The organism is Agromyces subbeticus DSM 16689 (assembly GCF_000421565.1).
Taxonomy (GTDB): Bacteria; Actinomycetota; Actinomycetes; order Actinomycetales; family Microbacteriaceae; genus Agromyces; species Agromyces subbeticus.
Genome location: NZ_ATXG01000003.1, coordinates 1 through 227,523, shown reverse-complemented (window position 1 = coordinate 227,523; position 227,523 = coordinate 1). Strand labels below are relative to the sequence as shown.

At 70.0% G+C, this 227,523-nt stretch carries 207 protein-coding genes and 1 tRNA gene (1 of these 208 only partly in view); 115 read left to right on the top strand and 93 right to left on the bottom strand.

The genetic code is table 11. The features are described 5' to 3' along the window. On the bottom strand, positions 1 to 171 hold the beginning of the coding sequence (locus H521_RS21995) for an HAD family hydrolase (RefSeq protein ID WP_022892351.1). The gene continues 669 nt to the left of window position 1, outside the view; only the first 171 of its 840 coding nucleotides appear in the window; its start codon is at positions 169 to 171; its stop codon lies beyond the left edge, outside the window. 244 nt (positions 172 to 415) lie between these two features. Here H521_RS21995 and H521_RS0107170 point away from each other — a divergent pair. Then, positions 416 to 502 (top strand) — tRNA-Leu (locus tag H521_RS0107170). Positions 503 to 557: 55 nt separating this feature from the next. On the opposite strand, the gene H521_RS0107165 is transcribed toward H521_RS0107170, so the two are convergent. Then, positions 558 to 1,109, bottom strand: a complete 552-nt coding sequence (locus H521_RS0107165; protein WP_022892350.1) for a YbaK/EbsC family protein — start codon at positions 1,107 to 1,109, stop codon at positions 558 to 560. Positions 1,110 to 1,189: 80 nt separating this feature from the next. Here H521_RS0107165 and H521_RS25765 point away from each other — a divergent pair, with 80 nt between their 5' ends. Beyond that, positions 1,190 to 1,351: a hypothetical protein gene (locus tag H521_RS25765; RefSeq protein ID WP_022892349.1), complete on the top strand. Its 162-nt coding sequence runs from the start codon at positions 1,190 to 1,192 to the stop codon at positions 1,349 to 1,351. Positions 1,352 to 1,401: 50 nt separating this feature from the next. Here the strand turns inward: H521_RS25765 and H521_RS0107155 are convergent, their stop codons facing one another. Continuing rightward, on the bottom strand, positions 1,402 to 2,511 hold the full coding sequence (locus H521_RS0107155) for an SDR family NAD(P)-dependent oxidoreductase (RefSeq protein WP_022892348.1): 1,110 nt from the start codon (positions 2,509 to 2,511) through the stop codon (positions 1,402 to 1,404). Between the two features lie 85 nt (positions 2,512 to 2,596). Between H521_RS0107155 and H521_RS0107150 the strand changes: the two genes are divergently transcribed. Then, positions 2,597 to 3,178 carry a TetR/AcrR family transcriptional regulator gene (locus tag H521_RS0107150; protein ID WP_022892347.1) on the top strand — a complete coding sequence of 194 codons (582 nt, stop codon included), beginning with the start codon at positions 2,597 to 2,599 and terminating at the stop codon, positions 3,176 to 3,178. A 6-nt stretch (positions 3,179 to 3,184) separates the two neighbouring features. On the opposite strand, the gene H521_RS21990 is transcribed toward H521_RS0107150, so the two are convergent. Next, positions 3,185 to 3,865, bottom strand: coding sequence for a GNAT family N-acetyltransferase (locus tag H521_RS21990; protein ID WP_022892346.1), 681 nt, complete (start codon positions 3,863 to 3,865; stop codon positions 3,185 to 3,187). Between the two features lie 162 nt (positions 3,866 to 4,027). On the opposite strand from H521_RS21990, the gene H521_RS0107140 reads away from it, so the two are divergent. From H521_RS0107140 to H521_RS26225, 4 genes are all read left to right on the top strand, one after another. Beyond that, entirely contained in the window at positions 4,028 to 4,750 is a 723-nt protein-coding gene (locus H521_RS0107140; protein WP_051159222.1) for a response regulator transcription factor, read from the top strand. Next, positions 4,747 to 6,510 carry a sensor histidine kinase gene (locus H521_RS21985; RefSeq protein ID WP_022892344.1) on the top strand — a complete coding sequence of 588 codons (1,764 nt, stop codon included), beginning with the start codon at positions 4,747 to 4,749 and terminating at the stop codon, positions 6,508 to 6,510. Before H521_RS0107140 ends, H521_RS21985 begins: the two co-directional genes overlap by 4 nt. Before the next feature lie 34 nt (positions 6,511 to 6,544). After that, positions 6,545 to 7,462 (top strand): DNA-3-methyladenine glycosylase family protein, encoded by a 918-nt coding sequence (locus H521_RS0107130; protein ID WP_022892343.1) that lies wholly within the window; start codon positions 6,545 to 6,547, stop codon positions 7,460 to 7,462. A 156-nt stretch (positions 7,463 to 7,618) separates the two neighbouring features. Beyond that, positions 7,619 to 8,128 carry a hypothetical protein gene (locus H521_RS26225; RefSeq protein WP_022892342.1) on the top strand — a complete coding sequence of 170 codons (510 nt, stop codon included), beginning with the start codon at positions 7,619 to 7,621 and terminating at the stop codon, positions 8,126 to 8,128. Positions 8,129 to 8,142: 14 nt separating this feature from the next. Here the strand turns inward: H521_RS26225 and H521_RS21980 are convergent, their stop codons facing one another. After that, the gene (locus H521_RS21980) at positions 8,143 to 8,607 is read right to left on the bottom strand and encodes a winged helix-turn-helix transcriptional regulator (RefSeq protein ID WP_084512035.1); all 465 of its coding nucleotides are present in this window, start codon (positions 8,605 to 8,607) and stop codon (positions 8,143 to 8,145) included. A 57-nt stretch (positions 8,608 to 8,664) separates the two neighbouring features. On the opposite strand from H521_RS21980, the gene H521_RS0107115 reads away from it, so the two are divergent. Beyond that, on the top strand, positions 8,665 to 11,040 hold the full coding sequence (locus tag H521_RS0107115; RefSeq protein ID WP_022892340.1) for an LLM class flavin-dependent oxidoreductase: 2,376 nt from the start codon (positions 8,665 to 8,667) through the stop codon (positions 11,038 to 11,040). A 76-nt stretch (positions 11,041 to 11,116) separates the two neighbouring features. Next, positions 11,117 to 11,779, top strand: a complete 663-nt coding sequence (locus H521_RS0107110; RefSeq protein WP_022892339.1) for an NADPH-dependent F420 reductase — start codon at positions 11,117 to 11,119, stop codon at positions 11,777 to 11,779. 91 nt (positions 11,780 to 11,870) lie between these two features. Here the strand turns inward: H521_RS0107110 and H521_RS0107105 are convergent, their stop codons facing one another. Continuing rightward, entirely contained in the window at positions 11,871 to 12,215 is a 345-nt protein-coding gene (locus H521_RS0107105; RefSeq protein ID WP_022892338.1) for a cupin domain-containing protein, read from the bottom strand. 118 nt (positions 12,216 to 12,333) lie between these two features. Then, positions 12,334 to 13,215, bottom strand: coding sequence for a carbohydrate kinase family protein (locus H521_RS0107100; protein WP_022892337.1), 882 nt, complete (start codon positions 13,213 to 13,215; stop codon positions 12,334 to 12,336). A gap of 148 nt (positions 13,216 to 13,363) precedes the next feature. Here H521_RS0107100 and H521_RS0107095 point away from each other — a divergent pair, with 148 nt between their 5' ends. After that, the gene (locus tag H521_RS0107095) at positions 13,364 to 14,299 is read left to right on the top strand and encodes a BadF/BadG/BcrA/BcrD ATPase family protein (RefSeq protein ID WP_040424107.1); all 936 of its coding nucleotides are present in this window, start codon (positions 13,364 to 13,366) and stop codon (positions 14,297 to 14,299) included. A 30-nt stretch (positions 14,300 to 14,329) separates the two neighbouring features. Here H521_RS0107095 and H521_RS0107090 read toward each other — a convergent pair whose 3' ends face one another. The 4 genes from H521_RS0107090 to H521_RS0107075 all read right to left on the bottom strand — a co-directional run bounded on the left by H521_RS0107090 (position 14,330) and on the right by H521_RS0107075 (position 17,729). Beyond that, positions 14,330 to 14,794: an SRPBCC family protein gene (locus H521_RS0107090; protein WP_026482018.1), complete on the bottom strand. Its 465-nt coding sequence runs from the start codon at positions 14,792 to 14,794 to the stop codon at positions 14,330 to 14,332. Next, entirely contained in the window at positions 14,791 to 15,147 is a 357-nt protein-coding gene (locus tag H521_RS0107085; RefSeq protein WP_022892335.1) for an ArsR/SmtB family transcription factor, read from the bottom strand. Before H521_RS0107085 ends, H521_RS0107090 begins: the two co-directional genes overlap by 4 nt. Positions 15,148 to 15,288: 141 nt before the next feature. After that, positions 15,289 to 16,686 (bottom strand): pyridoxal phosphate-dependent decarboxylase family protein, encoded by a 1,398-nt coding sequence (locus H521_RS0107080; RefSeq protein WP_026482017.1) that lies wholly within the window; start codon positions 16,684 to 16,686, stop codon positions 15,289 to 15,291. Between the two features lie 266 nt (positions 16,687 to 16,952). Continuing rightward, entirely contained in the window at positions 16,953 to 17,729 is a 777-nt protein-coding gene (locus H521_RS0107075; RefSeq protein WP_022892333.1) for a helix-turn-helix transcriptional regulator, read from the bottom strand. A 48-nt stretch (positions 17,730 to 17,777) separates the two neighbouring features. On the opposite strand from H521_RS0107075, the gene H521_RS0107070 reads away from it, so the two are divergent. Together H521_RS0107070 and H521_RS0107065 are read left to right on the top strand one after the other, a co-directional pair. Then, positions 17,778 to 18,248: a DUF2000 family protein gene (locus H521_RS0107070; RefSeq protein ID WP_022892332.1), complete on the top strand. Its 471-nt coding sequence runs from the start codon at positions 17,778 to 17,780 to the stop codon at positions 18,246 to 18,248. 58 nt (positions 18,249 to 18,306) lie between these two features. Then, on the top strand, positions 18,307 to 22,233 hold the full coding sequence (locus H521_RS0107065; RefSeq protein WP_022892331.1) for an SCO7613 C-terminal domain-containing membrane protein: 3,927 nt from the start codon (positions 18,307 to 18,309) through the stop codon (positions 22,231 to 22,233). Between the two features lie 24 nt (positions 22,234 to 22,257). On the opposite strand, the gene H521_RS0107060 is transcribed toward H521_RS0107065, so the two are convergent. Both H521_RS0107060 and H521_RS0107055 read right to left on the bottom strand, forming a co-directional pair. Then, positions 22,258 to 23,418: a mandelate racemase/muconate lactonizing enzyme family protein gene (locus H521_RS0107060; protein ID WP_022892330.1), complete on the bottom strand. Its 1,161-nt coding sequence runs from the start codon at positions 23,416 to 23,418 to the stop codon at positions 22,258 to 22,260. 115 nt (positions 23,419 to 23,533) lie between these two features. Continuing rightward, a complete protein-coding gene (locus H521_RS0107055; RefSeq protein ID WP_022892329.1) occupies positions 23,534 to 24,337 on the bottom strand; it encodes an IclR family transcriptional regulator in 804 nt (267 codons plus the stop codon). Positions 24,338 to 24,695: 358 nt separating this feature from the next. Here H521_RS0107055 and H521_RS0107050 point away from each other — a divergent pair, with 358 nt between their 5' ends. The 4 genes from H521_RS0107050 (at position 24,696) to H521_RS0107035 (ending at position 30,538) form a co-directional block, all read left to right on the top strand. Then, on the top strand, positions 24,696 to 25,529 hold the full coding sequence (locus H521_RS0107050) for a carbohydrate ABC transporter permease (protein WP_245560947.1): 834 nt from the start codon (positions 24,696 to 24,698) through the stop codon (positions 25,527 to 25,529). Further along, positions 25,526 to 26,383: a carbohydrate ABC transporter permease gene (locus tag H521_RS0107045; RefSeq protein ID WP_022892327.1), complete on the top strand. Its 858-nt coding sequence runs from the start codon at positions 25,526 to 25,528 to the stop codon at positions 26,381 to 26,383. The genes H521_RS0107050 and H521_RS0107045 overlap by 4 nt, the downstream gene beginning before the upstream one ends. Positions 26,384 to 26,435: 52 nt before the next feature. Beyond that, on the top strand, positions 26,436 to 27,743 hold the full coding sequence (locus H521_RS0107040; protein WP_022892326.1) for a type 2 periplasmic-binding domain-containing protein: 1,308 nt from the start codon (positions 26,436 to 26,438) through the stop codon (positions 27,741 to 27,743). A gap of 146 nt (positions 27,744 to 27,889) precedes the next feature. After that, complete coding sequence (locus tag H521_RS0107035; RefSeq protein WP_022892325.1) at positions 27,890 to 30,538, top strand: golvesin C-terminal-like domain-containing protein; 2,649 nt, start codon at positions 27,890 to 27,892, stop codon at positions 30,536 to 30,538. A 61-nt stretch (positions 30,539 to 30,599) separates the two neighbouring features. Here the strand turns inward: H521_RS0107035 and H521_RS0107030 are convergent, their stop codons facing one another. From H521_RS0107030 to H521_RS0107015, 4 genes are all read right to left on the bottom strand, one after another. Further along, entirely contained in the window at positions 30,600 to 31,181 is a 582-nt protein-coding gene (locus tag H521_RS0107030; protein WP_022892324.1) for a dihydrofolate reductase family protein, read from the bottom strand. Between the two features lie 63 nt (positions 31,182 to 31,244). After that, positions 31,245 to 32,084 carry an AraC family transcriptional regulator gene (locus tag H521_RS0107025; RefSeq protein WP_022892323.1) on the bottom strand — a complete coding sequence of 280 codons (840 nt, stop codon included), beginning with the start codon at positions 32,082 to 32,084 and terminating at the stop codon, positions 31,245 to 31,247. Between the two features lie 26 nt (positions 32,085 to 32,110). Next, positions 32,111 to 32,830 (bottom strand): SDR family NAD(P)-dependent oxidoreductase, encoded by a 720-nt coding sequence (locus H521_RS0107020; protein ID WP_022892322.1) that lies wholly within the window; start codon positions 32,828 to 32,830, stop codon positions 32,111 to 32,113. Continuing rightward, positions 32,827 to 33,720, bottom strand: a complete 894-nt coding sequence (locus H521_RS0107015) for a dihydrodipicolinate synthase family protein (protein WP_245560946.1) — start codon at positions 33,718 to 33,720, stop codon at positions 32,827 to 32,829. The genes H521_RS0107020 and H521_RS0107015 overlap by 4 nt, the downstream gene beginning before the upstream one ends. Positions 33,721 to 33,855: 135 nt before the next feature. Here H521_RS0107015 and H521_RS21975 point away from each other — a divergent pair, with 135 nt between their 5' ends. Next, a complete protein-coding gene (locus H521_RS21975) occupies positions 33,856 to 34,749 on the top strand; it encodes an SMP-30/gluconolactonase/LRE family protein (RefSeq protein WP_022892320.1) in 894 nt (297 codons plus the stop codon). Positions 34,750 to 34,767: 18 nt separating this feature from the next. On the opposite strand, the gene H521_RS21970 is transcribed toward H521_RS21975, so the two are convergent. Next, the gene (locus tag H521_RS21970; RefSeq protein WP_022892319.1) at positions 34,768 to 35,733 is read right to left on the bottom strand and encodes an acetylxylan esterase; all 966 of its coding nucleotides are present in this window, start codon (positions 35,731 to 35,733) and stop codon (positions 34,768 to 34,770) included. 97 nt (positions 35,734 to 35,830) lie between these two features. Here H521_RS21970 and H521_RS0107000 point away from each other — a divergent pair, with 97 nt between their 5' ends. From H521_RS0107000 to H521_RS0106975, 6 genes are all read left to right on the top strand, one after another. After that, positions 35,831 to 39,838 (top strand): golvesin C-terminal-like domain-containing protein, encoded by a 4,008-nt coding sequence (locus H521_RS0107000; RefSeq protein ID WP_022892318.1) that lies wholly within the window; start codon positions 35,831 to 35,833, stop codon positions 39,836 to 39,838. 63 nt (positions 39,839 to 39,901) lie between these two features. Further along, entirely contained in the window at positions 39,902 to 40,633 is a 732-nt protein-coding gene (locus H521_RS21965) for an ATP-binding cassette domain-containing protein (protein ID WP_022892317.1), read from the top strand. Continuing rightward, positions 40,633 to 42,720, top strand: coding sequence for a YhgE/Pip family protein (locus tag H521_RS0106990; RefSeq protein WP_022892316.1), 2,088 nt, complete (start codon positions 40,633 to 40,635; stop codon positions 42,718 to 42,720). Before H521_RS21965 ends, H521_RS0106990 begins: the two co-directional genes overlap by 1 nt. Before the next feature lie 50 nt (positions 42,721 to 42,770). After that, on the top strand, positions 42,771 to 43,325 hold the full coding sequence (locus H521_RS0106985; RefSeq protein ID WP_022892315.1) for a TetR/AcrR family transcriptional regulator: 555 nt from the start codon (positions 42,771 to 42,773) through the stop codon (positions 43,323 to 43,325). A gap of 182 nt (positions 43,326 to 43,507) precedes the next feature. Then, on the top strand, positions 43,508 to 44,260 hold the full coding sequence (locus tag H521_RS0106980; protein ID WP_022892314.1) for a GAP family protein: 753 nt from the start codon (positions 43,508 to 43,510) through the stop codon (positions 44,258 to 44,260). A 43-nt stretch (positions 44,261 to 44,303) separates the two neighbouring features. Next, positions 44,304 to 45,146, top strand: coding sequence for a DNA/RNA non-specific endonuclease (locus H521_RS0106975; RefSeq protein ID WP_022892313.1), 843 nt, complete (start codon positions 44,304 to 44,306; stop codon positions 45,144 to 45,146). A 46-nt stretch (positions 45,147 to 45,192) separates the two neighbouring features. On the opposite strand, the gene H521_RS21960 is transcribed toward H521_RS0106975, so the two are convergent. Beyond that, positions 45,193 to 46,161, bottom strand: a complete 969-nt coding sequence (locus H521_RS21960) for a cation diffusion facilitator family transporter (protein WP_022892312.1) — start codon at positions 46,159 to 46,161, stop codon at positions 45,193 to 45,195. A gap of 67 nt (positions 46,162 to 46,228) precedes the next feature. On the opposite strand from H521_RS21960, the gene H521_RS21955 reads away from it, so the two are divergent. Next, the gene (locus H521_RS21955; protein WP_022892311.1) at positions 46,229 to 47,566 is read left to right on the top strand and encodes an FAD-dependent monooxygenase; all 1,338 of its coding nucleotides are present in this window, start codon (positions 46,229 to 46,231) and stop codon (positions 47,564 to 47,566) included. Positions 47,567 to 47,753: 187 nt separating this feature from the next. Next, positions 47,754 to 48,452: a flavin reductase family protein gene (locus tag H521_RS0106955; protein ID WP_022892309.1), complete on the top strand. Its 699-nt coding sequence runs from the start codon at positions 47,754 to 47,756 to the stop codon at positions 48,450 to 48,452. Between the two features lie 39 nt (positions 48,453 to 48,491). Here the strand turns inward: H521_RS0106955 and H521_RS21950 are convergent, their stop codons facing one another. After that, a complete protein-coding gene (locus H521_RS21950; RefSeq protein WP_022892308.1) occupies positions 48,492 to 49,025 on the bottom strand; it encodes a MarR family winged helix-turn-helix transcriptional regulator in 534 nt (177 codons plus the stop codon). Between the two features lie 149 nt (positions 49,026 to 49,174). Between H521_RS21950 and H521_RS21945 the strand changes: the two genes are divergently transcribed. Next, positions 49,175 to 52,306: an efflux RND transporter permease subunit gene (locus H521_RS21945; RefSeq protein WP_022892307.1), complete on the top strand. Its 3,132-nt coding sequence runs from the start codon at positions 49,175 to 49,177 to the stop codon at positions 52,304 to 52,306. A gap of 207 nt (positions 52,307 to 52,513) precedes the next feature. Further along, complete coding sequence (locus H521_RS0106940; protein ID WP_022892306.1) at positions 52,514 to 53,440, top strand: NAD(P)-dependent oxidoreductase; 927 nt, start codon at positions 52,514 to 52,516, stop codon at positions 53,438 to 53,440. A 32-nt stretch (positions 53,441 to 53,472) separates the two neighbouring features. Here H521_RS0106940 and H521_RS0106935 read toward each other — a convergent pair whose 3' ends face one another. After that, positions 53,473 to 53,955, bottom strand: a complete 483-nt coding sequence (locus H521_RS0106935; RefSeq protein ID WP_022892305.1) for a MarR family winged helix-turn-helix transcriptional regulator — start codon at positions 53,953 to 53,955, stop codon at positions 53,473 to 53,475. Positions 53,956 to 54,002: 47 nt separating this feature from the next. On the opposite strand from H521_RS0106935, the gene H521_RS0106930 reads away from it, so the two are divergent. The 4 genes from H521_RS0106930 (at position 54,003) to H521_RS0106915 (ending at position 55,846) form a co-directional block, all read left to right on the top strand. Beyond that, positions 54,003 to 54,230, top strand: a complete 228-nt coding sequence (locus H521_RS0106930) for a hypothetical protein (protein WP_022892304.1) — start codon at positions 54,003 to 54,005, stop codon at positions 54,228 to 54,230. Positions 54,231 to 54,329: 99 nt separating this feature from the next. Then, positions 54,330 to 54,758, top strand: a complete 429-nt coding sequence (locus H521_RS0106925) for a cupin domain-containing protein (RefSeq protein WP_022892303.1) — start codon at positions 54,330 to 54,332, stop codon at positions 54,756 to 54,758. Between the two features lie 29 nt (positions 54,759 to 54,787). Further along, a complete protein-coding gene (locus H521_RS0106920) occupies positions 54,788 to 55,435 on the top strand; it encodes a class I SAM-dependent methyltransferase (protein WP_022892302.1) in 648 nt (215 codons plus the stop codon). Positions 55,436 to 55,516: 81 nt separating this feature from the next. Then, positions 55,517 to 55,846, top strand: coding sequence for a hypothetical protein (locus tag H521_RS0106915; protein ID WP_022892301.1), 330 nt, complete (start codon positions 55,517 to 55,519; stop codon positions 55,844 to 55,846). Between the two features lie 44 nt (positions 55,847 to 55,890). Here H521_RS0106915 and H521_RS0106910 read toward each other — a convergent pair whose 3' ends face one another. Beyond that, positions 55,891 to 56,469, bottom strand: a complete 579-nt coding sequence (locus tag H521_RS0106910) for a GIY-YIG nuclease family protein (RefSeq protein WP_022892300.1) — start codon at positions 56,467 to 56,469, stop codon at positions 55,891 to 55,893. Positions 56,470 to 56,585: 116 nt separating this feature from the next. Here H521_RS0106910 and H521_RS24925 point away from each other — a divergent pair, with 116 nt between their 5' ends. Both H521_RS24925 and H521_RS21935 read left to right on the top strand, forming a co-directional pair. After that, on the top strand, positions 56,586 to 57,251 hold the full coding sequence (locus tag H521_RS24925) for a hypothetical protein (RefSeq protein WP_022892299.1): 666 nt from the start codon (positions 56,586 to 56,588) through the stop codon (positions 57,249 to 57,251). 103 nt (positions 57,252 to 57,354) lie between these two features. Continuing rightward, entirely contained in the window at positions 57,355 to 58,590 is a 1,236-nt protein-coding gene (locus H521_RS21935) for an MFS transporter (RefSeq protein WP_022892298.1), read from the top strand. Between the two features lie 41 nt (positions 58,591 to 58,631). Here the strand turns inward: H521_RS21935 and H521_RS0106895 are convergent, their stop codons facing one another. The 3 genes from H521_RS0106895 to H521_RS21925 all read right to left on the bottom strand — a co-directional run bounded on the left by H521_RS0106895 (position 58,632) and on the right by H521_RS21925 (position 61,576). After that, positions 58,632 to 59,042, bottom strand: a complete 411-nt coding sequence (locus tag H521_RS0106895; RefSeq protein ID WP_022892297.1) for an arsenate reductase ArsC — start codon at positions 59,040 to 59,042, stop codon at positions 58,632 to 58,634. 81 nt (positions 59,043 to 59,123) lie between these two features. After that, a complete protein-coding gene (locus H521_RS21930) occupies positions 59,124 to 60,047 on the bottom strand; it encodes a metalloregulator ArsR/SmtB family transcription factor (protein WP_022892296.1) in 924 nt (307 codons plus the stop codon). Positions 60,048 to 60,214: 167 nt separating this feature from the next. Then, on the bottom strand, positions 60,215 to 61,576 hold the full coding sequence (locus tag H521_RS21925) for an FAD-dependent oxidoreductase (protein WP_022892295.1): 1,362 nt from the start codon (positions 61,574 to 61,576) through the stop codon (positions 60,215 to 60,217). A gap of 96 nt (positions 61,577 to 61,672) precedes the next feature. Between H521_RS21925 and H521_RS21920 the strand changes: the two genes are divergently transcribed. Together H521_RS21920 and H521_RS0106875 are read left to right on the top strand one after the other, a co-directional pair. Beyond that, the gene (locus H521_RS21920) at positions 61,673 to 62,044 is read left to right on the top strand and encodes an ArsR/SmtB family transcription factor (RefSeq protein WP_245560954.1); all 372 of its coding nucleotides are present in this window, start codon (positions 61,673 to 61,675) and stop codon (positions 62,042 to 62,044) included. Between the two features lie 69 nt (positions 62,045 to 62,113). Continuing rightward, positions 62,114 to 62,725, top strand: a complete 612-nt coding sequence (locus H521_RS0106875; protein ID WP_026482007.1) for a DUF1349 domain-containing protein — start codon at positions 62,114 to 62,116, stop codon at positions 62,723 to 62,725. 76 nt (positions 62,726 to 62,801) lie between these two features. Here the strand turns inward: H521_RS0106875 and H521_RS0106870 are convergent, their stop codons facing one another. Next, entirely contained in the window at positions 62,802 to 63,452 is a 651-nt protein-coding gene (locus H521_RS0106870; RefSeq protein ID WP_022892292.1) for a TetR/AcrR family transcriptional regulator, read from the bottom strand. 91 nt (positions 63,453 to 63,543) lie between these two features. Between H521_RS0106870 and H521_RS0106865 the strand changes: the two genes are divergently transcribed. Continuing rightward, on the top strand, positions 63,544 to 63,927 hold the full coding sequence (locus H521_RS0106865; RefSeq protein ID WP_022892291.1) for a DUF1761 domain-containing protein: 384 nt from the start codon (positions 63,544 to 63,546) through the stop codon (positions 63,925 to 63,927). Positions 63,928 to 64,008: 81 nt separating this feature from the next. Here H521_RS0106865 and H521_RS0106860 read toward each other — a convergent pair whose 3' ends face one another. Continuing rightward, positions 64,009 to 65,328, bottom strand: a complete 1,320-nt coding sequence (locus H521_RS0106860; RefSeq protein ID WP_022892290.1) for an FAD-binding oxidoreductase — start codon at positions 65,326 to 65,328, stop codon at positions 64,009 to 64,011. A 116-nt stretch (positions 65,329 to 65,444) separates the two neighbouring features. After that, a complete protein-coding gene (locus tag H521_RS0106855) occupies positions 65,445 to 67,622 on the bottom strand; it encodes a S9 family peptidase (RefSeq protein ID WP_022892289.1) in 2,178 nt (725 codons plus the stop codon). Positions 67,623 to 67,796: 174 nt separating this feature from the next. On the opposite strand from H521_RS0106855, the gene H521_RS21915 reads away from it, so the two are divergent. Beyond that, the gene (locus H521_RS21915; protein WP_022892288.1) at positions 67,797 to 70,484 is read left to right on the top strand and encodes an AMP-binding protein; all 2,688 of its coding nucleotides are present in this window, start codon (positions 67,797 to 67,799) and stop codon (positions 70,482 to 70,484) included. On the opposite strand, the gene H521_RS0106845 is transcribed toward H521_RS21915, so the two are convergent. The 5 genes from H521_RS0106845 to H521_RS0106825 all read right to left on the bottom strand — a co-directional run bounded on the left by H521_RS0106845 (position 70,432) and on the right by H521_RS0106825 (position 75,504). Next, positions 70,432 to 71,535 carry an ABC transporter ATP-binding protein gene (locus H521_RS0106845; protein WP_026482005.1) on the bottom strand — a complete coding sequence of 368 codons (1,104 nt, stop codon included), beginning with the start codon at positions 71,533 to 71,535 and terminating at the stop codon, positions 70,432 to 70,434. The genes H521_RS21915 and H521_RS0106845 overlap by 53 nt on opposite strands. After that, a complete protein-coding gene (locus tag H521_RS0106840; RefSeq protein WP_022892286.1) occupies positions 71,532 to 73,079 on the bottom strand; it encodes an ABC transporter permease in 1,548 nt (515 codons plus the stop codon). Before H521_RS0106840 ends, H521_RS0106845 begins: the two co-directional genes overlap by 4 nt. A gap of 32 nt (positions 73,080 to 73,111) precedes the next feature. After that, a complete protein-coding gene (locus tag H521_RS0106835; RefSeq protein ID WP_022892285.1) occupies positions 73,112 to 74,161 on the bottom strand; it encodes an iron ABC transporter substrate-binding protein in 1,050 nt (349 codons plus the stop codon). Positions 74,162 to 74,302: 141 nt separating this feature from the next. Continuing rightward, positions 74,303 to 75,064 (bottom strand): SDR family oxidoreductase, encoded by a 762-nt coding sequence (locus tag H521_RS0106830; protein WP_022892284.1) that lies wholly within the window; start codon positions 75,062 to 75,064, stop codon positions 74,303 to 74,305. Next, positions 75,061 to 75,504 (bottom strand): nitroreductase/quinone reductase family protein, encoded by a 444-nt coding sequence (locus tag H521_RS0106825; protein ID WP_022892283.1) that lies wholly within the window; start codon positions 75,502 to 75,504, stop codon positions 75,061 to 75,063. Before H521_RS0106825 ends, H521_RS0106830 begins: the two co-directional genes overlap by 4 nt. A gap of 139 nt (positions 75,505 to 75,643) precedes the next feature. Between H521_RS0106825 and H521_RS0106820 the strand changes: the two genes are divergently transcribed. Both H521_RS0106820 and H521_RS0106815 read left to right on the top strand, forming a co-directional pair. Then, on the top strand, positions 75,644 to 76,225 hold the full coding sequence (locus H521_RS0106820) for a TetR/AcrR family transcriptional regulator (protein WP_022892282.1): 582 nt from the start codon (positions 75,644 to 75,646) through the stop codon (positions 76,223 to 76,225). A 137-nt stretch (positions 76,226 to 76,362) separates the two neighbouring features. After that, positions 76,363 to 77,634, top strand: a complete 1,272-nt coding sequence (locus H521_RS0106815) for a serine hydrolase domain-containing protein (protein ID WP_022892281.1) — start codon at positions 76,363 to 76,365, stop codon at positions 77,632 to 77,634. Between the two features lie 19 nt (positions 77,635 to 77,653). On the opposite strand, the gene H521_RS0106810 is transcribed toward H521_RS0106815, so the two are convergent. Together H521_RS0106810 and pdxR are read right to left on the bottom strand one after the other, a co-directional pair. After that, positions 77,654 to 78,154, bottom strand: coding sequence for a LysM peptidoglycan-binding domain-containing protein (locus H521_RS0106810; RefSeq protein ID WP_022892280.1), 501 nt, complete (start codon positions 78,152 to 78,154; stop codon positions 77,654 to 77,656). A gap of 50 nt (positions 78,155 to 78,204) precedes the next feature. Further along, positions 78,205 to 79,713: a MocR-like pyridoxine biosynthesis transcription factor PdxR gene (gene pdxR, locus H521_RS21910; RefSeq protein WP_051159203.1), complete on the bottom strand. Its 1,509-nt coding sequence runs from the start codon at positions 79,711 to 79,713 to the stop codon at positions 78,205 to 78,207. Between the two features lie 90 nt (positions 79,714 to 79,803). Here pdxR and H521_RS21905 point away from each other — a divergent pair, with 90 nt between their 5' ends. Beyond that, positions 79,804 to 80,499 (top strand): pyridoxamine 5'-phosphate oxidase family protein, encoded by a 696-nt coding sequence (locus tag H521_RS21905; protein WP_245560945.1) that lies wholly within the window; start codon positions 79,804 to 79,806, stop codon positions 80,497 to 80,499. Positions 80,500 to 80,691: 192 nt separating this feature from the next. Here the strand turns inward: H521_RS21905 and H521_RS0106790 are convergent, their stop codons facing one another. Further along, positions 80,692 to 81,069: a winged helix-turn-helix transcriptional regulator gene (locus H521_RS0106790; RefSeq protein ID WP_022892276.1), complete on the bottom strand. Its 378-nt coding sequence runs from the start codon at positions 81,067 to 81,069 to the stop codon at positions 80,692 to 80,694. A gap of 138 nt (positions 81,070 to 81,207) precedes the next feature. On the opposite strand from H521_RS0106790, the gene H521_RS21900 reads away from it, so the two are divergent. After that, a complete protein-coding gene (locus H521_RS21900) occupies positions 81,208 to 82,152 on the top strand; it encodes an NAD(P)-dependent oxidoreductase (RefSeq protein WP_022892275.1) in 945 nt (314 codons plus the stop codon). Between the two features lie 64 nt (positions 82,153 to 82,216). Here H521_RS21900 and H521_RS0106780 read toward each other — a convergent pair whose 3' ends face one another. Continuing rightward, positions 82,217 to 83,239 carry a LacI family DNA-binding transcriptional regulator gene (locus H521_RS0106780; protein ID WP_022892274.1) on the bottom strand — a complete coding sequence of 341 codons (1,023 nt, stop codon included), beginning with the start codon at positions 83,237 to 83,239 and terminating at the stop codon, positions 82,217 to 82,219. Positions 83,240 to 83,335: 96 nt separating this feature from the next. Between H521_RS0106780 and H521_RS0106775 the strand changes: the two genes are divergently transcribed. The 7 genes from H521_RS0106775 to H521_RS0106745 all read left to right on the top strand — a co-directional run bounded on the left by H521_RS0106775 (position 83,336) and on the right by H521_RS0106745 (position 93,325). Beyond that, the gene (locus H521_RS0106775; protein WP_022892273.1) at positions 83,336 to 84,700 is read left to right on the top strand and encodes an ABC transporter substrate-binding protein; all 1,365 of its coding nucleotides are present in this window, start codon (positions 83,336 to 83,338) and stop codon (positions 84,698 to 84,700) included. A 10-nt stretch (positions 84,701 to 84,710) separates the two neighbouring features. Further along, on the top strand, positions 84,711 to 85,631 hold the full coding sequence (locus tag H521_RS0106770) for a carbohydrate ABC transporter permease (RefSeq protein WP_022892272.1): 921 nt from the start codon (positions 84,711 to 84,713) through the stop codon (positions 85,629 to 85,631). A 2-nt stretch (positions 85,632 to 85,633) separates the two neighbouring features. Further along, on the top strand, positions 85,634 to 86,575 hold the full coding sequence (locus H521_RS0106765; RefSeq protein ID WP_022892271.1) for a carbohydrate ABC transporter permease: 942 nt from the start codon (positions 85,634 to 85,636) through the stop codon (positions 86,573 to 86,575). Between the two features lie 2 nt (positions 86,576 to 86,577). Next, positions 86,578 to 88,704 carry a glycoside hydrolase family 2 protein gene (locus tag H521_RS21895; protein WP_022892270.1) on the top strand — a complete coding sequence of 709 codons (2,127 nt, stop codon included), beginning with the start codon at positions 86,578 to 86,580 and terminating at the stop codon, positions 88,702 to 88,704. A gap of 152 nt (positions 88,705 to 88,856) precedes the next feature. After that, the gene (locus tag H521_RS0106755; protein WP_022892269.1) at positions 88,857 to 89,045 is read left to right on the top strand and encodes a hypothetical protein; all 189 of its coding nucleotides are present in this window, start codon (positions 88,857 to 88,859) and stop codon (positions 89,043 to 89,045) included. Beyond that, positions 89,042 to 92,218: a helix-turn-helix transcriptional regulator gene (locus tag H521_RS0106750; protein ID WP_022892268.1), complete on the top strand. Its 3,177-nt coding sequence runs from the start codon at positions 89,042 to 89,044 to the stop codon at positions 92,216 to 92,218. Before H521_RS0106755 ends, H521_RS0106750 begins: the two co-directional genes overlap by 4 nt. Positions 92,219 to 92,248: 30 nt before the next feature. After that, positions 92,249 to 93,325 (top strand): LacI family DNA-binding transcriptional regulator, encoded by a 1,077-nt coding sequence (locus H521_RS0106745; RefSeq protein WP_022892267.1) that lies wholly within the window; start codon positions 92,249 to 92,251, stop codon positions 93,323 to 93,325. 184 nt (positions 93,326 to 93,509) lie between these two features. On the opposite strand, the gene H521_RS0106740 is transcribed toward H521_RS0106745, so the two are convergent. The 4 genes from H521_RS0106740 to H521_RS26570 form a co-directional block, all read right to left on the bottom strand. Continuing rightward, the gene (locus tag H521_RS0106740) at positions 93,510 to 96,737 is read right to left on the bottom strand and encodes a DUF7507 domain-containing protein (protein WP_169513972.1); all 3,228 of its coding nucleotides are present in this window, start codon (positions 96,735 to 96,737) and stop codon (positions 93,510 to 93,512) included. A 232-nt stretch (positions 96,738 to 96,969) separates the two neighbouring features. Beyond that, the gene (locus tag H521_RS24920) at positions 96,970 to 99,591 is read right to left on the bottom strand and encodes a LuxR C-terminal-related transcriptional regulator (RefSeq protein WP_022892265.1); all 2,622 of its coding nucleotides are present in this window, start codon (positions 99,589 to 99,591) and stop codon (positions 96,970 to 96,972) included. Between the two features lie 255 nt (positions 99,592 to 99,846). Further along, positions 99,847 to 101,589, bottom strand: coding sequence for a glycoside hydrolase family 32 protein (locus H521_RS21885; RefSeq protein ID WP_022892264.1), 1,743 nt, complete (start codon positions 101,587 to 101,589; stop codon positions 99,847 to 99,849). A gap of 137 nt (positions 101,590 to 101,726) precedes the next feature. Then, a complete protein-coding gene (locus H521_RS26570) occupies positions 101,727 to 101,855 on the bottom strand; it encodes a hypothetical protein (protein ID WP_281167449.1) in 129 nt (42 codons plus the stop codon). A gap of 100 nt (positions 101,856 to 101,955) precedes the next feature. Here H521_RS26570 and H521_RS0106725 point away from each other — a divergent pair, with 100 nt between their 5' ends. Then, positions 101,956 to 103,545: a glycoside hydrolase family 68 protein gene (locus H521_RS0106725; protein ID WP_026481999.1), complete on the top strand. Its 1,590-nt coding sequence runs from the start codon at positions 101,956 to 101,958 to the stop codon at positions 103,543 to 103,545. 53 nt (positions 103,546 to 103,598) lie between these two features. Here the strand turns inward: H521_RS0106725 and H521_RS21880 are convergent, their stop codons facing one another. After that, a complete protein-coding gene (locus tag H521_RS21880; protein ID WP_022892262.1) occupies positions 103,599 to 106,547 on the bottom strand; it encodes a GH32 C-terminal domain-containing protein in 2,949 nt (982 codons plus the stop codon). A gap of 277 nt (positions 106,548 to 106,824) precedes the next feature. Between H521_RS21880 and H521_RS0106715 the strand changes: the two genes are divergently transcribed. After that, entirely contained in the window at positions 106,825 to 107,640 is an 816-nt protein-coding gene (locus tag H521_RS0106715; protein WP_022892261.1) for an oxidoreductase, read from the top strand. Between the two features lie 70 nt (positions 107,641 to 107,710). Next, on the top strand, positions 107,711 to 108,301 hold the full coding sequence (locus H521_RS0106710) for a TetR/AcrR family transcriptional regulator (RefSeq protein WP_026481998.1): 591 nt from the start codon (positions 107,711 to 107,713) through the stop codon (positions 108,299 to 108,301). Positions 108,302 to 108,369: 68 nt separating this feature from the next. Here H521_RS0106710 and H521_RS0106705 read toward each other — a convergent pair whose 3' ends face one another. The 3 genes from H521_RS0106705 to H521_RS0106695 all read right to left on the bottom strand — a co-directional run bounded on the left by H521_RS0106705 (position 108,370) and on the right by H521_RS0106695 (position 112,475). After that, positions 108,370 to 110,319 (bottom strand): hypothetical protein, encoded by a 1,950-nt coding sequence (locus tag H521_RS0106705; RefSeq protein WP_022892260.1) that lies wholly within the window; start codon positions 110,317 to 110,319, stop codon positions 108,370 to 108,372. A gap of 187 nt (positions 110,320 to 110,506) precedes the next feature. Beyond that, complete coding sequence (locus H521_RS0106700) at positions 110,507 to 111,466, bottom strand: carbohydrate kinase family protein (protein WP_022892259.1); 960 nt, start codon at positions 111,464 to 111,466, stop codon at positions 110,507 to 110,509. Positions 111,467 to 111,470: 4 nt separating this feature from the next. Beyond that, positions 111,471 to 112,475, bottom strand: coding sequence for a LacI family DNA-binding transcriptional regulator (locus tag H521_RS0106695; RefSeq protein ID WP_040424008.1), 1,005 nt, complete (start codon positions 112,473 to 112,475; stop codon positions 111,471 to 111,473). A 175-nt stretch (positions 112,476 to 112,650) separates the two neighbouring features. Between H521_RS0106695 and H521_RS0106690 the strand changes: the two genes are divergently transcribed. From H521_RS0106690 to H521_RS21870, 7 genes are all read left to right on the top strand, one after another. Next, positions 112,651 to 113,742 carry a substrate-binding domain-containing protein gene (locus H521_RS0106690; protein WP_022892257.1) on the top strand — a complete coding sequence of 364 codons (1,092 nt, stop codon included), beginning with the start codon at positions 112,651 to 112,653 and terminating at the stop codon, positions 113,740 to 113,742. Between the two features lie 134 nt (positions 113,743 to 113,876). Further along, entirely contained in the window at positions 113,877 to 114,917 is a 1,041-nt protein-coding gene (locus tag H521_RS0106685) for an ABC transporter permease (protein WP_022892256.1), read from the top strand. After that, positions 114,914 to 115,726, top strand: coding sequence for an ATP-binding cassette domain-containing protein (locus tag H521_RS0106680; RefSeq protein ID WP_022892255.1), 813 nt, complete (start codon positions 114,914 to 114,916; stop codon positions 115,724 to 115,726). The genes H521_RS0106685 and H521_RS0106680 overlap by 4 nt, the downstream gene beginning before the upstream one ends. Further along, on the top strand, positions 115,723 to 116,082 hold the full coding sequence (locus H521_RS0106675) for a putative quinol monooxygenase (RefSeq protein WP_022892254.1): 360 nt from the start codon (positions 115,723 to 115,725) through the stop codon (positions 116,080 to 116,082). Before H521_RS0106680 ends, H521_RS0106675 begins: the two co-directional genes overlap by 4 nt. A 138-nt stretch (positions 116,083 to 116,220) precedes the next feature. Then, positions 116,221 to 117,669 (top strand): threonine/serine exporter family protein, encoded by a 1,449-nt coding sequence (locus H521_RS21875; RefSeq protein ID WP_156891296.1) that lies wholly within the window; start codon positions 116,221 to 116,223, stop codon positions 117,667 to 117,669. A 52-nt stretch (positions 117,670 to 117,721) separates the two neighbouring features. Continuing rightward, entirely contained in the window at positions 117,722 to 118,438 is a 717-nt protein-coding gene (locus tag H521_RS0106665; RefSeq protein WP_022892252.1) for a TetR/AcrR family transcriptional regulator, read from the top strand. A 67-nt stretch (positions 118,439 to 118,505) separates the two neighbouring features. Further along, positions 118,506 to 119,474 carry a DUF389 domain-containing protein gene (locus tag H521_RS21870; RefSeq protein WP_022892251.1) on the top strand — a complete coding sequence of 323 codons (969 nt, stop codon included), beginning with the start codon at positions 118,506 to 118,508 and terminating at the stop codon, positions 119,472 to 119,474. A gap of 124 nt (positions 119,475 to 119,598) precedes the next feature. Here H521_RS21870 and H521_RS0106655 read toward each other — a convergent pair whose 3' ends face one another. The 5 genes from H521_RS0106655 to H521_RS21865 all read right to left on the bottom strand — a co-directional run bounded on the left by H521_RS0106655 (position 119,599) and on the right by H521_RS21865 (position 126,134). Beyond that, positions 119,599 to 122,439: an immune inhibitor A domain-containing protein gene (locus H521_RS0106655; RefSeq protein ID WP_022892250.1), complete on the bottom strand. Its 2,841-nt coding sequence runs from the start codon at positions 122,437 to 122,439 to the stop codon at positions 119,599 to 119,601. A gap of 393 nt (positions 122,440 to 122,832) precedes the next feature. Then, positions 122,833 to 123,525: an HAD hydrolase-like protein gene (locus H521_RS0106645; protein ID WP_022892249.1), complete on the bottom strand. Its 693-nt coding sequence runs from the start codon at positions 123,523 to 123,525 to the stop codon at positions 122,833 to 122,835. Positions 123,526 to 123,571: 46 nt separating this feature from the next. Then, entirely contained in the window at positions 123,572 to 124,267 is a 696-nt protein-coding gene (gene nucS, locus H521_RS0106640; RefSeq protein WP_022892248.1) for an endonuclease NucS, read from the bottom strand. 39 nt (positions 124,268 to 124,306) lie between these two features. Then, the gene (locus H521_RS0106635; protein WP_022892247.1) at positions 124,307 to 124,786 is read right to left on the bottom strand and encodes a hypothetical protein; all 480 of its coding nucleotides are present in this window, start codon (positions 124,784 to 124,786) and stop codon (positions 124,307 to 124,309) included. Positions 124,787 to 124,880: 94 nt separating this feature from the next. Beyond that, positions 124,881 to 126,134 carry an MFS transporter gene (locus H521_RS21865; protein ID WP_040424065.1) on the bottom strand — a complete coding sequence of 418 codons (1,254 nt, stop codon included), beginning with the start codon at positions 126,132 to 126,134 and terminating at the stop codon, positions 124,881 to 124,883. A gap of 298 nt (positions 126,135 to 126,432) precedes the next feature. Here H521_RS21865 and H521_RS0106625 point away from each other — a divergent pair, with 298 nt between their 5' ends. The 9 genes from H521_RS0106625 to H521_RS0106585 all read left to right on the top strand — a co-directional run bounded on the left by H521_RS0106625 (position 126,433) and on the right by H521_RS0106585 (position 136,890). Continuing rightward, entirely contained in the window at positions 126,433 to 127,698 is a 1,266-nt protein-coding gene (locus H521_RS0106625) for an ABC transporter substrate-binding protein (protein ID WP_022892245.1), read from the top strand. 4 nt (positions 127,699 to 127,702) lie between these two features. After that, the gene (locus H521_RS0106620; RefSeq protein ID WP_022892244.1) at positions 127,703 to 128,695 is read left to right on the top strand and encodes a carbohydrate ABC transporter permease; all 993 of its coding nucleotides are present in this window, start codon (positions 127,703 to 127,705) and stop codon (positions 128,693 to 128,695) included. Then, on the top strand, positions 128,688 to 129,596 hold the full coding sequence (locus H521_RS0106615) for a carbohydrate ABC transporter permease (protein ID WP_022892243.1): 909 nt from the start codon (positions 128,688 to 128,690) through the stop codon (positions 129,594 to 129,596). Before H521_RS0106620 ends, H521_RS0106615 begins: the two co-directional genes overlap by 8 nt. Positions 129,597 to 129,600: 4 nt before the next feature. Next, complete coding sequence (locus H521_RS0106610; RefSeq protein WP_022892242.1) at positions 129,601 to 130,707, top strand: LacI family DNA-binding transcriptional regulator; 1,107 nt, start codon at positions 129,601 to 129,603, stop codon at positions 130,705 to 130,707. 23 nt (positions 130,708 to 130,730) lie between these two features. Continuing rightward, entirely contained in the window at positions 130,731 to 131,924 is a 1,194-nt protein-coding gene (locus H521_RS0106605; protein ID WP_022892241.1) for a Gfo/Idh/MocA family protein, read from the top strand. 128 nt (positions 131,925 to 132,052) lie between these two features. Beyond that, on the top strand, positions 132,053 to 133,096 hold the full coding sequence (tdh, locus tag H521_RS0106600) for an L-threonine 3-dehydrogenase (RefSeq protein WP_022892240.1): 1,044 nt from the start codon (positions 132,053 to 132,055) through the stop codon (positions 133,094 to 133,096). Continuing rightward, entirely contained in the window at positions 133,096 to 134,283 is a 1,188-nt protein-coding gene (locus H521_RS0106595) for a glycine C-acetyltransferase (protein WP_022892239.1), read from the top strand. Before tdh ends, H521_RS0106595 begins: the two co-directional genes overlap by 1 nt. 131 nt (positions 134,284 to 134,414) lie before the next feature. Further along, on the top strand, positions 134,415 to 135,485 hold the full coding sequence (locus H521_RS0106590) for a LacI family DNA-binding transcriptional regulator (protein ID WP_040424007.1): 1,071 nt from the start codon (positions 134,415 to 134,417) through the stop codon (positions 135,483 to 135,485). A 178-nt stretch (positions 135,486 to 135,663) separates the two neighbouring features. Further along, positions 135,664 to 136,890, top strand: a complete 1,227-nt coding sequence (locus H521_RS0106585) for an amidohydrolase (protein ID WP_022892236.1) — start codon at positions 135,664 to 135,666, stop codon at positions 136,888 to 136,890. A gap of 30 nt (positions 136,891 to 136,920) precedes the next feature. Here the strand turns inward: H521_RS0106585 and H521_RS0106580 are convergent, their stop codons facing one another. Continuing rightward, on the bottom strand, positions 136,921 to 138,297 hold the full coding sequence (locus tag H521_RS0106580) for an MATE family efflux transporter (protein WP_022892235.1): 1,377 nt from the start codon (positions 138,295 to 138,297) through the stop codon (positions 136,921 to 136,923). A gap of 88 nt (positions 138,298 to 138,385) precedes the next feature. On the opposite strand from H521_RS0106580, the gene H521_RS0106575 reads away from it, so the two are divergent. From H521_RS0106575 to H521_RS0106555, 5 genes are all read left to right on the top strand, one after another. Next, positions 138,386 to 139,753 (top strand): TrkH family potassium uptake protein, encoded by a 1,368-nt coding sequence (locus H521_RS0106575; protein WP_022892234.1) that lies wholly within the window; start codon positions 138,386 to 138,388, stop codon positions 139,751 to 139,753. After that, a complete protein-coding gene (locus H521_RS0106570) occupies positions 139,746 to 140,444 on the top strand; it encodes a potassium channel family protein (protein WP_022892233.1) in 699 nt (232 codons plus the stop codon). Before H521_RS0106575 ends, H521_RS0106570 begins: the two co-directional genes overlap by 8 nt. A 41-nt stretch (positions 140,445 to 140,485) precedes the next feature. Continuing rightward, complete coding sequence (locus tag H521_RS0106565) at positions 140,486 to 142,534, top strand: M13 family metallopeptidase (protein ID WP_022892232.1); 2,049 nt, start codon at positions 140,486 to 140,488, stop codon at positions 142,532 to 142,534. A gap of 95 nt (positions 142,535 to 142,629) precedes the next feature. Beyond that, positions 142,630 to 143,538: a serine hydrolase gene (locus H521_RS0106560; RefSeq protein ID WP_022892231.1), complete on the top strand. Its 909-nt coding sequence runs from the start codon at positions 142,630 to 142,632 to the stop codon at positions 143,536 to 143,538. 126 nt (positions 143,539 to 143,664) lie between these two features. Further along, entirely contained in the window at positions 143,665 to 144,555 is an 891-nt protein-coding gene (locus H521_RS0106555) for an LPXTG cell wall anchor domain-containing protein (RefSeq protein WP_022892230.1), read from the top strand. Positions 144,556 to 144,684: 129 nt separating this feature from the next. Here H521_RS0106555 and H521_RS25405 read toward each other — a convergent pair whose 3' ends face one another. Continuing rightward, entirely contained in the window at positions 144,685 to 146,271 is a 1,587-nt protein-coding gene (locus H521_RS25405) for an alpha/beta hydrolase (protein WP_022892229.1), read from the bottom strand. 9 nt (positions 146,272 to 146,280) lie between these two features. Next, complete coding sequence (locus H521_RS0106540) at positions 146,281 to 147,711, bottom strand: aminopeptidase P family protein (RefSeq protein ID WP_022892228.1); 1,431 nt, start codon at positions 147,709 to 147,711, stop codon at positions 146,281 to 146,283. Between the two features lie 183 nt (positions 147,712 to 147,894). On the opposite strand from H521_RS0106540, the gene H521_RS0106535 reads away from it, so the two are divergent. Further along, entirely contained in the window at positions 147,895 to 148,284 is a 390-nt protein-coding gene (locus H521_RS0106535; protein WP_022892227.1) for an avidin-fold protein, read from the top strand. A gap of 27 nt (positions 148,285 to 148,311) precedes the next feature. Here the strand turns inward: H521_RS0106535 and H521_RS21850 are convergent, their stop codons facing one another. Next, a complete protein-coding gene (locus H521_RS21850; RefSeq protein WP_022892226.1) occupies positions 148,312 to 148,872 on the bottom strand; it encodes an Lrp/AsnC family transcriptional regulator in 561 nt (186 codons plus the stop codon). Positions 148,873 to 149,046: 174 nt separating this feature from the next. Here H521_RS21850 and H521_RS0106525 point away from each other — a divergent pair, with 174 nt between their 5' ends. The 5 genes from H521_RS0106525 to H521_RS21840 are packed head-to-tail and all read left to right on the top strand — an operon-like array spanning position 149,047 to position 154,207. After that, on the top strand, positions 149,047 to 150,630 hold the full coding sequence (locus H521_RS0106525) for an ABC transporter substrate-binding protein (protein ID WP_022892225.1): 1,584 nt from the start codon (positions 149,047 to 149,049) through the stop codon (positions 150,628 to 150,630). Then, positions 150,614 to 151,687, top strand: coding sequence for an ABC transporter permease (locus H521_RS0106520; RefSeq protein WP_026481985.1), 1,074 nt, complete (start codon positions 150,614 to 150,616; stop codon positions 151,685 to 151,687). Before H521_RS0106525 ends, H521_RS0106520 begins: the two co-directional genes overlap by 17 nt. Further along, complete coding sequence (locus H521_RS0106515) at positions 151,684 to 152,565, top strand: ABC transporter permease (protein ID WP_022892223.1); 882 nt, start codon at positions 151,684 to 151,686, stop codon at positions 152,563 to 152,565. Before H521_RS0106520 ends, H521_RS0106515 begins: the two co-directional genes overlap by 4 nt. Continuing rightward, complete coding sequence (locus H521_RS21845) at positions 152,562 to 153,434, top strand: ABC transporter ATP-binding protein (RefSeq protein WP_022892222.1); 873 nt, start codon at positions 152,562 to 152,564, stop codon at positions 153,432 to 153,434. The genes H521_RS0106515 and H521_RS21845 overlap by 4 nt, the downstream gene beginning before the upstream one ends. After that, on the top strand, positions 153,431 to 154,207 hold the full coding sequence (locus H521_RS21840) for an ABC transporter ATP-binding protein (RefSeq protein ID WP_022892221.1): 777 nt from the start codon (positions 153,431 to 153,433) through the stop codon (positions 154,205 to 154,207). The genes H521_RS21845 and H521_RS21840 overlap by 4 nt, the downstream gene beginning before the upstream one ends. Before the next feature lie 70 nt (positions 154,208 to 154,277). On the opposite strand, the gene H521_RS0106500 is transcribed toward H521_RS21840, so the two are convergent. From H521_RS0106500 to H521_RS0106480, 5 genes are all read right to left on the bottom strand, one after another. After that, positions 154,278 to 154,685, bottom strand: a complete 408-nt coding sequence (locus tag H521_RS0106500) for an NUDIX domain-containing protein (protein ID WP_022892220.1) — start codon at positions 154,683 to 154,685, stop codon at positions 154,278 to 154,280. A 206-nt stretch (positions 154,686 to 154,891) separates the two neighbouring features. Then, on the bottom strand, positions 154,892 to 157,666 hold the full coding sequence (locus H521_RS21835) for a PQQ-dependent sugar dehydrogenase (protein ID WP_084512019.1): 2,775 nt from the start codon (positions 157,664 to 157,666) through the stop codon (positions 154,892 to 154,894). An 80-nt stretch (positions 157,667 to 157,746) separates the two neighbouring features. Beyond that, positions 157,747 to 158,904, bottom strand: a complete 1,158-nt coding sequence (locus H521_RS0106490) for a sugar phosphate isomerase/epimerase family protein (protein ID WP_040424049.1) — start codon at positions 158,902 to 158,904, stop codon at positions 157,747 to 157,749. A gap of 333 nt (positions 158,905 to 159,237) precedes the next feature. Continuing rightward, positions 159,238 to 161,805, bottom strand: a complete 2,568-nt coding sequence (locus tag H521_RS21830) for a phosphatidylglycerol lysyltransferase domain-containing protein (protein WP_022892217.1) — start codon at positions 161,803 to 161,805, stop codon at positions 159,238 to 159,240. Continuing rightward, on the bottom strand, positions 161,802 to 163,103 hold the full coding sequence (locus tag H521_RS0106480) for an alpha/beta hydrolase (RefSeq protein ID WP_022892216.1): 1,302 nt from the start codon (positions 163,101 to 163,103) through the stop codon (positions 161,802 to 161,804). Before H521_RS0106480 ends, H521_RS21830 begins: the two co-directional genes overlap by 4 nt. A gap of 178 nt (positions 163,104 to 163,281) precedes the next feature. On the opposite strand from H521_RS0106480, the gene H521_RS0106475 reads away from it, so the two are divergent. Next, positions 163,282 to 164,667, top strand: a complete 1,386-nt coding sequence (locus tag H521_RS0106475) for a glycine--tRNA ligase (RefSeq protein ID WP_022892215.1) — start codon at positions 163,282 to 163,284, stop codon at positions 164,665 to 164,667. A gap of 57 nt (positions 164,668 to 164,724) precedes the next feature. On the opposite strand, the gene H521_RS0106470 is transcribed toward H521_RS0106475, so the two are convergent. Next, the gene (locus tag H521_RS0106470; RefSeq protein ID WP_022892214.1) at positions 164,725 to 166,365 is read right to left on the bottom strand and encodes a molybdopterin-dependent oxidoreductase; all 1,641 of its coding nucleotides are present in this window, start codon (positions 166,363 to 166,365) and stop codon (positions 164,725 to 164,727) included. 375 nt (positions 166,366 to 166,740) lie between these two features. Between H521_RS0106470 and H521_RS21825 the strand changes: the two genes are divergently transcribed. Next, on the top strand, positions 166,741 to 167,841 hold the full coding sequence (locus H521_RS21825; RefSeq protein ID WP_040424005.1) for a S1 family peptidase: 1,101 nt from the start codon (positions 166,741 to 166,743) through the stop codon (positions 167,839 to 167,841). Positions 167,842 to 167,845: 4 nt separating this feature from the next. Next, complete coding sequence (locus tag H521_RS0106450; protein WP_022892210.1) at positions 167,846 to 168,220, top strand: hypothetical protein; 375 nt, start codon at positions 167,846 to 167,848, stop codon at positions 168,218 to 168,220. Between the two features lie 86 nt (positions 168,221 to 168,306). Here H521_RS0106450 and H521_RS0106445 read toward each other — a convergent pair whose 3' ends face one another. Both H521_RS0106445 and H521_RS0106440 read right to left on the bottom strand, forming a co-directional pair. After that, the gene (locus H521_RS0106445) at positions 168,307 to 169,176 is read right to left on the bottom strand and encodes an AraC family transcriptional regulator (protein ID WP_022892209.1); all 870 of its coding nucleotides are present in this window, start codon (positions 169,174 to 169,176) and stop codon (positions 168,307 to 168,309) included. 99 nt (positions 169,177 to 169,275) lie between these two features. Then, complete coding sequence (locus H521_RS0106440) at positions 169,276 to 169,878, bottom strand: TetR/AcrR family transcriptional regulator (protein ID WP_022892208.1); 603 nt, start codon at positions 169,876 to 169,878, stop codon at positions 169,276 to 169,278. A gap of 98 nt (positions 169,879 to 169,976) precedes the next feature. Between H521_RS0106440 and H521_RS0106435 the strand changes: the two genes are divergently transcribed. Then, a complete protein-coding gene (locus H521_RS0106435) occupies positions 169,977 to 170,765 on the top strand; it encodes an SDR family NAD(P)-dependent oxidoreductase (protein WP_022892207.1) in 789 nt (262 codons plus the stop codon). 236 nt (positions 170,766 to 171,001) lie between these two features. Here H521_RS0106435 and H521_RS21820 read toward each other — a convergent pair whose 3' ends face one another. The 3 genes from H521_RS21820 to H521_RS0106420 form a co-directional block, all read right to left on the bottom strand. Then, the gene (locus H521_RS21820) at positions 171,002 to 171,706 is read right to left on the bottom strand and encodes a GNAT family N-acetyltransferase (RefSeq protein ID WP_022892206.1); all 705 of its coding nucleotides are present in this window, start codon (positions 171,704 to 171,706) and stop codon (positions 171,002 to 171,004) included. Between the two features lie 61 nt (positions 171,707 to 171,767). Beyond that, positions 171,768 to 173,159 (bottom strand): glutamyl-tRNA reductase, encoded by a 1,392-nt coding sequence (locus tag H521_RS21815; protein WP_022892205.1) that lies wholly within the window; start codon positions 173,157 to 173,159, stop codon positions 171,768 to 171,770. 55 nt (positions 173,160 to 173,214) lie between these two features. Further along, the gene (locus H521_RS0106420) at positions 173,215 to 173,937 is read right to left on the bottom strand and encodes a hypothetical protein (RefSeq protein ID WP_022892204.1); all 723 of its coding nucleotides are present in this window, start codon (positions 173,935 to 173,937) and stop codon (positions 173,215 to 173,217) included. 283 nt (positions 173,938 to 174,220) lie between these two features. Here H521_RS0106420 and hemE point away from each other — a divergent pair, with 283 nt between their 5' ends. The 7 genes from hemE to H521_RS0106385 all read left to right on the top strand — a co-directional run bounded on the left by hemE (position 174,221) and on the right by H521_RS0106385 (position 180,096). After that, positions 174,221 to 175,393, top strand: a complete 1,173-nt coding sequence (gene hemE / locus H521_RS0106415; protein ID WP_022892203.1) for a uroporphyrinogen decarboxylase — start codon at positions 174,221 to 174,223, stop codon at positions 175,391 to 175,393. Next, entirely contained in the window at positions 175,390 to 176,904 is a 1,515-nt protein-coding gene (gene hemG, locus H521_RS0106410; protein ID WP_022892202.1) for a protoporphyrinogen oxidase, read from the top strand. The genes hemE and hemG overlap by 4 nt, the downstream gene beginning before the upstream one ends. A gap of 100 nt (positions 176,905 to 177,004) precedes the next feature. Beyond that, positions 177,005 to 177,529, top strand: coding sequence for a hypothetical protein (locus H521_RS26220; protein ID WP_211215484.1), 525 nt, complete (start codon positions 177,005 to 177,007; stop codon positions 177,527 to 177,529). Between the two features lie 19 nt (positions 177,530 to 177,548). After that, positions 177,549 to 177,956 carry a phage holin family protein gene (locus tag H521_RS0106400; RefSeq protein WP_022892199.1) on the top strand — a complete coding sequence of 136 codons (408 nt, stop codon included), beginning with the start codon at positions 177,549 to 177,551 and terminating at the stop codon, positions 177,954 to 177,956. Next, positions 177,940 to 178,245: a hypothetical protein gene (locus H521_RS0106395; protein ID WP_022892198.1), complete on the top strand. Its 306-nt coding sequence runs from the start codon at positions 177,940 to 177,942 to the stop codon at positions 178,243 to 178,245. The genes H521_RS0106400 and H521_RS0106395 overlap by 17 nt, the downstream gene beginning before the upstream one ends. A 4-nt stretch (positions 178,246 to 178,249) precedes the next feature. Continuing rightward, positions 178,250 to 178,942, top strand: a complete 693-nt coding sequence (locus H521_RS0106390) for a GntR family transcriptional regulator (RefSeq protein ID WP_022892197.1) — start codon at positions 178,250 to 178,252, stop codon at positions 178,940 to 178,942. A gap of 38 nt (positions 178,943 to 178,980) precedes the next feature. Continuing rightward, entirely contained in the window at positions 178,981 to 180,096 is a 1,116-nt protein-coding gene (locus H521_RS0106385; RefSeq protein WP_022892196.1) for an SAM-dependent methyltransferase, read from the top strand. 15 nt (positions 180,097 to 180,111) lie between these two features. Here H521_RS0106385 and H521_RS0106380 read toward each other — a convergent pair whose 3' ends face one another. Genes H521_RS0106380 through idi form a run of 7 tightly spaced genes read right to left on the bottom strand, consistent with a single transcriptional unit; the run spans position 180,112 to position 185,832 of the window. Continuing rightward, positions 180,112 to 180,999, bottom strand: coding sequence for a prenyltransferase (locus H521_RS0106380; RefSeq protein WP_022892195.1), 888 nt, complete (start codon positions 180,997 to 180,999; stop codon positions 180,112 to 180,114). Continuing rightward, entirely contained in the window at positions 180,996 to 181,364 is a 369-nt protein-coding gene (locus H521_RS21805; protein ID WP_022892194.1) for a lycopene cyclase domain-containing protein, read from the bottom strand. Before H521_RS21805 ends, H521_RS0106380 begins: the two co-directional genes overlap by 4 nt. Then, a complete protein-coding gene (locus H521_RS0106370; RefSeq protein WP_026481979.1) occupies positions 181,361 to 181,699 on the bottom strand; it encodes a lycopene cyclase domain-containing protein in 339 nt (112 codons plus the stop codon). The genes H521_RS21805 and H521_RS0106370 overlap by 4 nt, the downstream gene beginning before the upstream one ends. Then, positions 181,696 to 183,261: a phytoene desaturase family protein gene (gene crtI, locus H521_RS0106365; protein ID WP_022892192.1), complete on the bottom strand. Its 1,566-nt coding sequence runs from the start codon at positions 183,259 to 183,261 to the stop codon at positions 181,696 to 181,698. Before crtI ends, H521_RS0106370 begins: the two co-directional genes overlap by 4 nt. Further along, the gene (locus H521_RS21800; protein WP_022892191.1) at positions 183,258 to 184,178 is read right to left on the bottom strand and encodes a phytoene/squalene synthase family protein; all 921 of its coding nucleotides are present in this window, start codon (positions 184,176 to 184,178) and stop codon (positions 183,258 to 183,260) included. The genes crtI and H521_RS21800 overlap by 4 nt, the downstream gene beginning before the upstream one ends. Beyond that, entirely contained in the window at positions 184,175 to 185,278 is a 1,104-nt protein-coding gene (locus H521_RS21795; RefSeq protein ID WP_022892190.1) for a polyprenyl synthetase family protein, read from the bottom strand. The genes H521_RS21800 and H521_RS21795 overlap by 4 nt, the downstream gene beginning before the upstream one ends. Next, complete coding sequence (gene idi / locus H521_RS0106350) at positions 185,275 to 185,832, bottom strand: isopentenyl-diphosphate Delta-isomerase (RefSeq protein WP_022892189.1); 558 nt, start codon at positions 185,830 to 185,832, stop codon at positions 185,275 to 185,277. Before idi ends, H521_RS21795 begins: the two co-directional genes overlap by 4 nt. Before the next feature lie 76 nt (positions 185,833 to 185,908). On the opposite strand from idi, the gene H521_RS0106345 reads away from it, so the two are divergent. Continuing rightward, positions 185,909 to 186,460: a MarR family winged helix-turn-helix transcriptional regulator gene (locus H521_RS0106345; protein WP_022892188.1), complete on the top strand. Its 552-nt coding sequence runs from the start codon at positions 185,909 to 185,911 to the stop codon at positions 186,458 to 186,460. Here H521_RS0106345 and H521_RS0106340 read toward each other — a convergent pair. Beyond that, positions 186,451 to 186,903 (bottom strand): pyrimidine dimer DNA glycosylase/endonuclease V, encoded by a 453-nt coding sequence (locus H521_RS0106340; protein ID WP_022892187.1) that lies wholly within the window; start codon positions 186,901 to 186,903, stop codon positions 186,451 to 186,453. The two genes, H521_RS0106345 and H521_RS0106340, sit on opposite strands and share 10 nt — an antisense overlap. A gap of 108 nt (positions 186,904 to 187,011) precedes the next feature. On the opposite strand from H521_RS0106340, the gene hemQ reads away from it, so the two are divergent. The 7 genes from hemQ (at position 187,012) to H521_RS21790 (ending at position 193,634) form a co-directional block, all read left to right on the top strand. After that, positions 187,012 to 187,749 carry a hydrogen peroxide-dependent heme synthase gene (hemQ, locus tag H521_RS0106335; protein ID WP_022892186.1) on the top strand — a complete coding sequence of 246 codons (738 nt, stop codon included), beginning with the start codon at positions 187,012 to 187,014 and terminating at the stop codon, positions 187,747 to 187,749. Continuing rightward, positions 187,749 to 188,972, top strand: a complete 1,224-nt coding sequence (locus tag H521_RS0106330; RefSeq protein WP_022892185.1) for a ferrochelatase — start codon at positions 187,749 to 187,751, stop codon at positions 188,970 to 188,972. Before hemQ ends, H521_RS0106330 begins: the two co-directional genes overlap by 1 nt. Continuing rightward, positions 188,969 to 189,940: a hydroxymethylbilane synthase gene (gene hemC / locus H521_RS0106325; RefSeq protein ID WP_026481978.1), complete on the top strand. Its 972-nt coding sequence runs from the start codon at positions 188,969 to 188,971 to the stop codon at positions 189,938 to 189,940. The genes H521_RS0106330 and hemC overlap by 4 nt, the downstream gene beginning before the upstream one ends. Before the next feature lie 14 nt (positions 189,941 to 189,954). Continuing rightward, positions 189,955 to 190,749, top strand: coding sequence for a uroporphyrinogen-III synthase (locus H521_RS0106320; protein WP_040424035.1), 795 nt, complete (start codon positions 189,955 to 189,957; stop codon positions 190,747 to 190,749). Positions 190,750 to 190,798: 49 nt separating this feature from the next. Next, positions 190,799 to 191,797: a porphobilinogen synthase gene (gene hemB / locus H521_RS0106315; RefSeq protein WP_022892182.1), complete on the top strand. Its 999-nt coding sequence runs from the start codon at positions 190,799 to 190,801 to the stop codon at positions 191,795 to 191,797. Next, entirely contained in the window at positions 191,794 to 193,119 is a 1,326-nt protein-coding gene (gene hemL / locus H521_RS0106310) for a glutamate-1-semialdehyde 2,1-aminomutase (RefSeq protein WP_022892181.1), read from the top strand. Before hemB ends, hemL begins: the two co-directional genes overlap by 4 nt. A 131-nt stretch (positions 193,120 to 193,250) precedes the next feature. Then, positions 193,251 to 193,634, top strand: a complete 384-nt coding sequence (locus tag H521_RS21790) for a hypothetical protein (protein WP_022892180.1) — start codon at positions 193,251 to 193,253, stop codon at positions 193,632 to 193,634. A gap of 21 nt (positions 193,635 to 193,655) precedes the next feature. Here the strand turns inward: H521_RS21790 and H521_RS0106300 are convergent, their stop codons facing one another. After that, positions 193,656 to 194,036: a DUF1304 domain-containing protein gene (locus tag H521_RS0106300; protein WP_022892179.1), complete on the bottom strand. Its 381-nt coding sequence runs from the start codon at positions 194,034 to 194,036 to the stop codon at positions 193,656 to 193,658. 77 nt (positions 194,037 to 194,113) lie between these two features. Continuing rightward, positions 194,114 to 194,704: an Lrp/AsnC family transcriptional regulator gene (locus H521_RS21785; RefSeq protein WP_084512077.1), complete on the bottom strand. Its 591-nt coding sequence runs from the start codon at positions 194,702 to 194,704 to the stop codon at positions 194,114 to 194,116. A gap of 58 nt (positions 194,705 to 194,762) precedes the next feature. On the opposite strand from H521_RS21785, the gene H521_RS0106290 reads away from it, so the two are divergent. Further along, on the top strand, positions 194,763 to 196,013 hold the full coding sequence (locus H521_RS0106290) for an MFS transporter (protein WP_022892177.1): 1,251 nt from the start codon (positions 194,763 to 194,765) through the stop codon (positions 196,011 to 196,013). Positions 196,014 to 196,035: 22 nt separating this feature from the next. Here H521_RS0106290 and H521_RS0106285 read toward each other — a convergent pair whose 3' ends face one another. Further along, positions 196,036 to 196,686 (bottom strand): FMN-dependent NADH-azoreductase, encoded by a 651-nt coding sequence (locus H521_RS0106285; protein WP_022892176.1) that lies wholly within the window; start codon positions 196,684 to 196,686, stop codon positions 196,036 to 196,038. Positions 196,687 to 196,866: 180 nt separating this feature from the next. Between H521_RS0106285 and H521_RS0106280 the strand changes: the two genes are divergently transcribed. Then, positions 196,867 to 197,256 (top strand): winged helix-turn-helix transcriptional regulator, encoded by a 390-nt coding sequence (locus tag H521_RS0106280; RefSeq protein ID WP_022892175.1) that lies wholly within the window; start codon positions 196,867 to 196,869, stop codon positions 197,254 to 197,256. A gap of 27 nt (positions 197,257 to 197,283) precedes the next feature. Here the strand turns inward: H521_RS0106280 and H521_RS21780 are convergent, their stop codons facing one another. The 5 genes from H521_RS21780 to H521_RS0106255 all read right to left on the bottom strand — a co-directional run bounded on the left by H521_RS21780 (position 197,284) and on the right by H521_RS0106255 (position 202,363). Continuing rightward, positions 197,284 to 198,444, bottom strand: a complete 1,161-nt coding sequence (locus H521_RS21780; RefSeq protein ID WP_022892174.1) for a winged helix DNA-binding domain-containing protein — start codon at positions 198,442 to 198,444, stop codon at positions 197,284 to 197,286. Between the two features lie 2 nt (positions 198,445 to 198,446). Then, positions 198,447 to 199,277, bottom strand: a complete 831-nt coding sequence (locus H521_RS0106270) for an ABC transporter permease (RefSeq protein WP_022892173.1) — start codon at positions 199,275 to 199,277, stop codon at positions 198,447 to 198,449. Beyond that, on the bottom strand, positions 199,274 to 200,173 hold the full coding sequence (locus H521_RS21775) for an ATP-binding cassette domain-containing protein (protein WP_022892172.1): 900 nt from the start codon (positions 200,171 to 200,173) through the stop codon (positions 199,274 to 199,276). The genes H521_RS0106270 and H521_RS21775 overlap by 4 nt, the downstream gene beginning before the upstream one ends. 138 nt (positions 200,174 to 200,311) lie before the next feature. Then, entirely contained in the window at positions 200,312 to 201,085 is a 774-nt protein-coding gene (locus tag H521_RS0106260) for an isocitrate lyase/PEP mutase family protein (RefSeq protein ID WP_022892171.1), read from the bottom strand. 69 nt (positions 201,086 to 201,154) lie between these two features. Then, a complete protein-coding gene (locus tag H521_RS0106255) occupies positions 201,155 to 202,363 on the bottom strand; it encodes a cysteine desulfurase-like protein (protein WP_022892170.1) in 1,209 nt (402 codons plus the stop codon). 47 nt (positions 202,364 to 202,410) lie between these two features. On the opposite strand from H521_RS0106255, the gene H521_RS21770 reads away from it, so the two are divergent. Both H521_RS21770 and H521_RS0106245 read left to right on the top strand, forming a co-directional pair. Then, positions 202,411 to 203,343 (top strand): LssY C-terminal domain-containing protein, encoded by a 933-nt coding sequence (locus H521_RS21770; RefSeq protein WP_022892169.1) that lies wholly within the window; start codon positions 202,411 to 202,413, stop codon positions 203,341 to 203,343. Then, the gene (locus H521_RS0106245) at positions 203,340 to 203,858 is read left to right on the top strand and encodes a hypothetical protein (RefSeq protein ID WP_022892168.1); all 519 of its coding nucleotides are present in this window, start codon (positions 203,340 to 203,342) and stop codon (positions 203,856 to 203,858) included. Before H521_RS21770 ends, H521_RS0106245 begins: the two co-directional genes overlap by 4 nt. A 13-nt stretch (positions 203,859 to 203,871) precedes the next feature. Here H521_RS0106245 and H521_RS0106240 read toward each other — a convergent pair whose 3' ends face one another. Beyond that, on the bottom strand, positions 203,872 to 204,483 hold the full coding sequence (locus H521_RS0106240; protein WP_022892167.1) for a TetR/AcrR family transcriptional regulator: 612 nt from the start codon (positions 204,481 to 204,483) through the stop codon (positions 203,872 to 203,874). Between the two features lie 144 nt (positions 204,484 to 204,627). Here H521_RS0106240 and H521_RS21765 point away from each other — a divergent pair, with 144 nt between their 5' ends. The 3 genes from H521_RS21765 to H521_RS0106230 are packed head-to-tail and all read left to right on the top strand — an operon-like array spanning position 204,628 to position 207,048. Beyond that, positions 204,628 to 205,752, top strand: a complete 1,125-nt coding sequence (locus tag H521_RS21765; protein ID WP_245560943.1) for an APC family permease — start codon at positions 204,628 to 204,630, stop codon at positions 205,750 to 205,752. Beyond that, on the top strand, positions 205,746 to 206,174 hold the full coding sequence (locus tag H521_RS26380; RefSeq protein ID WP_245560942.1) for a hypothetical protein: 429 nt from the start codon (positions 205,746 to 205,748) through the stop codon (positions 206,172 to 206,174). The genes H521_RS21765 and H521_RS26380 overlap by 7 nt, the downstream gene beginning before the upstream one ends. A gap of 1 nt (position 206,175) precedes the next feature. Continuing rightward, the gene (locus H521_RS0106230) at positions 206,176 to 207,048 is read left to right on the top strand and encodes a carbon-nitrogen hydrolase family protein (protein WP_022892166.1); all 873 of its coding nucleotides are present in this window, start codon (positions 206,176 to 206,178) and stop codon (positions 207,046 to 207,048) included. A gap of 46 nt (positions 207,049 to 207,094) precedes the next feature. Here the strand turns inward: H521_RS0106230 and trhO are convergent, their stop codons facing one another. From trhO to H521_RS0106210, 4 genes are all read right to left on the bottom strand, one after another. After that, positions 207,095 to 207,997, bottom strand: a complete 903-nt coding sequence (trhO, locus tag H521_RS0106225; protein WP_022892165.1) for an oxygen-dependent tRNA uridine(34) hydroxylase TrhO — start codon at positions 207,995 to 207,997, stop codon at positions 207,095 to 207,097. A gap of 239 nt (positions 207,998 to 208,236) precedes the next feature. Then, complete coding sequence (locus H521_RS24910) at positions 208,237 to 208,701, bottom strand: ArsR/SmtB family transcription factor (protein ID WP_022892164.1); 465 nt, start codon at positions 208,699 to 208,701, stop codon at positions 208,237 to 208,239. Positions 208,702 to 208,791: 90 nt separating this feature from the next. Further along, on the bottom strand, positions 208,792 to 209,430 hold the full coding sequence (locus H521_RS0106215; RefSeq protein WP_022892163.1) for a LysE family translocator: 639 nt from the start codon (positions 209,428 to 209,430) through the stop codon (positions 208,792 to 208,794). 9 nt (positions 209,431 to 209,439) lie between these two features. Further along, a complete protein-coding gene (locus H521_RS0106210) occupies positions 209,440 to 209,814 on the bottom strand; it encodes a VOC family protein (RefSeq protein ID WP_022892162.1) in 375 nt (124 codons plus the stop codon). Positions 209,815 to 209,868: 54 nt separating this feature from the next. Between H521_RS0106210 and H521_RS0106205 the strand changes: the two genes are divergently transcribed. The 6 genes from H521_RS0106205 (at position 209,869) to H521_RS0106180 (ending at position 216,131) form a co-directional block, all read left to right on the top strand. Beyond that, positions 209,869 to 211,005 (top strand): enoyl-CoA hydratase/isomerase family protein, encoded by a 1,137-nt coding sequence (locus H521_RS0106205; protein WP_026481975.1) that lies wholly within the window; start codon positions 209,869 to 209,871, stop codon positions 211,003 to 211,005. Between the two features lie 53 nt (positions 211,006 to 211,058). Continuing rightward, positions 211,059 to 212,597 (top strand): MmgE/PrpD family protein, encoded by a 1,539-nt coding sequence (locus H521_RS0106200; protein ID WP_022892160.1) that lies wholly within the window; start codon positions 211,059 to 211,061, stop codon positions 212,595 to 212,597. Beyond that, positions 212,597 to 213,496, top strand: coding sequence for a methylisocitrate lyase (gene prpB, locus H521_RS0106195; protein WP_022892159.1), 900 nt, complete (start codon positions 212,597 to 212,599; stop codon positions 213,494 to 213,496). The genes H521_RS0106200 and prpB overlap by 1 nt, the downstream gene beginning before the upstream one ends. A 100-nt stretch (positions 213,497 to 213,596) precedes the next feature. Beyond that, positions 213,597 to 214,763, top strand: a complete 1,167-nt coding sequence (locus H521_RS0106190; RefSeq protein ID WP_022892158.1) for a bifunctional 2-methylcitrate synthase/citrate synthase — start codon at positions 213,597 to 213,599, stop codon at positions 214,761 to 214,763. 4 nt (positions 214,764 to 214,767) lie between these two features. Next, a complete protein-coding gene (locus tag H521_RS0106185) occupies positions 214,768 to 215,400 on the top strand; it encodes a dihydrofolate reductase family protein (RefSeq protein ID WP_022892157.1) in 633 nt (210 codons plus the stop codon). Positions 215,401 to 215,567: 167 nt separating this feature from the next. After that, positions 215,568 to 216,131 (top strand): acyl-CoA thioesterase, encoded by a 564-nt coding sequence (locus H521_RS0106180; RefSeq protein WP_026481973.1) that lies wholly within the window; start codon positions 215,568 to 215,570, stop codon positions 216,129 to 216,131. A 99-nt stretch (positions 216,132 to 216,230) separates the two neighbouring features. Here H521_RS0106180 and H521_RS21755 read toward each other — a convergent pair whose 3' ends face one another. Both H521_RS21755 and H521_RS0106170 read right to left on the bottom strand, forming a co-directional pair. Further along, positions 216,231 to 217,337, bottom strand: a complete 1,107-nt coding sequence (locus H521_RS21755; RefSeq protein ID WP_022892155.1) for an AI-2E family transporter — start codon at positions 217,335 to 217,337, stop codon at positions 216,231 to 216,233. 118 nt (positions 217,338 to 217,455) lie between these two features. Next, on the bottom strand, positions 217,456 to 217,962 hold the full coding sequence (locus tag H521_RS0106170) for an SRPBCC domain-containing protein (protein ID WP_022892154.1): 507 nt from the start codon (positions 217,960 to 217,962) through the stop codon (positions 217,456 to 217,458). Positions 217,963 to 218,049: 87 nt separating this feature from the next. On the opposite strand from H521_RS0106170, the gene H521_RS0106165 reads away from it, so the two are divergent. Then, on the top strand, positions 218,050 to 218,409 hold the full coding sequence (locus tag H521_RS0106165; RefSeq protein ID WP_022892153.1) for a hypothetical protein: 360 nt from the start codon (positions 218,050 to 218,052) through the stop codon (positions 218,407 to 218,409). Positions 218,410 to 218,445: 36 nt separating this feature from the next. Here the strand turns inward: H521_RS0106165 and H521_RS0106160 are convergent, their stop codons facing one another. Continuing rightward, complete coding sequence (locus H521_RS0106160; RefSeq protein WP_022892152.1) at positions 218,446 to 218,880, bottom strand: winged helix-turn-helix transcriptional regulator; 435 nt, start codon at positions 218,878 to 218,880, stop codon at positions 218,446 to 218,448. 112 nt (positions 218,881 to 218,992) lie between these two features. Between H521_RS0106160 and H521_RS0106155 the strand changes: the two genes are divergently transcribed. Together H521_RS0106155 and H521_RS0106150 are read left to right on the top strand one after the other, a co-directional pair. After that, complete coding sequence (locus tag H521_RS0106155) at positions 218,993 to 219,364, top strand: DoxX family protein (RefSeq protein ID WP_022892151.1); 372 nt, start codon at positions 218,993 to 218,995, stop codon at positions 219,362 to 219,364. A 65-nt stretch (positions 219,365 to 219,429) separates the two neighbouring features. Then, on the top strand, positions 219,430 to 219,783 hold the full coding sequence (locus tag H521_RS0106150; protein WP_051159208.1) for a DoxX family protein: 354 nt from the start codon (positions 219,430 to 219,432) through the stop codon (positions 219,781 to 219,783). 28 nt (positions 219,784 to 219,811) lie between these two features. Here H521_RS0106150 and H521_RS21750 read toward each other — a convergent pair whose 3' ends face one another. Next, positions 219,812 to 220,375: a TetR family transcriptional regulator gene (locus H521_RS21750; RefSeq protein ID WP_022892149.1), complete on the bottom strand. Its 564-nt coding sequence runs from the start codon at positions 220,373 to 220,375 to the stop codon at positions 219,812 to 219,814. Between the two features lie 85 nt (positions 220,376 to 220,460). Beyond that, a complete protein-coding gene (locus tag H521_RS0106140) occupies positions 220,461 to 222,068 on the bottom strand; it encodes a phytoene desaturase family protein (RefSeq protein WP_022892148.1) in 1,608 nt (535 codons plus the stop codon). A gap of 174 nt (positions 222,069 to 222,242) precedes the next feature. Here H521_RS0106140 and H521_RS21745 point away from each other — a divergent pair, with 174 nt between their 5' ends. After that, positions 222,243 to 224,726, top strand: coding sequence for an Ig-like domain-containing protein (locus tag H521_RS21745; RefSeq protein ID WP_022892147.1), 2,484 nt, complete (start codon positions 222,243 to 222,245; stop codon positions 224,724 to 224,726). Between the two features lie 60 nt (positions 224,727 to 224,786). Here the strand turns inward: H521_RS21745 and H521_RS0106130 are convergent, their stop codons facing one another. After that, complete coding sequence (locus H521_RS0106130) at positions 224,787 to 225,569, bottom strand: ABC transporter permease (protein WP_022892146.1); 783 nt, start codon at positions 225,567 to 225,569, stop codon at positions 224,787 to 224,789. Positions 225,570 to 225,700: 131 nt separating this feature from the next. Further along, positions 225,701 to 226,687: an ATP-binding cassette domain-containing protein gene (locus tag H521_RS0106125; protein WP_022892145.1), complete on the bottom strand. Its 987-nt coding sequence runs from the start codon at positions 226,685 to 226,687 to the stop codon at positions 225,701 to 225,703. A gap of 60 nt (positions 226,688 to 226,747) precedes the next feature. On the opposite strand from H521_RS0106125, the gene H521_RS0106120 reads away from it, so the two are divergent. Then, positions 226,748 to 227,523, top strand: a 776-nt coding sequence (locus tag H521_RS0106120; RefSeq protein WP_022892144.1) for a helix-turn-helix transcriptional regulator, incomplete at its 3' end; no start/stop codon positions are given.

Here is a 227,523-nt window from a genome sequence, read left to right as displayed (position 1 = left end):
GAAGAGGCGCGCCCAGGCGTGCATGTGCACCGTCGCGGTCGGCGTGAGCACGCCGTCGAGGTCGAAGAGGTAGCCGCGGATGCCGCGGAGGAGGGCAGCGCCGTGGGCGGCGGGGGCCTCGGGTGAGCCGGGCGAGCCGGGGGAGCTGGGGGAGCTGGGGGAATCGTTCATGGGGGAGGCTGGCGAGGTCACGGGCGGTCCTTTCGTCGCGTCGGTCGGGGCACCGGAACCCGCTGATCGATGCTATTCCCGTGCGGCGGGGCAGCGCGAGGTGGGAACCAGACTCGGAGGAATCGCCAAGGGTCCGGGCGGTCGATCGCTCCGGTTGCCGGGAGGTATCCGCTGGCTCGAATGGCTTTGGCGGCGGCGAGATGTTAGTCTCTCGTGGTTGGACGCACTTCGGTGCTCCACACGTGCGCGAGTGGCGGAATTGGCAGACGCGCTGGCTTCAGGTGCCAGTACTCGCAAGGGTGTGGGGGTTCAAGTCCCCCCTCGCGCACCACACATCGAACGGTCCGGGTCTCCATGAGGCTCGGGCCGTTCTCTGTTGGCGCGCGTCAGGCGGGCTGCACGATCGGCAGCACCTCGGCCGAGGGCAGCGACGCGAGCAACGCGCCGGTCACGAGCAGCTTCGAACCACGGATGCCGCTGCCGACGATGAGCCGGTCGTGCCCAGCGACCGAGGGGTCGATGAGCAGAGGCCAGGCGGCGGGCAGGCCCACGGGCGTGATGCCGCCGTACTCCATGCCGCTCAGTTCGACGGCCGCCTCCATGGGGGCGAACGACAGCTTGCGCGCATCGAGGTGGCGCCGCACGGCGCCGTTGACGTCGAGTCGGTCTGAGCCGCGCACGAGGCACGCCGCGTACCAGGTGCGCTCGCCGCGGCGGGCCTGCACGATCACGCAGTTGGCGCCGTCGCCCATCGAGATCTCGTAGTGGTCGCAGAACGCGGCGGTGTCGGCGAGCGACGGATCGATCGCGGCGACGAGCGGGCCCGCGGCATCCGTCGTCGCCGTCGCGTTCAGCGAAGCGAGTGCGCTCGCCGTCGGCGCGGCGAGCAGCGCGGGGGAGTCGAGTGCGGGCGTGAAGTCGAGGGTTCCGAAGCGCATGGTGGCTTCAGGCTACGTCGGATGTCCCTCGTGGAGGTGCGTTGTGAGGGCGTGCTGCCGACGACGCCTAGCATCTGAGCATGGACAGACTGCAGCAGCCCGACGAGAACCGAGAAGCGTTCGTGCGACGGAACGTGGGGCGGCCGGGTCTCGTGGCGAACGGGCCGACCCTCGTCGACCTGTACGACCGCATCGCGAAGCTCGAGCAGCGCGTCGAGGAGCTCTCGGCCCGCAACGACTGAGCGACGAGCGGATGGGCCGGCCGGAGTGTTCTCCAGCCGGCCCGTCTCGATCAGGCCGCCGACCAGCCGCCGTCGCTCGCGAGCACGACGCCGTTGATGTTCACGCCGTCGTCGCTCAGCAGGAAGGTGATCGAGGCTGCGAGGGCCTCGGCTTCCGCGGCATCGGGCAGGATCGTCATCGCGAGCTGCACGCGCTCGGCGCCGAGCGGTGAGGCGAACTTCGCCTCGATGTTCGTGATGGTCGGGCCCGGGGCGACCGCGTTGACGCGCAGGCCGCTCGGGCCGTACATGAACGCCGTCGACTTGGTGAGGCCCACGACGGCGTGCTTCGAGGCGGTGTAGGCGACGCCCGCGGCAGAGCCGCGAAGCGCGGCCTCGGAGGCGGTGTTCACGATCGAGCCGATGCCCTGGGCGACCATCACGGGCACGACGGCGCGCATGAGCTTCATGGTGCCGTCGACGTTGACCGAGAACACCCGCTGCCAGACGGCGTCGGTCAGTTCGCCGATCGGCGTCATGTCGTCCATGATGCCGGCGATGTTCGCGAGCCCGTCGATGCGGTCGCCGGCAGCGGCGACGATCTCGGCGACCTTGGCGTCGTCGGTGATGTCGGCCACGAGGGTCACGATGTCGGCGCCGGCGTGCTCGCCGGCGAACTCGTCGAGGCGCTCCTGCGAGACGTCGACGGCGATGACCCGGCCGCCCTCGCGAGCGACGCGCGACGCCGTGGCGCGCCCGATGCCCGAACCGGCGCCGGTGACGATGACGGTCTTGCCCGCGAACCGGCCCTGGTCGAGGCGCTCGACCCATTCGGGCACCTCGACGGCTGCAGCAGCGGGCGAGGCGGCGGCAGCGGATGCCTCGGCGCCGGCCGAGGCGGGCTCGGTCGTGCCCGCGGCATCCGTCGACCCGTTCACGGTGGTGCCGGCCGGAACGTCGCCCGCCGCCGCTCGAGCGACGAGTTCGTCGACCATCTCCTGGCTGAACTGGCCCTTGCTGAGCTTGATGAGGCGCTTGATCGCGAGGCGCTGCACGGGGCGCATGACGTCGGCGTCCTGGCCGGCCTGCGCGAGCAGGTCGCGCAGGATGGGGCCGCCGACCGGGTGCTCGAGCCAGGTCTTGATGGAGTCGTCTCCCGAGAGGGGCTTGGGGGTGCTCATGGCAGTGATTCCTTCTCTTCCGTGTGCGCGGTTCTGCGCCGCCGAAACTAACCGGACATCTGTGTCCGGTAGTAAGGTAACACCCGTGCCTGAACGTGGGAAGGGAATCTCCGAGGCCGCCCGCAAGGCCAATCGCGGCCCGAGCGCCGGCCCCGAGAATCGCCGCGCGATCATCGCCGCTGCGCGCGAGGTGTTCGCCGCCGACGGACTGCAGGCGCCGTTCAACGCGATCGCCAAGAAGGCGGGAGTCGGGCAGGGCAGCCTCTACCGGCACTTCCCCGATCGGCTCGCGCTCGCGGTCGCCGTGTTCGACGAGAACATCGACGAACTCGAGGCATCCGTGGAGCCCGAGGCCGCGACACTCGACGACCTGCTCGACGCGATCATCGAGCAGGCGGTCGTCTCGACCGCGCTCATCGACCTCATCTGGCACGAGCGGCACGACGCTCGCGTGAACCACCTGCAAGACCGCCTCGCCCGCATCGCCGAGACGATGCTCGTGCGCGAGCGCGCCGCCGGCCGACTCGGCGACCACGTCGAGGTGGCCGACGTGCTGCTCGCCGTCACGATGCTCGCCGACGTGCTCTCGCGCACCGACGAAGCCGACCGTCAGGCGGTCGCCCGGCGCGCGCGCGCGCTCTTCCACACGGCGTTCGCCCCGCGCTGATCATGCTCAGCGCGTCGTTGGAGCGAACCGCTCGGCGCTGAGGCGCAGCACCCGGTCGGCGCCGTGCTGATCCACCGGCAGGAACCCGAGTCGCTCAGCGAGCGCGAGCGAACGGGTGTTGCCGGCATCGACGACCGCGGTGACCCACTTCGCGTCGAGCTGGCCGAAGGCGAGGCCGAGCACCGCCGTGGATGCCTCCGTCGCGTAACCGTGGCCCTCCCAACCGGGCGCCACGATCCAGCCGATCTCGGCCGAGCGCTCGTCGGCCCCGACGTCGCGCAGGTGCAGTGACACGTCGCCGATGAGGATGCCGTCGCGCTCGACGCCGAGGGCGAGGAAGTCGTCGCGCTGCACGAGTTGCGTGTGACGGGTGCGGTGCGCGAGGTGGCGCGCCGACTGGCGGCGGGTGCGCTCGGGCCATGGCAGGTACTCGAGCACGCTCGGCTCGCATTGGAGGGCGTACCAGGCCGCGGCATCCGTCATGCGGTGCGGGCGGAGGAGCAGGCGGTCGGTGCGGAGTGTCGGTGCCACGATCGGGGCCTCGAGGCGAGGCCCGCGCATCCAGCGCGGCCGGCGCGGCACGGCCAGGCGCAGGCGACCGAGGGCGCGGGTCACGGCGTGCAGGGCCGAGCCGGCTGAGCGGCGGGTCGAGCTGCCGATGAAGCTGGGAGCGAGAGCGCGCGTCATATGGCCCGACGGTACCCAGCCGAGAATTGACGGCGGCATGCGATCATGTGAGCTCGCTATGAAGTGATGCAATTCGGGATGCATCGTGCAACCCCGACCCGATAATTGAGCGTGATCTCGCCCGCTCAGTTGCCCGTCGACGGCTCACCGCGCCGTCGTGCGATGCTCGCGCAGCTGCCGCGGATCACCCGCCCCGACGGCGCGCCGATCCGCGTGCTGTTCGTCGACGACGAGGTCACGCTGACGCGACTCGTGAGCCTCGCACTCGCCTACGAGGGCTGGATCGTCGACGTCGCGCACACCGGCCACGACGCGCTCGAACTCGTCGCCACCGCGCGACCCGACGTCGTCGTGCTCGACATCATGCTGCCCGACATCGACGGCATCACGGTGCTGCGCCGCCTGCGCGAATCGGGCTCGGCGGCGCCGACCCTCTTCCTCACCGCACGCGACTCGGTCGACGACCGCATCATCGGCCTCACGGCCGGCGGCGACGACTACATGACCAAGCCCTTCAGCCTCGAAGAGCTCGTCGCCCGGCTGCGCGGGCTGCTGCGGCGTATCGTGCATGCGCCGGCCGAGGGCCAGCGCCTGCAGGTCGGCGACCTCGTGCTCGACGAGCGCAGCTACGAGACCTCGCGTGGCGACGAGCCGATCGCTCTCACGACCACCGAGTTCGAGCTGCTTCGCTACCTCATGCGCAACCCGAACCACGTCGTGAGCCGGGCGCAGATCCTCGAGAACGTGTGGCACTACGACTTCGCCGGCAAGGCGAGCATCGTCGACCTCTACATTTCCTATCTGCGGCGCAAGATCGATCGCGATCGCACGCCGCTCATCCACACCGTGCGCGGCGTCGGGTACATGCTCAGGTCGCCCGCGTGAGCGCGCCGGGCGACCGCGTGCGCCGGCCGATGACGTTGCGCACCAAGATCGTGGCGGGCGTCGCCGCGCTGGTCGCCGGAATCCTGCTGACCGTCAGCCTCTTCAGCGACATCGCGTTGCGGGCCACCGTGGACTCGATGGTCGACGGCCAGGTCGCGGCGTCGTTGTCGGGCTTCGAGCACTCCGTGCACAAGAGCCGCAACAATGCCGCCCGGTCGGGCGACACCGATTCACCCAAGGGCTTCGGCAAGGAGCTCGTCGACTTCGTCGGGCACGCACCCGGCACCATCATCGCGATGACCGTCGACGGAGAGATCGTGGATGCCGCGCGGTTCACCGATGCCGGTGGGGTGCCGCTCGACGCGGCGACCGTCGACGAGATCGAGTCGGCTGCCGAACGGTTGTCGGCTGGGCCGGCCGGGTCGGCTGGGTCGGCCGAGTCGGAGGGGCTGGCGGGGTCGGCCGGTTCGGCCGCCGACGGCGCGGCGCTCGATCAGCTCGACCCCGTCGATCTGCAGCTGGCCGAGTTCGGCGCCTACCGGGCCACCGTGGCCACCGACCGCAGCGACTCCCTGCTCTTCGTCGCCGTGAGCTCGGCGGCGGCCGAAGAGACCGTCGTCGCGCACACGATCGTGAACCTGGCGCTCGCCGCGTTCGCGATCCTCGCCGCGGTGGTCGGCGTCGCCCTGCTGGTTCGCGCAGCACTTCGGCCGTTGTCGAGGGTCGCTGCCGCGGCATCCGCCGTCACCGACGTCGCACTCGACTCGGGCGAGGTCTCGGTGCCCATGCGGGTCGACCCCGACGATGTCGACGGCCGCACCGAGGTCGGCCAGGTCGGGCAGGCGCTCGAGCTGCTGCTGCGCCACGTCGACGACGCGCTTCGGGTGCGTTCGGCGACCGACCTGCGCATGCGCCGGTTCATCACCGATGCGAGCCACGAGTTGCGCACCCCGCTCGCGGCGATCCGCGGCTACGCCGAGTTGACGCGCCAAGACAGCGAGAACCTGCCCGAGACGACGGAGTTCGCGCTCTCGCGCATCGAGTCCGAGGCGAATCGCATGAGCTCGCTCGTCTCCGAGCTGCTGCTGCTCGCGCGGCTCGATGAGGGCCAAGACGTGCAGCACGACGAGATCGACCTCGCCGACCTCGTCATCGCGGCAGTGAGCGACGCGCAAGCGGCGTACCGCGACCACGAGTGGATCGTGAACGTTCCCGAATCGGCCGTGACGATCAGCGGCGATCCCGAGCGCCTGCACCAGATGATGAGCAACCTGCTCGGCAACGCGGGCGTGCACACGCCGGAGGGCACGACGATCAGTGTGACGGTGACGCTTCCGGCGACGGATGACGCGGGCGCGCCCAAGCCCGGTCTCGTGCGCGTGCTCGTGGCCGACACGGGGCCCGGCATCGACCCCGAGCTCGTACCGATCCTCTTCGAGCGCTTCGTGCGCGGCGACCCCTCGCGCGGGCGCGGGAACGGCAGCACCGGTCTCGGGCTCGCGATCGTCCGCTCGATCGTCGAGGCCCATGCCGGCACTGTCGAGGTGCAGTGGAGCGGCGCCGGCACGACCTTCGTCGTCGAGCTTCCGGCGGCCGAGCGGCCCGTGGCGCAGCGGCCGGTGCCGGTAGCTGAGCAGGAGCCGTCACCGTCGCGTTCGTCGAGCGCGGCAGCCGACCACCTAGCGAGCGACGCACCGGTCGGTTCGCCGCCCACGTCGATCGATGACCGATCAGCGGAGCACGAGGCGCCCGTCGGCTGAAACCGCTGTCAGGCGCGTCGTGCACACTGGAGCCATGATCGCCGACCACGCCCTCGACTGGCGGCCGCGGCATCCGACCGACCTGCGCCAGACGCTCGGGTCGTTGCGCCGCGGCGGTGGCGACCCGTCGTTCCACGTGGATGCGGTCGGGGCGGTCTGGCGTGCAACCCCCACGGCCGAGGGCGATGCGACCGTGCGATTGACCCAGCCGGCGCTCGACCTGCTCCGCTGCGAGGCGTGGGGGCCGGGCGCGGGCGCGGCGGTCGCACAAGCGCCCGACCTGCTCGGCGAGCGTGACGACCCCAGCGGGTTCGAGCCGCTGCTGCCGCTCCTCGACGACGCCCACCGGCTGAACCCGGGCCTGCGCATTCCGCGCACGGCGCAGGTGTTCGAGGCGCTCGCCGCGACCATTCTCGAGCAGAAGGTCATCACGCTGCAGGCGCACGACTCGTGGCGGCGCCTGCTGACCCGCTTCGGCAGTGTCGCGCCGGGCCCGACGCCGCGCCCGATGCGCGTCGCGCCGACGCCAGAGGCGTGGCGGTCGATCCCGAGCTGGGAGTGGCACCGCGCAGGCGTCGACCCGAAGCGCGCACGCACCCTGCAGAATGCCGCCGGCTATGCCGCCAAGCTCGAGGTCGCGTCGACCATGAGCCCCGCGGATGCCGCGGCTCGCCTCACCCTCATGCCCGGCGTCGGCCCGTGGAGCGTGGCCGAGGTCGCCCAGCGCGCGCTCGGCGATGCCGACTCGCTCTCGGTCGGCGACTACCACCTGTCGAACTACGTCGGCCACGCGCTCGCGGGTCGAGACATGACCGACGACGAGATGCTCGTGGCGCTCGAACCGTGGCTGGGGCACCGGTACCGCGTGGTGCGGCTGCTCGGCGCGGCCGGAGTGCGCGGCCGACCGCGACGCGGGCCTCGCATGTCATTCGTCGACCACCGGGCGATCTGACCCGGCGACACGACGCGGCGTGTGCCGGACGTCCCGTCGAGCCGTCGCGGCATCCGTTCGGAGGCGATGTCCTCCGGGCTCATAGGACACGCATAGGCTCGACTCGTAGCGTGCCCTGAGGTCGAACCCGGCCGATTTTCGAATACGAAGGACGTCATGACCGTGAACACATCCGCCAGCTCCAAGGTCAACGTGCCGCTGATCCTGCTCTGGGTCGTGGCGGTGGCCCTGATCGGCGGGGGCTACTGGCTCCTGGCCTCCTCGAACGCCAAGCAGATCGAGCTCTACACCGCAGGCTCGCAAGACGTCGAGGGCCTGCTCACCGCGCAGTCGTCGACGACGATCGCCGGCCTGCTGCTCACCGCCGGCGCACTCGCCGTGGTCATCGCGCTCGCCGTGCACGCGCTCGCCGTCGTTGCCGCCCGCAACGCGGTGTCGGCTGCCGCGGCGCCTGCCGCCATCGATGACGAGGCCTTCGACGAGGGCGACGACCTCGACGACGCGCCGGTCGTGACGGCCGACCGCCCGGTCGTCGCCGAGGCACCGGCACCGGCTGCGCCCTCAGCGCCCGCCGCCGTGGCCGCCGACGAGGCGGTGACGGCCGATGCTCCGGCCGCGGCCGCTCCGGCCGCCGATGCCGAGGTGCCCCCCAGCGAGTCGAAGTAACACCGACTCGCGTCTCACGAACGCGTCACCTCGCGAGCTGAACGCGGAGCTCTCCGCTCCCGTCGTCGCGACGTGGCGCGTTCGTGCGTTCGCCCCGCGCCCGGTTCCCGCTGCTGCTGCCATTCGACGAGTGGTTGCAGCAACTCGATGAGCTGCAGTCCCGCGGCGCTCGGGGTGTAGGTGATCGTCACGGGCGTGGTCGCGCGCACGTGGCGCTCGATCACGCCCTCGTCTTCGAGCTCTCTGAGGCGGGCGGCGAGCAGCCGGTCGGAGATGCCGGTGACCGCGCCCCGGTACTCCGAGAATCGGCGGGCGCCGCGCACCCCGGCGAGGAGGATGGCGGCGTTCCACTTACGGCCCGCGAATTCCACGGTGCCCTGGAAGCGGCGGCACGCGGCTTCGTCGATATGCCCGAGCTCGTGCAGGCGTGCGCGGTGCTCGTCGAGGTCGGCGACCTGGGGCACTGGTTTGCTTACCATAAGTAAGTAGCTTACCTCAGTCGTGCGCCCGGGGCATCCGTGCAGCACGATGGAATCGTGGCGCCGACCCGGTGGCGCCCGCTGAGCGATCGGAGCACGATGCACTACGGCCACGAGCTGCAGTTCGGCATCTTCATCACGCCGAAGAACGACCCGCCGCAGTACGCGGTGCGTCTGGCCGAGCTCAGCGAGGCGTCGGGCTACGACCTCGTGACCTTTCAGGACCACCCGTACCAGCCGGCGTTCCACGACACCCAGACGCTGCTCACGTGGGTGGCGGCGCGCACCGAGCGCATCCGCCTCTCGGCGAACGTCGCGAACCTGCCACTTCGCCCGCCGGCCGTGCTGGCGCGTGCGGCCGCGAGCCTCGACCTGCTCTCGGGTGGACGCTTCGAACTCGGCCTCGGGGCCGGCGGCTTCTGGGACGCGATCGAGGCGATGGGCGGCCGCCGCCTCACACCCGGCCAGGCGGTCGACGCGCTCTCGGAGGGCATCGACATCATCCGCGGCATCTGGGACCAGGGCGATCGCACTCGCTTCGAGGTCGACGGCGAGTACTACCGTGTCGACGGCGCGAAGCGCGGGCCGGCGCCGGCCCACAACATCCCGATCGTGATCGGCGCGCTGAAGCCCCGCATGCTGCGCCTCATCGGCCGCAAGGGCGACGGCTGGCTGCCCTCGCTCGCGTACCTGCAACCCGGCGATCTCGCCGCGGGCAACGCCACGATCGACCAGGCGGCGGTCGGGGCGGGCCGCGACCCGCGCGAGATCCGGCGCCTCGTGAACATCGGCGGGCGATTCTCGGCGGGCGCCGGCGGCGGGTTCCTCGACGGGCCCGCATCCCAGTGGGTCGAGCAGCTGCTGCCCTACGTCGTCGACGACGGCGTGGGCACCTTCATCCTCGCGAGCGACGACCCCGGCACGATCGCGCACTTCGCCGACGAGGTCGCGCCCGCACTCCGTGAGGCGGTGGCGCGTGAACTGCGGTCGGCGGATGCCGCGGCATCCGCTGATTCGATCACCGGGTCGTCCGGAAGCTCGGCGACCGGACGTGCGACGGGCACGGCGCCCGTGCGCAGCTCGGCCGTGCGCGCGAAGCGCCGCGACGGCATCGACTACGGCGCCGTGCCCGCCTCACTCGCCGCCGAGGCGATCGAGCCGGGCGACGCGGGCTACGTGCGTGTGAAGTCCACCTATATGCGCGGCGGTTCGCCGGGGCTCGTGCTGCGCCCGGCCGACGCGGCGCAAGTGGCCGACGCGATCGGCTTCGCGCGGGCGAACCCCGAGGTGCCGCTCGGCGTGCGCAGCGGCGGACACGGCATCAGCGGCCGTTCGACGAACGACGGCGGCATCGTGATCGACCTCTCGCGCCTGAACGCGATGCAGGTGCTCGACGAGGAACGCCGACTCGTGCGCATCGAGGCCGGCGCGCGCTGGCAGGATGTCGCGGCGTTCCTCGCGCCCCACGGCTGGGCGCTCTCGTCGGGCGACTATGGGGGCGTCGGCGTCGGGGGCCTGGCGACCGCGGGCGGCATCGGCTGGCTCGTGCGCGAACACGGACTGACGATCGATCACGTGCGCGCCGCCGAGGTGGTGCTGGCCGACGGCAGCATCGTGCGAGCGGATGCCACGGAGCATCCCGATCTCTTCTGGGCCGTGCGCGGCGCCGGGGCGAACGTCGGCGTGGTCACGGCGTTCGAGTTCGAGGTCGACGAGGTCGGAGCCCTGGGGTTCGCGCAGCTCGCGTTCGACGCGACCGACACCGCTGGGTTCCTGCAGGCGTGGGGCGACTGGGTCGTCGACTCGCCGCGCGACGTCACGAGCTTTCTCATCATGGGCGGTGCCCGACCGGGTCAGCCGCCCGTCGCGCAGGTGATGGCGGTGATCGACTCGGACGACCCCGAGATCGTGCTCGCCCGGCTGCAGCCGCTCGCCGAGGCCGCGCCGCTCGTCGGGCAGGATGTGCGGCTGACGAGCTACGAGTCGATCATGGCGAACGCGGCCGACGGCAGCCACGGCGCCGACGGCGAGCCGACGGCACGCACGGGCATGCTCGGGCGCATCACGCCCGAGTTCGCCCGTGACGCCGCCCGGTTCCTGGCGAGCGGGGCGAGCTACTTCTTCCAGTTGCGAGCCGTCGGCGGCGCCGTGCACGATGTGCCGACGGATGCCACGGCGTTCGCGCATCGCTCGGCGGAGTTCTCGGTCGTCGCCTTCGGCTCGAGTCGCTCGCAGACCAGTGAACGATGGAACGAGTTGCTCGCACCGCACTTCAGTGGTGCATACGTGAGCTTCGAGACGGAGCAGGGTGCTGCGGCGGTGGCTGCGGCGTACCCGCCGGCGACGCTCGAGCGGTTGCGCGCGATCAAGCGCGAGGTCGACCCGGGCAACCTGTTCCGCGATAACGCGAACGTGGAGGCGGCGCTCGCCTGACCGGCGAGTCGGTGCACGTCCGTGCAGATCTCGAGAACCGGGATGAAAACCGAGTGACGATCGCGTTGTCTCGAGCATGACGAACATCGCCCCCACCCACATCGGACTCATCGGCGCAGGACACATCGGAGGCGCGGTCGCCCGCGGGCTCGTGAAGCTCGGCCACCGCGTGACGATCAGCAACTCGCGCGGGCCCGAATCCCTCGCCGACCTCGTTGCCGAGCTCGGCCCGAACGCAACGGCCGGCACGCCCGCCGAAGCCGCCGAAGCGGGGGAGTTCGTCGTCGTGTCGGTGCCGTTCAAGGCCTACCGCGACGTTCCCGTCGCCCCGCTCGCGGGAAAGATCGTGATCGACACGAACAACTACTACTGGGAGCGCGACGGGCACTTCGCCGAACTCGACGCCGGCGAGACGACGGTGTCGGGGGTGCTGCAGGCGCACCTGCCAGAATCGCGGGTCGCGAAGGGCTTCAACCACATCACGGCGCAGTCGATCCTCACCGACGGCACCCCTGCAGGCACGCCGGGTCGCCGCGCCCTCGCCACGGCGAGCGACTTCGACGACGCGGCCGCGCTCGTGACGGCGCTCTACGACGACTTCGGCTACGACACCGTGGTCGTCGGCCCGCTCGCCGACAGCTGGCGTGTCGAGCGCGATCGCCCGGCGTACGTCTCGGTGCAGAACCGCGAGGAGCTCGTGGCGAACCTCGCTCTCGCGGAGCGCGTGCTCGCCGCCTGACCCTCGGCTCGTCGTGGGCCGCGGCCACCCATGGTTCGACAGGCGCCACCCGCACTGCAGGCTCTGCGGTGCGCCTGTCGAACCCGGCGGGCTATTCGAGCCACTCCGTGATGAACGTCGGGCTCGCGTGGATGTGGGTCGAGATCATCGCCTCGGGGCCGACGACCACGAACTTGTGCGGCGTCAGCGCCGGCACCACGAGGATCTGCCCGCCCACGGCCTCGAGCCGCTCGTCGCCGACCGTGAACAGCGCGCGCCCGTGGCGGATCACGAATGTCTCGGTGTACGGGTGCTGGTGCAGCCGCGGCCCCGACCCGTCTTTCGCGTCGTAGGTGAGGATGAGCGAGACCCCCGACCCGATCGATTCACCCTCGATCGACTCGTGCCAGTAGACGTCATCTTCGGCGACGCCGCTTCGCTGGTGCATCAGGACCATTGCCGATTCCTCCCCGAATCGTTCGCGCCGGGGCATCCGCTCGCCCGTCGACCGTCGACGCACACACGGTACACCTCGCCTGCGGCCGCCGCACGTGCGGGCGCGTGCTCCGGCCGGTCTAGCCGAGCAGCCCGTCGAGCGCCGGGTGCAGGTGCCGCGTCGTGAGCACGGTCGCGGCGTGCCGTGCGCCGGCGGCGAGAGCGTCGGCGAGCGAGGCGCCGGCGAGATGCGCGTCGAGCACGCCCGCCATGAACGCGTCGCCGGCGCCGTTGGTGTCGAGCACCTCGACAGGTTCCGCCGGAACCTCGGTCAGCTGCATCCGCTCGTCGCCGTCGCCCCCGCCAGTGCTGACCGCGATCGCGCCGCGCTCGCCGAGGGTGCAGACGACGACGGTTGCCCCGCCGCGCACGCACTCCTCCATGAAGGGCACGGGGTCGTCGCCGATGCGGTCGGCGTTCATGAAGATCCAGTCGGCCGCGTCGATGAAGGGGCGGTGGAAGTCGGCGGTGCCGTCGTAGTCGTGGATGTCGGTCCAGATCGGGGTGCCGGCGGCGCGCGCCGCGTCGATGAGCCCGCGCGAACGCTCCGAGAGGTCGAGCACGATCGCCGGGGCATCCGTCATCGCCTGTGTCAGCTCGGTCGACGGCGGCGTGCCCGGGTCGGCGGGGGAGGAGAGGTAGAGCGAGACCCGTTCGCCCGCTCGCGTCATGAGGTTCAGGTGGCTCTCGGTGCGGGTCGCAGGAAGTGCAGCGAATTCGACTCCGGATGCTTCGAGTGCGCCGCGCACCCGGCGGCCCTCGTCATCGTCGGCGATCAGCGTGTGCAGCAGCACCGGCCGCCCGAGGCCCGCGAGGCCGAGGGCCTTGCCGGCCGACGTGCCGCCGATGGTCTCGTAGTCGTCGAGCGCGAACTGCATGTGCGGCACGGGTTCGGGCAGGTGATCGAGGTAGACGAGGCGGTTCCAGGCGGCGGGGCCGGAGATGACGATGGGCGCGTTCATAGTGCGCCAGCGTAGCGGTGGGCTGTACCGCCGTGAGGACCCCAATTGCGCTGGAGTACCGCGCATGCCTGCGTGCACCGCACTCCGGCGCGGATCGGGTCCTCTGATGATGCCGACTCCTGCTGGTAGCGTCGCAGCCGTGAATGCGATGAGTCCGGCACCCAGCACACTCGCGATCGACGCGGGGCAGTCGGGCATCAAGGTCAGGCACTCGGATGCCGCGGGCATCGGTGAGTGGTCGGCGCCTGGCATCCGCACCGACCTGCCGCTGCTGCCGCAACTTGCGCGCATCATCGAGCAGGCGCACGAGGCGGGGCGCACGGCCGAACGGGTCGGGCTCGGCGTCTCGGGGCTCACCGACGATGAGCGCGACGCCGGCTACCTGCTCGCCGCCGCGGTGCCGCTCGGCGCGCGCAGCGTGCACCTCGCCCACGACTCCATCACGGCGTACCTCGGCGCGCTCGGCGACCGGCGCGGCGTGGTGGTCGCCGCCGGCACGGGCGTCGTCACCCTCGCGGCGGGTGCCTCCGACATCGCGAGGGTCGATGGCTGGGGCTACCTCATGGGCGACGCCGGCAGCGGCTACTGGCTCGGCCGCGCCGGCCTCGACGCCGTCATGCGTGCGCACGACGGGCGGGGCGACGCGACCGGACTGAGCGAGGTCGTACGCGCCGACTTCCCCGATCTCGAAGCGGCGTACATCGAGTTGCAGGCCGACCCCGAGCGGGTGCAGCGCATCGCCTCGTATGCGCGGGCGGTGGCGGATGCCGCGGCCGCCGGCGACGCCGTCGCCGAGGTGCTCGTGACCGGTGCGGCGCGCGAACTCGCGACATCCGCGCTCGCCGGGCTCCGATGTGTCGGCGAGCTCGACGCGGCGGACGCGGCGGCCGCGGCGGTCTGCGGTGTCGGCGGTCTCTTCGCGGGCGAGGTGCTCGGCCGCGAGTTCGGTGTGGCGGTGCGCACAGTGCTGCCGAACGCCGACATCCGACTCGGTGAAGCGCACCCCGTCGACGGCGCCGCCGCGCTCGCCGACGTCGCGCCGACGAGCGCGCTCGCCCGGCATATCGCGTCGGCCAGCGTCTGACGCGGCGAGCCTGACGCCGCGAGCCCTGCGTCAGCGACGCGTGAGGTACGCCTCGATGCGATCGAACGCGCCGATCATCACCTCGTTCTGGAAGAAGTCGCGCACCTCGGGCGTCGGGAAGCCGGTCTGCTCGACGGTCATGAGCGTGCCCGCGTCGTTCGCCTCGAACGTGACGACGACGTGGGTCGTCATCGACTCGCCACCGGGATCGCTGCCGGTCGATTCGGTGACGAGACGGTGCGGCCGGTCGATCTCGAGAAAGGTCTGCACCTCGCGGAACAGGGTGTCGCGGTCGGGCCCCCACACCGCCGTCTGCACGCCGCCGACCCGCAGGTCGACCTCGATCTCGACCACGCCCGGCTCTTCATCGAGGATCGAGAACCAGATCTTCTGCTTCTCGGCGTCGGTGTAGGCGTCGAAGACCTCTTCAGGCGTGGCGGGCAGCTGTCGCTGCACCTTGAGGCCGATCGTCTCGTCAGCCGTGATGTCGCTCATGATTCCATTCCTTTCGAGAGGGTGAAGTAGGCGTCGAGGCCGTCGAGTCGACGCGCCCAGAGCCGCTGGTAGAAGGTGATCCACGCCATGGCGTCGTCCAATCGCTCGGAGCCGAGGCTCACCTGGCGCGCCCGGCCGACCTTCTCGGTCGTGACGAGACCGGCGGTCTCGAGCACGTCGACGTGCTTGCGGATGCCGGTGAGGGTCATGCCGCTCGGTTCGGCGAGTTCGGTGATCGTGGCAGGGCCGGAGCCGAGGCGCGTGAGGATGTCGCGACGCGTCTCATCGGCCAGGGCCGCGAAGGCCCGGTCGAGGTGCGCCGGGGCCGGTGGTGCCGATCGTTGCTGAACCATGTGGTTCAGTGTACGACACTGAACCGGATAGTTCAATGACGAGTTTCGTCGGTCGAGTAGCGAGCGCCAGCGAGCGTATCGAGACCTGGTGCGGGGTCTCGATACGGCCGCGGGCGGCCTACTCGACCGGCGACCGGTGGGCTACATCGTGTCGAGGATCGCGACCAGGTGCTCGAACGTCGTGTTCGGGTTGACGATCGCGAAGCGCGTGTTCGGCCGGCCGGCGTGCGAGCTCGGCGTCACGAAGGCGCGCTGCTCGTCGAGCAGTCGCGCCGACCACGCGTCGTAGTCGGCCTTCGACCAGCCGTCGCGCTCGAACACGACGACCGAGAGTTGCGGCGACCGCACGAGACTGAATCCATCGCGTGAGTCGATCTCGTCGGCGATGCACTGCGCGAGCGCGATCGAGCTCGAGATCGCCTCGCGATAGGCGGCACCGCCGTAGGTCGCGAGCGAGAACCAGAACGGAAGCCCCCGCGCGCGCCGGGTGAGGTGCGCCGCGTAGTCCGACGGGCTCCAGTCGCCGCCCTCGGTGAGGGTGTCGAGGTACTCGGCGTGCTGGGTGTGCGCCCGGCGACCCGTCTCGGGGTCGCGGTAGATGAGCGCGCACGCGTCGAACGGGGCGAAGAGCCACTTGTGCGGATCGACGATGACCGAGTCGGCGTGCTCCACCCCGGCGAAGCGGTCGTGCGCGAGCGGCGAGAGCATGCCGGCGAGGCCGTAGGCCCCGTCGACGTGGAACCAGAAGTCGAAGTCGCGCTTGAGCTCGGCGATCGAGGCGAGGTCGTCGACGATGCCGAAGTTGGTCGATCCGGCGGTCGCGACGACGGCGAAGACGGATGCCCCGTGCGCCTCGAGTGCGGCCCGCACCTCGTCGCCCCGCAGCATGCCGTCGCCGGCCGGGGTCACGGGCACGACGTCGACGTCCATCACGCGGGCGGCCGATGCGATCGAGGAGTGCGCCTCGGCGCTGCACACGATCTTCCAGCGACCACCGGGCGGGGCCGGCACCGCGGCATCCGCTTCGTCGCCGGCGAGGTTGCCGGCGAGCTCGGCCGCGAGTCGATGGCGCGCGTGCTCGCGGGCCGCGACGAGTGCCGAGAGGTTACCGAGGGTGCCGCCCTGCACGAAGACGCCGCCCGACGTCGACGGCAGGCCGAACTCCCGGCCGAGCCACGACAGCACCTCGTTCTCGGCGTACACGGCACCGGCTCCTTCGAGCCACGAGCCGCCGTAGAGGGCGCTCGCCGAGACTACGAGGTCGAAGGCGGTCGCGGCCTTCGTGGGCGCCGTCGGAATGAAGGAGAGGTACTGCGGGTGATCGGTCGTGATGCAGGCGGGCGCGAGTACGTGCTCGAAGAGCGCGAGGGCCCGGGCCGCCCCGATGCCCTGCTCGTCGATCGTGCGGCCGGCGAGCCGGCGCAGCTCGGACTCTGAGACGGGCTTGTCGAGCGGGGTGTCGTCGCTGAGAATGCGGCGGCGCGAGTAGCCGAGCACGAGGTCGACGAGGTGGGATGTCTCGTCGGAGGTCGAGTGCATGCGCGTCGCTGGGTCGCGCCCCTCGCCGGCGGTTGCGCCGGCAGTGCCGGCGGCGGCGGCCTTCGCGTTCGCCTCGCGTGCGGAATCGTTGCGGTGCATGCGGATGTCCCTTTCGCTCGGCCTGCCGGGTTGCCGGCGGGCCACAGGAGAGTTTCACATACCCCGGACGATTCGCAAAGAACGCTCACGAATCCTGCACAGCACGCGCGAGAGCGGCGTTTTGCCGGGCGAACGCGCAACAATAGTGCCCTCGCGCCGACCGTGAATCATGGCGCGAACACGCCCGGCGTCGTGCCCAGGATCCGCCGGAAGTGCCGCGTCAGGTGGGCCTGATCATGGAAGCCGGCGTGCACCGCGGCTTCCGCGGGCGGAAGCCCGCCGAGCAGGAGTCGGCGTGCACGGTCGACCCGACGACCCGTCACGTAGCGGTGGGGTGCGATGCCGTACGACTGGGAGAAGACGCGCACCAGATGACTCGGGTGCGCTCCGAGCTGCCGAGCGGCTTCTGCGAGCGTGAACGTCTCGAGCAGGCGGTCGTCGAGCAGTTCACGCAGGCGTCGCGCCAGTGGGGTGTCTCGACGGGAGGTCGACGCGGTTCCGAGGTGGGTGAGCACGTGCTGCCGCAACACGAGCACCTGATGTTCGGCAGCCATGACCTCGACCGGCGAGCGGAGCACCGCGTGGAGGTGCCGAACGGCGGTGATCGAACCGGGAGAGATGATCGTGGGACGTGTCGCCGCGGCATCCGGTGCCGGAGCAGGCAGCCAATCGGGTTCCAGGTACAGCACCCGCTTGCGGAACCCCTTGCCATCGATCGCCGATCGCCCGTCGTGCGGAACACCCGGCGGCAGCAGGGTGATCGATGCCGGAGTCGCGTGGTGGGCTGCACGGTCGAGGTCGTAGGCGACGGCGCCGTCGTCGATCAGGAGCACCGTCCAGTCGTCATGCGTGTGCGCCGGGTACGCGTGCTGCTCGAACGTGGCGTGCAGCACCTCCCGCACCGACGGCACCGCGGGGTGCCACGCGCGCACCGAGTCGACCATGCAAGAAACGTACAAGACGTCGCCGTGCGTCGCGCGAAGACTGGGAGCATGCCAGCCAGTGCACATGCCTCACCCATTGCCGACGCCTCACCCGAATTCGCGGCCCCGGTTCGCTTCGACACGAAGGTCGTCATCGTGCTGAACGACGACCTCGCTCCGTGGCAGGAGCTGAACGTGACCGCGTTCCTGATGAGCGGAATCGCAACCAGCGGCCAGGATCTCACGGGGGAGCCGTATCGCGATCGCGACGGCAACGAGTACCTGCCGATGCTGCGACAGCCCGTGCTCGTCATGACGGCGACCGCCGAGCTGCTTCGGGTGGCCCGGTCGAAGGCGACCGACCGCGGGGTGGCCCTCGCGGTGTACACCCGGGAGCTCTTCTCGACCGGGCATGACGATGCCAACCGCGCTGCCGTCGCCGCCGTCGGCGCCGATGACCTCGACCTCGTCGGGATCGGCCTGCGCGGACCGCGCAACGTCATCGACCGCATCGTCAAGGGAGCTCGACTGCACGAGTAGGCCCGCGCGCAATCGGTCGCGAGGGCGCATCGGCGTTCGGCGTGAATAGACTTCGCCAATGGTGAGCGCATGGAACGAGCAGGCCGCTGAATACCTGCTCGCCTCGACGATCTGTCCGCGGTGCGATGCCGAGTTGCGCGAGAGCGCGGTCTGCACCTCGTGCCGCGCAGACCTGCGGGGCACCGAGGGCGCTCTCGTCTGGGCTGCCTCACAACGCGCCGCCGACGCCGTGCTCGAGCGCCAGCGGCTCATCGCGGCGCTGCCGACGCTGTCGGCGGTGGTGGCGGCGAACGCGCGCACCACCGCCCGATCGGCTCGGCCCGCTCCCGCTGCGTCGGCTCCCGTTCAAGCGGGCGCGACGGCCGGCGCTTCCGTCACCGCCGCCGCATCCGCGGGTTCAGTCGCCGCGGCCACCGAGGCGACACCGAGAACGGATGCCGCCGCGCCGGCCTCGAGCTCGCAACTGAGCGTGCAATCGGTGCTGGCCGTGGCGGGGGCGGGCCTCTTCGCGGTCGCCGCGATCGTCTTCACCTTCTTGAACCCCGACGTGGGCTTCGGCATGCGCACGACCGTGATCGCGGTCGTGACGGCGATCTTCCTCGCGGGCGCCTGGGTGCTGCGGCGCCGGGGCGTGCAGTTCTCGGCCGAGGCGATCGGTGCGCTCGGCATGGTGTTCCTCGCGCTCGACGTCTGGGCGCTCTCCGAACTCGCTCCGCCCGCCATGAGCGGGTGGCTGTTCGCGGCGATCGGCACGTTCCTCGCCGCCGCGGTGATGCTGGCGGTCGCGTGGCTCGCGCGCATCCGTTCGTGGTGGTGGACGGCGCTCGTCGGCCTGACACTGGTGCCGGCGCTGCTCGGGTACGCGGCCGGCGGCTGGGGCTCGGCCTGGGGCCACGTCGGCGTGATCGCGGTCGCACTCGCCACCCAGCGGCTCGTGCGCTTCGCCGGTTCTCGATTCGATAGCGGCATGCGGGCCGATGCCGTCACCCTCACTGTTCTGCAGCTGCTCGCCACCGCGATCGTGCTCGTGCAACTCCTCGTGCTTCCCGCGGCGACTCCGCAGTCGGGTGCGCTCGCTCGAGTAGCGGTGCTCGCGCTGCTCGCGGTGCTCACGGTACTCGCCACCCGCGACGGCCTCGCCCGGTTCTGGAGCGTCGCGGCGGGTGCCTTCGGCACCGCGGCCCTCGCCCTGCTGCCGCTCGCGCTCGCGAACCTCGATCCGACCTGGCTGCCGGCACTCGTGCCACTCGCCGCTGCGCTCGGCGTCGCGGCATCCGGGCTCGTCGGCCTCGTGGTGCCCGCCGGCACGGTGCGGGCCCGCGCCCTCCAGGCCGGTGCACTGGCCGTTGGGCTCGGGTCCGCACTGCCGGCAGGGCTCACGGCGCTCACCACCTTCGGCACGGTCACCCTGGCGTTCCTCGGCACGGGCCTCGCGCCGTTCCGGGGAGCTTCGATCGATGACCGGCGCGACTCGTTCGACCCGGCCTACGGCCTTCCCGCCGACTCGGTGCTGGCGGCCGTGCTCGGGCTCGTCGCAGCAGCCCTCGGAATCGCCGCGCTCGCGGCCGCTGCCCGGCGTGCCGAGGCGGCGACGCCCGATCGCCGCAGCGGATTCCCGGTCGGCATGCTCGTGCTCGCCCTGTGGATCGGGGCGCTCGGCACCGCCGCGTTCGTCGGCTGGCCGGCTCTGGTGCCGCTCGCGGGTGCCGGCGTCGGCATCGCGATCGCGGTGCTCGCCACCGGTGCCGTGACGCTGCCGTGGTCGCGGTTCACTGTGGCGCGAGCGAGTGTGCGAGCGCCGTTCGTCGTGCTCGCCCACGTAGCGCTGGTCGGCGCCGCGTTCATCAGCTGGATCGAGCTCGCCGTCACGGTGCCGGTCGGCGTCGTGGTCGTGGGTGCCGTGCTCGTCGTCGCGCGAGGGGTGCCGGCCGGCGCCCGCGTCATCCACGTCGGCGCCGCGTACGCCTACGCGCTCGTGATCTTCGCGACCGCGCTCGACCGCCTCGGCGTCATCACGATCGCGGTGCTGTGCCTCACGACGACGGCCGCCGCGCTCTGCGCGCTCGCGGCGACGCTCGTGCGGCGGCTCGACGCGCGGTCGTGGTACGCCATCCTCGTGGTCACGGCCGTGCCGTTCCTGATCGGTGTCGCCACGGTGCTCCGCGAGCCGAACGGCTGGACCGCGCTCTCCACGGCGGTCACCTTCCTGCTCGCCCTCGCGCTCGTGCTCACGCGGCGTCCGGGCTTGAACCGCATCGTGCGCTCGGCAGCCGCAGCGATGCTCGTGCCGTCGCTCGCGGTCGTCGCCGTGTGCCTCGGCTCGGAGTTTCTCGAGGTCAGCGGGTCTCCGGTCGTGCTGCCGGTCATCGCCGCGATCGTGGCGTTCGTGCTGCCGGCCACGAAGGCCATCGAGTCGGCGCTCGCCCGCCATGGCCATGACGCCGGCACCGCGGCATCCGTGCGCCTCTGGATCGAGATCTCCTCGCTCGTGACCGCTGCGATCGCGGTCGTGCTCGCGCTCGTGCGCGACGCGGCGGGGCTCGGCACGGCGATGGCCGTGCTCGTGGTGCTCGGCCTCGGCTTCGCCGCGACCCGCATCGTCGCCGGCCGGGCGTACGGCTGGTGGCTCGCCGCCGCGAGCTGGACCGGCGCGCTCTGGTGCGCCTGGGCGATGCTCGACATCGAGGTCGTCGAGCCGTACACGTTGCCGCCGGCGCTCGTCGCGGTCGTCGTCGGAGCGGTCGGCGTGGCGCGCGGTCGATCCGGCCTCGCACTGTTCACGATCGGCGCGACCTGCGCGCTCGTGCCCTCGCTCGTGCTGCTCGCGGCGTGGGGCTCGGTCGATGGCGGGTTCGCCTGGCGAACGGCGGCGCTCATCGCGGCATCCGTCGCCCTGCTCGTCGTGGGGCGACTGCTCACGCACTCTGCAGCGCTGACGCGGGTGCGGATGCTTCGACTCCCGGTGCTCGTCGGCGCCCTCGTCGCTGCGGCGGCCGCGCCGATCCAGGCGGTGCGGTGGGGGCTCGAGCGCGACACGCTCGCGCTCGCCGACCCTGATCTCGTGATGGTGCCCGTGCTTGGACTGACCCTCGCCGGGGTCGTGCTCGCGGTCGCCGCGGTGTGGGTGCTGCACGACGGCGCGAGGGTCGCCGTCGATGGCCTGGCGAGCTCGCCGCTCGGGCCGAGAACTGCGGGTGCGGAGGATCCGTCGAACTCGGCGGCCGGCACGATCTTCGACGAGTGGGTGCTCGGCACGCGGTGGTTGTTCGCTCCGGCCCTGTTGTTCCTCGTCGCGGGGCCGATCTCGGCGGTTCGCCGCGAGTGGTTCGCGATCTGGACCCTCTGGGTGCTGATGGCGCTGCTGCTCGCGCTCGCACTCGTCACGGTGGCGCTCGCGCGGCGTGCGAAGCCGGTGCTGCCGCCGTTCTGGTTCACCTACGCGCTCGCGTGGGTGACCGGCGTCACCGGCTGGAGCGAGCGCGACCTGCGGGTCGAGGTGTTCTCGCTGCCGCTCGGGCTCGTGGTGCTCGCGGCGGGCGTGATCGCGATGCGGTCGGGAGACGCGGCGCCTCCCTCTGCGAACGTGACCACGAGGCATCCGTCGTTCAATTCGTGGCCGATCGGGTTCCGAGGCAGCTGGCGCCTGCTCGCGCCGGGCATCGTGCTGACCTTCCTGCCGTCGGTGCTCGCGACGGGCACCGACCCGCAGCTCTACCGGCCGATTCTCGTGATCGCCCTCGCGCTCGTCGCGATCCTCGTGGGTTCGTCGCGCAAGCTCGCGGCGCCGTTCCTGCTCGGCCTCGCGGTGCTGCCGATCGAGAACATCGTCGTGTTCTCGGCGCAGGTCGACCGCGCCGTCGGCGCGATGCCGTGGTGGATCACGCTCGCGACCGCTGGCGCGGTGCTGCTCGCGATCGCCGTCGGATCGGAGCGACGCACGAATCAGGGCGGGGGCGTGGCTGCCAGGTTGCGCGAGCTCGAGTAGAGCCCGCCGCGGCCGGCCACCCGCTCAGCGCCGCACGAACTCCCGCACGACCTCTTCATCGACGTCGACGCCGAGCCCAGGCCCGGTCGGCACCACGAATCCGCCGTCGGGCTGCACCTCGAGCGGCGTCGTGAGGATGCGGTTGGCCACTGGCAGGGTGAGGGGCTGGTACTCGAAGGCGAGCAACGACGGCGAGCTCGCGGCGACGTGCACGCCCGCGGCCATGGCGATGCCGAAGGCGGCCGAGTGGTGCGGCGCGACCTGCACGTGGAACGCGTCGGCGACCGCCGCGATCGCGAGGCCCTCGGTGATGCCCGTGCGCCCGATATCGGGCTGGGTGAGCCCGACCGCACGGCGCGAGAGCCAGTCGGTGAACTCGAAGCGGCTGCGCATGGCCTCGCCCACGGCGACGGGAGTGTCGATCGAGGCGGCCAGGTCGCGGTGGCCCTCGACGTCTTCGGGGGCGAGCGGCGCCTCGAAGAACCACGCGTGGCGGTCGTCGAGCTCTCGCCCGAGGGCCTTCGCCTCGCCGAGACGGTAGCTCCAGTGCGCGTCGAGCGCGACGTCGAGGTCGGGGTGCACGTCGCGGACCGCGTCGTAGGTCGCGAGGTCGGTGCGGAGGTCGGTGCCGAGGTGCATCTTGAACCGGCGCACACCGGCGTCGACGAGCGCGGCGGCGCCCGCGGCGATCTCGGCATCATCGGCCCCCCGCACTCCCGAGACGTAGGTCGGCAGCACCTCGGCGAACCGCCCGCCCGCGAGCTCCGACACCGAGAGGCCGGTCGCCTTGCCCCAGAGGTCCCACAAGGCGATGTCGACGGCGGCCATCGCGTCTGCCTGGTGTCCGGTCAGGTGCCCGCGCTCGCGCATCGATTCAGACATGCGGTGCCAGAGAGTGCGCACCGAGCGCGGGTCTTCGCCGATGATGAGCGGGGTGAGCAGGTGGTCGACGATCGCGGCCGCGACCTCGGGGGCGACAGGGGCGAGGCCCTCGCCCCAGCCCACCAGGCCGTCGTCGGTCTCGATCTTCACGATGAGCGTCTCGTAGCCGGGGGAGTAGAGGCTCCGCCACGGTGGCCGGATCATGTACCCGCGGTGCTCGACCGCCGCTTCGCCCGCGTAGGAGTTGGCGGCATCCTCCTTCGACAGGAAGAGCGGGAAGGTCTGGACGCGCGCGATTCTCACTGGGTCTCCGGTGACTTGAGTGGTCGAGAAGCCGTCGACGGATGCCGCGGCGAGGGGTTCAGGGTGGGGGTCCGAGTGCCGCGAACGCCGTCGCGGCAGGTGGTTGGGACTGGGTTCAGAGCGCCGCGAACGCCGTCGCGGAGTGGGAGGGGCTGTAGCCGAGGGCGACGGAGATCTCGTCGGCGGCCTCGATCACCTGCAACGCGATCTCCTGATGAGGGGCCTGCAGGTCGAGCACCGAGAGCGGACCGCTCGCGGAGAGGCCGGCGACGATCTCGCCGGCGCGGTTGCGGACGGGAGCGGCGATGCACGCACGCCCGAAGGCGAGCTCTTCGATCTCGGTGGCGTAGCCGCGGCTGCGGGTCTCGTCGAGGGCGACCTGCATGGCCTCCCGATCGACGATCGTGTGCGGCGTGAACCGCTGGGGCATGTTCGCGAAGTACTCGTCGACGAGGGCGCTGGGCATGCCCGAGAGCAGCGCTTTGCCGAGGCCGGTGGCGTGCAGCGGCGCGGTTCGGCCGGCCATCGCGAACGACTTGGGTGCGAGTGCGCCCTCGAAGTTGCAGAGGTAGGTGAAGGTGAACCCGCTGAGCTCGGCGACATTGACGCCGATGCCGAGCCGGTGTGCGAGGTTCTGGGCGATCTGGCGCGAAGCGCGGAAGATGGGGGATCCGTTGAGGGCGATGGTGCCGAGCGAGATGGCGGCCGGGCCGAGTCGGTAGAGACCCGTGCGGTCGTCTTGGATGACGAACCTCATGCGATCGAGCGCCGACATCATGCGGGAGACGGTGGACTGGCCGAGGCCGGTGAGCGCGCAGAGTTCGGAGACCCGGAGTTCGCCCGCCTCCTCGGTGAAGCAGGCGAGCAGGGACATAGCCCGTTCGACGGTCTGTGTGCCGCCGACCGATTCCGATGCCATCGGGGACTCCTTCTTCATGCTGGTGCCGCGCGCTCCATGCCGGTGCTGCGCTTGCGACGTGCCCGCTCGGGCGGCGCCGTTGCCGTCAGTGTAGCCAGCCGAATCGGTCGAAGCAATCCAAATATGGGTGAGTTATGCATTTTGTGGATTTCGAATCCGCATTGTGGTTTACTGGCCGCACGTCAGCGTTGACGACTGTGACGACGACGCACAGGGGCCCTCGAAGAGGGTCGCCACCTCTCGGGAAGTGAACGCAATGCAGCAAGCCATCCTCGACCGGCCCGCGACACGCGAGCCAATCGAGCCGCAATCCAGGCGGCGCACGACACTCGGCGCGAAGGATCGCACCTTCGGGTTCATGATCGCACTCCCCGCGGTCCTGCTCTTCCTCGTGATCGCGATCTACCCGCTCGTCTCGAGCATCGGCACGAGCCTCTACGACCAGTCGCTGCTGCGCCCCGATCGAACCTTCGTCGGCTTCGACAACTACACAGCGATCTTCGGCGAGTTCATGGCGCGCCTCGGCACGACGCTCACCTTCGCGACACTCGCGACCATCTTCCCGGTGCTGCTCGGCGTGGCCCTTGCCGTGCTGCTGAATGCACGCATGCGCGGTCGTAACATCCTTCGCGGCACGCTGATGCTGCCGTGGCTGCTTCCCGGCGTCGTCGTCTCGTTCCTCTGGGCGTGGATCTTCAACGACAGCTACGGCGTGCTCAACCACCTGCTGACCATGGTCGGCCTGCCCGAGGTGAGCATGCTCGGCAACCCCACCGGCGCGATGGCGGCGGTGGTCATCGCGAAGACCTGGCACTCGTTCCCCTGGATCATGGTCGTCGCCCTCTCGGTGCTGCAGACGCTGCCGAGCGAGCAGCTCGAGGCCGCGACGATCGACGGGGCCACGCGCTCGCAGCGCTTCCGCTACATCTCGCTGCCGCACATCGTCGGCCCGGTCGCCCTGGTCGCCACGCTCGAGTTCATCTACAACTTCGGCAACTTCGACACGATCTTCGTCATGACCGGCGGCGGGCCGGGCGACTCGACGACGACGCTCGCCGTCAGCCTCTATCAACTCGCGTTCGGCAGCTACGAGCTCGGCAAGGCCTCCGCCATGGGCGTGCTCTGGCTCATCCTGCTCGCGATCATCTCGAGCGCCTACCTGCTGCTCAACCGACGACTGGAGAAGCGATGAGCCGCGGCCGCGACATCGGCGAGGCGATCGTTCGCCCGCGACTTTCGATCCCGGGGCGCATCGCGCTCCTCCTCCTCGCCCTCTTCGGCCTCCTGCCGATCTACTGGCTCGCGTCGACGGCCTTCATGAAGAAGGAGGCGGTCTTCGCCCTCGACCGGCCGCTCTTCCCGGTCGACCCGACCCTCGAGAACTTCATCGGCTTCTTCCAGAACGACGCGCTGCTGCAGAACCTCGCGAACAGCTTCATCGTGTCGATCGGCACGGCGGTGCTCTCGGTGCTCGTCGGTGGGCTCATGGCCTACTCGCTCTCGAAGTTCCGCTACCGGGGCCGCAACCCGATCATGTTCATGTTCCTCATCGGGCAGCTGATCCCCGGCGCGCTGCTGCTGATCTCGCTCTACCTGATGCTGAGCTCGGCGGGCCTGCTCTACACGTATACGGCGCTCATCATCTCGTTCACGACGTTCACGTTGCCGCTCGTGGTCTTCCTGCTCAAGGGCATCATCGACGGCCTGCCCGACGACATCCTCGAGGCCGCGAAGGTCGACGGCCTCTCGCGCATCGCGACGATGTTCCAGATCGTCTTCCCGCTCGTGGTGCCGGGGCTCATCACGGCGGCGATGTTCGCGTTCATGCGCGGCTGGAGCGACCTGCTCTTCGCGCTGACACTCGCCGGGCCCGACAAGCAGACCCTGCCTGCCGGCCTCACCCAGGCCTTCATCCGCGAGGGCACGGCCGATTGGCCGGCGCTCATGGCGGCATCCCTCATCACCTCGCTGCCGCTGGCCATTATCTTCATCCTCCTCCAGCGCTACTTCGTCTCCGGCCTCGCGTCGGGGGCGGTCAAGGGGTAGCGCGCATGCACCGAACCAACTCGAATCCACCCACCTCGACGAAGGAGTCACCATGAACATCCCGAACTCGCAGCTCAGCCGACGCGCCTTCCTCGGCGGCGGCACCGCGCTCGCCGCCTTCGGGGCCCTCGCCCTCGCCGGGTGCGCCACTCCGGCCGCACCCGGTGCCGGTGCCGGCGCGAACGCCGCCACCAAGGCCAAGACGATCAACTTCTACGGCAACTCGCTCGGCGAGGAGGCCCTGAAGCCGGCCTGGGAGGCCGTGCTCAAGGGCTTCTCCGCCGAAGAGGGCGTCACGGTCTCGCCCGTGATCTACCCCTACGACCAGGCGGCGACCCAGCTCGCACTCACCGGCCGCTCGGGCAAGCTCATGGGCGTCGGCCAGTCGGGCGGATGGCAGGTGCTCACGCCGATGAACGTGCTCGCCGACCTCACCGACCTCGCCAAGGGGCTCGGCATCCCGCAGGGCGTGCTCGAGTCGTACACGATGGACGGCAAGCTCCTCGTGCTGCCGCTCACGGCGTCGGGCATCGGCATCATCACGAACGGCGAGATAGCCAAGAGCGTCGGCATCAAGTCGGGCATGACCGTCGAGCAGTTCGCGACCGCGCTCGAGAAGATCAAGTCGCAGGACTCCTCATTGATCCCCTACGCGGCGGTCACCAAGAACCCCGACCTGAAGGATGCCGCGCACTGGATGTGGGGTTGGGGCAGCCCCGTCGTCACCGACGACTTCGAGTGCACGATCGGCGACAAGGAGAGCGTCGAGGCGATCACCTGGTACAAGTCGCTGCAGGACGACGGTCTCACCCAGACCAACGTGGCCCGCAGCGATGCGCGCATCCTGTTCGCGAGCGGTCGCGCGGCCCTCTACGACGACGCCCCGCTCGCGTCGACCTTCGTGAAGACGAACGGTGCCGCACAGAACATCATCGACAACATCAGTGCGATCGCCCGGCCCACCGCTGACGGCAACCCCTCGTACAACCGCGCCTGGGGTGGTGGCCTGTTCGCGAGTGCGGGCGAGGGCGAGCTCACGAGCCGCGACTTCATCACCTACGCTGCGACGAACATCGAGGCCGCGACCGCGCAGTACGAGCAGTCGGGAGTCGCGCCGGCCGCGAAGTCCGTCGCAGACCAGATCCCGGCGCTCGCCGCCGACAAGTACCAGACGACGTTCCGCACCGAGGTCTCCGAGCACGCTCGCGGCGCCGCATGGGACCGCGTGCCCGTGACCGCGCAGATCGACACCGCTATCGGTGCGGGCGTCGCGAACATCCTCGCGGGCCAGGTCGACGTGCAGTCGGGCCTCAACTCGTTGAAGAAGGAAGTACAGGACCTGCTCGACGCGAACTCGTAAGACCTCGGCATCGGGCGTCTGCGCGGGACAGCAGGCGGCCGGTGCCGAAGCCGGAACGCCTCGGTGCCGCTCGTGCGCACGAACAGCGCGATGGTCGGTGCTCGAGGTGCCCTGAAGCATCCGCTGCACTGCAAAGGAGCACTGTCATGGCACTGAATCGAACCCGTTTCCATCTTCGTTCGCGGCGCTTCATCGCGCTCGCGACGGCGCTCGCGGCGTCGGGCGCGTTGCTCGTCGCCGCGCAGGGCGTCGGCCCGGCCGAAGCGGCCGACGAGCCGTTCCCCTCGAATGTCCCGCCCGGCTACCAGCTCGCGTGGGCCGACGAGTTCGACGGCGTCAACGCGAACGGCACCGGCCTCGACGAGAGCGAGTGGTTCTACCGCGAGGGCGAGAAGGCCGAGTGCTCGAACCAGCCCGACAACGTGAGCGTGAGCGACGGCCTGCTGCGCATCGCGATCAAGGCGGAGCAGGCCAACGGCGAGAACTACACCTGTGGCGGCGTGATCTCGAACCGCTGGTTCGGCTACGGCTACTACGAGACGCGCGCGAAGCTGTGGGGCGATCAGGGCTTCCACTCGGCGTTCTGGACGACGGGCCTCACGGCCTACATTCCCGACGCGCCCGACTATCGCGGCCCGCACAACCGCATCAACGAGATCGACGGCTTCGAGGTCGACTCGCACGCGCCCGACAAGCTCGCCTACCACTCGCACTGGTTCGTGCCCGAGCACGTCGGCAACCAGGGCAAGCTCGTCACCCAGGCCGACACCTCGCTCGAATACCACAACTACGGCTTCGAGTGGACGCCGACCGAGGTGCGGTTCTACACCGACGGCGTGCTCATGAACACGCTGCCGAAGGCTGGCCCGCACGGCATTCAGAACATCTGGCTCACGACGCTCGGCTACACCGCCCCGGTCGACGAGACCAACCTGCCGGGCGAGACGACGTGGGACTACTTCCGGTACTTCGCACCCGTCGAGGGCGGGGCGGATGCCTCGGCGGCGCAGCTCGTCGTCGACAACGGCGATGCCGGCTACACCGAGTCGAAGCAATGGACCGACGAGCTCACCGACGGCCGGCAGGTCGCGTTCGGCGCGCAAGACAAGCACGTGCGCCGCACGGATGTCGCAGGGGCATCCGCATCGTGGACGCCGCCGCTGACCGACGCGGGGTCGTACGAGGTCTACGCCTGGAACTCGAACATCCTGCAGACCGGGCACTCGGCTGCTCGGTACACCGTCACGGGCGACGACGGCGGCACCGACGTCGTCCTCGACCAGCGCGCCTCCGGCCAGCAGTGGGTGAGCCTCGGCGTGCACGACTTCACGCCCGGCCAGGGCCAGGGCGTCTCGGTGACCGGCGATGCCGCAGGCGCCGGCGTGCTGCGGGCCGATGCCGTGAAGTTCGTGCCCGCGGTGGTCGTCGACAACGGCGGGCCCGGATACACCGAGGTCGGCACGTGGGGCGGCTCGACGAGCGTCAAGGGCTGGCGTGGCAGCGACACCCGCTACGCGAGCGCCTCGAGCGCGAGCGCGCGCTGGACGCCCGAGCTCGCCGATGCCGGCAGCTACGACGTCTACGCCTGGGTGGTGCCGCGCGACGCCAACTCGGCGAAGGCGCACTACACGGTCGTTACTGGCGGCGAGAGCACCGAGGTGGCGATCGACGCGAGCGTGCCGACGGCCAAGTGGCTGCGACTCGGCAACTTCGACTTCGCGGCAGGGGCCGACGGCTACGTCGAACTCGGCAAGGACTTCGGCGCCACCGGCCTCATGCGGGCCGATGCCGTGAAGTTCATCGCCGCAGCGCCCGAGAGCGGAGCGCCGGCGACCCCGGCCGGCCTCGAGGTCGAGGTCGAGCGCACGCCGCCCATCGGCGACAACTGGTTCACGGCCGAGTGGCAGGCCGTCGCCGACGCCGACCTGGCCGGGTACCACGTGTACCTCGACGGGCAGCGATTCACCTGGCAGCCCGTGCAGCGCACGTCGTTCGACTTCCACGAACTGCTCGGCGGCGAGACGTACGCCATCACGGTGACCGCGGTCGACCGGCTCGGCAACGAGTCCGCGGCATCCGCCGCCGTCGACGCCGTGGTGCCGCTCGACACGCATGCGCCGACACCGCCGGCCGGCCTCGTCGCCGAGGCGGCGAACGGCAAGGCGGTGCTCTACTGGGATCAGAACAGCGAGCTCGACCTCGGAGGCTACAACGTCTACGCCGACGGCGAGCTCATCACGCCCGAGCCGTTCGGCAACACGAACGACGCGCACAACCGCGACCTCGGCTTCGAGGTGCCGGATCTCGAGAACGGTGTCGCGCACACGATCGAGGTGACGACCGTCGACTTCGTCGGCAACGAGTCGGCGGCGACGACGGTGAGCGTGACTCCGCTGCCGATGACGATCATCGGCGTGGCAGACGCGGGCTACACCGAGACGGCGGGCACCTGGGCACCCTCGAGCGTGCCGGGCTGGCTCGCCTCGAAGACGCGCGCGAGCAACAACGGCATCGCGAGCGTCGAGTGGCGACCGGAGTTGCCGACCGCGGGCGACTACGAGGTCTGGGCGTGGGTGCCGAACCACGCGAACTCGACGCCGGTCGCTCGGTACACCGTCACCTCGGCCGACGGCACGTCCGTCACCGAGATCGACCAGCGCAGCGGCGGAATGAGATGGGTATCGCTCGGCACCGCGCCGTTCGATGCCGGCACGGCGGGCGCGGTCACGCTCACGAACGGCGCTGCCGGCTACCTGCGCACGAACGTCGTGAAGTTCGTGCCGGTCGACCAGTAGCTGGGCGCAGTGAAATCGGCCGGGTCGACGACACCGTCATCGACCCGGCCGATTCGATCGGTCAACGGCGCACCGGATAGCGGAGGTGAAGCACCCGGTTGCCCTGAACGACGACGTCTGGGTCGTCGAGCAGGTGCTGCGCGTCGACGGAGCCGAAGTAGCGCTTGCCGGACCCGAGCACGACCGGTGCGACGTCCATGCGCACCTCGTCGACCAAGCCCGCGGCGAGCACCTGGCCCCCGACGTCGCCGGCAGCGACCTCGACAGTGCGGTCACCCGCGAGTTCCTGCGCCTTCGTCACGGCTGCTTCGATGCTGTCGACGAAGTGGAACGGTGCCTCGGGGTCCCAGCCCTCGGGCGCCGGCCGGTGCGTCACGACGACGACGTGGTCGATCCCGCTCGGAGGCGTCCCGTCCCAGCCGTCGGTGAGGTCGAAGACATGACGACCGGCGATCGTCACCCCGATCTCGTCCCAGTACGGCCGGGTGTGGTCGTAGGACGCCTGCGACACCTTCAGTGCGCCGCTGTCGTCCAACGGCACATCGCCGCTGACCAACCATTCGAACAGCGGACCGGGATCATCGTTCGGAGCCGCGATGAAGCCATCCACCGAAACCGACGCGTTCATGACCACTTTCCCCATGGGGTTCCTCCTCTGTTGGAGTCCTCAGTCTCGTGTGTCGTGATCGGTCGCGCTTGTAAGGAATCACTCGGCCGGCAGTGGCCAGCCGTCGAGCGCGTGGTCGGGATGATCGCGCAGGAATCGCCGTCGGAGTTCGACGTACCTGGTCGGCGTGAGCCCGGTGAACTCCCGGAACTCGTGGACGAAGTGGGCCTGATCGGAGTAACCTGCGCGGGCGGCGACGTCGGCCCAGTCGATCGGTACAGCGACGTCGATCGCCAACACGGTGGAGGTGAAGCGGTAGCTGCGAGCCAGCCGCTTCGGCGTGACGCCGACGATCTCCTTGAATCGGGCCGCCAGGTAGGTGCTGCCGGCGCGGCTGGCCGCACCGAGGTCGCTGATCGGCACCGCTCCGCCGGTCTCTGCGATGTCGCTGCTCAGGTGGCGGACGATGTCGAGGCCGTCGATCGTGCGCCACCGTCGCACCAGTTCCTCCTCGAGCAACCTCAGCATTTCCTGCGGTGTCTCCGCAGAGGTCAATCGGCGCCGCAACTCGGCGACAGCGGGCTCGCCCCAGATCTGCTCCACCGTCGCCGGTCGGTCGCACAACTCCGCCGCCTGCATCGGAAGGAACGGGGCCAGCCCCCATGGCTTGAAGTGCACGCCCACCGACCGGGTCGGCGTCGGGTAGCCGAACTCCCACGCACGGGTCGGTGTGGTGACCGCACAGCCGTCGCGGTACTCGACGGCCTCTGGCTCGTCGCCCGCTCTGATGAGAAACGGCGCCCCGAGATTGACGATGAGCAACGGCGCGGGCGCCGCCGGCAGCAGCAACCGGGAGTACGGCGGGGCGCCCTCGAGGTAGTAGAGGTCGCCGATCAGCCCGTCGAGCGGCGGACCCGGCACCCTGGACACATACTCCACACCGACATCATCGCCGACGGCCCTGACTACAGCCAGCGCGCGCGGAGCTCGGGCTTGAGCCAGGCGGCGGGGGAGGAGATCGAGAGACCGCCGTCGACGGGGATCGTCGTGCCCGTGATGAAGGAGGCGGCGTCGGAGCCGAGGAACGCCACGACTGCGGCGACCTCTTCAGGGCGGCCGATGCGGCCGAGCGGGTAGCCCTCGCTCTCGCCCGTGTCGGTGGCCGAGATGCTGCCGGGCTCGACCGCGTTCACGCGGATGCCGCGAGGGCCGTAGTCGAGCGCGAGCTGACGCACGAGGCCCTCGACCCCGGCTTTCGCGGCGGCATAGGCGGGCAGCCCGGGTGCTGCGAGCGAGGCGTTCACCGAGGTGACCGCGACGATCGATGACCCGTGAGCGAGGCGAGGCAGCGCCGCGCGCGCCACGAAGAACGCCGTGTCGAGCGTCGCACTGAGCGCACCGCGCCAGTCGTCGTCGCTCGTCCCCTCGGCCCGGCCGATGGGCATTCGGGCAGCGGCGAGCACCACGACGTCGAGCCGGCCGAGAGCCTGCTCGGCGTCGGCGACGGCCTGCGCCGCGGCATCCGCTCGGCTGCAGTCGGCGATGAGCTCGCGCTCGAAGACGGGGTCGCCGGATGCCTCGAGCCCCACACCGACGACGGCGTCACCGGTCGCGGCGAAGGCCCGGGCGATCGCGAGGCCGATGTCGGAGTTGGCGCCGATCAGCAGCACGCCGCGGCGGGTCACACCCGCACCACGGTCGGCAGCGGCGGCAGCTCGAGCTCGTCGATCACGAGGTCGACGGCGGCGCGACTGCCGGCGTCGAGGCGGGCTGCCGGGTAGCGCACGGTGGCGTGCTCGATGATGCCGCGCGCCACGAGCACCTCTTTATGCACCGCCCACGCGATGCCGCCCTGCAGACCCACCAGCACGAGGGGGAGCATACGGCGGAACCCGGCGCGCGCCTCGTCGACGCGCCCGGCGACGAACTGCTCGAGAATGGGTGCCAGCAGGTCGGCGAATTCGCACGCCGGCATCGTGCCGACCGCGCCGCGGGCGTACTCCTCGAGGCAGAACTGCGCGTTCTGCCCGCCGAGCACGGCGAAATCGACGTTGCCGATCGCGTCGACCACCGCGCCGACCTTCGGAGCGGTGGGCGGTGCCTCGATCTTCACCGAGTCGACGCCGTCGAGGCGAGCGAGTTCGGCGATGAGCGTCGCAGGCATCGCGACACCGGTCACGCCCGGCGCGTCCTGCACCATCACCGAGAGGGAGGTCGCCGCGGCGACGTCGCCGTAGAAGTCGACGAGGCTCGCGGCGGGCGGCTTCACCATGAACGGCGGCAGCACCATGAGCGCGTCGGCACCGCCGTCTTGCGCGATGAGCGATTGCTCGATCGAGGTCGCCGTCGAGGTGCCGTTGACGCCGGCGATGACGGGCACGCGCCCGTCGACGAGCTCGACGACATCGGACAGGATGGTGCGGCGCTCGGCGGCGGTGAGCGCGAAGCCCTCACTCGCCATGCCGAACACGGCGACGCCGTCGACGCCCGAGGCGAGTTGGAACTCGACCAGTCGTCGCAAGCTGGCGCGGTCGAGCGCGCCGGATTCATCGAACGGGGTGGCAAGAATCGGCATCAAGCCATGGAGCTTCGGGGCCATCGGCCAGTTCCTCACTTCAGCGTCGTTGCTTCGCCAGTCTCGCAACTGACATTCATATTGTGAGATAGCCTGCCACATATCGGGTACCGCCACCACTGAAGGATGACACGGATGTCGAACTCCACCGCCTCGCGAACCGTTGAGATCATCTCCGCCGAGCGATACGTGCAAGCCGAGTCGCCCCGCTGGGACGGCCGCGACGGCGGTCTCGCCTGGATCGACATGGCGACGGGTTCGTTCCATCGCGGGCGACTCGAGGGAGGCATGGTCGTGCCCAGCGTCGCCGTCGCCGTCGGGGCCCGGATCGGCGCCCCGGCGCCGCTCGCCGAGCCGGGTGCGGGGTGGGCCGTCGCGGTCGACCGTGGCGTCGTGCACGTGGGCGACGACGGGGCGGTCTCATCGATCGCCGACGACATCACCGCGGCCGACGACTACATGAACGACGGCGGGTGCGACCCGCTCGGGCGGTTCTGGGTGGGCAGCCAATCGATGCCACGTGAGCCGCACTGCTCACTGTGGAGCATCGACGCCGACGGCGCGGCGACTGAGCGGCTCGACGGGGTGACGGTCTCCAACGGGCTCGCCTTCGATCGCACCGGAGCGACGCTCTACTACATCGACACGCTTCCGCACCGCAGCATCGAGGCGTTCGACGTCGCGCCCGACGGCTCCCTCGGCAACCGGCGCACGGTGTGCCGGGTCGAGGGCGGCAACCCCGACGGCCTGGCGATCGACCTCGAGGGCATGCTCTGGGTCGCGGTTTGGGATGCCTCCGAGGTTCGCCGCTACTCGCCGCACGGCGTGCTGCTCGAGACGATCGAGCTCCCGTCGACGCGGCCGACCGCCGTCGCGCTCGTCGGCCGCCTGCTCGTGATCACGACGGCGAGCGTGGGGCTGCAGCATCCGACCGCCGCGGATGGCGCGCTGCTCGGCGTCGAGGTCGAGGTCGGCGGCGCCCCGGCGCTGCCGTGGAGGGGCGCACCGCCCGCGCGCTCTGCCCGGTGATGGGGCGCGCTCGGGCGGTCAGGCGAGGCGGGCGTCGGGAAGGGCGAAGAAGTCGGCGGCGTCGCGCTGCGCCATCCGCTCGGAGACTTCTGCGATGGCCCCGTCGAGGTGGCCGTTCGCACGCACGCTGAGTCGTTTCGGGCCGGTCAATGCGTGATAGACCGCGAACTGCCCGCGAGGGTCGACGGCCGGATCGAGCAGCGCCGCTGCGACGTGCACCGGGACGCGGATGTGTCGCGCAGCCGTGGCGGCGTCGAAGAAGTCGAGCACGGGCCGCACCTCGGGGTGCCGGCGCACGTGCTCGCGCACGGCCTCGCCGCTGCCGGTGCCCCGGCGGGTGAGTCGGATCGCATGGTGCCCGAAGCTCGGCACATCGAGTGAAGCCCGGCGAAAGCGTGCGTCCCAGGGCAGGGCCATCGCACCGATGCCGCCGCCGAAGCTGCTGCCGCTGAAGTCGAGCGCCCCGGCGACGGCGTGGGCCACGTCGAGCAGCACGGTCGCTGCGCGCCAGATGTCGGCGGCCGAGAAGCGATGCGAGTACGTGTCGCGGTGCGCGATGCCGGCGATCACGTGCTCGGAGGGCAGGGCGGGGAATCGGCTGCCGGTATTCGGCTCGGTGCCCGGTGCGGCCGGGAAGATCGCGGCCGTGTCGGCGGGCACCCGGTCGAGATCGGGCGCGGTGCGTCCGCCGTAGCCGTGTCCGACCACGAGGCCGCGGCGAATCGAGGTCTCGTCGCGCGGCACAATCAGGAACGCGACGGCCTGCTCGTCGGCTGAGGACTCGAAGCGGATCTCCGTCACGTCATGCGTATCGGTGGTGTCGAGCCGCCGTGCGAGCGTCCAGGGAACCGGCGTGCTGCCGAATTCCTCGTACGTGCCGCGCCAGAACTCGGCGAAGTCGTCGGGCTCCGCAGGTTCGGCGGGTGGCGTCAGCAGCGCGGTCAGGGAGTACTCGGTGAGCTCCTCGGGTGGGTTCTGGGTCACCGGGTGTTCCTCTCGGACGAGTGCATGGTCGACGCTACCGGGGGCACTGCTTGCATAGCCATTGACACTTACGCATGTCCAATGCAGTATATGCATCATGGATTCAACGGAGAGCCCAGAGACCAACGACGCTTCCAAGGGGTGGACCCGGCGGTCGGCGCTGCAGCTGCTGCTGGCCGCCGGCGTTCTGCCGGCCGTTCTCGGCGGCCCACCGGAGTCCGCCGCGGCGGATCCCGGGTTCAGCCGCGTGAGCGGTGCGTATGCCGACGCACTGCGCCGACTGGACAAGCCGAACCTGTCACTCAACCACGTCGCGCGGCTGGTCGGCCGCAACCATCGGATGACCTTCTCACGAGCACGCTGGGACGGCGGCGAGACGATCGTGCGCGATCTCGAGGTCAAGGTCGACGGTTCGTGGGTGCTGCTGACCGACCCTGCGCACCGGTTCGACGAGCAGTGGGTCGTGCTCGCCGGCACGCTGCCCTCGGGCAGCGCACCCGAGCTCTACGGGCCGTTGCAGCCGAGCTGGCTGGGATTCACCTCGCATCGACGCCTCAGCAGCCAGGTGATCGAGCTGCGCACCAGCACCGATGACGTCGAACTCGTGGTTCGGTGGCGGCTCGATGGCGATCAGCCAGAGGCGCACTACGTGCTGAAGGCCAAGCGCGCCGGCGACTACCTGGTCGGGTACCAGAGTCAGGACACCAAGCAGCTCGACGACCTCGACGAGGTGCTCTGCGGGTCGTACCAGCACGCCCTCACCGTGCTCGACGGCTCGGCCCCGCTCGGTGCGTGGGAGCTGTTCGCACCCATGGCGCTCACGCAGTACGCCGTCGGCGACGTGGCGATCACCTCCGGCGTCTACCTGCCCGCCGAAGTGGCCGAGTTCGTGCACGAACGCCAATTGATGTCGGACCGCCAGCCATACGGGATGAGCCTGCGCAACGACAGCCTCGACATCGTGCCGAGCGTCTACGCGCCGCAACCGGGCCTGCGCACGGCCATGGCGGCCGGTGAACGCCGAGGCTTCGCCTTCGGCCTCGCCGCCCGCGCCGGCACCCTGTACGACACGTACTCCGCCTTGTGCCGAGGCGAGTACGGGCTGAAGCCATACCGGCGCAACGTCTACGACCGGTCGCTGACCGATGCCGTGCACGCCATGACTGAGCTCATCGCCATCGAACCCGACGGCGATGACTCCGTGGACTTCATCCCCTCCTACTCGGGATGGTGGAACCGGGCGAAGGGCTTCGTCGATGTCGAGAACGAAGACGCCGTGCGCACCGCGGCGAGCGGCGTGCTGCTCTCGGCGCACTACCTGACCGGCACCGCCGATGGCACGCTCTACGAGCGGCGTGCGCGGCCGGCGATCGAGTACCAGTTGTCGCGCAAGGGCATCGGGCACTCGCCGGTGATCGGCGGCTCGGTCTACAACGACAAGACCCAGTACCGGATCGGACGGATACCGACGGACGCCGTGAACCTGACGGCGCTCTCGCAACTGACCCACGGCCGCAACGCGGGCATCCAGCGCCTGGCGGTGCAGGCCACCAAGGCCGGCGTCGTCGGCCAGAGTCGCGCACCGTTCGCGGTCGCCTTGGCCACGTACCAGATCACCGGAGACCCGGCCTACCTGACCGAGGCGACCCTGATCGCCAAGCGCTACGTGCAGGAGGAGATCCTCACGCCCTACCGCGGCAACGGGCAGCCGCCGGGCGGCTTCGCGTACAGCTTCTCGAAGTACTGGGTCGACCTGCTGGTGCTGTTCGAACTGACCGGTGACCCGGTGTTCCTCGACGGGGCCTATCGCGAGGCCCAGCGGTTCATCACCCAGACCGCCGTTCGGCCGGTGCCCGACACGACCGTCACGGTGCCCGAGGGGCACGTCATCAAGCAGCAGTACGACTGGGAGTCGCGCAGCTCCCTGCCGCAGTACCCGACCACCGAGGTAACGCCCGAGACGGTGCCCGCCTGGTACGTGTCGCCCACCGGCCTCACCCTCGAGGCGCTGTCGTCGTTCAAGCTCGGCGTCAGTTCGCTGACCGACCCGGGCGGCGGGTACGTCTTCAATCCCTGCTGGGCCGGAGCATTGCTGCGATTGGCGCATCACGCCGGCGACCCCTTGCTGGCGGATGTCGCACACAACATGGTCATCGGCCGGTTCACGACCTATCCCGGCTACTACGGCCGTCAGTTCCAGGTGGCCCAGATGAAGCCCGACTTCGCGACCAGCGGACCGGTCGGAATCACGGGGTACTACTTCCACCACGCCTCCGCGCAGCTCGGGCTCGCGATGGACTACCTGATCAACGAGAGCTTCTACCGCAGCTCGGGTCGCATCGACTTTCCGCACGTGTTCGAGGCCGACTTCGCCTACTTCAAGTACTTCGCCTACGGCCACGCCCCCGGCACCTTCTTCGGCGAAGAAGGCGTGTGGCCCTACTTCCCGGCCGGCCTCATCTCGGTCGACAACCCGCTCGTGAACTGGCTGACCGGTGTGGGCAACGACGCCCTGTACATCAGCCTCACGAACTCCGCGGCCGAGGCGCAGCAGGTGGTCGTCGATCTCCGGGGCGACCTGACCGGACTCGCGAGCGGCGACTCGCCGGCCGTCGAGGTGGTGGCCGCCGACGGCAGTCGTTCACCGCAGGTCGCACAGGGTGGCCGGCTCACGGCCAGCGTGCCCGCGCACGGGCTGGTCGGCATCGTCGTGCGCGGGGTCGCAGTGGAGCGGCCCGCGTTGCCCTTCGACGACATCGTCGATCGGGGGCCCGACAGCTTTCACGAGATCGACACCGATCCGACCACCGACTACGGCCTGGCCCGAGGCGTGCTTCTGGTGCGTCCCGGCGGCACCGGTTACGACGCCTACGTGCAGATCGACACCGAGGAGCCGGCGAGCCTGAGCTACCGCATCGGTGATGGCCCGGTTCAGCAGGCGGCGGCCAAGGGGTATCCCTACGAGTGGACGATCGGGGTCGACTCGACGGCCGAGTCGTTCAGCTACTCGGTGAGCGCCAGCGCGGTGACGACCGAGGAGGTCACGCTGCGGCTGCCGACACGCATCACTGGCGCCGACACCGGCGTGGTCGGCGACGTCGTCGCCCAGGCCACGGGCACGGCCGGCGACCGGGTGCCGCTCGTCATCGAGGTGCGCAACGCCACGGCCGAGCCGTTCGCGGGCGATGTCGCCCTGACCCTCCCGACCGGCTGGCAGCTCGACGGTGCAGCGCCCACGGTCTCGGTGCCCGCGCAGGGCTCCACCCGGGTGGAGGCGGCGGCGATCATCGCACCCACCGCCGTGCTCGGCGAGGTGCAGGTGGAAGGCTCGGTGTCGGCCCCGGGAGGCGACCCGGTGGCTCTGCGGCCGGCCGCGATCGAGGTGATCGACCGCCGCCGACTGGTGTCGCTCACCACCGATACCGCGATCATCAGCGGGCCAGGGGCGACCGTTCGACTGACCGCGCTCGTCATCAACACGGGCGTCACCCCGCTGCGCGGCACGCTGGCCCTCTACGGCGTCTCGGGCTGGACCATCGCCCAGCGCGACGCCGTGATCGAGGTGCCACCGAGGTCGGACCTCACGCACACGTGGACGGTGACGGCCGGTTCGGCGGTCGCGCCCGGATCGACGGCTCGCTTCGAAGCCCGGCTCGATCAGACGCTCCGACGCGGCGTGCTGATCCGCGTCGCCGACGAGGGCTTGATCGCCCACACCCAGTCGCCGTGGCCCGGCTACCTGGAGACCGGGTCGTGGTACCCGAGCGGCCTCGCCGGGTGGAACGGAACGCGCACGCGCTACAGCGATGTCGATTCGGTGGGCAGCACCGTCACGTGGCAGGTGCCCCTGCCCGAGGCGGGCGAGTACCGGGTCGCGGTCTGGTACCCGACGAACCCGACCACGACCACCTCGGCCGCCTACGTCGTCGAGCATCAGGGCGGCCGCACCGAGGTCATCGTGAACCAGACCGAGGGAGCCGCAGCCTGGCGCCCGCTCGGCAGCTTCCGCTACGACGCCGGCGCCACCGGTGTCGTGCGCCTCGAGGTTCGCAACACCGCGTTCCACCGCGTCAGTGCTGTGCAGTTCGTGCGCATCGGCAGCTGAGTTGCCGCGTCTGCTCGTCGCGTTCTATACTGACTAGTCAGTACAAATCGAGAAGGATGCATCGTGTCGATCATCGTGCGCGCCCATGAGCTCGCCCTCCACTCCAAGCGCGGCGCCGTCTACGGCCCCGTGAACCTCGTCGCCGACAGCACGCTCACCGTGCTGCACGGACCGGCCGGCAGCGGCCGAACGAGCCTGCTGCTCACCCTCGCCGGGCGCATGAAGCCCTCGAGCGGCAGTGTCGAGGTGCTCGGCTACGAACTGCCGCAGCGCGCCCGGCCGGTGCAGCAGCTCACCGCGATCGCGGGGTTCCAGGGCATCGACGCGCTCGAGGAGTCGGTGAGCGTCGGCGCGGCGATCCGCGAGCGGGCAGCGTGGCTCGCGCCCTGGTGGTCGATCGTGCGCCGCACCGACGAGGCGGAGCTGCGCCGCGTGCTCACCCCGGTCTTCGGTGATGCTCCGCTGCCCGCCGTGGACACCCTGATCTGGGACCTCGACGAGGTGCAGACCGTGCTGCTGCGCATCGCGCTCGCGATGATGAGCGAGCCGCGCGTGCTCTTCTTCGACCAGATCGAGCAGCTGCAGGCGCCGGCAGCCCGGCTCCTGCTCTGGAATCGCCTCGACGCGATCTCGCGTGCAGGCACCGCCGTCGTGGCATCCGCTGCGGCCCCCGACACCGAGATCTGGGCCGAGCTCGGCATCGCGCCGCTCGCGCTCGACCTCTCAACTCCCGCGCCGGAGCACACGGCGACAGCCGACCCTGACGCCATCGACCTCATCCTGGAGCACGCCTGATGTTCGCCTTCCTCTCCTCCGGTACGGAGCTCCGTCGCTTCCGCAAGGGCGTGCTGCCGAAGATCGCGCTCGTCGTGCTCCTCTTCATTCCGCTCATCTACGGCGCGCTCTACCTCTGGGCGTTCTGGGCGCCCACCGACGAGCTCAAGAACCTGCCCGTCGCGCTCGTGAACGACGACGCCGGCGCGAGCCGCGACGGCACGTCGATCACCGCGGGCGACGACCTCGTCGACGAGCTCACGAGCGGCGGTCAGCTCGACTGGCACGTGACGGATGCCGCGGACGCCACGGCAGGCGTGACCGACGGCGACTACTACTTCGCCGTCACGATTCCGAGCGATTTCTCGGCGAGTGCCGTCTCGGTGGGCACCGATGCCCCGAAGGCCGCGACCGTCGAGGTCGACTACAACGACTCGAACAGCTTCCTCGCCTCGACCCTCGGCAAACAGGCCATGGTGCAGTTGCGGGACGCCGTCGCCGAGCAGGTCGGCCAGCAGACCGCCGACGCGATGCTCGTCGGCATCAACGAGGCGGGCGACGGCATCCGTGCCGCGGCCGATGGCGCCGGCACGCTCGCCGACGGCGTCGCGACCGCGAACGCGGGCGCCGGCACCCTCGTCGTCGGCCTCGGCGACCTCGCGAGCGGTGCGAGCTCGCTCGACGCCGGCGCGTCGCGGCTCGCCGACGGCACCGGTACCCTCGCCGGCGGTCTCGACCAGCTCGCTTCGGGGGCGGGCACGCTCTCGAGTGGTGCGACCCGGGTGGCGGATGGCGCTGCCGAGCTCTCGGGCAAGATGAACGATGCGGCGGCGGGTTCGGCGACGCTCGCCGAGAAGGCGCACGGCCTCGCCGACGGCGCCACCGCCATCGCGGCGAAGACCGGCGACCTCGCCGCCGGCACGCAGCAGCTGTCGGGCTCACTCGAAGCGCTCGCAGCGCAGATGCAGGCGAACCCCGAGCTACCCGCGAGCAGCTTTCTTCCGGCACTGCAGGCGATCTCGGCAGGTGCCGGCGAGCTGAACAGCGGGGCGCAGTCCGCCCTGCCGACGGTGCAGGGTTACGCAGGCCTCAGCGGTCAGTACGCCGGCGCGATCGATCAACTCTCGTCGGGTCTCAGTGCGGGTGCGCCGAAGGCGGCGGAACTCGCGACCGGCGCCGCCCAGGTGCGCGACGGTGCATCCACCCTCGCGGGCAAGTCGGGCGAAGCGGCATCCGGAGCTCACACCATCGCGAGCGGCGCGGCGACCCTGAGCGCCGGCACCGGCGACCTGGTCAGCGGGGCCGGGCAGCTCTCAGATGGTGGCGCGCAGCTCGCCTCGGGCGCGACCCAGCTGGCCGACGGCAGTCGCGAACTCGCCGACAAGCTCGACGAGGGCGCCGCGTCGGCACCGCAGCTCAGCACCGCCGACATCGAGGCGAGGGCCGAGGTGATGGCCTCGCCGGTGCAACTCGACCAGAGCTGGCAGCACGAGTCGAAGAGCTTCGGCGAGGGTTTCGCCCCTTTCTTCATCGCACTCGCGACCTTCGTCGGTGCACTCATCACGTGGCTCATCCTGCGCGCGCTGCCGACTCGCGCCCTCGCCGCCTCGGCGACCGGGCTGCGCGCCGTCATGACCGGGTTCCTGCCCGCCATGGCGATCGGCCTCGGCCAGGTCGTGATCATGGTGCTCGTGCTGGTCTACGGCATCGGCCTCGAGCCGGTTCACTGGCTCGCGACCTCGGCGTTCATCTATCTCGTGACCCTCGCCTTCCTCGCGCTGCAGCAGATGTTCATCATCGTGCTCGGCACGGCGGCGGGCCGGGTCGTGAGCCTCGTGCTGCTGATGCTGCAGTTGAGCTCGTCGGGTGGCACCTACCCCGTCGAGACCACGCCGCAGTTCTTCCAGGCGCTGCATCCGTTCATGCCGGCCTCCTACGTCGTGAGCGGCCTGCGCGAGCTCATCACGGGCGGCGTGGACTCTAGACTGTGGCTCTCGGTGCTCGTGCTGGCCGGCATCCTCGTCGGCTCGCTCGCGATCAGCGCCTGGAGCGCCGGAAAGCAGCGCATGTGGAGCGTCGGCCGCCTGCACCCCGAACTGGCGATCTAGCGCCGGCCGCGACATCCGTTCCGGCCCGAGCGAACGAACGAGGAGACAGCATGGCCCGCGCGAACACCACCAAGCGCGCCATCCTCGACGCCGCGCTCGAGCTGGCGGCCACCAAGGGCATCACCGGCACGACCATGGACGAGGTCGCCGAGCGCGCGGGCGTCGCCAAGGGCAGCCTGTACTACAACTTCAGTTCGAAGGACCAGCTCTTCGAGGCGCTGCTGCACGAGGGAGTCGGCGCGCTCGCCGACTCCCTCCGCAGCGCCAAGGGCGAGCTGCGCGGGTGGGAGGCGATCAACGCGCTCGTCACCGACCTGCTCGACCTGATCGCCGCGAACGCCCCGCTCGCCAAGCTCATGGCGTCCGAGATCTTCCGCACCGACCGGGCTTGGCAAGAAACGCTGTTCGCCCTTCGGCACGATGCACTCGCGGTCTTCGCCGAGGCGATCGACGAGACGGATGCCCCGGCCGGGCGTAGCGGCATCATGGCCTCGAGCGTGTTCGGCGCCGTGCTGATGTCGGGGCTCGAGTGGCTCGTGTTCGAGCCCGACCGCGACCGCGACGACGTCGCGGCGGCGATTCTCGCGACCCTGCGGGTGCGCTGACGCGAGACTGCCCTGCCCCGCCCGCCGACGTCCTGAAGGCCCGTTCGAGTACCCGATGCGCGCGTGAGTGCCGGATCATGCGCTCACTGCGGATACTCCAGCGCACATCGGGTACTCACGTGCGCCCCGAGATCCGTCGCGCGGCGGATTCGCCCGCCCGCGGCATCCGGCAGTCTTGACCGGTGGAATTCGATCTTCTGAGCGGAGCCGCCCTCACCGGCCCTGCGCTGCTCGGCGCCCTCGCGCTGCTCGCCCTCGTCGACTCGACGAGCTTCGGCACCCTGCTCATTCCGACCTGGTTGCTGCTCGCGCCGGGCAAGCTGCGGCCAGGGCGCATCCTCATCTACCTCGCGACCGTCGCCGGTTTCTACCTCGTGGTGGGCATCGTGCTGCTCACGATCGCCGCGGCAGCCCTGCCGCAGTTGATGGAGCTCGCCGCGACACCCGGGTTCCTCTGGGCGCAGCTCATCGTCGGCGTGGCACTGCTCGTCGGCTCGTTCTTCATCGGCGGCAAGCGCAAGAAGTCCGGCCCCGGCCGGTTCGCCCGCTGGCGGGAGCGCGCCGTCACCGACGTGGGTGACGAGGTCGGCAGCCTGCTGCCGCTCATGGGGCTCGCCGTGGCCGCCGCAGCGGTCGAGGTCGCGTCGATGCTGCCGTATCTCGTGGGCATCGGACTGCTGTCGACGTCGGAGTACGACGCCGGCACCCGGCTGCTCGTGCTCGCCGGCTATTGCATCGTGATGGTGCTGCCCGCTCTCGTGCTGCTCGGGCTGCGGCTCGCGGGCGCCCGGGCGATGGAGCGACCGCTCGCGCGCTTCGGCGCGTGGATGGAGAAGAACGCGGCCGAGACCACCGGCTGGATCGTCGGCATCATCGGGTTCCTGCTCGCCAGGGCCGCGGCGCTCGAACTGGGTCTCTTCGACCTGCTCTCCTGACGCCGGTTTGCGCCGTGTCGGCGGGTCGTGGTCGACTCGGCGCATGGGTTTCGACGCGCGGTTCCTCGGGGTGGAAGCGGCGATGCCGCGAGTCGGCGGGGTGCCTGGCGGGCTGGATGCCGCGGGGCATGCCTCAGCGCCGGCCGATCACGACAGTGTCGTCGAGCTCGACTACCTGCACTTCACGGTCGTGCTCGACACCGGCCGGCGTCTTGCTCGCGTCACCGCGGTCAACGTCGACGGCGCCGACCTCGTCGAACTCGAGCGCGGCGACGACTGGCAGCTCGACGAACGCATTCCCTCCGACTGGCAGGCCGGGCCCGAGATCTACGCGCGCAACGACTTCGATCGCGGGCACCTCGTGCGCCGCCGCGACCCGGTGTGGGGGCCGCCCGAGATCGCGGCGCGTGCGAACGCCGAGACGTTCCGCTACCCCAACGCGGCACCGCAGGCGTCGGGCTTCAACCAATCGAAAGAGCTGTGGCTCGGCCTCGAAGACCACGTGCTCGGGCACGCCGAGGTGCACGGCGTGAAGCTCAGCGTGTTCACGGCGCCGGTGCTCGCCGCGGGCGATCCGCCGTACCGCGGCATCCGGGTGCCCCTGCGCTTCTGGAAGGTCGTCGCGTGGAACACGGGCGGCGCTCTCGCCACCACGGCCTTCGTCGTCGACCAGGCGCCGCTCGTCGACACGACCGAGCTCGCGGCACCCGCGCCGGGCGAGGCGCCGCCGCTCGGCCCGTTCCGCACGTTCCAGGTGCCGGTGTCGGATGTCGCGGGCCTCACCGGTCTCGTGATGCCCGAGCTCATCGCCGCCGACGTGCTGCCGCCCACTGTCGTGGCCGGCGGGTGGCGTCAGCTCGCGGCATCCGGCGACATCTGGCTCTGAGGCAGCGTCGCCTGGCCCGGGTCGCCTGGCCTGTGTCGCCCTGGGTTCAGCTCATCGCACCGGCCACCGGGGTGAGCGACGGGCTCGCGGGGTCAGCGAGGGTGAGCACCGCCCGCCCGACCTGCGCGTGCTGCTGCTCGAGCTCGTCTTCGAGTCGCCGCAGCTCGACCGCGATCTCCGCTTCACCGCGGTCGCCCGCCAGGTCGACGGCGGCGATCAGGAACACGGTGCCGGGGCCCGTGAACTCGAGGTGCAGAAAGGTGACCCGTTCGATCTCGGGGCGGCCGAGCAGCTCGGTGAGCACGGTGTCTCGTGCCTCGTCGTCGATCGCCTCGCCGAGCAGGAACGCGCGGTTGCGCGAGATGAGCACGACCGCCACGACGCCGAGCAGCACGCCGACCAGGATCGAGCCGAGCGCGTCGTAGACGGGCGAGCCGGTGACCTGGTGCAGCAGCACGCCGAGAAAGGCGATCACGAGGCCGATGAGCGCCGCGGCATCCTCGGCGAACACTGCCCTGAGGGTCGGGTTCGAGCTGTTCGCGACGTGCTCGAGCGTGTGCAGCCGCCGTGATCGCGCGGCCGTGCGAGCCTGCCGGTAGGCGCGCACGAACGAGATCGCCTCGAGCACGAACGAGACCGCGAGCACGACGTAGGCGACACCGTAGTCGCTCGCCGGCTCGGGGTCGATGAGCTCGGTGATGCCGTGCTGGATCGACACGACCGACCCCGCGGTGAAGAGACCGAACGCCGCGAACATCGACCAGATGTAGGCGTCTTTGCCGTAGCCGAGCGGATGTCGCGCATCGGCGGGCTTGCGCGAGCGCCGCTCGGCGATGACGAGCAGCACCTCGTTGCCGGTGTCGGCCCAGGAGTGCGCGGCCTCGGCCACCATCGACGCCGACCCCGTGACCGAGGCCGCGACCGACTTGGCGATCGCGATGAGCGCGTTCGCGACGAGGGCGACGAGCACGGTGACGAGACTGTCGCCCGACGGATGCTTCGGCTGCTCGCTCACGTGGCCCTCCCTCACGTCGCCCGGTTCGAGTCTGGCATCCGCCGTCGCCCGGTGCGAGAGTGGAGTGATGGGCGAGGTCGCCGAGCCAGCAGGGGCCGAGGCGTCTGCCGCGGCATCCGCGGAGCGCGTCGACACCGATGTGCTCATCGTCGGGGCCGGGCCCAGCGGGCTGATGCTCGCCGTCTGCCTCGCGAAGCTCGGCGTCGATGCGATCATCGTCGACGGCAAGAGCGGCCCCACGCGCGAGTCGCGCGCCCTCGCCGTGCAGGCCCGTTCGATGGAGCTCTACGACCAACTCGGCCTCGTCGATCGGGTGCTGGCCGAACGTTCGGCGGCGTCGGTCGTCGTGCCCGGTGCAGGTCGCGGACGCCGGCCGTTCGGGCGGGTGCCGCTGCGCGCGTTCGGCACCGGCGTCACTCCATACCGCGAGATCACGGTCTTCGAGCAGAGCCGCAACGAGCGGCTGCTCGTCGATGCGCTCGGCGAGCTCGGTCGCGACGTGCGGTGGCAGCACCGGCTCGAGCGGCTCGACGTCGTTGCCGGTGCCGCGACATCCGTCATCGCCACCGTCGTCGGGCCGAGCGGGTCGGAGTTCATCCACGCCCGCTACTGCGTGGGCGCCGACGGTGCGCACTCGGTCGTGCGCGGCGCGCTCGGCGTCCCGTTCGAGGGCGTGACGAATGAGCACACCTTCTCCATCTCGGATGCCGCGGGCGTCACCGGACTCGTCGACGATGCCGTCAACGTGCGCATCACGGCAGAGCACTTCCTGCTCGCGTTCCCCATGGGCCCCGGCCGTGCGCGGTTGCTCGGCGTCGTGCGCGACGGCGACCGCGACGAAAGCGGTGAGCTGAGCGAAGCCCTCGTGCGCGGCATGCTCGAGCGCGAGTTCGGCGTCGGCTACGAGGCATCCGCTTGGTTCACCACCTATCGGCTGCATCACCGGCTCGCCGCGCGATTCCGGCAGGGGGCGTGCTTCCTCGTCGGTGACGCAGCGCACATCCACTCGCCGGTGGGCGCCCAGGGCATGAACACCGGGCTGCAGGAGGCGCACAACCTGGCCTGCGCGCTCGCCGACGTGCTCGTCGACGGCATGCCCGACGCGCGACTCGACCGGTACGAGGCCGAACGCCGGCCCGTCGGCAAGCGGCTCGTGGCGACCACCGATCGGGCGTTCGGGGTGATCACCTCGGCGACGCCCCTCGCCCGGTTCGTGCGCGGGCGCATCGTGCCGTTCATCGGGCCGCTCAACTGCACGGGTACGGCGTGCCCGAGCGCGTGGTGCGCCGCATCGCCGCCGAACTCGGGGTCGAGGCGCACGTGTTCGGGCGTCACACGAGTGGGCCGCGGCGCGCTCGACTGCGCACCGATCGCGCCTATCTCGTGCGTCGCGACGGGTTCGTGATGGCCGAGGTGCTCGCGCCGGGTACCGGCCCCGCGCTCGATGCCGCCCGTGCCCGGCTCGCCGGGGCCTGACTCGGACTCGGTCGACGGCCGACGTTCGACGCACCCGCCGACGCGGTGTCCGATTCACGCCGGACCCGCCGCCGCCATCGCGCGATGCTCGAGTCAGACCACGACGAGAGCAGGCTATGAGCACGTACACGGAAACCACGGAAACCACGGCAACCGGTCAGCGCGGTGTCGGCGCCACGCACGCCACCATCGACCCCGCCATCCTCTACTTCGGCACCCCGGTCGCGCTGCTCAGCACGGTCGATGAAACGGGCCACGCGAACCTCGCGCCCGTCTCGTCGGTCTGGTGGCTCGGGCACACGGCGGTCGTCGGCATCTCGGCGCGCTCGCAGAGCGGGCGCAATCTCGTGGCCACCCGGGAGGTCGTCATCAACCTGCCCTCCGTCGCCGAGGTCGATATCGTCGATCGACTCGCGCTCACGACCGGACGCGATCCGGTATCGGAGCGCAAGGCGAGCGTGGGCTACCGGCACGTGCGCGACAAGTTCAGGGAGGCTCGCGTGCACTCCCTCTCGGCCGAACTCGTCGCCCCGCCTCGAGTGCGCGAGTGCCCGGTGCACCTCGAGGGCAGGGTCAGCGCGGTGCATCCGCTGCTCGGCTCGGTCGACGCCGAATCGGCCGACCTGCTGGCGGTGGAGGTCGAGATCGTGCGCGTGCACGTGCATGAACGGATCCGCGCCCAAGGTCACGCTCACCGCATCGACGCCGCGCGCTGGCGGCCGCTCATGATGAGCTTTCAGCGATTCTTCGGATTCGGCGACGAGGTGCGGCCTTCGCGTCTCGCCACGATCGACGAGGAGTGGTATCGCGGCTGACCACACCGCTGATGCAGCGCATCGGCTCGCGGGGAGACGTCAGCGCTTCGGCTCGAGCGTCGTGGGGTCGGCATCTGTCCGGGTGTCGGCGCTCGCGGCCTCGGCTGCTGCCGCCTCGGTCTGCATCACTCGCAGCAGCGCACCCACACCGCGGGTGAGGGCGCGCAGGTCTTCGACGTCGAGGCGCTCGAGGGGTGGCCGGCTGAGCTGCGGTCGCGCGGCGAGCAGCTCTTGCATCACTTCGCGACCGCGCGCCGTAGGGAGCACGCGGCGCACGCGGTGATCGCTCGGGTCCTCCACTCGGGTGGCCATGTCGTGCCCGGTGAGGCGATCGACGATGCCCGACATGGTGGCGAGCGACACGCCGAGCGTCTTCGACAGGCCCTGCACCGTGCTGCCATCTGGCTCGGTCATGAGAATGCCGAGCACCTTGAGCTGCTGCATCGTGAGCCGCAGCGAGAGCAGCGGCTCGACGATCTCTGGCACGACGGTGGTCTCCATGACCGCCTGCATGCGGAGGAGTTCGTCAAGCAGCGCGCCCTGGTCGGCGGCGTCGACATCGAAGCTCTCCACGTGACCACCGTACCGCTCGGTTCCCAGCCTCGGCACAGGAAGTGAAACGTAGCCTGAAGCTAAGCTTCGTGTGATACGAAGCAATTCTCCGCGGTGACGACGCCGCAGTCCCGCAAATCTCCCCGCACCACCTCGACCTCAGGGCGGCCATGTTCAGACTCGCGCGTTTCAGCCTCGCCAACCGGGCACTCGTCGCCCTCGTGACCCTGGTGATCGCCGGCTTCGGCGTCTTCTCGATGGCCCAGCTGAAGCAAGAGCTGATCCCGTCGATCGAGCTGCCGCAGACCACCGTCGTCACGGTGCTGCCGGGCGCGAGCCCCGAGGTCATGGACGAACAGGTGAGCCTGCCGATCTCGTCGGCGATCACGAACCTCGACGACGTCGAGTCGGTCGTGGCGAGCTCGTCGAGTGGCATGTCGACCGTCGCGGTCTCCTACGCCTACGGCACCGATGCCAAGGAGTTCGCGGCCTCGCTGACCGACGCGATCGACGGCCTCGACGCGATCCTGCCCGACGACGCCGCGCCCGAGGTGCTCTCGGGCAGCACCTCCTCATTGCCCATCATGTTCCTCACCGCGGGGGCGGCGGATGTCTCGCTGAGCGAACTCTCGGCGACCCTCACCGATGTCGTCGTGCCGGCCCTCGAAGCGGTCGACGGCGTGCGCGCCGCCACCGTCTCGGGCGGCGAGACCCAGCGCGTCGTGATCACCCCCGACCAGGCCGCCCTCGCCGAGCAGGGCATCTCGCCGATGGCGATCTCCGAGGCGCTCGAGGCCAACGGGCTCACGATGCCGCTCGGCAGCATCACCGAAGACGGCCAGCTGCTGCCGGTGCAGGGCGGCGAGTCGATCGATTCGCTCGAGACGCTGCGCGAGATCCCGCTCGCGAGCACGACGCAGCCCGGCACCGTCGTGCAGCTCGGCGATGTGGCATCCGTCGATCTCGAGACCGAACCGCAGACCTCGATCACCCGCACGAACGGCGTCGAGGCGCTCTCACTCTCGATCACGGCCACCCAGAGCGCCGACGTCGTCGCCGTCTCGCACGGGGTCGACGACGCGCTCGCAGAGCTCGGCGACGAGCTCGACGGCATCGAGCTGACCGTGGTGTTCAGCCAGGCGCCGTTCATCGAGGAGTCGATCCAGCACCTCGCGATCGAAGGCCTGCTCGGCCTGCTGTTCGCGATCGTCGTGATCCTGATCTTCCTGCTGTCGGTGCGTTCGACCCTCGTGACCGCGATCTCGATTCCGCTCTCGGTGCTCGTGACCTTCATCGGGCTGAACCTCGGCGGCTACTCGCTCAACATGCTCACGCTCGGAGCGCTCACGATCGCGATCGGCCGAGTCGTCGACGACTCGATCGTCGTCATCGAGAACATCAAGCGGCACCTCGCCTACGGCGAGGAGAAGGTGCAGGCGATCCTCGGCGCCGTGCGCGAAGTGGCCGGTGCCATCACCTCGTCGACGCTCACGACGGTCGCCGTGTTCCTGCCCATCGCGCTCGTCGGCGGCATGGTCGGCGAACTGTTCGCGCCGTTCGCGCTCACCGTCACGATCGCGATGCTCTCGTCGCTCCTCGTATCGCTCACGATCGTGCCCGTGCTCTCGTACTGGTTCCTGCGGCAGCCGAAGAACCTCGACGACATCGAGGCGACGCGACTCGCCGCCGAAGAGAAGGAGCGCAAGGGCTGGCTGCAGCGCGGCTACGCACCCGTGCTGCGCGGCACCCAGAAGCACCCCGTGATCACGCTCGTCTCGTCGGTGCTGCTGCTCGTCATCACCTTCGCGATGGTGCCGTTCCTCAAGGTCGACTTCCTCGGCTCGACCGGCCAGAACATGATCACGGTCACGCAGGAGTTCCCGGCCGGCAGCGATCTCGAGACCGTCTCGGCCGGCGCCGAGCAGGTCGAAGACGTGCTGCTCGACATCGAGGGCGTCGATGACGTCATGCTCACGGCCGGATCCGGCGGCGGCATGATGTCGATGCTCGGCGGATCGGGTGGCACCGCCACCTACATCGTCAACACCTCGAAGGACGCCGACCAGACGGCGCTGCAAGACGAGGTGCGCGAGCGCCTCGCCGAGGTCGAGGATGCCGGTGAGATCGCGCTCGCCGACTCCGCCGCGATGGGCGGCTTCGGCGGCAGCGTCGACGTGATCGTGCAGGCCGCGAACGAGGCCGATCTCGCCGAGGCATCCGATGCCGTGTACGCCGCGCTCGAAGACACGCCGAACGCGGCAGAGGTCGCGAGCGACCGGGCGCCCGCGCAGCCGATCGTGCAGGTCGCGGTCGATCGCTCGGCCGCACTCGAGCAGGGGCTCACCGAGGTGCAGGTGCTCGGCATCGTCGCGGGCACGCTCTCGCCGCAGTCGATCGGTTCGATCGGCCTCGACGGTGAGGAGTACCGCATCTTCGTCGACGGCATGCCGGCGCCCGAGAGCATCGCCGAGCTCGAGCAGGTCATGCTGCCGAGTGCCGCGAGCCCCGCCGGTTTCGTGCCGCTGTCGGCCGTGGCCAGCGTCGAGGAGGTCACCGTGCCCACTTCGATCGCCCGCCAGTCGGGCGACCTCGTGGCCACGATCTCGATCACGCCCGACGAGGGTGAACTCGGCGCCGTGACGGCGTCGGTGCAGCAGAGCCTCGCCGAACTCGACCTGCCGCAGGGCGTCACCGCCGAGATCGGCGGCCTCGCCTCGACGCAGACCGAGTCGTTCGAGCAGCTCGGGCTCGCCATGCTCGTGGCCATCGCGATCGTGTTCATGCTGCTCGTCGCGACGTTCCGCTCGCTGCGTCAGCCGCTGATCCTGCTCGTGTCGATCCCGTTCGCGGCCACGGGCGCCATCGCCCTGCTGCTCGCGACCGGTCGACCCCTCGGCATCTCGGCGCTCATCGGCATGCTCATGCTGATCGGCATCGTGGTGACGAACGCGATCGTGCTCATCGACCTGGTCAACCAGTACCGGGCCCAGGGGCAGAAGGTCGCCGACGCTGTGTTCAACGGCGCCCGCCAGCGGTTGCGCCCGATCCTGATGACGGCGCTCGCCACGATCTTCGCGCTCATGCCGATGGCGTTCGGCGTCACCGGGTCGAGCGGGTTCATCTCGCAGGATCTCGCGATCGTCGTGATCGGCGGCCTGATCTCGTCGACCCTGCTCACGCTCGTGCTCGTGCCGGTGCTCTACCTGCTGATCGAGGGGCGGCGCGAGCGTCGCGAGGCGAAGCGTGCCGCTCGCCACGAGGCCGAGCCGGCGGGGCGTCACGAGGCCGAGCCCGTGATCTGAGCGCGGCTTCGGGCCGTGACCTGAGCGCGGGTTCAGGGAATAGTCCCCGAATCAGGATGAATCTCGCGAGATCGTCCTGATTCGTGGCCGTTCTCCTGAATCCGCGCTGTGTGTTGGCGCGGCGCCGGCCGTATCGTGGAGGGCGAGGCGGAATCCGGATGCATCCGCCGCCGAGCGTGCTTCGCGTCGACGACGTCGGGAGGGGCCATGGCCACCATCGCGTGGATCGGTCTGGGCAACATGGGCGGCCCGATGGCCGGCAATCTCGTGTCGGCGGGGCACGTCGTGCGGGGCGTCGATCCGGTGCCCGCGGCGCGCACTGCGGCGGCCGAGCGCGGTGTGCGCGTGGTCGCGACCGTCGCCGAGGCGGCTGACGGAGCCGACGCCGTCTTCACCTCGCTGCCGCGCAGCGAGCACGTCCGCGAGGTGTACTCCGGCCCCGACGGCATCTGGCTCACCGCACCGACGACGGCCCTGCTGCTCGACACGTCGACCGTCGACGTGGCGACGTCGCGGTTCTGCCACGAGGCATCCGTCGCCCGGGGGTACCGCTTCGTCGACTCGCCGGTCTCGGGCGGCATCGCGGGCGCCGAGGCGGGCACCCTCACCTTCATGCTCGGCGGCGAGCCGGCGGATGTCGCGGAGGCATCAGGTCTCGTCGAGCCACTCGCCGGTCATGTCTTCGACCTCGGCGGACCGACCATGGGCATCGCCGCGAAGCTCGCGAACAACCTGATGCTCTTCGTCTCGTTGCTCGGCGTGGCCGAGGGCTCCCAGCTCGCCGAGCAGCTCGGCCTCGATGCGGCGAAGTTCTTCGAGGTGGCATCCGTCTCGTCGGGGGAGTCGTGGCCGCTGCGCACCTGGTATCCGGTGCCCGGTGTCGTGCCGACGAGCCCCGCGAACCGGGGCTTCGACGCGACGTTCACGACCGTGCTCGCCGAGAAGGACCTCTCGTTCGCGGTCGCCGCGGGCGAGGCCGCCGGGCTGCACCTGCCGGCGGCGCGCATCGCGCTCGAGCAGTTCACGCGGCTCATCGATGAAGGACTCGGCGGCAAGGACGCGAGTCTCATCGTGAAGTACGCCTCGGCCGACGGACGGGTCGTGGGCTTCGATCCACCGGAACCGACCACGTAGCCCGCGCCGCCAGGCGCTCGGCCAGGCGCGCGTCAGGCGCGCTGCACCGCGGCGATCACCTCGGTGAGGCGATCGCGCAGGCTGCCGAGCTCGTCGACGCTCATGCCGAGCCGGTCGACGACCTGCGGCGGAATCTCGAGCGCTCGCGCTCGCAGCGCCCGACCCGCGTCGGTCAGCGCGACGTCGAGGGCTCGCTCGTCGCGAGCGTTGCGCTCGCGCGTGAGGTAGCCCTGCGCCTCGAGTCGTTTCAGCAGCGGCGACAGCGTGGCCGGCTCGAGCTGCAGCGCCTCGCCGAGATCGCGCACGGTGCGGGGGCTGCGCTGCCAGAGCGCGAGCATGACGAGGTACTGCGGATGCGTCAGCCCGAGCGGCTCCAGAATGGGCCGGTAGACGCCGATCACGCCGCGCGCGGCGACCGCGAGGGCGAAGCACACCTGGTTCTCGAGCGCGAGCAGGTCGTCGTCGGCGTCGCCACCCGATCGAGCGGATGTCGCGGACGTGGTGATGTCGTTCATGGGCTTCCAGTATGACGTGACGGCCAACCATTAGTACACTAATCATTGTGACACGAAGAAAGCGAGAGATCCCGGCCGGAGCCCAGCGCGGCTACGCCGGTTTCATCGATCGGCTGAACGCCAAGCTGCTGCCGTACATCGGGCCGCCGCCGCTCGGGCCGTACGACGACGCGCCGGTGCCGGCCAGGCCACCCGCCTGCCCACTCTGCGGCGCCGCGATGTCGAGTCACACGATCGACCGGTCTTTCGAGCGCACGCAGCTGCACTGCCCCTGACCTGCGTCGCCCTGCGAACCCGGCGCCACCTGATCGCGGCGCGCATCGTCTCGGCCGTGTCCGGGAGCACGTGTCGGAGCGGCCCGCTACTCTGGCGACGTGAGCGACTACGAAGTGCTGGAGATCGGTGGCCTCGACGAGTGGCGGGAGCACTTCGGCGGCTTCCGCCCCGAGAGTTCGCGCGACGGGCGACGGGTCGTCGACCACGACCTGACGATGCAGTACATCGGCATGACCGCGAACGCCCTCGAGCCGGGTGAAGAGGCCGGGTACTGGCACACGCACTCCCGCGTCGAAGAGCTCTACGTCTTCCTCGGCGGCCGCGGGCAGATGGGTCTCGACGGCGAGGTCGTCGACGTCGGCCCCGGCAGTGTCGTGCGCGTCGGCCAGGGAGTCTGGCGCACCTGGCGCTGCGCTCCCGATGGCTCCGAGCAGCTGCGGTGGCTCTGCATCCGCGCGGGCGGCTCCGAACTGCCGCACCTGCCCGACGACGGGCAACGCGACAACGACCGCCCGTCGCCCTGGTAGCCGGCGGCGCGGAACCCACGACCATGCCGATGGCCGAACCGGTGGGCGACCGTTCGATCACCGAGGTGCGAGAGGCCTACACCGAGCGAGTCGAGGAGTACATCTCGCTGCTGGGCTCGGTTGCCGACACGCACGAACTCGACAGTGAGCTCATCACCCGATGGGCCGAGCCTCTCGCCGGGCGCGTGCTCGACGCCGGGTGCGGGCCCGGGCACTGGTCTGATCACCTCCGGCAGCTCGGCCACGAGGTCGAGGGCGTCGATCTCACTCCCGCATTCGTCGGCCGCGCAGGGGAGCGGTTCCCCGGGGTCGCGTTCCGCGTCGCATCCTTCGACGACCTCGGCGCCCCCGACGCCGGGCTCGCCGGAATCCTCGCGTGGTACTCGCTCATCCACCTCGAGCCTGAGCGGGTGCCATCGGCCCTCGACGAGTTCGCACGATGCATCGCGCCCGGCGGGAGCCTGCTGCTCGGCTTCTTCGACGGAGCGAGCATCGAGCCCTTCCCGCACAAGGTCGTGACCGCCTACTTCTGGCCGCCGACCGCGATGGCGGAGCGTCTCGAAGCTGCGGGCTTCATGATCGAGGAGGTGCACACCCGCACCGATCCCGGCCGCCGGCCGCATGCGGCGACCGTCGCGCGCCGCACCGACGCCGAGGCGGCCTCGCGCACCGCGTAACGGCACGCGGCGTCGGTCGACTCTCGACCTCCGATCGTCAAGCCCCTGTCGGTCGACGCTGACGCGGCCTAACGTCGTCACATGGACGAACCAGGTCGCCGCAACGCAGAACCGGATCGTCGCGCCGATGAGACGAAGCGCCGCATGGACGACGCGATTCGCACGGAACCGGTGCGAATCGGCCTCTATCTGACGCTCGGCGCGGTGCTCACCGTGATCGGCCTGATCGGCATCGGCATCTACGCGTTCACCCCGCGCAACACGCCCGTCGAGGGTGATGGAACGGCGGATGCCGCGTGGCAGTCGGGCGTGATCATCGGCGCCGCCGTCGCCACGGGTGTCGGAGTGCTCCTGCTGCTCTGGGCGTTCGTCGCGCGGGTGCGGGCGCGGCGCGAGGACCACGCCGCATGACGGCCGAGCCGGGCGATCACGTGCGCGTGTCGTTCGTCAGGTGATCAGCCCTGAGCGGCCAGCCGCCGGCTGACCCAGCGCTCGTACTGCGCCCACGGATCTGCGACGCCGAGGCGCAGCTCTGCGATGTGCTCGAGCAGTGCGTCGTGCACCGCGAACCACTCGGTGCCGGCGAAGCGGTGCGCCGCGAACTGCACGTGTCGGCGCTGCTCGGTGAGCCGGTCGCCCAGCTCGAATGCGAGCACCTCGTCGTGCGGCAGGCTCGCCACGCGGGTGCGGGGATTGCCCGAGGTGCCGATCTTGATCTGGTCGCGATAACGCAGGTAGTAGACGACATCGACGCGGGGGTCGGCGACCCCGTGGTCTGGCACGTCACCGACGCGCCACTCGCAGACCGCGCAGACGCGACCCGACGGGTATGCGATGCCGACCGGGCACCCGCACACGAGGCACGGGCCCGGCAGCAGATCGGTCACGCCGACCTCGCGCGCGACCCAGTCGTAGGCCTCGAGCAGGTGGGCGGTGCAGAGATCGAGCGGTGCACCCGGTTCGACTGGCGCCCGGCACGGGCGATCGTCGAGCCTGATGCTGCAGGTGCGCTCCGCGGCATCCGATCGGCTCATGTCGGCAGGCTACCCGGAGCCACCGACGCGCTCACCGGCGCGTCGGGCGCCCGCGATAAGCTCGATCTCCGACCGCCGAACAGCGGCGGACACCGAGGTTCGAGAGGTCGATCGGCATGCCCCTGTGGCGCAAGCGAGAGCGTCGGCGATTCAAGCCGTTCGATCGCCATGCCCTGCCTGAGGCGCCCCAACCCACGTTCGACGAGATGCTCGCCGAAGGCGTGCTCGTCGCCGAATCCGCCGGGCGCATGGCACTGAAGAACCGGCTCATCGTCGAGGCGCTGCGAGGCGAAGAGCCGTTCGCCCCAGAGCGGGCCGCGGCCGCGGCGCGCGAGGTGCTCTACGAGCTCGTGCGTGAGGCCGACGAGGTCGCCGAGCTCACCGGCGAGACCCGCTCAGCTGCTGCACGACGCGAGGGCCGCTCGTCGCACGAGCACGACTATCGCCGAGCGGATGCCGCGAACCTGCGTCGTCGCGAGCAGGTCTACGCCGCCGTGTCGAAAGAGCTGTGGCAGCGCCGCAACGACCCCGAGTACCTCGCGACGTTCGCCGAGCGCGCTCGCGACGAGGCGTGGCAAGAGGTCTCGGGCGCCATCGAGATTCGCCTCGAACGCGAGTGGGGCGAGTGGCCGCAGATCGAGGTCGACGAGACCTACGAGGCCGAGCGCGACGATCGAGTGCACGACCTGCTGGCCGACCTCGAGCGCGGGGTCGCCGCCGCCGAGGCCGAGCGCGCCCGGCGTGCCGAGGCGAACGACCCGTTCCGGGGGTTCGTGGGCTGACCGAGCCCGGCCGGCCGGCTGGCGCTGGTTCGCGCCCGCGTTCATGCAGGGTTCACCGCGACACGCCGAGAGGCATCACGCGGCCGGCGATACGGTGGAAGCGATGAGCCGTATCGACCGTGGAGACCCCGCCGACGCACCACAGGTCGAGGTCGAGGTCGAGGTCGACCCGGCCCGCTCGGCCGGGCGCCGCTCGAAATGGCGGCTCGCGGCCCTCTCGATCGGGCAGGTCGTGAGCTGGGGCATCCTGTACTACGCGATGATCGTCGCCGCGCCCGAGGTGGCGCGCGCGACGGGGTGGTCGCTCGTCGCGATCACGGCCGCGTTCTCGGCCGGGCTCGTGGTGTCGGCGTTCGCCGGAATGCTCGTCGGGCGGCTGCTCGACGAGCGCGGCCCGCGCACCGTCATGAGCCTCGGGTCGCTCGTCGGAGCTCTCGGACTCGTGGGCGTCGCGTCGGCCCCCGACCTGATCGTCTTCGCTGCGTCCTGGGTCGTGTGCGGAATCGCGCAATCGGCCGTGCTCTACCAGGCCGCGTTCACCGTGATCACTCGCCGATACGGCGAGCGACGCCAGGTGCCGATGACGATCCTCACGCTCGCGGGCGGGCTCGCCTCGACGATCTTCGCCCCGATCGTCGCGGGCCTGCTCTCGGTGCTCGACTGGCGAGCGACATTCCTCGTGCTCGCCGCGGTGCTCGCCATCGTCACGGTTCCGCTGCACCTGCTCTCGCTCGAGCGCCGGTGGCCGCACCGGCCCGCCGAGCATCACGAAAACGCGCACACGGTCTCGTCGGTGCTGCGCACCCGGCGCTTCTGGATGCTCGAGATCACGATGATCGCCGTCAGCGTGGCGCTGATGAGCACGACGCTCGCCGCGGTGCCGCTCTACATGGAGAAGGGCCTGACCTTCGAGTTCGCGGCGCTCGCGCTCGGCCTGATCGGCGCGGGGCAGGTGATCGGCCGGCTGCTGTTCCTCGTGCTGCCGCGCGGTGCACAGCCGTGGGTTCCGGTCGCCGTCGTCTGCGCGCTCGCCGCGATCTCGCTCGCGGCGCTCGCGCTCGTGCCCGGCCCGATCTGGCTGCTCATCGCGATCGGCATCGTCGCCGGCGCTGTGCGCGGTGCTTACACGCTCGTGCAGGCCTCGGCGGTCGCCGACCGTTGGGGCACCCGCAACTACGGCGCGATCAACGGCGCCTTCGCCGCGCCGATCACGATCGCGATGGCCCTGTCGCCGGCGATCGGCCCGGCGGTGGCGGCCGGTGTCGGATCCTACGCGGCGATGACGGCCGTCATGGCCGGGCTCGCGCTCGTCGCGATGTTCACGGCTCGAGCGAGCTAGGCGGCAGCGAGCCAGGCGGAAGCGGGCCAGGAGGCACAGCGCTACGCGGCAGCCGGGGCGATCTCGGCGATGAGGGCCTCGACTCGGCCGCGGATGTCGTCGCGCACGCGGCGCACCGTCTCGATGCTCTTGCCGGCGGGGTCTTCGAGCTCCCAGTCTTCGTAGCGCTTGCCGGGGAAGATCGGGCAGGCGTCGCCGCAGCCCATCGTGATCACGACGTCGGACTCGCGAACCGCGTCGACCGTCAAGATCTTCGGCGTCGCACCGGCGATATCGATGCCCTCTTCGGCCATCGCCTCGATGGCGACGGGATTGATCCGGTCTTTCGGCTCGGAGCCGGCGGAGAGCACCTCGACGTGGTCGCCCGCGAGCGCTTGCAGGTAGCCGGCGGCGATCTGTGAACGCCCGGCGTTGTGCACGCAGACGAACAGGACGGTGGGCTTCTCGGCCATGGTGGCGCTCCTTCGGTCGACTCAATCATAGATCACCATCTATGTATTGGTCGAGCGCGCGACAACCGGAGCGCCCGGTGTTCAGGCGGCGTTCACGCCGAGCTCGCCGAGCAGGCCGCGCACGCGCCCATCGATCTCGTCGCGGATCTCGCGCACTCGAGCGATCGGCAGCCCGGCAGGGTCGTCCAGCTCCCAGTCGAGGTACCGGCGGCCGGGGTAGACCGGACAGGCATCTCCGCAGCCCATCGTGATCACGACGTCGGCGGCGCGCACGACCTCGTCGGTGAGCGGCTTCGGGAATTCGCCGCCGATGGGCACTCCGATCTCATCGAGCGCGGCGACGATGGTCGACTTCACGGCACTCGCCGGCTCGGAACCCGCCGACCGAACCCGCACGCGGTCGCCGGCCAGGTGCCGCAGCATCGCGGCGGCGATCTGCGAACGACCGGCGTTCTGGACGCACACGAAGAGCACTTCGGGCGGGCCGTCGGTGGTTCCAGCCTGTTGGGTCGCGAGCGCGTCGAGTCGCTCGGCCGCGAATCGCGAGGTGAGCGACGGCAGGTAGCGAGTGATGCGCGAGCGCTCGACGAGCAGCTCGTGGCTCTCGCGAACGTATCGACCAACCGTCTCGGGCGAGAACACCCCGGCGAAGCGGTCGGCGAGGTCGGATGCCACGCGCGCGAGCACCTCGTCGGAGGCGTGGCTCGCGGCATCCGTCTGCAACAGCTCTTCGACACGGTCGGACGCGCCCGGAGCGATCGAATACCAGGCCTGGCGACCGTCGGGCACGCGCTCGAGCACGCCGGCACCGAGCAGTGTCTTCACGTGATGGCTGACGGTGGGCTGCGTCAGCCCGAGTTCGGTGGCGAGTCGCCCGACCAGCGCACGGCCCTCGGAGCTCTCGTGGATCACTCCGAGAATGCGCAGGCGCGTCGGATCGGTGAGCAGACGGATGCCGCGCGCCGCATCGCTGTCGACCGAAGCACCACTCGTCGCGCCATGCATAGACCGAAGTCTATGCTCGGCTGCTGGCCGATCCACCTGGCGGCGGCGCGACGAGCGACTGCGGCGAGGGGCCGAAGCTGTCAGCGAGAAATTCAGGAGATCCCGGGCTATGGGTGCCGCGGAGGGGGTGAAATGCGGATACTCCTGAATTTCTCGCGCGCCGGCGCTCAGCTGCAGCAGCCGCCGTTGCTCGCGCCTGCCGTGGCCGCCGCGCCCGTCGTAGCGGGCGCCCCGGTCGAGCACACGCCGGTCGCGGGTAGCACGAGCTCGACGTTGCGCGCGGCAGCGGCGTCGCCGGCGAGCCACGCCGACACCGAGCGCACCTGCTCGTAGCCCGTCGCGAGCAGGAAGGTCGGCGCACGCCCGTAGCTCTTCATGCCCACGATGAAGAAGTCTCGCTCGGGCTGGGTGAGCTCGGCGAACCCGTGCGGCTCGACGGTGCCGCACGAGTGCACGTTGGGGTCGATGAGCGGGGCGAGGCGGCGGGGTGCCTCGACGATGTCGTCGAGCTCGAGGCGGATCTCGCGCAGCATGTCGAGGTTCGGTCGGAAGCCGGTCGCATTGACGATGCGGTCGGCCGAGATCGTCTCGAGCCCGTCGCCGCGGCGGCCGGTGATGCGGGCGACGGATGCCTCGTCGTCGATGCCGCGCGCGAGCCGCACGATCTCGAAGCGATCGACGAGCTCGATGCGGCCGGAGTCGACGAGCGCGTCGACACGCGCCCCGATCGATGCCCGCGCCTCGAGTTCGTCGTCGGGAGACGTCGAGACGCGTGTCGCGGTGGCGTTTCGGATGACCCACGTGATGCGGGTGTCGGGCTCCTGCTCGGCGAGCGTCGCGAGCTTCAGCAGCGTGTTGGCGGCGGAGTGGCCGGCGCCGACGACGACCGTGTGCCGGCCGGCGAAGGCGGCGCGCTCGCTGCCGAGCACGTCGGGCAGGGCGTGACTCACGAGATCGGCGACCTCGGGCAGGCCGAGCGGGTCGAGACCCGACGAGCCGAGGCTGTTGGGGGTGAGGTAGGTGCCCGAGGCGTCGATCACGGCACGGGCGGTGAGCTCTTCGACCCCGTCGGCGGTGCGCATGCGCAGCAGGAACGGGGTCTGCGCCCGACCGGCCGTGCGGGTGCGGTCCATGCCCTCGCGGGTGACATCGGTGACGTCGACGCCGAGTCGAGTGCGAGCGGCGATCGCCGGGAGGGCGGCCAGAGGAGCGAGAAAGCGCTCGACGAGTTCGCTGCCGGTGGGCAGGGAATCGGCGGGCGGTTCGACCCAGCCCGTCTCAGCGAGCAACCGCTTGGCAGCCGGGTCGACGAGGTGCTTCCACGGGGAGAACAGTCGTGTGTGCCCCCACTGCGTGACGCTCGCGCCGATGCGGTCGCCGGCCTCGAGCAGCACGAAGTCGATGCCGCGTTCGGTGAGGTTCGCCGCCGCGGCGAGGCCGATGGGCCCGGCGCCGACAATGGCGACGGGTAGCCCCTGCAGCCGCGAGGGCGTGGCCGTCTTCGGGGCGGTGAGGTCGATGAGGGTCATCCGTGTCTCTCATTCATTGAAGATTGTCGATATACGGAGTCTGGCGACTATATCGACAGTTGTCAATATACGGGTAGAGTGGTTCTCGTGACCATCATCGAGCTGCCCCTCGTCTCGAGCGACACCGCAGAGGCTGCCGCCGGCGCCGCGCCCGCGGCGTGCTGCGGTCCGCTCACCCGCGAGACCATCACGGCGTCCGATGCAGACGTGTTCGCGCGCAAGCTCAAGGCGCTCGCCGACCCGGTGCGCCTGCGGCTCGTCTCGATCGTCGCGGCATCCGAGGGCCAAGAGGCGTGCGTGTGCGACCTCACCGAGCCCGTCGGCCTCAGCCAGCCGACCGTGTCGCACCACTTGAAGATCCTCACCGAGGCGGGCTTCCTCTCGCGCACGAAGCGCGGCACCTGGGCGTACTTCCGTCTGGTGCCGGGTGCGCTCGAGGCGGTCGCCGCGCCACTCGTCACGGTCTGACGAACCTGCGGCCGAGTCGGCGGGCGAGTGGGCACGTGCTCGGGCCGCCCCGCCGATAGCGTTGTCGTCATGGAACGACGACGCGTGGACTGGGCCGCAGGGCGATGGACTCGAGACCCCGCGACGGCGCGCCTCGACGGCGACAACCTGCTCGTCGGCGCGGCCGAGGGCAGCGACTACTGGCGCACCACTCACTACGGGTTCGTGCACGATGACGGCCACGCGCTGCTCGGCGACTGGCCTGCGGATGCCGCGGTCGAGGTGACCTTCGATGCGTCGAGCCTCGGCACGGCCTACGACCAGGCCGGCATCATGCTGCACGCCGGACCCGAGCAGTGGGTCAAGGCCGGGCTCGAGATCTCCGACGGGGTGCTGCAGCTCGGCGCCGTCGTGACGAACGGCGTCTCCGACTGGTCGATGGCGCCGGTGCCCGAGTGGGCCGGTGGCCTCGTGACCCTGCGCGCGAGCCGCGGCGGCGTCGCGGGCGATTCGGTCGTGCTGCGGGCGCGCACCGAGACGAGCGGATGGCGCACGCTTCGCGTCGCACCGTTCACCGCGGGTGTCACCTCGGCGGGACCGCTCGTCTGCGCGCCCATGCGCGGCGATCTCGAGGTGCGGTTCACGCGATGGGCGCTCGCGCCGGCCGACCTCGACGTGCACGAGGATCCGCCGATCGGCTGACGCGATCGTCGCGGCACCGATCGTCGATGGCCGATGGCTGATGGCCGATGGTCATCGACTCGCGTCGAAAGCGGGCTCAGTGAAGCGGCGGCGGGCCGAAGCGGGCGAGGAACGTCGACACCGCCTCATCGGCGATGCGGTCGAGCTCGGCCTCGTCGTAGGGCCGCGTGCTCGCCTCGAGGGTGAGTCGGTTGAGCGGTACGGCGATCACCAGCCACGTGAACTGCTCTGCGGCGGTGTGTGCGGGCTCGGCGTGCAACACGCCTCGCTTCGAGAGCACGGCGAACGCGTTCGCGAGGGCGGTGATGTTGCGCTCCCAACTACGTGCGACATAGTCGGAGGCGATCGCCGGGAAGCGTGCGGCCTCGGCCGCGACCAACGTGCGCATCTGCAGCACCGCCGGAGACAGCACCCCGCGTTGCAGCACGCCCGCGAGCTGTCGCAATTGCGCGATGGGGTCGTCGGCGACCGACAGGGCATCGGTGTGCGGCTTCATGGCATCGCGCCCGCGATCGACCCAGTCGGAGACCACTGCGGCGAACAACTCGTTCTTCGACGGGTAGTCGCGGTAGAGGGAGGCCTTCGAGATGTGTGCCGCCGACGCCACCGAATCCATGGTCGTACCGGCGAAGCCGCGAGAGAGGAACTGCCCCCTCGCGATGTCGAGCAGGGCGGCGCCCGCCGTTCCGCGTGGCCGGCCGAGGCGGCGCGCTTCGCTGGTGCCCATGTTCCTCCGATTTAGTACTTGACAGTACTTTACACCGCGCCTACGGTGTAACTAAAGAACTAAGCAGTACTAAATATGAAGGGTCGGGACCATGGTCTTCCTCGGAATCGCGATCGCGGCGGTCGCCGCCTTCGTCTTCAGCTCGGTCTACTACATCGTGGCGCCGAAGGCCCCGCCAGCCTCCGCCGAACGCGGCACCGCCCGCGACGAGCGCCCGAAGCCGTGGCAGATTCTGCTCGAGCTCGTGCGCAGCGCTATCGTCGCCGGGCTGATGGCGGGCCTGCTGATCGCCGCCGGCTGGTCGGGCCCGTGGGCGGGAGCCCTGCTCGGGCTCGCGCTCTTCGCGCTGCCGCTCGTCCTGCTCGCCGGCTCGGTGCAGTGGGAGAAGGTGCCGGTGTCGACCGCTGCGCTTCACGCCGGCGACTGGCTGCTCAAGCTCGTGCTCGTCGGCGTGATCGTCGGACTGTTCGTCTGAATGGCACGAGCGCTGAACGGCACGGCAGAGTGACAGCGAGCGGATGCCCCGGCGCGCCCCGAGGCATCCGCTCACTGTCGTTCAGCCGGCCGGCGTGATGTTGTGGTTCTGCCGGAACACGTTGCCGGGGTCGAGCTGCGCCTTCACCCGGCGCAGCCGCTCGAGCGTCGCGGGCGGGTACATCGCCGCGATGATCGCCTCGCCGCGCTCGACCGCGAAGTTGCCGTAGACCCCGCTCGTGAAGGCGAGGGCGGCATCGCTGCCGGCTTTCGCGGCCGCGAGCTGCTCGTCGGTGGCATCGAGCGGAAGCACGCCGTTGACGATGAGCAGGGCCTCGGCGTCGCGATGCGCGATGGCGGTGGCGTCGGGTGCGACGCGAGAGAACGCGCCGCCGAGCGCGCGCAGCAGCACCATGGTCGGCACCGGCCGGTTGTACGACGCGGCGATCGCGTCGAGCGCGACATCGGAGAGGTCGGGCACGAATCCGTTGCCGCCCACGAACTGCAGCGGCGGCCGGCCGGGCGGCGCGTCTTCGAGCAGGTCGGCGTACGAGGTCGGCGCGAGCGAGACCTCGGTCACCGACGAAAGCGCCAGCAGCGGGGCGAGCAGTTCGCGGAGCCGCTCTTCGCTGCCCTGCAACGCGACCCCGAGCTGCGGCCCCGACGGCATCTCGGGAGCGAACGGCGGCATCAGCATGAGCGTCGAGTTGAGCTCGTCGGGCCCCGAGCGCATCACGTCGCGCCACGCGCGCAGCACCGCGGGCACGTCGGAGCTGTCGAATCGCACATGACCGCCCACGAGGCCGTCGGCCGGCGCCGCCTGGAAGACGAAGCGCGTGACCACGCCGAAGTTGCCGCCGCCACCGCGCAGCGCCCAGAACACCTCGGGGTGCTCGGTCTCGCTGACGGTCAGCACCTCGCCCGCGGCGGTGACGAGCTCGACCTCGCGCAGCGCGTCGACCGTGAGGCCGTGCCCGCGCACGAGCCAGCCGATGCCGCCGCCGAGGGCGAGGCCGCCGACGCCGACATCGCGCGTGTCGCCCGAGCTCACGCCGAGCCCGTGCGGACCGAGCACGGCCGCGACGGCACCCCAGCGGGCACCGCCGCCAACGGTGACGAGGCCGGTGGCGTCGACCTCGACCGCGGTGAACTCGGCGAGGTCGATGATGAGCCCGTCGTCGACGGGCAGCATGCCGTGGCCGCCGCTACGGACGGCGATCGGAAGGCCGGCGGCTGCGGCGAGGGCGACGGCCGCCGCCACCTCTTGGGCCGTGCGCGGTCGCACGACGGCTTGGGGTTCGCCGACACCCGCGAAGACGGTGCGGCCTGAATCGTATTCGGTTGCGCCGGGACCATGCGCCCGGCCTGGAACTCGCTCACTCAGATCGGAGAGAAGAGACATTTCGTCAGTCTGGCAGCGGCCTGAGACATCCGGACGGCTGCTCGCTCAGCGCTGAATCTATGCACTCGCATGCTGGGCGGGAGGGATTGAGGGGAGGAAGCGGTGCGGAGGGGGCGCTACTCCCCGCTCGGGTGCGCGCCCGCCGCGTCGACGACCCACGCGTAGGCGAACGCCCGCTCGCGCCATGCGGAGTAGCGCCCCGAGACGCCGCCGTGACCGGCCGCCATCTCGATCTTGAGCAGCGGGTCGGCGCCCACGTCGCGCAGCTTCGCGACCCACTTCGCCGGTTCGACGTAGAGCACGCGGGTGTCGTTGAGCGAGGTGACGGCGAGGATGCGGGGATAGTGCCGCCCGCCGTGGGCGCCGTCGTGCACGTTCTCGATGGGGGAGTACGACTTCATGTAGGAGTAGACCTCTTCATCGTCGAGCGGGTTGCCCCACTCGTCCCACTCGATGACCGTGAGCGGCAGCGACGGGTCGAGGATCGAGGTCAGCGGGTCGACGAACGGCACCTCGGCGAGGAAGCCAGAGAAGTACTGCGGCGCGAGGTTCGCGACTGCGCCCACGAGCAGGCCACCGGCGCTGCCCCCCTGGGCGACGAGGCGGTCGGGGGCCGTGATGTCGTTGTCGATGAGATGGCGGGCCGCCGCGACGAAGTCGGTGAACGTGTTGCGCTTCTCGAGCTTCTTGCCGTGCTCGTACCAGAGGCGGCCCATCTCGCCGCCGCCGCGCACGTGAGCGACCGCGAAGACCATGCCGCGGTCGAGCAGCGACAACCGCGGAATGCCGAAGCCGGGGTCGATCGAGTGCTCGTAGGAGCCGTAGCCGTAGAGCACGGTCGGCGCGGGCGTGCCGAGGTCGACGAGGTCGTGCCGGTACACGAGCGAGATCGGCACGCGCGTGCCGTCGTCGGCGATCGCCCACTCGCGACGCTGCGCGTAGCGGGTCGCGTCGTAGTCGCCGAGCACGGGTTGGCGCTTGCGCAGGCGGCGCTCGCCGGTCGCGACCACGACGTCGGAGACGGTCGAGGGTGTCACGAAGCTCGTGTAGCCGATGCGCAGGGTCGGCTGCGTCCAGTCGGGGTTTCCGGCGAGCCCGACCGAGAACAGCGCCTCGTCGAACTCCAGCTCGTGGAGGGTGTCGTCGGGCGTGGCATCTGCGGGGATTCCGGCGGCCGGCACCTTCGCGATCGCGACGCGCGGCAGGCCCTCGCGCCGGTACTCGACGGCGACGAAGTCGCGGAACGCGTCGACGCCCTCGAGGCGCACGTCGGGGTTGTGCGGCAGCAGCACGCGCCGGTCGCCCTGCGGATCGGATGCCGCCATGCTCACGAGCTCGAAGTTCACGGCGCCGTCGTTGTGCACGATGAGCAGGCGATCCCTGCCGCCGGCGACCACGTGCTCGACGTCGTACTCGACCCCGTCCTTCCGCGGCCACACGACGGCGAACTCGCCCGTCGGCTCGGCCGCGTCGAGCAGCCAGGTCTCGCTCGTCACGTTCGATCCGGCCTCGATCGCGAGGAACCGGCGGCTGCGGGTCACGCCGACGCCGAGCCAGAAGCGCTCGTCGGGCTCGTGGAAGACCGAGACGTCGTCGGATGCCGCGGTGCCGACCTCGTGGCGCCAGATCGTGTCCGGCCGCCACGACTCGTCGACCGTCGCGTAGAAGACGTATCGACCGCTCGGGTCGAACGTCGCGCCGCCGGCCGTGCGTTCGATGACGTCGTCGTACTCGCGGCCCGATCCGTCGATCGAGCGAAGCCGGATCGTGTAGCGCTCGTCGCCCTCGGTGTCGATGCCGTAGAGCAGGGTGCCGCCGTCGGCGGTGACGTCGAAGCTCCCGAGCGAGTAGAAGTCGTGGCCGCGCGCCTCGGCGTTGTCGTCGAGCAGCACCTGCTCGCCGGGGAGTGGCGTGTACGAGGCATCCGTCAGCTCGTCGCCCGTCGTCTCGGGAAGCACCGGTGGCTCCCAATCGTCGGGGCCGGCCGCCGGCACCCGGCAGTGGATGCCGTATTGCTGCCCCTCGACCGTGCGGGTGAAGTACCACCAGTCGCCCTCGCGGGCCGGCACGCTGAGGTCGGTCTCCTTCGTGCGGTGCTTGATCTCCTCGAAGATCTGCTCCTGCAGGATCGCGAGATGCTCGGTCTTCGCCTTCGTGTACGCGTTCTCTTCGTGCAGATGGGCGACGACGGCGGGATCGTCTTTCGCGCGCAGCCACTCGTAGTCGTCGATCACCACGTCACCGTGGTGCTCGCGGCGGATCGGTCGCTTCTCGGTCTTCGGAGGAGTCAGCACGTCTCCACGGTACGCCCACGCTTCGCCCGAGCCATCCGCTCACTCCATTCGACCACGCATTTCGACAGCATTTGTGACGCGCATTCGGCGGTCGGGAGGAAGTTAGGTTAGCCTTCTCTGGCTTCGAACATCGGAGTCCCCCTCATATTTCTCCCGTCCCCACGGAGGCGAAGCGTGCCCATTCGCCCGCTCGAGTCGACCGCTCTGCGGCTCACTCGCGGACCCTCGGCGGCGCCGGCGCTCGTCATCGGCCAGACGGCGATCGATCACGGCGAGCTGCGCGACCGGGTGGATGCCCGCCGGCACGAGCTCGGAGCCGAGCGACGACTCGTGATGATCGCCGCGGCGAACGAGGTCGAACCGATCGTCACGTACCTGGCGGCGCTCGAGGGCGGCCATCCCGTGCTCTTCGTCGACGGCGACCCGGCGAGCAATCGCCGGCACCGTGAGGCGCTCATCGAACGGTTCGACCCCGACGTGATCGCCGACGGGTCGGGCGGCCGCGAGGGAGCGACGCGCTGGGCGCTCACCGAGCGTCGTGACGGCACCCGCCACGAGCTGCACCCCGAGCTCGCGTTGCTCGCGAGCACCTCCGGATCGACCGGCTCCCCGAAGCTCGTTCGGCTGAGCCGCGCGAACGTCGAGAGCAACGCCGTCGCGATCGCCGACTACCTGAACCTCGGCGTCGCCGATCGAGCGGTGACAACCCTGCCGCTGCACTACTGCTACGGCCTCTCGGTGGTCAACAGCCACCTCGTCGCGGGCGGCAGCGTCGCGCTGCAGTCGCACTCGGTCGTCGACGACGAGTTCTGGCGCGTCTTCGACGACGTGCAGGCGACCTCCTTCGCCGGGGTGCCCTACACGTTCGACCTGCTGGATGCCGCCGGCTTCGCCGACCGCTCGACGCCGAGCCTGCGGTACGTCACGCAGGCCGGCGGCCGGCTCGACCCCGAGCGCGTGCGCAGCTATGCCCGCCTCGGCCGTGACCGCGGCTTCGAGTTCGTCGTCATGTACGGGCAGACCGAGGCGACGGCGCGCATGGCCTACCTGCCGCCGAGTCTCGCCGAATCGGCGGTCGGAGCGATCGGCGTGCCGATTCCCGGCGGGCGGTTCCGCATCGACGACCCCCGCGACGACGGCGTCGGAGAACTCGTCTACTCGGGCCCGAACGTGATGCTCGGCTACGCCGAGGAGCCGGCGGACTTCGCCTCGGGGCGCGTCGTCGACGAGCTCTGCACGGGCGATCTCGCCCGCCGACGCGACGACGGGCTCTACGAGATCGTCGGCCGCAGCAGTCGCTTCGTCAAGGTGTTCGGCCTGCGCATCGACCTCGACCGCGTCGAACAGCTGCTCGCAGGTGACGGCTTCGAGGTGCGCGCCGCGAGCTCCGACGAGCGGTTGCTGCTCTTCGTTCGCGCTGAGCGGCTGGTCGACGCCGTGCGCGAGCGCGCCTCGGCGCACACGGGGCTTCCGGCGCACATGATTCGCGTGCATGCGATCGAGGAGTTCCCGCGCACGTCGAGCGGCAAGCCCGACACTGCGGCGCTCGTGCGCTACGCCGCCGACCTCGACGCGTGCGCCGAGAGCGCCGCCGACGGCATGCCCGCCGCGGATGGCACGCCCGCCGCGGCATCCGACACCGCGCCCGACGCCGTTCGCCTGCTGTACACCGCCCTGCTCGGCCGGACCGACGTCACGCTCGACGACTCGTTCTCGGGGCTCGGCGGCGACTCCCTCAGCTACGTCGAGGTGTCGCTGCGGCTCGAAGCGCTGCTCGGCGCGCTGCCGCGCGAGTGGCCGACGATGACGGTGCGAGAGCTCGGCGCACTCGTCGTGCCCGAGCGCGAAGAGCCCGAGCCGGCAGCCGCCGGAGCCGCAGCGATGGCAGCGACCCCGGTGACACCCGCGCCGGTCTCGGCCCGGGCGGCGCCCCGCCGTCGCTTGCCCCGCGTCGAGACGCCGGCCGTGCTGCGTGCGGTCGCGATCCTCCTGATCGTCGGCACCCACGCGAACCTCTTCGACGTGAAGGGCGGCGCGCACCTGCTGCTCGCCGTCGCGGGGTACAACCTCGCGAGATTCCAGCTGGCGGATGTCGCGGGCCGCAGCCGATCGCGTTCACTGCTGCGCAGCACCGGGCAGCTGCTCGTGCCCGCCGTGCTTTGGGTCGGTGCGGTCGCGCTCGTCAGCGGGTACTACCGGCCCGAGACCGTGCTGTTCGTGAACAACTTCGGCGGCGATTCGACCTGGAGCGTGCACTGGCAGTTCTGGTTCATCGAAGCGGTTGCGTGGTCGCTCCTCGGCCTCGCGGCGCTGCTCGCCGTGCCCGGCATCGACCGGCTCGAACGGCGGCATCCCTACGCATTCGCCGTCGGAGTGCTCGCGGTCGCCCTCGTGGCGCGCACCCTGCTGCTCGGGGGCGTCGAGGCGCACGCCACCGAGCGGTACACGACCGCCATGGTGGTCTGGTGCCTCGCCCTCGGCTGGCTCATCGCACGCTCGCGCACGCTCACGCAGCGGTGGGTGGCCACGGCCGTCGCCATCGCGAGCGTCGCCGGGTTCTTCGGCACGCCGTCGCGCGAGCTCGTCATCGTGGCCGGGCTGTTGCTGCTGATCTGGCTGCCGGCGGTGCCCCTGCCGCGCCTGCTCGTGCCGCTGGTCGGCGTACTGGCGGGGGCATCCATGTTCATCTACCTCACGCACTGGCAGGTGTACCCGTCGCTCGAGAACCACGTGCCGTGGCTCGCGACGCTGCTCTCGCTCGCCGTGGGCGTGGTCGCGTGGAAGCTCTACTCCCTCGCCTCGTCGCGCCTCACCGCGATGGGTAGAGCACGACGCCGCCGTCGACGCGCACCTCGACCCTGACGCCCGGGTCGAGACCGATGACCTCGTGATGCGGCAGCCGCAGCTCGATCGTCGAGGCCTCGGTGTCGCCGAGCCGCAGGTGCACCTCGGTGATCGGCCCGATGCGGCGGATCCCCGTCACGGTGGCGTTCGGCGCCGAGGCATCCGTGCGCAGCTCGAATTGGGCCGGACGCACCATGGCGAGCGACGCGACGGAGTCGGCCGCCACAGTGCCGGCCACCTCAGTGCCGGCCACCTCAGTGCCGGCCGCCCCTGCGCCGCTGCGGTCGTGCCGAATCGGGATGCGCCCGAGCACGCACTCGGCGCAGCCGCTGCCGAGCGTCGCGGGTAGCAGTACCGCGGCTCCGAGGAAGGCGGCGATCTCGGGCGTCGCGGGGCTGTCGTAGACCTCTGAGGGCACGCCCGACTGGGCGAGCCGGCCGTCGACCATGATGCCGATGCCGTGGCCGAAGGTGAGCGCCTCGTCTTGGTCGTGGGTCACGAGAACGGCCGTCGTCGCCGAGCGCTCGAGGGCCTCGATCACGGCTCGGCGAGTCTGCTCGCGGAGCCCGGTGTCGAGCGCGCTGAACGGCTCGTCGAGCAGGATCACGGCGGGGCGCGGTGCGAGCGCCCGGGCGAGGGCGACGCGCTGCTGCTGCCCGCCCGAGAGCTGGTGCGGAAATCGCCCGGCGAGGGCCGGGTCGAGCGCGGCGAGGCTCATCGCCTCGCGCACGCGGGCCGCGCGATCGCGTGCGCCACGGAGACCGAACGCGATGTTGCCCTCGACCGTGAGGTGCGGAAAGAGGGCGCCGTCTTGCGCGACGTAGCCGATGCCGCGGCGGTGGGCCGGCATCGAGCGCCCGCCCGCCCCTGCGAGCACTCGGTCGCCGAGCGAGATGCGGCCGTGGTCGGGCTCCTCGAACCCGGCGATGAGCCGCAGCAGCGTGCTCTTGCCGCTGCCCGATGCGCCGACGATCGCGGTTCGCGACCCGTCGGGCACGTCGAGCGAGATGTCGTCGAGCACCCGCGTGCTGCCGAACGACTTCGCGACCGAGTCGATGACGAGTCTCATCGCGCGCGCCATCCGCGAGCCTGCGCGAACATCAGGCCGACGGCCGGAATCGAGAGCAGGATGAGCAGCAGGGCATAGGGCGCGGCACCGGGATAGTCGACGGCGGATGCCGCTGACCAGAACTGCGTGGCCAGGGTGCGGGTGCCGGTCGGGGCGAGCAGCAGCGTCGCGGTGAGCTCGTTCGCGGCCCCGAGCGCGACGAGCGCGGCGCCCGCGGCGATCGACGGCACGAGCAGCGGCACGGTGACGCGCAGTCGCGCCACGAGCGGCGAGACGCCGAGCGAGCGCGCGGCCTCTTCGAGCGACTCGGGCACCTGGGCGATGCCGGCGCGCAGCGACACCAGGGCGCGGGGGAGGAACACGATCACATAGGCCACCATGACGGTGAACACCGTCTGGTACAAGGCCGGCACGAGACGGAGCGTCACGGTGACGAGAGCGAGCGCGACGATGATGGCGGGCAGGCTGCTCGCGACGTAGTACGGCGCTTCGAGGACGCGCACGCGGCGGCCCGGGAAGCGGCCGACGAGCCACGCCACGGGGAACGCCACGAGGGTGGCACCGATCGCGGCGCCGGCGCCGAGGAGCGCGGTCTGCAGCACGGTCGCCCCGAGGTCGGCGAAGGCCGAGCTCTCGGCTGCACCGAGCCAGCGAAGCACGCTCGCGAGCGGCACAGCGGTCGACGCGAGCACGAGCGCCGTGAGCGCGCCGATCGCGGGCGCGGTCGCGCGCCCGAGCCGGATCGGCACCGCCGGGTGCGGGCTGCCTGAGCCGACCCGTGCGTACCGACCGCGACCCCTGGCCGACGATTCGGCCACGAGCAGCAGCAGGCACAGCGCCGTCAGCACGACGCCGAGCGACGCCGCGGCCGGCCCGGCGAACGTCGACTGGTAGGCGACGACGATCGCCGTGGTGAAGGTGTCGAAGCGCACGAAGGCGAACGCGCCGTACTCGGCGAGGAGGTGCAGGGCGACGATCAGACCGCCGCCGAGCATCGCGAGGCGCAGTTGCGGCAGCACCACTCGCGCGAACACCGCCCACGAGCCGTCGCCGAGCGAGCGGGCCGACTCCTCGAGGGCGGGGTCGAGGCCGCGCAGCGTCGCGAGCACCGGCAGGTAGACGAGCGGCGAATAGGCGAGCACGGCGACGAGGAGGCCGCCGCCCAGACCGTGGATCGAGGGGATCGCGCTCGCCCAGCCGTAGCTGGCCACGAAGGCCGGAATCGCGAGCGGTGCGGCGAGCAGCACCGCGAACACCCGGCGGCCCGGCAGGTCGGTGCGCTCGACGAGCCACGCCCCGCCGACGCCGAGCACGATCGTCGCCGGCACACCGATCAGGAGCAGCAGCACCGTGTTCAGCAGCAGCTCGCCCACCCGCGGGCGGAACACCAGCTCGGCGAGCTCGGCCCAGCCGATCTCGACGACCGTCGCCACGACGTAGCCGACCGGCACGAGCATGACGGCCGCGAGCACCACGACGAGCGCGACGAGCGTCGCCGGCGGTCGTCGCCCGCCGTCGCCCGACCGACCCCGCCCGCCCGTCATGCGAGCCGGGGCGTCGATCGCAGCGTCTGTCGTCAGAGCAGACCGGCGTTCGTCATGAGCTCGATGACCTGCGGCCCGTTGAGCTTCGAGGGGTCGACGGCGGGCGCGTCGAGCGAGTCGAGTGCCGGCAGCGGCGCCTTCGCGGGGATGCCGCTCGAGACGGGGTACTCGAAGCTGTAGCCCTGGCCGAGGATCGTCTGGCCCTGCTCGCCCGCGAGGAACGCCAGGAACTGCTGCGCCTCGTCCTGGTGTGTGCTCGAGGCGAGCACGCCGCCGCCCGAGACGCTCACGAAGGCGCCCGGGTCTTGATTGCCGAAGTAGTGCAGCTTCGTGTTGCCGCTGTTCTCGGCCGTCTTCTCCTGATCGCGGAACCAGTAGTAGTGGTAGATGACGCCGGCCGGAACCTCGCCCGCGTTCACGGCCTTCATGGTCGCGATGTTGTTCTGGTAGACGGTGGCGTGCTCGCCCATGGCATCGAGCCAGGTCTCGGTGGCTGCTTCGCCCTCGAGCTCGAGCATCGCCGAGACGATGGCCTGGAAGTCGGCGCCGCCGGGAGCGCCGCCCCAGCGGTCGTTCCACTCGGTGTTCGCGAGATCCATGAGCGAGGCCGGCAGTTCGGCCTCGTCGACGAGCTCGGGGTTGTAGACGAGCACCGTCGACCGCGCGGCGATGCCGGTCCACAGCCCGCTCGAGGGTCGGTAGGTCGCAGGCACGAGGTCGAGCGTGGCCTGGTCGACCGGGGCGAAGAGCCCGGCGTTCTCGACGAGCGACATCGCCGGCGAGTTCTCGGTGAGGAAGACGTCGGCCTTGGACGCCTCACCCTCCTGCACGAGTTGGTTGCCGAGCTCGCTGTCGGAGCCGTGGCGCAGCACGACCTCGATGCCGGTCTCCTCGGTGAATGCGGCGACCCACTCCTCGGTCAGCTGCTCGTGCTGCGCGTTGTAGACCACGAGCGCGTCGGCCGAGGGGCTCTCGGATGCGGCATCGTCGGACGGCGCGGCTGCGGAGCATCCGGTCAGGGCGACGGCGGCGAGAACGACGGATGCCGCGGACGCGACGAACGGGGAGGAATGACGGCGCATCACGAGGCTCTTTCGGATTCGAAGTGCAGGAGAGGCTATCCTAACCTTCGCGGGTTCATGCCGAAGACTCCGGCGACTCGCACCCCGCGAATCGTTGCGCGACGCGTCGCGTCGCGACGCCGATCGTCACCGTGCCGTCCTTCAGGTCTGGCGTGCCGGGCGGAGCGTGAGCTCCGAGATCGAAGCTCGGGCGGGCTGACTGACGACGAAGGCGACTGTGCTCGCGATGTCGGTCGCAGTCAGGACGGCGCCGCGAGCCTCCATGTCGGCGTACCAATCGCGGATGAACTGCTGGTCTCCGCCGAACTCCGTGGCGACGGCGCCGGGGTACACGGTGCAGAACCGTACATCACGACTGGCGTACTCCTTGCGCCACGCCTCCATGAGACCGCGCACCGCGAACTTCGAACCGCTGTAGGCGGCAGCCCGTGGCTCGGCCGAGAGCCCGGCCGTGGATGAGATGGTCAGCACGTCGGCGACGCCGTGCTCGCGGGCGGCGTCGAGCAGGTGCGGCAGTGCTGCAGCTGTGAGATGGGCGACGGCGTTGATGTTGATGGCGAAGAGGCTGTTCCAATCCTCTTCGGCCATCTCTTCGGAGGGCTCGTTGACGCCGTATCCAGCGGCGTTGACCAGCGCGTCGATGCTCCCCGTTGTCGCTACGGCGTGCTCCACGGCGCGTGACGCCGCGTGCTCAGCAGTCAGATCGAGCGGAAGCACATGCACGGTACCGGCCCCGGACGGCAGGCTGCGGCCTTCGTCGGCGAGGCGCGCGAGTCGATCTTCTCTGCGGGCCACGCCGACGACGTCGAATCCGATGGACGCCAAGGCGAGCGCGCTGGCGGCCCCGATGCCGCTGGATGCTCCGGTGACGAGCGCCGTGCGGGCGCGTCGATTGGTGATCATGCGTGGTTCTCCTCGGGTGTGGTGATGTCGGTGAAGATGATCTCCATGAGTGGGCTTCCGGCCATCCAGTCGTCGACGAGCTGCGGCTGTCGCACCACAGCCGGATTGTGCGGCTGGTTGAAGTCGTCGACGATGCTCTCGAAAACCGGCCGCTTCTCGACCGGATCGGTGATGGGAACGGCGGTGGCGCGCAGGTCGGCGTGCACACCGTGCTTGAGGTGGAACACGAACCGCGGGTTCGCAAGCAGGTTGGCGTACCACGCTCGGCGGGCGGGCGTGCTGCTGAGGTACCAGCGCCCATGGACGTGATGGAACCAGATCTCGATTCGCCGTGCCCGGCCGGTGCGTGCCCCGGTCGTGGTGATATCGACGGTGCGCTGCCAAGCGGAGGAGCGCCGGTCGATGTTGAGTGCGTTCGTGATCAAGGTCGTGTCGTGCACGGATTCTCCGATTCAGAGGGGGAGTGCGGAGTTGCCTGCGGGTGAAGGCAAGAAAATACTAACTAGTTTGTTCATCTTGAGACGATAGAGGATTACCGGCGCGAATTCAAACCAACCAGTCGGTAGTTACAATTGCGTCGTGACGACATCGAAAGGCGAGGCGACCAAGCGACGCATCATCGATGCCGCCTCGAACGAATTCGCTCGGTTTGGAATCGCCGGCGCCAGGGTCGATCGCATCGCCGCCGATGCGCGGTCGAACAAAGGCCAGATGTACGGGTACTTCGGGGGGAAGGAGTCACTCTTCGACGCTGTGTACGCCGAGCACATCAGCCGGATGGTGAACGCGGTACCCCTGCCCGGCGACGATCTGCCGGGCTATGCCGTCAAGCTGTATGACACCTATCTCTCGCACCCCGAAGTGGTGCGCCTGACGACGTGGGCGCGACTCGAGCGGCATCCGGTCGGAGACATGTACGACGACGGCGAGGACCACAATCGCGAGAAGGTCGAGGCGATTCGCGAAGGCCAGCGGGCAGGGCTGGTCGACCCGGGACTGGACGCAGAGGATGTGTTGTCACTCGTCACCTCGATGTCGATGGCCTGGTCGCCCGCGAGCCCGCTCATCGCAGCCGGCCCCGATGACGCCGGTGAACTCCATGGGCGTCGCCGAGAAGCGCTGCGTGTTGCGGTACGTCGGGCGTTCTCGATCGAACAGTAGGCCCGCCCGCGAGAACCGCCGCTCTCGTCGTTCGGCTGAGAGAGCCCAGTCGAGACACCCCCCGAACGGCCGGAACTGTTGTTATCTCAGGTTCTTCGGCGGGACACTCAGTCATGTCCATTCCACGGCGGGGCCCGATGATCGGGCGAATCGCGGTGTTCGCATGCGCGCTGGGCCTGCTGGCGGCATGCACATCGGGCGGCGTCACGCCCGCAGCGTCACCGAGCCCCCTTGCCTCGCCGACGGGGTCGGATGCATCCGATCAGGTGCCGGGCGACGACGCCGTGAAGGCCGACGCGATCATGCAGATCGTTCGCGACTACATGGACGAAGCGCACCTGAAGGCGGTCATCGTCAAGGTCTCGGTCGACGGCGAAGAGATCGTGACCGCCGCCGAGGGCGAGTCGATGACGGGGGTGCCTGCCACGCCCGACATGCACTTCCGCAACGGCGCCGTGGCGATCTCGTACGTGTCGACCCTGATGCTGCAGCTCGTCGACGAGGGCGAGATGAGCCTCGACGACAAGGTCTCGATGTACCTGCCCGACCTGCCCCACGCCGACGAGGTCACGGTCGAGCAACTGGCCCAGATGACCTCGGGCTATCAGGACTTCGTGCTCGGCAATGACGAGTTCGCCCAGATCGCCTACGCCGACGTGTTCAAGGCGTGGACGACGGAGGATCAGCTCGCGCTCGCGATCGACAAGCCGCTCTGGTTCGAGCCCGGCACCAACTGGGCCTACGCGCACACCAACTACGTCATCCTCGGGCTGGTGCTCGAGGAGGTCACGGGGATGCCGCTCGAAGACGCCCTGCAAGAGCGGGTGCTCGATCCACTCGGGCTCACGAACACGAAAGCGTCGCTCACCGCCGTGATTCCCGAGCCGGCGCTGCACGCCTACAGCTCGGAGCGGCGCACCTTCCTCGAGATCCCCGAGGGCACACCGTTCTACGAGGACTCCACGAACTGGAACCCGTCGTGGACCATCAGTCAAGGCGCGATCCAGACGAGCAACATCGACGACCTGCTCGCGACCGCGGTCGCCGTCGGCACGGGCGAGCTGCTGTCGGAGGAGTCGTACGAGGCGATGACCTCGACCGATCTTCGCGGCCAGACGACGGCGATCGACGGATGCGTCAACTGCCGCCCGCTCGACGAGTTCGCGACCTACGGGCTCGGGCTGTGGATCACGGGCGACTGGCTGCTGCAGAACCCGCTCTTCTACGGCTACGCCGCGGTCAACGCCTACCTGCCATCGGAGAAGATCGCTATCGCGGTGGCCGTCACCTACGAGGAGGAGGCGTTCGACAGCGAGGGGCAGTACTCGAACGGCGGCGACGATCTCTTCCGCAGGATCGGCGCGTACCTCGCCCCCGACGATGCGCCGCCGGTGCGACCCGCGCCGTAGTGCGTGTCGCCGGCGAGGATCACCCGGTCTTCGTCCAGTCGAGGTTGATGACGTCGCCGATGTAGACGTTCTCGCCGAAGTCGTGGATCTGCGGATTCATGCGCAGCAGTTGCTGCTGCGGCAGGTCGAAGCGCTGCGCGATATCGAAGAAGTGGTCGCCCGAGACGACCGTGTAGCTGATCGGCATGCCCGACCCGTCGAGCACGGGCGTGCCGTTCGCGCCGTCGGCGGCGCCGAGGTCGACGGCGGGGCCCGGCTCGTAGACGGGGGCCGGTGCATTCGGCACGGGTGCGGGCGCGGGAGCGGGCACAGGTTCGGCTGCCGGCGGAGCTACCGGGGTGGGCGTCGGCGTCGGGGTGGGCGTCGCGGTGACGGTGGCGACGATCGTGACCGGCGGAGGGGCGGGGGCGCCGACGCATCCGCTCAGTGCGATCACCGACGTGATCACCGCGGCGGTGCCGAGCCCGGCCAGGCCATTCTTGGCATCGATCTTCGTCGCCGTGCCGCGCGCTCGCCTCACCGGGCCTCCGAACCGTAGGGTGGCACGCCGCCCTCGGCGCGCCGGTCGGTTCACCCTATCGGTCGGCTCGTGCGTTCGACAGGCCGTGCGATTCCGCCGTCGATGATCGCGGCACGGATGCGCTCGAGTCCCTCGGCGAGCTGCGTGTCGGTCGTCGCGGCGTAGCCGAACACGATGCCAGGCTGCTCGTCGCCGGCCACCGCCGAGTAGTCGGCGAGCGGCGCGACGGCGACGCCCTCGGCCGCCAGCCTGGCGACGACGGCAGCGGATGTCGCGGCGTCGGGCAGCTCGATCACGGCATGCAACCCGCCGTCGAGCGCCGAGAGCGGTGCGCCCGGCAGGTCGCCGAGCGCGGCGAGCACGAGCCTGCGCCGGTGGGCGTACTCGCGACGGGTCACGGCGATGTGCCGGCGCACCGTGCCGCCGGCGAGCAGCGCGGCCATGGCCTCCTGCGCCACGCCGGGCACCGGGCACGCCTCGTCGGCGCGCACCTCGGCGACCGCGGCCCGCAGAGTGGGGTTCGTCTCGGCGGGCGGCAGCACGAGATAGCCGAGTCGGAGCCACGGCGTCAGCACCTTCGAGAAGCTGCCCACGAGCACGGTCAGGCCGGCCTCGTCGAGCGAGGCGAGCGCCGGAAACGGCGGGCCGGTGTGGCGGAACTCGCTGTCGTAGTCGTCTTCGATCACGAGCGTGCCGGTCGAGCCCGCCCAGGCCAGCAGCTCGAGCCGGGTCGCGACCGGCAAGCGGCCCCCGAGCGGATACTGGTGGCTCGGTGTCACCATCACAGCGTCGGGTCGGTGTGGTGCCCGGCGCAAAGCCTCGAGATCGAGCCCGTCGGCGTCGACCGCGACGGGCATCGTGAGCATGCCGCGGCGCTCGAGCGCCCGACGCGCCGACGGATACCCGGGGTGCTCGACCGCGACGATCGGTTGCGCCCCGCGGAGGACTCGGAGCGCTCCGGCTATGAGCCCGACCGCCTCGTTCGTGCCGGCGGTGATCACGACCTCGTCGGGAGAGCACGTCACGCCTCGCGCGTGGCGCAGGTGGTCGGCGATCTCGGCGCGAAGGCTGTCGACACCGAACGGCGGCGGCGACACCGACGGGATCTCGCGTGCTGCGGCGTGCCGCCACGCCGCCCGCCAGGCGCGCGCGTCGATGCGGGCGGTCGAAGGGTAGCCGGGAAGCAGGGAGATGCGGGGTTCGGTGCGGCCCGGTTCAGCGTCGGGTGCGCCCGTGGGTGCTGAGCTGGTGAGCGCCGCGACGATGCGTGACGTGCCTGGGCCGGCGGCCCCGGTCGCCGGCATGCCGCCGCTGAACGTCGTCGGCAGCTCGGCCACCCGGGTCGCCGCGCCCTGCCGCATGTCGAGGTACCCCTCGCCGGCGAGTTGCTCGTACGCCGCGACGATCGCGCTGCGCGAGACGCCGAGCTCGCTCGCCAGTGCCCGAGTCGACGGCACCGGATCTCCGGGGCGAAGCGCGCCGTCGAGGATGCCCCGGCGCACCCCCTCGACGAGTTGCACCCCGAGCGGTCGGCCCGACGAGCGGTCGATCGCGAGCATCGGCCCATCCATGAGCGCCTCCCGACTGGACTGGTAGAACCTGCGGGAACTGGACTCGCAGTGCGACCAGTGTACGTCGAGACTCGAACCGTGACCACGATCGACGCCCCAGCCCAGCAGCCGCTCGCACCGCGACGCATCCGCCGTATGTCCGAGCGCCAGACCACTGACCGCGACGCCCTCTTCGAGCTGCTCGACACCGAGCTCGTGGGGCACCTCGCCGCCGTCGTCGACGGCGTGCCCATCGTCGTGCCCATGGGCTTCGCCCGCGACGGCGAGCACGTGCTGCTGCACGGCTCGACCGGCGGCGGGTTCGCCCTGCGCGCGGCATCCGAGGGTCAGACCGTCGCCTTCGCCGTGACCGCGCTCGACGGCCTCGTCTTCGCCCGGTCGCTCTTCGACAGCTCGATGAACTACCGCAGCGCCGTGGCATACGGCGTGCTCGAGCCCGTCGAGGGCGAGGGAGCGGATGCCGCATTGCTCGCGCTCTCGGAGCGGCTCATGCCCGGCCGGCCCGCCGAGGTGCGGGCGACGAAGCGCAAGGAGGCCGCTGCGACTCGAGTGCTGCGGTTGCCGCTCGACGACGTGGTCATGAAGATGCGCGCGGCGGGGGCATCCGAGGCGCCAGGCGACGGCGAGGATCACTCGGTCTGGGCGGGCGTCGTGCCGCTCGGTCGGGCGTGGGGCGAGCCGCAGCCGTCGGAGCTCACCCCCGAGGGCACCCCGACCCCCGACTCCGTGGTCGCCCTGACGACGCGGCCGGGCGAAGGTCGGAAACTTCCATGAGGTTTCATCACATTTCGTGATCGCCGAGAGAGGAAAGACCCCGTGTTCGCACTCCTGTTCCTGCTGCTGATCGCGTTTGTCGCCGCCATCGCCGTGGCGGCGGCGCTGGTGCAGTTCCGCCGCGATGGGTACCGGCGCACGCCGGCCGCGCCGCGCTGAGCACCGCGGAGCTCCCGGCCGCCGATGCTCCGGTCAGCCGGTCGCCGGCAGCTCGACTCGCTCGGCACCGATGCGGTCGATGCGGCGTCGACCCCACTCGGCGAGCGGTTCGAGCGCGGCGTTCAGCTCTCGACCGAGCTCGGTGAGTGAGTACTCCACCCGCGGGGGCACCTCGCGGTAGACCTCGCGGTGCACCAGCCCGTCGTATTCGAGCTCGCGCAGGTGCTGGATCAGCATCTTCTCGCTGACACCGGGCAGCCCGCGGCGCAGCTCGCCGAACCGCCGGGTGCCGGCGTCGAGTTCCCACAGGATCAACGACTTCCACTTGCCGGAGACGACGTCCATCGCGGCATCGATGCCGCAGATGTAGGGGCCGCTTCGAGGCTCTGCCGACGGCGCGGTGTCAGTCATGCTTACCATTTGGTAAGTATTGCACTAAATAGTAGGTACTTGTCGGTATCGCAGTGTCGCGTCAGGATGGCGTGATCGGCCGGCATAGACGCGCACGACGTACCCGCTGGCCCGACACCCCACCGAGAGGACACCACTATGAACGCGCCCCTGAACGCGCCCGTCACCGTCAGCATCCTCGGCCTCGGCGAGATGGGGCGCGCGCTCGCAGCCGCCCTGCTCGGGGCCGGTCACGCCGTCACCGTCTGGAACCGCACGCCGGGCCGGGCCGCACAGCTCGTCGAAAGCGGTGCCGTCGAAGCGCCGAGCGCGGGCGCGGCCCTCGACTCGTCGGAGCTCGTCATCGTGTGCCTGTTCGACCACGACTCGGTGCACGAGACGCTCGACCCGCTCGTCGATCGCTTGCGCGGCCGGGTGCTCCTCAACCTCACCACGACCTCGCCCGAGCAGGCGCGAGAGCTCGGGCGGTGGGCGGATGCCGCGGGCGTCGCCGCGCTCGACGGCGGCATCATGGCCGTGCCGTCGATGATCGGCGGGCCCGGCAGCGAGATTCTGTACAGCGGCGACCAGAACTCGTTCGAGCGGTACCGCCACGTGTTCGACCGGTGGGGCATCAGCAGCTACTTCGGCGCAGACCCCGGCCTCGCCTCGCTCTACGACATCGCCCTCCTCTCCGGCATGTACGTGATGTTCGCCGGGTACATGCAGGGTGCGGCGCTGGTCGCCACGGCCGGCGTCTCGGCAACGGCCTTCGCTGAACGCTCGGCCGCGTGGCTGTCGGCGATGAGCGGGGAACTCGTGGGCTACGGCCGCGTGATCGACGGCGGCGACTACACGGTCGCCGGGCAGCAGAGCCTCGATTTCTCCGACCTCTCGAAGATGCTCGAGGCGGCGGCCGAGGCCGGGGTCGGGGCCGAACCGCTCGCGATGGTGCAGTCGCTCATCGCGCGCCAGCGCGACGCGGGGCGCGGCGCCGAGGGCTTCGCCCGCATCTTCGAGTCGGTGCGGCACGCCGACTCGGTCGCGGGGTCCGGAGGAGGTGAGCGCCAGACGACGGTCGACGGGAGTGCAGCTGCGGCCTGACCCGCGATGAGCGCCATCGAGTGCTGCGGCGTGCCGGCTGTGCCGGCTGTGCCGTTCGGGCCGCTCAGTTGCGCGGTGCGGCGCTCGTGCTTTCGCGGGCGATGAGGCGGTGCGGAGCCACGATCTCCTGCGCTGGTGACGCCGGATCGTCGATCCGCGCCGTGATGCGTCGCACGGCTTCGCGAGCGATGAACGGCGTGTCGAGGGAGACCGTGCTGAGCGACGGCCGCGCGTAGCGACCCTCTTCGATGTCGTCGATGCCGATCACCGCGATGTCGTCTGGAACGTGAAGGCCGGCGTCGAAGATGGCGCGCATCGCGCCCATGGCCAGGAGGTCGGAGAAGCAGAAGATCGCGTCTGGGCGTGGGCTCAGTTCGAGGAGTGCGGTCGCAGCGGCATAGCCGTCGGCGCGGCTGTAGTGGGCCGCCGACTTCTCGTAGTCGGGGTCTGGTTCGAGTCCCGCGTCGCGCAGCGCCGCTTCGTACCCAGCGGTGCGTTGCAGCGGAGTCGCGTATTCCTCGAGCGGCTGAGTGCCGATGGCCGCGATGCGGCGGCGGCCGAGTGCGATGAGGTGCGAGACGGCGTCGTGTGCTGCGCGGACGTTGTCGATCGCGACGTGATCGAACCGACCGTCGAACTCGTGCTCGCCGAGGAGGATGAGTGGCATCCTGGTCGCGCCGTTCATGGAGAGCAACTCGGTTTTCGTCACCAGTGGGCTGAAGAGCAACCCGTCGAAGAGCATCGTGCGGTCTTCGCCCATGAGGAGCTCGCGTTCGCGCTCGTGGTCGTGCCCCGTCTGGTCGATCATGACGCGATAGCCGAACTCGGCGGCAGCATCGATGACGTCACGGGCGAGTTCGCTGAAGTAGGGCACGTCGATCTCGGGCACGATGAGTGCGAGCATGCCGGTGCGCCCGGTGCGGAGCGTTCGGGCGACGGGGTTCGGGCGGTAGTCGAGCTCTTCGATCGCCTTGAGCACACGCACCCGCATGCGGTCGCTCACGTGCGTGTAGCCACTCACCACGTTCGACACGGTGCGCACGGAGACCTGTGCTCGCTCGGCCACATCGCGCATCGTTGAAGGCATGCAGCAATACTAGCGTTTGCAACGTACGCAAATTCGGTTTACAGTTTGCAGACGTTGCAAATCGACGATGTCGCACCACAACACGAAGGAGTGTCCATGCACCGCCACATCAAACGGCGCGGCGCGCGTCTTGCCGCCATCGGAGCGATCGCGGTCGGCGCGATGGCGCTGACGGCGTGCGGCCCTGATGTCACGGGCGGCGGCGCCGAAGCCGGCGACGATCGCTTGCAGGCGCCCACCGCCCAAGGGCCCGAGGGCGAGATCACGATCTGGGATCGCTCGGGCGACCTGTTCGAGGTGTTCGAAGCAGCCATCGACGACTTCAACGAGAAGTACCCGAACATCACGGTCAATCACGAAGCCGTCGACATCGACGCCAAGCTGCAGAACACGCTCATCACCGGCACCGATGTGCCCGATGGCGTGTTCCTCGACGATGCGAAGGTCGGCGGATTCGCCGAGTACCTGTGGGACCTCAGCGATGTCCTCGACCCGTATGTCGCTGACATCGCGCCGCAGAAGGTCGATGTGAACTCGGTCGACGGCGGCATCTACGGAGTGCCGTTCGACCTCGACCCTGGACTGCTCTGGTACAACGCCGCGGCGCTGGAGTCCGCCGGTGTCGACGCGACACAGATCGAGACGTACGACGACCTCATCGATGCCGCCCGCGCCTATCAAGCCGCCAAGCCCGGCTCGAAGCCGATCCACCTCGAGCAATCCGCCTTCCTCGGCCAGCTGCAGCTCGAGATGTACGCGAACCAGCTCGGCACCTCGATCGCCGATGAGAACGGGGACTTGCGTCTCGACAGCCCGGAGTACGAGCAGATCCTGACGTTCCTCGACACGGTGCAGTCCGAGGGGCTCGGCACGCGCGCCGAGTACCTCAGCCCGACCGATATCGCCGAGCTCGAGAACGGCAACCAGGTGTTCTACCCGTGGGCGATCTGGTTCAGCTTCGCACCGCAGCAACTGCTGCCCGAGACCAGTGGCGACTGGCGTGCCATGGAACTGCCCGCGTGGGAGGCCGAGGGGGCCCGAAGCGGTGCGATGGGAGGGTCGTCGTTCGTGCTGCCGAAGGACGGCGAGAACTCCGAACTCGCGTGGCTGTTCTACGAGTTCCTCATGTTCGACGAAGCCGGATACACGGCGGTCTGGGGACCCAACGACATCTATCCGACCGGACTCAACACCTCGATCCCGAGCTACTCACCGGCAGCGAACCCGTCGGCTCCCCTCTTCGAACCGGTCGACGCGCTCGGCGGACAGGACCTCTGGGCGGTCGCGACCGAGGCCGGCGCCCAGATCCCCGGCGGTACGCCGATTCCGAGCTGGTGGGCCGGTGCGGTCGACTACCTCGGCAACGACGTTCAACGGATGCTCGACGGCGATCTCACGCCCGACCAGGTGCTGACCGGTTCGACCGAGGCCATCCAGACCAACCTCATCGATCGGCAGTGACCCCAGCACCATGACCGCACTCCCAGCCACTCACTCCGCGGCACGTCAGCGGCGCCGCCGTCCCGGCAGCGCGTTGATCCGCCGGCGCCTCGCTCCGTATCTCTTCGTGTTGCCGTTCCTCGCGATCTTCTTCGCGTTCAGCGTCTACCCGCTCGTCTTCACGGCGCGCTTGAGCTTCACGAACTGGCGCGGCACCGGGGCCGCGGAGTGGGTCGGTTGGGACAACTACACGTACCTGCTCTCGAACCCCGGCTTCTGGGGCTCGCTCGGCAACTCCGCCGTGCTCTGGTTGCTGATCGTGCCGATCCAGCTGGTGCTCGGCGTCATCGTCGCCGTGCTGCTCAACTCGGCGACGCTGAGGTTGCGCGGCATGTACCGGGTCGCGTTCATCGTGCCGTTCGTCACGCCGCTGGTCGCGGTCGCGCAGATCTGGATCGTCCTCTTCGACCAGCAGTACGGTGCGGTGAACGCGGTACTCGGCGGGCTGGGCCTGCCCGACGTCGGCTGGCTCACGACGAGCGAATGGTCCAAACCCACGCTCGCGCTGCTCTTCCTGTGGAAGACCACGGGGTTCATCGTGATCATCCTGCTCTCCGGGCTGCAGTCGATCGACAATTCGCTGTACGAAGCGGCAGACCTCGACGGAGCCTCGCGCGTCCGTCAGATCTGGAGCATCACGGTGCCATTGCTTCGCCGCACCATCATGTTCGCGGTCGTGCTGCAGACGCTCGCGGTGTTCCAGATGTTCGCCGAACCCTTCGTCGTGACGCAGGGCGGCCCGTACAACTCGACGACCACGGCCGGCTACTACCTCTACAACCACATCACCCGCGCCGACCTCGGCACCGGTGCCGCGAACTCGTTCCTGCTGGTCATCCTCGTGATGGCGCTCTCCCTGCTCTTCGTCCGGACCCTGCGAGCGAAGGATTGACCATGGCCGACATGACACTCACCGAGCGCGATCAGCGCGAGACATCCGCACCTTCGACCTCGGCGACTGAGCTGGGTCCCGTCGGTGCCCGGGGTTCCCGCCGCTCACAGCTCAGGATCGGCACGCACGCCTTTCTCCTGCTCCTGATGGCCGGCTTCCTCGCGCCCGTGGCGTGGGCGCTCGTCTCCTCGTTCAAGCCGGCCAACGACATCATCCGTGCGCCGCTCTCGTTCGATCCGTCGACGTTCACGCTCGACAACTACGTGGCGATGTTCCACGACGTCCCCATCGCGCACGGCTTCCTCAACACGGCGATCGTGCTCATCGCCAAGGGTGCCATCACGATGTTCTTCGCACCACTGGCGGCCTACGCCTTCGCGAAGTACGAGTTCGTCGGCAAGAACATCATCTTCGGGGCGGTGCTCATCACCCTGATGCTGCCCACCATCGTGCTCATCATTCCGCTGCTGCTCGAGATGAAGACGTTCGGCTGGGTCAACACGTACCAGGCACTGATCCTGCCGGGTGCCGTCGACGCCTTCGCGATCTTCTGGATGCGGCAAGTGATCAGCGCGGTGCCGGACGAGCTTCTCGACGCCGCTCGAGTCGACGGTTGCAGCGAGTTCGGCATCTTCTGGCGCGTGATCGTTCCAGTCATCCGCCCGGGACTCGCCGGACTCGCGGTGCTCACGATCATGAACATCTACAACGACTTCGTCTGGCCCGTGGTCATCGCGAGTTCCGAGCAGATGGCGACGCTCCAGGTCGTGCTCTCGACGCTCGCCCAGAACATCACGGGCAACCGGATCGGGGCGGACTACGCCACGGTCACCGGCGAACTCCTCGCGGCGAGTTCCGTCGCACTCATCCCGCTGCTGGTGCTCTTCATCGTGCTTCAGCGTCACTTCATCAACGGCATCCTCGCCGGAAGCGTGAAAGGTTAGAAATGTCAGTACTCCCTTCCGAGATCACGACGGTACAGCCGGGTTCATCGGCCATCGCCGAGATCCCTCGTCCCGAGTACCCGCGACCCGATCGCGACCGGTCCTCCCGCTGGGTGAATCTGAACGGGAGATGGTCGTTCGAGGCAGACGGCTATGCCGGTGAGATCACCGTTCCGTTCGCGTGGGAGAGCGAAGCGTCGGGGGTCAACCGATCCTGGCTCGAGCACGGTGTCTATCGTCGTCGCGTCGTCGCGCCGGAGGCGTGGGTCGGATCGCGACTCGTGCTCAGCTTCGGCGCGGTGCATCATCGCGCGGTGGTGCGGATCGACGGTGGTGTGGTGGGCGAGCACGTCGGGGGCTACGAGTCATTCGAGTTCGACGTCACCGACTACCTGTTGCCCGGCATCGAGTCCGAGCTCACGGTTGAGGTGACGGCACCGGCAGACAAGCGCGCCGTCGCTCACGGCAAGCAGCGGTCGATCCCGCGCGACGACTACGACGGAGTGTCGTTCACCCCGACGTCGGGCATCTGGCAGACCGTGTGGCTCGAGGCCCGCGGTCGCACCTACGCGCAATCGGTCATCGTGCGCGGCGACAGCCTCACCGGTCTCGACGTGGCCGTCGAACTCGCCGGCGACGCACCCGACGGCGCGTCCGTCTCCGCTCGCATCGTCTCGACGAATGAAGCGATCAGACTGACGACGGATGCCGCGGGGCGGGCGAGCGGGCGCATCGAACTCGCAGCACCCCGCCTCTGGTCGCCGTCGGATCCGCACCTGTATCGGATCGAGGTGAGCACCGGCGACGGCGAGGGAGCCGACTCCGTCGTCGCAGTCACCGGTCTGCGTCGCATCGAGGTGCGCGGCGAGCAGCTCTTCCTCAACGGCTCGCGACTCTACCTCCGCGGCATCCTCGACCAGGGATATTGGCCCGACACCGGTCTCACGGCGCCGACCGCGGACGCGCTCCTTCGCGACATCCGGCTCGCTCGAGACCTCGGCTACAACCTGGTGCGCAAGCACCTGAAGTTCGAGGAACCGATCTGGCTGCACGAGGCCGACCGCACCGGCACGCTCGTCTGGGCCGAACCGGCCTGCCCGAGCCGCTTCTCCGAGGCCGCGGCCGATGCGTTCGATGCGCAATTGCCGGCCATGGTCGAGCGCGACGGCAACCACCCGAGCATCGTGATCTGGGGTCTCTACAACGAGGAATGGGGCCTCGACTGGGACATCCCGGGCAGTGCCGCGCGCGCCGCCGCTGCAGAGCGAGCGTACGACCGGCTCCGTGGACTCGACGCGACCCGGCCCATCGTCGAGAACTCGGGGTGGTCGCACGTGAAGAGCGACCTCGTCGACTGGCACTACTACGAGCCCGACCTCGGGGAGTGGCGTCGCGCGGTCGCACGAATGGCGTCCGGAGAACAGGAGACGTTCCCGGTGCGTCTCGGCCCGGACTTCATCGTCGACAAGTCGCTCTACGGTTCGTCGGAGTTCCCGCGCACCGGGGTTCCCATCATCAACAGCGAGTACGGCGAGGGCTTCACGAGTCTCGAGCGCGCATGGCACCTGCGGTGGGAGACGCAGGAGCTGCGTCGACACGACCGGTTCGCCGGATACGTCTACACGGAGTTCGCCGATGTCGAACACGAAGCGGCGGGACTCCTCACCGCCGATCGTCGAGCGAAGGACTGGGGCGGATGCATCCCGGCCGACGTCAACGCCGACACGGTGCTCGTGCTCGACCTCGTGCCGTTGTCGGCCGGGGCCGACATCCTGCCTCCCACCGAGCCGTTCGGCATCGACCTGCGAGTCTCGCATCACGGCGACTCGGCGCTGGAGGCGACCGTGCATGCAGCATGGGTGCCCGCGGGATCCCCGGTCGATGAGCTCCCGGAGCACGACGATGCATCCTCCGGCTCGGTTCGAGTCGAGCCGTTCCGATTGTCCGAGACCGTGACCGTCACGGTGCCGCCGAGCGGGGGTGCGGCACGCCTGCTCATCTGGCTCCTCGACGAGCAGGGCAGGCTCTCGGCGCGGGCGTTCCTCGACGCCGCAGAGGTGGAGCCCCCGAACCGGCGCGGCGCACGAGCGGGCGAATACACCGATTCGCCGCTCGTAGGCGAAGCGTAGACGTCTGGTGCGCCCGGTATCCGGCGCCCTGGGCCCTCCGCCCTAGGCCCTCGAGGCGAGGAAATAGGGCGATCGCCCGATGGGTGGCAGGTGCCTTAGCGAGCACGCTGGAGGCATCCGGTCAGGCGATCGGAGGCACACCAGGAGGCATCATGCAGTTCTCAGCAGACTTCGTCGCAATGCACGCACACCAGAACGACGTGCTTCGTGCCGAGTGGGAGCTCGGCCTGCAGCGCGACGCCGAGGAGCGCGGCTCGGGCGATGCGGTGGCATCGCCCGAGCCCGTGCGCCGGCACCGCCGCCACCACGCGCACCGGGCCCAGCGACTCGCCCTGCGGTGACCACCGCGCCCACGGCGGGTGGAGTTGCGCCGAGCGCGATCACGGATGCCTCGACGGCCCACGATGTCGGCGGCACGTGGCACGATGAGATCGTGACCACGTCAGCGGCGGCCATGGTCGGCCGCGACGCCGACCTCTCGAGGCTCAACGAGCGACTCGACGAGGTACGCGCCGGCGCGCCGTTCACCGTCGTCATCGGCGGCGAGGCCGGCATCGGCAAGACCCGGCTGATCCGCGAGTTCCAGCGCGGGTTGCCGGCCGACGTGCGCCTGCTCGTCGGTCAATGCGTCGACCTCGGCAGCGTGGCGGCGCCCTACGCGCCCGTGAAGGCGGCGTTGCGCACCCTCGTCTCCGACATCGGCCCCGAGCGGGTGCTCGAGGCGGCCGGCCCCGGCCGCTCAGCGCTCGCGGCGCTGCTGCCAGAGCTCGCGGCATCCGAGTCCGTTGCTGCGAGCGCCGAGGCCCCGGCCGGTGTCGGCGCCGCAACGGGCCAGCTGCACGAGGGCATCGCGGTGCTGCTCGAGACCCTGTCGCGTGAGCGGCCGATCGTGTTCCTCATCGAAGACCTGCACTGGGTCGATGCTGCGACGCTCGCCCTGCTCCGCTTCCTCATGCGAGCGCTCGGCTCGAGCCGCGTGCTCACCGTGCTCACCTACCGCACCGAAGACGTCACGCGGGGGCATCCGCTGCGCGCCTTCCTCTCCGAGGCCGAGCGCGATCGCTGGGTCGAGCGTCGCGACCTCTCGCGGCTGACCCGCGCACAGGTTCGCAAGCTCACGAAGTCGCTCACCGGCGCGGCGCCCACCGACCAGGTGCTCGCCACGGTCTTCCGCCGCAGCGACGGGGTGCCGTTCTTCGTCGAAGAACTCGTCGGCCTCGACGGCTGTCGCGACGAGAGCGACCTGCCCGACACTCTTCGCGAGCTGCTGCTCGCCCGCTACGAGCGGCTCTCCGAACCCTCGCAGGCGCTGCTGCGGCTCGTCAGCGTCGGCGGCGTGCGCATCTCGCACTCGATGCTCGAATCGGTCTTCGACGGCACGGCCGCCGAGCTCGAGCTCGCTGCGCGCGAGAGCGTGCTGGCCGGAGTGCTCACGATCGACGGCGACGACTACGCATTCCGGCACGCCCTCGTGCGCGAGGCGATCCTCGCCGACCTGCTTCCCGGCGAACGAGCACGCTTCCACTCCCGCTACGCCGAGGCCTTCGAGGCGGCCGCAGCTGCGGGCACGCGCCGGCTCGCGGCCGAGATCTCCTTCCACTGGCTCGGCGCGCACGATGCCGCGCGGGCCTTCCCGGCCACGATCCAGGCGATGCGCGAGGCGCGATCCGCCGCGGCATACGCCACGGCGGCGCAGCTCGGCGAGCGGGCGCTCGGCCTCTGGGACGTCGTGCCCGACGCCGCGCGCGCCGCAGGCATGACGAAGCTCGAACTCATGGGCCGCACCGCGTCCCACCTGCGCAACGCCGGTGAGGGCGAGCGCAGCCTCGTGCTCGTGAAGGCCGCGCTCGCGGAGTGTCCGCGCGACGACCCCCAGTACCCCCGTTTCCTGCGCGACAAGGCGATGTACCTCGCCAACGTCGGGCGCCCCGGCTCGATCCCGGTGCTCGAAGAAGCGCTCGAGGCACTCGGCGAACACGGCTCGAGCGAGCTGCGCATGACGACGCTCACCGGGCTCGCCGGTCGGCTCATGATCGAGGGCCGCCTCGACGAGGCGGTCGAGACCGCCGAGCGCGCGCTCGCCGTGGCGTTCGAGATCGACTCCCCGCGTTACGCATCGATCGCCACGAACGTCGCAGCCGTCAGTCGCGCGAGCCGCGGCGAGGTCGAGGCGGGGCTCGCCGGGCTCGAACGGGCTCGTGAACTCGCCGAGGGCGACGGCGCGGCGCTGCTGCGCTACTGGGTCAACGCCTCAGACCTGCAGCACCTCGTCGGCAACCACCGCGAGGCCGTGCGGCTCGCCGAAGAAGGGCTCGAGCAGGCCCGCGCGCAGGGCGTCGAGCGCAGCTCGGGCGTGATCCTCGCCTCGAACGCCGTCGACCCGCTCTTCGCGCTCGGCGAGTGGGATCGCGCCGCCGCCCTGGTCGAACGCGCGATCGCCCTCGACCCGCCCGGCCCGTTCGGCGTCTACCTGCAGCGCGCCCGCATCTGGGCCATCCTCTGGCTCGGCGAGCCGGTGCGCGCCGCCGAGCAGTTGCGCGCCGTGCGTTCGGTGATGGCCGACATCATGCTGGTCGAGACCCAGACGCGGCTCAGTGTGAGCCGGGTCGCTGCCGAAGTGGCCCTCGCCAACGGCGACGTCGCCGAGGCGTGGCGCGAGGTGCGCCGCGTGCTCGACGAGCCGAACGCACCCAACGCGCCGCTGCCCGGCTACGCCCTGCCGCTGCTCTGGGTGTCGGCGAGGGTCGTCGGTGCCGCCCGATCGGGCGCCGTCGAACGGGCCGGCGGGCTCTCCGACTCGCTCGCGGCCGAGATCATCGCGGCCGAGCCGGCGTTGCGCCGACTGCTCGATCGGCTCGACGTCTGGCCCACTCATCCGCTCTGGGCGGCATTCTTCGAGGCAGAACTCGCCGCGGCACCGAGCGGAGCGACCGGTGGCTCCGGCAGTGCCGGCGGTTCCGGCGGCTCCGCTGGAACGAGCGCTGCAGCATGGCGAGCGGCCGCGCAGGCCGCAGCAGCGCCGGCGGCGGCGGGCTACCTCGCTCCCTACGCCCTGTTGCGCCAGGGTGAGGCCGAACTCGCTTGCGGCGATCGCGCCAGCGCCAAGGTCACCTTGCAGAGCGCGCTCGACCTTGCATCGAGCGGCGGGGTCGGGGCCATCCGCGATCGGGTCTCCCAGGTCGCCGCGGCTGCGGGGCTCGCGCTCGACGGCGGCATGGGCGGTGGCCGCGCAGCATCGGCCCACGTCGGTGCGGCGGGCAACGGCGCTGCCCCCGGCATCGCCGGCGCACCGGCATCCGACGACGCGGCGGCCGCCGCAGCCGCGACCGCCGAGCTCACCGCCCGCGAGCGGCAGGTGCTCGAGCTCATCGCCGAGGGCCTCAGCAACCGCCAGATCGGTGAGCGGCTGTTCATCAGCGGCAAGACCGCGAGCGTGCACGTCTCGGCGATCCTCCGCAAGCTCGGTGCGGCGACTCGCACCGAGGCGGCGTACCGTGCCGGCGTACTGCGCTGAGCTGAGACTCCGCGTATAGGCTCGATGCCCATGGGGAGCGAGCCGCGAGCGGATGACGCGAATCGGCGTCGGCCCAGCATCGCCGCCGTCGCTGCGGCGGCAGGTGTCTCACCGACGACCGTCTCGCACGCGCTGAGCGGAAGCCGGGCGGTGCGTGCCGCGACACGAGATCGAGTCATTCAGGCCGCCGCTGAGCTCGGCTACACGCCCAACCGGCTCGCGAGTGGTCTGCGACTGCAGCGCACGGGCGTGATCGGGCTCGCGAGCGACCGCATCGCGACGACCGCGTTCGCCGGCCGAATCGTGCAGGGTGCGCAGCAGGCGGCGCGCGAGCGAGACGTCGTCGTGATGGTGGTCGATTCCGAGGGCGACGCGGAGCTCGAGGCGCGCCAGTTGCGTTCCCTCGTCGATCACCGAGTCGACGGCATCCTGCTCGCGCGTATGTTCCATCAGCGGGTGAGCCGCCCCGAGAATCTCGGCGACACGCCGGTCGTGCTCGTCGACGCCGTGCCGGTCGACGGGTGGCAAGCGCCGTCGATCGCCCCCGACGAGCCCGCGATCGCGATGAAAGGGGTCGAGCACCTGCTGGCCGCCGGCCACCGCCGCATCGCGTTCGCGACGACGACGGATGACACGCCCGCGAGCCGTGGACGCGAGGCCGGGTTCCGTGCCGCCCTCACCGCCGCCGGCGTGGATGCATCTCCCGCGTTCATCGAGCGCGGCGCCTCCGATGCGATCGGGGGCCGCGAAGCGGGCCGCCGCCTCCTCGAGCGAGCGAGCGCGGAACGGCCGACAGCGGTGTTCTGCTTCAACGACCAGATGGCGATGGGCGTCTACCAGGCCGCGGCGGCACTCGGCCTCGACGTCCCGCGCGACTGCTCGGTACTCGGCGTCGACGACCTCGACATCGTGGCGGCGGCGCTGGCGCCCGCGCTCACCACGATCGCGCTGCCGCACCGGGCGATGGGCCGCTGGGGGATGAACACACTGCTCGACATGATCGACGGGGTCGATCGAGGTCGGCGAGCGGTAGCGGATGTCGCAACGCCGCTGTTTCTCAGGTGCGAGCTGGTCGAGCGGGGCTCCGTGGCGCCGCCGGCCCGCTGATCCGACATCCCTGCTCTCTAGTGAGGGAACCGGAAACGGCCGAGGTGCGGATGAATCATCCGACGAGCACAGGAGCTGGAGCGGAGCTTGTCGTGGTGCTGCGCTGCGAACCACGCGGCGCTGAGACGCAGAGAGTCCCGTACACGCAGTGTTTCGTATGCGTGCACGGGACTCTTTCGCGGTGTTATCGACTCGTTGTGTTCGCCATGCGATGCCGGCGAGCGGTTGCTACGCCGATGCCGCCGACCAGCAGGAGCGCCAGCGCTGTCGCCCAGAAGGGCAGTGCTTCGATGCCGGTCGCGCCCAATTGCGCGAGGCCACCTCCAGGAGTCACCGGCGGTGCGGGAGGCGTCGCCGGAGACGTGGCGAGCACGGTCGCTGTGTCCTCGTTCGACTCCACCGGCTGGTCCGTGGCGGTCGTGCCGGTCGCGGTAGCGACGTTGACGATCTCGCCGGCTGCAACATCTTCGGCGGTCACGCTGTATGGGGAGGCGACGAAGATGTAAATAGCTGCCGGTGGTAGGTAGTCGATCGGTTCGGGCAGGAGCTCGGCGATCAGCGCATCGTTCACGACAACGTCGTAGAGCGTGACGTTGCCCGTGTTCTGTACCCCGAACGTGTACACGATCGTTTCTCCGGCGTCGGCGGTGCCGTTGTTGTTCGTATCGTCGAGTTCGGCGGTCTTGTTGATCGCGAGTGACGGGTCGGCAGCAACGACGTCCTCGACGTGCTCGTCAACCGAGGAGAAGACCTCGGTGCCGTTCGGCACGTGACCGCGAGCAAAGGCGGTGTTGAGAACCTCACCCGCATCGACGTCGGCTTGGGTCACGGTGTATGGCGAGGCTGTAAAGGTCGCTGTCGCAGTTGGCAGGAGATCGGTTCCCGCCGGGAGCACGCTGGCGACTCGATCGTCGATGACGTTCACGCCGAGGAGGGTCGTGTTGCCGTTGTTCGTGACTTCGAACGTGTACGTGATCGTCTCGCCGACATCCGCCACGCCATTCGTGTTGGTGTCGTCGAGCGCTCCATCCTTCTCGATGGAGAGGGATGGTGCGAGCTCTGGCGTCGGAATGACCGCATTGGCCGGACCCGAAACGACATCTACCGGGCCGTCGACGGAGAGGTAGATGCCGCTTGCTGTTGCCGTGTTGAGCAGGGCGCCTGCGTCCACGTCGGCCTGAGTGGTCACGTAGTCGGCTTCGAAGAACGCGTTGGTGTTCGCTTCCACGTCGATTGACGCCGGCGTTGTGGTGCCGACCTTCGGGTCGTTGATCGTCACTCCGGTGAGGTCGACCGTTCCCTCGTTGTGAGTGACGAAGAAGTAGTGAACCGTGTCACCGACGTCGGCCAGGCCGTTGCCGTTGACATCGATGGTGATTTCCCCGGACTTCTCCAGGGTCAGGAGCGGATCCGGCACCGGGGTAAGAACCTTGGTGGTGTCGGTGTTGGATTCCACGGGCCCGATAGGGCTTACCGCGTCGGCGATGGCCGAGTTGTTCACTGAGCCGGTGTTGAGGTCGGCTTGCGTGACCACGTACGGGTCGGCCGTGAACACGTTCGTCTCTCCCGGAGCGAGGGTGACGGATGCGCTGATACCGGAGACCAGGTCATCGACGATCGTGGCGTCAGTGACCGTGACGTTTCCGGTGTTTTCGACAGTGAAGGTGTAGTCGATGGTCTCGCCGAGGTCGGCGACGCCATTGCCGTTCGTGTCGTTGAGTTCGGCTTGCTTGTCCAGCGTGATTGCCGGCTCTCGAGGAGGCGTCGGAACGAACTCGGTGTCCTCTTCAGAGACCACCGGGTCTTCGTCAGGACCCAGACCGATAGCAGTGGCGATATTCGTTACGCCGCCGGCATCGACATCAGCCTGCGTCACGACATATGGCGTGGACGTGAACAGCTGCTCGCCGAATACCGGCAAGTCGACGGGTTCCGGAGTGACGCCCGCGACGAGAGAATCGTCGACGGTCACGTCGGTGAGCGGGGCGTTGCCGGTGTTGCGCACCAGGAACGTGTAGTCGATCGTTTCGCCGACATCGGCAGCGCCGTTGGCGTTGGTGTCGTTGAGTTCGGATTCCTTGTCGATGCTGAGTCCGGGCGCGCATGCGGCTTCGATGCGGGTCTCGTCGCCGGCTTGTGCTTCGTAGTAGGTCCAGTTCTCGATCGAGCGCAGGTCCCCCCACGGCTGCGGCCAGCCGTGTGTTCCGAAGCCGGAGGTCAGCGTGGAAGTATCTACTCCGCTTCGGCCGTCGGCGTATGGCAACACGGCCTGCGTCCCTCGAGGTGCGAGATCGCGGTCGTCCCAGTAGACCTTGGGGTTCGGTGCCGTCACACCCGGGGTGAGTCCGGTCACCCGAATTCCGGAGGCGCTGTTGACGTTGCCGAGACGCTCCACGTCCTGGAGGACGAGGTGCATTTCACCGACGCGGTCGACGACGACTCGCGTGGAGAATGGTGCGCACACGTCCATGGGCTGGCCGGCGCCGTCGAGACCGTCGAACGGGACGGTGATGTGCCCGGGAGGGCTGCCCCACGGGATTGTGCGGTCGGCTGCGTCGTCGTAGGAACCGTTGTTGTCGGCGTCGATCTCGATCGAGTATCCGCCGTTGACGCCGGCGAGGTCGAACTCGATCTGCCCGGCGCGTGTGAACGGGCTGTTCGGGATCAACGTGAGATTCGTTGCGGCCGGTGCGATGGCCGTTGGTCGGATCCATTCCATGCCTTGAGCTGATGGAGCGTTCGCTGGCAAGTCGGCAGCAGGAGCGTCGAGGAAGATCTTGTAGGCGTCGCCGCACGCGTCGCTGTAGTCGTAGCGCGGGTCGATGAATACCCCGTTGGCACCGAACACTGTGCCCTCGACCGACTTGTAGATCGGGGTGCAGGTGCCGGCGTCGACCAGTCCGAAGCCGTTGGACTCGAAGTACGATCCGAGGCCGTTGTATGCGACGAGGAGCACTCCGTACAGGTAGCCCTCAGGGGTGGCGATCCACAGCGACTGGTTGGTTGCGCCGGCCTGGTTCTGCCCGTACCGCTCGACCCAGGTCCGTCCTGGAATCTCAACGTTTGCGGCGGTACGCGCTTCGACCTCCCAGTTCCAGTTCCAGTTCGTGGTGTTTGCGACGATCTCGTTGTCCTCGTACTTGATCGCCCACACCCCCGGAATCGAGGCGAGCCCCGTCGCTACACACGCGGAGCCGTTCGGCGAGCCCGCGTTGAAGTGGCAGGTCTGCTGCACCACGCCGGTCGGGTCTGTGATGGTGAAATCCGCCGCCTGATTCGGATCGCCGGCGAATTGGGTGAAGTTGTAATACGGAACTTCACCCGCCTCCACGTAGACGTAGAACGTCTGGTCGAGCATCAGGCGACTGCCCGGGTAGTTGGTGGTCGCCTGTGCACTCGTTGCGCCAGCCACCGCCAGCCCCAAGGCCATGACAGCCGCGAGGACCGCCGCAGCGGTCCTCCGAATCGTGTGCGTGCGCGCGTGTCTACCGTTCGTCACCGTTGATGCCCCCCAAGGAATGGGGGGCAAGCATCTCACGAAAGTTGCTTCGCATGCTTTTGGGGGTGAAGTCGAGGGTGAATTCGAGCCCCTCGCCTTGCCAAGCACTCGGTATCGGGGCGCTTGCGCCTCCGGCACAGATGCGTCATCGGTCGGCGTCCCTGCGTGTCCCCGGAGTCTCCGGGTAGGGCGGTAGTAGGTGTCGTGCGATCGCGATGGTGATCGCCTGCTTGCGGTTGGACGCACCGAGTTTGCGGTACAGGCTCTTCAGTTGCGTCTTCACGGTGTTCGTTGACACCGACAGTTCTGCGGCGATCACGCTGCTGCTTGCCGAGCGAGTGAGGGCGCGAAGCACGAGTCGCTCGCGTGGGGTGAGGATGGGTGCGGCGTCGCCGCCCTGGATGACGGAGGTCAGCTGTGGCGACACCGATGGTGCAGCGATGAGCGCAGTGAGACGCTCGCGGTCATCCGCGGGGATCAGAGTGAGCGGGAGCAGCTGGCCACGGCCGCCGAGAAGCGCCGAGGCACGTTCGATCGCGTTCTTGGCATGCGTTTCATCGACGGTTCGGAGCAGGGCGACCGCCTCGAGTACTGCCGCTTCAGTGGTCACTCGCGATGAAGGCGCGAATCGAGCGGCTTCGCGGGCCGCTCGGAGCGCGTCACCTGGTCGACCGGTGACGAGCGCGAGCCGTGCATGGTCCACCATCGAGCGCGCATTGGCTTCCGTTGCATCCCGGTGCAGCACTTCTCGTGCCGCGTCAGGGTTGCCGAGTGCGAGGTGCAAGAGCATGCGAACTGTGCTGAGCGCCCGGCGTGCCCTCGGCGTATGCCCGGCGCGGCCGTGTTCGGCGACGCTCGAGTCCAGCTTTTCGAGCCCGGTCGCCGCTTCTCCTGCCTGCAACGCGACCATCGCCTCGACACGCGCCATGACGAGCCAATGCTCACTCGTCGCGCGGTGAGGTGCGAACACCCGAACGTGACGTTTGGCCGATTCCACATCGAGTCCCTCGAGGGCGATCACCGCCTCGGCGACTCGGTAGAAAGTGCCTTGATAGCCGTCGACCAGCACGGTTGGCCAATCCCGGGCGCGAACGAATTCGACGGATTGACGGGCTTCGGGGATGTCGCCGTTCAACGCGTGGATGCCGGCGAGCATCGCGACGCAACTGAACCCCGACTCACGATGATCGCTTTCCGCGAGTGCGAGTCCCATGCTGAAGATTTCGAGGGCGAGGCTGACTTCGTTGCCGTAGTAGAAGGTGATGCCGAGTTGTGCGTAGATGAGGGGCAGTTGCTCGCGGTATTGGCCGGTCTCTTCGGGCGAGAGCCGTTCGGCGGCTTTGAGTGCACGCTGGGCTGGCGGGATGGCGCGTGCATGGAAACCAAGCACCCGCAGGGCGGAGCTCTCGGCGGCGCAGAGGAACACGCGGTCGCTCTGGGAGAGTGCGCCGTTCGTCGTCTTCGTCGCCGACGCGGCGAGGGCGAACAACTGCAGTCCGCGCATCCGGCGCACACCGACGGCGTTGTGGCAGATCGCCAGCAGCATGACGAGCAGCGGGTACGCGCGGAGCCGCTCGAGGGGCACCGTGCCGAGGATGCCGCGAACCTGTGTCCCGTGCTGTCGCAGCAGGGTGAACCAGGTGGACTTCACGACATGGGTCGCGAGAGTCAGGTCGTCACCGGCCACTGCGGATTCGAGAGCCGCTATCGCCATGCCGTTCTGCATGCGCCAATTCACGAGCGCCGCGTTCAGCCGAGGCAACTCCTCGGGGAATCGGGCCTTGAGCTCACGTCGCAGCAGTTCCCTCGCGAGTGGGATGAAGGTGAACCGGCGGGCGCCTTGCTCCGACCATTCACCGAATCCGTAGTCCGCTGCGGCGTCGAGGATGCTTCGAGCGTTGTCGTCCGCGGTGAGGTCGTGAGCGAGTTCGATGGTCAGCTCGTCGGCGAGACTCATGCGGGTCAGCGCGTCGATGATGCGCGGGTCGTATCCGGCCCCGGTGATCCGAGCTCGCATGAAGGCCTCGACGGAGTCGGCAGCCACTGCCAGTAGCTCGGCACGCGGGAGACCCGTGTTCGCCCGGGCAGCCAGAGCGTGAACGACGACGGGGAGACCGCCGGACAGCTGATGCACTTCTTCGGCCATCGCAGGGCTGATGTGCAGCGTCGCTCGGATTTCCTGCTGAGTGAACATGAGGTCGATCGGTGAGACCACGGCCCGATCGATCACGAATGCGAGGCCGGGTTCGTCGAGCTGGGTCGTCTGGTTCGCGGCGGCGATGACCCGTAGCGAGGGATGCCGCAGCAGAAGCTCGATGATGCTTCGGAGCGTCGACTCGTCCGCTACTGATGCCTTGTCGATGATGATCACGGGTGGCGCGTGCATGTCCGAGAGCGCGCCGTCGAGCGAAACGCCGGGTCCATCGCCCGTCTGCGCTGTGTCGACCGCGGCGTGCGCACGGGCAGCAGGGAGCAGCCCGCCCCGCGCGAGCCGCTGGAGCACTGCGACCGCGAATCCTTCGGGCGTGGACGATTGCGGCTCGATGTCAACCCAGATCACGCGCCGTTCCGAGCGGCCGGCCCACTGTCGCAGCAGCACCGTCTTGCCCGAACCACCGACACCTCGCACGACCGTCAACGGTGCATCCGAGTCGAGCAGCGCATACAGCCTCGGCCGCTCGAGCAGACCTGATGGGATGCGCGGAGCGTCTGCGATCGTGCCGCTCGACGCGACGGTGCGGTCGAACGAAGAATGCCATTTGCGCATGGGTCCCCAAATGCCTCGGTGCAAGGTGTGGGTTGCGCAGTCCCGAACACCTCTTCAGCCCAGCATGACCCCCGGTCGCACCAGATTGAAGGCCACGTTACCCGAAGTGTGGTGGAAGGTCCGGTTGCTGAATGGTGCGGCGGACTCAATCGAGGCGGCGACCAAGACTCTGCGCGAACGCTGGCTGCCCAGATCCTACGAACCGATGCGAACGACACCGAATCTCGGAGTATGCGTTCGAGCTGCTTCCTCGCGTCAACCGCGAACTCCGGTCGCCCGCTCGACCGCTGCCACCGCGAGCGGCGCGAGTCGCATCGAGCGCAGTTCCGTCGCCCCGCCGACGGATTCCACCGAGAGGCCGTTCGCACCGGGCGCCCCGAAGACGACGTTCGAGAGCACCGCTTCGCCGTCGTTCGCGAAGACCTCGACCGAGCCCGTGTCGACGACGAGGTCGAGGGTCACTACCCCGTCTCGAGCTGGTGCCGGTGCGGTGCGCACGTCCCGGTAGACGGGCGGCATCGAGGCCGCCACGGCGTCGGCGTCACGCGCGACGAACACGGTGCCGGCCTCGAAGTCGACGCCGACGGTCGCGAACGCGCCGTCGCCCTCCTTGATGCGGAACCGCACCTCCGAGGCCGGGTCACCGGGGTCGGCAGCGACCTCGACGCGGAGGCGATAGGCGTCGGAGTCGGGCTGGGGGAGCGGAGTGCTCGAGGCATCCGACACCCGCAGGTGCTCGACGAGCTCGGCATCTCCCTCGAGCGAGGCGAGCGCCGCCACCGGAGTCGAGACGAGCGTCGGCCGCCCGTCGACGCTGCGGAGTGCCAGCTCGCGCACGACCGAATCGGTGCCGCCGTGCCAGTCGTCGGTGGGCAGCTCGCCGGCGTACGCCCAGTTGTTGAGCCAGCCGATCGAGTAGCGCGACGCGAGGCGCTCCGCCTCGGGCAGGCGCGGGTCCTCCCATGTCACGGTCGCATAGAAGTCGGCGCCCCGGTCGAGCCACGACGGCGGGGCTGCACCGTCGCCGTCGCCGTCGACGGTGAACCTCTCGCCATCCCACGCCCCGGTCCAATACGCGGTACCGGTCGACATGCCGTGCTCGGTGCCGTTGACCCCGGCGGCGAGCACCCAGGTCGTCTTCGCGGGGTCGCCATCGAGCGACATCCGGAACAGGTCGGGGCATTCGAGCACGCCGAGGTCGTCACGCTCGAACGCCGAGCGATAGGTCCATGACTTCAGATCGGGTGAGGTGTAGAAGCCGATGCGGTGGCCTTCGGCGAGCACCATGAGCCATTCGCCGCGCGCGTCGTCCCACACGATCTTCGGGTCGCGCCAGTGCGTCTTGCCGGGGTTGTCCATCACGGGGTTGCCGTCGTACGGCTCGAACCGGGAGCCGCCGTCGGTCGACACGAAGAGCGACTGCCGCTGCACGCCCTCGTGCTGCTGCGTGAGCATCGCGATCACGGCGCCCGCGCCGAAGCCTGCGGTGTTCTCCGTGTCGATCACTGCGCTGCCGGTCTCGATGTCGCCGAGCCCGTTCTCGTACTTGTCGATCGCGACGCCCTCGTCGCGCCAGTGCACGAGGTCGGTCGAGGTCGCGTGGTACCACTCGGTGCCGTTCCCCTCGGGGTAGTCGGCGTTGTAGAGGTAGTAGTAGTGCCAGCGGCCGTCGAGCCAGATCGGCCGTTGCGGGTCGTTCATCCAGCGCTCGGCCGGCGTGAGGTGCACGGCCGGGCGGTAGGGCGACCACTCGGCCGGTCGGGTGTAGTCGGGCGCGGCGGTCGGGGCCCGGGTGGCGGCATCCGGTTGTTCCGGCGCGCGGCTGCCCGGTGCGAGCAGGATTGCGATGCCGACGCCGGCGACGATTGCCGCGACGACCGTGGCGATGGCGATGATCGTGATGACGACGCGCGTCGAGCCGCCGGGCCGACGCCATCGGCCCGAGCGCACGCGCGTCGCCGCGCCGTCCGGCGCGTCACGCTGGTGTGTGCGGTTCATGATCCTCCGTCGTGGTTCGTGCACCGCCGGGCCGTCAGATCCGCTGTCGCGGGGTGGTCGTCGGAACCGGCGATGCACCTTCGCAGCTGTGTCTGTGGGGAGGAGCGCAAGCGCCACTCGAGGAATCGTCGGCAACGCTAACCGCTTCCAAATCGATTTGCAAACATCGGCGCGCCGATCGCGGCCATGAACGCGCGACCATCCGCGCCAGCCTGCTGATCAGCCAATTCGCATGCGAAGACATTCATTTCGAAGATATTGTCCACGACTTGACAACGTTGTCAGTTTTCCCATAGGTTCCAGTGCTGGGGGAGCACAAGCGTCGCGGATTCGAGGAAGTACCTTCATCCACGAAAGGCGACGAACATGTCAACATCACCGGGGCGTATCAAGCGCCCACTCATCGGAGCAATGGCCGCGGCCGGCGCCCTGGTCGCGACCCTCTTCACGGGCACGGCGGGAGCGGTCGCCGCACCCGACGACCTGCAGCCCGGCCCCGAGCCGACCCTGCACACGCAAGAGGCCTACGCGCCAGAAGACGACTTCACCGCGAAGTGGACCCGCGCCGACGCCCGTCAGCTGAAGCGCCTCTCCGACCCGGGCGCGCCTTCGCGGGAGAACTCGATGCCGACCGCACTCACCATGCCGACGGTGCCGCAGGACTTCCCCGACATGTCGAACGGCGAGGTCTGGGTGTGGGACACCTGGCCGCTCACCGACGAGGCCGGCAACCAGTACAGCGTCAACGGCCAGGAGATCATCTTCTCGCTCGTCGCCGACCGCAGCCTCGGCTTCGACGACCGGCACGTCTTCGCGAAGATCGGCTACTTCTTCCGCCCGGCCGGCCTCTCGGCCGATGAGCGGCCGGAGAACGGCGGCTGGACCTACGGCGGCCTCGTCTTCGACGAGGGCGTGACCGGCCAGATCTTCGAGGACCAGTCGTACAGCCACCAGACCCAGTGGTCGGGTTCCGCGCGCATCATGAAGGGCGGCGAGATCAAGCTCTTCTTCACGGATGTCGCGTTCTACCGTGACGCAGCCGGCAACAACATCAAGCCCTACGACCCGCGCATCGCACTGAGCGTCGGGCACGTGCACGCCAACAAGCAGGGCGTGAAGCTCACGGGCTTCAACAAGGTCACGAGCTTGCTCGAGGCCGATGGCACGTACTACCAGACCGGTGCGCAGAACGAGTTCTTCAACTTCCGCGACCCGTTCACCTTCGAGGACCCGGCGCACCCCGGCGAGACCTACATGGTGTTCGAGGGCAACTCGGCCATGCCGCGCGAGTCCGCACAGTGCACCGAGGAGGACCTCGGCTACCGTGAGGGCGACCCCTACGCCGAGACGGTCGACGCGGTCAACGCCTCGGGTGCGACCTACCAGATCGGCAACATCGGCCTCGCGAAGGCGAAGAACGACGAGCTCACCGAGTGGGAGTTCCTGCCGCCGATCCTGTCGGCCAACTGCGTCACCGACCAGACCGAGCGCCCGCAGTTCGTCTTCGAAGACGGCAAGGCCTACCTCTTCACCATCAGCCACCGCGGCACGTTCGCGAACGGCATCGACGGCCCCGAGGGCGTCTACGGCTTCGTCGGCGACGGCATCCGCAGCGACTTCCAGCCGCTGAACGGCGGATCGGGCCTCGCGCTCGGCAACCCGACGAACCTCAACTTCGCCGGCGGTCAGCCGTTCGCTCCCGACTACAACCAGCACCCGGGTCACTTCCAGGCGTACTCGCACTACGTGATGCCCGGCGGACTGGTGCAGTCGTTCATCGACACGATCGGCACGCACGATGACTTCGTGCGCGGCGGCACGCTCGCCCCGACCGTGAAGATCGACCTCGATGGCGCCGACAGCGCCGTCGACTACACCTACGGCACCGACGGGCTGGGCGGCTGGGCCGACATCCCGGCGAACCTCGACGTCAACCCCGGCGGCAAGGTGCAGTAGAGGCACGAACGACGGATGCCCCGGGGCGCCTCGCCCCGGGGCATCCGTTCGTCTCAGCCGGCGACGCGCACGAGCAGCTCGCCGCTCGGTGTGACGCCCGCCGAGTTCTCGACCTCGATCGAGTAACGGTGCTCGCCCGGCGCGGCATCCGTGATGGCGAACTCGACGACACGGCCGTCGCCGGCCGAGCGGTAGACCCGGCCGATCACCGAGCGGTTCTCGACGAGGCGCACGACGGTCGTCGGCTCGCCCTTGGCGACCTTGACCTTGATGACGAAGTCGCCGTCGGCATCCGGACCCTTTCGCGGGCCCGTGAGCGCCGAGACCTCGGCGGCCGCCGGCGCCGCCGTGGCATCGTCGACCCCGGCCTCCTGGTACATCGCTCCGTGCATCGGCGTCACCGTGAGCGACTCGAGCGTCGCGCCCTCGCCGTCGGCCCAGAGCCCGATGGCGTCGGCGCCGGCGTTCGGGAACACCTGATCGGTGATCGTCGTGCGGCCGTCGGCGGTGAACACCTCGACCGAGGAGCGGTCGATGTAGGCGGTCAGCGCGATCGTGCCGTCGTCGCGCAGCGCCAACGGAGCGTCATCGAGCGAGGCGAACGCAGGGTGGAAGCCCGTGCTGCCCGAATCGCGTCGGTCGACGAACAGCCGGCCCGATGTCGCGTCGTACCCGATGCGCGTCGCCGACTCGTCGTCTCCCAGCACGCTGAGCCCGACCGCGTCGGCGGCGCCCGGTCGCAGCACGGCGTCGATGCGCACGACCTCGCCCGCCACGGGCAGCGTCTCCGCACCGTCGGTGATCGGCCGCGAGGCATCCGTGAAGGACCGATCGGTCTGCTCGAGCTCAGCGAACTCGGGCACGACCTGCTGCACGAGCCGCGGGCCGCGCTCGGTCGTCACGAGTGACACGTCGCGCGGCAGCGCCATCGCGCTGCGCCAGGAGCCCGTCGGGATGTCGTTGGCATAGTCCCAGTTGTTCATCCAGCCGAGCATCACGCGGCGGCCGTCGGGCGCGTTGCTGAACGACACCGTCGCGTAGTAGTCGCGGCCCCAGTCGAGCCAGTCGTAGCCCTCGATGCGCGGTGCGGCCGCGGCATCCGAGAACATCACCTGGTCGACAAGCACGTGGCCCCAGCCGAACCGGTTGTTGTCGATGATGCGGACGGATGCCTCCTGCCCGGCGAACTCGGCGACGTTCCAGTTCACCCAGTCGAGGTTCTCGCTGTTGCTGCCCGTCGCGGAGCGCACGATCTCGCCACCGACGACGAGGTTCACGGAGGTCTCCTCAGAGCGGGCCCGCGCCGGCGCCCCGCCGAGCACGAGGTGGTCGACCGTGAGGTGGCCCCAGCCGCCGGTGGCGTCGTCGTGCACCTGGAACTGCGCGTCGCGGCCGACGAACTCCGACACGTCCCACGACTGCCAGTTCAGCGCGCCGCCCTCGGGGCCGTACGCCGTGCGCACGACCTCGCCGTCGACGAGCAGTCGCGCCTCGAGCGTGCCGTTGAGTCGCCTGCCGCCGCCGAGCAGGAACGACAGGCGATCCTCGCCGGGCTCGATCGTGAAGGCCGGCGAGGTGAGATCGCCGCGGTTGGTGTCGCCGAACGGCCCGGCCTCGAAGGTGTTGATGCGCTTCTGGCCGAGGAAGTAGTCGCCGCCCTGCGTCGACGGGCTGCGGCTCGGGTCGATCGCGAGGTCGCCGGTGGCCTGCCAGCCCGTGTCGGCGAGCGTCGTGCCGTCGGCGAACTCGAAACCGTCGAAGAGCAGCCGGCCGGCGGGCGGCTCGTTGCCGAGCCGGGTGCCGTCGACGTGCGGGTGGTTGCCGCCGCCGACGAGCAGGTTCACGAAGGGCCGGTCGACGGTGAACGTGGGCGACTCGAGCGTGCCGACGGGCCAGTCGAAGTCGTTGAAGCCATTCACGAGGCCGGCACCCAGGTGGCCGGTCACGGTGTTCTGGCCCGGCAGCGTTCCCGCCGCGGGAGCGTCGCCCCATGGCCCGTTCTTCCAGTTGCCCGGCTCGTTGCCGACCGCCCAGTCGCCGTACCTGCCGTCGTCGAACCCGGCGAAGAGGTCGCCGGGCGGCACCGCGGCATCCGACACCGTGCTCTCCGAGGTGAACGTCGTGCCGTCGAACTCGCCCACGAAGTACTGGCCGCCCGAGCCGCCCGCGACCGAGCCCGGGTTCAGGTTGACCACCATGACCCACTTGGTGTTCGCCGGGTCGCCGTCGACCGGAAGCGGGAAGAGATCGGGGCACTCCCAGATGCCGCCAGCCGCGTTCGCCGGGCCGAAGTCGCTGAGGTGCGTCCACGTCTTCAGGTCGTCGCTGCGGGAGAGCACGACCTTGTACTGCAGGGCCTCGACCGCGGCCATCACCCAGTACGACTCGCCCGTGGCGGGGTTCGTGTAGCGGAACACCTTCGGGTCGCGGAAGTTCGCGGAGTCGCGGTCGTAGACCGGGTTGCCCAGGTACTTCGTCCAGGTCTGCCCGTGGTCGAGGCTGTAGGCGAGCGATTGGGCCTGCTTGCCGGCGTGGGTCGGGTGGGCGGGCGTGTAGGCGCTCGTGTAGATCGCGATCATCGGCGGTTTCTCTGCGGTGCCGAAGCCGCTCGTGTTCTCCTCGTCGACCACGACCGAGCCCGAGAAGATGTCTTCGATCGCGACGCCGTTCGCGTCGAAGGTCTGCGGGATCGCGACCGGCCGCTCTTCCCAGTGCACGAGGTCGGTGCTCGTCGCGTGGCCCCAGCTCATGTTGCCCCAGCGGGTGCCCGAGGGGTTGTGCTGGAAGAACAGGTGCCACGTGCCGTCGTCGTAGACGAGGCCGTTCGGGTCGTTCATCCAGTTGCGCTCCGGTGAGAAGTGCAGCGAGGGTCGGTACTGCTCCGAGGCCGGGTCCGGTGCCGCATCCTCTGCGGCCGCTGGCACGGCGCCCATGAGGCCGGTCGCAAGCGCCGCGACGGTGGCCGCCGCCGCGGCTGCGCGCCATCCTGATTTCGTCGTCATTATTCGTTTCGCCCTTCGTTGCACGAGTCACGATGCCATGATGACATCGTTGTCAGTCAGTGACGGCGATGTTACGTACTGTCCGGCGGACATTGCAAGCGGTTCGCGGATGCGCCGCTGCGAGCGGTCGAGAGAGTGGGCCGTCGGCGCGGTATCACCCGGTGGCGCCATCCAGGTGATCGCGAACAACGAGGCCGAATTTCCGGAGGACCTTGCTTCCGCAGTCTCGCGCGATCTATAGTCGTACGATCGTAATCTAAAGCTTCAGGAGCTCACGATGACAACAACTCAGCGGGTCGCGTTCGTAACCGGCGCAACCTCCGGCATCGGCAAAGCCACAGCGATCGCCCTGGCGGCCGCAGGCTTCCAGGTGATCGGAACCGGCCGCAACACCGCGCGACTCACCCCGCTCACCGGGGTGACCTACGTCGACCTCGACGTCACCAGCGACGAGTCGGTCGCCGCAGCACTCACCCAGGTGATCGACCGATTCGGGCACATCGACGTTCTGGTCAACAACGCCGGCGTCGGCACGACCGGCGCGGCCGAGGAGTTCTCGATCTCCCAGACGCAAGACATCTTCGACATCAACGTCTACGGCGTCATGCGCACGACCAAGGCCGTGCTGCCGCACATGCGCGCCCGCGGCCGCGGTCGCATCATCAACGTCTCCTCGCTCAGCGGGTTCGTGCCCAGTCCGTTCATGGCGCCCTACGTCGCGACCAAGCACGCGGTCGAGGGCTACTCCCAATCGCTCGACCACGAGGTGCGCGAGCACGGCATCCGAGTGCTGCTCGTTGAGCCAGGCCCGATCAACACGCCGTTCGCAGGCCACAGCGTGGAAGCCGATACCCCCATGCCGCTCTACGCGGCCGGGCGACGCAACTACGACGAGCTGATCGCGAAGAACCTCAGCAGCGGCGACGACCCCGCCGTCGTCGCCAAGGTGATCGTCGCAGCGGCCACCGACCGCAACCCGAAACTCCGGCGCACGGCCGGCACGACCGCCCGCACCATCGACGCGGTGCACCGTGTCGCTCCGGCCCGCAGCTTCGACCGCGTCATCCGCAGATTCAACCGGATGCCGAGCTGAGTGCCGGAGAATTCAACAGGAGTCGTCGAGAGCGGAATCAGGGGCGAGCTCGGCTGAGAAGGAGGAACCCATGGTGCGGTACACGAAAGAGCACAAGCAGGAGACACGGCAGCGGATCGTCGCGACGGCCGGCCGACGGCTCAAGCGAGACGGCATCGACGGCTCGGGTGTCGCGACCTTGATGAAGGACGCCGGACTGACCAACGGCGCCTTCTACGCCCACTTCGAATCCAAAGACGACCTCGTCGCCGCCGCGATCGCCGATCAGCTTCACGCGCAGCACGCGAACCTCGTCGCGCACGCGGAGCCCGGGCCGGCCGGCCTCGAACAGATCGTTCGCTGGTATCTCTCGCCCCAGCAACGCGACGACACCGCCGACGGCTGCCCCAACGCCGCCCTGCTCGACGAGATCGGGCGCACCGCAGACGCGACCCGGCAGGCGTACACCGACGGCGTTCTGGTCGTCATCGACGGCCTCGCCGCCCGCATGGCACCCGAAGATCCGCCTTCGGCCCGCGTGAAGGCACTCAGCCTGCTGGGCATGATGGCCGGCACGCTGCAACTCTCCCGCGCCCTGACCGACCGGCAGCTCTCCGACGACCTCCTCGAGCAGGGCCTCCGCAATGCCTTGACCCTGATCGGCGCCGAGGCCCGTCCCTGACCTCAGTGAGCAGAGTATCTCGGACGCCGGCGTTCTCATGGCCGCGTGGAATGCGGAGCCAGCTCAGCTCAGCGGAGCCGCCATACGGTGACATCCTGCTCGGGATTCTCGCTCGGGTGCTCTGCGACCCGTTCGAAGTCTCTCGGGAAATCGACTCCGCAGCCGTCGAGTCCTGTCTGGAGTTGTTCGTAGATCCCTGAGTCGTCGCCACTGCTCGCCGACTGAAGCACGAAGAGGTCGTCGGGCCGCTCGCCTCCGCACGCCCGAATCATGGAGTTCGCCCAGTCGGGGCCCGGCCAGAGGTTCGCCCATCCGCTGCCGTTGAACGCCATCAGCGCGCCGGGAGAGGCCATCGACAGCGCCGGAACCCCGTCTGCATCCAGTCGTGTACCGGTGTCGTCGAGCCACTCCAGCAACTCCACCTCGCCCTCGGTCAAGCGCAGGCCCCTGAACTCCCCGGTCGTGCTCTCCGTCTTCTGGGAGAAGTACGGCTGGGTGCGGTAGGGGTGATTGAGCACATCGCCCGCGACGGCAACGGATCCAGCCGCCACGATCGCGGCCGACAGCAGGAGCGGGAACAGCCGCATCACGGGCGAGGTCGTCCAGGAACGCTCCCACAGCACTGCGAGGGCCATACCGGCGCCGACCGCCCAGAAGGTGGCGGAGAAGACCGTCTGCCCCAACAGTGCGTTCAAGGTGCCGATTCCGCTGACCAGGGGGATCAGGGCGAACAGCGCCAGAAGGAAAATCGTCGTCGTCGCGCGATGTCCGATCAGAAGACCGGGCCGAACAGTTCGAGGCGCGAGCACCGCGAACGACAGAACCGCGGCGAAGAACATGAAGGCGGTGCCGAACCCGAGCGCACTGAAGATGTGCACCCCGGCCGGGGGAAAGGCCGGAATCGAGACCACCATGATCAGGGCGACGGCCCCGAGCGCGAGTGCGACGTGCACGATCGACCCGGGCAAGCCCGACCTGCCCCCGTCTGCCGGGGTCCGGGGGATTCCTCTGCTCACGAGCAGAGCCACCGCCGCGAGGATGATCGGAGCAGCGAGCACCCCGATCGTCTGCGACGCGGACCACAGGTACGCATTGAGCATGTCTGTCAGCGAATATCCGCTCACCGCTTGGTCGTCGGGATTCAGGAACAGAGCGATCACCGACTGCGTGTAGGCGACGACGGGCGTACCGGCCACGAGCATCACGAGCGCCGCGACGACAGCGCCGCTCGCGAGGAACCCGACCCGCACCCACCTCCGCCCGGAGTTCGCCGGCAGGAGTGCGACGATGAGCGCAATGACGGTGAGCGCGGCGGCCGCAGTGATCTTCGCGACGAAGAGTCCGCAGATCAGGAAGCCCACGAGGGCCCAGAGGACCCACTGGCCGCGACGTCGCGCGGGCGGCGTCGTGTTCACCCTGCCGCGGACGAGGAGCAGGATGAGGATCGCCCCAGCGAGCTGCGTGAGCCAGGAGGAGAGCTCGTTGTACCCGAGATAGCGGGGCGGGTAGCTCCATGCCGCGAACGTTCCAGCCTGGGCGACCAGAATGACGAGAATCCAACTCGATCGGCGCAGTTGCACGCCGATCGCGTCGAGCGCAGACCTCGCGATCACGCAGAGCACGATGGACAGCGCGATATAGCCGAGCAGCCGGAGGACCCTGAAGGCGAGGATGCTGCTGCCGAAGAGCTCGTACAACGGATTGAGCAGGACCTGGAAACCCCAGAACTCGCCGCTGCTCACCCGATTGCTGGAGATCATCGCGAAGGCGAAGCCCTCATCACTCCAATCGAATCCGCGATTGAGCGCGGCGACGATCACCAGGAGGGTGAGGGCGACCCCTACCCCGATTCCGCCCGTGATGATCCAGAAGCCGAGTCTGCTGCCCGGTGGAGGCACATCGGCTGGCGATACCTGCTTGGTAGCATCGATCTCGGCGTGCACCGTCTCGGCGTGCACGACCTGGGTGCTTCGACCGAGGTCATCGACCGGAACGAATTCGTCGGTTGTGCTGCCCAAGTGTCGGTGCCTTACTCGTGAGATGTTGCGATCGATTGCCGTCGGTCCCGCCGATGGGCATGCGCAATAGCGAATCGTCCGAATCGCATGGCGATCCTACCCGACCCTCGTCGAGCATTTTCGAGCGGCTTCGCCGCTACCGCCCGATCACGAGCTCCTCGGCCGTGCGGCCTCCATCCGGGGAGGATCAGCTCGGAGCGACGGACGCGGTGTCGGCGTGCGGCACGCGCAGCAGCGCACCCTCGTGGCGCACGGTCGCGGCGGCGATCGTCATCGCCTCGTGCAGTGCCGCGGCCCAGGCATCCGTCGTCTGCGGCAGCCCGCCCTCGGCAACCCGGTGCACGATCGCGGAGAGCGTGGCATCGCCGGCGCCCATCGTGTCGACGATCGGGCCGGGCAGCTCGACGATGCCGGAGCGCACGACGGAGTCGCCGTGGTGCACCCGTGCCCCATCGCGCCCGGCCGTGGCGAGGATCGCGCCCCGCATGCCCGGCAGGCTCCGAAGCCGGCTCACGAACGCCTCGAGCGAGTCGCCGAGCAGCAGGTCGGCGTCTTCGTCGCCCACTTTCGTGAGCAGCGAGCGCGACGCGAAGTCCTCGAAGTTCGTGAGGAACGCGGCCCGATCGGCGAGCATGCCGGCGCGCGGGTTGCCGTCGACGATCACTCGTCGCTCGGGGTCGGCGATCGCGCCGACGAGCTCGGCGTATTGCTCGGCATCGTCGAAGGGGAAGCAGCTGACCACCACGAGGTCGGCCTCGTCGATCGCGGCTCGGGTGGCGTCGTCGAATCGGATGCAGCGCCGCTGCGCGGCCTCATTGAACTCGTATCGCGGTTCTCCCGCGGTGCGGTCGGAGATCGCTCGAGAGGTGCCGAACGGCGAGGGGCTCTCGGCCAGCCCGACCCGGTAGTCGCGCAGGTACCCGCGGATGCGGTCGCCCGGCTCGTCGTCGCCGACCATCGCAACGAGCGTGGTCTGTTCGCCGAGGAGCGCGAGCCCGACCGCGACATTCAGCGCTGCGCCGCCGACGAACTCGCGAGCGCCGGTCGGGTCGCGCAGCTCGTCGATGAGCGCGTCGCCGATGACGGTGATGCGGGCGGCGGGCCCGGTGCCTCGCCGAGAGGGCTGCTGCGGCAATTGCTGCGACATCCGTTCAGCCCTCCGCTCGCGGTGCGATCTCGCCCGAGCCACGCTCGAGCAACTGCGTCGGCACGATGGTGCGCGCCGCGGCCGAGATGTCGCCGTCGAGGCGGGCGAACACACGCTCGGCGGCGGTGCGACCGATCTCCTGCGGGTTCTGCGCCACGACCGTCACGCCGGGGTCGAGCAGGTCGCCGAGCGGCACGTCGTCGAAGCCGACGAGGGCGGTGTCGTGTTGGCGCCCGAGTTCGCGCAGCGCGCGGATGACGCCGATCGTCACGAGGTTCTGGCTCGAGAAGATCGCGGTGGGCGGGTTCGGCGCATCGAAGAGCGCGAGGGTCGCGGCACGCGAGGTCGCCTCATTGTGGAGTCCTTCGATGATCTGCTGGCCCCGGGTCGAGACGCCGGCCCGGCCCAGTTCATCGAGGTAGCCGCGGTGGCGCTCGCGCGCGGTCTGGATGTCGTGGCGATCGCCGAGGTAGGCGATGCGGCGGTGCCCCTGCTCGAGCAGGTGACGGGTCGCGAGGGCGGCGCCGTCGGCGTTGTCGCTGACGACGGCGTCGGAGGTTAGCCCGGCCGGCTCGCGGTCGACGAAGACGACCGGGGTGCCGCGCCGCAGCTCGGGTGCGAGGTAGGCCTGGCTCTCGGAGATGGTGGTGAGGATGAGCCCGTCGACGCGGCGGCGGAGGAAGGCCGAGACCGCCTCCTGCTCGCGGTCGGGGTCGTCGTCGAGGCTCGACGCGAACACCGAGACCCCGCGAGCGAGTGCAGCATCTTCGACGGCCCGGTGCACCGCCCCCGAGAAGGGGTTGTCGACGCTGCCGACGAGCAGACCGAGCGTGCGCGTGCGGCCGTCGGCCCTGCGCAGGTTGCCCGCGTGCAGGTCGGGCTGGTAGTCGAGCGTGCGGGCCGCGGCCTCGACCTTGGCGATCGTGGCCGCCGAGACGTTCGGCTCGCCGTTGATGACGCGCGAGACCGTCTTCACGCCGACACCGGCCAGGGCGGCCACGTGCCGCATCGTCGGTCGCGAACGAGCGCTCTCCGGCGCCGTACTCGTGTTTGACAACGGTGTCACGATTTGCTCCCAAGTGTGCAAGTTGGACTTGACTATACATGCCTTGGTGAGCTAGACCTATCGATGACATCGTTGTCAAGGCGACAACGGGCCTTCCAACACCAGAGGAGATTCATCGATGAATCACACAGCACCAGGTGCGCTCCGCCGCCGTCTCATCACCGCAGGATCGCTCACCGCCGCCGCGGCGCTCGCCCTGACCGGCTGCGCAGCAGGCGCCGATGCGGGCGACAGCGGAGACGCCGAAGAAATCGGCGTCTCGCTCATCGTCAAGACCACGACCAACCCCTTCTTCGTCGCCATGCAGGACGGCGCAGAGGCAGCCGCCGACGAGCTCGGCGTGAACCTCACGCTCGCCGCTGGCAAGGAGGACGGCGACGAGGACACCCAGATCCAGGCCATCGAGAACGCCATCTCCAAGGGTGACGCCGGCATCCTGATCACCCCGAACGGCCCCGGCGTCGAAGACGCGCTCGTCAAGGCCCGCGACGCCGGCCTCTTCGTGATCGCACTCGACACGCCGCCCGCCGACCCCGAAGCCGTCGACATCACCTTCGCGACCGACAACTTCGCGGCCGGCCAGGAGATCGGCCGCTGGACCGCGGCCAAGCTCGCCGGCGAGACGGCGACCATCGCGCTCATCGACCTCTTCGACGACAAGATCGTCTCGGTCGACTACAACCGCGACCAGGGCTTCCTCGACGGCATGGGCATCGACACGGCGGATGCCGCGGTGAACGGCGACGAGGCGAAGAGCGGCACGTACAGCGGCGGCGACTACGAGATCGTCGGCAACGAGGCATCCGGTGGCGCCGAGGACGGCGGCCGCACCGCCGCCGAGACCCTGCTCTCGAAGAACCCCGACATCAACGTCGTCTACACGATCAACGAACCGGCCGCCTACGGCGCCTACGAGGCCTTCAAGGCAGCCGGTCAGGACGACGTGATCGTCGTCTCGGTCGACGGCGGCTGCGCCGGTGTCGACCAGGTCGCCGAGGGCATCATCGGCGCGACGAGCCAGCAGTACCCGGTCAAGATGGCCGAGCTCGGCGTGCAGGCGATCTTCGACCTCGTGAAGACGGGCGAGGCCCCCGAGACGACCGAGGGGCTCGACTTCTTCGACACGGGCGTCGCGCTCGTCACCGACGACCCGCAAGAGGGTGTCGAGTCGATCGATACCACGCAGGGCGGCGAGATCTGCTGGGGCTGATCCCCGGCACCGCACCGTGAGTGGTGCGGGTCGGTGAGGATGCCGCGGCGCGGCTCTCCTGATCATGACCCACCCCGCGGCATCCGGTCCCTCCCGGCCCGCACCGCTCACTCACCGAACAACGGAGTATCAACGTGACCCAGCAGACCACCGAGCCGCCGACCTCGGCGCTCGACCTGGCCGAGGAGTTCCTCGACCGAACCACCCCGCTCAGCCGCATCCGGAACACCCTGCACCGCTACCCGGCGATCAGCCCGGCGCTCGTGCTCGTGCTCGCCGTGATCGTCTTCGGACTGCTCAACGACCGGTTCCTGAACCCGGCGAACCTCTCGCTCATCACGCAGCAGGTCGCCGTGGTCGGTACGCTCGCCGTCGCCCAGACCCTCATCATCCTCACCGCGGGCATCGACCTCTCGGTCGGCGCCGTCATGGTGCTGAGCTCGATGGTGATGGCGCAGACGAGCGTGCAGCTCGGCCTCCCGGGCATTCTGGCCATTGTCCTGGGCCTCGTCGTCGGCCTCGCAGCGGGCGCCCTCAACGGCTTCCTCGTCACCCGTCTGAAGCTGCCGCCCTTCATCGTGACGCTCGGCACGCTCAGCATCTTCGTCGCGCTCACCCTGCTGTACTCGGGGGGCGCGACCGTGCGCGGCGCCGAGATGCCCGAACTGCTCACCGCGATGGGCGCCACCTTCACCATCGGCGGCGTGAACTTCACCGTGGGCGTGCTGATGATGCTGGTGCTCTACGTGGTGATCTCCCTGATCCTCGCGAAGACCGCCTGGGGCCGACACGTCTACGCGGTCGGCGACGACCCCGAGGCCGCGCGCCTCGCCGGCATCAGTGTGAACCGGGTGCTGATGAGCGTCTACCTCGCGGCGGGCGCGATCCTCGCCCTCGGTGCCTGGATCCAGATCGGCCGCACGAACGCGGCATCGCCCAACGCGGGCGCAGAGCTCAACCTCGACTCGATCACCGCCGTCGTCATCGGCGGCACGAGCCTCTTCGGCGGTCGCGGCACCGTTTGGGGCACCCTGCTCGGCGCTCTCATCGTCGGTGTCTTCCGCAACGGCCTCTCGCTCGCGGGGCTCGACGTGCTCTGGCAGACCTTCGCGGTCGGCGTGCTCATCGTCGTCGCCGTCTCGGTCGACCAGTGGATTCGAAAGGTACGCAAATGACCACCGCAACGGATGCCGCGGGCCAGGTGCCCGCCGCCGGCCCCGCCGAGACCCGCACCCCGATCCTGAGTGCCCGCCGGCTCGTGAAGACCTTCGGCCGCGTCGTCGGCCTCGACGGGGTGAGCCTCGAGCTGTACCCCGGCGAGGTGCTCGCGATCATCGGCGACAACGGCGCCGGCAAATCGACGCTCATCAAGTGCCTCACCGGCGCCGAGATCCCCGATGAAGGCGAGATCTTCCTCGACGGCAAGCCCGTGCACTTCAAGCGCCCGCAAGACGCCCGGGCCGCGGGTATCGAGACCGTCTACCAGAACCTCGCCGTCTCGCCGGCGCTCGACGTGGCCACGAACCTGTTCCTCGGGCGGGAGGAGCGCAAGCGCGGCATCCTCGGCTCGGTGTTCCGCATCGTCGACCAGAAGGGCATGCGCGAGAAGGCGCGCAACGAACTGCGCGCGCTCGGCATCTCGACGCTGCAAGACGTGACCGTGCCCGTCGAGAACCTCTCGGGCGGGCAGCGTCAGGCGGTCGCGGTGGCCCGGGCCGCGGCCTTCGGATCGAAGGTCGTCGTGCTCGACGAACCGACGGCGGCACTCGGCGTGCGCGAGTCGAACCAGGTGCTCGAGCTCATCAGGAACCTGCGCGATCGCGGCATCCCCGTCATCCTCATCTCGCACAACATGCCGCACGTCTTCGACGTCGCCGATCGCATCCACATCCAGCGACTCGGCAAGCGTGCCGCGACGATCACTCCCGAGTCGCACACCATGACCGACGCGGTGGCGATCATGACCGGCGCGCTGCGCGCGTGAGCGGAGCCCGGGTCGAGCTGATCGCCGAGTTCACCGCGATCGCCGGTCGCGAGGAGGAGGTCGAGCGCCTCCTCCTCGCGCTGACCGCCGAGGTTCGCCGAGAGAGCGGATGCCTCGACTTCACGCCGCACCGAGTGGCCCCGGCACCCACCGGGCGGGCCTTCATGGCTGCTGCTGCTGCGGCGGCGGGACCGGCGCCGGTCGGCGCGCGCTTCGTCGTGACCGAGGCCTATCGCGATGCCGCCGCGTTCGCCGAGCATCTCGCCGCCCCCTACGGCGCCGACTTCAACGCCGCGCTCGGCCCCTTGATCGTCGAGCGCGGTTCGGTGCTGACGTTCCTGACACCGCTCGGCTGAAGGAGCTCGCCCGACGACGACGACGACGGGCGGCGGCGGCGGTGTCGACGCGGTCGTCCCCGGGTCGATCACGTGGGAACACGTGGCGACTCCAGCGCGACATACCGCGCGAGCACCCGGCCGATCTACAGTGTGCAGATGATCGCGAAGTTCGCACCGGATCCGATCGCCCCCGTGCTCGAGCGCCTCGGCGAGTCACCCCTGTCGACGTTCGTCGCCATCGCCGTGCTGCTCGCCGGTGCCGTCGTGCTGTTCGCGTTGCGCCGCCGCGCCGACCCCGACCTGGCCGCGAGCGCTCGCTCCGCGGTGGGCACGGGAGCGGTGCCGGTGCCATCGACCGGCGACCCCGACCCGGCGGCAGCGCTCGCCGCGACGGAGGCGGTCGGCGCCGCCATGACCGACGCCGGGTACTCGGTCATGACGGTGCGCAACGCCCTCGACGACATCGCGCGCGTGAACGGCCTCCCGGCGAGCCAGGTCGTGGTCTTCCCGACCGCGCTCCTCGTGTCGGCTCGGGGCGAGAAGCAGGAGGGCCACGAGCGCCGGGAGGGGGAGGAGCGCACCGGTGCGGTCCTGAGCGGCGAGGGCAGTCTGCTCCTCTGCCAGATCGACGAGGTGCAGCGCACGGTGGACGCAGCGCGCACGGGCCTGCTCGACCCCGCCTCGACGATCGACCGCATCCGCTGGGTGCGCGAGATGAAGCCGCCGTACGGGCGGGTGCTGCGCGCGCTCGGGTACGTCATGCTCAGCGCCGGGCTCTCGGCGATGCTCGGTGCGTCGTGGCTCGGCATCGGCGTCGCGGGCGCGCTGGGCGCCGTCGTCGGCACGCTGCTCCTCATCGGCGAGCGGCTGCCGAACCGCTACGGCGCCCTCATCACCGTGACCGTGGCGTTTGCCGTCGCGCTCGTCGTGTTCGTGCTGATGCGCGCTGGATTCGGCCCCGGACTCCTGGCCGCGCTGATCGGGCCACTGGTCGTGCTGCTCCCGGGCGTGCTGCTGACGACCGCGGCGCTCGAACTGTCGACCGGCCAGATGATCGCGGGCGCCGGCCGCCTCGCCGCGGGCGGCATGCAGCTCGTGCTCATCGCGGCGGGCATCGTCAGTGCGGGCGCGCTCGTCGGCGTGCCCGACCTCGAGTTCACCGAGAATCCCGAGGCGCTCGGCCCGATCGCGCCGTGGGTCGCCGTGGCCGTCTTCGGGGTGGGCATCGCCGTGCACCAGTGCGCGCCGCCCCGCGCCATGCTGTGGATGATGTTCGTGCTCTACGTCGCCTATGCCGCGCAGGTCATCGGCGGCGTCCTGCTCGGCGGCGTGCTGTCGGCCTTCGTCGGCGCGCTCGTCGTCACGCCCGTGACGGCGCTCGTCGCCCGCCAGTCCACCGGCCCGGCCGCGATGGTGAGCTTCATCCCCGCGTTCTGGCTGCTCGTGCCGGGCGCGCTCGGCCTCGTGGGCGTGGCAGAGGTGCTCGGCGGTGATGTCGGCGGCACCGCCTCGCTGATCGCCACGCTGACGACGATGATCGCGATCTCGCTCGGGGTGCTCGCCGGCTCGATCGTGTCGGACCGGATGCGGCGGCCGCCGCTCTGATCGAAGCGGTTCTCGCGTGCCGGTACGGTGGTGAGGACCCACGAGGAGCACCATGAAACCCGGACCGAGGCGCAGCGTCAGCCAGGTCGACATCGTCGATGCGGCGTTCGAGATCCTCGAGCAGAAGGGCTTCGCCGCCGTCTCGGTGCGCGGGGTGGCCGCGGCACTCAGTCTGACGCCCACTGCGATCTACACGTACTTCCCCTCGAAGAACGCCCTGCTGCGGGCCATGGTCGAAGAGTTGCTCTCGAGCCTCGACCTCCACGCGGCATCCGACGCCTCGGTCGAGTGGCGCAGTCGTGTGCACGCGCTCGCCGCCGGGCTCCGCGCACGCCTCGCCGAGCACACGGGCGCGATGGTGCTCGTGACGAGCGGGCCGCTCGACGGGCAGCACGCCCTCGGACTCAATGAAACCCTCATCGCAGGTTTCATGGGCGAGGGGATGCCGCTCGATGACGCCGCCCGCGCCGCGCACGCCGTGCGCGCCCACATGCTCGGGGTCGCCGCCCTCGATGCCGCCGAGCGGGCCGGCGACGCCGACGCCCCGGCCGGCCGCGCTTCGACGGGCGCGCTCTGGTCGGATGCTGCGAGCCATCCGCTCACCGAGGCGACCGCGCACCTCGTGGCCGGCATCGGCGCGGGCGCCGAGGAGTCGAGCGAAGCCGCAACTGCCGAAGCTGTCAACAGCCCCGACACCGCGTTCGCTTGGGGCATCGACCGCTTGCTCGACGGCATCCTCGCGGGCGTCGGCACTCGCGCCATCGCCTGAGCGACCGACCTCGCGCACCCCCGCGCGGCACGCGGGTTGCGGCATCTGCGCGCGCGAGACTTACTCCGTGCTGCATCTGCGAATGATCGTGCCGCCGGCCCTCCGCACCGATGTCGATCGCGTGCTGCGGGCGCCCGATGCGCCGGTCACGAACCTCGTGGTGCTGCCGGGCGCCGGCGTCGACCCGTCCGGCGACGTGATCCTCTGCGACATCGATCGCGACGCGACGAGTTCGCTGCTCGCCGAGTTGCACGGTCTCGGCCTCGACGAGCAGGGCTCGATCGCCGTCGAGTCCGTCGATCTCGCACTCGGCCGCAAGCGCCGGCACAGCGCCGCGACCGTGTTCGGCAACGACGACGACGCCGTCGTGTGGGAGGAGGTCGAGGCGCGCACCGACGACGAGGTGCGGCTCTCGGCGACCTTCCTCGTCTTCATGGCGGTCGCGACGATGATCGCAGCGGTCGGCGTCGTGACCGATCAGCCGATCCTCATCGTCGGGGCGATGGTGGTCGGCCCCGACTTCGGCCCCCTCGCGGCGATCGCCGTCGGCATCGTTCGGCGAAGGCCACGCGTCGTCTGGCGTTCGACCGCGACGCTGCTCATCGGCTATCTGTCGGCGATTGCCGTCACGATCGGCTTCGCGCTCGTGCTCGAGGCGATCGGCATCTTCCCGGCCGATCCACTCGCACAGGCGCATCCGATGACCGAGTTCATCTGGCAGCCGAACGCCCTCAGCTACGTCGTCGGCTTCCTGGCCGGCATCGCCGGAGTGCTCTCGCTCACCTCGGCGAAATCCGGAGCCCTCATCGGCGTGCTCATCTCGGTGACCACGATCCCCGCAGCCGGTGCGATCGCCGTCGCGATCGCCGACACGCAATGGGAACAGGCCGGCAACTCGACGCTGCAACTCATCGTCAACCTGGTTTCGATCGTGACCGGCGGCGTGCTGACGCTCGCCGTGCAGCTCCGGGTGCAGCACCGCGCGGCTCGTCGGCGCGAGCAGCGCCTCCTCGGACAGGCGCATCCGCGGTCGTAGGCCGAGCCGTGCGCAGACGGGGCCTTTGCACGGGCGGTGCCACGGCGTGACGCGGCGAGGCGCCGACTCCCCGAGGGGAGCCGACGCCTCGTCGTTCGTGCTGGTGTCTCTCGATGTCGCCCGATCAGCCTGCGGCGGGCGGGGTGATGGTGATGAGCGCGGACTGGTTGCCCTTGAACGCCTTCTTCACCTGCACCACCGTGCCGTAGCCGACACCGTCATCGGCGGGGTTGCCCGTGCCGAAGACGCCGCCGAGCGGGCTCGCTGCCCCGTACAGATCGGTCAGCGGGTTGCCGTCGAAGTCGACGATGCGCGTGCTGTACGGCGCGTTGCCGACCGAGGGCACGACCACCGAACCGTCGCGGAAGCGGCGGGCCATGCGGCCGTCGGGCAGCACTTCGAGGCCCGACGTCCATCCGAGGTCGTCGGTGAAGGTGCTCACCGGCTCGCGCGACGGGATGTCGGTGCAGTGCTCGGTCGTCAGCTCCGCACCCGGGAAGCACTCCGTGAAGGCGTGCGTCGGGGTGAGGCCGAAGGCGACGTCGGAGGACTGCGCACGCGACGGCAGGTTGTGCTGCAGCGTGCCGTCGGCCGCCGCTGCGTCACCGGTGCGGCGCAGCGGGTCGAAGTGGCTGTCGACGAGCAGCAGGCCGCCCTTGGCGCCGTAGCTCGGCAGTGCCGTCTCGTTCGTGCGCACGTGGTTGGTGTCGCCGTACGTCGTGTCGCGGTACCAGACCAACGCTCCGGGAGCGTTGTAGGCGAGCTTCTCGACCTTCCACGCACCGTCGCTGTACACCGAGTTGTAGCCGTACTTCAGGCCCTCGTCGAAGCCGTCGAAGTTGCGCCACTCGACCATGTAGTACTGGGCCTTGCTCGAGGTGCCGGTGTCGATGCGCCAGCCCGGGCCGGTCGTGTCGGCGAACGTCGTGACCTCAGCGGTCCAGCCGTTCTCACCGCTCTCGACGTCGTCGGTCCACACCGTGTCGGTTCCGCTCGTGACGGCGAAGTCGTCGGCGAACCAGCCGCGATCCTGGTAGGCCGCATCGGTGGCGAGGCGCAGTCGAACGCCGACCGTCGTGCCCGCGTACGACGAGAGGTCCACGTATTGGCGAGCCCACCCGTGCGAGTCGCCCGTGAGGCCGTACTTCTTGTCACCGAAGGTGGCGAGGTTGCCGTTCGGGTCGGGGTAGCCATCGGGCGTGGTCGCCTCGGTGCCGTCTTCGTTGAAGACCTTGACGTCGGTCCAGGTGGTGCCGCCGTCGGTCGAGACCTCGACGAATCCGAAGTCCCAGTCTGCTTCGATGACGAAGTTGTTGCTCATCCAGAACTTCGCGTCGGTCGGCACGTCGACGGTGCGCGAGATGCGGATGTCGCCCCAGTCCTGATCGGCACCGGTGTACCACATGTTCTCGCCGCTGGCCGGCTCGGCGAGCGTGATCACCTTGTCGGGCAGGTTGACCTTCACGCCGTCTTCGGAGCCCTTGGGCGAGCGCGACGCCTGGCCGACCTTGATGGTCTCGGTGTCGTCACCGGGGTTCATCACGACCGGGTCGACCCAGCCGAGCACCCACTTGTCCCAGATGCCCATGTGCGTGGGCATCGACTGGAAGATGGGGCCGGCGTGCGAACCAGAGGACATGAGGTCCCAGAAGTCGACGTCGGAGTTGCCCTGGTTCGACGTGTCGTACAGGTCGGGCAGGCCGAGGTCGTGGCCGTACTCGTGCGCGAACACGCCGACACCCGAGTCTTCGGGCTGCACGATGTAGTTCGAGAGCTTGAGGTCGGTGCCGGGGATGTCGGCGCCGCCTGCGACGGCGGAGGAGTGCGCCCAGATGGCGTAGGTGCCCTGCGCGCCGCCGTTTCCGGACTTGTCTTCGCCGGCGTGCACGAGCACGACGTGGTCGATGACGCCGTCGGGCTCGTTGAAGTCGCCGTCGCCGTCACGGTCGCCCTGGTCTTCGATGTCGTACTCGGACCACGGGAAGTCGGGCTGTGCCTCGGCGAGTGCCGCGACCGCGTCGATCGGCAGCTGGCCCGGTCCCTTGGGGTTGTCGGGGTGGCCCTGCTGGTCTTGGATCTCGCCTGCCTCGTAGACGCCCTCCTCGTTCTGGAAGCAGACGCTCGCGCCGTACCAGCCCTCGGAGTGCGGCACGGTGATCCACGGGGTGGCCTCACCGGAGACGGTGTAGGCGCCGCGCGACATCTCTTCGTACATCGACTTCATCGTGTAGCCCGAGATGTCGAAGCCCGGCTGGCCGTCGGGGCCGGTGAGGTCGGTGCGGACTCGATCGGTGATGCCTTCGTCGGTGAAGAGCATCTTGTTGTAGTGCTCCGACGAGAAGTCGGGCACCCACATCGAGTTGTTGTCTTCGAGCTCGTAGCTCGCGGGGTCGGGGATGCCGTTGTGCGTCGGCCCGTTCTGCACGTTGCCGAGCATGCACTGCTTCGAGCCGAACTCGGTCGGCACGTAGGTGTTCGTGAAGTCGTCGTTCGCGTTCTCGTTGAACTCGACGAGGATCGTCAGCAGCTTCGCTTCCTGCGTCGACTCGGCCTGCTTGAAGTTCGACTTCTTGGGCTTCTTGTCGTGCTTGGGCTTCTTCAGCTCCTTCGGGTTCTTCCCCGTCGCGATCGACTTCGCCTCCAGCGTGGCGAGTCCCTTCGCGGCGATCGGGTTGCCCTGCGAGTACTTCTGATCGAACGCCTCTGCGTCGGCTTGAACCTGCGCTGACGACTTGGCGGTGACGCCGTCGACGAGCACCTCCCCGTCGGTGTCGACCGTGAGGTCGGCGCGCGGCGCGACGTAGTTCATGTAGTACTCGGAGTCGCTGATCACCGGTGGCGACACCGGTGCTTCAGCTGCGACCGCCCCGCTCGCACCCAACGACACCAGACCGGTGGCCGCGAGCGCGAAGATCGGGATGACCGCAACCGCGCGCTTCCGCGTGCGGCCCGTGAATCCAGACATGCTTCTCCCTTCGATCGACCCGCGGAGGTGACCGCGGGCCGCATGCTTGTTCGTCGGTGGGCGAACGTACTCGGAATCCTGCCGTGCATCGCGGCGCCTATGGAAGAGCTGTGAGGGCTTCGCCGAGTACGACGCGCGTCTGTTGCGTGGGCCTCGAGATTCACGTCGATCATGCGCGCGTGTCACCCGAATGGGGGCGATTCTTGCATCCCGCTCATCATGAGGATTCGTCGACTCTGATTCGAAGTGGATCGTGCTCATGGTCGCAGCCGTCGACCGTGTCGCGCTCGCCGGATGCAGCACCGACACCCTGCCTGCGCCGGTCGTCGTCGAACTCGGCTACTGAGACAGGCGCGGCGCGACCCGTAGCTCGCGACGCGGTCCCGGTGCGCCTCAGCCTAGGAGCAGGCTCCGCAGCTGGTCGGCCGAGTGCACGACCGCCATGGCGTCGGCGGCCTCGTCGGGGGAACCGTAGCCCCACTCCACGAGGATCGTGGGCACACCGTTGGCGAGGGCTCCGAGCGTGTCGTAGCCGCGGTCGCCGACCATGACCGAGCGCTCGGTGTTGATGCCGAGCGCGTTCAGGCGGCGCAGTGCCTCGGCCACGACGTCGGCCTTGGTGCTGCGCTCCTCATCGTCGCTCGCGCCCGCGATCACCGTGAAGTACTGACTCAGGTTCTGGTGGTCGAGCACCTTCGTGGCCATCGACTCGGGCTTCGAGGTCGCGAGGGCGACGGGGATGCCAGCGGTGTGCAGCCGCTCGAGCACGCCGGCGACGCCCGGGAACACGGGGGAACGCAGCACGTGGTCGGCGTAGTGGTCGCGGTAGATGTTGAGGGCCGCCCACGCCTCTTCGTCGTCGAAGCCGGCAGTGAGGCGCAGGCTGTCGAGCAGGGGCGGGCCCACGTACGAGAGCAGCACCTCTTCGCTCGGCACCGGCAGGTCGAGCGCGGTGAACATGTACGCGAGCGAGCCGGTGATGTCGGATGCCGAGTCGACGATCGTGCCGTCGAGGTCGAACAGCACGGCCGACCAGGTGCGGGTCGGCGCGGTCGTCGTCGGGGGCGTCAGGGTCTCGGAAGTCACCGTGACATCCTAGGCCCACGAATTGCGAGGGTTGCTCAGTGTTCGGTCAGAACAGCCGGGAGTGCCCGTCGTCGACGCCGCGCATGGCGTCGTAGTCGAGCACCACGCAGCGGATGCCGCGGTCTTCGGCGAGTGTGCGCGCCTGCGGCTTGATCTCCTGCGCGGCGAACACCCCGGTCACCGGGGCGAGGTGCGGGTCGCGGTTCATGAGCTCGAGGTAACGGGTCAACTGCTCGACGCCGTCGATGTCGCCGCGGCGCTTGAGTTCGACGGCGACCGAGGCGCCCGCGGCATCCGTCGCCAGGATGTCGACCGGCCCGATCGCGGTCATGTACTCGCGGCGAACCAGCCGGTGCCCGTCGCCGAGCAGCTCGATCTGCTCGGCGAGCAGCTTCTGCAGGTGCGCCTCGACGCCGTCCTTCTGCAGGCCGGGGTCGATGCCGAGCTCGTGCGCCGAGTCGTGCACGACCTCGTGGATCGAGACGATCAGCTGGTCGGCCGTCTTCTGGTGCACGACCTTCCAAAGCTGGACGATGCCCGCGGCGCGCTGGTCGTCGTCGGGCTCGAGCGTCGTGAGGGTGCACGGCGGGCTCATCCAGTTGAGCGGCTTGTAGCTGCCGCCGTCGGAGTGCACGAGCAGGCTGCCGTCGCCCTTGACCATGAGCAGGCGGGTGGCGAGGGGGAGATGGGCCGCGAGGCGCCCCGCGTAATCGACGGAGCAGCGGGCGATGACGAGACGCACCTGTCGAGTGTACGGCGAGCGGATGTCGCGGCGCTCGCGCTACGCGTCGTGCGGGCCGTCGTGCGGCCTAGCCTCGTGGTGCCGCATGCCGTTGCTGCGCTCGCGCTCCTTCATCTCGGCCTCGAACAGGTGCCGGCGGCCGCCGATGAGCTCGTCGCGGGCGGCGCGCTCCGACGCCCGGACGGCGGCGAAGTAGCCGTCGTCGTACTCCTCGACGATCTGGAACGTCCACCGGCCCTCGAGCACGTTGCGGCCCACGATCTCGGCGTCGATGCGATCGGCGATCGCATCGTGCCCAGCCTCGCGGAACAGCTGCACCGCTTCGCCGATCGCAAGGTCGGCGGTGCCGGTGAGGCGGTGGAACCGGTAGAGCGAACCGCGGGCGTCCTCGATCACCTCGAGGGCCTCCGAATACTTGCCGAGCGCAGCAACCGTGGCATCGCTCACGCCACCCGGTCGGGTGTGCTCGGGGCGCGGAGTGTCGGCGTCGGCGCGTTCGGTCTCGTCGTGAATGCCCATGAGGGCATTCTGCGGGCCGGAGGCCGCGGCGTCACCCCCTTGCGCCGAGCCCGTTACCCCGTGCGAGGCGGAATCCGACGCGCCCGTCGGCGCCTCAGTCGGAGGTTCGGGCGCGCGGGCCGCTGCGCTCGCGCGCGGCCGGTGCAGCGAGCGCCGAGAGCACGAGCAGGCCGAGGATCACGAGCAGCGCGTTGAGGATGCCGAAGTGCTCGCCCAGGAAGCCGAGCAGCGGCGGGCCGGCGAGGAACGCGGTGTACCCGATCATCGCGACGGCGCTCACGCGGGCGGCGGCGCCGTCTGGCGAATCGGCGGCGGCCGACATGCCGACGGGGAACCCGAGTGAGCAGCCGATGCCCCAGAGCGCCGTGCCGACGATGAGCACCCACGGCTCGGTGCCGAAGATGAACATGCTGAGCCCGATGATGCCGATGATGGCGAGGGCGCGCAGTACGGGCACACGCCCGAACCGGTCGAGCACGGGTCCGCCGAGCACTCGCGCCCCGGTGATCGCGACCGTGAACACCACGAAGACGACGGCGCCGGTGGTCTCGTCGAAGCCGTGCCCGTCGACGACCGCGAGGGCGAGCCAGTCGTTCGCCGACCCTTCGGCGAACGACATGCCGAGCATGATGACGCCGATCAGCAGCAGTCGCATGTCGCCCCACACGGCGAGGTTGTCGCGCAGGCGCTGGGTCCACGGCGGCCGCGGGGCATCGACGTGCAGGTCGTCGCCGACCTCTGCGCGGAGCGGTACGTAGCGCACCGCGACGACGACGGCGATCGCGATGAGCACGGCGATGACGCCGAGGTGCACCGTCACCGAGAGCGAGAGAGCGGATGCCGCGGCGGCGAGCCCCGCGCCGGCGACCGTGCCGAACGAGAAGAAGGCGTGCATGAGCGGCATCACGGTCTTGCCGATCTCGCGCTCGGCCTCGGCGCCCTCGACGTTCATCATGACGTCGACCGCGCCGTTGCCGAAGCCGAAGAGGATCAGGCCGATGACCACGAGCGGCACCGACGAGAGGGTGGCCCCGCCGATGCCGACGAGCACGAGGCCGACCGACACGGTCATGAGAGCGCCGATCATGCCAGTGCGGGCGCCGAAGCGGGCGAGCAGCCACGGGGCGGCGATGAGGCCGAGCACCGAGCCGATCGAGCCGCTCAGGATGACGAGGCCGACGCCCTGCGTGCTGAGCCCGGTGTCGTCGCGAATGGCCGGGATGCGAGCCACCCAGCTCGCAAGGCTGAGGCCGCTGAGAAAGAAGATCGCGAAGATCGCGTTGCGCCAGGCGAGCAGTTCTCGGGCAGGTCGGGCTGTTGCGGCGGAATCTCGGGGTGTTTCGCTCATCGTCTCTGCTTCTTCGTCATCGGTGCGTCCGCCCGGGTCGAATCGATTCGATAACCCCGACCAGTGAACGATATCGATCACGTCGAGTGAGCGCAACCGAGCGCGAGCGCGGCGGTTCCTCCCGACGGCGAGCGAGGAGAACGAGGGACTTGCGGTGCCGCCGCAGCGCGGCTAGGTTCCTCTGCTAAACGATTAACAAGGTTCGAGCGCCTCCCGTCATCGCCCGCCGACCCAGCGCGTCGAGACGGGGCCGGGTTCTCGAATTCCCCCCGACGTTCCGCATCTTCGAAGGAGAATCATGCTCCACAGCACCCGCACCGTCGCGGCCCTTGCCGCGTCTTCGGTGGCGCTCGTCGCCCTCGCCGCCTGCTCATCGGGCGACGCCGGCGGCGGTGACACCGGCGACGTCACGCTCACGTACGGCATCTGGGACCCGAACCAGGAGCCCGCGATGGAGGAGATCGCCGCCGCATTCACCGAAGAGCACCCCGATGTCACGGTCGACATCCAGCTCACGCCCTACAAGGAGTACTTCACGAAGCTGCAGACTTCCGTCTCGGGCGGCGCCGCGCCCGACGTGTTCTGGATGAACGGCCCGAACTTCCAGCTCTACGCCTCGAACGGCGTGCTCGCCCCCCTCGATGACGCGAGCGTCGAGACATCCGACTACCCGCAGGGCCTCGTCGACCTGTACACCTTCGACGGCAGCCTCTACGGCGCCCCGAAGGACTTCGACACCGTCGGCCTCTGGTACAACACCGAGCTCTTCGACGCAGCCGGGGTCGAGTATCCGACCGCCGACTGGACGTGGGCAGACCTCGAGGCGGCCGCCGCGAAGCTCACGAACCCCGCCACCGGTGTCTACGGCATCACGGCGAGCCAGTACGGCCAGGAGAACTTCTACAACTCGATCGCGCAGGCCGGAGGCGAGGTCATCAGCACCGACGGCACCGAGAGCGGCTACGGCTCACCCGAGGCGCTCGAGGGCATCGCGCTCTGGACCGACCTGATCGCCGCGGGCTCCTCGCCCACCGCGCAGCAGATGACCGACACCAACCCCGAGGACTTCTTCCTCTCGGGCAAGTCGGCCATGTTCCAGAACGGCTCGTGGGCCGCGGTCGCCTACGCCGAGAACCCCGACATCGCCGAGAAGGTCAACGTCGCGCCGCTGCCCGCCGGCCCCGAGGGCAACCAGAGCGTCATCCACGGCATCGGCAACGTCGCCAACGCGAAGAGCGCGCACCTCGATGTCGCCACCGAGTTCGCCGCGTTCGCGAGCAGCGAGGCCGCCGCGAAGATCCAGGCCGAGAGCGGCACCGTCATTCCCGCGTTCAACGGCACGCAGGACACCTGGGTGAAAGCGCTGCCGCAGTACGACCTGCAGGTCTACATCGACGCCCTCGAGACCGCGGTGCCGTACCCGGTGTCGAAGAACACCGCCGCGTGGACCGCGATCGAGAGCGAGGTGCTCGCGCAGGTCTGGGCGGGCACGCTCACCCCCGAGGCCGGGCTGCAGCAGCTCGCCGACGAGATGCAGGCAGCCCTCGACGCGGAGTCGGAGTAGTCGCATGACCGACCTGATCGCGCAGCGCACCGCGGCGCCGATCGCCGAGCTCGACGGGGGGCGGCCAGGGGGAGCCGCCCCCGGTCCCGGCCGGGCCGCAGCCGGCAAGCGCCGCCGGCGCGGCCCTGGCCAGTCGGGCTGGTGGGCCCTGCTCTTCATCGGGCCCACCGCCGCCGGCCTCTTGGCGTTCTACCTCTGGCCGACCGTGCGCACCCTCATCCTCTCGTTCACGAAGTCGGGTCCCTTCGGCGGCTCCGAGTTCGTCGGCTTCGACAATTACGCCGAGCTCCTCCAAGACCCCGAACTCATCGGCGCGCTCCGGAACACGGCGGTCTACACCGTCATCGTGCTCATCGGCATTCCGCTCGCCGTGGGCATCGCGGCCCTGCTCAACACCACGAACCTGCGCGGTCGCGGCGTCTACCGCACGCTCTACTTCATTCCGGTCGTCACGATGCCGGCCGCGATCGCACTCGTCTGGCGCATGATCTACAACGGCGATTACGGCGTGCTCAACGAGGTGCTCGGCGTCGTCGGCATCGACGGCCGCAGTTGGCTCACCGACCCGAACACGGCGCTCGTCGCGATCGCGGTGGTCGGCATCTGGGCCGGTCTCGGCACGAACATCGTCATCTTCCTGGCCGGTCTGCAGGGCATCCCCGACACGGTCATGGAGGCCGCCGACCTCGACGGCGCCGGCCCCGTGCGCAAGTTCTTCTCGATCACGATGCCGCTGCTTTCGCCGTCGATCTTCTTCGTGAGCGTGATCAGCGTGATCGGAGCGCTGCAGGTCTTCGACCTCGTCTACATGATGCTCGGCCGCAACAACCCGGCGATGCCGAACACCCGCACGATCGTGTACCTCTTCTACCAGGCGGGGTTCCTCGACAACGAGCGCGGCTACGCGGCGGCGATCGCGTTCCTGCTGCTCCTCATCATCCTGGTGCTGACCGTCGTGCAGTTCCGGCTGCAGAAGAAGTGGGTGCACTATGAGTGACCTCTCGCTCGACACTCGTGCGATGACCGGCACGGATGCCGCTGGCAGCCGTCGGCGCGAGGCATCCGCTGCTCGTGGCCGTCGGCGCAACCGCGGCCACTGGATCGTGCACCTGCTGCTCGGCGGCGGCGCCGTGATCATGGTGTTCCCGTTCATCTGGCAGACCCTGACGGCGTTCAAGACGTTCCAGGACTCGGTGCAGGTGCCGCCCGTGATCCTGCCCGACCCGTGGGTGTTCTCGAACTTCGCCGAGGTCTTCGACTCGATGCCGTTCGGGCAGATGTTCCTCAACTCGGTCGTGCTCACGATCGGTCGCACGGTCGGCCAGGTGGTGCTCTGCACGATGGCGGGCTACGCCTTCGCACGCATTCCCTTCAAGGGGCGCAACATCGTGTTCGTCGTGTTCCTGTCGGTGCTCATGGTGCCCTCGCAGCTGTACCTGCTGCCGCAGTACGAGATCATCCAGTCGCTCGGCTGGCTGAACACGCTGCAGGCGCTCATCGTGCCCGGCATCTTCAGCGCCTTCGGCACCTTCCTCATGCGGCAGTTCTTCATGTCGATGCCGGCTGAGCTCGAAGAGGCGGCCCGCATCGACGGCGCCAACCCGTGGCAGACCTTCTGGCGCGTCATGGTGCCGCTCGCCCGGCCGGGCATCATCGCCCTCGTCGTGTTCACGGTGCTGTGGTCGTGGAACGACCTGCTCTGGCCGCTCGTCGTGACCACGGATCCCGAGAAGATGCCGCTCTCGGTCGGCTTGTCGCAACTCGTCGGGCTGCACGGCACTGACTACCCTGTGCTCATGGCCGGCGCCCTGCTCGCGACGCTGCCGATGCTGATCACGTTCATGATCCTGCAGAAGCAGTTCATCCAGGGCATCGCGTTCTCGGGAACGAAGGGATGACGCGATGACGCAGGCGCACGACGATGACGAGCGCGACGTGGCCGGTGAGCGCGACGAGCGCGCCGCTGCGCCTCGCCGCCGGCCGACGCTGCGAATGGTCGCCGAGCTCGCCGGCGTTTCGACGGCGACGGTGTCGTACGTCTTCTCGGGCCGCAACGGCGGTGACTCGGGGGTCGCCGAGCCGACCGCGAAGCGTGTGCTCGAAGCCGCTGATCAACTGAACTACCGGCCGAACCGCGCGGCCCGCACGATTCGCACGGGCCGCAGCGACACCGTGCAGCTGTCGCTGCACATGCTGAGCGACCCCTGGTCGCTCGCGGTCGCCGCGGCGGTGAACGACGAGGCGAATCGGCACGGCCTCACGACGCTGATCCTCGCCGACGGCGACTGGTACGCGGCGCTCGACCGCGTCGAGAGCGACGTCGCCTATCTCGACGGCGTCGGCACCACCGACGAGGGCAAGCGCAAGCTGCGCGAACTCGCCCGGCGGGGCCAGCGGCTCGTGGTGTTCTCAGAGACGCTCGAGCCCGACGGCTACGACGTGATCCGCTCCGACGCGATGCCGGGCTGCTACCTCGCGATGGACCACCTGCTCGAGCGGCATACGGCGATCGGATGCCTCGTGGCCGAGGGTGCCGTGCGCTCGCCGGAGCCCTCGCGGTACTCGCCGTACCTCGAGCGCATGCGTGAGCGAGGGCTGCCGATCGTCCCGGCGCACACCGCGAGCTACGCCGACACGCAGGCGAACGCCTTCACCGCGGCGGTCGCGCTGCTCTCGCAGGAGCACCGGCCGACCGCGATCTATGCGACGACCGACTTCGCGGCGATCGCGGCGATCAACGCCGCCCACATGCTCGGGCTCCGGGTGCCGCACGACGTGGCCGTGGTCGGCATCGGCAACACGCCCGACGCGCAGCTCGTCGCTCCGACGCTGACGACCGTCGGCCCGAGCGACTTCTACGAGCGCCAGGCCGAGATCATCGTGGCGCGCGCCCTCGACGCCGACGCGCACGAACCGCAGCTGCACGAGTTCCCGTGGTCACTGTTCCCCGGCGGTTCGACCGATCTCGACGCCCCGCCGCGCAGCTCGCGCGCCACCGTTCTTCCGTAACACCTCTGAAGGAGCACCACCCCGTGGATCTGAACATCGGCATCATCGGCTTCGGCGCGCGCGCGTCGCTCTGGAACGAGGCGCACCGGCCCGGGCAGGGCTCCCGCGTCGTCGCGGTGTGCGACCTCTCCGAGCGATCGCGGGCCGACGCGCGAGCGGCGCTGCCCGAGGCATCCGTCAACGACTCGCTCGACGAACTGCTCGCCGCCGGCGTCGACGCCGTGATGGTGCTGACGCCCGACCACCAGCACGCGACCGTGGCGATCGCCGCGCTCGAGGCCGGCGTGCCGGTGTTCTGCGAGAAGCCGCTCGCCGTCACGATCGCCGACGCCGACGCCATGCTCGAGACCGCCCGGCGCACCGGTACCCGACTCTACGTCGGCCACAACATGCGCCACATGCCGGCGATCGTGCTCATGCGACGGCTCATTCTCGAGGGGCGCATCGGCGAGGTGAAGGCCGTGTGGTGCCGGCACTTCGTGGGCAACGGCGGCGACTACTACTTCAAGGACTGGCACGCCGAGCGAGCGAAGACCACCGGGCTGCTGCTGCAGAAGGGCGCGCACGACCTCGACGTCATCCACTGGCTGGCCGGCGCCTACACCGAGCAGGTGCAGGCGATGGGCTCGCTCAGCGTCTACGGCGACATCGACGACCGGCGCGACCGCTCCGACGAGCGTATGCGCGACTGGTTCAGCCTCGACAACTGGCCGCCGGCATCGCAGACCGGCCTGAACCCCGTGATCGACGTCGAAGACATCTCGATGGTCAACATGCGCCTCGGCAACGGCGTGCTCGCGAGCTACCAGCAGTGCCACTTCACTCCCGACTACTGGCGCAACTACACGGTGATCGGCACCGAGGGGCGCATCGAGAACCTCGGGGATGTCGCGGGCGCCGAGGTGCGGCTCTGGAACCGTCGGCACCAGGGCGCTGCGCCTGCCGACGAGACCTTCATCGTGCCCGAGGCCGATGAAGCGGCCGGTCACGATGGCGCCGACGCGCTGCTCGTCGCCGAGTTCCTGCGCTTCGTGCGCGAGGGCGGTGCGACCGAGACCTCGCCCGTCGCCGCGCGGGAGGCGGTGGCCGTCGGCATCCAAGCGACCGAGTCGCTCCGCGGCGGCGGCGCTGCGCTCGCGGTGCCGCAGCTCGACGCCGGGCTCGTCGCGTACTTCGAGGCGGGGCAGGTCGAGCCCGCCGCGGTGTCGCGGGCCTGAGACATCCGCTCGCCTGTCTTGATGCGAGCGCCCGGATACGATGGCTGAGTCATCCGGCGCACCCACCGGACCACTCGCATGAGCCGCCGCACCCAGTGGCTCGTGCGCCGAACAATGGAGTTTCGCCGATGAAGGCCCTGTACAAACCCGCGCCTGGCGCCGGCCTCGAGTACGTCGATCGGCCCGAGCCCGAGATCGGGCCTGCCGACGTGAAGATCCGGGTGCTGCGCACCGGCATCTGCGGCACCGACCTGCACATCGAGAAGTGGGACGACTGGGCCGCGTCGACGATCGCCGCGCCGCTCGTTCCCGGCCACGAGTTCTACGGCGAGGTCGTCGAGGTCGGGCCGCTCGTGCACGACGTCGCCGTCGGCGACCGGGTCTCGGGCGAGGGCCACATCGTGTGCGGCATGTGCCGAAACTGCCGTGCGGGGCGCCGCCAGATGTGCATCCGCACGAAGGGTGTCGGGCTGCACCGCGACGGCGCGTTCGCCGAGTTCGTCGTGCTGCCCGGCGAGAACGTCTGGGTGCACCACGCCGACATCGAGCCAGAGGTCGGCGCGATCTTCGACCCCTTCGGCAACGCCGTGCACACCGCGCTCGCCTTTTCGGTGGTCGGCGAAGACGTGCTCGTGACCGGCTGCGGGCCGATCGGGCTGATGTCGATCGCGGTGGCGCGCCACGTCGGCGCCCGGTTCATCGTGGCGTCGGATGTCTCGCCCGCACGCCTCGAGCTGGCGCTGTCGATGGGCGCCGACGCCGTCGTCGACGTGTCGAAGGAGCGCGTGCGCTCGGCGCAGGGGCGACTCGGCATGCGCGAGGGCTTCGACGTCGGCTTCGAGATGTCGGGCTCGGCGAAGGCGCTGCCCGAGATGATCGAGAACATGAACCACGGCGGGCGCATGGCGCTGCTCGGGCTGCCCGCCGAGCCCTTCGCGATCGACTGGGGCAAGGTCGTCACCCACATGCTCACCATGAAGGGCATCTACGGGCGCGAGATGTTCGAGACGTGGAACTCGATGAGCGCGATGCTGCAGACGAGCCCCGAACTGCGCGGTCGCGTGGCGTCGATCATCTCCGATCGCTACCCGGCACGCGAGTGGCGCACGGCGTTCGATGCGGCCGCCTCGGGCGGCGTCGGCAAGGTCATCCTCGATTGGACGGAGCTCTGATGTACGGAACCATTCGCGAACAGCTTCGCGGCGAACTCGACGAGATCGAGGCCGCCGGCCTCACCAAGCGCGAGCGCGGCATCCACGGACCGCAGTCGTCGCAGATCGAGGTCGCGGGGCGCGAGGTGCTGAACTTCTGCGCCAACAACTACCTCGGGCTCGCGAACGACCCGCGCATCGTCGCGGCCGCACACCGCGGCCTCGACGACTGGGGCTACGGCCTCGCGAGCGTGCGGTTCATCTGCGGCACGCAAGAGCTGCACCTCGAGCTCGAGAAGCGGGTCTCGTCGTTCCTCGGCTACGACGACACCATCCTCTTCTCCTCGTGCTTCGACGCGAACGGCGGCGTCTTCGAGGTGCTCTTCGGCGCCGACGACGCGATCATCTCCGACGAGCTCAACCACGCCTCGATCATCGACGGCATCCGGCTCTCGAAGGCGCAGCGCTACCGCTACAAGAACCGCGACCTGGCCGACCTCGAGGCGCAGCTGGTCGCGGCATCCGATGCCCGTCGCCGGGTGATCGTGACCGACGGCGTGTTCTCGATGGACGGCTACATCGCGCCCCTGCAGGAGATCTGCGACCTCGCCGATCGCTACGACGCGCTCGTCTTCGTCGACGACTCGCACGCGGTCGGGTTCGTGGGCGAGCATGGCCGGGGCACGCCCGAGTACTGCGGCGTCGAGGGCCGGGTCGACATCACGACCGGCACGTTCGGCAAGGCGCTCGGCGGGGCATCCGGCGGCTACGTCGCCGCTCGTCAAGAGATCGTCGACCTGCTGCGCCAGCGCGCGCGCCCGTACCTCTTCTCGAACACGCTCGCGCCGGCGATCGTCGCCGGCACGATCGAGGCGCTGTCGCTCGTCGAGAGCTCAGGTTCGCTGCGGGAGCGCCTGGTGTCGAATGCCGCGCTGTTCCGCTCGCTGATGACGGATGCCGGGTTCGAGCTGCTGCCCGGCGAGCACGCCATCGTGCCGGTGATGTTCGGCGACGCCGCGCTCACCGCGCGCATGGCCGATGCGTTGCAGCGGCACGGGGTGTACGTGACGGCGTTCAGCTTCCCGGTCGTGCCGCGCGGCGCCGCGCGCATTCGCGTGCAGCTCTCGGCGGCGCACTCCGACGACGAGATCCGGCGCTGCGTTGCCGCGTTCGCGGCAGCCCGCGACGAGGTGGGCCCCGCGGCCTGACCCCAGGCCTCCTCCCACCTCCTCCCGCCCACCTCGTTGAGATGGCACAAACACGCCCTCCGGGCGGAGGCCGAGGGCGTGTTTCCGCCCGATCAACGGGAATCGAATCGATTCGGCCTAGAATCGGGCGCATGCAGCCCGACGCCGCGTCCCGCCCGACACTCGCCGACGTCGCCGCGCGCGCCGGTGTCTCTCCGTCGACGGCGTCGCTCGCCTTCAGCGGCTCGGGCCCCGTGTCGGATGCCACGAAGGAACGCGTGCGCGCCGCGGCATCCGACCTCGGCTACGCCGGCCCCGACCCCCGGGCTCGCTCGCTGCGCCGAGGACGTTCGGGCATCGTCGGCGTCGTGCTCGAGGAGCGGGTGCGCGCCGCGTTCCTCGACCCCGTGAAGATCCAGATGCTCGACGGCATCTCCGAGGGCATCGCCCCGCTCGGCGCGGGCCTGCTGCTGCTCACCGACACGGGCGAGGTCGGCGGCAACGCCGTCGGCATCGAGAGCGCTCCGGTCGACGCGGTCGTGCTGATCGGTTGCAGCCCGCGGCTCGCCGTGTCGATCGAGGCACTGCGCCGCCGCGGCATCCCTGCCGTCGCCATCGAGGGCGAGACCGGCGAAGACATTCCCGAGATCTCGATCGACAACCAAGCGGCGACGAGGCGGGGTGCCGACTACCTTCGCGAGCTCGGCCACACGGATGTCGCGATCGTCACCCTGCCCTTCGACGCCGACCGTACTCGCGGCCCGATCACCGATGAGCTGCTGGCGGCGAGCACGGCCGCCACGGCGAGCCGACGACTCGCCGGCGCCCGCGAGGTGTTCCCGCATGCGACCGGGCGGGTGGCCGCCGCGAGTTCGATCGAAGAGGGGCTCGAGGCGGGGCGCGCGCTGCTCGCTGATGCCGCACAGCGGCCGACGGCCATCATCGCGCAGAGCGACCTGCTCGCGGCGGGGGTCATCCAGGCGGCTGAAGAGCTCGGCCTCCGCGTGCCGGCCGAGCTCAGCGTGCTCGGCTTCGACGGCATCCGGGTCGACGGGCTGCAGCACGACCTCACGACGCTCGTGCAACCCTCGGTCGCGAAGGGCCGTGCGGCCGGCGAGGCCGTCGTGCAGATGCTCGCCGGCGAGCCGCCGCGGTCGCGCTGCTTCACGAGCACGCTGCACGTCGGCGACACGACCGCGCCCCCGCGCCCGATCGGCGCGTAGCTCCGAGATCTCGGGTCGCCGTGCAGGCGGCGGGCGGCGGCGCAGGCGCTGTGCGCAACTCCGGAGATTTCGACCGACACGCCGGCGGAGGCGGGTCGGCCAGCGGCGTGTTGGCACCTGGCTCCGGAGTTGTGCACGGCGTCGACTCGCCAGGCGTCGCCGACCGTAGGCTGACGTCATGACCCTCGACCTCGCCGCCGTCTACCGCGACCTGCACGAACACCCCGAGCTCTCGTTCCAGGAGCACCGCACCGCGGGCATCGTCGCCGAGGCGCTCACCTCGTTCGGACTGATCGTGACCACCGGCATCGGCCGCACGGGCGTCGTCGGCGTGCTCGAGAACGGCGCCGGCCCGACCGTGCTGCTGCGCGCCGACATGGACGGCCTGCCCGTGCTCGAGGTGACCGGCCTGCCCTACGCGAGCACGGCCCGCGGCACCGACCACGAGGGCAACGACATGCCCGTCATGCACGCGTGCGGACACGACGTGCACGTCACGTGCCTGCTCGGCGCGACCGAGCGCCTCGTCGCCGACCGGGCCAGCTGGTCGGGCACGCTGATCGCGCTCTTCCAGCCCGCCGAGGAGTGGGGCGGCGGCGCAGAGGCGATGGTCGCCGACGGCCTGTACGACCGCGTGCCGAAGCCCGACATCGTGCTCGGCCAGCACGTCGCGCCGTTCCCGGCGGGCTTCGCGGGCGTGCATGCCGGCGTCGCGATGGCCGCCGCCGACTCGCTCTCGGTGCGCCTGCACGGCACCGGCGGGCACGGCTCGCGCCCCGAGACGACGGTCGACCCCGTGTACCTCGCCGCGTCGACCACGGTGCGGTTGCAGGGCATCGTCGCGCGCGAGCTGGCGGCGACGGATGCCGCGGTGGTGACCGTCGGCCAGATCCACGCGGGCACGAAGAGCAACATCATCCCGGCGGAGGCGACCCTCGGACTCAGCGTGCGCAGCTTCGACGAGACCGTGCGCACGAAGGTGCTCGCCGCGATCGAGCGCATCGCGAAGGCCGAAGCCGCGGCGTCGGGTGCACCGCGCGAGCCCGAGATCACCTTCGAAGAGAGCTTCCCGCTCACGGTGAACGAGCCGGCGGCGACCGAACGCACCGCCGCGGCACTGCGGCGAGCGCTCGGCGAGCAGCGCGTCATCGACCCCGGGCTCGTCTCGGGCAGCGAAGACGTCGGCGTTCTCGCCACGGCTGCGGGCGCACCCCTCGTCTACTGGTTCCTCGGTGGCGCCGACCCGTCGCTCTTCGGCGACGCGCTCGCGACCGGGCGCATGCCCGACGACATCCCGTCGAACCACTCGCCGTTCTTCGCGCCGCTCATCGAGCCGACGCTCGACGTCGGCGTCGCCGCCCTCGTCGCCGCCGCACGAGAGTGGCTGGATTCGACCGAGGCCTGACCTGCCCCTGACGCGGAGCGCGAGCCGCCCTCAGCGCCCGGCGCCGACCACCATCCACGCCGACCCGCGCGCCCTGAGCCCGAGGGTCACCGCCCGTGCGCCGAGGTAACCGAGCGCGAACGCGGCCATGAGCCACGCCGGGCCGGCGGCCCCCGGCGGGGCCACCGCGACGACCCAGAGTGCGAGCGGCACGAACACGGCGAGGTTCACCACGCCGGTCCAGGCGAGGTAGCGGGCGTCGCCCGCGCCGATGAGCACGCCGTCGAGCACGAACACGATGCCGCCGAGCGGCGCCGAGAGCGCGAGCACGACGAGCGTCGGGGGCAGCAGCGCCGCGACATCCGCCGAGCTCGTGAAGACCGCGGGCAGCACCCACGCCGTCGCGAGCACGATCACGCCGACAACGGCGCCGCTGCCGACGCCCCATTGCAGGCAGCGTCGCAGTACGGCCCGGACGGCGGTGAGGTCGCCCGCGCCGAGGTCGCGGCCGATGAGCGCCTGCGCGGCGATCGCGAGCGCGTCGAGGGCGAAGCCGATCGTGAAGTAGATGGTCATCGCCACCTGGAACGCCGCGAGCTCGTTCGGGCCGAGCGAGGTCGCCGTCCACGTCGCGAGCAGCAGCGCGAGCCGCAGGCTCAGGGTGCGCAGGAACAGCCACCCGCCCGAGGCGGCGCCGCGCAGCACTCCGGCGTGATGCGGCCACGGGCTCGTGCCCACGCGGGCGGCGTGCCGCCCGACGACGACCAGGTAGACCGCGACCATGCCCCACTGCGCGACCACGGTGCCGAGCGCCGAGCCCGCGATGCCCCACCCGGCGACGTAGATGAACACGTAGTTGAGCACGATGTTCACCGCGAAGCCGATACCGGCGACCCAGAGCGGCGTGCGAGTGTCTTGCAGGCCGCGCAGCAGGCCGGTTGCGGCGAAGACGACGAGCATCGCGGGCAGCCCGGCCATCGAGATCGTGAGGTAGACGGATGCCTCGGCGGCCACGTCGGGGCTCGCGCCGAAGGCCCCCACCAACACGGGGGCGGCCCACCAGCCGGCGACCGCGAGCACCGCGCCGAGCCCGAGCGCGAGCCAGAGCCCGTCGACGCCGGATGCCACGGCGCCGCGTTCGTCGCCGAGCCCCACGCGCCGGGCGACGGCGGGCGTCGTCGCGTAGGCGAGGAACACCATGAGCCCGATGATCGTCTGCAGCACGGCGCTCGCGAGGCCGAGACCGGCGAGCGGCGTGGCGCCGAGGTGCCCGATCATCGCCGTGTCGGCGAGCAGGAACAGCGGTTCGGCGATGAGGGCGCCGAGCGCCGGCACGGCGAGGCGCAGGATGTCGCGGTCGACGGATCGCGGCGCGGATCGCGGCACGGATCGCGCCGAGGGTCGTGGGTCGGGGTCGTTGCTGCTCATGGGCCGCATCGAGCCTATGCCGCGCCGCCGACGCGGGCGTCGCGGCATCCGTCGCCCGGGTCGTAGAGTACGAGGAGTGACGACACGGATGCCGACCGCGACGAGCCGCCGAAGGTCGCGGAGGCGCACCGCGTTCCGCCTCCACCCGGCGCAGGCCGTGGTGATCGGCTTCGCGCTCGCAGTGCTCGTGGGCACGATGCTGCTCATGCTCCCGATCGCCAAGGCCGGGCCGGGCGGGGCCTCGTTCATCGACGCGCTCTTCACGGCGACGTCGGCGGTGTGCGTGACGGGCCTCACGGTCGTCGACACGGTGACCCACTGGTCGCCGTTCGGGCAGGTCGTCATCATGATCCTGATCCAGCTCGGCGGCCTCGGCATCATGATCTTCGCCTCGCTCATCGGCCTCGTGCTCGCGCGCAAGCTCTCGGTGCGGTCGCGGCTCAACACGGCCGCAGAGGCGAAGGCGGTCGGCTTCGCCGATGTGCGCGGCCTCGTGCGCGGCATCGTGCTCATCTCGCTGACGATCGAAGCCGCGGTGTTCCTGCTGCTCGGCGCGCGGTTCCTGATCGGTTACGGCTACGCGCCGGGCGAGGCGGCATGGCACGCGGGATTCCTCGCCGTCTCCTCGTTCAACAACGCCGGCTTCGCGCTGTTCTCCGACAACCTGATGGGCTTCGTCTCCGACCCGTTCATCTGTCTGCCGATCTCGGCGGCGATCATCCTCGGCGGCCTCGGCTTTCCGGTGATCATGCAGCTGCGAAAGGAGTTCACGCGGCCCCTGCACTGGTCGATGAACACGAAGATCGTGCTCTGGGCGACCGTCGTGCTCCTCATCGCCGGCACGGTGTACCTCACGGTGATCGAGTGGAACAACCCCGACACCCTCGGCGGGCTCGACCCGGCGGCGCGGGTGCTCGCGGGCTTCTTCCAGTCGGTGCAGACTCGCACCGCGGGCTTCAACTCGATCGACATCGGCGCGATGAACGACGCGAGCTGGCTCGGCATGGACGTGCTGATGTTCATCGGCGCCGGCCCGGCGGGCACCGCTGGCGGCATCAAGGTGACGACGTTCGCCGTGCTCTTCTTCATCATGCTCACCGAGCTGCGCGGCGAAGCATCCGTGAACATCTTCGGCAAGCGGCTCTCGCGTGCGGTGCACCGGCAGGCGATCACGGTCGTGCTGATCGCCGTCGCCGCGGTGGTGGTCTCGACGGCGGTGCTGCTGCTGCTCACCGGCCTCGACCTCGACCGCGTGCTGTTCGAGGCGGTGTCGGCGTTCGCCACGGTCGGCCTCTCGACCGGCATCACGGCCGACCTGCCCGACGCGGCGCAGCTCGTGCTCGTGCTGCTGATGTTCGCGGGCCGGCTCGGCCCGCTCACCCTCGGCACCGCGATCGCCCTGCGCGATCGGCGCATCCTGTACGAATTCCCCAAGGAAAGGCCCGCCATTGGCTAAGTTCCCGTTCTTCGGCGGCGATACCTCTCGTCGCATCGCAGAGGCCGACTCGGTCGCCGTCATCGGCCTCGGCCGCTTCGGCAGCTCGCTCGCCCTCGAGCTCATGTCCGCAGGCACCGAGGTGCTCGGCATCGACCTCGATGAAGACCTCGTGCAGGCCATGAACGGCCAGCTGACGCAAGTGGTGCGCGCCGACTCGACCAAGGAGGAGGCGCTGCGCCAACTCGCGATCGACGAGTTCGACCGGGTCGTCGTGGCCATCGGCGACGACATCTCGGCGTCGATCCTCACGTGCTCGGTGCTGCTCAGCATGAACATCCCGGTGATCTGGGCGAAGGTCGTCGACGACCGGCACGGCCTGATCCTCGACCAGCTCGGGGTGCACCACGTGATCTACCCCGAGAAGGACATGGGGCGTCGGGTCGCGCACCTCGTGCGCGGAGCCGCGCTCGACTACATCGAGGTCGACTCGGGGTACGCCCTCGTGAAGGCGGCCGCACCGAACGAGCTGCTCGGCAAGCGGCTCGGCGACACGGGCCTGCGCGCCGCATACGGTGTCACGATCGCGGCGTTCAAGCGCGACGCCGAGCAGTGGCGCAACGCCGACGCCGACACGATGCTGCAGGCCGGTGACACGATCCTCGTCGTCGGGCCGACTGCGAGTGCTGAGAGTTTCGCCCAGCTTCGCTGAGACAGGTGACCCGTCGGCGGGCCGACACTTAGGCTGGAGCAATGACCGATGCCGCGCTGCCCTCCGGAATCAAGCACGACGAGCTCGATGCGGGCATCCGGCCGCAAGACGACCTCTTCCGGCACGTCAACGGCCGGTGGATCGAGCGCACCGACATCCCCGCCGACAAGGCGAGATACGGCTCGTTCCTCGTGCTGCACGAAGAGGCCGAGCAGGCTGTGCGCGAGATCATCGAGGAGTCGCAAGGCGCCGAGCCCGGCACCGAGGCGCGCAAGGTGGGCGACCTCTACGCGAGCTTCCTGAACGAAGAGCGCGCGAACCTGCTGGGCGCCACGCCTATCGCCGGCCAGCTCGTCGAGGTCGAGCTGATCAGCTCGGTCGGGGCGTTCCTCACGACGCTCGGGCAACTCGAGCGACAGGGCGTGCCGGGCTTCCTGCAGCTCTACGTCGACAACGACCCGGGCGACCCCGAGCGCTACCTCGTCTTCGTCGAGCAGGGCGGCATCGGCCTGCCCGACGAGAGCTACTTCCGTGAAGAGCGGTTCGAGTCGGTGCGCGAGGCGTACCGCTCGCACCTCGAGCGGATGCTGCGGCTCGCGCAGCTCGACGAGCCCGAGGTGCGTGCGGCGCGGGTGTACGAGCTCGAGACCGAGATCGCGGCCGCGCACTGGAACAACGTCGAGACCCGCGACAGCGAGAAGACGTACAACCTGTACTCGTGGGATGACGCGGTCGCGGAGGCATCCGCCGACCTCGACGTCTGGCGCGATGCGATGGGCGTGCCCACGGGTGCGTTCGACGAGATCGTGCTGCGCGAGCCGTCGTTCGTGCAGGGCCTCGGCGCGCTGCTCACCGAAGACCGCCTGCCCGCGTGGAAGGACTGGCTCGCCTGGCAGGTCGTCCGCGGCAGTGCGGCGTACCTCTCGAACGACTTCGTCGAGGCGAACTTCGACTTCTACGGGCGCACCCTCACCGGCACGCCGCAGATGCGCGAGCGCTGGAAGCGCGGCGTCTCGCTCGTCGAGGGCGCCATGGGCGAGGCCGTCGGGCACATCTACGTCGAACGGCACTTCCCGCCAGCCGCGAAGGTGGCGATGGACGACCTCGTGGCGAACCTCGTCGAGGCCTACCGGCAGTCGATCACCGGGCTCGAATGGATGGGCGAAGAGACGCGCGCGAAGGCGCTCGACAAGCTCGCGAAGTTCACGCCGAAGATCGGCTTTCCAGTGAAGTGGCGCGACTACTCAGTGCTCGAGATCTCCGACGACCTCGTCGGCAACGTGCGGGCGACCGCCGAGTTCGAGTTCAACCGCGAGCTCGGCAAGATCGGCAAACCGCTCGACCGCGACGAGTGGTTCATGACGCCGCAGACGATCAATGCGTACTACAACCCGGGGTTCAACGAGATCGTGTTCCCCGCGGCGATCCTGCAGTACCCCTTCTTCGATGCCGAGCGGGATGCCGCGGCGAACTACGGTGCCATCGGCGCCGTGATCGGGCACGAGATCGGGCACGGCTTCGACGACCAGGGCTCGAAGTACGACGGCGACGGGCGCCTCACCGACTGGTGGACCGAGGCCGACCGCGCCGCGTTCGAAGAGCGCACGACGGCGCTCATCGACCAGTACGACGCCCTCGTTCCCGAGCAGCTGCTCACCGGGCGGGTCGACGTGGCGGAAGCGGGCGACGCCGACGGAGAAGGCGAGAGCGAAGGCAACGGTGAGGCGCACGTCAACGGCGACGCCCACGTCAACGGTGCGCTCACGATCGGCGAGAACATCGGCGACCTCGGCGGCCTCGCCATCGCGTGGAAGGCCTACGTGCTCTCGCTCGGCGGCGACGTCGAGGCGGCCCCGGTGATCGACGGCCTGACCGCCGCGCAGCGGTTCTTCCTGTCGTGGGCGCAGGCCTGGCAGATGAAGGGCCGCGACGAAGAGGTCATCCGTCTGCTGGCGATCGATCCGCACTCGCCGAACGAGTTCCGGTGCAACCAGATCGTCAGAAACATCGACGAGTTCTACGCTAGCTTCGGAGTGACTCCCGATGACGCGCTCTGGCTCGATCCAGCCGAGCGGGTGACGATCTGGTAGTCGCAGATCCACAACCGCAAGAACACCGAAATTCGAGCGCGCCGCTGAACGCGGTGGGGGAGCGCCGACCGCCAGAGGAAGGCAGTGGAATCACCGTGGTGACGTCGTCGCAGGGTTCGGAGCGGCGTGCACGGCATAGCGACATCCGGCGCGGCAAGCATCGCACCGAAGAGGCGAACGAGAACTTCGCACGCGGGTTCGACGCGCTCGGCGAACTCGCGCTCGCGGGCGTGCAGGTGTCGGCCAGGGCGACCGACCTGGCCACCGGCAAGGTGCTCTTCTCCGTCGACGACCATGTCGTGATGCCCACGGCGTCGATCGGCAAGGTGCTGCTGCTCGTCGAGGTCGCCTCGCGACTCTCGGGCGACGGCAGCGAGGCGTTCACCGTGCTCGACCGGGCGCCGCGCGACGCCGTCGGCGACTCGGGCATCTGGCAGCACATGCAATCGCCGTCGCTGCCCCTCGCCGACCTCGCGGCGCTCATCGGGGCGACGAGCGACAATCTCGCCACGAACGTGCTCATCCGCCACGTCGGCCTTGAGGCCGTGCGCGCTCGCACCGAGACGCTCGGCCTCACCCGCACGGCGCTGCTCGACCTCGTGCGCGACCATCGCGGCCCCGACGACGCACCGCAACTGTCGATCGGCTCGGCGAAAGAGCTCACCTGGCTCTTCGCCTCGCTCGCTCGCGGCGAGATCGTCTCGCCCGAGGTGTCGCAGCGCGTCGTCGGCTGGCTCTCGCTGAACGCCGACCTGTCGATGGTGGCGAGCGCCTTCGGCCTCGACCCGCTCGCGCATCGCACCCCCGACCACAACGTGCTGCTCATGAACAAGACCGGCACCGACGGCGGCGTGCGCAGCGAGGTCGGCGTGCTGCGCGGCCCGCGGGCGAGCGTCTCGTACGCCGTGTCGATGTACTACGCCGACACGATGATCTCCTCGCGCCTGGCGGTGCTCGACGGCATGCGCCAGGTCGGTCTCGACCTGCTCGAGTACGTGCACTGAGCTCTCCCGGTTACAGGTCGCGGGTCATGGGCAGTGCTCCCCATACGGAGGATGTCGTCCGGTTGGTATGGTCGCTGCGGAGAGGCTCCTCTCTCACAACACCTCTCTCCGAAAGGCGCCCCAAGCATGCGTCCCATCTCCTTGCGAGTCCGTGCGGCTGCCATCGCCGCAGTCGTTGCGCTCCCCTTCGCCGGCCTGCTCGCCGCCGCTCCGGCCCAAGCAGCCGACGCCCCGGTGATCGCGCTCGACACCACTTCGTTCCCCGCAGGCGAGTGGGGTGCGGGCTTCCACATCACGGGCACCGGCTTCATCGGCACCGGTGACGTGACGGTGTCGGTCGGCGTCGCCGCTGGCCCTTCTTCGGGCGAGGGCCTCTACGAGATCACCGTGACGCCAGATGCCGAGGGTGCGATCGATGCGCAGGTCGTCCCGATCCGCGATGCTCCGGTCACGAGCGAGTCCGACTACCCCCGGGTCTCCGTGAACGCCAGGCAGCAGCTCGATGAGACCGAATGGCTCGTGTCGAACTCGGTCGCGCTGACGATCACCGAGTCGGACCTGCCGGAGCCCGGCGTGAGCCTCGGACAGGTGGTTTCGCCCGAGCAGCTCGCCACCGGCCTCACCGCGAACTTCGCGGGCTTCGGTGCCGATGAGCCGGTCTACTACGGATTCCAGCTGCTCCGCGACGGCGAGCCGGTCGGCGACTTCGCCGGTCTCGAAGAGACGGTCGCCGACGCAGCCGGCGCAGGCACGGTCACTGCCACGATCCCGGGCGCACAGGTCGGCGACGTCCTCGCCTACTACTTCAGCGGGGACGAGACGGGCCGCTTCATCGAGGGCGAAGCCCCCGTCATCGCCGCTGCGGTGGTTCCGGCCGGCGAGAGCTCGACCCCGGCCGCGACCGGCCCCAAGCTCGCCGAGACCGGTGTCGACCTGACGGTCGGCGCGCTCGCAGCAGGGCTTCTCGTGCTCGGCGCAGCCGGCGTGCTCGTGCGTCGTCGCTTCGCCACGCGCTGAGTCTCGCACCGCACGAATTCGACGCGGGGTGATCACGGGATCCGTGACCGCCCCGCGTCTTCGCGTTCGCTCGAGGCTCGGGCACCACGAGATCGGGGATCGCCACGAGATCGGATCGAATCGGGCGGATCAGGCCGATCGGGGGGTTTTCGCCGAAATGGTGGCGGCCCGCGCCGGCACGGCGAATGATTCGATCCCGGCCACGACGGCCGCGCTCGTCTCTGGCGCCGAGAGGATGCGGAAGTGCCCGGCGACGGGCACCTGCACGTTCTTCGCCCCGGCGAGCACACTGCCCTCAGGCACGTGCGGGTCGAAGGTGCCGAAGACCGACACGATCTGCGAGTTCATCGACGCGGCGCCGGTGAGCTCCGTGATCGTCGCTCCCTCGGGCAGGAACTCCCGCAATCCGGGGTCGAGCAGGTAGCGCGCGAGGCGCGAGCCGCCGAACGGGGTGGCGATGGCGACCACCCCGATGAGCCCGAGCCGCCGGTCGGCGTCGCTCAGCAGCATCCGCTTGCCGACCAAGCCGCCTTTCGAATGCGCCACCATGACGAAGCCCGCCGGCGGCGTCGGCGCGCGCTCGAGGGCGCGGGCCATGCGGGCGGCCGTCTCGAAGATGCCGAGCAGGTTCGCGCCGAGGCCGTGCACGACCTGCACGCGATAGCCGTGGCGATTGAGATCGTCGCCGAGCGGCGCCATGAACGACCAGTGCTCGTAGACGCCCGGCAGCAGCAGGATCGTCGGCTTGCCTGCATCACCCGTCGACCACCGCTTCGACGCGTTCGGCAACGTCAGCACCCGCAACTGCTGGCGCACCGCGTCGAGGTAGTCGAGTGCCCACCAGCCCGCGGCCGCGAGCGGAGGGAGCGGTGCCGGTGCGTCGGGAACCGTGGCGCTGCTCGCGATCGGGGCATCGGGCTGCACGGGTTCGCCGCTGCGCACCGTCGGCGCGGTGCGCGGCACCTCGCGCCCGACCGCTTCGCCACGCGCGTGCCGCGCGATGAGGTCGGCGACCAGCGGCCCGGCGGTGATCATGGTCTCGTGGCCGCGCCCCGGCACCTCGGCGTACCGGCCGTTCGGCACGAGTGCCGCGGCCTGCTTCGCCCAGTCACGGGGCACGATTCGGTCGCGCTCGCCGCGGATGACGAGCGTGTCGGCGGTGATCTTCGGCAACGTGCGCTCGATCTCGTGCTCCATGACGGGCGCAAGCGACTCGAGGTACCAACCCGCGCCGGCCTTGGCGTACGACACCAGGCCGAGGGTGAGCACCTTGGGGTGCGCGAGCACGAGGTCTTGCGCGAGTCGCCCCGCCTGTTTGGCCACGGTCCGCTCCCGAGGGTTCACGGTCGGCCCGATGAGCACGATGCATGGGAAGAGCTCGGGATGCCGCGCAGCAGCCTCTGCCACCACTTGCGCGCCGGCGGAGTGTCCGACGAGCACCGGCCGCTCGATGCGCTCGGCACGAACGAGTTCGGCGAGCAGGTCGCCCGCGGCCGGCATCGACGGCGGATGCTCGGGTTCGGGTGCTTCACCGAAACCGGGCAGGTCGAGCGCGTACACGGTGCCGGTGCGACCGAGCGCCTCCGCGACATCCGACCAGTACTCGTGCGCCATGCCGATGCCGTGCACCAGCACGTAGTCCGGGCCGTCGTCGATGCCGGTGCGCGTGATGAGCGTGACCCATTCGCCGCTGCGGAATACGCGGGTGGTCGCCATGCCCGAAGTCTACGAGGGCGAGCCGACTACTCCCCGAAGCCACGCCTCGATGCCGTCGGCGTCGATGGGCAGGGCAGCCGAGAGCACCTCGTGCCCCGAGTCGGTCACGAGCAGGTCGTCTTCGATGCGCACGCCGATGCCGCGCAACTCCGGCGGCACGGTGAGGTCGTTGGCGTGGAAGTAGAGTCCCGGCTCGACCGTGAGTACGGCGCCGGGCAGCAGGGGTTCGTCGAGGTAGCGCTCGTCGCCGATGCGAGCGCAGTCGTGCACGTCGAGGCCGAGATGATGCCCGGTGCCGCACGGCAGGTAGCGACGGTGCTGCTGGCCGTCGGCCGACATCGCCTCGTCGACCGACACCGTCAGGATGCCGAGCTCGTGCAGGCTCGTCGCGATCGACTCATATGCCGTGGTTCGCATATCGCGGAACGACCGGCCGGGCCCGACTTGTCCCATGGCCGCTCGATGCGCACGTTCGACGTGGTCGTGCACCGTGCGCTGTGCCGGGCTGAAGGCACCGCTCACCGGCAGCGTGCGGGTCACGTCGGCGGTGTAGAGGGTGCGCGCCTCGACCCCGGCGTCGAGGAGCACCACGTGCCCGGGCAGCACCGGGCCGTCGCAGCGGGTCCAGTGCAGCGTGGGCGAGTGCGGGCCGCTGCCGACGACGGTCGAGTAGCCCACGCCGTTGCCGACGGTGCGGGCGTGGCGATCGAACGTCGCCTGCAGCCAGCGCTCGCCGCCGAACTCGGCCGCGGCCGGCAGCTCACGCGCGACGGAACGGAACCCGGCGACCGTCGCATCGACCGCCGAGCGCAGTTGCGCGATCTCCCACTCGTCTTTCACGAGCTTCGCGGCCGAGAGCGCGATCGCGAGTTCGGCCGAAGGCGCGAAGCGGTCGCCGAGTCGCGGCTCGGCGGCGCCCGCGATGAGGGTGTCGGCCGGCAGGGCGTCGAGCGCGTGGTCGAGCCGTTCGAGGGAACGCACGTCGACACCGAGCGCGCTCGACCAGTCGGCGAGGCCCGCAGCGGGGCCGATCCACAGTTCGCCGCGCAATGCGTCGGCCGCGAAGGCGTCGCTTCCTGGGCCGATCGGCTCGGCGAGGTACACGACGGCATCGTGCCCGCTGCCGGAGGGCGTCATGACCAGCACGGCGCCCTCGGTCTGGCACGAGGTGAGCCACACGAAGTCGCTGTCGGCGCGGAAGCCGAACTCGGTGTCGTTCGAGCGCACGTGCGAACGACCGGCGGCCACCGCGATCGTTCGCCCGGTGAACTGCTCGCCGATGCGGGTGCGATGCCGGGCCGCGGCAGCGCCGGCGCCGGGTGCGACGTCGGCGTGGCGGTCGGCCGGGCCCCAGCCCGCCGCCATGTAGTCGCGGAACGCCTCGGTCTCGGGCAGCGGCTGGGTGCGAGGGTCGCGGAAGGAGAAAGTCTCTGGACGCATGGTGCCCAGTAAGCCAGCAGCACGAAAGGACGTCAACAGCCGGAGGTTCGAATCGGCGAAACATCCGCAGTACTGCCGACGAATCGTACGATTTGTCTCGAAACGCCGCCCGGACGCACGTCGACACGAGACGGAACGCGCGACGGTTTGACACCCCTTTCGCCGCCTCCACACAATGGCGTCATGACCGGATCGCACCACGAGCACCCCTCGACCACTCTCGACATCGATCTCGATCAGCGGGTGTTCGACATGGTCTCGTCGACCTCGAGCGTGGTGGATGCCGACGCCCCGACGCGCTTCGTCTACCGCGAGGCCGACGGTGTGATCTGGGGCGAGTATCTCGGCGACACGGTGTCGATCGGTCGCTTCTGCGGCGTGCGGAACGAGGCCCGCATCGACATCTCGTTCGTGCACCGCGGCCCCCGGGTCGGTACCGTCACCGGCAGCGCCTCGTCGGTGATCTCGCTCGCCGACGATGGCGCGCTTCTGCTCACCGAGGAGTACCGCACCCCCGATGGTGCACTGCATACGAGCGTGTGCCGTGAGGTGCTGGGGGCTGGACCGGCCTGAGCTGAACCTGCTGCGCCGGCGGCCGGGTCAGCGCCGTCGCCGCTCGGGCACGCGCTGCGCGCGGTCGTCGCTCGTGCGCACGAAGCGGGTCATGCCGAAGCGCTCGCCCGAGTCTTCGACCGAGCTGCTCGCGGTGCGCGCCATGCGCAGTGACACGTGAGCCCGCTCCTCGTCCATGATGAACACCGTCGTGGTCGCCTTGATCGACGGCCACTGGGCGAGCCTGGTCGCGACGAGCTCGTGGATCGCCGCCACGTCGGGCGCCCGCACGATCAGCATGGCATCGTGCTCGCCCGTCATGACGGCGTAGTACTCGAGCTCGGCAACTGAGGTGAGCCGGGCCCGGAAGTCGGCCCACTGGCTCTGCCGCAGCGTGATGAAGACCATCGCCGCGACTCCGATGCCGACCGAGGCCGGGTCGACCTCGGCGTGCACGCCCTTGATGACCCCGCCCCGAACGAGCGCCTCGTAGCGCGTGTACGCGTTCGAACGAGAGATGCCGAGCTGCTCGGCGAGCGACGCGACCGAGGTGCGACCGTCTTCTCGCAGGAGCTCCAGCATGCGAACGTGCGTGTCATCGAGTTGCATCGGGGACTCCATCTGTCCAGTCACAGCAATAGGGTGAGGCAGTACCTGAGAGAATATGCCAGTATCGCCACAATATCGAGACATTTCTTCTTCGTTACCGCATCGATGATTGACGAATGACTGCGGTCGCACTACTTTCGCACTCATCCCTCCAACCAGAGAAGGAGCACCCCCGTGTCTCGATCGTTCCGCCGCACAGCACGGCGCAGCGCAGTCGCCGTCGGCCTGGCCGTCGCCGCTTCGCTCGCCTTCAGCTCCTGCGCTGCTCCTGATTCCTCCGAAGCCCCTTCGGGCGGTTCGCTCGTGGTCGATGCGTCGTTCGACCTGAAGACCGCCGACCCCAACCGCGAGTACGAGACGACCGGCTCGATCGTGGCCAAGGCCCTGTATGAGACGCTCCTCACGTTCGACGGCGACGACGTCACCACGCCGGTCGACGGCCTCGCGAGCTACGAGATGAACGCCGACAACACGGTGCTCACCCTCACGATGAACGAGGGCCACACGTTCTCCGACGGGTCGGAGGTCACCGTCGACGACGCCGTCTTCTCGCTGCAGCGCGTGCAGGGGGTCAAGGGCAACCCCTCGTTCCTGCTCGACGGCGTCACCGTCGAGAAGACCTCCGACGCCACGCTCACGCTGACCTCGGCGACCCCCAACCCCGCGCTGCCCTTCATCCTGCCGAACCCCGCCCTCGGCGTGGTCAACCAGGAGGTCGTCGAAGAGAACGGCGGCAGCACCACGGCCGACGACGATGCAGAGACCTTCCTCAACACCACCTCGGCGGGCTCGGGCCCGTACGTGCTCGAGTCCTTCGACGCGGCGTCCCAGGTCGTGTTCACGGCGAACCCCGAGTACTCGGGCGACAAGCCGGCGTACGAGCGTGTCGTGCTGCGCAACGTGCAGGGCCCGACGCAGAAGCTGAACGTCGAGGCCGGTGACTCGCAGGTCGCCCTCGACCTGAACCCCGACCAGGTCGCCGAGCTCGACGATTCCAAGGTGTCGATCATCGCGAACCCCTCGCGGTACATGATCTTCCTGCTGCTGAACCAGGACCCGGCCGTCAGCGAGATCACGAGCAACCCGAAGTTCGTCGAGGCGGTCAAGCTCGGCATCGACTACGACAAGATCGTCGATCTCGCCGGTGAGGGTTCGGTGCGCCCCGGCGGCTTCATCCCCTCGATCTTCAACGGAGCGCTCGACGCGGCCGACGGCAATCAGTTCGACGCGGATGCCGCGGCAGCCGCCCTCGCCGAGTCCGGGTACGCCGGCGAAGAGGTCACGCTGAACTTCCCCAACGACATCACCGTGCAGGGCCTCTCGCTGCAGAGCATCGCGGAGTCGATCCAGGCGCAGCTGAAGGAGGTCGGCATCACCATCACGCTCGCGCCGGCACCCGTCGCGACCGAGCTCGACGCCTATCGTGACGGCAAGGAGACGGTCGGCCTCTGGTACTGGGGCCCCGACTTCCCGGACCCCTCGAACTACCTCGCGTTCACCCCGGGTGAGCTCGTGGGCCTGCGCGCCGGCTGGGCGGCGGGCGCCGACCCGACCGTGACCGATCTCGCGGCGACCGCCGTCGCGGCGACCGACCCCGCTGCACGCGCCGCAGCCTACGAAGAGCTGCAGCAGGCGCAGAACGCGAGCGGACCGTTCATCCCGCTGCTGCAGCCCGCGCAGAACGTCGTCACGGCACCGAGCATCACGACGGTGCCGCTCAACCCGACCTGGACCGTCGACCTTGCCGGAATCGAATAGCACGGCTCCTCGGGAGCAGGGCGCGCGAGCGGGCATCCACCCGCTCGCGCGCTATCTCGGCATCCGGGCGGCGTTGACCGTCCTGCTCCTGTTCGGCGTCACGCTCGTCACCTTCACGCTCACGAACCTCGTGCCGGCCGACCCGGTGCAGGCGGCACTCGGCGAGCAGGCCGCCGCGGACCCCGAGATCGTCGCGCAGTTCCGCGCCGATGCAGGACTCGACCAGCCGCTCCCGGTGCAGTACATCACGTACGTCGGCAACCTGCTGCAGGGCGACTGGGGCATCTCGCAGCAGACGAGGGCGCCGGTCGCCCAAGACCTCGGCAAGGCGTTCCCCGCGACCGCCGAGCTCGCGCTCGCGGCCATCCTCATCTCGATCGTCATCGGCATCGGGCTCGGCATGTGGGCCGCACTCAGGCGCCGCACGATCACCGACCAGGTGATCCGCGTCGTCAGCCTGATCGGTATCTCGGTGCCGTCGTTCTGGCTCGCACTCGTGGTCTACTTCGTCTTCTTCTCGCAGCTGCACTGGTTCCCCGGCTCCGGCCGGCTCTCGCCCGCGGCCATCCCGCCACCGAAGGTGACCGGCATGTACACGGTGGACTCGCTGCTGGCCGGTCAGTGGGCGACCTTCGGCGACGCCGTCTCGCACCTGATCCTGCCCGCGGCGGTGCTCGCGCTCTACACGATCGGCCTGCTCACGCGGTTCGCCCGCTCAGCGATCCTCGAGGTACTCGATCTCGACTACGTGCGCGCGGCCCGCGCCAAGGGCCTGCCGGGGCGGATCGTCGTCGGCCGCTACGTGCTGCGCGGCGCACTCGTGCCGATCATCACCGTGCTCGGCGTCGCGTTCGGCTCGCTGCTGTCGGGCACCGTGCTCGTCGAGAAGGTCTATTCCTGGCACGGCCTCGGCGAATACGCGTACTCGGCGGCGACGAAGCTCGACCTCCCCGCCATCATGGGCGTCGGCCTCATCGTGGGATTCGTCTACATCGGACTGAACTTCCTGATCGACGTGCTGTACGGCGTCATCGACCCGAGGGTGAGAGTGGCATGACCGACATCCTCGCAGTGCAGACCCGGCGCAAGGGCCGGTTGCGCATCTCCAAGCAGCTGCGCACTCCGCTCGCGATCACCGGCGGTGCGATCGTCGTCTTCTGGTTGCTCATCGCCCTCTTCGCGCAGTGGATCCGTCCGTTCGACCCGCTCGCTCAGGACTTCATGCGCCTGCAGCCGCCGAGCGCCGAGCACTGGTTCGGCACCGACCAGGTCGGCCGCGACGTGCTCTCGCGAGTCATCACCGGCGCCCAGGTCTCGATTCCGCTCGCGCTCATGCTCGTCGTGTTCGCGATGCTCATCGGTTCGCTCCTCGGTGCGATCGCCGGCTATTTCGGCAAGGCGATCGACGAGGTCATCATGCGCATCGCGGACCTCGTCTTCGCGTTCCCGACGATCATCCTCGCGATGGTCATCGCCGCCGCCCTCGGCCCGAGCCTCACGAACGCCGTGATCGCGATGCTGATCGTGTCGTGGCCGGCCTACGCCCGTGTCACGCGATCGCTCGTGCTCGGCGCCCGCAACGCCGAGTACGTGATCGCGGGCCGGCTGCTCGGAAACGGCCCGTTCACCTCGCTCCGCAAGGACATCCTGCCGAACGTGCTCTCGCCGGTCGTGGTGCTGGCGACGCTCGACGTCGGCACGGCGATCCTGCTGCTCTCGGGCCTGTCGTTCCTCGGTCTGGGCGCCATTCCGCCGACCCCCGACTGGGGAGCGATGGTCGCCGACGGCGTGCAGAACTTCTCGTCGTGGTGGATCGCCGTGTTCCCCGGCCTCGCCATCCTGACCGTCGTGCTCGCGTTCAACTTCCTGGGCGACGCGCTGCGCGACGCCCTCGACCCGCGATCGCAGGAAGCCGTGCAGGGGAGGGCGCTGTGAGCAGCACGAACGACGCCATGATGAAGCAGGCACCGCGACACCCGGGCGGCGTGGTCATCTCCGGCCTCACCTTGAGCTTCGGTCGCGGTGACTCCCGCAAAGAGATCCTGCGCGGCATCGACCTCGACGTGCCGGCCGGGCAGATCACCGGGCTCGCGGGCGAGTCGGGCTCGGGCAAGACCATGACTGGTCTCGCCGTGTGCGGGCTGCTGCCCGCGGGTGCGCAGCTCGGTGGCAGCATCCGCTTCGAGGGCACCGAGTTGATCGGGCTCAAGCAGCGCAGCATGAACCGCTTCCGCGGGGCGAAGATCGCCATGATCTTCCAGGACCCGACGGCCAGCCTGCACCCCATGCTGACGATCGAGGCGCAGCTCGTCGATCACTACCGGCATCACACCGGCGCCTCCAAGCGGGCGGCGAAGGCGCGAGCGCTCGAGATGCTGGGCCTCGTGGCCGTGCCGCTTCCTGAGGCCGCGCTGCGCAAGTACCCGCACCAGTTCTCGGGCGGGCAGCTGCAACGCATCGCGATCGCGTCTGCACTCATGTGCGACCCCTCGGTGCTCATCGCCGACGAGCCGACGACCGCGCTCGACGTGACGGTGCAGGCGGGCATCCTGCGGCTCCTCCGAAAGCTCTGCGACGAGCTCGGCATCGCCATCGTGCTGGTCACCCACGACCTCGGGGTCATGTCGGCGCTCGCCGACACGATCGCCGTGATGCGCATGGGCGAGATCGTCGAGCACGGCGACCGCCACCAGGTGATCACGGCGCCGAGGCATCCGTACACGAAGTCGCTCATCGAAGCGCTGCCCGAGGCCGACTCGGGTGCGAGTTCCGATGCGCCGACCGGAAGCGAGACTGCATCATGACGCTCCTGAAACTCGACGAACTGCAGGTCTCGTACAAACTGCCGGGTCGTGGCACGCTGCGCGCAGTCGACGGGGTGAGCTTCGAGCTCGAGCCGCGCCAGGTGCTCGGGCTCGTCGGCGAGTCGGGCTGCGGCAAGTCCACCCTCGCGCGCGCCGTCTGCGGTCTCGAGGCGGCATCGGCCGGCACGATCGAGTTCAACGGCCGACCGATCGGCAAGCTCGGACTGCGCAAGCGCGACCCCGGGCTCATGCGCATCCAGATGGTGTTCCAGAATCCGTTCGCCTCGCTGAACCCGCGGCGCACGATCGGCAGCCAGATCGAAGACGGCTTGCGGGTCAACCCCGACCGCGACGCCTGGAACGTGGCAGACCTGCTCGAGCACGTCGAGCTCGACGCCGAGAGCCGCACTCGATACCCGCACCAGTTCTCGGGCGGACAGCGTCAGCGCGTCGCGATCGCGCGCGCCATCGCCGCCGGGCCCGAACTGCTCATCGGCGATGAGCCGATCGCCTCGCTCGACGCCTCGCTGCAGGCCCGCATCGCGATCCTGATGCGCAAGCTCGCCGTCGAGACGGGTGCTGCGCTGCTCTTCATCAGCCACGATCTCTCGGTCGTTCGGGTGATCGCCGACGACGTCGCCGTGATGAGCGCGGGTCGCATCGTCGAGCGCGGCCCGGTCGAGCAGGTGTGGTCGCAGCCGCAGGACCCGTACACGCAGCGCCTGCTCGCGGCGATCCCGGTCGTCGACGGGCTGGGCGTGCTGCCGGGGTAGCAGCGCGCCCGGCAGACCCGCCGCCTGCGGGCCCGCGGCCTGCGGGTCCGGCCCGCGGCCGCCACTCGCGTCAGTCGATGAGGCCGGCGGCGGCGAGCCGCTCGAGCACCTCGACCCCGGCTGGCGGGCACCGGTCGACCTCGGCGGTCGTCACCCAGTGCAGGCTGCCGACCTCGGCCGAGGCGAGCGGCGCGGCATCCGTCTCGGCGCGGAAGACGCGCATGCGCACCAGGCGGCCATCGGGCTCGCCATGCGCCTGCACGACGACCTCGAAGAGATCGACGAGCTCGGCCGGGTCGAGCACCAGCGCGACCTCTTCGAGCGCCTCGCGAGCGGCGGCCTCGGCGGCCGTCTCGCCGGCATCGATCTTGCCGCCCGGCATGTAGTAGACATCGCGGTCGCGTGCGGTGACCATGAGCACGCGGCGGTCGCGCACGAGGGCGATCGCCGCGACGCGGAGGTCGGTGAGTTGAGGCATCGGTTCAACCCTAGATGGGGGGCGCGGAGCCGGCGGGGCCCCGGTGTACCCTGAGTCGCTTACCTTTCCGGAAGAGGGGTGGCACAGCGTTCCGGGCCGCGCGTTACGGGTGCGGCCCGGAATGCACTGCTTCCGCCGAGCGTGCGAAAGCCCCAGCCCGCCGATCGGCGAACCGGGGCTTCCGGACTCAGCGCAGACGAGATGCGTTACCGGAGGTCGGCGATCACCGCCTCCGTCGCGCGGATCACGAGCGCCGCCGCCTCGGCGTCGGTGCGGATGCGGGTCGGGACCTTCGCGACGATGAACTCGAGCTTGCCGATCGCCGTTGCCGTGTCACCGGCGGCCAGGGCCGCGTCGACCTCGGCCAGCGTGTCCCCGAACGAGGCCGCCGCGCCGTGCGTGATGCGGTCGTCGTCGTCGAGGCTGTCGAGCAGCGCACGGATGTCGTTGGTCGACGTCGTGAACTCGAGCTGGTCGAGGTCGACCCCGCCTGTGCTCGTCACGAACAACCGATCGGTTCCCTCCGGCACGGTGACCAGCGGCGCGGATGCCTCGAGCCACTCGGTGCCGGCACTCGCCACGTCGATCGTCAGGAACGGCTCGGCGTCGGCGCTGCCCCACCGCAGTGAGAGCGACCCGGTGCCCGTCGCGCGTGCCTCGACGCCCGTGATCCCGACGAGGTTCACCGGGTCGTACGCCAGCCAGTCGCCGGCGTCGAACGAGGTGACCTTGCGGAAGGCGTGAGCGGTCTCGTCGTCGACGATCGTCGTCTCGCCGCCCTTCGCGTCGGCGTGCTCGGCCTGCAGTTCGCGCGGGTTGAGCAGCGTCACGTCGTCGGCCGAGAGCGCCGGAGCCGTCGCGCTGCCGCCGTCGGTGTACGAGGCGCCGATCTGGGCGTAGATGTTCTCGGTCTCGCCGTGGCCGGCCTCCTCCTGCATCTCGATCTCGGCGGTGCAGCCGGTTCCGCTGAACAGCGGGTGGGCGTGCGTGTTGTCGTGACCCAGGGCGTAGCTCCAGTTCACGCGCGAGCAGTCGATCGTCGTGTCTTCAGGATCGGTGACCTTCACCTCGAAGGCGACCGTGTCGCCCCAGTCGGCGAACGAGCCGTTCTCGGGAGTCACGATCTCGATGGTCGGCGCGGTGTTGCCGACCGTGATCACGACCGATGAGAGGCTGACGCGCCCGTTCGAGTCGGTGACCCGGACGCGCGCCGTGTACTGCCCGTCGGTCGTGTACGTGCGGCTCACCTCGGCGGGGCCGTCGGTGAAGGTGCCCGTTCCGTCGAGGTCCCACGCGAAGCTGAGCGCGAGGCCGTCGGGGTGGGTGCTCTCGGCGGCCGAGAAATCGACCTCGAGCGGACCCTGGCCCGACGTCACCGAGGCGTCGAGCTCGACGCGCGGACCCTTCGTGCCCTCGACGTAGTCGACCCGGTAGAGGCCGGCGTCGGGGTTGGGGCGGAAGAACCCGTCGCCGTAGTCGAGTACGTAGAGCGATCCGTCAGGGCCGAACTCGAAGTCGATCACGTTGTCCCACGGGGGCATGCCAGCCGCGTTGAGCGAGGCGTTCGGCAGGAAGTCCTCGATCTTCGTGACCTCGCCGTCGGGGTCCTCCTGGCTGAAGGCGAAGATGCGGTCGCGTGAGAACTCGGCCATGAACGCCTTGCCGTCCCAGTACTCGGGGAACTTCGTCGTCGACGCGTTCTCCTCGTCGTACCGGTAGGTCGGGCCGCCCATGGGGGCCTGCCCGCCGGCCCCGAGCTCGGGCCACGGCTGGTGCGTGACCTGGTCGCCGTACCAGATCTGCGGTGCCGTCGCAGCGGGCAGCTGCGTCAGGCCGGTGTTGTGGCGCGAGGTGTTGATCGGCCCGGCGGCGCAGTCGAACCAGTCGCCCTGGGCGAGCGTCTCGTAGTCCCAGTCGTTGTAGTTCGCGTTCGGTCCGTGGCAGTACGGCCAGCCGCCGTTGATCGGCTTCGTCGTGCTCTGCCACTCCACATAGCCCATCGGGCCCCGGAGGTCGCTCGCCGTGCCCGCGTCGGGGCCGTAGTCGCCCCAAGTGACGGCTCCGGTCTCGGGGTCGTAGTCGATGCGGAACGGGTTGCGCAGGCCGGTGGCGAAGATCTCGGGGCGGGTCTTCTCGGTTCCCGGGGCGAAGAGGTTGCCCGCGGGGATCGTGTACGAGCCGTCGTCCTGCACATCGATCCTCAGGATCTTGCCGCGCAGGTCGTTCGAGTTGCCGGCGCCACGACGCGAGTCGAGACCGGGGTTGTAGCCGATACGGTCGTTGTTCGGCGCGTAGCCGTTGGCGCCGGGCGTGCTCGCGGGTGTGTTGTCGCCCGTGGCGAGCAGCACGTTGCCGTCGTTGTCGAACGCGACGTCACCGGCGACGTGGCAGCACTGACCGCGCTGGACCTCGACCTTGATGATCACCTGCTCGCTCGCGAGGTCGAGCGAGTTCGTCTCGGCGTTCCAGTGGAATCGGCTGAGCTGGTTGTAGCCCTTCCACTGGTTCCAGTACGACTCGTCGGCACCCGCCGGCAGCGTGTTCGGCGCCGAACCGGTCGGCGTCGTCGCCGGGTACGGGGCCGTCATCGTGCGGGGCGCGTAGTAGAGGTAGACCCAGCCGTTCTCCTCGAAGTCGGGGTCGAGGGTGATCGTCTGCAGTCCGTCCTCGGAGTTCGCGTAGACCTCGATCGTGTTGACGACCGCCGTGGTGCCCTGGGCGGGATCGGTGAGGCGCACCTGGCCGCCGCGAGTCGTGGTCAGCACGCGCGAGTCGGGCAGCACGGCGAGGTCGATCGGCTCGCCGACGTCTCTCGTGAGCGTCACTCGTTCGTAGTTGGCCCAGGTGGTGGCGCTGACCTCGTCGCCGTGATCATGGCCGTCGTGTGCGAAGGCTGCGGCCCCGGCGCTCACGGTGAGCGACGTCGCCGCCAGCAGTCCGCTGAGCACGAGCGCGCCCAACCGGATTCTGGATTTGGACATGGATGTCTCCTTGGAAGAGGGGTGTGCTGAAACGAGGAATGCCCCGGGCCGGGTTACGGCCTGGCCCGGGGCAGTGTGCTTTAGCCGCGGAGCGCGGCCATGCCGTCGTACGCGACCTGCGCGAACGCCAGCGATTGGCCGGGGTTCGCGCCGCCACCGGGTGCCGTGTCCTGCTCCCACATCGAGTTGTGGTAGCCCTTGGCACCGATGCGCTGGAAGAACGTCGTGTAGTCGATGTCTCCCTGGCCGAACGGCACCATGTCGTAGCCGTTCGGGGTCGCCGTGTTGATTCGCCCGTCTTTCGTGTGGAACAGCGGGAACCGGGTGGTCTGCGCCGAGACGACCCCGGCGGGGTCGAAGAGGCTCTCGACCACGGTGCCGTCGGGCGCGGTGAAGCTGCGGTGCTTGTACTGCGCCACGTGCGCCCAGTAGATGTCCATCTCGAGGTACACGTAGCTCGGGTCGGTGTTCTGCAGGAAGTGCTCCAGGCGACGGATGCCGCTGGATCGGGTCGGCCGCCCGAGCGCGTCGAGCGGGCCGCTGTCGAGCAGGAAGCTGTACGCGATGTCGTGGTTGTGCGTGTACAGCTTGAGCCCGTGCGACGCCGCGCGCTCGCCGAAGAAGTTCCACCGCTCGGCGGCGAGTTCCCAATCGGCGACGAAGGCGCTGTTCGTCGGGTCGTTTCCGGTTCCGATGTGGCCGAGGCCGAGGATGTTCGCGACCTCGCACTGCGCGTCGAACGCCGCGATCGTGGCATCGCTGACGGTCGACGGGATCGAGCCGTGGTTGCCCTCGGCTTCGAGTCCGTTGTCGTCGAGCCACGTGCGCAGCAACTGGGCGCCGGCGACGTTGTTGACGTTGCCGCCCTCGGCGTTGGCGTGCTGGCCGAATCCGGCGAACTCGATCTGCTTGTAGCCGATGCGCGAGAGCTCTTGGAAGACCTCCTTGAAGCCCGACGCGAGGTCGGTCGTGTTCGGGTCGCGCGAGACGGCGTCGCGAACCGTGTAGAGGATGATGCCGCGCTTGCCCGGGGGCAGGAGCACGCCGTTGCCGGCGCCCTTCGCCCCCGACACGGCGGCCGCACGGGTGGCGGCGTGGGCCGGCCCCCCGCCGAACGCGGCCGCGCCGAGTGCGGCGGCCGCGGCCATGCCGGTCGTCGCTGCGAGGAGTTGTCGCCGCGAGAGTCCAAGGCGCCGGCCCAACTCGGGGTTGTCGTCGCGCTCGATGAGATCGTCCATGATGCTCCTTTGCATGAAGAGGGATGTGTCGAGACCCGGCACCGTCGCCATGTCGCGGCGGAAACCTCGCCCCGCACGGGCTCGCGATGCCCTGGTTCACACCGGTCGTCACGCTCCCAGACCGCCTGCCAGCAAAACCGACCGGCGTTCTTTTTCGAACGGTACGGCACATCTTGCGGATAGGTCAAGCGAAAGCCGAGAGTTGTCCGTATTCTTTGGTCGGTCAGTCGGCAAAAGTCGGCAGAGGGGCAGGGGACCGGTTCAGCGAGCTCTGGGGCGCCCTCGAATGCAGCGATTCATCGCCACTCACAGCTGCCCGCGGCATCCGCTCGACTACGCCGTGAGCGTCTTCACGAGTGCGACGGCCTCTGCGGGCGACACCTCGGGCAGGTACGCCCGGCCGATCGCGAGACCGATGGTCGGCAGGGCGAGCGGGTCGGGGTAGGCCATCGAGATGGTCTCGTACTCGGGGTTGAACTTCGCCTTGAACCGGAACAGCGACGAGAAGCCGTAGGCGGGCTCGAGCGTCGCGGCGAGCCAGTCGAGCAAGCGCGTCATCACGGTCGGCTCGGGTGGCGCCTCGCCGTCGGCGAGGGGCTTCGACGCGAGCGGAGCGCCGGAGAGGCTCAGCACCTCGGCCCCCGTCTCCTTCATGTGCAGTGCCGCCGAGGCGATGAGGAACTCCATGATGCCGTTCATGCTGCCGTCGGCCCGGCGCATGAAGTCGATCGTCCAGCCCACGACCGCGCCATCGCGGAAGACCGGCAGCCAGCTCGTCACGGTCTGCAACCGGCCATCGGGGCCCACCGCGAGCATCAGGCGCACCTCTGGGTCCTTCAGCTCCTCCATGCCGCCGAGCGTGAAGCCCATCTCGGGCAGTTCCTTCTCGGCGACCCACTCCTCTGAGATCGCGTTGATCTCGGCGACGGTCGTGAGCGGCAGTTCGTTCCAGCTCGTCCAGACGGTGGTCATGCCCTCCTTGATGCCGCGGTTCAGCGCCTGTCGAACCTTCTGCCACGGCTTGCCGGCGAGTTCGAGCCCCGTCGTGCGCACGAGGGTCTCCTCACCGACCGACATGTGCTGCCAGCCGAGCTCGTCGAACACCGGCAGGTACTGCGGGTGCACGCTGTAGAAGACGGGCACCCAGCTGTTGGCGTCGCAGAAGGCGGCGAACTCGCGGATGACGCGGCCGGCCTCGCTCGGCGGGCAGATCGGGTCGGACATCGTGATGGCGACGCCGTTGATCACCCGATAGGCGACCGCCGAGTCGCCATCGGCACCGAACCAGATCACGTTGCCCGGCCACGTCGCCATGAAGCCGAGGGTGCCGCCGCCGTTGCGGTGCAGCAGCTCGCGGAGCCGCTCGTCGTCGGCCGTCTTCGCGGCGGTCTCGGCGCGCGACCGCGACATGAGCCGTACGGCGGCGACGATGAACACCGCCCAGAACAGCGGGCCGACCACTTGGTAGAGCACGCTCGTCAGGTCGTGCCCCGGCAGCACGATCGGGTCGACGACGGCGAGGAAGTGCGGCGGCACGAAGCGCTTCAGCGTGTCGAGCAGCAGATCCCAGCCGGTCGCGGCCGGCCAGTACTCACCGAGCGTGGTGAGGCCCGCGGCGAAGTAGAGGCCGGCCAGTACCACGAAGGTCGCGCCGACGGTCACCGCGAACTGCGCGATGCTGCGCCGGGGCGCGCGCAGCTGGAAGTGCCGCCTCGTGGCGATCAGCATGACGATGATGCCGATCGGCAGCGCGAGCACCGCGAGGATCCAGACCACCAGCTCGCCGAGGTCGAACACCGTCCAGGTGCCGTCGTCGACGTCGGCCGTCGTGACCGTGACGTCGAACGCCGTGCGGGCGAAGAGCAGGATGGCGAGGTTGACCGCGATCGCGAGCCACCACGCGAAGCGTCGCCCGCTGCGGAGGCCCCACGCCGCCAGCAGCAGGAGCAGCACCGGCACGAACGAGAGCAGGAACATGCCGAAGCCCTGGGCGCTGAGCAGTGCGAGTTGGGTGGTGCACGCGTCGCCCGCCGCCCCGCCGCCCGTGCTCCCTCCGCACTGCGCCATCACCGCGGCCAGCTCGAGCGGGTCGTCGCGATAGAGGTAGGAGCCGAATGCGAACGGCGTGAGCTCGGAGCGGTTGATGAGCGCGACGATCGGCCCGACCGCGGTCACGGCGACGATCGCCGCCACGAGGGTGCGGGTTTCGCGGTGCGAGCTCCGGCGTGCCGACAGGGTCGAGGCGTCGCGCGCGAGCACGGCGCCGAGCAGGTAGCCGGCGACCGCGGCGACGAGACGGTAGACGTTCGACGAGTCGCCGTCGTAGAGCACGAAGACGAGGATGAAGGCGACCGTGACGAGGCGGATGCGCCGGCGCCACAGCGTGCCCATGAACGCCGTCGACGCCATGAGCGCGCCCACGATGCCCGTGAGCGGGTCGAGGGTCAGGTCGGCGGCGGTGCCCGTCGCCCACCACTCGCCGGCGAGTGAACCGAGCCACTGCACCACGGTGCCGAGCGCGACGCCGAGCACGCCGGTCACCACGAAGGCGACGATCGTGCGCCAGGTGCCCATGCGGCGTTCGGCGATGCCGAGCAGCAGCAGCGAGGCGAGCACGCCGAACACGAGCTGGAAGGGGTCGAACGCGATCACGAGCGCCGAGCCGACCGTCCACCAGCGGCCGGCCTCGATCGTCGTGAGCACGCCGGCAGCCCAGGTCGAGGTCGTCGCGTCGGAGGCGCTTCCGGCGGCGGTGCCGGCCGCGATCGTCGTGCCGAGCAGCACGACGGCGAGGGCGATGCTGAAGGGCACCCGACGGATGACGCCGCCGAGCGTCTCCGCGGTCGAGCGCAGGCGCCCGGTGGGCTCGGCGTCGTCGACGTGTTCGGTCGTCCGGGTCACGGTGCCGCCAATCCGAGCCTGGGGGAGAGTACCTCGAAGCCCTTCTCGAGTCCGCCGTTCAGTGCCTCGGCGTCGTGGTCGGCGCCGGCCACGACGAAGAAGGTCGTTGCCATGCCGGCCGCCGCCGCGGCATCCGCGAGTCGCTCGGTGCCGGGCTCGAACGCACGATCGCGCTCGCCGACCGTGAAGACCGCGGTGGTGTCGGGGTACGGCGCCTTCGCCGCCATGATGTTCGCGGGCTTCACTGCGTCGTAGGCGGTCTGGCTGCCGCCGAAGACGCTCGCGAGCACATCGGCGGCCTGCTCCGCTCCCGCGAACTCGACCGGCGAGATTGCGAGGATGCTGCCGAACATCTCGGGGTACTTCGCGCCGAAGTAGGCCGCGCACTCGCCGCCGTTCGAGTAACCGGCGATGGTGGTGTACTGCCGGCCCTGCAGCACGTCGAGGTGCTGCTTCGCCCACGGCATGACGTCTTGGGTGACGTAGGTCTCGACCATGCCGAGCTCGGTGTCGAGGCAGAGCGGGTCGACCGAGGGGTCGCTCAGCTGGTCGATGACGAGCGCGATCGGGGCGAGCCCGTCGTGCTCGGCGGCGAAGTCGTCGAGCACCGCGCCGATGAAGCTCGCGTCGGGGTCGCCGGGCTGGCCCATCATCATGACGACGAGCGGCAACCGCGGGGCATCCGTCACGAGCGCCGCCGGCGGCAGGTAGAGCTGCGCGGGCCGTGCGGGGAAGCCCGACACGGTGTTCGGCACGCCGCCTTCGACGACACCGACCTGGCCCTTCGCGGGCAGGTCGGCGGGCGGCGCCCAGGTCAGGTAGAGCGGCTCGGCGGGGTCGGCGGCATCAGCGGGATCGGGCGTGGGCACGGCGATCGGGTCGGCGGTCGAGATGTGGAACATCGAGCCGAGGGTGGGATTCAGGCCGTAGGCGGCGTTGACGCCGAGCGCCGCGACCCCGGCGAAGAGCGGGATCGCCAGCAGTGCGATCACCTTGCGCCACCATCTCGAGTGCCAGAGGTTCCAGATCGCGATGAGGCTCGCGGCGAACGCGGCAGGCACCCAGAGCCAGGCCGCCTCGTTCACCGGGCCGCCGAACGCGTCGAGCAGGTTGACCGCGATCCAGAGCGTCGCGACGCCGAGCAGGCCCCCGACGATGACGAGCACGATCACGGCCATCACCCATGACCAGCCCGAGCCGCGGAAGAGCAGGTAGAGCAGGGCCAGCGCCGAGAGCCCGGCGACGGCGATGACGAACGGACCATCGATCACGTTCAGTTCGAGCACGAGATCCCACACCCTTGCCCCCTCGGCCCCGGTCGTGTTGGGCACAGCGTAGCGGCACGCCGAGTCGCCCGGCGGGATGGCGCGCGCTCGTTCGCGCCCGCGCCCGCCCGTAGGATGGTGACACCGTGTCGTCTTCCGGCATTCGCCCGATCCCGACCTCTCGCCCGATCCCAGGACCATTGGAGCCACCGTGGCCGCACCCAGCCGTCTCGAATCCGTCATCGCCCTCGCCCAGCATCGGGGGTTCGTCTTCCAGGCCGGCGAGATCTACGGCGGATCGAGGTCTGCGTGGGACTACGGGCCCCTCGGCGTCGAGCTGAAAGAGAACATCAAGCGGCAGTGGTGGCGGTACATGGTCACCGGCCGCGATGATGTCGTCGGCCTCGACTCGAGTGTCATCCTGCCCAAGCAGGTGTGGGTCGCCTCCGGCCACGTCGGTGTCTTCACCGACCCGCTCGTCGAGTGCCTGCACTGCCACAAGCGCTTCCGCGAAGACCACCTGCTCGAGGCGTTCGAGGAGAAGAAGGGCCGCGCCCCCGAGAACGGCATGGGCGACATCGCCTGCCCCAACTGCGGCACCCGCGGCCAGTGGACCCCGCCCCGCGACTTCAACATGATGCTGCAGACCTACCTGGGCCCGGTTCAGGATGAGTCGGGGCTGCAGTACCTCCGCCCCGAGACGGCGCAGGGCATCTTCACCAACTTCGCCAACGTGCTGCAGGCCGCGCGCATGAAGCCGCCGTTCGGCATCGGCCAGATCGGCAAGTCGTTCCGCAACGAGATCACGCCCGGGAACTTCATCTTCCGCACGCGTGAGTTCGAGCAGATGGAGCTCGAGTTCTTCGTCGAGCCCGGCACCGACGACGAGTGGTTCGAGTACTGGCTCGACTACCGCTGGGACTGGTACGTCGACCTCGGCGTGAACCCCGAGAACCTGCGCCGCTTCGAGCACCCGGCGGAGAAGCTGTCGCACTACTCGAAGCGCACCGTCGACATCGAGTACCGCTTCGGCTTCACGGGCGGCGAGTGGGGCGAGCTCGAGGGAGTCGCGAACCGCTCCGACTTCGACCTCAAGACCCACTCCGAGCACTCGGGCAAAGAGCTGTCGTACTTCGACCAGTCGAAGAACGAGCGCTGGATCCCCTACGTGATCGAGCCCGCGGCCGGCCTCACCCGCTCGCTCATGGCCTTCCTCGTCGACGCGTACGACGTCGAAGAGGTGCCGAACGCGAAGGGCGGCGTCGACACCCGCACCGTGCTGCGGCTCGACCCGCGCCTGGCCCCCGTGAAGGCCGCCGTGCTGCCGCTCAGCCGCAACGAGCGCCTGTCGCCGCTCGCCCGCGAGGTCGCCGCGTCGCTGCGCAAGCACTGGAACGTCGACTTCGACGACGCCGGCGCGATCGGCCGTCGCTATCGTCGCCAAGACGAGATCGGCACGCCGTTCTGCATCACGGTCGACTTCGACTCGCTCGACGACAACGCCGTGACAGTTCGCGAGCGCGACAGCATGGAGCAGGTGCGAGTGCCCCTCGCCGAGCTCGAAGGATACCTGGCAGCACGGCTCATCGGCGCGTAGCGCCGCGCTGCCGTGCAGGGCCGCGTGGCCGGTCATGACCGGCCACGCGGCATCCACTCAGCTCACTCGAATGAGCAGGCGCTGCCAGCCGCTCGAGCCGTCGGGGGCGATCGGGGCGAGTTCCTCGGTCTGCAACGTGCCGTCCTTGTCGGTCGCGCGCACCGTGAGGTAGTGCGTGCCGGCCGTGGCCTGCCATTCGAGGAACCACTGCACCCACGTGTTGCCGCTGATCGGAGTCGCGAGGGTCGCCTGCTGCCAGGCTCCGTCGTCGACCCGCACCTCGACCTGTTCGATGCCCACCGGCTGCGCCCACGCGACGCCGGCGATCGTGGTCGGGCCGGCCGTGACGGCCGTGACGATGCGCGGGGTGTCGATGCGCGACGAGAGCTTGATCGGGGCCTTCGCGCTGTAGCCGCGCGGGGTCCAGTACGCCTCGTCGGCGTCGAACCTCGTGACCTTCAGCTCCGTGAGCCACTTCGTGGCCGACACGTAGCCGTAGAGGCCGGGCACGACCATGCGCACCGGGAAGCCGTGCTCGAGCGGCAGCGGCTCGCCGTTCATGCCGACCGCCAGAATGGCGTCGAGACCGTCGTCGGTGAGCGACTCGAGCGGCGTGCTCGCCGTGAACCCGTCGACGCTGCGTGAGAGCACCATGTCAGCGCCCGACGTCGGCGATGCGAGTCGCAACACCTCGCGCACCGGAACGCCGAGCCAGATCGCGTTGCCGAGCAGCTCGCCGCCGACCTCGTTCGAGACGCACGTGAGCGTGACGGCGTACTCGTCGAGTCCCATGTTCACGAGGTCGTCGAAGCTGAGCTCGATGCGACGATCGACCATGCCGTCGATGGTCAGGCGCCACGCCGCCGGATCGACCGACGGCACGACGAGCGCGGTGTCGACCCGGTAGAAGTCGGCGTTCGGGGTGACGAGCGGGCTGATGCCGGGGATGTCGAGCTCGGCGCCGGCCGGGATCACGACGGTCGACCGCGGAGCCGGCAGCTTCAGCGCCCGGCGGATGGCGGCGATCGACGAGGTGGTCGCCGTTGCGATGCGGGCCCCGACGCCGACGACGAGCGCGGATGCCGCGGAGATGGCCGCGATGCGGAAGAACGCGCGCCGGTCGACGCCGGGCGCGGGGCGGCGTTGGGCCGGGTCGGCGGGGTCGGCCGGGTCGGCTGGGGTGCTGGGCGCCGAGGCTGCAGGTGCGGCCGCGGGGGCGGCCACTGCCTCACGCCACGCGCGCAGCCGACGCACGAGCACGACGAGCAGGATGCTGCCGACGACGCTGCCCACGACGGGCGGGACGAAGGCCAGCGGTGTGGCCCCGGCGCGCGTCACGATCGCGGCGACCGACAGCGCCCCGGCGATGCCCATCGTGATGACGCCGAGCGGGGGACGCAGCAGTTGCAGCACGCCGGCGAGGGCTGCCGCGATGACCACAGCGAGCCCGAGGCTTGCGAGCAGTACCGGTTTGTCGTTCTCGCCGAACGTGGCGATCGCGAACTCCTTGAACGGCTGCGGCACGATGTCGATCACGAAGGAGCCGACCGCGAGGATCGGGCTGCCATCGCGAGCGACGGCGAGGGCGATGAGTTCGGCCACGGCGAGGAACGCGCCGGCACTCACGATGCCCGCGATCGCGGCCCACCACCAGAAGCGTCGTCTGGGCGGCCTCGAGCCGCTCGATCCATCGTTCATCGCACGACCTCCGCATCGGCAGGCACGCGAACGACCCGCTACAGGGTGTTCGCCACCGAGGTGGGATCGGATTGGATGGATGCCGGCCAGCGAGCGTGTCATAGCGGGTCTGTCTCGGAGGACACCGTTGCGGGGAGGAACGGCGTCGCCCGCCAACGCGCAACGGACGCAGGTGCTACGTCTAGCGAAGCCTCTCGGCAATCATTAGGCTGACGGCACTCGCGGTCCTCGGTGCTGATGGAGGTTGCATGTCGAAGCCCCCCGTTCGGTTCGGGTTCGGGTTCGCGTTCGCGTTCGCTCTGACGTTCCTGATTCTGGGGTCACAGATCGAGTACTTGCCAAAGGCAAACGCCGCGTCGATCCCTCTCGGCTGACGTGTCGCTGATCGCCGCATCGGCACCCCACAACTCCGACATGGACGCCTTTGAGAAGGCTGCGGAGTGGCAACTCGAGGCGAGCAACGCCATCACCCTTGTTCGTGAGACCTACCCGTCTGACTACGCGGCGGGCTGGTTCAGTGGAACAGCAGTGAATGTCGCCTTTGCATCAGAAGTCCCAGCGGGTGCGAACGACATCCTGGCGGCTGCAGGTTACCCGTATGCAGTCATCGAGAACTTCGGAGCGTCGGAGTCCGAGATCATTTCTGTCGGCGATCGCGTGCACGCGGAGGCGATCGAGTTGGCGGGCCCGGGCGTCGAGGTTGCTTCGGGTCCGATCATTCCCGATCGAGTATTCGAGATCACGATCGCCGGTGAACCTCAGAACGGTCGCGGCGATCTCGCCGACCCGGCCGCGATCGCATCCGAGATAGTAGCCCGCGTCGGCGCTGAGAGCCTCCGAGGCTTTGGTGTAGCGGTTCACCTATCGAAACCTGAGGATTTGGGCGACGCCGGATGGGGGCAGGCGGGTGGGACCGCCATCAATGCCACCGACGGACAACCATCGTGCACGTCGGGATTCGTGGTCACCGCGGCCGTCGGTTCTGACCTGGGCGTGATCACCGCGGGACACTGCTCGAACAACCTCCAGCAAATCTCCCCGAACGGCAACTTTCTCTTCAACTTTCGGGCTGAGCACCTGGGTGCCAGTGGTGACATGCAATGGATGCGGAGCCCGGTGATGATGGATGCGTGGTTCCACTACGACCACGGGCTTGGCCGGCCGGTCACCGGGAAGAACGCGGTGTACGTCGGCTCCTCCATCTGCGTGTACGGGCGAAACGGTGGGCGCAAGTGCGGGAACGTCGATGCTGTCAACCAAACCCTGACCACGTCGAGCGGCACAGCAGGCGGTTTGGCGCGAACAACCGGGACGGCGGTGCAGCAGGGCGATAGCGGCGGGCCGGTGTATCTGAACACGACCGCGCTCGGGGTCATCAAGGGATTCGGAGCATTCAATGACTTCTTCACGCCCATCGAGCCGATTCTCTCGAGGTTCCAACTCCAGCTCTGCCTGGACCCACCCGGTTGCCAATAGACGGTTGCGCGGGCATGGAATCATCGTCGTAGTCTCCGTCGCGCTGCTGCTGGGCGGATGCGCGGCCGAGGAGCCGTCAGGACTTCTCACGTACCCGCTGCCGGAGGACTGGGTCGCGGATGCTGGGCTGAAGGTCGGAACGCTCGCATTCGTGGACGACTGTCTGCGATTCGAGGACGGCGCCATCCCAGTCTTCCCCGACAAACTTACGACCTGGGACGGCACCGTTCTCACCTTCGCGGGCGAGGAGTACCGACTCGGCGACGAGATGAAGGTCGCCGGGGGGAGTCCCGTTGACGGCGCCACGGTATCGGTCCCCATCCCGGAATCGTGCGGCGACGGTCCGATAGTCGTCGTCGGCCCCCCGCCCCGTAGCTGAGCGCCCGGCGTAGTCGTGGCGTCTCCGCGCACCGCAGGCGTCCTCAACGGCGTGATCGCCTGGGCGCGGCATTTATCGGACACGCCCTACGCGCGTTCCACCGGCAGCCACAGTTCGCACGTCGCCGTGCTGAAGTCGGCGGCCCGGTCGAGCACCGCCACGATCGACGGGCCCGGCCGCAACCGCCACGGGTTCGACGGGAACCAGTCGGTCGCGGTCGCTGCCCATGCCGACTGCAGGGCCGACGGGTAGGAGCCCGCGACGTGGAACACCGCCCAAGTGCCGGCCGGCACCTCGATCGCGTCGAGGTCGTCGGGCACCGTGGTCGCCTCGCTGACGGCGACGCCGTGCAGGTAGGTGAGTTCGCTGCCCTCGGCGTAGTCGGGGTCGACGTCGGCGCTCACCTGGAGGAGGCCCGACGGCTCGGTGTCGCTCAATCGCTTGAGGCGGGGGTGCTCGGCCTCGGGCAGCGTGGCGATGTGCGCCTGGATGTGCGGATTGACGCCGTGGTGGATGAGCGGCACGCGGGCCGAATGCCCGACGAGCCGGAATGCCGGTCGGTCGGTGATGCGAGTGTCCATGGGGGAGTTCCCTTCTACGGTCAGGCGGAACCTGAGCTGCGGTTGTGAGCGAAGGGGGCCGCCGTCTCGGCGCACGTCGGCAGGGCCGACGCCGTGCACCGATCGGAACGCTCGGTTGAACGCCTCGGTCGAGCCGTAGCCATGGCGAACGGCGATGCCCAGCAGGTCACCGTCGTCGGCGAGCACTTCGGCAGCCGCGACGGTCATGCGGCGTCGCCGCACGTACTCCGACAACGGCATGCCGGCCAGCGACGAGAACATTCGGCGCAAGTGGTACTCGGTCGTGCCGAGGCCGCTCGTCACTGCGGAGATGTCGATCTCCTCGGTGAGGTGCTCGTCGATGTACTCGACGAGCCGGTTGAGTGCTGCGATCACGGTCGCCCCCTTTCACTCACCAGCCTGCCCGCGAGCCTCGACCGGCACCCGACTCTTCCGGTTCGATTCGATCGCAGTGCGTGCACGAGCTCGTGCCGCTCAGGGGTGGGTGCTCCCGGTGCCGATCGCACGCAGCAGCACGTCGACCGTCGCCCGGGTGGCGTCCTCGACCGACATGCCGTCGAGGAGATCGCCGGTCGCCAGGGCGGCGATGCCGTGCACGCTCGCGAAGATCACGAACGCGAGGCGCTCGGGATCGCCGGGCAGCACCTCGCCCGCAGCTTGCGCTTCGGTGATGAGCGCGATGGTCGCACGCATGCTGCCGCGGGCGGTCTCGACGAGCGCCTCGCTCGCGTCGGCCTCGTGCTTCACGGCGTACATGAGGCCGAGCAGTGCGGCGTTGTCGACGGCGAACGACACGTAGGCGCTCGCGACGGCGAGGAATCCGACATCGAACGAGCCGGATGTCGCCGCGGCATCCGTCATCGCCCGGTTCAGGCGCTCGAAGCCGTCGAGGGCGAGTGCGTCGAGGAGTGCGCGCTTGTCGCGGAAGTGGCGTGCCGGCGCCGCGTGGCTGACCCCCGCATCGCGTGCGAGCTGGCGGAGCGAGAGCGCCTCGACGCCCGACCGTTGCACGGTGCGCTCCGCGAGCTCGAGCAGTGTCTCTCGCAGGTGCTCGCGATGATAGGCGGGGGTCGACACATCTCGAGTGTAGCCGAGATGTAGGCATTGACAACATGGCGTTCGATCATGCATGATGTTGTCACTGACAACATCATGCACTTCGATCGGAGCACCGAATGTCCCGCAACCACGCCGGAACCGCCGCCATCATCACGGGCGCGAGCTCGGGCCTCGGCGCCGAGTTCGCTCGAACCCTCGCTGCGCGCGGCGCGAACCTCGTGCTCGTCGCCCGCCGCGAAGATCGCCTGGTCGCACTCGCCGACGAGCTCGCCGCCGCGCACGGGGTCGCGGTGCATCCGATCTCCCTCGATCTCGCCGCGGCCGGCGCCGTCGGGACCCTCGCCGCGTTCGTGCGCGATCGCGGCCTCACCATCGACTCGCTCGTCAACAACGCCGGGTTCGGCATGCACGGCCCTCTCGTCGATGCCGACCCAGCGCGCATCGACGAGCAGGTGCGGCTCAACGTCGGCGCACTCGTCTCGCTCACTCGCGAGTTCCTCCCGGCGATGACCGCCTCGGGCCGGGGCATCCTCGTGAACGTGGCGAGCACCGCGGCATTCCAGCCCGTGCCCACCATGGCGGTCTACGGGGCGACGAAGGCATTCGTCTTGAGCTTCACCGAGGCGGTCGCCTTCGAGACCCGCGATTCGGGTCTGCGCGTCACGACCCTCTGCCCCGGCGCCACGCGCACCGAGTTCTTCGAAGTCGTCGGCACCGAAGAGGCGCGGGTCGGCCGCTACCAGACGCCGGCGCAGGCCATCGCCACGGCGATGCGCGCACTCGATGCGCGTCGCACGCCGGCCTCCGTGGTCTCGGGCGCCGGCAACGCCGCGACGGCGGTGTTCGCTCGCATCATGCCGCGCTCGATCGTCGTGCCCATGACCGCTCGCATCATGTCGCGGTGACCGAGGTGCGCGCAGGCTCCACCGCTGCACGTGAGGTTCGAACGTATGTTCCACAGCCTGTGGATAACGTGTGGAGAACTGCGCCCTCGAGCGATGGAGAACGGCCTTTGCGCCGTGAACGGGGGGCGCGCCGTGCGGCGTTCACCGCGTAGCTTCGATCGAGTGCGCGCCTGGCCCACCCAGCCCGAAGGTGCGCGCCGCCGGCTTTCTGATCGGCGGAGAGCGCCCGGCGTCCCTCAGGCCGTCAAGCCCGCCGCGGCGCTCTCGACATCACGTGCCCGGCTCGCCGACCACTCGCGCTGTAGCACGCCGTAGAGGGCGGTGTCCTGCCACTCGCCGTCGTTGAACTGCTCTTCGAGAATCGTCGCCTCGCGCCGCATGCCGAGACGCTCGCAGAGCGCGGCGGATGCCGCATTGCGGGCGTCGAGGAAGGCCTGCATGCGATGCGGGTTGAGCGTCTCGAACGCGAAGTCCCTGATCGCGAGAGCAGCCTCGCGCGCGTAGCCCTTGCCCTGGAAATCGGGGTGCACGACCCAGCCGAGCTCGAGCTGCGCATGCTTGACGCTCGAGACGCGCACCATCATGTCGCCGATCACGCGGTCGTGCCCGGCGCCACCGAGAGACGGCGCGCCCGGCAGCGACATCGCGAGCACGAAGAAGTCGCCGTCGGCGGCGAGCACCCGCGCCGCGGCACGGGTCGCGGTGTGGGCGTAGGCCTCGACTTGGGCACGCTCGGGCCATGGCAGGTAGACGAGCACCTCGGGAAGCCGTTGGTACTCATACACATCCGCGGCATCGGATGCCTCGAGCGGACGCAGCACGAGGCGTGGCGTGCGCAGCGGTGATTCGACGAGCGAGGTCGCATCGAAGGGGAACCGCAGGGCGGGCGGGCCGTCGGCCTCGGGCTGGATGGTGGGCGCTGGCTCAGTGGACTCGTGCATCGACAGGATCGTATCGTGAGCCTCCGACGACGAAGCGTGAGCGAGAAGCGGTGCGTGCCGATCAGGCCGTGGCGACCGTGCCCGCATCGTCGACGCCGGCGTCGCCGGCGTTTGGAACCGCGCGTGCCGCGCCACCCGCATCGGGTGTCACGCCGAAGATCGCGGCGAGGCCGTCGATCCAGGCCTGTTGTTCGCCGGCCCGGGCGAGCTCGCGCGAGCGCACCATCGGGGTGTGCAGCAGCACGCCGGCCATGTGCCGCAGCGCAGCCTCGGTGCGGCCGTCGTCGTCACCGCGGGTGCGCGCACGCTCGATCTCGCCGTCGAGGATGTCGAACACGTGCCGCCGAAGGGCGACGACGGCGGGCGCGACGTCCTGCTCCTCACGGCTCTCGCCGAAGGCGCGAGCGGCGCCGCTGACGATCGCGCGCGCGGCGTCGGTCGCCCCGAACTCTTCGAGCGGCGCGTGGATGCGGATGGTCTCGAGGTCGAGCAGCTCGACGCCCGGTACCTCCACGACGTCTGGGGCGACGTTGCGGGGCAGCCCGAGGTCGATCACGAGCTGGCGTTCGGCGATGACGGCGTCGGGCCGCGCGACGAGGCGAAGGGAATCGGCGACGCCGGCGTCAGCACCGGCGACGGGAGCGAGCCCGGATCGGCCGGCCTCGAGCATCGCCCGATCGACGACGTGGTGCTCGGCCGTGGTGCAGGTGACGATGACGTCGGCGCTCGCGGCAGCTGCGGCGACCTCTCGCCGGCCGACGGCCTCGATGCCGTGACCCGCGGCGAACTTCGCGGCGCGGCCGGAGGGCGAGAAGACGCGCACCTCGGTGACGCCGCGGTCGCGCAGGGCGGCGAGGGAGGCGCCGGCGAAGCGGCCGGTGCCGACGAGCAGCACGCGGGTGCCGGCCCAGTCGGTGACGCGGCTCTCGGTGAGGTCGAGCGCGAGACGCACGAGCGAGCGGCCCTCGCCGCCGAGCCCGGTCTCGTTCTTCACGCGCCGGGAGATCTGCGAGGCGCGCTGGAAGAGTCGTTCGAGGTCGGGCGTCGTGGTGCCCTCGGTGCGAGCGCGTTCGAGCGAACGGCGCACCTGCCCCGCGATCTCGCCCTCGCCGACGACGACGGATTCGAGACCCGACGCGACGGAGAACAAGTGGCCCGCGACGGCGTTGCCGTGCACGAAGCCGAAGGTGGTGCGAAGCTCGTCGGGCTCGAGGCCCGCGACGGCGCCCACCGCGTGGATCGCCTCGTGCACTGCGGGCACGGGCGACTCGCCCTCGGCGGCGTCGAGGTCGAGGTAGGCCTCGAAGCGATTGCAGGTGGCCACGACGACGGCGCCCTGCACGGCCGGATGCCCGTTGCGAATGCGTGGGCCGGCGGCATCCGCGGTCGCCGAAAGACGCTCGAGCATGTCGAACCCGGCGTTCTTGTGACTCGCGGAGAGGCAGATGAGCACGAAGGGATTCTACTCGCCGTCGAATCAGGGTTCGCCCAGAGCGACTTCGGGGGTCTCAGCGTGCGGCGAGCACCGGCGACTGGCGCACGATCTGGATGGGCGCCGTGAGCGGCGGAACCTCGAGGCCTTCGGCCGCGAGGGCCTCGCGGTGCTTCGCCTTCCAGCTGCGCACGACGGCGTAGAAGGGGGCGTCGCACAGCGCGTAGCGGCCGGGACGTTCGGCGGCGAACACGATGGGCAGTTCGACGCTGACGCCGGCACGGCGCACGCGGAGCACGAGCACCGAGAACGACGAGTCGCCCGCGACCATCGAGTCGCTGCGGATGCCGCGAACCTCGCGCCAGGCGAAGTGCGCGGCACGCCGCGGCCGGCGGCCGCCGTTCCAGAACGAGATGCCGAGTTCGTCGGCCACGATCGAGTAGCGCGCCGCGAGCGCGACCGCGCGCGGATCGTCGGCCGTCAGCTCGGTGAGGCCCGTCACGAGATCTCGGCTGCGGATGCCGCAGCTCACCTCTCCGCGCACGCTCGCCTCGAGCGCGCGTCGCCGGGCGCGGGCGCGTCCGAGTTCGCCGAGCCGAACGAACATCCAGACGACGGCGGCCAGCACCGCGAGCCCCGATGCGGCCACGGCGATGCGCTCGACCGCGGGCACGTCGGGCAGTCGCAGCATGAGGCGCTCGAGCGCCGGGGCGCCGGCGATGAGCACGCCCACGACGATCGCGGCGACGGCGGCGATGGCGAACGTGATGCCGACGCGATGCGGCGCGGCCGCGTTCATCGCGCGACTCGCGCAGATCGGGCGGCGGGAGCGGGAGCGGGAGCGGGAGCGGGGTCGAACCGGGTGCTGCACTTCATCGGGGGCATGGCTTCTCCGTGGGGGGCGGAGGCGCACGAGGTGGGGGCGACGTGCGTCGTCGTGCTCGGGGGCGCACAACGTCTCGACCTTAGCGTCGAAGGCGGCGCGAATGTAAGGCCTCCTGCCGATGGAAGTGAGCAGACGTCGACATCGGGCATCGCTTCTGCACAGCTCCGTCCCCAGCTCGATACGCGACAATTGTTTCGTGATCCTCCCCCCGCAGCATCCGCTCTCCGCCGGCCTGACCTCCGACTCGCGTCTCGTGCGTGCATATAGAGGAGAGCGCTCCGACGTCACCCCCGTGTGGTTCATGCGGCAGGCCGGTCGCTCGCTGCCCGAGTACCGCGACCTCCGCGTCGGCACGCGAATGCTCGATGCCTGCCTCGAGCCCGCGATGGCAGCCGAGATCACCCTGCAGCCGGTGCGTCGGCACCGGGTCGACGCCGGCATCTTCTTCAGCGACATCGTCGTGCCGCTCAAGCTCGTGGGCGTCGATGTCGAGATCCAGCCGGGCCGCGGGCCCGTCTTCTCGAGGGGCTACGCGGATGCCGCTGGCGTGGCCGAGCTCACGGCGATCGACCCTGCACGGCTCGACGAGGCATCTGCCCCGATCACCGAAGCAGTCGGCCGGGTGGTCGCCGAGCTGAACGCCACTCCGCCGAGCGGTGGTGGCGCGGCGGGCTCGAACGAGCCCGGCAGCACCCCGCTCATCGGCTTCGCCGGCGCGCCGTTCACCCTCGCCGCCTATCTCGCCGAGGGCGGCCCGTCGAAAGACCACCTCGCCGCGCGCACGCTCATGCACGCCGACCCCGGCGCCTGGCGTGCGCTCATGGACTGGACGGCGGAGCTCACCGGGCGGTTCCTGCGCACGCAGGTGCTCGCCGGGGCATCCGCCGCCCAGCTCTTCGACTCGTGGGCCGGTGCGCTCTCGCTCGCCGACTACGAGACGCACGTCGCGCCCGCGTCGACCAAGGCGCTGGGCTTCGTGCACGACCTCGCGTACGAGATTCCGGATGCCACGGGCGACGCTGCTGCCCGCGCGACCCGCAGCGTGCCCGTCGTGCACTTCGGCGTCGGCACCGGCGAACTGCTCGGCGCGATGCACGACATCGGCGTCGACACGGTCGGAGTCGACTACCGCATTCCGCTCGACGTCGCCGCGCAGCGCATCGGCGACGGTGTGCCGTTGCAGGGCAACCTCGACCCCGCCCTGCTCGCCGCACCGTGGCCCGTGCTCGAGTCTGCCGTGCGCGAGGTGCTCGAGCGCGGGCAGTCGGCCCCCGCCCACGTCTTCAACCTCGGCCACGGCGTGCCGCCCGAAACCGACCCGACGGTGCTGACCCGCGTGGTGCAGCTCGTGCACGAGGCCTCGGCATGACCGGAGGCGCAGCACCCCTCGAGCCCGTCATCGAGCGCTCGACCGCCGACGTCGTCGTGGTCGGCGGCGGCGTCGCCGGTCTCGTCGCGGCCCTCGAGTGCGCGAAGGTCGGGCTGCGGGTCACCGTGCTCGAGCGGCGTGACGAGCTCGGCGGATGCGTCGGCCGCATCGAGCTCGACGGGCTGACCCTCGACAGCGGTGCCGAGTCCTTCGCCACCCGGGGCGGTGCCGTCGCCGAACTGCTCGACTCGCTCGGGCTCGGCGACGAGGTCGAGAGCCCGAACCCCGCGGGCGCCTGGCTCGTGATGCCCGGCAAGCAGGGGCGGCCCGATGCGGCACCACTGCCCAAGACGGGTGTGCTCGGCATTCCGGCGAACCCGCTCGGCGACGATGTGCGCCGCATCATCGGCTGGGGCGGCGCGATCCGCGCGTACGGCGACCGGCTGATGCCGATCCTCCGCATCGGGCGCGCCCACAGCCTCGGTCAGCTCGTGCGGTCGCGCATGGGCCAGGCCGTGCTCGACCGGCTGGTCACGCCGATCTCGGCCGGCGTCTACTCGACCGACCCGAACGAGCTCGACCTCGACGTCGTCGCACCGGGTCTCAACGAGGCGATGACCCGTGCCGGCTCGCTCTCGGGCGGCGTCGGCCAGCTCGTCGAGGCGCGCAAGGCCGGGGCGGCGGTCCGCGGCATCCGCGGCGGCATGCACCGCCTCGTCGACGCGCTCGAGCGCGAGCTCGACCGGTTCGACGTCACGGTCGTTCGCGGGGTAGAGGTCACGGGCCTCGAGCGAGTCAGCGCCGACGCGGCATCCGGATGGCTCGTCATCGCGACCACCGACGACGGCGAGCTGTTCGTCACCGCACCCGACGCCGTGCTCGCGGCATCGGGGCACGTCGCCCTCGGTCTCGTCGAGGCGGCCCTCGACGGCTGGGCGACGAGCCCGAAGCCCGCTCCCGACATGACGAGCAGCACGTGGCCGCCTGCGGCATCCATCGAGCTCGTCACCCTCGTGCTCGACGCGCCAGACCTCGACGCCGCTCCGCGGGGCACCGGCGTGCTGGTCGCGGCCGACACCCCTGGCGTCACCGCGAAGGCACTCACCCACTCGACCGCGAAGTGGAGCTGGCTCGCCGAGTCGGCCGGCGGCCGGCACGTCGTGCGCCTCTCCTACGGTCGCGCGGGTTCGTCGAATCCCCTCGACGGCCGCTCCGACGCCGAGGTCGCAGGGCTCGCCCTCGCCGACGCGTCGCTGCTGCTGGGCGTGCCACTCGACGAGCGGATGCTGCGCGCCTCGGGCCGTACCATATGGCGCGACGCGCTCTCGCAGGCTGCGCTCGGGCAGCGCGACCGGGTTCGCGCGCTCGAGGACGCGCTCGCCGCAGAGCCCGGAGTCGAAGCCACCGGATCGTGGGTCGCCGGCACCGGCCTGGCCTCCGTCGTGCCGCACGCACTCGAGGTCGCGCGGCGAATTCGGCACCGTCGGGTGCACCCCGACGGCACTGCATAGCCGGAACGGAATATTTCGACGCAACCCCCTTGCGCCGGTTCGTGCGGGGTCTACGCTGGAACAGTCGCTGTGGTGAACCACAGGGGGAGATGGGGTGCACATGAAAGGCAAGATCCTCTTCGTCGTGGGGCTCGGAGTCGGCTACGTGCTCGGTACGAGAGCCGGTCGTGAGCGTTACGAGCAGATTCGAAAGGCAGCGCAGGGCGTGTGGAACACGCCGGCCGTGCAGCAGGGCGTCGACACCGTCAAGGGGTTCGCGGCCGACAAGGTCGGCGATCTCTCCGACACCGTGCTCGACGGCGTGAAGTCGTTCATCGGCAATGCCACCCGCGGAGCAGGGGCGACCAAGCACGACGTCAGCAGCGCGACCACGGCCGCGAAGCGCAATGTGTCGAAGGCCGCCGAAGCAGCCAAGTCGGCGGTCGATTCCGCAGCATCGGGTCTCGACGACGCGATCGACGAGGCCGCGAGCTTCGCGTCGACCGCGGCGTCATCGAACTCGGCGGCGAAGTCGGCGGCCAAGCCGGCCGCGAAGCGCACCGGTTCGGCATCGGGCAGCACGTCGACGGCCAAGGGCACCACCGCGGGTCGGGCGAACGCCAAGCCCGCCGCATCCGATTCATGACCGTGGAGGTGACCGCGCGATGACCGCACCCTCGAACGACGACCGATCGCTCTTCACGCTGATCGGCGAGCTTCCCGACACGATCTCGTCGCTCGTGCGCGCCGAGATCGACCAGATCAAGGCCGAGGTCTCCTACAAGGTCAAGCACTTCGGCATCGGCTCGGGCCTCGTCGCCGGGGCAGCCGTCGTCGGCGTCTTCCTGCTGTTCACGCTGATCACCACCGCCATCTTCGCGCTCGCGCTCGTGATGCCGGCCTGGGCCGCCGCGCTCACCGTGTCAGGCGTGCTGCTGCTGATCATCGTCGTGCTGCTCTGGATCGCGTACATCAACTTCAAGCGCGGCTCCGAGCCGCTCGAGTCGGTCGAGAGCCTGAAGGCCGACCTCGACGCCCTGAAGGGAACGGGTGACTATGACCGCCGCTACTGACGCGCGCAACCTCTCCAAGCGCGACACCGCGACGCGCGAGCGCAACCTCACCCGCTTGCAGGCGAAGGTCGCGTCGCAGCGCGCCCGCGCCGACTTCGCCGCCACGCTCAACGCGCTCGAAGACAAGCTCAACGTGCCGAAGCAGGTCGGCATCCGAACCGAGCGGGCGAAGGTCAGGCTGCGCCGCTTCGCCGACGAGCAGCCGGTCGCCGCGATCGCGGCCGCCGTGGGCGTCGTGGCCGCGGTCGGGGTCACCGTCTGGCTCGTCGTGCGCGCGAACCTCGACTGATCGCGTGACCGAGGCCACCAGCTCGGCCTCCGGGGCGACGGCGGTCGACCGCGTCGCCGCCCTCGTGCGCGCCGAGATCCTGAGCGGGGTGCTCGCCCCCGACACGCCGTTGCGCGAAGAGGCGGCGTCGGAGAGATACGCGGTGTCTCGGCACACCGTGCGCGCCGCGTTCCAGCGGCTGGTCGCCGAGCGGCTCGCCGTCGCCGAGGCGTATCGCGGAGTGCGGGTGGCGAGCTTCGATCGCGCGCACGTCATCGCCCTGCAGCAGCTGCGTGCCGCGCTCGAGGTCGAGGCCGTGCGCATCGCGGCCGATCGCTTCGGCGATGCGTGGCCCGAAGCGGTGCTCGCGCCGGCGAACGATGCGCTCGACCGGCTCGCCGAGCTCGCCGCCGCCGCTCGTGAGACCGAGACCGAGCCCGCCGCCGATGCCGACGACGTCGACTGGCTCGAGGTCGAGCGCATCCACGCCGACTTCCACCGGGCGATCGTCGCCGCGTCGGCCAGCCCGCGAATCATCGAGGCGCACGACGCGATCGGCAGCGAGTTGCTGCTCTTCCTCCTGCACGTGCGCCCGCACTACACGCTCGAGAGCCTCATCGCCGAGCACCGGGCGCTGCTCGACGAACTGCCCGAGCGCGGGCCCGACGCGTTGCGCGAGCATCTCGAGCACTCGACGCGGCTGCTCGTGGGCGAATAGGAGTCCGGCTCGCGCCGGTCGATCGGAAGGATTCGACGATGAGGTCGGAAGAGGACTCCAAAGACGCAGCTGTCGATCGTGATGCCGACGCGGTGACGGCATTCGCCGACCGCATCTTCGCATCAGCTCTCGGCGGCATCGAGCTGCTCAGCATCTACCTCGGCGATCGGCTCGGCTGGTATCGCGCCCTCGCCGACGGCGAGCCGCTCGACGCGTCGACGCTCGCCGCACGCACCGGCACCCACGAGCGCTATGCGCTCGAATGGCTCGAGCAGCAGGCGGTGAGCGGCATCCTGACCGTCCACGATGCGAATGTCGTGGCATCCGCCCGCCGGTTCGCCCTGCCTCCTGCGCACGCCGAGGTGCTCGTCGACGCCGACTCGCTCAGCTACCTCGCGCCGCTCGGGCGGTTCCTGGCGGCGACGGCAGGGCAGCTCCCTGCACTGCTCGACGCCTACCGAACCGGCAGCGGGGTCTCATGGGCGCAGCTCGGCGACGATGCCCGCGAGGCGCAGGGCGACATCAACCGGCCGTGGTTCCTGCGGGAGCTCGCGCGTGCGCTCGCGGGCGTTCCCACAGTGAACTCGGTGCTCTCCCGTGCAGGTGCCCGGATCGCCGATGTCGGCAGTGGGCACGGCTGGTCGGCGATCGGCATCGCGCAGGGGTATCCGGGCGCTCGCGTCGAGGGGTTCGATGTCGACGAACCCTCGATCGCGGCGGCACGCGGACACGCGCAGGCGGCGGGAGTCGCCGATCGGGTTCGGTTCCATCACGTCGCAGGTGAGGCGCTTCCCGAAGAGGCAGTGTTCGACGCCGTGTTCGTCTTCGAGGCGTTGCACGACATGCCACGACCGGTCGAAGTGCTCGAGGCGATCCGGCGCGCCGTGCGCCCTGACGGCGTGGTCGTGATCATGGATGAGGCCGTCGCAGCAGGGTTCGCCCCCGACGGCGACGAGACCGAGCGGATCATGTACGGGTACAGCCTGCTCGTCTGCCTGCCCGATAGCCTCTCGACTCCCGGGTCGGTCGGCACGGGCACGGTGATGCGGCAGTCGACCCTCGAGCGGTATGCCAGGGAGGCGGGCTTCGCGGGCATCGAAGAGCTGCCGATCGAGGGCTTCGCCTCGTTCCGGTTCACCCGGCTTCTGGTCTGACCCTGAGCGCTCGGCTCAGGCCGTGATCGCCGCGAACCAGATCAGCAGCATCGTCACGAGGAACCCCACGACGTAGTTGATGCCGAGGAACCGCCGCCACCCCTCGTTCGCCCGCCCCGACTCCGCGTCGCTCACGTTCCGGTACGGCGCCGCCACCGCGACGTAGGGCACGACGAGCAGCGCGGCGAGCGGCCCGGGCCAGGATGTCGCGAGCATGAGCAGCCCGGCGAGCGCCCACGCACCCATCGCGAACCGCACCGTGCGCCGGGCGCCCAGCACCGTCGCGATCGACGCGATGCCACCCTCACGGTCGGGCACGACGTCTTGCACGGCACCGAACGCGTGGCTCGCGACGCCCCAGGCGAGAAAGCCGAGCAGCAGCGCGACGAGCTGCTGGGTGAACGCCGCCCCGGCGAGCACGAGGCCGTAGACCGCCGGGCTCACGAAGTGCACGCTCGACGTGAGCGAGTCGACGAACGGCACCTCCTTGAACCGCAGCCCGGGCACCGAGTACGCGGCGATCGCGAAGAGGCTGATAGCGAGCACCGCCCACGACGCCGGCCCGCCGAGCGCGACGAGCACCACGACGAAGGGCACGCACGCGACGATGGCGGCGATGATCGTGAGCCGGTGCCGACCGGGCACGAGCAGTGCGCCCTCGACGCCGCCCTTGCGCGGATTCGCGGCATCCGATGCGTAGTCGAACACGTCGTTCACGCCGTACATCGCGAGGTTGTAGGGCACCAGGAAGAAGAGCGTGCCGATCACGAACGCGAGATCGACCTCGCGGGAAGTCAACAGGTACGCGGCCGCGAACGGGAACGCCGTGTTGACCCAGCTGAGCGGCCGCGAGGCGGTGAGCAGATCGGTGACGGCGCTGCGACGGCGCGTGCCGACGCTCATCGATCGCGCCCCGTGTCGCTCGCGATCCACGTCGCCCGTCGGCCGTCGCTGCGCCGGTGCCCGCTGCCGCCATCGCCACTGCCGACCAGGTTCCACACTCCGCTGAGCAGCAGCACGCCCGCGATCGGGTAGGCGAGGTCCTCGATCGGTGCGAGCCCGAGCCTCAGACCCGAGATGTGCTCGTCGGCGTAGCCGAACAACCCCGTCGCGATCATGATCGAGTCGAACGCGACGGTCAGCACCACGAGCACGAGCATCGTGAGCAGCACCGCGCGACCGTGGCCGCGCGGTGCGTGCCGCCAGCCGATCGCCGCGACGACGATCGCGACGACGACAAAGCCGATCGAGAGCAGCAGATAGGTCACCGGTGAGACTCCCTCGCAGCGATGAGGCGCACGGCGCCGGTGTAGAGCACGAGGGTGAGGTAGCTGAGGAACGCGAGGAAGACGAGCTCTTCGACCGGCAGCTCGGGGGCGAGCAGAATGCCGGTGCTCACGGCGTTATCGCCGCGGTGGAAGATGCCGAGCCCGATGCCGGCGAGATCCCACACCAGGAAGAACGCGACGCCGACCCCGAGCACGATCGCCGCGCGCCGCGGCGTCCGCGACCTCGGCGATGCGAAGACGAGTCGGTACCGCACGTCGAGCAGCACCATGCACGCGATGCCGCCGAGCAGCACTGCCAGGTAGACGACGCTCATGCCGGCACGCTCCTCGCGACCGGTTCCGCGAGCGGCCCTGCGCCGCGCTCGCCCCGCAGTGACTTCGCCACGAGTTCGGCGCTGATGAGGCACATGGGCAGGCCGATGCCCGGCACCGTCGTGGCACCCGCGAAGAACAGGCCGCGTACCGAGCGCGAGGCCGTGCGCCCGCGCAGGAACGCGCTCTGGCGCAGCACGTGCGCCGGGCCGAGCGCCGAGCCGCGCCAGGAGTTGAACTCCGCCTCGAAGTCGCCAGGGCCCACCGTGCGGCGCACCGCGATGCGGCCGGCGAGGTCGGGGATGCCCGTCCACGAGGCGAGCTGCGCGATGGCGGCATCGGCGATGCGCTCGACTGTGGGGTCGCCCTCGCCGTCGAGGCCGCCGCGGCCGATGCCGGGATCGGCCGGCACCGGCACGAGAACGAAGAGGTTCTCGTCGCCGGGCGGCGCCACCGTGGAGTCGGTCGCGCTCGGCCTGCAGACGTAGAGCGAGGCAGGGTCGGGCACCGACGGCGAACGACCGAAGATGCGCTCGAAGTTCCCGTTCCAGTCGGCGGTGAACAGCAGGTTGTGGTGCTGCAGTTGCGGCAGTCCGCCGCGAACACCGAGCATCACGAGCACCGCGCCGGGGCCAGGGTCCACCCGCCGCCGCGCGGCATCCGACCGGTCGTGCGCTGACGGCGGCAGGAGTGCCGTCTCGGTGTGGTGCAGGTCGGCGGCCGACACGACGACCTCGGCCTCGTGACGTCGTGGGGCGCCCGTCGCGTCGACGAAGCGGATGCCGCAGGCCGCGCCTTCTTCGACGTCGATGCTCGTGACCCGGGCGTTCGTCACGATGCGTGCGCCGGCGCCCCCGGCCAGTCGGGCGACGCTGTCGATGACCTCGCGGAATCCGCCCATCGGGTAGAAGACGCCGTCATCGAGGTCGAAGTGGCTCATCAGGTGGTACATGCTCGGGGCGGCCGACGGTGAGGTGCCGAGGAAGACCGCGGGATAGCCGAGCACCTGCCGCAGGCGCTCGTCGCGGAACCGCCCGGCGACGAAGCGGTCGAGCGGTTGCAGCAGCAGCCGACCGAGCCGCCCGAGGCGGCGGAGCACCGCCGGCACGAGCAGGGCGCCCGGTGCCGAGAAGTCGTTGTAGAGGAAGTGCTCGAGCGCAAGGCGCGTGGTCTCGTGGGCCGAGTCGAGGTACCGCTCGAGCTCCCGGCCGGCCCCCGGCTCGATCGCCTCGAAGGCCGCCGCGGCGCGATCCCGGTCGGCGGCGAGGTCGAGCGGCTCGTCGTGGCGTTCGAAGAACACTCGGTAGCCGGGGTCGAGGCGCACGAGGTCGAGCTCAGCCTCGGTACTCGTGCCCATGAGCCGGTAGAAGTGCTCGAACACCTCGGGCATGAGATACCACGAGGGGCCGGTGTCGAACCGGAACCCGCGGGTGTCCCACCGCCCCGCTCGGCCGCCCACAGTCTCGTTCGCCTCGAAGACGGTGACGTCGTGCCCGTCGCGAGCGAGGAGCGCCGCTGTGGCGAGCCCAGCGATACCAGCGCCGACCACCGCGACCCGGCTCACGGGGCATCCGCTCGGTGCGCGGGTTGCGGCCGCGGTTGCAGTCGCGGTCGCGGTCGCGACACCGTCGCGCGGGCGAGCAGCAGCAGCTTCTGCGGGGTCGGCACGCGCACCCGCACGGTCAGGAGCTCGCTCGCAGGCGTGCGGCGCAGCCGTTCGGAGAGGGCCGAGAACAGTGCGTGCGCTGCGGCGACGGCCCTGCGGCATCCGCTCGGCAGCTCGGGCACGACCGCGCCCGCGATCGCCAGATCGCGATCGATGTCGTCGAGCAGCCGGGTCTTCTCTGCTTCGGTGAGGTGCGCCGGATCGATGCCGGGAAAGTAGCGCCGCCCGAGCGTGGCGTAGTCGTCGGCGAGGTCGCGCAGGAAGTTGACCTTCTGGAAGGCGGCGCCCAGGTGCTGCGCGCCGCGCCGCCACCGCTCGTCGCGCTCTGCGTCGGCGGGCAGCCCGTCGCTGAAGGCGCGGAGGCACATCAGGCCGACAACCTCGGCCGATCCGTAGACGTAGTCGCGCAGTTCGGCGTCGTCGAAGTCGACGGGTTCGAGGTCACGGCGCATCGACGCGAAGAAGGGGCGGGTCAGCTCGGCCCCGAACCCCGTCGCCCGCGCCGTCTGTGCAAAGGCGTGCACCACGAGGTTCGAGCTGTAGCCGCGGTCGATCGCCCGCTCGGTCTCGGCCTCGAGGCCATCGAGCATCGCACGCCGTTCGGCCGGGGCGAGCCCGGCCTCCTCGGCCGGCCCGTCGACGATCTCGTCCGCGATGCGCACGAGCGCGTAGATGTCGGCCACGTGCGCGCGCACCGGGCGGGAGCAGAGCCTGCTCGCGAGGCCGAACGAGGTCGAGTACTGCGAGATCACGTGTGCCGAGCCGTGGCGCGCGGTGCGGTCGTAGAGGGCGAGGCCGGTCGCCGGCGCCGTCATCGCACACGCTCCACGCAGTCGCGAGCCGAGGCGCTGAGCCCGTCGCGAAGCCGCGCTGGCAGGCCGGCGGCTGCGATCGCGTCGATGGCACCGGCGCAGCGGGCCGCGATGAGCTGCTCGACCCGCGCCAGGGCGCCGCTCGACTCGATCGTCGCCCGCAACCGGCCGGCGGCCGCGTCATCGAGATCGGCGCGGCCGAAGTCGCCCGCGACCGCCGACCAGGCGTCGTGCTGCCGGGCGTAGGCGATGAGCAGCGTCTCCTTGCCCTCGCGCAGGTCGCCGAACACCGACTTGCCCGTGACCGCGGCGGTGCCGTAGACGCCGAGCACGTCGTCGCGCAACTGGAAGGCCACGCCGAGTTCGCGCCCGATCTCGCCGAGGCACTCCACCGCATCGGCGGGTGCACCGGCGAGCACCGCGCCCGCCTGCAGGGGCGCGCTGAACGAGTACGACGCCGTCTTGTTCTCGATCATGGTGAGGATCTCGCGCTCGCCGGGTGCCGCTCCCGCCTGGTGCACATCGGCGTGCTCGCCCGCCGCGGCGAGGAAGACGCACTCGTCGATGATCTCGAGCAGCCGGTTGCGGATGCCGCGTGGCGCGTCGAGCTCGGCCACGAGACGGTGCGCGCTGCTGATCAGCAGGTCGCCGGCGAGAATCGCGGATGCCTCGCCGTACTCGTGCGCACGGGCGGTCGAGAGCCCGCGGCCGATGGCATCGAGCGCGAAGCGGCCCGCGACGTTCGGAACTCCGCGCCGCACGAGGTCGTGATCGATGACGTCGTCGTGCATGAGGAATGCCGTGTGCAGCAGCTCGAACGCCGCGGCGAGACGCACGGCGTCGACCGAGCCTGCGTCGACCGAACCGTCGAGCGAGCCGGCGACCGAGCCTGCGTCGGCGAAGGCCGAGTAGGCCGCGAGCGCGAGCTCGGGCCGGATGCGCTTGCCGCCCGCCGTGGCATCGCGGGCCGCCTCCCAGAGCCGGGTGTAGTCGTCGCCGTGCGCGGTCGCCCGCTGCACCCGGTCGGCGAAGAAGGCGTCGAGCACCTCGTCGACGGTGCCGGCGCCGCTCGCGACGGCCCGGTCGAGGGTCAGCCCGATCATGACGCGACCGCCTCGGGCAGGGAGCCGCCGAGGAACGGCAGGAGCCGCGCCTGCAGTGCCAGCCACGGGCTGAATGCCCATGGCGCGTGCTCGATCGCCGAGGCGAGCCGCCGCGGATGCACCCACGCGAAGTCCATCACCTCGCCCGGGTGCGGGGTGGGCGAGGTCGTCGATCGCGCCGAGTACACGGGGCACAGTTCGTTCTCGACGATGCCCGAGGCATCCGTCGCCCGGTAGTGGAAGAACGGGAGCACCGGCTCGATGCGTTCGAGCTCGAGCCCCAGCTCGAACTCGCCCCGCCGGCGGATCGCGTGCACGAGGGTCTCGGCAGGAGCCGGGTGCCCGCAGAACGAGTTGGTCCAGACGCCCGGCCAGGCCTGCTTCGAGAGCGCCCGCCGGGTGACGAGCAGTTCCTCGCGCTCGTTGAACACGTGGCACGAGAAGGCGAGGTGCCGCGCGGTGTCGGCCCCGTGCACGCTCGACTTCGGGGCTCGGCCGATCGGCCGATCGTCGGCGTCGAGGAGCACGACCTCTTCGATGTCGGTGAGGGTCATGCGAGCTCCAATCATTCACTGCTTAGGCTAGTAGTTAGCTTAGCGAGAAATATACATGACTGGCTAGAATCGTTCCATGGCAACTGAGCGGCAGCCCCGGCACGACATCGCCGCCGCCATGCACGATCCGCGCATCTCCGACCGCGACGAAGAGCTCGTCAGCCGTGCCGGCCTCGACGACACCGAGGTCGACCAGATCGTTCGCGTCATGCAGAGCCTGCGTGGCTGGCACGACGCCGAACGGCAGATGAGCGAGGCATCCCGCCGCTACATGAAGCTCAACGCCAACGACATGCGCGCGCTCCGGTTCCTCATCGCGGCCCGCAACCAAGGCGAGATCGTCACCCCCGGCGCCCTCACCGAGTACCTCGGCATCTCGAGCGCCTCGACGACGAAGCTGCTCGACCGACTCGAGCGCGGCCACCACGTCACGCGATCACCCCACCCCACCGACCGGCGGGCGCTCGCCATCGCGGTCACCGAGGCCACGCGCCTCGTCGCCCGCGAATCGGTCGGGCGGCAGCACGCCCGCCGCTTCGCTGCCGCAGCCGAGCTCACGCCCGACGAGCGCGAGGTCGTCATCAGATTCCTCGACGCGCTGAGCGCGACCCGGCTCGATCAGGACTGAGTCGGAGCCGCGACCGCTCTCTCCCACGACGCGACCGGGCCGTCGACCACGTCGAACAGCGGATGCGGCTCGGCGACCTCGAGCGAGGTCCACTGCTGCGCGAGTTCCGGCGAGCGTGCAGCCAGCTTCGCCCGCAGGTGCGACCACTCGAGGGCCAGCTGGCCGCTCGCCACCTCGATGCGGATCGGCGCCGCGCTGCGGCGATGCACCTTGCTCGCGTCGAAGCGGTAGCCGCGGGCGGTGGCCTCTTCGGCGACGCCGGCGAGGTAATCGCCGATCGCGCCCGTGGCATCGGGAAGCTCGCGGAACCGTTCGAGCTGCGGATGCCGCGTGTAGCCGCGCGTCGCACCCTCGAGCACGGCCTGCGCGAGCAGGGCCTCCCGCCAGCACGCGGTGAGCCCCTGTCGGTCGAGGTAGCGCGGGTGCAGCGACCAGATTCTCATCCGTCGAGCGTACGTCGGGCGCCGTCGCACGCGGCAGGCAGGCCTCTGCTCACGTTCGAGCCTGTGACTTCTTTTGGCCGTTCACGCGGAAAGGGGGAGACTGGAGACATGTCTTCCCCCGCTGCCGAAGCGGCAGCCGACGCGCTCCGTCCCGATTCCGAAGCCGGCGAGTCTCCCGAGGGGTTCACGGTGTTCGCCGTGCTCCGCCGGGACCCGGCGAGGCCCGATGACTACGACGGCCACGATGTGCGCCGCATCGTCGACGAGCTCGACGGCGTCATCTCGCTCGTCGAGAACGAGGGCATCACCCTGCGCGGCATCTACGACGTCTCGGGCCTGCGCGCCGACGCCGACGTCATGCTGTGGCTGCACGGCCCGACCGCCGAGGGCCTGCAGTGGGCGCTCCGCGAGCTGCGCCGCGCCCGCATCCTGAAGCACCTGCTGCCGACGTGGAACGCCATGGGCGTGCACCGCGACGCCGAGTTCAACAAGCGGCACGTGCCCGGCTTTCTTCGCGGCATCGAGCCGAAGTCGTGGCTCACGGTCTACCCCTTCGTGCGCAGCTACGAGTGGTACCTGCTTCCCGAAGAGGAGCGCAGCCGCATGCTCGCCGACCACGGCCGCAAGGGCGCCGCGTTCCGCGGCGCGATCGCCAACACGGTCAGCGCCTTCGCGCTCGGCGACTACGAGTGGCTGCTGCCCATCGAGTCCGACGACCTCACCGAGCTCGTCGACCTGATGCGCGACCTCCGCGCCACCGATGCCCGACGCCACGTGCGCGAAGAGGTGCCGTTCTACACGGGCCGCCGCATCACCACTGCCGAACTCGTGGAGGTGCTGCAGTAATGGCAGCGGTCAACCTCGGCCGCAAGCCGGCCCCCGCAGCATCCGCCCCCTGTGCACCCGGCGCTGTCGTGCCTGGTGCGACTCCCGCGGCGCAGGCCGGCCCCGCGCACGTCACCGAGCCCGTCGCCTACGACGCCATCCTGCTTGCCGGCTTCGGCGGCCCAGAGGGGCAAGACGACGTCATCCCGTTCCTGCGCAACGTCACGAGCGGCCGCGGTATCCCCGACGAGCGCCTCGAAGAGGTCGCGCACCACTACCGTCACTTCGGCGGCACGAGCCCGATCAACCAGCAGAACCGCGAGCTGAAGGCCGCGCTCGAGGCCGAGCTCGCAGCACGTGGCATCGATCTGCCGATCTATTGGGGCAACCGCAATTGGCACCCCTACGTCAACGACGCGCTCGCCGAGGCGAACGCGGCCGGCCACTCGAAGCTCATCGCCATCGCGACGAGCGCCTACAGCTCGTACTCGAGCTGCCGTCAGTACCGCGAAGACTTCGCCGACGCGCTCGAAGACACCGGCCTCGGCGACGAGGTGCAGATCGACAAGGTGCGGCAGTTCTTCGATCATCCGGGCTTCGTCACGCCGTTCGTCGAGGGTGTTCGCGACGGGCTCGTGGGCCTCGAGGCATCCGTGCCCGGCCTCGATCGCACCACCGAGGTCGAGGTGCTCTTCGCGACGCACTCGATTCCCTCGACCGACGCGGCGAAGTCGGGGCCCGGTGAGCGCGGCTTCGGCGAGGGCGGCGCCTACGCCGCGCAGCACCGTGCCGTCGCCGAGGTCGTCATGGCCAAGGCAGGGGCGGCGGATGTCCCGTGGCAGCTCGTGTACCAGTCGCGCAGCGGCCCGCCGTCGATGCCATGGCTCGAACCCGACATCAACGATGCGATCGAAGAGCTTCCGGCCGCGGGCCGGAAAGCCGTCGTCATCGTGCCGCTCGGCTTCGTGAGCGACCACATGGAGGTGCTCTGGGACCTCGACAACGAGGCGCTCGAGACCGCCGAGCAGCAGGGCCTCGCCGCCGTGCGCGTGCCGACGCCCGGCACGCACCCCGCCTACGTCGCCGGCCTCGTCGACCTCGTGCTCGAGCGCGTCAACGGCACTCCGGTCGCCGATCGGCCGGCTGAGACAGAGCTCGGGCCCTGGTACGACGTGTGCCGCCCCGGCTGCTGCGAGAACGTGCGGCTCGGCTTCCGGCCGGCGCTCGCGGGGATTGCACCGTGAGCGGCGTGAGCGCCGCGGGCGGCGTCATCCGGGTCGGCACCCGCGGCAGCGCACTCGCCATGGCCCAGACCCGGCAGATCTCCGAACGGCTCGGCAAGGCCGCGAAGGCCGAGATCGAGCTCGTGCCGATCACCACGCAGGGCGACACCTCGCGCGCGTCGCTCGCGACGATCGGCGGCACGGGCGTGTTCGCCGCGGCGCTTCGCGAGGCGCTGCTCGCCGACGAGTGCGACGTCGTCGTGCACTCGCTGAAAGACCTGCCGACCGCCGAGCACGAGGGCCTTCGGCTCGGTGCCGTGCCCAAGCGGGCCGACGCCCGCGATGCGCTCTGCGCGCGCGACGGGCTCACGCTCGCCACGCTGCCCGCCGGGGCCCGCGTCGGCACCGGCTCGCCGCGACGCATCGCCCAGCTCGGCGCCGCCCGGCCCGATGTCGTCGCGGTCGACCTGCGGGGCAATGTCGACACCCGGCTCGGCAAGGTCGAGGCCGGGGAGCTCGACGCCGTGCTGCTCGCCGCCGCCGGCCTCGGCCGGCTCGGGCGGGCCGATGCGGTGACCGACCTGCTGCCGCTCGCCGACTGGCCGACCGCGCCGGGGCAGGGCGCCCTCGCCATCGAGGTGCGGCGCGCCTCGGGCGACCGTTCGCTCGAACGCGCGCTCGAGGCGATCGATCACGGCCTGACCCGGGCGACGGTGCTCGCCGAGCGGCTCGTGCTGGCCGGTCTCGAGGCCGGCTGCTCGGCGCCGATCGGTGCCACGGCCTTCATGGAGGACGAACTTCTCTTCCTGTCGGCGACCGTGTACAGTGCCGACGGGGCGCGGCAGCTCGTGAGTTCGCACGCGGCCACCCCTGAAAGCCGCAGCGCTGCCGACCTGGCAGACGCGGCACGCGATGTCGCCGAACGCGTCGTCGCGGAACTCCTCGGCAACGGCGCCGCCGAACTTGCACCACCTGAGGAGTCGCAGTGAGCGAATTCGAATCGATGACGGGTGCCATCAACCTGCCCGGATCGGCCGGCAAGCCGCTCGCCGGCTGGCGAGTGCTCGTGCCGCGCGGCGGGCCGTGGGGCGACGGTGTCGCCGCAGCCCTGCGTGCGCGGGGTGCGTCGCCCGTGATCGCGCCCATGATCAACTTCGCCCCGACCGACGACCAGCCGGCCCTCGAGGCGGCTCTCGCCAAACTCGCCGCCGGCGAATTCGACTGGGTCACCCTCACGAGCGCGACGACCGTCGACGTGCTCTCGACCTACGACGCGATCATTCCTGAGACGACGAAGGTCGCAGCGGTCGGGGAGACCACCGCTGCCGCTCTCGTTGCCGCGGGCTACCACGTCGACATCGTTCCCTCCGAAGACAACTCGGCCCGCGGCCTGCTTGAAGAATGGGAGGCGGCGACCGAAGGCGCATCCGGCCTTCGCGTGCTCGCGCTGCGTTCGGCCATCGCGAAGCAGGTGCTCTCGATCGGCCTCGCCCGCGCCGGCCATCACGTCGAAGCCGTGGTCGCCTATCGCACGGTCGGAGTGCCGGTGTCGAAGAAGGTCGCCGACGACGTGCGCTCGGGCCGGGTCAACGCCGTGCTCGTGACGTCGGGCAGCGTCGCCGAGCAGGTGCAGCAGCAGCTCGGCCCGATCCCCGAGTCGATCCTCGTTGCGGCCATCGGCCCCCAGACGAAGAAGGACGCCGCCCAGGTCGGCCTCCGCGTCGACGTCGTGGCTCGCGACCGCACCGCAGAATCCCTCATCGACGCGGTGGTCGACGCCGCCACGGCCAACGCCTGACGCGCGCACGCCCGGCGCTCGCACAGCGGCCGCGACGTAGGCTGGTCGGGTGAGTTCCACGCCAGTTCCCCGTGTTCGCCCGCGCCGTCTGCGCGAGACCCCTGCCCTGCGCCGGCTCGTCTCCGAGACCCGGCTGCACCCCGCCGACCTCGTGCTGCCGATCTTCGTTCGCGAGGGCGTGACCGCCCCGGTGCCGATCGGCTCGATGCCGGGCGTCGTGCAGCACTCGCTCGACAGCCTGCCGCAAGCGGTGTCGGATGCCGCGGCCGCCGGCATCGGCGGCGTGATGCTCTTCGGCGTGCCCGAGTTCCGCGACGCCCGCGGATCGGGTGCGACCGACCCCGACGGCATCCTGAATGTCGCGACCCGGGTCGCCGCCGACGCATCCGCCGGGCTTCTCGTGGTGCAGACCGACCTCTGCCTCGACGAGTTCACCGACCACGGCCACTGCGGCGTGCTCGACGAGCACGGTCGCGTCGATAACGATGCGAGCCTCGAGCGCTACACCGCCATGGCCCTCGAGCAGGCGCGAGCCGGCTCGCAGCTGCTCGGCCTCTCGGGCATGATGGACGGCCAGGTCGCCGCCGTGCGCGAGGCGCTCGACGATGGCGGGCACCACGACACGGCGATCCTCGCCTACTCGGCGAAGTACGCGAGCGCGTTCTACGGCCCCTTCCGCGAGGCCGTCGAGTCGACGCTCGAGGGCGATCGGCGTTCGTACCAGCTCGACCCCGGCAACCGTCGCGAGGGTCTGCGCGAGGCGATGATCGACATCGACGAGGGCGCCGACATCGTCATGGTGAAGCCCGCCGGCAGCTACCTCGACGTGCTCGCCGACGTCGCCGCGGCATCCGACGTGCCGGTCTGGGCCTATCAGGTCTCGGGGGAGTACGCGATGATCGAGGCCGCCGCCGCGCACGGCTGGATCGACCGCAAGCGCGCCGTCATCGAATCAGTGCGGGGCATCCGTCGCGCCGGCGCCGACGCGGTGCTCACCTACTGGGCCGTCGAATTGGCGCACTGGATCACGAACGGAGACACGGAGTGACCGGCCCCACGAACGACGAGCTCTTCGCCCGCGCGCAGGCGGCCATCCCCGGAGGGGTGAACTCGCCCGTTCGGGCGTTCCGCTCCGTCGGCGGCACGCCGCGATTCCTCGTGTCGGCGAAGGGCCCGTACGTCACCGACGCCGAGGGCCGCGAGTACGTCGACCTCGTCGCCGGCTGGGGGCCCGCCATCCTCGGCCACGCCGATCCGCGGGTCGTCGAAGCGGTGACGGATGCCGCGGCGCGCGGTCTCTCGTTCGGCGCATCGACGCCCGCAGAGACCGAGCTCGCCGAGCTCGTCGAGCAACGCGTCGCGCCGATCGAGAAGCTGCGGCTCGTCTCGACGGGCACCGAGGCGACGATGAGCGCCATTCGCCTGGCCCGCGGCTTCACCGGTCGCGACCTGCTCGTGAAGTTCGCCGGCCACTACCACGGCCACTCCGACGGGCTGCTCGCCGAGGCCGGCTCCGGCCTCGCCACCTTCGCGCTGCCCGGTTCAGCCGGGGTGCCAGCGGGCATCGCCGCGCTCACGCTCGTGGTTCCCTACAACGACCTCGACGCGCTGCGCGCGGTGTTCGCTGAGCACGGCGACCGCATCGCCGCCGTCATCACCGAGGCCGCTGCGGCCAACATGGGCGTCGTGCCGCCCTCGCCGGGCTTCAACCGCGCCGTCGTCGAGCTCGCGCACGCCAACGGTGCGCTCGTCATCTCCGACGAGGTGCTCACGGGCTTCCGGGTGTCGGCGGCGGGCTGGTGGGGCATCGAAGCGGGTGACGAGGGTGCCTACACGCCCGACCTCATGACGTTCGGCAAGGTCATCGGCGGTGGCATGCCGGTCGCCGCGCTCGGCGGTCGTGCCGAGATCATGGATCAGCTCGCCCCGCTCGGACCCGTCTACCAGGCCGGCACGCTCTCGGGGAACCCCGTCGCCGTGGCCGCCGGTGTCGCGACGCTCAGGGCAGCGGATGCCTCGGTGTACGCGAAGCTCGACGCCACGGCCGAGACCATCAGCGATGCGGTCTCCGCCGCACTCGACGCCGAGGGCGTCGCGCACCGGGTGCAGCGCGCAGGCAACCTCTTCAGCTTCGCGTTCGGCGCCGAGGCGGCGGCGGGCGAGGTGTGCGACTACGCGACCGTGCAGCGCCAGGAGTCGTGGCGCTACGCGCCGTTCTTCCACGCGATGCTCGACGCGGGGGTCTCGCTGCCACCGAGCGTCTTCGAGGCGTGGTTCGTGACCGCGGCGCACGACGATGCCGCCATCGTGCGGATCATCGACGCGCTGCCCACCGCGGCGCGCGCCGCGGCATCAGCGGCAGCGGGGTGAGTCGGCGGTAACCGGCTGAGCGGGTTCAGCACGCTGCGGCCGGGTGCACCGCCGACCCCGACCACGAAACCGTTATGGCTTTGTGGGGAGTCGACTCGCCGCGCACCGCGTGACTCGGGCAGGATGGAAGCATGGCGAAACTCCGCGTGCACACCGACCGGATCGAGGTTCACCTCACCCCGGCCGAGAAGTCGCTCGCGCTCCGCAGCGCCGACCTCGTGGTGCAGCGCGACGACATCCGTTCGGCGACCATCACCGACGACCCGTGGATCTGGATCCGCGGCATCCGTCGTCGTGGCACCGAGGTTCCGCTCGTCGTGGCGGTCGGGGTCTGGAAGTACCACGGCGGCACCGACTTCGTCATCGTCAAGGGCAAGCGCCAGGCGGTCGTGCTCGAGCTCGCCGCGGGTGAGTTCACCCGCATCATCCTGAGCACGAATCACGCCGGCGAGCTCATCGATCGACTGAAGATCACGGTCGGGCCCGACGCACCCGACGCACCCGACGCCGACTGACCGGCGCCACGAACCCGCTGCTCAGGCGAACGCGAAGAGCACGAAGCCGATGAGCGGCAGCGTTCCCTGTACGAGCGCGGGCTTCAGGTAGCCGCGACCCGTGGTCGTGAGCACCGCGGCGGCGAGGAACATGCACGCGGCGGTGAAGAGCACGAGCGTCTTGCCGACCGGCATCGCGCCCGCCCAGTAGAGCGTGAGGCCGAGCGCCGCGCCGATGCCGAGGAAGAGGTTGTAGAAGCCCTGGTTGTAGGCCATCGGCTTCGTCACGTCGGCAGCGGCCTGGTCGGTGACGCCGAAGCGCTTCCACGTCGAGGGCCTGGTCCACCACACGCTCTCCATCAAGAAGATGTAGCCGTGCAGCAGTGCGGCGAGGGCGATGAACACGCTTCCGATGACGGCCATGCCGCGATCGTAGCGGTCATCGCCTCCACCGGGCCGGCGCACCCGCGGGGGAGCCGCCCGTTCGCGAGCGACGGAGTTCAGCCGGCCTCGGTCGCCGGCTTCCGGTGCTTGGCGTTCCAGCCTCGAGCCGCCGTCACTGGCCGTGCCGGGGGAGGTGGGCCGATGCGATGGTCCTCGAACTGCGTCGACATGACGAGGTTCGTCTCGAGCGGGCCGTGTTCGCCGAGCCGCTCGACGACACCCTCGAAATGCGCCATCGACGCTGCTCGCACGCGGAGGAGGGTGCAGTACTTGCCCGTGAGCTTGTGGATCTCGGTCACCTCGGGCAGGTCCTCGCGGTCCACTGTGCGGAGCAGGCATTTGCCCGAGTCGCAGTGCAGTTGGATGAAGGCGGTGACCGGCTGGCCGGCGCGGTCGGCGTCGATGGCCGCGGTGTACCCCGTGATGACGCCGAGCGACTCCATGCGGCGCACGCGCTCCGCCACCGCCGGAGCGGACAGGTGCACGCGACGGGCGAGTTCGTTGAACGAGAGGCGAGCGTCGTCCTGCAGCTCATGGAGGAGCGCCCAGTCGGTGGCGTCCGGTTCGAACGATTGCAACGTCTCTCCCGCCTTCTGCGTTGCGCTCGCAACGTCGCCGGGCCGGATCAGGGCGTGACGCCCATTCATCCGGCGTTCGACCATTCCTACCATTGCAGGCATGATTCCGGAATCGTCGGCGAACAGGATGTCCTCCGCACTGACAACCCCGCTCCGCGCCCTGCTCGTGGCGGTCGCGCTCGGCGGGTTCGCCCAGTCGCTCGCGGGATCGGCGGGCGGCCTGCTCGCGGAGGACATCGCCGGCTCCGCCGCCACCGCTGGGCTGCCGCAGTCGATGCTCGTGCTGGGCTCCGCGATCGGCGCCCTCGGCATCAGCCGCGTCTCCGTTCGAACCGGGCGGGGCGCCGCGCTCGCCGGAGGCGCCGTGCTCGGGGTGTGCGGCTGTGCGCTGGTGGTCGCCGGAGCCGCGGCCGCACTCCTGCCGGCGGTACTCGTCGGCAGCCTGCTCTTCGGGGTCGGCAATGCGGCCGTGATGTTGAGCCGCTACGCCGGAGCGGCCGGCGTCGATCCGGCGAGGCGGGTATCCGCCATCGCGGCGGTGCTGGTCGCGACCACGATCGGGGCGGTGCTCGGGCCGCTGTTCCTCGGTCCTGCCGACGACGCGGGGCAGGCCCTCGGCCTCCCGCCGCTCGCCGGCTGCTACGTCGCCGGAGCCGTGGGCATGGCCGCAGCCGCGGCATGCTTCGCCGCGTTCGGGCGTCGCACGCCGGTTCCGGAACGCAGCGCCGAAGGCGACCCGCGCGCCGATGACGACGTCGCGCCGACGGAACGGCGCCGCGACACGATCGTCGGCGTCGGTGTGCTGAGCCTCGCGAACGTGGTGATGGTCGGCGTCATGACCGCCCTCCCACTGCACCTCATGCACCTGCATGCCGACATGTCGGTCGTTGGCGTCATCATCTCGCTGCACATCGGCGCGATGTTCGCGCCCTCGCCCATCTCCGCCGCGCTCGTGCGTCGGCTCGGCGCCGAAGGCACCGCCGTCACCGCCGGGTCGGTGCTCGTCGCCGCGACCGTCGTGGTGGCAAGCGGCGCCGCGTCGGTGATCGCCATCGGCGCCGGCGTGCTTCTCGTCGGCCTGGGGTGGAACCTCGCCCTCGTCTCCGGGAGCGCGATCCTCACCAGGAGTGCTCCCGAGCGCCTTCGACTCCGACGCGAAGGCTGGGGCGAAGTGGGAATGGGCACCGCCGCCGCGGGCGGCGGGGCGATGTCGGGAGTGGTGCTCGAGCTCACGGGCTTCGCGACCCTCGCGTTGTGCGGTTGCGCCGCGGCCGTCGTGCTCATCGGCGTGGCCGCGCTCGCTTCCCGGCGGACGGTCATCGCGACCCGAGACTCCGCCGCGGACGAAGACGCGGTGGGGCGCGGAGCCTCGAGGTGACGCTCAGGCGCCGCTCGTCAGTTCACGCCGCGAGCCGCTCGGCCTCGACGAACCGCTGCGCCGCCTCGAGCGTGGCCGCGAGCGCCGCCCGACGCGAGCCCTCGACATCGGGGTTCACCACGGTCGGTGCGAAGTGCACCTCCTCGACGTCGGTGACGCCGATGAAGCCGAGCCAGTCGCGGAAGAAGGTGGTGGTGAAGTCCGACCCGAACGCCGGCGGCAGCCATTCGGCGTACACCCCGCTCGTGTAGACCACGAACGCCCGCTTGCCCTGCAGCAGCCCGCGGTAGCCGGTCTCGGGGTCGAACGCGAACGCCCAGCCGGGCTGCGTGATCACGTCGATGAGCTGCTTCAGCGGGTACGGCACGCCGGCGTTCCAGAACGGCACGTTGAAGACGAGCGTGTCGGCGGCGTCGAACCGGTCGAACACCGATCGCGCGTCGCGCCAGGCATCCTGTTGCTCAGCAGTCTGCTCCTGCCCGCCGAAGACGGCCATCTTCGCGCCGGCCGCCACGGTGCCGAACTCGGGCAGCGTGCCGTCGAAGACGTCGAGCCGCTCGACGGTCAGCTCGCCGTCGCCGGCCTGGAGCTCGTCGACGAAGCGCGTCGCCAACTCGAGAGAGCGGCTGGCGTCGCCCCTGGCAGAGGCGTTGACGTGCAGCAGGTGGGTCATCTGGATTCCTTCGGTCGAACGTTCGGTGTCGAGTGCGCTGCGCTCACCGGGAATGGATCGCGCCCCGCAGCGGTTTCGATCGTCACATCGCTGCGCGCGTCGCACCAGCAGGCACTTCACAGTGCCGTGGGATGCCGCGGGTGCCCGACATCCGACCGCCGACCGAGTTCTGGAGACACCGTGACCCTCACCGCCGACCAGCAGCGCGCCGCCGCGAAAGACGCCTACGCGTCGTACCTCGCCGAATGCCCGTCGCGTCAGGTGCTCGACATCATCGGAGCCAAGTGGGCGACGCTCGTGCTGCTGCCGCTCGCCGAAGGCCCGAAGCGGCACTCGCAGCTGCGCGCTCGCATCGCCGGCGCGAGCCAGAAGATGCTGACCGAGACGCTGCGACTGCTCGAGCGCGATGGCCTCGTGGCGCGCGAGGTGAAGCAGGTCTTTCCGGCGCACGTCGAGTACTCGCTCACGCCCCTCGGTGAGAGCCTGATGCCCATCCTCTGGCACATGAAGGACTGGGCCGAAGTGAACATGGCCGAGGTCGAGGCGCACCGGCGGGCTGCCGCCGACTGAGCAGCGTGCCGAGTGACGGCGGCCGGCTCAGCCGGGAATGGGGTCGTCGAGCGGCTCGCGTTCCAGTTCGACCGGCACGCCGAGAAACCGCTCGAGCTCGGTGACGGATGCCGCGAGCGATCGCTCCTCGGCACGGGAGAACGCACGCCAGGGCACGACCCGCACGACAGCGCGCTTCGGTTGCACGACCGGCGCCCACCGGCCCGCCATCACGCCATCGATCATCAACGCGTGCAGCGACGTCTCGGCGTGCACGGACTCGACGTCGTCGGGCAGCAGATAGGAACGGGGTGCGGCGTACCCCATGATGTATTCGTCGTAGGCCTGCAGCAGGTCGACAGTGCCCGTCGGCGCACCCGGCGATGCGACATCCGCCGTCGATGCGACCCCGCCGGCCCGCGCGGCCTCCGTCACCTCGGCATCGTGCCAGTGCACCGCCCCGTCGACCTCGACGGTCTCGACCCGGCCCGCGCTCGCATCGACGAGTGTCGCGAACGCGCGGCGCGTGTCGCCCAGCGTGAACCCCGACCAGACCGAGAAGTCACGGTCGGTCACCGGCCCGCGCGAACGGATGAATCGCTCGGCCAGCTCGACGAGGGCGGCATCGCGCGGCTTCGGCGCCGACGGCGGCACGCGCTCGTCGAACGCCGCGTAGGTGCGCTGCTTGCCGACGTTCGCCCCGCTGATTGCGACGCGTTCGAGCTCGGCGAGCATGAGCACGTACGTGAACCCGAGCCCGCTCGAGGGGTGCCCGGCCGCTTCGAGCGCCGCGGCGAGCTCTGCCCTCGTGCGATGCCCGCACGCGAGCGATGCGGCGACCACGTCGAGCGCACGCACCCCGGCCTCGCCGTCGACCCCGGTGCGACGGTAGTACGTCGTGTTCGACCGATGCACGCGCTCGGCCGAGAGCTCCATCAGCCACCGGGCATCCGTCGGGTCGACGAAGTGCCAGGTCGGGCGCAGCACGTGCGTGCGCAGGATCTCGCCGCGGTCGAGCGCGGCGGTGACGGAGGCGACATCCGGCCGCCGCTCGGGCGGCACCCGCATCGCGAGCCCCCACTGCGCGGGCACGAACTCCTGCGCCTGCACCGCGACGAAGTCGCGCACGACGGCGGGCGCCGACGCCGCATGCAGCCCGCGCAGCCCCTGCACCCGAAGGCGCAGCCGGCGGAGCTCCTCGCGGTTCACCCCTACGACACGTCCCTGCGCCAGGTCGTCGCCCCGCCGATGACGGTCGCGACCACGGCGATGCCGGCCAGCACGAGCCCGCCCTGCCACCACTCGAGCGACTCGCTCGAACCGAGCGAGGCGATGTTGTAGAAGGATGCCCCGACGAGCGCGTCGCTCGCAGCGCCCGGCAGGAACCGCCCGATCGAGGCCGTGACATCGCTGAGCGAGGCGACGAGACGCAGGATCGGCTCGACGAACTGGGTGAAGGCGATCACGATGACGATCGCCGCGACCTGGTTCGTGACGAGCACGCCGAGTCCGACGCCGATCGCGCCCCACAGCGCCATGGCGAGCACGCCGCGACCGATGAGGGCCCATGTGTCGCTCGAGTCGAGGCCGGTGTCGAGGCCGAAGGCGGCGAGTGCCGCCGACCCAGCGCCCACGGAGACCGCGAAGGCGATGACGCCGAGGCCCGCGCCGATCACGAGCTGCGAGATGAACTTCGCCGTGAGCACCACGGTGCGGTGCGGTTCGGCGAGGAACGTCGGGGTGAGTGTCTGGTGGCGGAACTCCCCGGTGACGGCGAGCGCCCCGAGCAGCACCGGGAACACGTAGCCGATCGACGACGCGAAGCTGTAGACGAGCGGCGCGAGATCGAGGCCGGCCGGCAGCGGCGCCGAGTTGCCGGTGGATGCCGCGGCATCCGGATTCTGGCTCGCCCAGCCCAGGAACGCGCCCAGGCCACCCGACATGATGGCGACGTAGCCCGCGAGCAGGATCGCGAGGAGCCACCAGATGCGGGTCGTGAAGACCTTCTGGAACTCGGCGCCCAGGGCGCGAACGAGGTTCACGACGCCTCGCCTTCGCCGACGAGCGAGAGGAACGACTCTTCGAGCCCCGATTTCAGTCGGTGCAGCGCCGCCAACTCGACGCCCCCGACGAAGGCGGCGTGGCCGACCCGGGCGGGGTCGGGCTCGTCGACGATGAACCCGCTGCGTCCCTCGATGAACTCGAGACCGGCGGACGTGAGGGCCGCAGCGAGCGCCGGGCGGTCGGGCGAGTCGGCGATCGTGCGAGGCGCCGAGTCGAGCTCGAGGCTCGCGAGGGTGCCGCTCTTCATGAGCCGGCCCTTCGCGATGATCACGACCTCGTCGACGCTCTGCTGCACCTCGCTGAGCAGGTGCGAGGAGACGAGCACCGTGCGCCCTTCATGGGCGAGGGTCTGCAGGAAGCCGCGGATCCACTTGATGCCCTCGGGGTCGAGCCCGTTGATCGGCTCGTCGAGCACGAAGACGCCCGGGTCGCCGAGCAGCGTGTAGGCGAGGGCGAGTCGCTGGCGCATGCCGAGCGAGTAGCCGCCGACCCGGCGATCGGCGTAGTCCGACATGCCCACTTGCTCGAGCACGACCGGCACTCGCGCGGACGACAGGCCGGCCGCCGTCGCGTACACCTTCAAGTGGTTGCGCGCGGTTCGGCCGGGATGGAAGCTCGCATCGAGCGCGGCGCCGACGGTCTCGAGTGGTCGTGGCAGCGCCGAGTAGGGCGTGCCGCCGAACGTCGCAGTGCCCGCGCTGGCGTGCTCGAGCCCGAGCAGCACGCGCAGTGTCGTGGTCTTGCCCGCGCCGTTCGGGCCGAGAAACCCGGTGACGCTGCCCGGTTGCACGGTGAAGCTCAGATCGTCGACCGCGGTCACCGGGCCGAAGTGCTTGCTGAGCCCCGAGATCTCGATGGGGATGCCGCTCGCCATGCGCTCTCCTCACGTGGGGGCGAGCTCGGCCGCGCTGGTCGCGCCCCCGCACGACCGGGCGGCCAGGCCGCCTCACGCTCACCCTAGCGAGCGCATGCGGCCAGAGGCATCCGTCGCGCGGGGGATTCGCAGATCTGCTCAGTTCAGCGGGCGGATGCCGCGGGGCGGAACACCGCCCGCGTAGAGCTCCGTCGCGGCATCCTGCAGTGCGCCGAGTGCGATGCGCTGCGTGGACGGGCCGTACGAGATGCGCGCGACGCCGAGCTCTTCGAGGCGCGCAGGGGCGGGCACGTCGGGCAGGCCGATGACGCTCACCCGGTGCCGGCCGATGCCGGCCACGAGCTCTTCGACGACGTCGTCGCCGAAGTTGCCGGGCACGAAGACGCACGTCGCGCCGGCGTCGAGGTAGGCGAGCCCGCGCTCGATCGCATCGGCGATGTTCACCTCGAGCGGGCGCTCGTGCCCGCGGAGGAATGCGTCGGTGCGGGCGTTCAGGGCGAACGGCACGCCCTCGGAGTCGGCGGCTGCGACGACGGCGCGCACCGCGGCGACGGATTCGGCGAGCGGCTTCAGCTCGTCTTCGAGGTTCGCGCCGGCGATGCCCTCGCCGATGGCTCGTCGCACCGTCTCGCCGACGTCGCCGTAGCCGGCCTCGAGGTCGGCGCTCACCGGCACGTCGACGGCGCGCGCGATGCGACCGCACATGTCGAGCATGAGCTCGATGGGGATCTGCTCGCCGTCGGGGTAGCCGAAGCTCGCCGCGATCGAGTGGCTCGCCGTGGCGATGGCGCGCGTCTGTGGCAGGGCGGCCACGGCCGTGGCGCTCACGACGTCCCACACGTTCACCACCTGCAGCAGCTCGGGTGCGGTGTGCAGGCGGCGGAGTTCGGCAGCGGATTCGGCGAGGGTCATGGTCTCAGCGTATGGCCGGCCGCCGATGACGTTGCGCGCCGTCGTGGTGTCAGCAGTCGTCGGAGCGATTCAGCGCAGCGCCGCGGCGAGCCCGTCGAGCAGGCGTTCGACGTCGTCGTCATCGGTGTACGGCGCGAGCCCGACCCGCAGCCCGCCGGCGTCGCCGAGGCCGAGATGACGCGAGGCTTCGAGCGCGTAGAAGTTGCTGCTCGGTGCGAGCACCTCGCCCTCGGCGAGCCGCTTGGTGACCTCGGATGCCTCGTGGCCGACGAACGTCATGAGCAGCGTCGGCGTGCGGCGCGACGCACGCGACCACACGGTGACGCCCGGGAGTGCGGCGAGCCCCGTCTCGAGGCGGGCGAGCAGGGCAGACTCGTGCTCGTGCAGTGCCGCGTACGACGCGGCGAGCTTCGCGCGGCGCGAGCTCGCGGCATCCGTCGCCCCGGCGAGGCCGGCCAGTGCGTCGACCGCGGCGGTGGCGCCGGCCAGCAGCTCATAGGGGAGCGTGCCGAACTCGAAGCGCTCGGGAACGGCGTTCGTCGACGGCGCCAGCTTGTCGGGCACGATGGATTCGAGCAGCTCGGGCGCCGCCGCCAGCACGCCGAAGTGCGGGCCGAGGAACTTGTAGGGCGAGCACGTGAAGAAGTCGGCACCGAGGGCGGCGAGGTCGGGCAGCTCGTGCGCCGTGAAGTGCACGCCGTCGACGAAGACGAGGGCGCCCACATCGTGCGCGGCGGCGGCGATCGCGGGGATGTCGGGCATCGTGCCGATGAGGTTCGACGCCGCCGTGACGGCGACGAGGCGCGTGCGCTCGCCGAGCAGAGCGGTGACCGCCTCGACGGGCAGTTCACCGGTCGCCGGGTCGAAGTCGGCCCAGCGCACGGTGGCGCCGACGTGCTCGGCCGCCTGCACCCACGGGCGGATGTTCGAGTCGTGGTCGAGCCGGGTCACGATGACCTCGTCGCCCGGGCCCCAGCGCTTCGCGAGGTGGCGGGAGAAGTCGTAGGCGAGTTGTGTGGCGCTGCGCCCCTGCACGATGCCTCGCGGATGCCCGTTGACGAGATCGGCCATGGCGAGCCGGAACCCGTGCACGGCGGCCTCGGCCCGCTCCTCGGAGACGCCGATCGTGCCGCGATTCGAGAGCGGCCCGGTGAGCACGGATGCCACCGCCTCGCCCACCGACCGCGGCGTCTGCGTGCCCCCGGGCCCATCGAACTGCGCCCAGCCGCTCTCGAGCGAGGGGAAGTCGGAACGGATGCGGGCGACGTCGTAGGCCATGGCGAGAGCCTAGACGCCTGGCGATCACCCCTCGCTAGCATTGGGGCATGTCGGAGGTGGTGGCCGGGGCATCCGGCGCGACGACCGAACCGGTGCCGCGGCGCCGGTTCTCGGTGAACGCCGCCCTCGACGGTTTCTTCTTCGTCTTCGCTGGGGTCGCCTCGGTCTGGCTCGCGTGGCTCGTGCTGACCGAGTCGTTCTCGTTCGGCTGGTTCGGCATCCTCTTCTTCCTGTTGTTCTGGCTCGTGCTCGCGTACCTCGTGCTGCCGCGCCTGCACCGCATCCTCACGACGATCTACGTGCCCGACTACTTCATCGGACGCGCGCGAACGAGCGACGGACTGCTCGGCGATCCGGTGAACCTCGCCTTCGACGGCGACGAGGCGTCGCTGCACGCAGCCTTGGGCGCAGCGGGCTGGACCAGGGCCGACGACGTCGACCTGGCATCGAGCTGGCGCATCGTGACCTCGACCGTCACCCGCCGCAGCTACGACGAGGCACCGGTCAGCCCGCTCTTCCTGTTCGGGCGCCAGCAGGACTTCGCCTACCAGCAGGAGGTCGAGGGCAACCCCGCGCGGCGCCACCACGTGCGGTTCTGGCGAACCCCCGACGACTGGATGCTGCCCGGCGGCCGCCGCGTCGAGTGGCTCGCGGCGGGCACCTTCGACCGGGCGGTCGGCTTCTCGCTGTTCACACTGCAGGTCACGCACAAGATCGACGCCGACATCGACATCGAGCGCGACCACATCGTCACCACGGTCATCGCCGCGAACCCGGCGGCACGCGTCGAGGTGCTCGCCGACTTCTCGACGGGCTATCACTCGCGAAACGGCGGCGGCGACACGATTCGCACCGACGGCGACCTGCCGGTCGTCGACGTGAGTGCTGTGCCGGTCGCGGCGATCGAGGCAGCGGATGCCGCGGGCGCAGCGGATGTCGCGGCGCCCGCGCCTTCGGTGCCCGGGGGGGCAGAGCGATGAGCGTCGACAAGCGCCCGGCCTTCGAGTCGCCGGCCCGTCTCGTGCAGGCGCCACCGGTCGCCCCCACCATGGCGAGGCCCGCTGCCACCGTGTTCGGCGCGGTCCTCGTGGTCTGCCGAGTGCTCGCCGGGGTCGTCTGGCTGCTCTCGCTCGCCGTGCAGTGGCGGCAGGTCGTGACGGTGGATCTCGGCATCCCGCTCGACGATGATGCCGCCGTCGATGCCGGCTCGAACGCCGTGCTCGTGGTCGTGCTCATCGTCGGCGCGATCGTGCTCGCCGTCGAGGTGGTGCTCGCGCTGCTGATCTTCCGCGGCAGCAACTGGGCCCGCATCACCGTCATGATCTTCGCGACGCTCAGCATCACGTGGTCGGCCATCGACTACTTCGGCGCCGACACCGAGATCACCCTGCGCACGACGCTCATCACCCTCGCGCTCGACATCCTCGTGCTGCTCGCCCTGTCGAGCCGTAACGCGCGGGCGTACGCCCGGCGGCCCCGCGTGCGCTCTCGGTGAGGGCGCCGGTCGGCTACACCTCGGTGCTCGCGCCAGGCGACACGTCGAGCAGTGCCTCGGCGACCGAGCGGATGAGGGTCGTCACCTCGTCACGGGTCTTCGTGCCGGCGAGGATGTCCATGACGAGGCCGTCTTCGAGTGCGACGAGCGACCAGGCGATCTCGTCGACCGCGATGCGCGGCCGAAAATCGCCGGTGGCGATGCCGTCGCTCATGATGCCGCGGTAGATCTCGACCTGCCGACGGTCGAGGGCGTGATCGGCGTCGTTCATCGACTCGTCGCGCAAGCCGGCTGCCCAGAACTCGTAGAGGATGCGCGAGTCGTCGCCCTCGAGCCCGCCGGTGGAGCCGGCCTCGATCGCCGCGTGCAGTCGCTCGGTCGGTGTCGTCGCCGTGGCGACCGCGGCCGTGATCGTGGCGATGAAGCGGTCGCTCGTGGCGAAGACGAGCTCCCGCACGATCTCGTTCAGCCCGCCGAAGTAGTAGAACACCGACGACGACTCCATGCCCGCGGCGGTCGCGATGGCCCGCAGCGTGGTGCCGGCAGCACCCTCGCGCACGGCGACCTCGCGCGCGGCGTCGAGAATCGCCAAGCGGCGTTCGGCTCTGCGGTTCGGGCGAGGCATCCCGATCATTCTGCCGCACGCGACGCACTGCCCGCCGAAGTCGCACCGGCAAGTTCTTCGAATGATGTTCGAAAATTGATTGACACCAGATCAGAACGTTGTTTGAATGCCATTCGACAAACACCCGCCGTCGAAGGAGACCCGATGAGTCCGACCCCAGTACCCGCGGTGCACCAGCCGGCTCCGGAGGTGACCGGCAAGGGCTTGCGAAGCAACGCCATCGGTCTCAGCCGCATCGTCGCGCTCGGTCTCGCCGCCGTCGCCCCCGCCTACAGCCTCGCCGTGACGTTGGGCTACGTGGTCGGTGCGGTGGGCGTGCAGACCCCGGCCGCCTTCCTGCTCGGCTTCGTGCCGATCCTCTTCACGGCGTTCGCGTTCCGCGACCTGAACCGGGCGATGCCCGATTGCGGAGGCGTCTTCGTCTGGATCTCCCGGGCACTCGGCCCGCTCGCCGGCTGGTTCTTCGGCGGCTGGGTTCCCCAGATCGCGACCTTCATCGCGACCGCCGCGCTCGCCCAGGTGGCCACGGTCTACCTGCTCGCCTCGGTCGGGCTCGAGGCGGTCGCCGAGAACCCGCTCGCGATCATCTCGATCGCCGTGGGGCTCATCGCCCTGAGCGCTGCCGTCGCCGTGCGCGGCATCGAGCTCGCGGCCTGGGTGCAGTACGCCCTGATCGCACTGCAGATCGTCGCGATCGGCGGCTTCTGCATCGGCGCGTTCACCGCCATCGCCGCGGGCACCGCGCCGTCGACCGGTGAACCGATCAGCGCCGCGTGGTTCAACCCGTTCGCCGCGGGGGATCCGAGCGGGCTCGTCGCCGGCGTCATCCTGTGCCTCTTCATCTACTGGGGCTGGGACGCGCTGATCTCCGTCAACGAAGAGACCACCGACCGCTCACGCACCCCTGGGCGTGCGGTCATCGTGTCGACGGTGATCCTGCTGGTGCTCTACTGCGGTGCCTCGGTCGCCGCGCTCGGGTTCGGCGGCGTCGAACTCATCACCTCGGATGCCGCGATCGACGACGTGCTCTCGGTGCTCGGTCCGCTCGCCACCGGTGACGTCTTCGGCAGGGTCATCACGCTCGCGATCGGGCTCTCGGCCCTGGCCGCCCTCTTCACGGTGGCCGTCAGCACGCCCCGGTCGTGGCTCAGCATGGCGACCTACCGGCGCTGCCGAAGGCCGTCACCCGCGTGCACCCGCGATTCCGTACGCCCGACGTCGCGACGTACTGGTGGGCGGGAATCAGCGTCGCGACCATCGTCGTGCTGACCCTCATCTCGAGCGACTTCATCGGCCTCGCGATCCTCGCGATCGGCCTGCTCGTGGCTGCGTACTACGCGGCGACGGCGATCGCCGCGATCGTCTACTTCGCACCCGCGATGCGCCGCAGCGCCTCGACGCTCGTCATGGCGGGCGTGCTGCCGGCGATCGGAGCGCTGCTGATGGTCGTGGCGTTCATCGCGAGTGCCGTCGACATGGCGTCGCCCGAGTATGTCGGCGAGTCGATCCTCGGCGTCGGCACCGTGTTCTGGATCGGCGTCGGCGCACTCGCCGTCGGCGTGGTCATCACGCTCGTGCTGCGACCCGTGTTCCCTGAGTTCTTCGGGCGGAAGACGATTCCGGTCGGCACCGTTCGAGACCACGATTTCGTGGTCGCGAGCACTTCCGATCTCGACCGAGAGGAGCGCTGACGTGCGCGCCCTGTCCATCGCCGCCATCCAGACCGGCGCCGTCGCCGGCGACCTCGACGCCACGTGGCGGCGGTTCGAGGCGCAGGTGCGCGCGGCCGTCGCGCTCCGGCCGCACCTCGACCTCGTGGTGGTGCCCGAGTTGCTGCTCGCGGCGCCCGGACCGCTGCTCGTCGCCGACCCCGACTTCGACGAGCGCGCCGCGACGACCGTCCCCGGCCCCTTGACCGATCGGCTCGGCGAGCTCGCGCGCGACCTCGGCGTGTGGCTCGTGCCCGGTTCCCTCGTCGAGCGCGGCGACGACGATCGGCTCCACAACACGGCGATCGCGATCTCGCCCGAGGGCGAGATCGTCGCCCGCTATCGCAAGCTCTTCCCGTGGCAGCCGTACGAGGAACTCGAGCCCGGGCGCGACTTCGTGACCTTCGACATTCCCGGGCGAGGCCGGATCGGCCTCGCGATCTGCTTCGATGGCAGCTTTCCCGAGGTCGCCCGGCAGCTCGCCTGGCTCGGCGCCGAGGTGATCATCCAGCCGACGCTCACGACGACGCGCGACCGCGAGATGGAGGTCGTGATGTCGCGGGCCAACGCCTTCGCGAACCAGGTGTTCGTGGTCAACCTCAACGGCTCGGCTCCTTCGGGCGTCGGCGAGAGCGTCGTGGTCGACCCCGAGGGCACGATCATGCAGCACGCCGGCGGCGGCGAGGAGGTGCTGTTCTCGGTGCTCGACCTCGACCGGGTCTCCATCGTGCGCGAGTACGGCACACTCGGCCTGAACCGGCCCTGGGTACAGCTCGCCGAGCAGTGCGCCCAGGTGCCCTACCCGATGTTCGGCGGGGCGCTGATGCTGCCGCCCCCGTGGATGTCTGCCCGGTGAGGTCGTCCGGCGTCGACGGGGGTCTCGATTCGCTCGCTGGCGCTCGCTACTCGACCGGCGAGTTCGAGTGCGCCGGGCACGCGCTCGCGCTGCACGACTCGCACAGCACGAACTCGGCGTCGCACGAGGCATCCGTGCAGTTGACGGTGCGGTTCGTGGCGCTGCCGCACCCCGTGCACGAACCGATGACCGCAGCGTGGTCGCTGAAGTCGATCGAGCCGCGCTGGTCGAAGACGTAGAGCGAGCCCTGCCACAGGCCATCGTCGCCGAAGCGCTCGCCGTACCGCACGATGCCGCCGTCGAGCTGGTAGACCTCGCCGAAACCCCGGCTCGTCATGAGGCTCGAGAGCACCTCGCAGCGGATGCCGCCCGTGCAGTACGTCACCACGGGGCGGCCCTTGAGCTCGTCGAACTCGCCGGAGTCGAGCAGCTCGACGAAGTCGCGCGTCGTCTCGGCGTCGGGCACGACGGCTCCGGCGAACCGCCCGATCGCCGCCTCGAGCGAATTACGGCCGTCGAAGAAGACGACGTCGTCGCCGCGCTCGGCGACGAGCTCGTGCAGGGCTTCAGGGCTGAGCTTCGTGCCGCCGCCGAGCACGCCGTCGGGATCGACCCGCAGCTCGCCCGGTGCGCCGAACGACACGATCTCGTCGCGCACCTTCACGCTGAGCTTCGGAAAATCGAGGCTGGCGCCGTGCTCGTCGAGGCCGGTGCCAGCGCTCCACTTGAAGTCGATGTGCTTGAAGGCCGGGTAGTCGCGCGTCTTGCGAACGTAGCGCTTCAGCGCACCCATCTCGCCGCCGAGCGTGCCGTTCAGGCCGTGCTCCGAGATCAGGATGCGGCCGCGCAGGCCGAGCGACTCAGCGAGATCGCGCTGCCACAGCCGCACCGCATCGGGGTCGGCGAGCGGCGTGAAGACGTAGTAGAGGAGGATCTTGGCGAGGGCCACCCGTCGATGCTACGTGGCTCGCCGATGCGATGCCGCCCCGGCTGCGCCGAGATCGGAATGCCTGTTCTTCCTGATCGCTTGAGAGTCGTCCGTATGTCGTGTGCCAGTTCCCCCTCATCACTGAGGTCCCGAGACAGAAGTGTCCACGAGGTCATGAGACTTCACACCCTCATCGCTGAGGTGGCACTGGCATATGGGTTTGTGGGAGTGGTCGGCTGAGGGGGAACTGGCATACCGGTTTACGAAATTGTTTCTGCCGGTCGGCCGTCGTCTTCGATCGCTGTCGTCGACACGTCGAACCATCCGCTCGGGCGTCCGCGCTGTCCACGCCGGCCGGCGCGATGCGCGTGCGGTGTTCGTACCGATGGCGTCGGTCGGGCAGGAAACCCGGGTGCCCGTCCGACTCCGGTGCCGTAGCGCTGCTCCCACAGCGCAAACAGCTCGCCGACGGCTTGGTCGAGTCGTTCGAGGTACTCGCCGTTCACGACGTAGAGACGCGATTGCGGCAGCCCCTGGTCGGGCGCCACACTGACGACTCCCTCGTCCCGCAGGATCCGCAAGTGGTGCGATACGGCGGATCGGGAGACGGAGAACTCCATCGCGACGATGTCGTTGAGGATCCCCACCGGATGCTCACCGACCGCGAGCACCTCGATGATCCTCCTGCGCACGGGTTCGGCCACGATCTCGAACGGATGCATCATCGCCGCAGCGTATCGACGATGCGGCTGGACGACGCTCGCCCATCCACAGGTGTGGACGCGGGCGCGCCGTGGACGAGTTCTGCGTGGTGCTCAGTGCTTGTTGCCGCTGAGCGCGAGCGCTCCGCCGAGCCCGATCATCATGACGCCGCCGGTGGCCGAGAGCTGCGACATCCGCTTCGGTGAACGCGCGAACCAACCGCGTGCCGCGCTCGCGGCGAGCGCCCACACCGAGTCGCAGGCGAGCGCGAGCACGATGAACACGACGCCGAGCTCGAAGAGCTGCAGCGGGATCGACCCGGCCCTGAACGAGACGAACTGCGGCAGCACCGCCACGAAGAACGCGATCGTCTTCGGGTTTGTGACGCCGACGACGAAGCCCTCGCTCAGCTGGCGCCAGTGCGAACGCGGGGCGGGCTTGCGATCGACGGATGCCGCGGCATCCGCTCGGTGCCTGATGGCCTGCACGCCGAGGTAGACGAGGTAGGCGGCACCGGCGAACTTGATGATCGTGAACAGCACGACCGACTCGGCGACGATCGCGCCCACGCCCAGCGCGACGGCCGTGACGAGCGGCACCATGCCGAGCGCGTTGCCGATGACGCTGAGGAGCCCGCCGAGGCGGCCGAGCGAGAGCGAACGCCCGATCACGAACAGCACGCTCGGGCCGGGGATCACGATGAGCACGACCGACGCGACGACGAATGCCCAGAGGTTCTCGACAGGGACCATCCCTGGATGCTAGCTGCTCGCCTGGCCGATGGATGCGCCGAGGTGCACCCGGGTGCCGAACGGATCCTCGACGAGGGCGACGCGTTCGCCCCACGGCTGATCGGTCGGCTCCTCGAGTACTCGCGCGCCTGCCTCAGCGAGGGCGGCCGTCACCTGGTCGACGTCGTCGACGTAGAACCAGAGCAGGGCGTTGCCCGGCGGCAATGGCGACTCGGTCACCCCGAGCGCGATCGTCGTCGAGCCCGTCGCAAGCGAGACGTACACCGGCTCGCCGTCGGGCGGGAACCGGTAGCGCACCTCGCCGCCGAGGCCGTCGCGGTAGAACGCGAGCGCGGCCTCCATGTCGGTGACCTCGATGATGGGAAATGCGGAATCGATCATCATGCCTCCTGCGGCAGAGGCTACGCCCGTCGCCGTGGTGCCGCTACGGTGGCAGTCGTGAGCGACCACATCTCCGCGACCGTCGCCGACGGAGTCGGCCATGTCACGCTCGACCGCCCGCAGGCGCTGAACGCGCTGAGCTACGAGATGATCCGTGCGCTCACCGCGGTGTTCGAAGTCTGGCGCGACGACACCGAGGTCGGCGTCGTGGTGCTCGACGGCGCAGGGGAGCGCGGGTTCTGCGCCGGCGGCGACGTGCGCGAGCTCTACGAGTACGCCTCGAACGACGATCATGCCGAGGCGCGTCGCTTCTTCCGCGCCGAGTACCGGCTCGACGCGATGATCGCCCGCTACCCCAAGCCCGTCGTCGCGCTCATGGACGGCATCACCATGGGCGGCGGCATCGGTCTCGCCGGCCACGCGGCGATCCGCGTCGTCACCGAGCGCTCGCGGGTCGCGATGCCCGAGACGCGCATCGGCTTCACGCCGGATGTCGGTGGCTCCTGGCTGCTCGCCAGGGCGCCGGGCGAACTCGGCGTGCATCTCGCGCTGAACTCGCGCACGATGGATGCCGCCGACGCCCTGCACGCCGGCTTCGCCGACTCGTTCGTGCCCTCCGAGCGGCTGCCGCACGTGCTGCAGGCGCTCGCCGAGCGGGCCGACCCCGGCAGCCCGGCCGAGATCCTCATGCTGTTCGACGAGACGCCCGGCCCCTCGGCGCTCGCGCTCGCCCGCGACTGGGTCGACGCGTGCTACTCGGCGCCGACCGTCGGCGAGATCATCGACCGCTTGCGTGCCTTCGCCGATGGGCGGTCGACAGCGCCAACGGAGAACGTCTCGTCGAGCGCGTTCCCGCGGCATCCGCTCGATCCCGAGGCGGCCGCCGATGCGGCGGCCGCCGCCGACGAGCTCGAGGCCCTCTCGCCGACGGCGCTCACGCTCACGCTCGAGTCGGTGCGCCGTGCCCGCACGTTGCCGAGCCTCGAAGACGCGCTCGAGCAGGAGTTCCGGCTCGTGTCGTGGTTCATCGAGCAGCACGACCTGCGTGAGGGCATCCGCGCGCAGGTCATCGACAAGGACCGCAGCCCGCGCTGGAACCCGTCATCGCTCGCCGACGTCGAACCGGGTCTCGCGGCGCGCGTCATCGACACCCCCGTCGACGAACCCGTGTGGCCGGGTAGAGGCGCCGCCTGACGAGTGTCGCCGGCTCCGGGGCATCCGTCAGCCGCATTCGATAGCGTTGAGGGGTGAAGACCCACCACCTGCGTACCCACCGGAGTGACGAGAACCTGGCTCGTGAGGGTCAGCTCGCCTGGCAGTTGGCCGGGGTCGCGATCGATCCCGTCGAACTCGACGACGACGTCACCGACATGGTCGTCAACCGCGTCATCGACAACGCGGCCGTCGCGGCCGCCTCCATCGCGCGGGGGCCGGTGGTCTCGGCGCGCAGCCAGGCGCTCGCCCACCCGGTGTCGATCGGCGGCGACGGCGCCACCGTCTTCGGCGCGGATGCCGCGCGCCGCACGAGCCCCGAGTGGGCCGCGTGGGCCAACGGCGTCGCCGTGCGCGAGCTCGACTTCCATGACACCTTCCTCTCAGCCGAGTACTCGCACCCCGGCGACAACATCCCGCCGATCGTCGCCGTCGCCCAGCATCTCGCGGCGAACCGCGGCCTCACCGGGCACGACGTCGTGCGGGCGATCGCCACGGGTTACGAGATCCAGATCGACCTCGTGAAGGCGATCTCGCTGCACAAGCACAAGATCGACCACGTCGCCCACCTGGGCCCGTCGGCCGCGGCCGGCATCGGAACGCTGCTCGGCCTCGATCAGGAGACGATCTTCCAGGCCATCGGCCAGGCGCTGCACACGACGACCGCGACCCGGCAGTCGCGCAAGGGCGAGATCTCGACGTGGAAGGCGCACGCCCCGGCCTTCGCCGGCAAGATGGCCGTCGAGGCGGTCGACCGCGCGATGCGCGGCCAGACGAGCCCCGTGCCGATCTACGAGGGCGAAGACGGCGTCATCGCGTGGCTCCTCGACGGGCCGGATGCCTCGTACGAGGTGCCGCTGCCCGAGATCGGCGAGGCGAAGCGCGCCATCCTCGACTCGTATACGAAGGAGCACTCGGCGGAGTACCAGGCGCAGGCCTGGATCGACCTCGCGCGCAAGCTCCACGAGGAGTACCCGCTCATTCTCGACGACCCGTCGCGCATCGAGTCGGTCACGCTGCACACCTCGCACCACACGCATTTCGTCATCGGCTCGGGCGCGAACGACCCGCAGAAGTACGACCCCGATGCCTCGCGCGAGACCCTCGACCACTCGATCCCGTACATCTTCACGGTCGCGCTGCAAGACGGCACGTGGAACCACGCCGAGTCGTACTCGCCCGAGCGGGCTCACCGCCCCGACACGATCGAGCTGTGGAAGAAGGTCACGACGGTCGAAGACGCCGAGTGGACCCGCCGATACCACTCGAACGACATCGCCGAGAAGGCGTTCGGCGGCCGCGTGGTCATCAAGCTCGCCGACGGCGGCGAGATCGTCGACGAGATCGCCGTGGCCGACGCGCATCCGCTCGGTGCCCGGCCCTTCGCCCGTGAGCAGTACGTGCAGAAGTTCCGCACGCTCGCCGAATGGGCGCTCACGCCCGAAGAGATCGAGCGGTTCCTCGACGTCGCGCAGCGGTTGCCCGAGCTCGGCCCCGATGAGCTCGGCGGCCTCACGTTCACCGTCGCGCCGGGCGCCCTCGTCGGCGTCGACATCCCAGAGGGGCTCTTCTGATGCTGTATGCCCAGACCCCGCCGGCCGAGAAGCGCCGGCTCTTCCGTGAGCGGCTCGCGAGCGGTGAGCTGCTGCGCTTTCCCGGGGCGTTCAACCCGCTGTCGGCGCGGCTCATCGAGCAGAAGGGCTTCGACGGCGTCTACATCTCGGGCGCCGTGCTGAGCGCCGACCTGGGTCTGCCCGACATCGGCCTGACCACGCTCACCGAGGTCGCGGGCCGCGGCAAGCAGATCGCCCGCATGACTGAGTTGCCGGCGATCATCGACGCCGACACGGGCTTCGGCGAGCCGATGAACGTCGCCCGCACCGTGCAGGAGATGGAAGACGCCGGCCTCGCCGGCCTGCACATCGAAGACCAGGTCAACCCCAAGCGCTGCGGGCACCTCGACGGCAAGCAGGTGGTCGACGAGTCGACCGCGCTGCAGCGCGTCCGCGCCGCCGTCGACGCCCGCCGCGACCCGAACTTCCTGATCATGGCGCGCACCGACATCCGTGCCGTCGACGGGCTGCCCGCCGCGGTCGACCGCGCGAAGAAGCTCGTCGACGCGGGCGCCGACGCGATCTTCCCCGAGGCGATGGCCTCGCTCGAAGAGTTCGCGGCGATCCGTGCCGCGGTCGACGTGCCGTTGCTCGCGAACATGACCGAGTTCGGCAAGAGCGAGCTCTTCACCACGCAGCAGCTCGCCGACGTGGGCATGAACATCGTGATCTGGCCGGTGTCGCTGCTGCGCCTGGCCATGGGCGCTGCGGGCCGCGGCCTCGACGAGCTGACGGATGCCGGTGCGCTCACCGGCAAGCTCGACGAGATGCAGCACCGCGCCGACCTCTACGACCTCATCGACTACGAGGGCTACAACCACTTCGACACCTCGATCTTCAACTTCCGCGTCGCCCGCTGACGCGGCATCCGCTCTCGGTAGTGGCGAGCGGGTCGCCGGGTGCCTCTAGGCTGGGGGAGCGGTCGCGCCGCAGCGCCCGCACCGATCCGCGAGGAGCACGATGAGCGAGCAGCAGGGGGCCGCGTCCGCAGACGAGGGCGGTCCGGTCATCTACAAGGGCCTGGCCGGTGTGCCGGTCGACTTTACGGCGGTCTCCAAGGTGAACCCCGAGTCGAACTCGCTGCTGTACCGCGGCTATCCGGTGCAGGAGCTCGCGGCTTCGGCCACCTTCGAAGAGGTCGCCTACCTGCTCTGGTACGGCGAGCTGCCCGACGATGCGCAACTGGCCGCGTTCGAGGAGCGCGAGCGCTCGCTCCGCGGCCTCGACCACGAGGTCAAGCGCATCATCGACGAGCTGCCGCTCACCGCGCACCCGATGGATGTGGTGCGCACGGCGGTGAGCGTCATCGGGGCGAGCGACCCGGCCACGCCCGACGACAGCGTCGAGGCGAACCTCGACAAGTCGATCCGCCTGCTCGCGAAGCTGCCGTCGATCGTCAGCTACGACCAGCGTCGTCGCCGCGACCTCGAGTTCGTCGAGCCGCGCGCCGACCTCAGCTTCTCGGCGAACTTCCTCTGGCAGACCTTCGGCGAGGCGCCGGAGCTCGAGGTCGTCACCGCGTTCGACGTGTCGATGATCCTCTACGCCGAGCACTCCTTCAACGCGTCGACCTTCACCGCACGCGTCATCACCTCGACGCTCGCCGACCTCTACTCGGCCGTCGTCGGCGCCATCGGTGCCCTCAAGGGTGCACTGCACGGCGGCGCCAACGAGGCCGTCATGCACGCCTTCGACGAGATCGGCGCCGGCCCCGGTGGCGCCGAGCGCGCAACGGCCTGGCTCGACGCGGCCCTCGCCGAGAAGCGCAAGATCATGGGCTTCGGTCACCGGGTCTACAAGAACGGCGACTCGCGCGTGCCCACCATGCGCGACGCGCTCGAGCGCATGGTCGAGCACTACGACCGGCCCGACCTGCTCGAACTCTACGTCGCCCTCGAGGCCGCCATGGCCGAGCGCAAGGGCATCAAGCCGAACCTCGACTACCCGGCCGGCCCGGTCTACCACCTCATGGGCTTCGACACGCTCACGTTCACACCGCTCTTCGTTGCGAGCCGCATCACCGGCTGGACCGCGCACATCATGGAGCAAGCGGCCTCGAATGCCCTCATCCGCCCGTTGTCCGTCTACAACGGCGTCGATGAGCGGCACGTGCCTGCGAAGGCCTGACGCCATGTCGCACGTCTTCCTCGAGATGACGATGACGCTCGACGGCTTCACGTCGGCGCCGGGCGTGAGTCTCGAGCACCCGCTCGGCCTCGCCGGCGAGCGCGTGCACGAGTGGATGCGCCACTCGATCTTCGACGGCTCCGCGCCGCTCGACGACCGCAACGGCGACGCGACGCCCGACGAGATCGATCGTGAGGCCGCGGCGAGCATGTTCGAGAAGACCGGCGCCTTCGTGCTCGGCCGCCGCACGTTCGACGTCGGCGAGGGGCCGTGGGGCGATGACCCCGTGTTCGAGGGCCGCCCGTGCTTCGTCGTCACGAGCCGCGAGCGCGAGTCGTTCGAGCGCGGCGGCTCCCGCTTCGAGTTCGTCACCGGCGGGGTCGCCGAGGCGGTCGCCCGTGCGAGCGAGGCCGCGAGCGCGGCATCCGTCTGCATCATGGGTGGGGCGGATGTCGCGAGGCAAGCGCTCGCCGCCGAACTCGTCGACGAGGCGCGGCTGCACCTCGTGCCCGTGCTGCTCGGCGGAGGCAGCCGGCTCTTCCCCGACTCGGCGGCGCACCGGGTCGAACTGGTGCCCACCAGCGTGCTGCAGGGCGCCCGCGCGACGCACCTGCGCTATCGGCTGCTGCGGTCGTAGGTGTCGCCGGTCGAGTAGCGCCCGACGAAGGAGGACGCGTATCGAGACCCGGGAGCAGACACCCGGGTCAGCGCTTCCTCACATTTGCACGCTCGAGCCGCGCCCCGTTTGTGGGCACCCGCCAACGTTCGATGATCCACCACGATTTCGGCATACAGTCGTTGATCATGCACATGTTCTTCCGCACCCTGCTTCACGTGCTGTTCCTCTCGCGCCGCAAGCCCGACCTCGGCCACTGGGATGTCGCGCGCACGAACTTCATCACGCTGCCGACCGATCTCGACATCAACCGGCACATGAACAACGGCGTCTACTTCTCGATCATGGACGTCGCCCGCTTCGACATGCTCGTGCGCAACGGCGTCTGGGCGATGATGCGCGAGAAGGGCTGGTACCCGGTCGTCGCGAGCGAGACGATCACGTTCCGCAAGTCGTTGCAGCTGTGGGATCGGTTCACGATCGAGTCGCGCCTCGTCGGCCACGACGACAAGGCCGTCTACATGGAGCAGCGCTACGTGCGCCCCGGCGCCGACGGCGTGCCCGAGGTCTACGCGCAGGGCTTCATTCGCGCCCGGTTCCTGAAGAAGGAAGGCGGCACGGTGCCGATGTCGGAGATCGCCGATGCGCTCGGCGTCTCCGACGCCGCCGAGATCCCCGAGTGGATCGAGCGGTGGGGCCAGGATGTCGCGTTGCCACCGACCCGCGCCGCGGCGCCGTCGGTCTGGCACTGACGCAGCTCCCGCCGGTCGAGTAGGCCCGCCAGGGCCGTATCGAGACCTCGCACCTGGTCTCGATACGCTCCTTCGTCGCTACTCGACCGGCGACGCGCGCTACGAGAGTGCCTTCCTCGGCACCACGACTTCTTTGATGATGAGCAGGATGCCCGCCGCGACGGGGATCGCGACGAGCGCGCCGGGCAGGCCGCCGAGGGTGCCGCCGGCGAGGGCCGCGATGAGCACGATCGAACCGGGCACCTGCACCGCCTTGCTCATCACTCTCGGCGTGAGGATGTAGGCCTCGACCTGCATGTAGACGAGCATGGCGATGAGCACGATGAGTGCCGACACGGGGGAGACGAAGAGCGAGAGCACCGTCATCACCGCCGTGGTGAGCACCGTTCCGATCAGGGGGATGAGCGTGATGAAGAACGCGGCGACCGAGATCACGAGCGCGAACGGCACCCCAACGACGAACAGCAGGATGAAGCTGTAGACGGCGTTGAAGAAGGCGAGCACCACCATGCCGCTGAGGTAGCGGCCGACGTTCTGCATGATGCGCTCGGCGTAGCCGACGACGCGCTCGCGGTGCGACGCCGAGACGAGCGTGTAGATCGCACGCTTCGAGACGTCGAGGGTCGCGGTGAAGTAGATCGTCAGGATGAAGACGAAGAACGCGCTCGAGAGGCCGCCGAGGATCGCGAAGCCGATGTTCAGCGCCCCGCCACCGATCGTCGCCCAGAAGTTCGGGTCGCTGACGAGGTCGACGATCCAGGAGTAGACCGCGCCGAGCACGCCGCCTGAGCCGGCCTGCACGTCTTGGAACCACTGCTGGGTCTGCAGCTCCTGGTACATCGACGGGATGCTCGTGACGAATTGCGCGGCCTGCGTGATGACGAGGGGCAGCACGAGCCAGAGCATGCCGACGATCACGAGCACGAACAGGATGATGACGGTGACGATGGCGAGGCCGCGCTTCATGCCGCGTCGCTCGAACCAGCGCACGAGGGGGTCGAGGCCGAGGGTGATGAAGGCCGCAGCGAGCACCGAGAAGACGACGCTCGAGATGCTCACGAACGCGGCCGCGAGACCGAGTGCGACCACCACGCCGAGGGTCGCGACGAACGCCCACTGGAATGGACGGTTCGTCATGAGGTTCGTCTGGCGCTCGCGCCATCCCGTCGGCGTGCTCTCGCGGGCTCGACGCTCGATGCTCTTCACGGCGTCAGTCTAGGGTTCGGGATGTCGCGGGCCCGCGACATCCGTCGCCCGTCGTGTGTGCCGCGGGCGGCGCTCATGACGGACATCCGTCGCCCGTCGTGTGTGCCGTGCGCGGCGCTCAGTGCACCCTGCCCGGAACGGACAGCTCTCGGTAGTGCGACGAGAACGCGGGGTGGTAGGTCTCCCAGGAGGGCAGAGCCGCCCCCGACCGCGAGGCCGCGAGTCGATCGAGGTAGTAGTCCCAGCCGGGCCCCATGTCGGCGGCCTCCGACGCGTCGCGCAGCCGCTGGCCGAGCGTGAGCGTGGTCATGCCGCCGCCTTCGACGAGGTGGCAGAAGACCCGGATGCCGGTCGAGCCCGGGCCCGAGTCGGCGGTGAAGCGGTGCGGCGGTGCGCACTCGAGAATGCTCACGTTCTGCCATTCACCCTCGCCTTCGGCCTCCATGCGGAAGCGCACGCCACCCGTGGCGGGGCTGCCGGTGTAGGTGCCGATCCACGCGCGCATGGCAGTCGGATTCGTGAGGCTGAACCAGACGTCTTCGATGGGGGCGTAGAAAAGGCGGTCGAATTGCAAATAGAGGCCGTCGTCTTTCAGCACGTAGTGCCCGGTCGGTTTCGCGGTCATCTTCGGCCCCCGTTCGCTCGTTCCCTCAGGCTAATCCCGTCGGTGTCGATCTACCAGAGTGCGTGCGGCCGGTCATAGAGTGAGCGCATGACATCCAAGGGCGCCGTGCGCGAAGAGTCGATGGACATCACCGAAGGAAAGTCGGGGCTGTGGGGTGCGCTCGCGGGCCTCATCGTCTTCGCGCTGATCGCGGTGCCGCTCTCGGCATCGTTCGCGTTCGCGACGCATCCGCACTCGCAGCAGCTCTTCGCTGGCCGGCTCTCGGAGTCGACGACCGGCGGCTACCAGTTCTTCTGGTGGATGGTGACGATCTTCCTGTTCGCGCTGCCGTTCCTCGTCGGCTACGGCGTGGCGAAGCTCTCGGTGAAGTCGCTCACGATCGTCGGCGCCGTCGTGGCGCTGTTCGTCATCGCGATCCTGGTGCTCGGCCAGCTCTTCGTCTTCTAGCCGCGCGGCTGCGGGCACGGGTGCTGCGCACCCAGCTCACGCCGGCGCGCCGTCGTACCCTTCGCGCGATGCCATGATCTCCTCGTGGTTCGCGGCGGCCCAGCCGACGAGCCCGAGCACGGGCTCGGAGAGCGATCGCCCGAGGGGCGTCGCGGCGTACTCGACCCGCGGCGGGATCTCGGGATAGCTCGTGCGCGAGACGAGTCCGTCTCGCTCGAGGTTGCGCAGCGTCTGCGTGAGCATGCGATGCGAGATGCCGTCGACCTTGCGCTGCAGCGCGGTGAAGCGCAGCGGCTCGTCGTGCAGCACGCCGATCACGAGCAGACTCCACTTGTCGCCGACGCGCGAGAGCACGTCGCGGATCACGGCGCTCGCCGGGTTGTCGGTGCTGCACGTCGACGAGCCCAGGTGCGGGTGATCGACGAGCGGTTCGTCGGCGGTGATGCGCAGCGCAGCATCCGTCGTGGCCATGGTCTGCCTTTCTCTCCCGATACGCACCCGGAGGTGCGTGGCGCACGGTGAAGTGCCCGGCTCTCGTGGGTTATAGTCACCGATCGTGCGTCACGCACTCATCGTAACCGAAGTGGAGACCCCCTTGATCATCGCCCTCTGGATCGTCACTGCCCTGCTCGCCCTCGTCTTCCTCGCCGCCGGAGTCGTGAAGTCGACGAGCCCTCGCGAGAAGCTGGTTCCGAAGATGGCCTACATGGAGGACCTCTCCAATGGCCAGGCCCGCGCCGTCGGCATCCTCGAGTTCCTCGGCGCGCTCGGTCTCGTGCTGCCCGCCGCGACCGGCATCCTGCCCTGGCTCACGCCCGTCGCGGCGTTCGCCCTCGCCATCACCATGGTGGTCGGAGTCGCGCTGCACGTGAAGCGCAAGGAGTCGTTCGTGCCGGCGCTCGTGCTCGCCCTGCTCTCCCTCGTCGTCGGCATCGGCTGGGTCCTGCTCGGCTGACACTGCGGGGCCCGGATCGGGGCTGGCCCCGAGGCATACCATACCGTATGGTATGAATGGTGACGATGCTTCCCGAACCCATCTGGCCGGTGGTGGTGCTGGCGCTCATCCAGCTCGTCGACGGGGTGATCAGCGCGATCCCGCTGCCGTTCATCGCGAAGTGCTTCGACGACGTGCGCTTTCCACGGCGCTGGTGGTGGGTGCTGCCGCCGACCAAGTTCGCGGCAGCGGCCGGCCTGATCGTGGGCATCTGGGTGCCGGTGCTCGGTGCGATCACGTGCGCCGCGCTCGTCGCCTACTTCCTCGTAGCGATCGGCATGCACATCGCAGCGCGGGACTTCGGGCGCAACCTCTTCGTGAACGCCACCGGAATGCTCGTGATCTGCGTCGCGGTCGGGCTGTACTGCTTCGTGCTGTGAGCTGAGTAGAGCTGAGCCGAGCCGAGCGTCAGTCCGACGCGGCCCCCGGTACCGCGTCGAGGAGCAACTCGTAGACCGCTCGCAGCTCGCCCGCCGAGATCGGCGGTATCGTGACCGCCGCCCCGAGCGAGACGAGGTAGGGCACGAGCGCTGCGGTGCGGGCGGTGGCATCGGAGTCGCTCGCCGGCCGCCAGGCCGCCTGCAGCAGCTCGATCACGCGGGTGTCGATGCGCGACTGCACCGCCCGCGCCGCGGGGTCGGCGTGGGCCCACGCGCGCACCGCGCGATCGAGCTCCGCGCGACGGATGGAGGCCCGGTCGGCCGTCGCCAGATCGACGAGCCACTCGAGGGTCGCCCGCGTGCCCTCGTCGCGGCGCTCGTCGATCGCCGTGCTCAGCTCGCGCAGTGTCGATTGCTCGTAGTGCTCGAGCAGGGCGGCACGGTAGCCGCTCGCACCGTCGAAGTGGTGATGGAACGACCCCTTGGTCACGCCGAGGCGGCTCGCGAGCCGGTCGATGCGGAGTCCATCGACGCCGTCTCGTGCGAGCACCTCGAGGCCGTGGTCGAGCCAGTCGGTGCGTGAGGTCGCCATTCCGTCACCATACCTGAGCGCATGGTCGTGACGGGTGACGGTGCCTCGCGCCGTATCGCGTCGCAGCGGGCCGCTCCTCAGCGCTTCAGCTGAAGGATGCCTCGAGCACCGCCATCGCCGCGTTGTGCCCGCCGATGCCGCTCACGCCGCCGCCGCGCACCGCGCCGGCACCGCAGAGCAGGATGCGCGGGTGCGCCGTCGCGACGCCCCAGCGCTCGGCCGGCGATGCGAGCGCGGCGCCCGGCTCGGCCCACGGCCACGAGAGCGGCCCGTGGAAGATGTTGCCGCCGGGCATCGCGAGCGCGTGCTCGAGGTCGAGCGTCGTCTTCGTCTCGATGCACGGCCGGCCCACGGCATCCGGCGCGATGACTCCCTCGATGGGCTCGGCGAGCACCGAGTTGAGCGAGGCGAGCACCGCGGCCTGCAGGGCGGCGCGCAACTCGTCGTTGCCGAAGCGCTCGAGCAGGCGGTGCGGCACGTGCAGGCCGAAGACGGTCAGCGTGTGGGCTCCGGATGCCGCGAGCTCGGGCGCGAGGATCGATGGGTCGCTCAGGGTGTGGCAGTAGATCTCGCACGGCAGCGGCGACGGGATGCGGCCCCGCGCGGCGTCGGAGTACGCGGCCTCGAGCTGCGACTCGAGCTCGTTGATGTGGAAGGTGCCGGCGAACGCCGCCTCGGGCGCGACATCGGCGTCGCGCAGCCTCGGCAGCCGCGTGAGCAGCAGGTTCACCTTCACCTGAGCGCCCTCGGGGGCGGCGAGCTGGCGCAAGCGTTCGCGCACGACGCTCGGCACCGGGTGCGAGGCATCGGCCGTGACGAGCCGGTCGAGCACCGCGGGTGCGACGTTCGCGAGCACGACGCCGGCCTGCGACATCCGCTCGCCCGACTCGCCGACCGCCTGCCAGCGCACCTCGCCCGAGGGGTCGATCGAGGTCACCTCTGCGCCCGTGACGAGCTCGGCGCCGGCCTCGCGGGCCGCGCGTGCGAGCTCGCCGGTGACCGCGCCCATGCCGCCGACGGGCACGTCCCAATCGCCGGTGCCGCCGCCGATGACGTGGTACAGGAAGCAGCGGTTGGCGTCGAGTGCGGGGTCGTCGAGGTCGGTGAAGGTGCCGATGAGACCGTCGGTCGCGACCACGCCACGCACGAGATCGCTCGCGAAGCGCGCCTCGATCGTGGCGCCGAGCGGCTGCTCGACGAGGTCGTGCCAGATTCGATCGTCGCCGATGAGGGCACGCGCCTCGTCACGAGTCGGGAGCGGCTCGGTCAGGGTCGGGAAGAGCCGGTGGGCGAGCGTCGCGGTCTCGGCGTACAGGGCGTTCCACGCGTCGAGGTCGTCGCCGGCGCCGATGCGCTCGAATGCTGCGCGGGATGCGTCGGCATCGGCCTCGCGATCGACGAGCAGGCCCCGCGCGGGGTCGGCCGGGTCGGGCGTGTACGACGAGAAGCGCCGTCGCACGAGCTGCACGTCGAGCCCGAGATCGTCGATGATGCGCTGCGGCAGCAGGCTCACGAGGTAGGAGTAGCGCGACAGTCGCGCGTCGACGCCGTCGAACGCCTGCGCCGAGACGGCGGCACCGCCGAGATGTTCGCTGCGCTCGAGCAGCAGCACGCTCCTGCCCGCGCGGGCGAGGTAGGCGGCGGCGGTGAGGCCGTTGTGGCCACCGCCGATGATCACGACGTCGTGGGGCATCCCACGAGCGTACGCGACCGTCGTTCGTCCGAACTGTTACTGACAAGTCAGTAAGTTCTCGCTAGGCTGACGCACGCGACGCGCCATGGATGACGCGGAGCGTGCACCATCGCAACGATCCGGTTCCGCCGGCGGCGACACGGTTCGCCGCCGCGATGTTCGAAGGAGAACACTGTGACGACGACGAAGCAACTCACCAGCGGGAGGGAACGACCGCATGGTCGGCGCGCCACCCATCGGCTCGCGGCGAGTGCGGCCGTGGTCGCGCTCGTCGCAGGAGGCGCGGCCTTCGCGGCGACACCTGCTGTCGCAGCCGAACCGGACTTCGGCCCGAACGTGACGATCTTCGACCCGTCGATGTCGGTCGACGACATCAATGCAACGCTCGCGAGCCTCGCGAACGAGCCGGAGTTCAGCCAGAACCGGCACGCGGTGTTCTTCGCCCCGGGCACGTACGGCAGCGACGCCGGCGAGAACGACCCCTCGACGGCGACCGGCATCGTCAACGCCGAACTCGGCTACTACACCGCGATCGCCGGCCTCGGTGCCTCGCCCGAAGACGTGCGCATCAACGGCGCGCTGCATGTCGAGCCAGTGCGCGCGTGCGAAGCGAATCCCTGGGACTGCCAGCAGCCCGGCTCCCTCACCCGGTTCTGGCGGTCGCTCGGCAACATGACCATCAACCCGATCCAGCGCCCGGTCGGTGTCGACGCGGCCAGGCCGTTCCCGAGCGGGGTCACCGACCCGCACACGATGCGATTCGCGGTTTCGCAGGCCGCGCCGCTGCGCCGGATGAACATCGAGGGCGATCTCACCCTCTTCGGCAGGGTCGGCGAGTACGCGTCGGGCGGATACCTCGCCAACTCGAATGTCGACGGCACGATCATCACCGGGTCCCAGCAGCAGTGGTTCACGCGCGACTCCACTGTCGGCGCGTGGGACGGCGGCGTCTGGAATACCGTGTTCTCGGGTGTCGACGGCGCCCCCGTCACCGACTTCGCGCCGGGGAACAAGACGAACGTCGCTGAGACGCCGATCAGCCGCGAAGCGCCGTACCTCTACCTCGACGGCGATGACTACAAGGTCTTCGTGCCGAAGGCGGCGACTGAGACGACGGGCCACGAATGGTCGACGGATGCCGCGGCGGGCGACTCGATCGCCATCGACGACTTCTTCCTCGCGCATGAAGGCGATTCCGCCACCGAGATCAACGCGGCGCTCGCGTCGGGCAAGCACCTCCTGCTCACGCCGGGCATCTACCACCTCGATGCGCCGATCGTCGTCGATCGGGCCGACACCGTCGTGCTCGGACTCGGCTACGCGTCGCTCACGCCCGACACCGGCACCGCCGCCCTCGAGGTCGGCGATGTCGCGGGCGTGAAGATCGCCGGCATCACCGTCGACGCCGGCACCGTCGAATCGGAGGTGCTCGTGAAGATCGGCCCCGACGGGGCATCCGTCTCCGACTCGGCCAATCCGACCACGCTCTCCGACGTGTTCATCCGCGTCGGCGGCCCGTGGGCAGGCAAAGCGGTCACGAGCATCGAGGTGAACAGCGACGACGTACTGCTCGACCACATCTGGGCCTGGCGCGCCGACCACGGCGCGGGTGTGGCCTGGGACTCCAACACCGGCGCGCACGGAGTCATCGTGAACGGCGACGACGTGAATGCGACGGGGCTCTTCGTCGAGCATTACCAGGAGGAACAGGTCATCTGGAACGGCGAGCGCGGACGCACGATCTTCTACCAGAGCGAGATCCCGTACGACCCGCCGACCCAAGCGGCGTACATGGACGGCGACCGCCTCGGCTTCGCGTCGTACCGGGTGGCCGACCACGTCACCGAGCACTTCGCGCAAGGACTCGGCGTCTACTCGTTCTTCGACGCGACGATCAACGGCGGCCAGGACATCCGGGTCGAGAGCGGCATCCAGTCGCCCAAATCCCCGAACGTGCGGTTCGAGTCGATGACGAGCGTGTTCCTGAACGGCACGGGCGGCATCAACCGCATCATCAACGACGCCGGCGCGCCGGCGGTCGGCAGCTTCGCATCGCCGCAGCTCGCGTCGTACCCGCCGGCGGATACGACGGCCCCCACCATCACCATCGTGGCTGACCCGGTGGCACCCGGTGCCGACGGCACGTACGCGAGCGAGGTGAGCCTCACGATCACCAGCAATGACGACTTCACGCCACCGCCGACCATCGAGGTGAACGTCGATGGTGCGGGGTGGCAGACGGTCGCGGCGCCGATCGTGCTCGGCAATGGGATGCACAGCGTCGTGGCGCGGGCGACCGACGCCGCTGGCAACGTGTCGAGCATCGCCACGTGGTCGGGCGCGATCTCGATCGTCGCGGTCGAAGACGTGCCGCTCGACGTTGCCGCGCACACCCAGTGCCTCGACGGAAAGGCGTACATCGTCGTGTCGGCGGTCAACCGGGCGGCCCTGCCCGCAGACGTCCGGCTCACGACCGACGAGGGCACTGTGAAGTTCGCGAAGGTGGCACCGGGTGCGACCGTGACCTACCTCTGGAAGTCGGGTAAGACGCTCGACGACGGTGAAGCGATCGTCGCGGGCTACACGTGGAGCAACGGGCAGGGCAAGCACTCGTCGTATGACGTGGCGTACGCCGGCTCGGTTTGCGCGAAGAAGTAGCGGATCGACGAGGGGCGAGCGGATGCCGCATCCGCTCGCCCCTCGTTCGCGTACTCCTGCTCAGCGGGCCCGCTTCATGGCCCGCACGCCGACCACGATGCCGATCGTGCACGTGACGACGGCGGCGATGATGCCGCCGACGACCGCCGGAGCGCCGAAGTCGCCGGCGAGCAGCGCGCGCTCGGCGCCGACGAGGTAGCTGAGCGGGTTGATTGCGGCGGCGACCTGCATCCACGCGGGGCCGTCGTCGAGCGGCAGCAGCATGCCCGAGAGGATCATCAGCGGGAACAGCAGCGTCTGGTGCACCATCCAGAACATCCAGTCGCGGTTGCGGCACGCGAGGGCGAGCGTGTAGCTCAGCGCGCCGAAGCCGATGCCGAAGACGGCGAGCACCGCGAGGCCGGCGATGAGCCCGGGCACGTGCAGGGTGAAGCCGAACGGCACGGCGACGAGCACGACGATCGTGCCCTGGATGACGAGCGGCACGACCTCCTTCAGTGCGCGGCCGACGAGGAGCGCGCTTCGCGAGAGCGGCGCGACGAGCGTGCGCTCGTGCGATCCGGTCTGCATCTCGAAGAGCAGGTTCGCGCCGGTCGAGGCCGTGCCGAAGAGCGCGACCATGACGAGGATGCCCGGCACGAACCACTGCAGCGTGCCCGCGACATCGCCGCCGGCGGCACCGACGAGCAACGGGCCGAAGAGCCCGAGGAAGATGAGCGGTTGCACGAGCGAGAACATGACGCTGAACGGGTCGCGCACGAGTGGCCGCGACTCGCGCACGAAGACGGCGGCGGTGTCGTGCACGAAGCCGGTCGGGCGGGCGGTGGGAGTGGTGGTGGTCATGGGAGTTGCTCCTTCGTGTTCGTCGGTCGAGCAGCGCGAAGCGCGTATCGAGACCTTGGGGTGATGGTGTTGGGTCTGCTGGTCTCGATACGCGTGCTCCTGCGTCGCGCGCTACTCGACCGGCGGTGTGGTCAGGCGGAAGCGACGAGCTCGGGCTCGGCGGGCTCGGCGTGCGCGGCCTCTTCGCGGAGGCTGCGGCCCGTCAGTGCGAGGAAGACGTCGTCGAGGGTCGGTTGGCGGTGCGTCGCGGCCACCACCTCGAGGCCGGCATCGCCGAGCGAGCGGATGTAGCGGGGGAGTGCCCGATCGCCGCCGGGGGCCGTGACCGTGACGATCGACCCCGAAGCCTCGCCGTCGATGCGTGCCGCGGCGGCCGCGGCATCCGTTGCCGTCTCGAAGGTGAGCGTGACGCGGTCGCCCGCGAGCGAGTTCTTGAGCGCCCAGGCCGTGTCGTCGGCGATCAGCTGGCCATGATCCATGACCATGACGCGCTCGGCAAGTTGGTCGGCCTCTTCGAGGTAGTGCGTCGTCAGGAAGATCGTGGTGCCCGTCTCGCGACGCAGCTCGACGATGTGCTCCCACAGGTTCGCCCGGCTGTGCGGGTCGAGGCCCGTCGACGGCTCGTCGAGGAAGAGCAGTTCGGGTCGGTGGATCAGCCCGAGGGCGATGTCGAGCCGGCGCTTCTGGCCGCCGGAGAGCGACTGCACCTGCCGGCCGGCGACCTGGCCGAGCTCGAGCGACTCGATGAGCTCGTCGGCGCGAAGCCGCGTCTCGCGGCGCCCCATGCCGTAGAAGGATCCCTGGGCGTGCAGTTCATCGCGCACGCGCTGCGTGTGCCCACCCGAGGTGCCCTGGCCGACGTAGCCGATGCGGCGGCGCACGCCGGCGGGGTCGCGACGGATGTCGGAGCCGGCGACGACCGCTTCGCCGCTCGTGGGTGGCAGCAGGGTGGTGAGCATGCGAAGCGTCGTCGACTTGCCGGCGCCGTTCGGGCCGAGGAAGGCGACGAGCTCGCCGGCGTCGACCGAGAAGTCGACGGAACGGACGGCCTCGACGACCTTTCCCTTGGCGGGGAACGTCTTCGTGAGGCCCTGTGCGGAGATCATCTGGTTCGTCATGACCCCAGTTTCTCGAGGCATCCGGACAGTTTCTGTCCTTATGGATGAGAAACTTTGAGCATGGCCGCAACGACCTCGAGAACCCTCGAACTCCTCTCCCTGCTGCAGAGCCACCGGCACTGGTCGGCACGTGAGCTCGTCGACCGACTCGGCGTCTCCGACCGCACGCTGCGGCGCGACGTCGACCGATTGCGCGAGCTCGGCTACGGCATCGATTCGGCGCGCGGCAGTGCCGGGGGCTATCGACTGCAGGCCGGCACCGGGCTGCCGCCGCTCCTGCTCACCGACGACGAGGGCGTCGCCATCGCGGTCGGCCTGCGCTCGCAGGCGACGGCAGGGCTGCGCGGCGCAGAGCACACGACCATCAGCGCGCTCGCGAAGCTCGAGCAGGTGCTGCCACCCGCCCTCCGGCGGCGCATCGAGGCGCTGCAGTCGCACGCGGCCGTCGGCGTCGGCGGCCCCGGTTCCGCACGCTCGGGTCGGCCGGCACCCGAGATCGACACCGATTTGCTCGGCCTGCTCGCGCTCGGGTGCCGCGACTCCGAGCGGCTGCGCTTCACGTACACGGATGCCGCGGGCGAGTCGTCGTCGCGAGTGGTCGAGCCGTACCGGCTCGTGCCGGTCGCCCGCCGCTGGTACCTGCTCGCGTGGGACCGGCAGCGCGACGACTGGCGCACCTTCCGCCTCGACCGCATCAGCGACCTGTTCCAGACACGGGTGCAGTTCGAGCCCCGGCCGATGACCGATGAGCAGGCGCGCGACCGTGTCGAGACCGCACTGCGCTGGCGGAGCCGCAACGTCACGGCACGGGCGATCGTCGACCTGCCGCGCGCCTC

What these genes read in the sequence shown, in the direction of transcription:
- H521_RS0107165 (WP_022892350.1), bottom strand. Translation starts at nt 1,109, where the DNA reads ATGCGCTTCGGAACCCTCGACTTCACGCCCGCACTCGACTCCCCCGCG.
- H521_RS25765 (WP_022892349.1), top strand. Translation starts at nt 1,190, where the DNA reads ATGGACAGACTGCAGCAGCCCGACGAGAACCGAGAAGCGTTCGTGCGA.
- H521_RS0107155 (WP_022892348.1), bottom strand. Translation starts at nt 2,511, where the DNA reads ATGAGCACCCCCAAGCCCCTCTCGGGAGACGACTCCATCAAGACCTGG.
- H521_RS21990 (WP_022892346.1), bottom strand. Translation starts at nt 3,865, where the DNA reads ATGACGCGCGCTCTCGCTCCCAGCTTCATCGGCAGCTCGACCCGCCGC.
- H521_RS0107140 (WP_051159222.1), top strand. Translation starts at nt 4,028, where the DNA reads ATGCTCGCGCAGCTGCCGCGGATCACCCGCCCCGACGGCGCGCCGATC.
- H521_RS0107130 (WP_022892343.1), top strand. Translation starts at nt 6,545, where the DNA reads ATGATCGCCGACCACGCCCTCGACTGGCGGCCGCGGCATCCGACCGAC.
- H521_RS26225 (WP_022892342.1), top strand. Translation starts at nt 7,619, where the DNA reads ATGACCGTGAACACATCCGCCAGCTCCAAGGTCAACGTGCCGCTGATC.
- H521_RS21980 (WP_084512035.1), bottom strand. Translation starts at nt 8,607, where the DNA reads ATGGTAAGCAAACCAGTGCCCCAGGTCGCCGACCTCGACGAGCACCGC.
- H521_RS0107110 (WP_022892339.1), top strand. Translation starts at nt 11,117, where the DNA reads ATGACGAACATCGCCCCCACCCACATCGGACTCATCGGCGCAGGACAC.
- H521_RS0107105 (WP_022892338.1), bottom strand. Translation starts at nt 12,215, where the DNA reads ATGGTCCTGATGCACCAGCGAAGCGGCGTCGCCGAAGATGACGTCTAC.
- H521_RS0107100 (WP_022892337.1), bottom strand. Translation starts at nt 13,215, where the DNA reads ATGAACGCGCCCATCGTCATCTCCGGCCCCGCCGCCTGGAACCGCCTC.
- H521_RS0107095 (WP_040424107.1), top strand. Translation starts at nt 13,364, where the DNA reads ATGAGTCCGGCACCCAGCACACTCGCGATCGACGCGGGGCAGTCGGGC.
- H521_RS0107090 (WP_026482018.1), bottom strand. Translation starts at nt 14,794, where the DNA reads ATGAGCGACATCACGGCTGACGAGACGATCGGCCTCAAGGTGCAGCGA.
- H521_RS0107085 (WP_022892335.1), bottom strand. Translation starts at nt 15,147, where the DNA reads ATGGTTCAGCAACGATCGGCACCACCGGCCCCGGCGCACCTCGACCGG.
- H521_RS0107080 (WP_026482017.1), bottom strand. Translation starts at nt 16,686, where the DNA reads ATGCACTCGACCTCCGACGAGACATCCCACCTCGTCGACCTCGTGCTC.
- H521_RS0107075 (WP_022892333.1), bottom strand. Translation starts at nt 17,729, where the DNA reads ATGGTCGACTCGGTGCGCGCGTGGCACCCCGCGGTGCCGTCGGTGCGG.
- H521_RS0107070 (WP_022892332.1), top strand. Translation starts at nt 17,778, where the DNA reads ATGCCAGCCAGTGCACATGCCTCACCCATTGCCGACGCCTCACCCGAA.
- H521_RS0107065 (WP_022892331.1), top strand. Translation starts at nt 18,307, where the DNA reads ATGGTGAGCGCATGGAACGAGCAGGCCGCTGAATACCTGCTCGCCTCG.
- H521_RS0107055 (WP_022892329.1), bottom strand. Translation starts at nt 24,337, where the DNA reads ATGGCATCGGAATCGGTCGGCGGCACACAGACCGTCGAACGGGCTATG.
- H521_RS0107050 (WP_245560947.1), top strand. Translation starts at nt 24,696, where the DNA reads ATGATCGCACTCCCCGCGGTCCTGCTCTTCCTCGTGATCGCGATCTAC.
- H521_RS0107045 (WP_022892327.1), top strand. Translation starts at nt 25,526, where the DNA reads ATGAGCCGCGGCCGCGACATCGGCGAGGCGATCGTTCGCCCGCGACTT.
- H521_RS0107040 (WP_022892326.1), top strand. Translation starts at nt 26,436, where the DNA reads ATGAACATCCCGAACTCGCAGCTCAGCCGACGCGCCTTCCTCGGCGGC.
- H521_RS0107035 (WP_022892325.1), top strand. Translation starts at nt 27,890, where the DNA reads ATGGCACTGAATCGAACCCGTTTCCATCTTCGTTCGCGGCGCTTCATC.
- H521_RS0107030 (WP_022892324.1), bottom strand. Translation starts at nt 31,181, where the DNA reads ATGGGGAAAGTGGTCATGAACGCGTCGGTTTCGGTGGATGGCTTCATC.
- H521_RS0107015 (WP_245560946.1), bottom strand. Translation starts at nt 33,720, where the DNA reads ATGCCGATTCTTGCCACCCCGTTCGATGAATCCGGCGCGCTCGACCGC.
- H521_RS21975 (WP_022892320.1), top strand. Translation starts at nt 33,856, where the DNA reads ATGTCGAACTCCACCGCCTCGCGAACCGTTGAGATCATCTCCGCCGAG.
- H521_RS0107000 (WP_022892318.1), top strand. Translation starts at nt 35,831, where the DNA reads ATGGATTCAACGGAGAGCCCAGAGACCAACGACGCTTCCAAGGGGTGG.
- H521_RS0106990 (WP_022892316.1), top strand. Translation starts at nt 40,633, where the DNA reads ATGTTCGCCTTCCTCTCCTCCGGTACGGAGCTCCGTCGCTTCCGCAAG.
- H521_RS0106985 (WP_022892315.1), top strand. Translation starts at nt 42,771, where the DNA reads ATGGCCCGCGCGAACACCACCAAGCGCGCCATCCTCGACGCCGCGCTC.
- H521_RS0106975 (WP_022892313.1), top strand. Translation starts at nt 44,304, where the DNA reads ATGGGTTTCGACGCGCGGTTCCTCGGGGTGGAAGCGGCGATGCCGCGA.
- H521_RS21955 (WP_022892311.1), top strand. Translation starts at nt 46,229, where the DNA reads ATGGGCGAGGTCGCCGAGCCAGCAGGGGCCGAGGCGTCTGCCGCGGCA.
- H521_RS0106955 (WP_022892309.1), top strand. Translation starts at nt 47,754, where the DNA reads ATGAGCACGTACACGGAAACCACGGAAACCACGGCAACCGGTCAGCGC.
- H521_RS21945 (WP_022892307.1), top strand. Translation starts at nt 49,175, where the DNA reads ATGTTCAGACTCGCGCGTTTCAGCCTCGCCAACCGGGCACTCGTCGCC.
- H521_RS0106940 (WP_022892306.1), top strand. Translation starts at nt 52,514, where the DNA reads ATGGCCACCATCGCGTGGATCGGTCTGGGCAACATGGGCGGCCCGATG.
- H521_RS0106935 (WP_022892305.1), bottom strand. Translation starts at nt 53,955, where the DNA reads ATGAACGACATCACCACGTCCGCGACATCCGCTCGATCGGGTGGCGAC.
- H521_RS0106920 (WP_022892302.1), top strand. Translation starts at nt 54,788, where the DNA reads ATGGCCGAACCGGTGGGCGACCGTTCGATCACCGAGGTGCGAGAGGCC.
- H521_RS0106915 (WP_022892301.1), top strand. Translation starts at nt 55,517, where the DNA reads ATGGACGAACCAGGTCGCCGCAACGCAGAACCGGATCGTCGCGCCGAT.
- H521_RS0106910 (WP_022892300.1), bottom strand. Translation starts at nt 56,469, where the DNA reads ATGAGCCGATCGGATGCCGCGGAGCGCACCTGCAGCATCAGGCTCGAC.
- H521_RS24925 (WP_022892299.1), top strand. Translation starts at nt 56,586, where the DNA reads ATGCCCCTGTGGCGCAAGCGAGAGCGTCGGCGATTCAAGCCGTTCGAT.
- H521_RS21935 (WP_022892298.1), top strand. Translation starts at nt 57,355, where the DNA reads ATGAGCCGTATCGACCGTGGAGACCCCGCCGACGCACCACAGGTCGAG.
- H521_RS0106895 (WP_022892297.1), bottom strand. Translation starts at nt 59,042, where the DNA reads ATGGCCGAGAAGCCCACCGTCCTGTTCGTCTGCGTGCACAACGCCGGG.
- H521_RS21930 (WP_022892296.1), bottom strand. Translation starts at nt 60,047, where the DNA reads ATGCATGGCGCGACGAGTGGTGCTTCGGTCGACAGCGATGCGGCGCGC.
- H521_RS21925 (WP_022892295.1), bottom strand. Translation starts at nt 61,576, where the DNA reads ATGACCCTCATCGACCTCACCGCCCCGAAGACGGCCACGCCCTCGCGG.
- H521_RS0106875 (WP_026482007.1), top strand. Translation starts at nt 62,114, where the DNA reads ATGGAACGACGACGCGTGGACTGGGCCGCAGGGCGATGGACTCGAGAC.
- H521_RS0106870 (WP_022892292.1), bottom strand. Translation starts at nt 63,452, where the DNA reads ATGGGCACCAGCGAAGCGCGCCGCCTCGGCCGGCCACGCGGAACGGCG.
- H521_RS0106865 (WP_022892291.1), top strand. Translation starts at nt 63,544, where the DNA reads ATGGTCTTCCTCGGAATCGCGATCGCGGCGGTCGCCGCCTTCGTCTTC.
- H521_RS0106860 (WP_022892290.1), bottom strand. Translation starts at nt 65,328, where the DNA reads ATGTCTCTTCTCTCCGATCTGAGTGAGCGAGTTCCAGGCCGGGCGCAT.
- H521_RS0106845 (WP_026482005.1), bottom strand. Translation starts at nt 71,535, where the DNA reads ATGAGACTCGTCATCGACTCGGTCGCGAAGTCGTTCGGCAGCACGCGG.
- H521_RS0106840 (WP_022892286.1), bottom strand. Translation starts at nt 73,079, where the DNA reads ATGACGGGCGGGCGGGGTCGGTCGGGCGACGGCGGGCGACGACCGCCG.
- H521_RS0106835 (WP_022892285.1), bottom strand. Translation starts at nt 74,161, where the DNA reads ATGCGCCGTCATTCCTCCCCGTTCGTCGCGTCCGCGGCATCCGTCGTT.
- H521_RS0106830 (WP_022892284.1), bottom strand. Translation starts at nt 75,064, where the DNA reads ATGATCACCAATCGACGCGCCCGCACGGCGCTCGTCACCGGAGCATCC.
- H521_RS0106815 (WP_022892281.1), top strand. Translation starts at nt 76,363, where the DNA reads ATGATCGGGCGAATCGCGGTGTTCGCATGCGCGCTGGGCCTGCTGGCG.
- pdxR (WP_051159203.1), bottom strand. Translation starts at nt 79,713, where the DNA reads ATGCTCGCGATCGACCGCTCGTCGGGCCGACCGCTCGGGGTGCAACTC.
- H521_RS0106790 (WP_022892276.1), bottom strand. Translation starts at nt 81,069, where the DNA reads ATGACTGACACCGCGCCGTCGGCAGAGCCTCGAAGCGGCCCCTACATC.
- H521_RS21900 (WP_022892275.1), top strand. Translation starts at nt 81,208, where the DNA reads ATGAACGCGCCCCTGAACGCGCCCGTCACCGTCAGCATCCTCGGCCTC.
- H521_RS0106780 (WP_022892274.1), bottom strand. Translation starts at nt 83,239, where the DNA reads ATGCCTTCAACGATGCGCGATGTGGCCGAGCGAGCACAGGTCTCCGTG.
- H521_RS0106775 (WP_022892273.1), top strand. Translation starts at nt 83,336, where the DNA reads ATGCACCGCCACATCAAACGGCGCGGCGCGCGTCTTGCCGCCATCGGA.
- H521_RS0106770 (WP_022892272.1), top strand. Translation starts at nt 84,711, where the DNA reads ATGACCGCACTCCCAGCCACTCACTCCGCGGCACGTCAGCGGCGCCGC.
- H521_RS0106765 (WP_022892271.1), top strand. Translation starts at nt 85,634, where the DNA reads ATGGCCGACATGACACTCACCGAGCGCGATCAGCGCGAGACATCCGCA.
- H521_RS21895 (WP_022892270.1), top strand. Translation starts at nt 86,578, where the DNA reads ATGTCAGTACTCCCTTCCGAGATCACGACGGTACAGCCGGGTTCATCG.
- H521_RS0106755 (WP_022892269.1), top strand. Translation starts at nt 88,857, where the DNA reads ATGCAGTTCTCAGCAGACTTCGTCGCAATGCACGCACACCAGAACGAC.
- H521_RS0106745 (WP_022892267.1), top strand. Translation starts at nt 92,249, where the DNA reads ATGGGGAGCGAGCCGCGAGCGGATGACGCGAATCGGCGTCGGCCCAGC.
- H521_RS24920 (WP_022892265.1), bottom strand. Translation starts at nt 99,591, where the DNA reads ATGCGCAAATGGCATTCTTCGTTCGACCGCACCGTCGCGTCGAGCGGC.
- H521_RS21885 (WP_022892264.1), bottom strand. Translation starts at nt 101,589, where the DNA reads ATGAACCGCACACACCAGCGTGACGCGCCGGACGGCGCGGCGACGCGC.
- H521_RS0106725 (WP_026481999.1), top strand. Translation starts at nt 101,956, where the DNA reads ATGTCAACATCACCGGGGCGTATCAAGCGCCCACTCATCGGAGCAATG.
- H521_RS21880 (WP_022892262.1), bottom strand. Translation starts at nt 106,547, where the DNA reads ATGACGACGAAATCAGGATGGCGCGCAGCCGCGGCGGCGGCCACCGTC.
- H521_RS0106715 (WP_022892261.1), top strand. Translation starts at nt 106,825, where the DNA reads ATGACAACAACTCAGCGGGTCGCGTTCGTAACCGGCGCAACCTCCGGC.
- H521_RS0106710 (WP_026481998.1), top strand. Translation starts at nt 107,711, where the DNA reads ATGGTGCGGTACACGAAAGAGCACAAGCAGGAGACACGGCAGCGGATC.
- H521_RS0106700 (WP_022892259.1), bottom strand. Translation starts at nt 111,466, where the DNA reads ATGTCGCAGCAATTGCCGCAGCAGCCCTCTCGGCGAGGCACCGGGCCC.
- H521_RS0106695 (WP_040424008.1), bottom strand. Translation starts at nt 112,475, where the DNA reads ATGCGGCACGTGGCCGCCCTGGCCGGTGTCGGCGTGAAGACGGTCTCG.
- H521_RS0106690 (WP_022892257.1), top strand. Translation starts at nt 112,651, where the DNA reads ATGAATCACACAGCACCAGGTGCGCTCCGCCGCCGTCTCATCACCGCA.
- H521_RS0106680 (WP_022892255.1), top strand. Translation starts at nt 114,914, where the DNA reads ATGACCACCGCAACGGATGCCGCGGGCCAGGTGCCCGCCGCCGGCCCC.
- H521_RS21875 (WP_156891296.1), top strand. Translation starts at nt 116,221, where the DNA reads ATGATCGCGAAGTTCGCACCGGATCCGATCGCCCCCGTGCTCGAGCGC.
- H521_RS0106665 (WP_022892252.1), top strand. Translation starts at nt 117,722, where the DNA reads ATGAAACCCGGACCGAGGCGCAGCGTCAGCCAGGTCGACATCGTCGAT.
- H521_RS0106655 (WP_022892250.1), bottom strand. Translation starts at nt 122,439, where the DNA reads ATGTCTGGATTCACGGGCCGCACGCGGAAGCGCGCGGTTGCGGTCATC.
- H521_RS0106635 (WP_022892247.1), bottom strand. Translation starts at nt 124,786, where the DNA reads ATGGGCATTCACGACGAGACCGAACGCGCCGACGCCGACACTCCGCGC.
- H521_RS21865 (WP_040424065.1), bottom strand. Translation starts at nt 126,134, where the DNA reads ATGAGCGAAACACCCCGAGATTCCGCCGCAACAGCCCGACCTGCCCGA.
- H521_RS0106625 (WP_022892245.1), top strand. Translation starts at nt 126,433, where the DNA reads ATGCTCCACAGCACCCGCACCGTCGCGGCCCTTGCCGCGTCTTCGGTG.
- H521_RS0106620 (WP_022892244.1), top strand. Translation starts at nt 127,703, where the DNA reads ATGACCGACCTGATCGCGCAGCGCACCGCGGCGCCGATCGCCGAGCTC.
- H521_RS0106615 (WP_022892243.1), top strand. Translation starts at nt 128,688, where the DNA reads ATGAGTGACCTCTCGCTCGACACTCGTGCGATGACCGGCACGGATGCC.
- H521_RS0106610 (WP_022892242.1), top strand. Translation starts at nt 129,601, where the DNA reads ATGACGCAGGCGCACGACGATGACGAGCGCGACGTGGCCGGTGAGCGC.
- tdh (WP_022892240.1), top strand. Translation starts at nt 132,053, where the DNA reads ATGAAGGCCCTGTACAAACCCGCGCCTGGCGCCGGCCTCGAGTACGTC.
- H521_RS0106595 (WP_022892239.1), top strand. Translation starts at nt 133,096, where the DNA reads ATGTACGGAACCATTCGCGAACAGCTTCGCGGCGAACTCGACGAGATC.
- H521_RS0106590 (WP_040424007.1), top strand. Translation starts at nt 134,415, where the DNA reads ATGCAGCCCGACGCCGCGTCCCGCCCGACACTCGCCGACGTCGCCGCG.
- H521_RS0106585 (WP_022892236.1), top strand. Translation starts at nt 135,664, where the DNA reads ATGACCCTCGACCTCGCCGCCGTCTACCGCGACCTGCACGAACACCCC.
- H521_RS0106580 (WP_022892235.1), bottom strand. Translation starts at nt 138,297, where the DNA reads ATGAGCAGCAACGACCCCGACCCACGACCCTCGGCGCGATCCGTGCCG.
- H521_RS0106575 (WP_022892234.1), top strand. Translation starts at nt 138,386, where the DNA reads ATGCCGACCGCGACGAGCCGCCGAAGGTCGCGGAGGCGCACCGCGTTC.
- H521_RS0106565 (WP_022892232.1), top strand. Translation starts at nt 140,486, where the DNA reads ATGACCGATGCCGCGCTGCCCTCCGGAATCAAGCACGACGAGCTCGAT.
- H521_RS0106555 (WP_022892230.1), top strand. Translation starts at nt 143,665, where the DNA reads ATGCGTCCCATCTCCTTGCGAGTCCGTGCGGCTGCCATCGCCGCAGTC.
- H521_RS25405 (WP_022892229.1), bottom strand. Translation starts at nt 146,271, where the DNA reads ATGGCGACCACCCGCGTATTCCGCAGCGGCGAATGGGTCACGCTCATC.
- H521_RS0106540 (WP_022892228.1), bottom strand. Translation starts at nt 147,711, where the DNA reads ATGCGTCCAGAGACTTTCTCCTTCCGCGACCCTCGCACCCAGCCGCTG.
- H521_RS0106535 (WP_022892227.1), top strand. Translation starts at nt 147,895, where the DNA reads ATGACCGGATCGCACCACGAGCACCCCTCGACCACTCTCGACATCGAT.
- H521_RS21850 (WP_022892226.1), bottom strand. Translation starts at nt 148,872, where the DNA reads ATGCAACTCGATGACACGCACGTTCGCATGCTGGAGCTCCTGCGAGAA.
- H521_RS0106515 (WP_022892223.1), top strand. Translation starts at nt 151,684, where the DNA reads ATGACCGACATCCTCGCAGTGCAGACCCGGCGCAAGGGCCGGTTGCGC.
- H521_RS21840 (WP_022892221.1), top strand. Translation starts at nt 153,431, where the DNA reads ATGACGCTCCTGAAACTCGACGAACTGCAGGTCTCGTACAAACTGCCG.
- H521_RS0106500 (WP_022892220.1), bottom strand. Translation starts at nt 154,685, where the DNA reads ATGCCTCAACTCACCGACCTCCGCGTCGCGGCGATCGCCCTCGTGCGC.
- H521_RS21835 (WP_084512019.1), bottom strand. Translation starts at nt 157,666, where the DNA reads ATGTCCAAATCCAGAATCCGGTTGGGCGCGCTCGTGCTCAGCGGACTG.
- H521_RS0106490 (WP_040424049.1), bottom strand. Translation starts at nt 158,904, where the DNA reads ATGGACGATCTCATCGAGCGCGACGACAACCCCGAGTTGGGCCGGCGC.
- H521_RS0106470 (WP_022892214.1), bottom strand. Translation starts at nt 166,365, where the DNA reads ATGAACGATGGATCGAGCGGCTCGAGGCCGCCCAGACGACGCTTCTGG.
- H521_RS0106435 (WP_022892207.1), top strand. Translation starts at nt 169,977, where the DNA reads ATGTCCCGCAACCACGCCGGAACCGCCGCCATCATCACGGGCGCGAGC.
- H521_RS21820 (WP_022892206.1), bottom strand. Translation starts at nt 171,706, where the DNA reads ATGCACGAGTCCACTGAGCCAGCGCCCACCATCCAGCCCGAGGCCGAC.
- H521_RS0106420 (WP_022892204.1), bottom strand. Translation starts at nt 173,937, where the DNA reads ATGAACGCGGCCGCGCCGCATCGCGTCGGCATCACGTTCGCCATCGCC.
- hemG (WP_022892202.1), top strand. Translation starts at nt 175,390, where the DNA reads ATGACCGGAGGCGCAGCACCCCTCGAGCCCGTCATCGAGCGCTCGACC.
- H521_RS26220 (WP_211215484.1), top strand. Translation starts at nt 177,005, where the DNA reads ATGAAAGGCAAGATCCTCTTCGTCGTGGGGCTCGGAGTCGGCTACGTG.
- H521_RS0106400 (WP_022892199.1), top strand. Translation starts at nt 177,549, where the DNA reads ATGACCGCACCCTCGAACGACGACCGATCGCTCTTCACGCTGATCGGC.
- H521_RS0106395 (WP_022892198.1), top strand. Translation starts at nt 177,940, where the DNA reads ATGACCGCCGCTACTGACGCGCGCAACCTCTCCAAGCGCGACACCGCG.
- H521_RS0106385 (WP_022892196.1), top strand. Translation starts at nt 178,981, where the DNA reads ATGAGGTCGGAAGAGGACTCCAAAGACGCAGCTGTCGATCGTGATGCC.
- H521_RS0106380 (WP_022892195.1), bottom strand. Translation starts at nt 180,999, where the DNA reads ATGAGCGTCGGCACGCGCCGTCGCAGCGCCGTCACCGATCTGCTCACC.
- H521_RS0106370 (WP_026481979.1), bottom strand. Translation starts at nt 181,699, where the DNA reads ATGAGCGTCGTCTACCTGGCAGTGCTGCTCGGCGGCATCGCGTGCATG.
- H521_RS21800 (WP_022892191.1), bottom strand. Translation starts at nt 184,178, where the DNA reads ATGACGGCGCCGGCGACCGGCCTCGCCCTCTACGACCGCACCGCGCGC.
- H521_RS21795 (WP_022892190.1), bottom strand. Translation starts at nt 185,278, where the DNA reads ATGATCGGGCTGACCCTCGACCGGGCCGTCGCGAGCGGCGCCGGCACC.
- idi (WP_022892189.1), bottom strand. Translation starts at nt 185,832, where the DNA reads ATGACCCTCACCGACATCGAAGAGGTCGTGCTCCTCGACGCCGACGAT.
- H521_RS0106345 (WP_022892188.1), top strand. Translation starts at nt 185,909, where the DNA reads ATGGCAACTGAGCGGCAGCCCCGGCACGACATCGCCGCCGCCATGCAC.
- H521_RS0106340 (WP_022892187.1), bottom strand. Translation starts at nt 186,903, where the DNA reads ATGAGAATCTGGTCGCTGCACCCGCGCTACCTCGACCGACAGGGGCTC.
- hemQ (WP_022892186.1), top strand. Translation starts at nt 187,012, where the DNA reads ATGTCTTCCCCCGCTGCCGAAGCGGCAGCCGACGCGCTCCGTCCCGAT.
- H521_RS0106330 (WP_022892185.1), top strand. Translation starts at nt 187,749, where the DNA reads ATGGCAGCGGTCAACCTCGGCCGCAAGCCGGCCCCCGCAGCATCCGCC.
- H521_RS0106320 (WP_040424035.1), top strand. Translation starts at nt 189,955, where the DNA reads ATGACGGGTGCCATCAACCTGCCCGGATCGGCCGGCAAGCCGCTCGCC.
- H521_RS21790 (WP_022892180.1), top strand. Translation starts at nt 193,251, where the DNA reads ATGGCGAAACTCCGCGTGCACACCGACCGGATCGAGGTTCACCTCACC.
- H521_RS0106300 (WP_022892179.1), bottom strand. Translation starts at nt 194,036, where the DNA reads ATGGCCGTCATCGGAAGCGTGTTCATCGCCCTCGCCGCACTGCTGCAC.
- H521_RS21785 (WP_084512077.1), bottom strand. Translation starts at nt 194,704, where the DNA reads ATGAATGGGCGTCACGCCCTGATCCGGCCCGGCGACGTTGCGAGCGCA.
- H521_RS0106290 (WP_022892177.1), top strand. Translation starts at nt 194,763, where the DNA reads ATGTCCTCCGCACTGACAACCCCGCTCCGCGCCCTGCTCGTGGCGGTC.
- H521_RS0106285 (WP_022892176.1), bottom strand. Translation starts at nt 196,686, where the DNA reads ATGACCCACCTGCTGCACGTCAACGCCTCTGCCAGGGGCGACGCCAGC.
- H521_RS21775 (WP_022892172.1), bottom strand. Translation starts at nt 200,173, where the DNA reads ATGGCGAGCGGCATCCCCATCGAGATCTCGGGGCTCAGCAAGCACTTC.
- H521_RS0106260 (WP_022892171.1), bottom strand. Translation starts at nt 201,085, where the DNA reads ATGACCCTCGCCGAATCCGCTGCCGAACTCCGCCGCCTGCACACCGCA.
- H521_RS0106255 (WP_022892170.1), bottom strand. Translation starts at nt 202,363, where the DNA reads ATGGCCTACGACGTCGCCCGCATCCGTTCCGACTTCCCCTCGCTCGAG.
- H521_RS21770 (WP_022892169.1), top strand. Translation starts at nt 202,411, where the DNA reads ATGTCGGAGGTGGTGGCCGGGGCATCCGGCGCGACGACCGAACCGGTG.
- H521_RS0106245 (WP_022892168.1), top strand. Translation starts at nt 203,340, where the DNA reads ATGAGCGTCGACAAGCGCCCGGCCTTCGAGTCGCCGGCCCGTCTCGTG.
- H521_RS0106240 (WP_022892167.1), bottom strand. Translation starts at nt 204,483, where the DNA reads ATGCCTCGCCCGAACCGCAGAGCCGAACGCCGCTTGGCGATTCTCGAC.
- H521_RS21765 (WP_245560943.1), top strand. Translation starts at nt 204,628, where the DNA reads ATGAGTCCGACCCCAGTACCCGCGGTGCACCAGCCGGCTCCGGAGGTG.
- H521_RS24910 (WP_022892164.1), bottom strand. Translation starts at nt 208,701, where the DNA reads ATGATGCATCCGTTCGAGATCGTGGCCGAACCCGTGCGCAGGAGGATC.
- H521_RS0106215 (WP_022892163.1), bottom strand. Translation starts at nt 209,430, where the DNA reads ATGGTCCCTGTCGAGAACCTCTGGGCATTCGTCGTCGCGTCGGTCGTG.
- H521_RS0106210 (WP_022892162.1), bottom strand. Translation starts at nt 209,814, where the DNA reads ATGATGATCGATTCCGCATTTCCCATCATCGAGGTCACCGACATGGAG.
- prpB (WP_022892159.1), top strand. Translation starts at nt 212,597, where the DNA reads ATGCTGTATGCCCAGACCCCGCCGGCCGAGAAGCGCCGGCTCTTCCGT.
- H521_RS0106190 (WP_022892158.1), top strand. Translation starts at nt 213,597, where the DNA reads ATGAGCGAGCAGCAGGGGGCCGCGTCCGCAGACGAGGGCGGTCCGGTC.
- H521_RS0106185 (WP_022892157.1), top strand. Translation starts at nt 214,768, where the DNA reads ATGTCGCACGTCTTCCTCGAGATGACGATGACGCTCGACGGCTTCACG.
- H521_RS0106180 (WP_026481973.1), top strand. Translation starts at nt 215,568, where the DNA reads ATGCACATGTTCTTCCGCACCCTGCTTCACGTGCTGTTCCTCTCGCGC.
- H521_RS0106170 (WP_022892154.1), bottom strand. Translation starts at nt 217,962, where the DNA reads ATGACCGCGAAACCGACCGGGCACTACGTGCTGAAAGACGACGGCCTC.
- H521_RS0106165 (WP_022892153.1), top strand. Translation starts at nt 218,050, where the DNA reads ATGACATCCAAGGGCGCCGTGCGCGAAGAGTCGATGGACATCACCGAA.
- H521_RS0106160 (WP_022892152.1), bottom strand. Translation starts at nt 218,880, where the DNA reads ATGGCCACGACGGATGCTGCGCTGCGCATCACCGCCGACGAACCGCTC.
- H521_RS0106150 (WP_051159208.1), top strand. Translation starts at nt 219,430, where the DNA reads ATGCTTCCCGAACCCATCTGGCCGGTGGTGGTGCTGGCGCTCATCCAG.
- H521_RS21750 (WP_022892149.1), bottom strand. Translation starts at nt 220,375, where the DNA reads ATGGCGACCTCACGCACCGACTGGCTCGACCACGGCCTCGAGGTGCTC.
- H521_RS0106140 (WP_022892148.1), bottom strand. Translation starts at nt 222,068, where the DNA reads ATGCCCCACGACGTCGTGATCATCGGCGGTGGCCACAACGGCCTCACC.
- H521_RS0106130 (WP_022892146.1), bottom strand. Translation starts at nt 225,569, where the DNA reads ATGACCACCACCACTCCCACCGCCCGCCCGACCGGCTTCGTGCACGAC.
- H521_RS0106125 (WP_022892145.1), bottom strand. Translation starts at nt 226,687, where the DNA reads ATGACGAACCAGATGATCTCCGCACAGGGCCTCACGAAGACGTTCCCC.